222 protein-coding genes and 3 pseudogenes (1 of these 225 only partly in view) are annotated in these 223,929 nt (G+C 63.1%); 114 read left to right on the top strand and 111 right to left on the bottom strand.

What is annotated here, in order from left to right; translation table 11 throughout:
- Positions 1–253: the 3' portion of a deoxyribonuclease IV gene (gene nfo, locus DU505_RS08100; RefSeq protein ID WP_114478486.1), read on the top strand. The gene continues 596 nt to the left of window position 1, outside the view; only the last 253 of its 849 coding nucleotides appear in the window; the start codon falls outside the window, past its left edge; it ends in the stop codon at positions 251–253.
- Positions 254–288: 35 nt separating this feature from the next.
- Here nfo and DU505_RS08095 read toward each other — a convergent pair whose 3' ends face one another.
- The 5 genes from DU505_RS08095 to DU505_RS08075 form a co-directional block, all read right to left on the bottom strand.
- The gene (locus tag DU505_RS08095; protein WP_245947824.1) at positions 289–912 is read right to left on the bottom strand and encodes a response regulator transcription factor; all 624 of its coding nucleotides are present in this window, start codon (positions 910–912) and stop codon (positions 289–291) included.
- Positions 821–2,203, bottom strand: coding sequence for a cache domain-containing protein (locus DU505_RS08090; protein ID WP_114478484.1), 1,383 nt, complete (start codon positions 2,201–2,203; stop codon positions 821–823). Before DU505_RS08090 ends, DU505_RS08095 begins: the two co-directional genes overlap by 92 nt.
- A 239-nt stretch (positions 2,204–2,442) precedes the next feature.
- Entirely contained in the window at positions 2,443–3,768 is a 1,326-nt protein-coding gene (locus DU505_RS08085) for a TRAP transporter large permease (RefSeq protein ID WP_114478483.1), read from the bottom strand.
- 3 nt (positions 3,769–3,771) lie between these two features.
- On the bottom strand, positions 3,772–4,296 hold the full coding sequence (locus tag DU505_RS08080; RefSeq protein ID WP_114478482.1) for a TRAP transporter small permease subunit: 525 nt from the start codon (positions 4,294–4,296) through the stop codon (positions 3,772–3,774).
- 112 nt (positions 4,297–4,408) lie between these two features.
- A complete protein-coding gene (locus tag DU505_RS08075) occupies positions 4,409–5,518 on the bottom strand; it encodes a TRAP transporter substrate-binding protein (RefSeq protein WP_114478481.1) in 1,110 nt (369 codons plus the stop codon).
- Between the two features lie 581 nt (positions 5,519–6,099).
- On the opposite strand from DU505_RS08075, the gene DU505_RS22520 reads away from it, so the two are divergent.
- A complete protein-coding gene (locus DU505_RS22520) occupies positions 6,100–6,252 on the top strand; it encodes a hypothetical protein (protein ID WP_181872763.1) in 153 nt (50 codons plus the stop codon).
- A 3-nt stretch (positions 6,253–6,255) separates the two neighbouring features.
- Here the strand turns inward: DU505_RS22520 and DU505_RS08070 are convergent, their stop codons facing one another.
- The 3 genes from DU505_RS08070 to DU505_RS08060 form a co-directional block, all read right to left on the bottom strand.
- Positions 6,256–10,602, bottom strand: coding sequence for a DEAD/DEAH box helicase (locus DU505_RS08070; protein ID WP_114478480.1), 4,347 nt, complete (start codon positions 10,600–10,602; stop codon positions 6,256–6,258).
- 102 nt (positions 10,603–10,704) lie between these two features.
- Positions 10,705–11,331: a LysE family translocator gene (locus DU505_RS08065; RefSeq protein ID WP_114478479.1), complete on the bottom strand. Its 627-nt coding sequence runs from the start codon at positions 11,329–11,331 to the stop codon at positions 10,705–10,707.
- Between the two features lie 92 nt (positions 11,332–11,423).
- On the bottom strand, positions 11,424–12,338 hold the full coding sequence (locus DU505_RS08060) for a LysR substrate-binding domain-containing protein (RefSeq protein WP_114478478.1): 915 nt from the start codon (positions 12,336–12,338) through the stop codon (positions 11,424–11,426).
- Positions 12,339–12,498: 160 nt separating this feature from the next.
- On the opposite strand from DU505_RS08060, the gene DU505_RS08055 reads away from it, so the two are divergent.
- From DU505_RS08055 to DU505_RS08040, 4 genes are all read left to right on the top strand, one after another.
- A complete protein-coding gene (locus DU505_RS08055) occupies positions 12,499–13,194 on the top strand; it encodes an FMN-dependent NADH-azoreductase (protein ID WP_114478477.1) in 696 nt (231 codons plus the stop codon).
- Positions 13,195–13,325: 131 nt separating this feature from the next.
- Positions 13,326–14,279, top strand: a complete 954-nt coding sequence (locus tag DU505_RS08050) for a LysR family transcriptional regulator (RefSeq protein WP_114478476.1) — start codon at positions 13,326–13,328, stop codon at positions 14,277–14,279.
- Positions 14,280–14,494: 215 nt separating this feature from the next.
- Positions 14,495–15,073 carry an NADPH-dependent FMN reductase gene (locus DU505_RS08045; protein WP_114478475.1) on the top strand — a complete coding sequence of 193 codons (579 nt, stop codon included), beginning with the start codon at positions 14,495–14,497 and terminating at the stop codon, positions 15,071–15,073.
- A 47-nt stretch (positions 15,074–15,120) separates the two neighbouring features.
- Positions 15,121–16,359, top strand: coding sequence for an MFS transporter (locus tag DU505_RS08040; protein ID WP_114478474.1), 1,239 nt, complete (start codon positions 15,121–15,123; stop codon positions 16,357–16,359).
- Between the two features lie 76 nt (positions 16,360–16,435).
- Here DU505_RS08040 and DU505_RS08035 read toward each other — a convergent pair whose 3' ends face one another.
- Positions 16,436–17,176, bottom strand: coding sequence for an SDR family NAD(P)-dependent oxidoreductase (locus DU505_RS08035; RefSeq protein ID WP_114478473.1), 741 nt, complete (start codon positions 17,174–17,176; stop codon positions 16,436–16,438).
- 103 nt (positions 17,177–17,279) lie between these two features.
- Between DU505_RS08035 and DU505_RS08030 the strand changes: the two genes are divergently transcribed.
- Positions 17,280–17,897 (top strand): TetR/AcrR family transcriptional regulator, encoded by a 618-nt coding sequence (locus DU505_RS08030; RefSeq protein WP_114478472.1) that lies wholly within the window; start codon positions 17,280–17,282, stop codon positions 17,895–17,897.
- 17 nt (positions 17,898–17,914) lie between these two features.
- Here the strand turns inward: DU505_RS08030 and DU505_RS08025 are convergent, their stop codons facing one another.
- Positions 17,915–18,553: a LysR family transcriptional regulator gene (locus tag DU505_RS08025; protein WP_114478471.1), complete on the bottom strand. Its 639-nt coding sequence runs from the start codon at positions 18,551–18,553 to the stop codon at positions 17,915–17,917.
- Between the two features lie 112 nt (positions 18,554–18,665).
- On the opposite strand from DU505_RS08025, the pseudogene DU505_RS08020 reads away from it, so the two are divergent.
- A pseudogene (locus DU505_RS08020) lies at positions 18,666–18,869 on the top strand (aldo/keto reductase); the annotation flags it as partial.
- A gap of 111 nt (positions 18,870–18,980) precedes the next feature.
- On the top strand, positions 18,981–19,538 hold the full coding sequence (locus DU505_RS08015; RefSeq protein WP_114478470.1) for a putative glycolipid-binding domain-containing protein: 558 nt from the start codon (positions 18,981–18,983) through the stop codon (positions 19,536–19,538).
- Here DU505_RS08015 and DU505_RS08010 read toward each other — a convergent pair.
- Complete coding sequence (locus tag DU505_RS08010) at positions 19,535–21,121, bottom strand: MFS transporter (protein ID WP_114478469.1); 1,587 nt, start codon at positions 21,119–21,121, stop codon at positions 19,535–19,537. The two genes, DU505_RS08015 and DU505_RS08010, sit on opposite strands and share 4 nt — an antisense overlap.
- 107 nt (positions 21,122–21,228) lie before the next feature.
- Between DU505_RS08010 and DU505_RS08005 the strand changes: the two genes are divergently transcribed.
- On the top strand, positions 21,229–22,020 hold the full coding sequence (locus tag DU505_RS08005; protein ID WP_114478468.1) for a helix-turn-helix transcriptional regulator: 792 nt from the start codon (positions 21,229–21,231) through the stop codon (positions 22,018–22,020).
- On the opposite strand, the gene DU505_RS08000 is transcribed toward DU505_RS08005, so the two are convergent.
- The gene (locus tag DU505_RS08000) at positions 22,002–23,027 is read right to left on the bottom strand and encodes an NAD(P)-dependent oxidoreductase (protein ID WP_114478467.1); all 1,026 of its coding nucleotides are present in this window, start codon (positions 23,025–23,027) and stop codon (positions 22,002–22,004) included. The genes DU505_RS08005 and DU505_RS08000 overlap by 19 nt on opposite strands.
- On the bottom strand, positions 23,024–24,052 hold the full coding sequence (locus DU505_RS07995; RefSeq protein ID WP_114478466.1) for an NAD(P)-dependent oxidoreductase: 1,029 nt from the start codon (positions 24,050–24,052) through the stop codon (positions 23,024–23,026). The genes DU505_RS08000 and DU505_RS07995 overlap by 4 nt, the downstream gene beginning before the upstream one ends.
- 131 nt (positions 24,053–24,183) lie before the next feature.
- On the opposite strand from DU505_RS07995, the gene DU505_RS07990 reads away from it, so the two are divergent.
- Positions 24,184–24,762 carry a TetR/AcrR family transcriptional regulator gene (locus DU505_RS07990; protein ID WP_114478465.1) on the top strand — a complete coding sequence of 193 codons (579 nt, stop codon included), beginning with the start codon at positions 24,184–24,186 and terminating at the stop codon, positions 24,760–24,762.
- A gap of 122 nt (positions 24,763–24,884) precedes the next feature.
- Here the strand turns inward: DU505_RS07990 and DU505_RS07985 are convergent, their stop codons facing one another.
- Both DU505_RS07985 and DU505_RS07980 read right to left on the bottom strand, forming a co-directional pair.
- A complete protein-coding gene (locus tag DU505_RS07985; protein WP_114478464.1) occupies positions 24,885–25,277 on the bottom strand; it encodes a VOC family protein in 393 nt (130 codons plus the stop codon).
- A gap of 27 nt (positions 25,278–25,304) precedes the next feature.
- Complete coding sequence (locus tag DU505_RS07980; RefSeq protein WP_245947821.1) at positions 25,305–26,474, bottom strand: MFS transporter; 1,170 nt, start codon at positions 26,472–26,474, stop codon at positions 25,305–25,307.
- A 67-nt stretch (positions 26,475–26,541) separates the two neighbouring features.
- Between DU505_RS07980 and DU505_RS07975 the strand changes: the two genes are divergently transcribed.
- Positions 26,542–27,093 (top strand): Lrp/AsnC family transcriptional regulator, encoded by a 552-nt coding sequence (locus DU505_RS07975; protein WP_114478463.1) that lies wholly within the window; start codon positions 26,542–26,544, stop codon positions 27,091–27,093.
- Here the strand turns inward: DU505_RS07975 and ada are convergent.
- On the bottom strand, positions 26,991–28,160 hold the full coding sequence (gene ada, locus DU505_RS07970) for a bifunctional DNA-binding transcriptional regulator/O6-methylguanine-DNA methyltransferase Ada (protein WP_114478462.1): 1,170 nt from the start codon (positions 28,158–28,160) through the stop codon (positions 26,991–26,993). The two genes, DU505_RS07975 and ada, sit on opposite strands and share 103 nt — an antisense overlap.
- Before the next feature lie 248 nt (positions 28,161–28,408).
- On the opposite strand from ada, the gene DU505_RS07965 reads away from it, so the two are divergent.
- The gene (locus DU505_RS07965; protein ID WP_114478461.1) at positions 28,409–29,179 is read left to right on the top strand and encodes an SDR family oxidoreductase; all 771 of its coding nucleotides are present in this window, start codon (positions 28,409–28,411) and stop codon (positions 29,177–29,179) included.
- A gap of 47 nt (positions 29,180–29,226) precedes the next feature.
- Here the strand turns inward: DU505_RS07965 and DU505_RS07960 are convergent, their stop codons facing one another.
- Entirely contained in the window at positions 29,227–30,123 is an 897-nt protein-coding gene (locus tag DU505_RS07960) for a helix-turn-helix transcriptional regulator (protein WP_181872762.1), read from the bottom strand.
- A 97-nt stretch (positions 30,124–30,220) separates the two neighbouring features.
- Here DU505_RS07960 and DU505_RS07955 point away from each other — a divergent pair, with 97 nt between their 5' ends.
- The 3 genes from DU505_RS07955 (at position 30,221) to DU505_RS07945 (ending at position 31,958) form a co-directional block, all read left to right on the top strand.
- Entirely contained in the window at positions 30,221–31,045 is an 825-nt protein-coding gene (locus DU505_RS07955; protein ID WP_114478459.1) for an alpha/beta fold hydrolase, read from the top strand.
- Positions 31,046–31,163: 118 nt separating this feature from the next.
- On the top strand, positions 31,164–31,580 hold the full coding sequence (locus tag DU505_RS07950; protein ID WP_114478458.1) for a VOC family protein: 417 nt from the start codon (positions 31,164–31,166) through the stop codon (positions 31,578–31,580).
- A gap of 27 nt (positions 31,581–31,607) precedes the next feature.
- The gene (locus DU505_RS07945; RefSeq protein ID WP_114478457.1) at positions 31,608–31,958 is read left to right on the top strand and encodes an antibiotic biosynthesis monooxygenase family protein; all 351 of its coding nucleotides are present in this window, start codon (positions 31,608–31,610) and stop codon (positions 31,956–31,958) included.
- 56 nt (positions 31,959–32,014) lie between these two features.
- Here the strand turns inward: DU505_RS07945 and DU505_RS07940 are convergent, their stop codons facing one another.
- Entirely contained in the window at positions 32,015–32,911 is an 897-nt protein-coding gene (locus DU505_RS07940; protein ID WP_114478456.1) for a LysR family transcriptional regulator, read from the bottom strand.
- Positions 32,912–33,036: 125 nt separating this feature from the next.
- On the opposite strand from DU505_RS07940, the gene DU505_RS07935 reads away from it, so the two are divergent.
- Positions 33,037–33,363, top strand: a complete 327-nt coding sequence (locus DU505_RS07935; protein WP_114478455.1) for a rhodanese-like domain-containing protein — start codon at positions 33,037–33,039, stop codon at positions 33,361–33,363.
- A gap of 124 nt (positions 33,364–33,487) precedes the next feature.
- Here DU505_RS07935 and DU505_RS07930 read toward each other — a convergent pair whose 3' ends face one another.
- Positions 33,488–33,946, bottom strand: coding sequence for a cupin domain-containing protein (locus tag DU505_RS07930; protein WP_114478454.1), 459 nt, complete (start codon positions 33,944–33,946; stop codon positions 33,488–33,490).
- A 91-nt stretch (positions 33,947–34,037) separates the two neighbouring features.
- Complete coding sequence (locus tag DU505_RS07925) at positions 34,038–34,745, bottom strand: glutathione S-transferase family protein (protein WP_114478453.1); 708 nt, start codon at positions 34,743–34,745, stop codon at positions 34,038–34,040.
- 115 nt (positions 34,746–34,860) lie between these two features.
- Here DU505_RS07925 and DU505_RS07920 point away from each other — a divergent pair, with 115 nt between their 5' ends.
- The 4 genes from DU505_RS07920 (at position 34,861) to sigJ (ending at position 38,078) form a co-directional block, all read left to right on the top strand.
- The gene (locus DU505_RS07920) at positions 34,861–35,838 is read left to right on the top strand and encodes a helix-turn-helix transcriptional regulator (RefSeq protein WP_114478452.1); all 978 of its coding nucleotides are present in this window, start codon (positions 34,861–34,863) and stop codon (positions 35,836–35,838) included.
- Positions 35,839–35,890: 52 nt separating this feature from the next.
- A complete protein-coding gene (locus DU505_RS07915; protein WP_114478451.1) occupies positions 35,891–36,328 on the top strand; it encodes a VOC family protein in 438 nt (145 codons plus the stop codon).
- Between the two features lie 545 nt (positions 36,329–36,873).
- On the top strand, positions 36,874–37,206 hold the full coding sequence (locus tag DU505_RS07910; protein ID WP_114478450.1) for a putative quinol monooxygenase: 333 nt from the start codon (positions 36,874–36,876) through the stop codon (positions 37,204–37,206).
- The gene (gene sigJ, locus DU505_RS07905; RefSeq protein ID WP_114478449.1) at positions 37,206–38,078 is read left to right on the top strand and encodes an RNA polymerase sigma factor SigJ; all 873 of its coding nucleotides are present in this window, start codon (positions 37,206–37,208) and stop codon (positions 38,076–38,078) included. The genes DU505_RS07910 and sigJ overlap by 1 nt, the downstream gene beginning before the upstream one ends.
- On the opposite strand, the gene DU505_RS07900 is transcribed toward sigJ, so the two are convergent.
- Positions 38,073–38,993, bottom strand: coding sequence for a LysR substrate-binding domain-containing protein (locus DU505_RS07900; protein WP_114478448.1), 921 nt, complete (start codon positions 38,991–38,993; stop codon positions 38,073–38,075). The genes sigJ and DU505_RS07900 overlap by 6 nt on opposite strands.
- 139 nt (positions 38,994–39,132) lie before the next feature.
- On the opposite strand from DU505_RS07900, the gene DU505_RS07895 reads away from it, so the two are divergent.
- The gene (locus DU505_RS07895; protein WP_114478447.1) at positions 39,133–39,852 is read left to right on the top strand and encodes an FMN-dependent NADH-azoreductase; all 720 of its coding nucleotides are present in this window, start codon (positions 39,133–39,135) and stop codon (positions 39,850–39,852) included.
- 60 nt (positions 39,853–39,912) lie between these two features.
- Here DU505_RS07895 and arsH read toward each other — a convergent pair whose 3' ends face one another.
- From arsH to DU505_RS07880, 3 genes are read right to left on the bottom strand one after another with little or no spacing between them, the layout of a single operon-like run.
- Positions 39,913–40,659: an arsenical resistance protein ArsH gene (gene arsH / locus DU505_RS07890; protein ID WP_114478446.1), complete on the bottom strand. Its 747-nt coding sequence runs from the start codon at positions 40,657–40,659 to the stop codon at positions 39,913–39,915.
- On the bottom strand, positions 40,656–41,816 hold the full coding sequence (locus DU505_RS07885) for an MFS transporter (RefSeq protein WP_114478445.1): 1,161 nt from the start codon (positions 41,814–41,816) through the stop codon (positions 40,656–40,658). Before DU505_RS07885 ends, arsH begins: the two co-directional genes overlap by 4 nt.
- Positions 41,817–41,868: 52 nt before the next feature.
- Positions 41,869–42,291 (bottom strand): PadR family transcriptional regulator, encoded by a 423-nt coding sequence (locus DU505_RS07880; RefSeq protein ID WP_114478444.1) that lies wholly within the window; start codon positions 42,289–42,291, stop codon positions 41,869–41,871.
- Positions 42,292–42,412: 121 nt separating this feature from the next.
- Here DU505_RS07880 and DU505_RS07875 point away from each other — a divergent pair, with 121 nt between their 5' ends.
- Positions 42,413–43,144: a DUF899 domain-containing protein gene (locus DU505_RS07875; protein WP_114478443.1), complete on the top strand. Its 732-nt coding sequence runs from the start codon at positions 42,413–42,415 to the stop codon at positions 43,142–43,144.
- Between the two features lie 134 nt (positions 43,145–43,278).
- Here the strand turns inward: DU505_RS07875 and DU505_RS07865 are convergent, their stop codons facing one another.
- Positions 43,279–44,160, bottom strand: a complete 882-nt coding sequence (locus DU505_RS07865; RefSeq protein WP_114478442.1) for a helix-turn-helix domain-containing protein — start codon at positions 44,158–44,160, stop codon at positions 43,279–43,281.
- 168 nt (positions 44,161–44,328) lie between these two features.
- On the opposite strand from DU505_RS07865, the gene DU505_RS07860 reads away from it, so the two are divergent.
- Positions 44,329–45,627, top strand: a complete 1,299-nt coding sequence (locus DU505_RS07860; protein WP_114478441.1) for an NAD(P)/FAD-dependent oxidoreductase — start codon at positions 44,329–44,331, stop codon at positions 45,625–45,627.
- 81 nt (positions 45,628–45,708) lie between these two features.
- On the top strand, positions 45,709–46,167 hold the full coding sequence (locus DU505_RS07855; RefSeq protein ID WP_114478440.1) for a carboxymuconolactone decarboxylase family protein: 459 nt from the start codon (positions 45,709–45,711) through the stop codon (positions 46,165–46,167).
- Positions 46,168–46,559: 392 nt separating this feature from the next.
- On the opposite strand, the gene DU505_RS07850 is transcribed toward DU505_RS07855, so the two are convergent.
- Together DU505_RS07850 and DU505_RS07845 are read right to left on the bottom strand one after the other, a co-directional pair.
- Entirely contained in the window at positions 46,560–47,462 is a 903-nt protein-coding gene (locus DU505_RS07850; RefSeq protein WP_114478439.1) for an arylamine N-acetyltransferase family protein, read from the bottom strand.
- 383 nt (positions 47,463–47,845) lie between these two features.
- Positions 47,846–48,862 carry a GlxA family transcriptional regulator gene (locus tag DU505_RS07845; RefSeq protein WP_114478438.1) on the bottom strand — a complete coding sequence of 339 codons (1,017 nt, stop codon included), beginning with the start codon at positions 48,860–48,862 and terminating at the stop codon, positions 47,846–47,848.
- Positions 48,863–48,966: 104 nt separating this feature from the next.
- On the opposite strand from DU505_RS07845, the gene DU505_RS07840 reads away from it, so the two are divergent.
- A complete protein-coding gene (locus tag DU505_RS07840; RefSeq protein ID WP_114478437.1) occupies positions 48,967–50,064 on the top strand; it encodes a class I SAM-dependent methyltransferase in 1,098 nt (365 codons plus the stop codon).
- Positions 50,065–50,109: 45 nt separating this feature from the next.
- On the opposite strand, the gene DU505_RS07835 is transcribed toward DU505_RS07840, so the two are convergent.
- A complete protein-coding gene (locus DU505_RS07835) occupies positions 50,110–50,949 on the bottom strand; it encodes a PhzF family phenazine biosynthesis protein (RefSeq protein ID WP_114478436.1) in 840 nt (279 codons plus the stop codon).
- Positions 50,950–51,235: 286 nt separating this feature from the next.
- Here DU505_RS07835 and DU505_RS07830 point away from each other — a divergent pair, with 286 nt between their 5' ends.
- Complete coding sequence (locus DU505_RS07830; RefSeq protein ID WP_114478435.1) at positions 51,236–51,586, top strand: VOC family protein; 351 nt, start codon at positions 51,236–51,238, stop codon at positions 51,584–51,586.
- A gap of 47 nt (positions 51,587–51,633) precedes the next feature.
- On the opposite strand, the gene DU505_RS07825 is transcribed toward DU505_RS07830, so the two are convergent.
- Positions 51,634–52,227 (bottom strand): TetR/AcrR family transcriptional regulator, encoded by a 594-nt coding sequence (locus DU505_RS07825; RefSeq protein ID WP_245947819.1) that lies wholly within the window; start codon positions 52,225–52,227, stop codon positions 51,634–51,636.
- 179 nt (positions 52,228–52,406) lie between these two features.
- Here DU505_RS07825 and DU505_RS07820 point away from each other — a divergent pair, with 179 nt between their 5' ends.
- Together DU505_RS07820 and DU505_RS07815 are read left to right on the top strand one after the other, a co-directional pair.
- On the top strand, positions 52,407–52,808 hold the full coding sequence (locus DU505_RS07820) for a RidA family protein (RefSeq protein ID WP_114478434.1): 402 nt from the start codon (positions 52,407–52,409) through the stop codon (positions 52,806–52,808).
- Positions 52,809–52,886: 78 nt separating this feature from the next.
- On the top strand, positions 52,887–53,534 hold the full coding sequence (locus DU505_RS07815) for a GNAT family N-acetyltransferase (RefSeq protein ID WP_114478433.1): 648 nt from the start codon (positions 52,887–52,889) through the stop codon (positions 53,532–53,534).
- 38 nt (positions 53,535–53,572) lie between these two features.
- Here DU505_RS07815 and DU505_RS07810 read toward each other — a convergent pair whose 3' ends face one another.
- A complete protein-coding gene (locus DU505_RS07810; RefSeq protein ID WP_245947817.1) occupies positions 53,573–54,751 on the bottom strand; it encodes a GGDEF domain-containing protein in 1,179 nt (392 codons plus the stop codon).
- A 705-nt stretch (positions 54,752–55,456) separates the two neighbouring features.
- Between DU505_RS07810 and DU505_RS07800 the strand changes: the two genes are divergently transcribed.
- Positions 55,457–55,969 (top strand): OsmC family protein, encoded by a 513-nt coding sequence (locus tag DU505_RS07800; RefSeq protein ID WP_114478431.1) that lies wholly within the window; start codon positions 55,457–55,459, stop codon positions 55,967–55,969.
- 161 nt (positions 55,970–56,130) lie between these two features.
- On the opposite strand, the gene DU505_RS07795 is transcribed toward DU505_RS07800, so the two are convergent.
- Entirely contained in the window at positions 56,131–56,517 is a 387-nt protein-coding gene (locus tag DU505_RS07795; RefSeq protein WP_114478430.1) for a gamma-glutamylcyclotransferase family protein, read from the bottom strand.
- 189 nt (positions 56,518–56,706) lie between these two features.
- Between DU505_RS07795 and DU505_RS07790 the strand changes: the two genes are divergently transcribed.
- The 5 genes and pseudogenes from DU505_RS07790 to DU505_RS07775 all read left to right on the top strand — a co-directional run bounded on the left by DU505_RS07790 (position 56,707) and on the right by DU505_RS07775 (position 59,979).
- Positions 56,707–57,645: a DMT family transporter gene (locus DU505_RS07790; RefSeq protein WP_114478429.1), complete on the top strand. Its 939-nt coding sequence runs from the start codon at positions 56,707–56,709 to the stop codon at positions 57,643–57,645.
- Positions 57,646–57,850: 205 nt separating this feature from the next.
- The gene (locus DU505_RS07785) at positions 57,851–58,333 is read left to right on the top strand and encodes an AAC(3)-I family aminoglycoside N-acetyltransferase (protein WP_114478428.1); all 483 of its coding nucleotides are present in this window, start codon (positions 57,851–57,853) and stop codon (positions 58,331–58,333) included.
- 14 nt (positions 58,334–58,347) lie between these two features.
- A pseudogene (locus DU505_RS23030) lies at positions 58,348–58,731 on the top strand (carbon-nitrogen hydrolase family protein); the annotation flags it as partial.
- Between the two features lie 17 nt (positions 58,732–58,748).
- Complete coding sequence (locus tag DU505_RS23025; RefSeq protein WP_340148260.1) at positions 58,749–59,111, top strand: carbon-nitrogen hydrolase family protein; 363 nt, start codon at positions 58,749–58,751, stop codon at positions 59,109–59,111.
- Between the two features lie 271 nt (positions 59,112–59,382).
- Positions 59,383–59,979, top strand: coding sequence for a cell wall hydrolase (locus DU505_RS07775; protein WP_114478427.1), 597 nt, complete (start codon positions 59,383–59,385; stop codon positions 59,977–59,979).
- 25 nt (positions 59,980–60,004) lie between these two features.
- Here the strand turns inward: DU505_RS07775 and DU505_RS07770 are convergent, their stop codons facing one another.
- A complete protein-coding gene (locus tag DU505_RS07770; protein WP_114478426.1) occupies positions 60,005–60,895 on the bottom strand; it encodes a LysR family transcriptional regulator in 891 nt (296 codons plus the stop codon).
- A 161-nt stretch (positions 60,896–61,056) separates the two neighbouring features.
- Between DU505_RS07770 and DU505_RS07765 the strand changes: the two genes are divergently transcribed.
- The 11 genes from DU505_RS07765 (at position 61,057) to DU505_RS07715 (ending at position 66,943) form a co-directional block, all read left to right on the top strand.
- Entirely contained in the window at positions 61,057–61,371 is a 315-nt protein-coding gene (locus DU505_RS07765; protein WP_114478425.1) for a hypothetical protein, read from the top strand.
- 103 nt (positions 61,372–61,474) lie between these two features.
- Positions 61,475–62,194: an SDR family NAD(P)-dependent oxidoreductase gene (locus DU505_RS07760; RefSeq protein WP_114478424.1), complete on the top strand. Its 720-nt coding sequence runs from the start codon at positions 61,475–61,477 to the stop codon at positions 62,192–62,194.
- A gap of 53 nt (positions 62,195–62,247) precedes the next feature.
- Positions 62,248–62,619 carry an ArsR/SmtB family transcription factor gene (locus DU505_RS07755; RefSeq protein WP_114478423.1) on the top strand — a complete coding sequence of 124 codons (372 nt, stop codon included), beginning with the start codon at positions 62,248–62,250 and terminating at the stop codon, positions 62,617–62,619.
- Complete coding sequence (locus tag DU505_RS07750) at positions 62,606–63,157, top strand: SRPBCC family protein (protein ID WP_114478422.1); 552 nt, start codon at positions 62,606–62,608, stop codon at positions 63,155–63,157. Before DU505_RS07755 ends, DU505_RS07750 begins: the two co-directional genes overlap by 14 nt.
- Positions 63,130–63,525, top strand: a complete 396-nt coding sequence (locus DU505_RS07745; RefSeq protein ID WP_114478421.1) for a VOC family protein — start codon at positions 63,130–63,132, stop codon at positions 63,523–63,525. Before DU505_RS07750 ends, DU505_RS07745 begins: the two co-directional genes overlap by 28 nt.
- Positions 63,526–63,538: 13 nt before the next feature.
- Positions 63,539–64,000, top strand: a complete 462-nt coding sequence (locus tag DU505_RS07740) for an SRPBCC family protein (RefSeq protein WP_114478420.1) — start codon at positions 63,539–63,541, stop codon at positions 63,998–64,000.
- Positions 64,001–64,033: 33 nt separating this feature from the next.
- Positions 64,034–64,744, top strand: a complete 711-nt coding sequence (locus DU505_RS07735; RefSeq protein ID WP_245947815.1) for a DUF899 domain-containing protein — start codon at positions 64,034–64,036, stop codon at positions 64,742–64,744.
- 49 nt (positions 64,745–64,793) lie between these two features.
- The gene (locus tag DU505_RS07730) at positions 64,794–65,615 is read left to right on the top strand and encodes a formate/nitrite transporter family protein (protein WP_114478419.1); all 822 of its coding nucleotides are present in this window, start codon (positions 64,794–64,796) and stop codon (positions 65,613–65,615) included.
- Between the two features lie 51 nt (positions 65,616–65,666).
- Entirely contained in the window at positions 65,667–66,068 is a 402-nt protein-coding gene (locus DU505_RS07725) for a GFA family protein (protein WP_234292367.1), read from the top strand.
- Positions 66,055–66,228: a VOC family protein gene (locus DU505_RS07720; protein WP_220250460.1), complete on the top strand. Its 174-nt coding sequence runs from the start codon at positions 66,055–66,057 to the stop codon at positions 66,226–66,228. The genes DU505_RS07725 and DU505_RS07720 overlap by 14 nt, the downstream gene beginning before the upstream one ends.
- 19 nt (positions 66,229–66,247) lie before the next feature.
- On the top strand, positions 66,248–66,943 hold the full coding sequence (locus tag DU505_RS07715) for an aspartate/glutamate racemase family protein (protein WP_114478417.1): 696 nt from the start codon (positions 66,248–66,250) through the stop codon (positions 66,941–66,943).
- Between the two features lie 204 nt (positions 66,944–67,147).
- Here DU505_RS07715 and DU505_RS07710 read toward each other — a convergent pair whose 3' ends face one another.
- Together DU505_RS07710 and DU505_RS07705 are read right to left on the bottom strand one after the other, a co-directional pair.
- Positions 67,148–67,351 (bottom strand): putative motility protein, encoded by a 204-nt coding sequence (locus DU505_RS07710; protein WP_114478416.1) that lies wholly within the window; start codon positions 67,349–67,351, stop codon positions 67,148–67,150.
- A 107-nt stretch (positions 67,352–67,458) separates the two neighbouring features.
- On the bottom strand, positions 67,459–68,643 hold the full coding sequence (locus tag DU505_RS07705; RefSeq protein ID WP_114478415.1) for an MFS transporter: 1,185 nt from the start codon (positions 68,641–68,643) through the stop codon (positions 67,459–67,461).
- Between the two features lie 152 nt (positions 68,644–68,795).
- Between DU505_RS07705 and DU505_RS07700 the strand changes: the two genes are divergently transcribed.
- Complete coding sequence (locus DU505_RS07700) at positions 68,796–69,830, top strand: AraC family transcriptional regulator (RefSeq protein WP_114478414.1); 1,035 nt, start codon at positions 68,796–68,798, stop codon at positions 69,828–69,830.
- Here DU505_RS07700 and mddA read toward each other — a convergent pair.
- Positions 69,787–70,536, bottom strand: a complete 750-nt coding sequence (gene mddA / locus DU505_RS07695) for a methanethiol S-methyltransferase (protein WP_220250458.1) — start codon at positions 70,534–70,536, stop codon at positions 69,787–69,789. The genes DU505_RS07700 and mddA overlap by 44 nt on opposite strands.
- A gap of 214 nt (positions 70,537–70,750) precedes the next feature.
- On the opposite strand from mddA, the gene DU505_RS07690 reads away from it, so the two are divergent.
- From DU505_RS07690 to DU505_RS07680, 3 genes are all read left to right on the top strand, one after another.
- Entirely contained in the window at positions 70,751–72,367 is a 1,617-nt protein-coding gene (locus tag DU505_RS07690; RefSeq protein ID WP_114478412.1) for a bifunctional AfsR/SARP family transcriptional regulator/alpha/beta hydrolase, read from the top strand.
- Between the two features lie 68 nt (positions 72,368–72,435).
- Positions 72,436–73,200 (top strand): alpha/beta fold hydrolase, encoded by a 765-nt coding sequence (locus DU505_RS07685; RefSeq protein WP_181872759.1) that lies wholly within the window; start codon positions 72,436–72,438, stop codon positions 73,198–73,200.
- A 78-nt stretch (positions 73,201–73,278) separates the two neighbouring features.
- Entirely contained in the window at positions 73,279–73,815 is a 537-nt protein-coding gene (locus DU505_RS07680) for a GrpB family protein (protein WP_114478410.1), read from the top strand.
- A 103-nt stretch (positions 73,816–73,918) separates the two neighbouring features.
- Here the strand turns inward: DU505_RS07680 and DU505_RS07675 are convergent, their stop codons facing one another.
- Together DU505_RS07675 and DU505_RS22820 are read right to left on the bottom strand one after the other, a co-directional pair.
- On the bottom strand, positions 73,919–74,926 hold the full coding sequence (locus DU505_RS07675) for a zinc-dependent alcohol dehydrogenase family protein (protein ID WP_114478409.1): 1,008 nt from the start codon (positions 74,924–74,926) through the stop codon (positions 73,919–73,921).
- 66 nt (positions 74,927–74,992) lie between these two features.
- The gene (locus DU505_RS22820) at positions 74,993–75,304 is read right to left on the bottom strand and encodes an aminoglycoside adenylyltransferase domain-containing protein (protein WP_114478408.1); all 312 of its coding nucleotides are present in this window, start codon (positions 75,302–75,304) and stop codon (positions 74,993–74,995) included.
- Between DU505_RS22820 and DU505_RS22815 the strand changes: the two genes are divergently transcribed.
- Both DU505_RS22815 and DU505_RS07660 read left to right on the top strand, forming a co-directional pair.
- Complete coding sequence (locus DU505_RS22815) at positions 75,228–75,425, top strand: helix-turn-helix domain-containing protein (protein WP_114478561.1); 198 nt, start codon at positions 75,228–75,230, stop codon at positions 75,423–75,425. The two genes, DU505_RS22820 and DU505_RS22815, sit on opposite strands and share 77 nt — an antisense overlap.
- 102 nt (positions 75,426–75,527) lie before the next feature.
- A complete protein-coding gene (locus DU505_RS07660) occupies positions 75,528–77,933 on the top strand; it encodes a membrane-bound PQQ-dependent dehydrogenase, glucose/quinate/shikimate family (RefSeq protein WP_245947813.1) in 2,406 nt (801 codons plus the stop codon).
- Here the strand turns inward: DU505_RS07660 and DU505_RS07655 are convergent.
- On the bottom strand, positions 77,912–78,811 hold the full coding sequence (locus DU505_RS07655) for a LysR family transcriptional regulator (RefSeq protein ID WP_114478406.1): 900 nt from the start codon (positions 78,809–78,811) through the stop codon (positions 77,912–77,914). The genes DU505_RS07660 and DU505_RS07655 overlap by 22 nt on opposite strands.
- Before the next feature lie 94 nt (positions 78,812–78,905).
- On the opposite strand from DU505_RS07655, the gene DU505_RS07650 reads away from it, so the two are divergent.
- Complete coding sequence (locus DU505_RS07650; protein ID WP_114478405.1) at positions 78,906–79,670, top strand: NAD(P)H-dependent oxidoreductase; 765 nt, start codon at positions 78,906–78,908, stop codon at positions 79,668–79,670.
- A gap of 22 nt (positions 79,671–79,692) precedes the next feature.
- Here DU505_RS07650 and aroQ read toward each other — a convergent pair whose 3' ends face one another.
- Positions 79,693–80,289 carry a gamma subclass chorismate mutase AroQ gene (gene aroQ, locus DU505_RS07645; protein ID WP_245947811.1) on the bottom strand — a complete coding sequence of 199 codons (597 nt, stop codon included), beginning with the start codon at positions 80,287–80,289 and terminating at the stop codon, positions 79,693–79,695.
- 256 nt (positions 80,290–80,545) lie between these two features.
- Between aroQ and DU505_RS07640 the strand changes: the two genes are divergently transcribed.
- The gene (locus DU505_RS07640; protein WP_114478403.1) at positions 80,546–82,069 is read left to right on the top strand and encodes a methyl-accepting chemotaxis protein; all 1,524 of its coding nucleotides are present in this window, start codon (positions 80,546–80,548) and stop codon (positions 82,067–82,069) included.
- A gap of 54 nt (positions 82,070–82,123) precedes the next feature.
- On the opposite strand, the gene DU505_RS07635 is transcribed toward DU505_RS07640, so the two are convergent.
- From DU505_RS07635 to DU505_RS07625, 3 genes are all read right to left on the bottom strand, one after another.
- Complete coding sequence (locus tag DU505_RS07635; RefSeq protein ID WP_114478402.1) at positions 82,124–83,548, bottom strand: efflux transporter outer membrane subunit; 1,425 nt, start codon at positions 83,546–83,548, stop codon at positions 82,124–82,126.
- On the bottom strand, positions 83,541–86,714 hold the full coding sequence (locus DU505_RS07630) for an efflux RND transporter permease subunit (protein ID WP_114478401.1): 3,174 nt from the start codon (positions 86,712–86,714) through the stop codon (positions 83,541–83,543). The genes DU505_RS07635 and DU505_RS07630 overlap by 8 nt, the downstream gene beginning before the upstream one ends.
- Before the next feature lie 95 nt (positions 86,715–86,809).
- Entirely contained in the window at positions 86,810–88,021 is a 1,212-nt protein-coding gene (locus DU505_RS07625; RefSeq protein ID WP_114478400.1) for an efflux RND transporter periplasmic adaptor subunit, read from the bottom strand.
- Positions 88,022–88,472: 451 nt separating this feature from the next.
- Between DU505_RS07625 and DU505_RS07620 the strand changes: the two genes are divergently transcribed.
- The gene (locus DU505_RS07620) at positions 88,473–89,447 is read left to right on the top strand and encodes a LysR family transcriptional regulator (RefSeq protein WP_114478399.1); all 975 of its coding nucleotides are present in this window, start codon (positions 88,473–88,475) and stop codon (positions 89,445–89,447) included.
- A gap of 28 nt (positions 89,448–89,475) precedes the next feature.
- On the opposite strand, the gene DU505_RS07615 is transcribed toward DU505_RS07620, so the two are convergent.
- Together DU505_RS07615 and DU505_RS07610 are read right to left on the bottom strand one after the other, a co-directional pair.
- On the bottom strand, positions 89,476–89,925 hold the full coding sequence (locus tag DU505_RS07615) for a RidA family protein (protein WP_114478398.1): 450 nt from the start codon (positions 89,923–89,925) through the stop codon (positions 89,476–89,478).
- Between the two features lie 33 nt (positions 89,926–89,958).
- The gene (locus DU505_RS07610) at positions 89,959–91,848 is read right to left on the bottom strand and encodes an ABC transporter ATP-binding protein (RefSeq protein ID WP_114478560.1); all 1,890 of its coding nucleotides are present in this window, start codon (positions 91,846–91,848) and stop codon (positions 89,959–89,961) included.
- 493 nt (positions 91,849–92,341) lie between these two features.
- On the opposite strand from DU505_RS07610, the gene soxR reads away from it, so the two are divergent.
- Both soxR and DU505_RS07600 read left to right on the top strand, forming a co-directional pair.
- The gene (soxR, locus tag DU505_RS07605; protein WP_114478397.1) at positions 92,342–92,791 is read left to right on the top strand and encodes a redox-sensitive transcriptional activator SoxR; all 450 of its coding nucleotides are present in this window, start codon (positions 92,342–92,344) and stop codon (positions 92,789–92,791) included.
- Positions 92,792–92,900: 109 nt separating this feature from the next.
- Positions 92,901–93,527, top strand: coding sequence for a glutathione S-transferase family protein (locus DU505_RS07600; RefSeq protein WP_114478396.1), 627 nt, complete (start codon positions 92,901–92,903; stop codon positions 93,525–93,527).
- Between the two features lie 101 nt (positions 93,528–93,628).
- On the opposite strand, the gene DU505_RS07595 is transcribed toward DU505_RS07600, so the two are convergent.
- A complete protein-coding gene (locus DU505_RS07595) occupies positions 93,629–93,850 on the bottom strand; it encodes a hypothetical protein (protein WP_114478395.1) in 222 nt (73 codons plus the stop codon).
- A 154-nt stretch (positions 93,851–94,004) separates the two neighbouring features.
- Positions 94,005–95,198: a M24 family metallopeptidase gene (locus DU505_RS07590; protein WP_114478394.1), complete on the bottom strand. Its 1,194-nt coding sequence runs from the start codon at positions 95,196–95,198 to the stop codon at positions 94,005–94,007.
- Positions 95,199–95,355: 157 nt separating this feature from the next.
- Between DU505_RS07590 and DU505_RS07585 the strand changes: the two genes are divergently transcribed.
- On the top strand, positions 95,356–96,087 hold the full coding sequence (locus DU505_RS07585; RefSeq protein WP_114478393.1) for a YebC/PmpR family DNA-binding transcriptional regulator: 732 nt from the start codon (positions 95,356–95,358) through the stop codon (positions 96,085–96,087).
- 55 nt (positions 96,088–96,142) lie between these two features.
- Here the strand turns inward: DU505_RS07585 and DU505_RS07580 are convergent, their stop codons facing one another.
- From DU505_RS07580 to DU505_RS07565, 4 genes are all read right to left on the bottom strand, one after another.
- Positions 96,143–96,979 (bottom strand): alpha/beta hydrolase, encoded by an 837-nt coding sequence (locus DU505_RS07580; protein ID WP_114478392.1) that lies wholly within the window; start codon positions 96,977–96,979, stop codon positions 96,143–96,145.
- An 11-nt stretch (positions 96,980–96,990) separates the two neighbouring features.
- Complete coding sequence (locus tag DU505_RS07575; protein ID WP_114478391.1) at positions 96,991–97,746, bottom strand: creatininase family protein; 756 nt, start codon at positions 97,744–97,746, stop codon at positions 96,991–96,993.
- A gap of 249 nt (positions 97,747–97,995) precedes the next feature.
- Positions 97,996–98,247 carry a tautomerase family protein gene (locus DU505_RS07570; protein WP_340148263.1) on the bottom strand — a complete coding sequence of 84 codons (252 nt, stop codon included), beginning with the start codon at positions 98,245–98,247 and terminating at the stop codon, positions 97,996–97,998.
- Positions 98,248–98,313: 66 nt separating this feature from the next.
- Positions 98,314–99,609: a putative bifunctional diguanylate cyclase/phosphodiesterase gene (locus tag DU505_RS07565; protein ID WP_114478389.1), complete on the bottom strand. Its 1,296-nt coding sequence runs from the start codon at positions 99,607–99,609 to the stop codon at positions 98,314–98,316.
- A gap of 388 nt (positions 99,610–99,997) precedes the next feature.
- Between DU505_RS07565 and DU505_RS07560 the strand changes: the two genes are divergently transcribed.
- Entirely contained in the window at positions 99,998–100,186 is a 189-nt protein-coding gene (locus tag DU505_RS07560; protein WP_114478388.1) for a DUF3008 family protein, read from the top strand.
- 165 nt (positions 100,187–100,351) lie between these two features.
- Here DU505_RS07560 and DU505_RS07555 read toward each other — a convergent pair whose 3' ends face one another.
- Positions 100,352–101,218 (bottom strand): PA4780 family RIO1-like protein kinase, encoded by an 867-nt coding sequence (locus tag DU505_RS07555; protein WP_114478387.1) that lies wholly within the window; start codon positions 101,216–101,218, stop codon positions 100,352–100,354.
- A 48-nt stretch (positions 101,219–101,266) separates the two neighbouring features.
- Positions 101,267–102,700, bottom strand: a complete 1,434-nt coding sequence (gene dbpA, locus DU505_RS07550) for an ATP-dependent RNA helicase DbpA (RefSeq protein WP_114478386.1) — start codon at positions 102,698–102,700, stop codon at positions 101,267–101,269.
- 231 nt (positions 102,701–102,931) lie between these two features.
- On the opposite strand from dbpA, the gene DU505_RS07545 reads away from it, so the two are divergent.
- Positions 102,932–104,428 (top strand): dihydrolipoyl dehydrogenase, encoded by a 1,497-nt coding sequence (locus DU505_RS07545; RefSeq protein ID WP_114478385.1) that lies wholly within the window; start codon positions 102,932–102,934, stop codon positions 104,426–104,428.
- A 46-nt stretch (positions 104,429–104,474) separates the two neighbouring features.
- Here the strand turns inward: DU505_RS07545 and DU505_RS07540 are convergent, their stop codons facing one another.
- From DU505_RS07540 to DU505_RS07530, 3 genes are read right to left on the bottom strand one after another with little or no spacing between them, the layout of a single operon-like run.
- Positions 104,475–106,835 carry a putative bifunctional diguanylate cyclase/phosphodiesterase gene (locus DU505_RS07540; protein ID WP_220250456.1) on the bottom strand — a complete coding sequence of 787 codons (2,361 nt, stop codon included), beginning with the start codon at positions 106,833–106,835 and terminating at the stop codon, positions 104,475–104,477.
- A complete protein-coding gene (locus DU505_RS07535) occupies positions 106,828–107,268 on the bottom strand; it encodes a type 2 periplasmic-binding domain-containing protein (protein ID WP_245947809.1) in 441 nt (146 codons plus the stop codon). Before DU505_RS07535 ends, DU505_RS07540 begins: the two co-directional genes overlap by 8 nt.
- An 11-nt stretch (positions 107,269–107,279) precedes the next feature.
- Positions 107,280–108,521, bottom strand: coding sequence for a porin (locus tag DU505_RS07530; protein ID WP_114478383.1), 1,242 nt, complete (start codon positions 108,519–108,521; stop codon positions 107,280–107,282).
- Positions 108,522–108,777: 256 nt separating this feature from the next.
- Between DU505_RS07530 and DU505_RS07525 the strand changes: the two genes are divergently transcribed.
- Positions 108,778–109,134, top strand: coding sequence for a hypothetical protein (locus DU505_RS07525; protein WP_114478382.1), 357 nt, complete (start codon positions 108,778–108,780; stop codon positions 109,132–109,134).
- Between the two features lie 5 nt (positions 109,135–109,139).
- Here DU505_RS07525 and DU505_RS07520 read toward each other — a convergent pair whose 3' ends face one another.
- Complete coding sequence (locus tag DU505_RS07520; protein ID WP_114478381.1) at positions 109,140–109,745, bottom strand: LysE/ArgO family amino acid transporter; 606 nt, start codon at positions 109,743–109,745, stop codon at positions 109,140–109,142.
- A gap of 129 nt (positions 109,746–109,874) precedes the next feature.
- Here DU505_RS07520 and DU505_RS07515 point away from each other — a divergent pair, with 129 nt between their 5' ends.
- Both DU505_RS07515 and DU505_RS07510 read left to right on the top strand, forming a co-directional pair.
- Complete coding sequence (locus DU505_RS07515; RefSeq protein ID WP_114478380.1) at positions 109,875–110,747, top strand: LysR family transcriptional regulator ArgP; 873 nt, start codon at positions 109,875–109,877, stop codon at positions 110,745–110,747.
- Between the two features lie 129 nt (positions 110,748–110,876).
- The gene (locus tag DU505_RS07510; RefSeq protein ID WP_114478379.1) at positions 110,877–111,875 is read left to right on the top strand and encodes an NADP-dependent oxidoreductase; all 999 of its coding nucleotides are present in this window, start codon (positions 110,877–110,879) and stop codon (positions 111,873–111,875) included.
- 14 nt (positions 111,876–111,889) lie between these two features.
- On the opposite strand, the gene DU505_RS07505 is transcribed toward DU505_RS07510, so the two are convergent.
- Entirely contained in the window at positions 111,890–115,507 is a 3,618-nt protein-coding gene (locus tag DU505_RS07505) for an AsmA family protein (protein WP_181872758.1), read from the bottom strand.
- Positions 115,508–115,740: 233 nt separating this feature from the next.
- On the opposite strand from DU505_RS07505, the gene DU505_RS22510 reads away from it, so the two are divergent.
- The 4 genes from DU505_RS22510 (at position 115,741) to DU505_RS07485 (ending at position 118,820) form a co-directional block, all read left to right on the top strand.
- Positions 115,741–115,914 (top strand): hypothetical protein, encoded by a 174-nt coding sequence (locus DU505_RS22510; protein WP_181872757.1) that lies wholly within the window; start codon positions 115,741–115,743, stop codon positions 115,912–115,914.
- A 236-nt stretch (positions 115,915–116,150) separates the two neighbouring features.
- Positions 116,151–116,462, top strand: coding sequence for a hypothetical protein (locus tag DU505_RS07495; protein WP_114478376.1), 312 nt, complete (start codon positions 116,151–116,153; stop codon positions 116,460–116,462).
- 331 nt (positions 116,463–116,793) lie between these two features.
- On the top strand, positions 116,794–117,180 hold the full coding sequence (locus DU505_RS07490) for a septal ring lytic transglycosylase RlpA family protein (protein ID WP_114478375.1): 387 nt from the start codon (positions 116,794–116,796) through the stop codon (positions 117,178–117,180).
- Positions 117,181–117,653: 473 nt separating this feature from the next.
- Complete coding sequence (locus DU505_RS07485; protein ID WP_220250454.1) at positions 117,654–118,820, top strand: GGDEF domain-containing protein; 1,167 nt, start codon at positions 117,654–117,656, stop codon at positions 118,818–118,820.
- 200 nt (positions 118,821–119,020) lie between these two features.
- Here DU505_RS07485 and DU505_RS23075 read toward each other — a convergent pair.
- A pseudogene (locus DU505_RS23075) lies at positions 119,021–119,122 on the bottom strand (HIT family protein); the annotation flags it as partial.
- A gap of 183 nt (positions 119,123–119,305) precedes the next feature.
- Between DU505_RS23075 and DU505_RS07475 the strand changes: the two are divergent.
- Positions 119,306–119,539 (top strand): hypothetical protein, encoded by a 234-nt coding sequence (locus DU505_RS07475; RefSeq protein ID WP_114478372.1) that lies wholly within the window; start codon positions 119,306–119,308, stop codon positions 119,537–119,539.
- A 211-nt stretch (positions 119,540–119,750) separates the two neighbouring features.
- Here the strand turns inward: DU505_RS07475 and DU505_RS07470 are convergent, their stop codons facing one another.
- The 4 genes from DU505_RS07470 to DU505_RS07455 form a co-directional block, all read right to left on the bottom strand.
- Positions 119,751–121,061: an MFS transporter gene (locus DU505_RS07470; RefSeq protein ID WP_114478371.1), complete on the bottom strand. Its 1,311-nt coding sequence runs from the start codon at positions 121,059–121,061 to the stop codon at positions 119,751–119,753.
- Positions 121,062–121,235: 174 nt separating this feature from the next.
- Positions 121,236–121,481, bottom strand: a complete 246-nt coding sequence (locus DU505_RS23070) for an aminotransferase class V-fold PLP-dependent enzyme (RefSeq protein WP_422667002.1) — start codon at positions 121,479–121,481, stop codon at positions 121,236–121,238.
- Complete coding sequence (locus DU505_RS07460; protein WP_114478369.1) at positions 121,447–122,664, bottom strand: MFS transporter; 1,218 nt, start codon at positions 122,662–122,664, stop codon at positions 121,447–121,449. The genes DU505_RS23070 and DU505_RS07460 overlap by 35 nt, the downstream gene beginning before the upstream one ends.
- A 46-nt stretch (positions 122,665–122,710) precedes the next feature.
- The gene (locus DU505_RS07455) at positions 122,711–123,055 is read right to left on the bottom strand and encodes a DsrE/DsrF/TusD sulfur relay family protein (protein ID WP_114478368.1); all 345 of its coding nucleotides are present in this window, start codon (positions 123,053–123,055) and stop codon (positions 122,711–122,713) included.
- Between the two features lie 103 nt (positions 123,056–123,158).
- Between DU505_RS07455 and DU505_RS07450 the strand changes: the two genes are divergently transcribed.
- Positions 123,159–123,815, top strand: coding sequence for an ArsR/SmtB family transcription factor (locus tag DU505_RS07450; protein ID WP_114478367.1), 657 nt, complete (start codon positions 123,159–123,161; stop codon positions 123,813–123,815).
- A 293-nt stretch (positions 123,816–124,108) separates the two neighbouring features.
- On the opposite strand, the gene yghU is transcribed toward DU505_RS07450, so the two are convergent.
- Together yghU and DU505_RS07440 are read right to left on the bottom strand one after the other, a co-directional pair.
- Complete coding sequence (gene yghU, locus DU505_RS07445) at positions 124,109–124,984, bottom strand: glutathione-dependent disulfide-bond oxidoreductase (protein ID WP_114478366.1); 876 nt, start codon at positions 124,982–124,984, stop codon at positions 124,109–124,111.
- 82 nt (positions 124,985–125,066) lie between these two features.
- Positions 125,067–127,043 (bottom strand): sigma-54-dependent Fis family transcriptional regulator, encoded by a 1,977-nt coding sequence (locus tag DU505_RS07440; RefSeq protein ID WP_114478365.1) that lies wholly within the window; start codon positions 127,041–127,043, stop codon positions 125,067–125,069.
- A 395-nt stretch (positions 127,044–127,438) separates the two neighbouring features.
- On the opposite strand from DU505_RS07440, the gene DU505_RS07435 reads away from it, so the two are divergent.
- A complete protein-coding gene (locus DU505_RS07435; RefSeq protein WP_114478364.1) occupies positions 127,439–129,226 on the top strand; it encodes an NAD(P)/FAD-dependent oxidoreductase in 1,788 nt (595 codons plus the stop codon).
- Between the two features lie 44 nt (positions 129,227–129,270).
- Here DU505_RS07435 and DU505_RS07430 read toward each other — a convergent pair whose 3' ends face one another.
- Positions 129,271–130,233, bottom strand: a complete 963-nt coding sequence (locus DU505_RS07430) for an AraC family transcriptional regulator (protein ID WP_114478363.1) — start codon at positions 130,231–130,233, stop codon at positions 129,271–129,273.
- Between the two features lie 165 nt (positions 130,234–130,398).
- On the opposite strand from DU505_RS07430, the gene DU505_RS07425 reads away from it, so the two are divergent.
- Positions 130,399–131,736: a tetratricopeptide repeat protein gene (locus DU505_RS07425; RefSeq protein ID WP_114478362.1), complete on the top strand. Its 1,338-nt coding sequence runs from the start codon at positions 130,399–130,401 to the stop codon at positions 131,734–131,736.
- Positions 131,737–131,825: 89 nt separating this feature from the next.
- On the opposite strand, the gene DU505_RS07420 is transcribed toward DU505_RS07425, so the two are convergent.
- Together DU505_RS07420 and DU505_RS07415 are read right to left on the bottom strand one after the other, a co-directional pair.
- Complete coding sequence (locus DU505_RS07420; RefSeq protein WP_147273051.1) at positions 131,826–132,239, bottom strand: hypothetical protein; 414 nt, start codon at positions 132,237–132,239, stop codon at positions 131,826–131,828.
- 19 nt (positions 132,240–132,258) lie between these two features.
- Positions 132,259–132,900 carry a Vat family streptogramin A O-acetyltransferase gene (locus DU505_RS07415; RefSeq protein WP_114478360.1) on the bottom strand — a complete coding sequence of 214 codons (642 nt, stop codon included), beginning with the start codon at positions 132,898–132,900 and terminating at the stop codon, positions 132,259–132,261.
- A 139-nt stretch (positions 132,901–133,039) separates the two neighbouring features.
- Between DU505_RS07415 and DU505_RS07410 the strand changes: the two genes are divergently transcribed.
- Positions 133,040–133,792, top strand: coding sequence for a VIT1/CCC1 transporter family protein (locus tag DU505_RS07410; protein ID WP_114478359.1), 753 nt, complete (start codon positions 133,040–133,042; stop codon positions 133,790–133,792).
- Positions 133,793–134,180: 388 nt separating this feature from the next.
- Here DU505_RS07410 and DU505_RS07400 read toward each other — a convergent pair whose 3' ends face one another.
- Genes DU505_RS07400 through DU505_RS07390 form a run of 3 tightly spaced genes read right to left on the bottom strand, consistent with a single transcriptional unit; the run spans position 134,181 to position 136,818 of the window.
- Entirely contained in the window at positions 134,181–134,717 is a 537-nt protein-coding gene (locus DU505_RS07400) for a GDYXXLXY domain-containing protein (protein WP_114478358.1), read from the bottom strand.
- Complete coding sequence (locus DU505_RS07395) at positions 134,714–135,793, bottom strand: DUF4401 domain-containing protein (protein ID WP_114478357.1); 1,080 nt, start codon at positions 135,791–135,793, stop codon at positions 134,714–134,716. The genes DU505_RS07400 and DU505_RS07395 overlap by 4 nt, the downstream gene beginning before the upstream one ends.
- Positions 135,790–136,818, bottom strand: a complete 1,029-nt coding sequence (locus DU505_RS07390) for a DUF2157 domain-containing protein (RefSeq protein ID WP_114478356.1) — start codon at positions 136,816–136,818, stop codon at positions 135,790–135,792. The genes DU505_RS07395 and DU505_RS07390 overlap by 4 nt, the downstream gene beginning before the upstream one ends.
- Positions 136,819–136,859: 41 nt before the next feature.
- Here DU505_RS07390 and DU505_RS07385 point away from each other — a divergent pair, with 41 nt between their 5' ends.
- Positions 136,860–137,045, top strand: a complete 186-nt coding sequence (locus DU505_RS07385; RefSeq protein WP_245947807.1) for a hypothetical protein — start codon at positions 136,860–136,862, stop codon at positions 137,043–137,045.
- A gap of 251 nt (positions 137,046–137,296) precedes the next feature.
- Entirely contained in the window at positions 137,297–137,683 is a 387-nt protein-coding gene (locus DU505_RS07380; RefSeq protein WP_114478354.1) for an ICP22 family protein, read from the top strand.
- A 70-nt stretch (positions 137,684–137,753) separates the two neighbouring features.
- Here the strand turns inward: DU505_RS07380 and DU505_RS07375 are convergent, their stop codons facing one another.
- The 4 genes from DU505_RS07375 to DU505_RS07360 all read right to left on the bottom strand — a co-directional run bounded on the left by DU505_RS07375 (position 137,754) and on the right by DU505_RS07360 (position 143,189).
- Positions 137,754–139,520 carry a mechanosensitive ion channel family protein gene (locus DU505_RS07375; protein WP_114478353.1) on the bottom strand — a complete coding sequence of 589 codons (1,767 nt, stop codon included), beginning with the start codon at positions 139,518–139,520 and terminating at the stop codon, positions 137,754–137,756.
- Positions 139,521–139,732: 212 nt separating this feature from the next.
- Positions 139,733–140,953 (bottom strand): DNA glycosylase AlkZ-like family protein, encoded by a 1,221-nt coding sequence (locus DU505_RS07370; RefSeq protein ID WP_181872756.1) that lies wholly within the window; start codon positions 140,951–140,953, stop codon positions 139,733–139,735.
- Positions 140,954–141,107: 154 nt separating this feature from the next.
- On the bottom strand, positions 141,108–142,001 hold the full coding sequence (folE2, locus tag DU505_RS07365) for a GTP cyclohydrolase FolE2 (protein ID WP_114478351.1): 894 nt from the start codon (positions 141,999–142,001) through the stop codon (positions 141,108–141,110).
- Between the two features lie 102 nt (positions 142,002–142,103).
- The gene (locus DU505_RS07360; protein WP_114478350.1) at positions 142,104–143,189 is read right to left on the bottom strand and encodes a CobW family GTP-binding protein; all 1,086 of its coding nucleotides are present in this window, start codon (positions 143,187–143,189) and stop codon (positions 142,104–142,106) included.
- Positions 143,190–143,714: 525 nt separating this feature from the next.
- On the opposite strand from DU505_RS07360, the gene DU505_RS07355 reads away from it, so the two are divergent.
- The gene (locus tag DU505_RS07355; protein WP_066451504.1) at positions 143,715–143,921 is read left to right on the top strand and encodes a cold-shock protein; all 207 of its coding nucleotides are present in this window, start codon (positions 143,715–143,717) and stop codon (positions 143,919–143,921) included.
- A gap of 105 nt (positions 143,922–144,026) precedes the next feature.
- On the opposite strand, the gene DU505_RS07350 is transcribed toward DU505_RS07355, so the two are convergent.
- The 4 genes from DU505_RS07350 to DU505_RS07335 form a co-directional block, all read right to left on the bottom strand.
- Positions 144,027–144,257, bottom strand: coding sequence for a nuclear transport factor 2-like protein (locus tag DU505_RS07350; protein ID WP_245947805.1), 231 nt, complete (start codon positions 144,255–144,257; stop codon positions 144,027–144,029).
- Positions 144,254–145,657, bottom strand: a complete 1,404-nt coding sequence (locus tag DU505_RS07345; protein ID WP_114478348.1) for an ATP-binding protein — start codon at positions 145,655–145,657, stop codon at positions 144,254–144,256. The genes DU505_RS07350 and DU505_RS07345 overlap by 4 nt, the downstream gene beginning before the upstream one ends.
- A gap of 153 nt (positions 145,658–145,810) precedes the next feature.
- Complete coding sequence (locus DU505_RS07340) at positions 145,811–146,497, bottom strand: response regulator transcription factor (RefSeq protein ID WP_114478347.1); 687 nt, start codon at positions 146,495–146,497, stop codon at positions 145,811–145,813.
- A complete protein-coding gene (locus DU505_RS07335) occupies positions 146,497–147,252 on the bottom strand; it encodes a MipA/OmpV family protein (protein ID WP_245947803.1) in 756 nt (251 codons plus the stop codon). The genes DU505_RS07340 and DU505_RS07335 overlap by 1 nt, the downstream gene beginning before the upstream one ends.
- A 222-nt stretch (positions 147,253–147,474) precedes the next feature.
- On the opposite strand from DU505_RS07335, the gene DU505_RS07330 reads away from it, so the two are divergent.
- From DU505_RS07330 to DU505_RS07315, 4 genes are read left to right on the top strand one after another with little or no spacing between them, the layout of a single operon-like run.
- The gene (locus tag DU505_RS07330; RefSeq protein ID WP_220250447.1) at positions 147,475–149,004 is read left to right on the top strand and encodes an efflux transporter outer membrane subunit; all 1,530 of its coding nucleotides are present in this window, start codon (positions 147,475–147,477) and stop codon (positions 149,002–149,004) included.
- A 20-nt stretch (positions 149,005–149,024) separates the two neighbouring features.
- Positions 149,025–150,134 (top strand): efflux RND transporter periplasmic adaptor subunit, encoded by a 1,110-nt coding sequence (locus DU505_RS07325; protein ID WP_245947802.1) that lies wholly within the window; start codon positions 149,025–149,027, stop codon positions 150,132–150,134.
- Positions 150,131–153,187, top strand: a complete 3,057-nt coding sequence (locus DU505_RS07320) for an efflux RND transporter permease subunit (RefSeq protein ID WP_114478345.1) — start codon at positions 150,131–150,133, stop codon at positions 153,185–153,187. Before DU505_RS07325 ends, DU505_RS07320 begins: the two co-directional genes overlap by 4 nt.
- A complete protein-coding gene (locus tag DU505_RS07315) occupies positions 153,184–153,648 on the top strand; it encodes a helix-turn-helix domain-containing protein (protein ID WP_245947801.1) in 465 nt (154 codons plus the stop codon). The genes DU505_RS07320 and DU505_RS07315 overlap by 4 nt, the downstream gene beginning before the upstream one ends.
- A gap of 308 nt (positions 153,649–153,956) precedes the next feature.
- On the opposite strand, the gene DU505_RS07305 is transcribed toward DU505_RS07315, so the two are convergent.
- Positions 153,957–154,412, bottom strand: a complete 456-nt coding sequence (locus tag DU505_RS07305; RefSeq protein ID WP_220250445.1) for an Sbal_3080 family lipoprotein — start codon at positions 154,410–154,412, stop codon at positions 153,957–153,959.
- Positions 154,413–154,761: 349 nt separating this feature from the next.
- On the opposite strand from DU505_RS07305, the gene DU505_RS07300 reads away from it, so the two are divergent.
- From DU505_RS07300 to DU505_RS07270, 7 genes are all read left to right on the top strand, one after another.
- On the top strand, positions 154,762–155,748 hold the full coding sequence (locus tag DU505_RS07300) for a CobW family GTP-binding protein (protein WP_114478343.1): 987 nt from the start codon (positions 154,762–154,764) through the stop codon (positions 155,746–155,748).
- Positions 155,745–156,761: a WD40 repeat domain-containing protein gene (locus DU505_RS07295; protein WP_114478342.1), complete on the top strand. Its 1,017-nt coding sequence runs from the start codon at positions 155,745–155,747 to the stop codon at positions 156,759–156,761. Before DU505_RS07300 ends, DU505_RS07295 begins: the two co-directional genes overlap by 4 nt.
- Positions 156,762–156,777: 16 nt before the next feature.
- Positions 156,778–157,143: a hypothetical protein gene (locus DU505_RS07290; protein ID WP_114478341.1), complete on the top strand. Its 366-nt coding sequence runs from the start codon at positions 156,778–156,780 to the stop codon at positions 157,141–157,143.
- Positions 157,144–157,320: a DUF1289 domain-containing protein gene (locus DU505_RS07285; RefSeq protein WP_114478340.1), complete on the top strand. Its 177-nt coding sequence runs from the start codon at positions 157,144–157,146 to the stop codon at positions 157,318–157,320.
- A 237-nt stretch (positions 157,321–157,557) separates the two neighbouring features.
- On the top strand, positions 157,558–157,821 hold the full coding sequence (locus DU505_RS07280; protein WP_114478339.1) for a helix-turn-helix transcriptional regulator: 264 nt from the start codon (positions 157,558–157,560) through the stop codon (positions 157,819–157,821).
- Complete coding sequence (locus DU505_RS07275; protein WP_114478338.1) at positions 157,811–159,082, top strand: type II toxin-antitoxin system HipA family toxin; 1,272 nt, start codon at positions 157,811–157,813, stop codon at positions 159,080–159,082. The genes DU505_RS07280 and DU505_RS07275 overlap by 11 nt, the downstream gene beginning before the upstream one ends.
- A gap of 342 nt (positions 159,083–159,424) precedes the next feature.
- Positions 159,425–160,666, top strand: a complete 1,242-nt coding sequence (locus DU505_RS07270) for an NAD(P)/FAD-dependent oxidoreductase (RefSeq protein ID WP_114478337.1) — start codon at positions 159,425–159,427, stop codon at positions 160,664–160,666.
- 37 nt (positions 160,667–160,703) lie between these two features.
- Here the strand turns inward: DU505_RS07270 and DU505_RS07265 are convergent, their stop codons facing one another.
- The gene (locus DU505_RS07265) at positions 160,704–161,318 is read right to left on the bottom strand and encodes a LysE family translocator (RefSeq protein WP_114478336.1); all 615 of its coding nucleotides are present in this window, start codon (positions 161,316–161,318) and stop codon (positions 160,704–160,706) included.
- A 419-nt stretch (positions 161,319–161,737) separates the two neighbouring features.
- Between DU505_RS07265 and DU505_RS07260 the strand changes: the two genes are divergently transcribed.
- Complete coding sequence (locus DU505_RS07260; protein ID WP_114478335.1) at positions 161,738–162,037, top strand: hypothetical protein; 300 nt, start codon at positions 161,738–161,740, stop codon at positions 162,035–162,037.
- 108 nt (positions 162,038–162,145) lie between these two features.
- Here DU505_RS07260 and DU505_RS07255 read toward each other — a convergent pair whose 3' ends face one another.
- Positions 162,146–164,062, bottom strand: coding sequence for an acetyl-CoA hydrolase/transferase C-terminal domain-containing protein (locus tag DU505_RS07255; RefSeq protein ID WP_245947800.1), 1,917 nt, complete (start codon positions 164,060–164,062; stop codon positions 162,146–162,148).
- Positions 164,063–164,395: 333 nt separating this feature from the next.
- Between DU505_RS07255 and DU505_RS07250 the strand changes: the two genes are divergently transcribed.
- The 5 genes from DU505_RS07250 (at position 164,396) to DU505_RS07225 (ending at position 168,581) form a co-directional block, all read left to right on the top strand.
- The gene (locus DU505_RS07250; RefSeq protein ID WP_114478333.1) at positions 164,396–164,884 is read left to right on the top strand and encodes a PAAR domain-containing protein; all 489 of its coding nucleotides are present in this window, start codon (positions 164,396–164,398) and stop codon (positions 164,882–164,884) included.
- Complete coding sequence (locus DU505_RS07245; protein WP_114478332.1) at positions 164,881–165,414, top strand: hypothetical protein; 534 nt, start codon at positions 164,881–164,883, stop codon at positions 165,412–165,414. Before DU505_RS07250 ends, DU505_RS07245 begins: the two co-directional genes overlap by 4 nt.
- Positions 165,411–165,995, top strand: coding sequence for a tetratricopeptide repeat protein (locus DU505_RS07240; protein WP_114478331.1), 585 nt, complete (start codon positions 165,411–165,413; stop codon positions 165,993–165,995). Before DU505_RS07245 ends, DU505_RS07240 begins: the two co-directional genes overlap by 4 nt.
- Before the next feature lie 17 nt (positions 165,996–166,012).
- A complete protein-coding gene (locus DU505_RS07235; protein ID WP_114478555.1) occupies positions 166,013–166,555 on the top strand; it encodes an HD domain-containing protein in 543 nt (180 codons plus the stop codon).
- A gap of 238 nt (positions 166,556–166,793) precedes the next feature.
- Positions 166,794–168,581 carry an SIR2 family protein gene (locus DU505_RS07225; protein ID WP_114478330.1) on the top strand — a complete coding sequence of 596 codons (1,788 nt, stop codon included), beginning with the start codon at positions 166,794–166,796 and terminating at the stop codon, positions 168,579–168,581.
- A gap of 226 nt (positions 168,582–168,807) precedes the next feature.
- Here DU505_RS07225 and DU505_RS22275 read toward each other — a convergent pair whose 3' ends face one another.
- From DU505_RS22275 to guaB, 4 genes are all read right to left on the bottom strand, one after another.
- Complete coding sequence (locus DU505_RS22275) at positions 168,808–169,893, bottom strand: hypothetical protein (RefSeq protein ID WP_147273050.1); 1,086 nt, start codon at positions 169,891–169,893, stop codon at positions 168,808–168,810.
- 2 nt (positions 169,894–169,895) lie between these two features.
- Positions 169,896–171,119 carry a hypothetical protein gene (locus DU505_RS22270; RefSeq protein ID WP_147273049.1) on the bottom strand — a complete coding sequence of 408 codons (1,224 nt, stop codon included), beginning with the start codon at positions 171,117–171,119 and terminating at the stop codon, positions 169,896–169,898.
- A gap of 118 nt (positions 171,120–171,237) precedes the next feature.
- Positions 171,238–172,812: a glutamine-hydrolyzing GMP synthase gene (gene guaA, locus DU505_RS07215; protein ID WP_114478328.1), complete on the bottom strand. Its 1,575-nt coding sequence runs from the start codon at positions 172,810–172,812 to the stop codon at positions 171,238–171,240.
- 102 nt (positions 172,813–172,914) lie between these two features.
- Positions 172,915–174,384 carry an IMP dehydrogenase gene (gene guaB / locus DU505_RS07210; protein ID WP_114478327.1) on the bottom strand — a complete coding sequence of 490 codons (1,470 nt, stop codon included), beginning with the start codon at positions 174,382–174,384 and terminating at the stop codon, positions 172,915–172,917.
- Between the two features lie 256 nt (positions 174,385–174,640).
- Between guaB and DU505_RS07205 the strand changes: the two genes are divergently transcribed.
- From DU505_RS07205 to DU505_RS07190, 4 genes are all read left to right on the top strand, one after another.
- The gene (locus tag DU505_RS07205; RefSeq protein ID WP_114478326.1) at positions 174,641–174,838 is read left to right on the top strand and encodes a CsbD family protein; all 198 of its coding nucleotides are present in this window, start codon (positions 174,641–174,643) and stop codon (positions 174,836–174,838) included.
- Between the two features lie 89 nt (positions 174,839–174,927).
- The gene (locus DU505_RS07200) at positions 174,928–175,464 is read left to right on the top strand and encodes a PRC-barrel domain-containing protein (protein ID WP_114478325.1); all 537 of its coding nucleotides are present in this window, start codon (positions 174,928–174,930) and stop codon (positions 175,462–175,464) included.
- A 221-nt stretch (positions 175,465–175,685) separates the two neighbouring features.
- A complete protein-coding gene (xseA, locus tag DU505_RS07195) occupies positions 175,686–177,026 on the top strand; it encodes an exodeoxyribonuclease VII large subunit (protein ID WP_114478324.1) in 1,341 nt (446 codons plus the stop codon).
- A 160-nt stretch (positions 177,027–177,186) separates the two neighbouring features.
- Complete coding sequence (locus DU505_RS07190; protein ID WP_114478323.1) at positions 177,187–177,840, top strand: peroxiredoxin; 654 nt, start codon at positions 177,187–177,189, stop codon at positions 177,838–177,840.
- A 123-nt stretch (positions 177,841–177,963) separates the two neighbouring features.
- Here the strand turns inward: DU505_RS07190 and glrR are convergent, their stop codons facing one another.
- The 6 genes from glrR to DU505_RS07160 form a co-directional block, all read right to left on the bottom strand.
- The gene (glrR, locus tag DU505_RS07185) at positions 177,964–179,325 is read right to left on the bottom strand and encodes a two-component system response regulator GlrR (protein WP_114478322.1); all 1,362 of its coding nucleotides are present in this window, start codon (positions 179,323–179,325) and stop codon (positions 177,964–177,966) included.
- 83 nt (positions 179,326–179,408) lie between these two features.
- On the bottom strand, positions 179,409–179,963 hold the full coding sequence (locus DU505_RS07180) for a hypothetical protein (RefSeq protein WP_114478321.1): 555 nt from the start codon (positions 179,961–179,963) through the stop codon (positions 179,409–179,411).
- Positions 179,960–181,507 (bottom strand): sensor histidine kinase, encoded by a 1,548-nt coding sequence (locus DU505_RS07175; RefSeq protein WP_114478320.1) that lies wholly within the window; start codon positions 181,505–181,507, stop codon positions 179,960–179,962. The genes DU505_RS07180 and DU505_RS07175 overlap by 4 nt, the downstream gene beginning before the upstream one ends.
- An 883-nt stretch (positions 181,508–182,390) precedes the next feature.
- Positions 182,391–183,704, bottom strand: a complete 1,314-nt coding sequence (argA, locus tag DU505_RS07170; RefSeq protein WP_114478319.1) for an amino-acid N-acetyltransferase — start codon at positions 183,702–183,704, stop codon at positions 182,391–182,393.
- A gap of 102 nt (positions 183,705–183,806) precedes the next feature.
- Positions 183,807–185,075, bottom strand: coding sequence for an inorganic phosphate transporter (locus tag DU505_RS07165; RefSeq protein WP_114478318.1), 1,269 nt, complete (start codon positions 185,073–185,075; stop codon positions 183,807–183,809).
- A 67-nt stretch (positions 185,076–185,142) separates the two neighbouring features.
- Positions 185,143–185,823: a TIGR00153 family protein gene (locus DU505_RS07160; protein ID WP_114478317.1), complete on the bottom strand. Its 681-nt coding sequence runs from the start codon at positions 185,821–185,823 to the stop codon at positions 185,143–185,145.
- 113 nt (positions 185,824–185,936) lie between these two features.
- Between DU505_RS07160 and DU505_RS07155 the strand changes: the two genes are divergently transcribed.
- Both DU505_RS07155 and DU505_RS07150 read left to right on the top strand, forming a co-directional pair.
- Complete coding sequence (locus tag DU505_RS07155; protein ID WP_114478316.1) at positions 185,937–186,818, top strand: CYTH domain-containing protein; 882 nt, start codon at positions 185,937–185,939, stop codon at positions 186,816–186,818.
- Complete coding sequence (locus tag DU505_RS07150; protein WP_114478315.1) at positions 186,815–187,696, top strand: ion transporter; 882 nt, start codon at positions 186,815–186,817, stop codon at positions 187,694–187,696. The genes DU505_RS07155 and DU505_RS07150 overlap by 4 nt, the downstream gene beginning before the upstream one ends.
- A 12-nt stretch (positions 187,697–187,708) precedes the next feature.
- Here DU505_RS07150 and DU505_RS07145 read toward each other — a convergent pair whose 3' ends face one another.
- Positions 187,709–188,332: an L-threonylcarbamoyladenylate synthase gene (locus DU505_RS07145; RefSeq protein ID WP_114478314.1), complete on the bottom strand. Its 624-nt coding sequence runs from the start codon at positions 188,330–188,332 to the stop codon at positions 187,709–187,711.
- Between the two features lie 101 nt (positions 188,333–188,433).
- The gene (locus DU505_RS07140) at positions 188,434–189,375 is read right to left on the bottom strand and encodes a PHP domain-containing protein (protein WP_422667006.1); all 942 of its coding nucleotides are present in this window, start codon (positions 189,373–189,375) and stop codon (positions 188,434–188,436) included.
- Positions 189,376–189,500: 125 nt separating this feature from the next.
- Here DU505_RS07140 and DU505_RS07135 point away from each other — a divergent pair, with 125 nt between their 5' ends.
- Together DU505_RS07135 and mnmC are read left to right on the top strand one after the other, a co-directional pair.
- Complete coding sequence (locus DU505_RS07135) at positions 189,501–189,800, top strand: YciI family protein (protein ID WP_114478312.1); 300 nt, start codon at positions 189,501–189,503, stop codon at positions 189,798–189,800.
- 209 nt (positions 189,801–190,009) lie between these two features.
- Positions 190,010–192,013 carry a bifunctional tRNA (5-methylaminomethyl-2-thiouridine)(34)-methyltransferase MnmC2/FAD-dependent 5-carboxymethylaminomethyl-2-thiouridine(34) oxidoreductase MnmC1 gene (gene mnmC, locus DU505_RS07130; RefSeq protein WP_114478311.1) on the top strand — a complete coding sequence of 668 codons (2,004 nt, stop codon included), beginning with the start codon at positions 190,010–190,012 and terminating at the stop codon, positions 192,011–192,013.
- A gap of 26 nt (positions 192,014–192,039) precedes the next feature.
- Here the strand turns inward: mnmC and DU505_RS07125 are convergent, their stop codons facing one another.
- From DU505_RS07125 to ccmA, 14 genes are all read right to left on the bottom strand, one after another.
- Positions 192,040–194,655, bottom strand: a complete 2,616-nt coding sequence (locus DU505_RS07125; RefSeq protein ID WP_114478310.1) for a putative bifunctional diguanylate cyclase/phosphodiesterase — start codon at positions 194,653–194,655, stop codon at positions 192,040–192,042.
- Between the two features lie 170 nt (positions 194,656–194,825).
- A complete protein-coding gene (locus tag DU505_RS07120) occupies positions 194,826–195,098 on the bottom strand; it encodes a YheU family protein (protein ID WP_114478309.1) in 273 nt (90 codons plus the stop codon).
- Positions 195,095–197,143, bottom strand: a complete 2,049-nt coding sequence (gene ligA / locus DU505_RS07115; RefSeq protein WP_114478308.1) for an NAD-dependent DNA ligase LigA — start codon at positions 197,141–197,143, stop codon at positions 195,095–195,097. The genes DU505_RS07120 and ligA overlap by 4 nt, the downstream gene beginning before the upstream one ends.
- 103 nt (positions 197,144–197,246) lie before the next feature.
- Positions 197,247–199,001, bottom strand: a complete 1,755-nt coding sequence (gene zipA, locus DU505_RS07110; protein WP_114478307.1) for a cell division protein ZipA — start codon at positions 198,999–199,001, stop codon at positions 197,247–197,249.
- Between the two features lie 225 nt (positions 199,002–199,226).
- A complete protein-coding gene (smc, locus tag DU505_RS07105; RefSeq protein ID WP_114478306.1) occupies positions 199,227–202,721 on the bottom strand; it encodes a chromosome segregation protein SMC in 3,495 nt (1,164 codons plus the stop codon).
- A gap of 5 nt (positions 202,722–202,726) precedes the next feature.
- Positions 202,727–203,953: a c-type cytochrome biogenesis protein CcmI gene (gene ccmI / locus DU505_RS07100; protein WP_114478305.1), complete on the bottom strand. Its 1,227-nt coding sequence runs from the start codon at positions 203,951–203,953 to the stop codon at positions 202,727–202,729.
- Positions 203,950–204,423: a cytochrome c-type biogenesis protein gene (locus DU505_RS07095; RefSeq protein WP_114478304.1), complete on the bottom strand. Its 474-nt coding sequence runs from the start codon at positions 204,421–204,423 to the stop codon at positions 203,950–203,952. Before DU505_RS07095 ends, ccmI begins: the two co-directional genes overlap by 4 nt.
- A complete protein-coding gene (locus tag DU505_RS07090) occupies positions 204,414–204,941 on the bottom strand; it encodes a DsbE family thiol:disulfide interchange protein (RefSeq protein ID WP_114478303.1) in 528 nt (175 codons plus the stop codon). The genes DU505_RS07095 and DU505_RS07090 overlap by 10 nt, the downstream gene beginning before the upstream one ends.
- Positions 204,938–206,944, bottom strand: a complete 2,007-nt coding sequence (locus tag DU505_RS07085; RefSeq protein WP_114478302.1) for a heme lyase CcmF/NrfE family subunit — start codon at positions 206,942–206,944, stop codon at positions 204,938–204,940. Before DU505_RS07085 ends, DU505_RS07090 begins: the two co-directional genes overlap by 4 nt.
- Positions 206,945–206,956: 12 nt before the next feature.
- Positions 206,957–207,487 (bottom strand): cytochrome c maturation protein CcmE, encoded by a 531-nt coding sequence (ccmE, locus tag DU505_RS07080; RefSeq protein WP_114478554.1) that lies wholly within the window; start codon positions 207,485–207,487, stop codon positions 206,957–206,959.
- Between the two features lies 1 nt (position 207,488).
- Positions 207,489–207,728, bottom strand: coding sequence for a heme exporter protein CcmD (gene ccmD / locus DU505_RS07075; protein WP_114478301.1), 240 nt, complete (start codon positions 207,726–207,728; stop codon positions 207,489–207,491).
- Positions 207,728–208,468, bottom strand: coding sequence for a heme ABC transporter permease (locus DU505_RS07070; RefSeq protein ID WP_114478300.1), 741 nt, complete (start codon positions 208,466–208,468; stop codon positions 207,728–207,730). The genes ccmD and DU505_RS07070 overlap by 1 nt, the downstream gene beginning before the upstream one ends.
- A gap of 14 nt (positions 208,469–208,482) precedes the next feature.
- Entirely contained in the window at positions 208,483–209,223 is a 741-nt protein-coding gene (ccmB, locus tag DU505_RS07065; RefSeq protein WP_114478299.1) for a heme exporter protein CcmB, read from the bottom strand.
- Positions 209,210–209,854, bottom strand: coding sequence for a cytochrome c biogenesis heme-transporting ATPase CcmA (gene ccmA / locus DU505_RS07060; RefSeq protein WP_114478298.1), 645 nt, complete (start codon positions 209,852–209,854; stop codon positions 209,210–209,212). Before ccmA ends, ccmB begins: the two co-directional genes overlap by 14 nt.
- A 204-nt stretch (positions 209,855–210,058) precedes the next feature.
- On the opposite strand from ccmA, the gene DU505_RS07055 reads away from it, so the two are divergent.
- On the top strand, positions 210,059–210,529 hold the full coding sequence (locus DU505_RS07055) for a LexA family protein (RefSeq protein WP_114478297.1): 471 nt from the start codon (positions 210,059–210,061) through the stop codon (positions 210,527–210,529).
- On the top strand, positions 210,529–211,146 hold the full coding sequence (locus DU505_RS07050; protein WP_114478296.1) for an IMPACT family protein: 618 nt from the start codon (positions 210,529–210,531) through the stop codon (positions 211,144–211,146). Before DU505_RS07055 ends, DU505_RS07050 begins: the two co-directional genes overlap by 1 nt.
- Before the next feature lie 85 nt (positions 211,147–211,231).
- Here the strand turns inward: DU505_RS07050 and chrA are convergent, their stop codons facing one another.
- Entirely contained in the window at positions 211,232–212,434 is a 1,203-nt protein-coding gene (chrA, locus tag DU505_RS07045; RefSeq protein WP_114478295.1) for a chromate efflux transporter, read from the bottom strand.
- Positions 212,431–212,775, bottom strand: coding sequence for a PadR family transcriptional regulator (locus DU505_RS07040; protein ID WP_114478294.1), 345 nt, complete (start codon positions 212,773–212,775; stop codon positions 212,431–212,433). The genes chrA and DU505_RS07040 overlap by 4 nt, the downstream gene beginning before the upstream one ends.
- A gap of 113 nt (positions 212,776–212,888) precedes the next feature.
- Here DU505_RS07040 and DU505_RS07035 point away from each other — a divergent pair, with 113 nt between their 5' ends.
- The 12 genes from DU505_RS07035 to DU505_RS06980 all read left to right on the top strand — a co-directional run bounded on the left by DU505_RS07035 (position 212,889) and on the right by DU505_RS06980 (position 222,928).
- A complete protein-coding gene (locus DU505_RS07035) occupies positions 212,889–213,245 on the top strand; it encodes a rhodanese-like domain-containing protein (RefSeq protein WP_114478293.1) in 357 nt (118 codons plus the stop codon).
- Positions 213,245–213,718, top strand: a complete 474-nt coding sequence (locus tag DU505_RS07030) for a phosphatidylglycerophosphatase A family protein (protein WP_114478292.1) — start codon at positions 213,245–213,247, stop codon at positions 213,716–213,718. The genes DU505_RS07035 and DU505_RS07030 overlap by 1 nt, the downstream gene beginning before the upstream one ends.
- A 201-nt stretch (positions 213,719–213,919) precedes the next feature.
- Entirely contained in the window at positions 213,920–214,489 is a 570-nt protein-coding gene (locus DU505_RS07025) for a chromate transporter (protein ID WP_114478291.1), read from the top strand.
- A 2-nt stretch (positions 214,490–214,491) separates the two neighbouring features.
- Positions 214,492–215,022: a chromate transporter gene (locus DU505_RS07020; RefSeq protein WP_114478553.1), complete on the top strand. Its 531-nt coding sequence runs from the start codon at positions 214,492–214,494 to the stop codon at positions 215,020–215,022.
- 177 nt (positions 215,023–215,199) lie between these two features.
- Positions 215,200–216,807 carry a gamma-glutamyltransferase family protein gene (locus DU505_RS07015; RefSeq protein WP_114478290.1) on the top strand — a complete coding sequence of 536 codons (1,608 nt, stop codon included), beginning with the start codon at positions 215,200–215,202 and terminating at the stop codon, positions 216,805–216,807.
- A gap of 422 nt (positions 216,808–217,229) precedes the next feature.
- Positions 217,230–217,961, top strand: a complete 732-nt coding sequence (locus DU505_RS07010) for an iron-containing redox enzyme family protein (RefSeq protein ID WP_114478289.1) — start codon at positions 217,230–217,232, stop codon at positions 217,959–217,961.
- Between the two features lie 103 nt (positions 217,962–218,064).
- Positions 218,065–219,519 (top strand): aldehyde dehydrogenase family protein, encoded by a 1,455-nt coding sequence (locus tag DU505_RS07005; RefSeq protein ID WP_220250443.1) that lies wholly within the window; start codon positions 218,065–218,067, stop codon positions 219,517–219,519.
- Positions 219,520–219,549: 30 nt separating this feature from the next.
- Positions 219,550–220,029, top strand: coding sequence for a GlcG/HbpS family heme-binding protein (locus DU505_RS07000; protein ID WP_114478287.1), 480 nt, complete (start codon positions 219,550–219,552; stop codon positions 220,027–220,029).
- A 266-nt stretch (positions 220,030–220,295) separates the two neighbouring features.
- Positions 220,296–221,312, top strand: coding sequence for a 2Fe-2S iron-sulfur cluster-binding protein (locus tag DU505_RS06995; protein ID WP_114478286.1), 1,017 nt, complete (start codon positions 220,296–220,298; stop codon positions 221,310–221,312).
- 30 nt (positions 221,313–221,342) lie between these two features.
- Entirely contained in the window at positions 221,343–221,681 is a 339-nt protein-coding gene (locus DU505_RS06990) for a 2Fe-2S iron-sulfur cluster-binding protein (RefSeq protein WP_114478285.1), read from the top strand.
- A gap of 88 nt (positions 221,682–221,769) precedes the next feature.
- Complete coding sequence (nadX, locus tag DU505_RS06985) at positions 221,770–222,573, top strand: aspartate dehydrogenase (protein ID WP_114478284.1); 804 nt, start codon at positions 221,770–221,772, stop codon at positions 222,571–222,573.
- A gap of 64 nt (positions 222,574–222,637) precedes the next feature.
- Positions 222,638–222,928 (top strand): DUF1330 domain-containing protein, encoded by a 291-nt coding sequence (locus DU505_RS06980; protein ID WP_114478283.1) that lies wholly within the window; start codon positions 222,638–222,640, stop codon positions 222,926–222,928.
- A gap of 102 nt (positions 222,929–223,030) precedes the next feature.
- Here the strand turns inward: DU505_RS06980 and DU505_RS06975 are convergent, their stop codons facing one another.
- Positions 223,031–223,690, bottom strand: a complete 660-nt coding sequence (locus DU505_RS06975; RefSeq protein ID WP_114478282.1) for a GntR family transcriptional regulator — start codon at positions 223,688–223,690, stop codon at positions 223,031–223,033.
- Positions 223,691–223,836: 146 nt separating this feature from the next.
- Positions 223,837–223,929, bottom strand: a complete 93-nt coding sequence (locus DU505_RS23065; RefSeq protein WP_422667005.1) for an integrase core domain-containing protein — start codon at positions 223,927–223,929, stop codon at positions 223,837–223,839.

Raw genomic sequence — 223,929 nt, 5'->3', positions numbered from 1 at the left:
CCTGGACGAGTTCGGCAAGGTGGTAGGCTTCGAGTATCTGCGCGGCATGCACCTCAACGATGCCAAGAGCGAGTACGCCAGCCGGGTCGACCGCCACCACAGCCTGGGCCGGGGCAACATCGGGCTCGACGCCTTCACGACCCTCATGCGAGACCCGCGTATCGACGAGATTCCCATGGTGCTGGAAACCATCGAGCCGGAGATCTGGGCCGAGGAGATCGCCTGGCTGCGCGCTCAGGTGGTCGATGGGTGACCGCAGAACCGCTTGAAGCCGTCGCCCGGACGCGATTACTCGAGTTCGACCAAGCCATGTCTCATCGCATAGCGAAACAGGCCCGCCAGGGAGTTGGTATTGAGCTTGCGGTAGATATTACTGCGATGCGACTCCACCGTGCGGGTACTGATGGAGAGAACTTCACCGATGTCGCGGCTGCTCATGCCTTCGAACATCAACTTCAGGATATCGGTCTCACGCTGGGTCAGCCGTCCCTCCTTCTCCTCGAGCAGGACCCGCGAGACGCTGGAGCCGAAATGGCTGCGCCCACTTGCCACCTCACGCAGAGCGAAGACCATCTGTTCGGCAGAGGCATCCTTGAGCAAATAGCCAGCGGCCCCGCAGGCTACCGCGCGCCGGATGTACTCCTCGTTGTCGTGCATGGTCAGCACCATCACCCGGATGTCCGGGCAGGTCTCCTTTAGAATCTTGCACGCTTCGAGGCCGGACAGACCAGGCATGGTGATGTCCGTCACCACCACGTCCGGCATCAGCTCCCGGGCCAGCGACAACAGCTCTTGGCCCGAATTCGCCACGCCCACGAGGTCAACGCCCTGCTGCGCCTCCAGCCGGTAGCGCAGCCCCTCCAGCACCAGCGGATGGTCGTCCGCCAAAAGTACGCGTATAGACCCTTCCATCGACTCTCTCTCCGCTTGTCTTGCCGGCAATACGCTGAAACGGCACCTTTAGCCTGATGCGCACACCCTTGCCGGGCGCCGCCTCGATCGAAAGGCGCCCACCCAGCAGATCCACCCGGTCCTGGATGTTGCGCAACCCCAGGCCGGTCCCCCCCTGCTCATGGCCCTGACCGGCCCGCCAGGCAAAGCCCTCGCCATCATCGGCAATTTCCAGGTAGACCCAGCTTCGGCGGCGCACCAGCTTCACCTTGACCTGGCGGGCCCCGTCGGCGTGCTTCTCGATGTTGTGCAGGCTCTCCTGGGTGATGCGATACAGCGCCGTTGCCAGCACCGGCTGACACTGCCGGCTGTCGATATTCGACTCGAAATGTATCTGCAGGCGCCTGCGTTCCACCAGGTCCGAGCAGAGGCTCTCCAGTGCCGCGACCAGCCCCAGGTCGTCGAGCACGCTCGGGCGCAGGTCATAGGCCAGCCGCCTGAGATCCTGGATTGCGGTTTCCAGAATGCGATCCGTCGCGGCAAGGGAAGAGGAGGTATCAACGTGATCTCCCCGGCCCAGGGCATCATCGATGCGCTCCAGCTTGAAGCGTGCCGACACCAGGAGCTGGTTGATGCCATCGTGCAGCTCGCGGGAGATCCGTCGCCTCTCCTTTTCCAGGAAGCTGAAGGTCTTCTGGGCCATCTTGACCAGCTTGCGATTCGCCACCCGTGCTTCGCTTATGTTGACCGCAAGGCCGATCACGGCGATGACAAGCAGGCAGGACACGGTAAAGAACGCCATCAGCAGTATGGTCTTGCGCGCATTCTCCACCATATGGTGCTCCATCTGGCTGACGACTTGCTCGATGTCATCCAGGTAGAGACCCGTGCCGACCATCCAGCCCCACTCATCCAGGCCAATGGAGTAACCCAGCTTGAGCACCGATTCCCCCCCGGAAGGCTTGTCCCAGCGATATTCGGTATAGCCTCCCCCCTCCTGGGCGCGCTGGACGAGGCGCTGGATCAGGAACTTTCCATCCTCATCGCGAAAATTCCACAGGTCCTGCCCTACCAGATGCTCCAGCCGGGGATGGACGATACTCAGTCCTTCGTAGTCGTAGACGAAGAAATAACCATCGGAGCCATACTCCATTCGATGGAAAGCCTCCGCCACGCGTCGTTGAGCCACGTCTTCAGGCAGGGAAGTGTCTTCGTAGATATCACGGATCGCCGTATAGGCCAGCTCCATGTAGTTCTTCAGTTCAGCCTTCTTGGCTTGCAGCAATCCGTCCTTGAGGATTTCCGACTGCACCCCACTCAACCGCGCGCTCTGATGGATGGCAAGGAAAGTCACACCGACTATGAGAACCAACAGAGGGAGCAAGGTAAGCAGTGTCAACTTGGTTCTGAACGTGAACACTGGCGTATACCTGTTTACTTATTATTGTTGAGCCACAGTTATTGTCGAGCCACCAGCCCCGCCAACCTCAATTACCGGACGAGGATTGGCAGGGCCTGATTTTCAGACTCGTATCTAACGCTTGCGGCAACTTACCATCCTACCACCGCCGGCAACCACAGAACCACACCGGGGAAGACGATGATCAGCGCCAGGGCAAGGACCTGTATCAGCACGAAGGGAACAGCTCCCTTGTAAATGTCCCCAGTAGTAATCCCCGGCGGCGCCACGCCCTTCATGAACAGCAGCGACCAGCCGAAGGGCGGCGTGAGAAACGAGGTCTGGAGGTTCATGGCGATCAGGATGGCCACCCAGACCATGGACATGTCCCCCTGGCTTGCCAGGAAGGGCAGGAACAGCGGCACGGCGATGTAGGAGATCTGGATCCACTCGAGGAAGAAGCCCAGGAAGAAGATCAGCAGCAGCATGAAGATCAGCGTGCCGTACATGCCGCCCGGCACCCACTCGAACATCGCCTCGATCAGGAACTCCCCGTCCAGGCCCCGGAAAGCCAGGGCGAAGACCTGCGAGGCAATCAGCACGAAGAAGATCATGCAGCTGATGCGCAGGGAGGTCTTCACGGTATCGGAGAGTACCAGGAGCGACATGCGACCGGAGACGATCGTTAGCACCAAGGCACCCACGGCCCCCACCGATGCCGCCTCCGTGGGCGCAGCCACACCGCCGATGATCGAGCCGAGCACGGCGAAGATCAGCAGCAGCGGCGGCACCACGACCTTGGCGAAGTCCTTGCACAGCTCCAGCTTGCTGACGGCGGCACGCTCCTGCTCGTCGATGGCGGGCACATCGGCGGAAAAGAAGAAGGCAAGCACCAGCAGGTAGGCCAGGTACATGCCGGCCAGCAGCAGCCCCGGCACCAGCGCCGCGGCGAACAGGCTGCCCACCGAGAGATTCATGATATCGGCCAGCACCAGCAGCACCAGGCTCGGCGGGATGATCTGCCCCAGGGTACCGGCGGCACAGATGGTGCCGCAGGCCACCGTCTTCTTGTAGCCGCGCCGCACCAGGGTGGGCAGCGCCATCAGGGTCAGCGTGACGATGGCCGCGCCGACGATGCCCGTCGCCGCCCCCAGCAGCACGCCCACGATGATCACCGCCAGGGCCATCCCGCCCGGCAGGCCGCCACACAGGTGGCCGATCACGTCGAGCATGCGCTCGGCGATCTTCGAGCGCTCCAGCATCACACCCATGAAGACGAACAGCGGTATGGCCAGCAGGGTGTAGTTGGAGACGACACCATAGATCCGCGATGGCAGCAGTTCGAACAGCCAGCCATCGAAGCCGATGAAGCCAAAGATGAAGCCGACGACGGCCACCACGAAGCCGACCGGGATACCGGTCATCACCAGGACGAAGAAGGCCACGATCATGGCTAGCGCATAATATTCCAAGGCCATGATTCAGGCACTCCCAGCGTAGTGTTGAACGAGACGCCTGCCGTTTTCCAGCGCCTGGCGAATCGACTCGGTCGCCACAAAGACGAAGCCGACCACCACCAACGATTTGGGTATCCAACGCCAGGGCAGGCCAGAGGAATTCGGCGAACGCTCACCGCGGATGAGGGATGTCTCGGCAAAAGGAAAGCTGTAGTAGATGATGAGTAGCGCACAGGGCAGCGCCACCAGCAGTGCGGTGATAAGGTTCAGCCACATCATGCCGACGGGGCTGAAGCGGCTCGACAGGATATCTACCCGCACGTGATCGTCGAACTTCATGGCATAGGCAATGCCCATCATCGCCATCACCGACAGCAAGTACCACTCCAGTTCCTGGGCCCATACCGCGCCCAGGCCGAAGGCATAACGACTCAGCATATTGCCGAAGATCAGCGCGATCATGATGATCATGGCCAAGCAGCCGATGAAACCGGCAAGGCCCGTGATGCGCTCGAGCAAACGCTCGAGCGAGGTACAGAAACGCAGCATCTCAACTCCCCCTCTGGGCAGGTACCCAGCGGACGTCAAAGGTGGGGTAAACGCGACCCGAAAGGGTCTGGAAGGAAAGCGCCCGGCTTCGCTGCCGAGCGCCGTGCCAACGTCAGATCATGCCCTGGCCATAGCGACTGATGGTGTTGGCAAACACGGCCTCACTGTTGGCATGCCAGCCGTCGTGCTTCTTCTTGAACGCCCAGAAGCTGTCGTTGATCTTCTTGACCAGCGGGTCCTTGTCGGCCTCGGTCGCGAGAATGTCACGCGTGGCCTCGAACAGCGCCCGGATGACGTCGTCGGGGAGGGTCTCGAATGCCACGCCGTGGTTGTTGACCAGGTCATCCAGGGCGTCACCATTCTGCGCTTCGATCCAGGTATGGGAGGTGATGTTGCAGGCCGCAGCCGCGTTGTGAAGCACCGCCTGGAGATCGCTGGGCAAGGAGTCGTAGGCATCCTTGTTGACGATGACCTCGGTGGTGGTGGAGGGTTCGTGCCAGCCCGAGGAGTAGTAGTGCTTGGCCGCGTTATGCAGACCCAGGGCACGGTCGAGGTAGGGCCCCACCCACTCCGCCGCATCGATGGCGCCCCGCTCCAGGGCCGAGAAGATCTCTCCCCCGGGCAGCAGGCGGGCATTGGCGCCAATGGCGTTGTAGACGTCGCCGGCCAGCCCCGGCATGCGGATGTTCAGGCCACGAAAGTCCTCGACGCTGGTGACGGGTTCACGGAACCAGCCCACCGGCTGCGCGCCGGTACAGCCCACGGCCAAGGGTATGAGGTTGTAGGGCTCGTAGGTCTCCTTCCACAGCTCATAGCCGCCGCCATGCGCCAGCCAGGCATTGAACCCCTGGAAGGTCATGCCGAAAGGCACGGTAGTGAAATACTGGGCGGCAAACGATTCGCCGGCCCAGTAGTAGGAGCAAGCATGGTTCAGCTGCACCTGCTGGCCCCGCGAAACGGCATCGAAGCCGTCGAAGGCCGGAATCAGTTCGCCGGCACCATAGACACGAATCTTGATGCGGCCACCGGACATGTCTTCGACCCGCTTGGCGAAGTCCGTCGCGGAGCCGGGGCCGGATTGGAAGAACGGAAAACCCGAGGGCCAGCTGGTTGTCATGCGCCAGTTGAAAGTTTCCTGGGCCTTGACGATGCTCGGTGCCATTACGGTACCCACCGCGGCAGCACCACCATACTTGAGAAAATTACGCCTGTTGACGCTCATGAAAATGCCTTCTCCCGGCGTGCTTGATAATATCAAGTGCACTACCAAGCAGCGCTCTTGTTTATTTTAATGATTGAATCGTGAACTGGTCAGAAAGCTGACCTTGGGGAGAATAAACTGGTGAGGGAGAAAATAAATCCGGGAGACTGCGCAATTCATCCTAGTGGTATTTCTTAGTCATTATTACGGACAGGGCATCCGTAGAACTACGTAGAACCACCCAAGGCATTAGCCAGAAGTATATACTTGGAAATATATTTCACTAAACCCATTCAAAAAGCAATACCGATCCGGCTCCATGCTAGAAGGCCATGAGCTCGAGTAGGCGTCGAACCAGCCAACCAGGCCAGAAGCGACTCGACAGCGGGCCATTCGGGAAGGTCGTGGTCCGGGTCGGCGAGCCTTATACCGGAGCGATAAAAAAGAATTTCTCGCGAAGCGTGAAAACTTAGTCGCTGACATCGTGTCAAAGCCTTTGTCGGCCAGCGAGAAAACTGCCATCCTCCATTGGGTAGGCACATCTCTCGTAGGGACAGTGAGGTCCCGAGGGTCGCCCCATTCACCCGCAGGAGGACATGCACATGGGTATCATCACAATGCTGACCGTGAGCGTGGCCGCAGTGGCGCTATTGACCTACGCCATGAGCGAGAAGCAGAGGCACCCCATCCGCAAGGAAGTGCGTATCGAGAAGAATGAGCGCGACCCGTATCGGGATCGCACGCGGCGCGGCTGATCGTCAACGTATCGATATCGCAGCCCCCGGCACCTCTGGTGCCGGGGGTTTTTCCTTTCCTGGTCCACGCCGAAGCAATTGTTGCAGCTGCCACTGTTTCTCGGCGGGCAGCGTCTCGAGGAAGTGCACCTCGCCGTTCTGCAGCACCGCCTCCGGCACGCCGTCGCGATAGAGCAGGCGGTTGCCCGAAACTGCCGGCAACCGCTTACCGGGGGTGAGAACGCCCATCAGGTTGAGCGGGTCGGCGGCGGCCACCACGACTCGCGTATCGTCCGGCTCGCGCCGGCGCATGGCTTTGAGTCCTCCCACCGCCTCGGCCAGGGCGAACTGCTCACCGGAAAACTGCTGCACGAAGCGCCCGCCGCGGATTTCGCCGCGGGCCTCCAGCCTACGGTAGACGTAGAGCAGCTCGCGCCACGGCGGCAGCGCCGGCTCGCGCTCGATCACGCGGCGGAACACCACGCCGTAGCGCTCCAGCAGCACCCAGGCGATATGCTCCAGGCAGTCCATATCGGTCGTGATGCGCCGCTTCCCGGCGGGCGGCTCGCGCTCGGGTGCCGGCAGCCACGACCAGCGCCCAGCGGCGTCCACCCCAGGGGAATGGCGCCGACGCCTTCGCCCACTCGCTGCAATGGGCGGGCGCTTGCTGGCCGGGGCGATCAGCGCCCGCAGGCCGGTGAAGCTGTCGGAGGTGACCAAGCCCCAGGAGGCCAGCTCGCCCAGCGCCTCCTCGACCTGGGTGCGCAGCATGCGCGTCGGGCCGAGCAGGTCGGCAAAGAACATCGCCCCGCCGCCCTGCAACGCCTCCAGCACCCGGCGCGCGCCGCCGGAGAGCGGCAAACCATCGAGTTCGGGTGCCGGTGCCGCCTGGCGCCAGTCGGGCAACGCCTGGCGGTCGATCAGCGCGACCGGGGTGTTGCGCAGCGGCCCGGGGCGCTGCCGCTCGTCGCCCTCGTCGCCCTCGGCGACTCGGGGCGGCAGCAGGCGCAGCCAGATGAAGCGCCCGCTGGCGAGCAGTTGATCGAGCATGTGCGGGGTGAAATCGGCCACCCGCGCCGGCAGCACGTCGCTCTCCCAGGCGCCCGCAGCGACGGGGAATCCCTCCAGACGCTCCACCGCCCCGGTCAGCGCCTCGGGACCTTCCGTCCGTTCGGTCAGGCCGTGCCAGTCGAGCAGGAAACGCAGGTAGTGCTGAATGCTTACCGGCTCGATCTCGGCGCGGCGGCGGTCGATGGCATAGCGATGCATGCGAGCCAACAGGCGCCGCTCGCACCAGGCCACCTCGCTGCCACCCAGGAAAGCGCCCTGCAACACGAAGCCCTCGACTTCCAGGCGAGAAAGCGCCGCCATGGCGAGGTCCAGCGATGTGCCGAGCGGTGCGGCCAGCTGTATGGCAGTCACCGGCCCCAGCGTTTCCAGCCGCGAGCGCAGCAGCTCGATCAGCGCCTCGTCGGGCGTTTGCGGCGCCTCGCCCACCGCCGCAATGGGCGGATCAAGCGCGGCCTCGGGATGGATCGCCAGCAGCTCGACCAGGCGCTCCGCCGCCACCCACAGCGTGTCGCCGTCGGGTGGGGTGACGGCGGTAGCACGCCGGGCTGCGGTGAGCGTATCGAACCAGGGGAACCAGTCGGACCCGACTTCCGCCTCGACAATGAAGCCGCTCATTACCAGGGCATCGTGCAACTCGTCGGCATCGCGCGGCGCGGGCCAGGCCTCCTCGCGCACGCGTGCGACCACCTCGGGGGCGTAGCGCGCCGAGGCGGCGGCATCGGCCACATCCAGCGCCGCGCCGGGGCGCACGCTGAGTGTGCGCCGCTCCTCCTGGGCGCCGTCGTCGAGGAAGGCATAGGGCCGCGCATTGACCACCTCCTCCGACAGTGGCGAAGGCACGGCCAGGTCGCGCCCGCTGAAGCTTATCTCACCGGCCTCCAGGCGCACCAGCAAGCGCTCCAGCGCGTCGATGTCCATGGCGTCGGTCAGGCAGTCATGCAGGGTCTGGTTGACCAACGGATGGTCGGGTAGCTCGCGCGCGCCAGCCAGGTTCTCGGCGCAGGCGAGCTGGTCGGGAAAGACCACCGAGAGCAGGTCCTCGGAGTCCTGCCGCTGCAGCTGCGGCGGGCGCCGCTTGCCGTTGCGGGTGCGCGGCACTGCCAGCCCCACCGAGGCGTTCCAGCGCCAGCGCAGGCCGAACAGCGGCGCATCGAGCAGCGCCTGGATCAGCACCTCGCGCACTGTCCTGCTGTTGAGGTAGCCCCATACCTCGTCGAGCGGAAAACTATGCGTCGGACCCAGCGACAGCACGATGGAGTCCTCCAGCGCCGCCGCCTGCAGCTCGAAGTTGAACTTGCGACAGAAGCGCTTGCGCAGCGCCAGACCCCAGGCACGGTTGAGCTTGGAGCCGAACGGCGCGTGCAGCACCAGGTGCATGTCGCCGGCCTCGTCGAAGAAGCGCTCCAGTACCAGGTGGCGCTGGCTGGGAATCACGCCCAGCGCCGCCCGCGCCACGGCGAGATAGCGCACCAGCTGCTCGGACGCGGCGGGCGTGAGGCCGTACTCGGTTTCCAGCCACTGCTGGGCGTCGTTCTCGTCGCCCTCGACCAGTTGCCGGTCGACGCCTTGCCGCAGGCGCGACACCGCCTCGGAGAGCTCCGCGGTGCGCGCCGGCGCCTCGCCGAACCAGAACGGAATGCTCGGCGGCGCACCGCGGGCGTCCTCGACGTAGAGCTTGCCGGTGGCGAGCTTCAAGATGCGATAGGCCTGGTTGCCGAGCTGAAAGATGTCGCCCGGCATGCTCTCGAAAGCGAAATCCTCGTTGACGGTGCCGACGCGGATCTCCTCGGGCTGCAGGATCACGTCGTAATCGAAGTGGTCGGGAATCGCCCCACCGTTGGTCAGGGCAACGAGCCGCGCGTTGCGCCGCGGGCGCAGGCGGCCGTTGACCCGGTCGCGATGCAGGTAGGCGCCGCGTCGCCCACGCCGGGTGGTATAGCCGTCGGCGAGCATCTGCACCACTTCGTCGAAACTCTCCTGCGTCAGCGCGCGGTAGGGCCAGGCCGCTCGTATTCGCTCAAGCAGCGCGACCTCCTCGACCTCCCCCGCCCCGGCGACCTCGGCGACGATCTGCTGGGCCAGCACGTCGAGCGGCCCCTCGGGGATGTGCAACCGGTCGAGCTCGCCGGACTGAACCGCGCCCATCAGTGCCGTGCTCTCCACCAGGTCGTCGCGGGTCAGCGGGAACAGCCGCCCCTTGGGCACGCGCCCCACTCCATGACCGGAACGCCCCACCCGCTGCAGGAAGGCCGACATGGAGCGGGGCGAACCGAGCTGGCAGACCAGGTCGACGTCACCGATATCGATGCCCAGCTCCAGCGAGGCGGTGGCCACCAGCCCGCGCAGTTCGCCCTGTTTCAGGCGCTGCTCGGCGTCCAGGCGGTGCTCGCGGGCCAGGCTGCCGTGATGCGAGGTCACCCACTCCTCGCCCAGGCGGTCGGCGAGATGCCTCGCCACCCGCTCGCAGACGCGCCGGGTATTGGCGAAGATCAGCGTGGTGCGATGCTCGCGCACCAGCGCCGCCAGGCGGTCGTAGACCTCTTCCCACACCTCGTTGGCCATGATCGCGGTAAGCGGCGAGCCGGATACTTCAATGGCCAGGTCGCGCTCGCGCACGTGGCCGGTGTCGATGATGGTGCAGTCGTCGCCGCCGGTGAGAAAGGCCGCCACCGCCTCGACCGGCTTCTGCGTCGCCGAAAGCCCGATGCGCTGCGGCGGTTGCGAGGTCAGCCCTGCCAGGCGCTCCAGCGACAGCGCCAGGTGCGAGCCACGCTTGGTTCCGGCCACCGCATGGATCTCGTCGACGATCACCGTGCGTACGGTCGACAGCATCCGGCGTCCCGACTCGGAAGTGAGCAGCACGTAGAGCGATTCCGGCGTGGTCACCACGATATGCGGCGGGCGCTTGCGCATGCGCTCGCGCTCCGACGAGGTGGTATCCCCGGTACGCACCCAGGCGCGGATCTCCGGCGCCTCCCGGCCATCTGTCGAGAGCGCCTCGCCGATGCCGGCGATGGGCAGTTGCAGGTTGCGCTGGATGTCGTTGGACAGCGCGCGCAGCGGCGAGACGTAGAGCACCACGGTCTCGTCGGGCAGCTCATTCTCGAGCCCGCGGCGCACCAGGGCATCGATGGCGGCGAGGAACGCCGCCAGCGTCTTGCCCGAACCGGTGGGTGCGGCGATCAGCACATGGCCGCCCGCGCCGATGGCCGGCCAGGCGCGCGCCTGCACCTCGGTGGGCGCACCGAGATCGCGTTCGAACCACTGGCTGACGGCGGGATGAAAGACATCGAGCGGCATGGGCGCTCCGGGATATCGCTTTCCTACAACGTAATCGAGGGATGGGCGAAACGCGATTACGTAGAGCAGTTCTGGCCGAGGGCACCCTGCTCCGGCAGCTCCTCAGGCCGGCCGTCTGGCCAGTAGCGCCCATACCCCCGCGCTCGAAAGCAACGAGCCGCCCATCAGATGGAAGCCGCGCTGGGCACGCGGCGTGGACAGCAGGCGGCGGGCGGTGGCGGCAAAGAGCGCGTAGAGGGCCGCATTCAGTGTGGCCAGTGTGACGAAGGTGGCGGCCAGCACCCACAGCTGCGGCGTCACCGGTAGCTTCGGGTCGAGGAACTGTGGCAGGAAGGCCACGAAGAACACGATGCCCTTCGGATTGAGCGCCGTGACCAGGTAGGTATTGCCGAAGAGCTTCCAGCGCGACACGGACTCCGCCGGCGCCGGCACGACGCTCGTACTCGCCCCGGCACGCAGCAGCTTGATACCCAGGTAGAGCAGGTAGAGCCCGCCGACCCACTTGACCGCGGTGAACCAGAACGCCGAGGTGGCCAGCAGGGCACCGAGGCCCAGCAGCGACATCGCCAGGGCCGTTGAATCGCCCAGGGCGACGGCGGCGACCAGCGGTGCCTTGGCACGCCGCCCCGAGGCCAATGAATAGCTCATCACGGTGAGGATCGTCGGTCCCGGAATGGCCAGCATCACAGCGGAAGCGGCCACGAAGGCCAGCCAGAGCTCAAGGTTCATCTGTCTTGTCTCGTCATTGATGAGTGAACGACCATTTCAGCATGCCCAGCGCGAGCACAGGCCGGCAAGTAAAAAATTTCGGCCATAGGCCTTCAAGCATCCACAGATCCGCTTTTCTGGCTGGCCACACCTGCAAAAGCCCCTCGCAACCACTCGGCCACCCGCTCAAGGGCAGCATGGCCGGCGAAGCGGCTGTGTCGGATCAGGTGGTAACGAAGCCCTGGCAACCGCGGGCCGAAGGGCACCTGCAGAATACCGCGCTCGAGTTCCGCCTTCACCAGGGTCTGGCTCAGCAGCGCCACGCCTTGGCCGGCGATGGCGGCCTGGATCGCATGGCTCTCCTCGGAGAAGGTCAGGCTCGCTCCCAGGTCGGCAGCGGTGCCGCCCGCCGCTTGGCACCAGTGCTGCCACGAGGGCAACCCCAGCGACGGGCTGTACCAGTCGAAGTCGATATGCCGAACTCTCTTCAGATCCTCATACACGGCCAGCCCCAGCTGCGGGCTTGCCACCAGGGCGAAGGTGTCATTGGCCAGCACCTCTGCCTCATGCTCCGGGTAGGGCCCCATGCCGTAGCGAATCGCCAGCGAGGCACCGCGTGACAGATCCAGAGGCGCTTCGCTGGCGTGAATGCGCAAGTCGATATCGGGGTGCCTAGCATGGAAATCGGCCAGTCGCGGCAACAGCCACTGGCTGGCGAAGGCCGGCGTGCAGGAGAGCGTGACGCTGCCACCGTTGCCCTGCTCACGCAGCGCTTCCAACGCCTCTGCAAAGGAGTCGAAACCACGGCGCAGTACGGGAAACAGATGCTCCGCTTCTGCCGTCGGCACCACCTGGCGGATGCGCCGCTCGAATAGCGCCACGCCCAGCAACGCTTCCAACTCGCGCACCTGGTGGCTGATGGCCGCCGGTGTCACGGCCAGCTCCTCGGCGGCCTGCTTGAAGCTGCGGTGGCGTGCCGCCGCCTCGAAGGCGCGCAGTTGCGATAGTGGCAGCGTGCGTCGATTCACTGGCGTCTCCTCGTTGAGCACTCAGCCATGGCCAAGCCCATCATAGACAAGTTCAGCTATTCCATCCCACAAAAAATGGTCGTTTGTAAGCCCTGCATGATGGCTCGATGCTGTCTCTCACGCACCCAGCTAGTTGAATTCTACTTGTCAGGAGAGACTCATGACCACGTTACTTCACATCGATGCCAGCGCCCGTCCCGGCCGTTCCGGAATAGATCCACACGGCTCCCACTCACGTCGTCTCAGCGCTCGCTTCGTCGAGCAATGGCAAAAGGTCCGTCCCGGCGATCGCATTCTCTATCGCGACGTGGGCCAGCACCCGCCTCACCCCGTCAGCGGCGAGTGGATCCATGCCGCCTTCACCAAGCCGGAGGCGCGCGAGCCCTGGATGCACGACGTCCTGGCCGAGAGCGACGCGCTGGTCGACGAGCTGCTGGAGGCCGATGTGATCGTTGCCGGCGTGCCGATGTACAACTTCGGTGTCCCGGCAGGCTTCAAGGCCTATATCGATAACATCGTGCGGGTCGGACGCACCTTCGGCTTCGATCGCTCGCGCCAAGGGCTGCCCTACTGGCCGATGCTGACCGAGATGCACAAGCGGCTGGTGGTGCTGAGCGCCCGAGGCGACTACGGCTATGCACCAGGCGAGCGCATGGCCCATACCAACCACGTCGAGCCGCACATCTGCACCGTGTTCGGCTACTTGGGCATCGATGACGTGCACGGCATCGCGGTGGAGTACGACGAATTCGGCGACGAACGTCTGCAGGCCTCGCTGGCCCAGGCCGAGCAGGACATCGACGCGCTGGTCATGGCATGGGCGAAGAATCTCAAGGAGGACCTGGTCGACGCCTGATAGCAGACAGGCCACGCGCTGCGTGGCCTGTAACTCACACTGATGAACCAAGCACTGGACATGGTCCGCCGACGTTGAGCATATACAAGGGAGTACTATAAGTTCGGAGAGAATGATCGGAGGAATCGAACATGCTGGACGGCCTGACGCTTGATCAGATGCGCGTCTTCGTCACCGTCGCCGAGACCGGTAGCTTCCGCGCGGCAGCAATGCGGCTGTCGCGGGTGCAGTCGGCGATCAGCCATGCGATTGGCAATCTCGAAGCGCAGCTTGAAGTGGAGCTCTTCGACCGTTCCGGTCACAGGCCAAGACTCACCCCCTCCGGGGCGTCACTTCTGGCGGATGTCAGGGCGCTGCTGATCAAGGTCGACGCGGTGCGCGCGCGGGCGCGGGGGCTGGGCCAGGGCGTGGAACTGGAGATCACCGTGGCACTCGACCCACAGTTCCCGTTGCCGGTCCTGGGGCGCGCCCTCAACGCGCTTTGCGAAACCTATCCCACGGTCACCTTCCGTATTCTCTCGACGCCGCTTGGGGCATCGTTTGAAGCGTTGCTGGAAGGTGAATGCGATCTGGCGATCAGCGGAATTAACCTGATCAATCCGGCGATCGAGTTGGAAGCGCTGATGACAGTCAGGCGTGCCGCCGTTGTCGCGCGAGGCCATCCGCTCGCGCAGACGGTCGACGCACCACTCAGCACGACGACGCTCGCCGATCACATCCAGGTGGTTGGCGAAGATCCATCTGCGCTCACAGGCAAGCGCGACTATGGCGTGGTATCGCCGTCGCGCTGGCGGGTGGCAGACAACCTTACGAAGAAGACACTGATCCTGTCGGGAGTCGGCTGGGGCAGCCTCCCGCTCTGGATGATCGAACGCGAGCTGCACGGGGGCGATCTCGTTCGGCTTCCGGTCGCAGCCTTCGCCGAGGGTGGTGAATCAACGACGCAGACCTACCTTGCTCGCCGCATCGACCGGCCTCTCGGTCCGGCGGGCGCCGCCTTCCGCAAGGCACTGCTGGCCGAGCTGCCGGGCTGCTCGTTGGAGATCGACGCGATCGCTGCGACCCAGGATCGCCTGGTTGAGTGACTGCTACCGTCCAATCGGATAGATCATGATGATCCATCTTTTGTCAGTCCCGTGAATCACAAAGCTGTGGCATAAAACTCCTACGGAAGCACCACGCATCTGAGCGCACAGACTCCTTCATCCCGACATCGACCACACGCCCCCCGCCAGAGCTTCGTTCCGGCGGGAACGACATGCCATTGCCCAGCAGAAGAACCAACAAAGGAGAAAAGACCATGAATGACACGCCCATCCGCCTCGCGATCATCGTTGGCAGCAATCGTGAAGGCCGCCTCGCGCCGACGATCGGCAAGTGGTTCCTGGATCAGGTGAAGGACCGGCAGGAGTTCGAGGTCGACTATATCGACCTGGCCGACCTCAACCTGCCTGCGATCCTTCCCGCAGAGCTGGATAACGACCTCAAGGCATACACCGCCCGGCTCGACGCGGCCGATGCCTTCGTGATGATCGTGCCGGAATACAACCACAGCTATCCGGCTTCGCTGAAGCAGGCGATCGACCTCGGCTACGAAGAGTGGCGGGCCAAGCCGGTCGGTTTCGTAGCCTATGGCGGTTTCGCGGCCGGCGTGCGCGCGGTCGAGCACTTGCGGGGCGTCATGCCCGAGCTTCATGCCGTCACCCTACGCGACACAGTCAGCTTTCAGAACCCGTGGGACCAGTTCGATGAGGACGGCCAGCCACGCAATCCGACCGGCTGTGCCGCAGCGGCGAACACGATGCTGCATCAGCTCAAATGGTGGGCCAAGGCGCTGCGCACCGCACGCAACGCCGTGCCCTACACGGTCTCGGAATAGGCAAGGTGGGGAGAAAGTCAGAGCACGAACAGACGGAGCGCACGACAATGTCCGCAACGCAATACTCCCAATCGAACCCGCCGCAGGAGGCGGGATGGAGCACGGTCTTCATCATCGCTGGCGCAGGCGTGGCCTCCGCCTTTCAGGTTGGCAAGGCGCCAATGGCGCTTGCCGCCGTCCAGCTCGATCTTGGCCTGAGCCTCGTGGTCGTCTCGTGGCTCATATCGGCCTTCGCAATCGTCGGCGCCATCGGCGGGGCCCCTGTGGGGTTGGCGGCCGACCGGATCGACACCAAGCGCATGGTGGTGGGCGGGCTGGCGCTTCAGGCGCTCGGTGCAGGGCTCGGCGGCGTTTCAACCGGCGTCGAACTGCTGATGCTCTCTCGTGTCATCGAGGGGCTGGGCTTCATGGCGGTTTTCGTGGCCGGACCCACGATGATCTTCGCCATCGTCGCCAGGAGGATACGGGATCGCGCTATCGCGGTCTGGGCCACGGTCATGCCGGTAGGGATGACCGTGGTGATGCTCGCCGCGCCACTCCTGACCCTGCTCGAATGGCGCGGCTTCTGGCTGCTCAACTCGGCGATCCTGTTCGCCTATGCTGCCTTCTTCGTTTTCGCCATCCCGTCGCAGAAGGTGGCGACTGCTAACGTCCAGCGCATCGGCTCGCAACTGAAGCAAGCGCTCGTCGCACCTGGGCCATGGGCGCTCGCCACGATCTTCGCCGCCTTCTCGGCTGCCTTCTTCGTGGTGTTCGGCTTCCTGCCCTCACTGCTCACGGAGCGGTTCGAGCTCGGCCCGGAACCGGCCAGCACGGTCTCAGCCATCGCCATAGCAGCAAGCGGTGTTGGCAATCTCGCCGCAGGCTTCCTGCTCGCTTCGGGCCGCCAACCACTTCATGTGCTGGCGGCGGGCTTCCTCATGATGACGCTGTTCGGTTTCGGCGTGCTGGCTGCTGATCTTTCCTGGATCGCGATCGCCGTCTTTGCGGTGCTGTTCGCTTTCATGGCCGGCCTGATCCCGGTCGTCCTGATGGATAGCGTGCCCCGCTTCGCGCCGCGCCCCGAGCTTGTGGGAGCGACGCTGGGCCTCGCCATGCAGGGCAACAATATCGGGATGCTGGTCGGCCCGGCCGCCGGGGGCGCGCTGGCCGCAAGTCTCGGCTGGACAAGCGTGGCGGTCACCATGGCGCTCGTCTCGGTCGCCGCTGTCCTGCTGGCGCACTCAGCCTTCAAGAAGAGGACAACATCCGAGCGCCAACCAGCCGGGGAAGGTGTTCAGCCATGACCAAGCAAGCGCAGGCGGCGCAATTCACATGGGCCCGAATGGCTGGCGCTTTCGGCGATCGCCGACCTGGCCAAATTCAGATATTGGCACCGCCGTCGATGGTGAACTCGGCACCTGTCACCGAGCGTCCTTCCGGCCCCGCCAGCCAGGCCACCAGGCCGGCGACGTCACCGGCCTCGTTATAGCGGGGGATGGCCATCAAGCTACGCTGTGGATCGGAGAGTTCGCCATCGGCGGGGTTCATGTCGGTGTCGGTGGAACCTGGATGCACCACATTGACGTTGATACCGCGCGGCCCGAGGTCGCGTGCGAGCCCCTTGGTCAGTCCCACCAGGCCGGCCTTGCTCATGGCGTACAGGCTGATGCCGGGCCAGGGCACCCGAACGGCGAGGTTGCTGCCGATGGTGATGATACGCCCGCCCTCCGGCATATGGCCCACCACCGCCATGGCAGCCACCACCGGCGCACGCAGGTTGATCGCGATGGTGCGATCCAATTCTTCCAGTGTCACTTCCTCGATCGTTCCGGTCGGGAAGATCCCCGCATTGTTGATCAGGATATCCAGCCCGCCTAACTCGGCCACCGTGCGCTCGACGGCTGCCTCGAGCGCTGCGGCGTCACGATTGTCGGCACGAACCGCCGTTGCCTGGCCACCCGTCGACACGATCCCGTCAACCACCGACTGCGCCTGGGCCTCGCCGTTGACGTAGGTCATCACCACAGCCGCTCCTTCCTCCGCCAGGCGCCGCGCGATAGCGGCCCCTATTCCACGGCTGCCACCGGTCACCAACGCTACCTTTCCGCTGAGTCGCTGCATGTCTTGCTCCATTTATGTAGTGATCGATACATAAATAAGATGACTAGACATGCGAGTCACTGTCAAGATATTTTGTAGCTATCGATACAAAAAGGAGTGCGACATGCCCCCGCGCGGCAGACCCCGCGGCTTCGACAGGGAAGAGGCCCTGCGCCGTGCTATGGAAGTGTTCTGGAGCCAGGGTTACGACAATGCCTCGCTCAGCGACCTGACTCGTGCCATGGGCATCAACGCACCCAGCCTCTACGCCACCTTCGGCAGCAAGGAAGCACTGTTCAAGGAGGCGGTAGCGCTCTACGTGCGTACGGAAGGCAGCGGTATCTGGGAGCAGGTGGAAACGGCATCGACGGCACGCGCTGCCATCGAACATGTGCTGCATGCCACGGCCGAGGCCTTCACGCGCGGTGCGACGCCACGGGGCTGCATGATCGTGCTTGCCGCCCCGCAGATGCAGGGCGCCAATGTCCAGGTTTGTGATGCCTTGAAGGCACACCGCCAGGCGAACGGCTGCCTGCTGGAGCGCCGCCTGAAACGTGCCGTCGAGGAAGGCGAGTTGCCCGCCTCGACGAACTGCCGGGCAATCGCCAATTATTACGTCACGCTGCAGCACGGCATGTCGATTCAGGCCCGTGACGGTGCCTCGCGCGAAACGCTGCTGGCTATCGCCGACTGTGCGATGTCGGGCTGGGATGCGCTCACCAACGTTTCACACGAAGCTTAACGCCTGGCGCGGCCTGGCTAGTTCCTGACGGCATTCGCATGGCGCTCCCAGGGCGGCGCCGGCTCCCACTGTTCGACGAGAAAGTCGATGAAGGCGCGCACCCTGGGGGGCACCAGGCGCCGCTGCGGCATGATCGCGTGAATGCCCGTCTCGGGCGGCGCATGGTCCGGCAGAATCCGCAGCAGCCGGCGCGCCACCAGGCTGGAATCGGCCAGCGAACCGATGCGAATGGCCAGGTCGAACCCGGAGCTCACGATGTCCCGGCGTTGATCGAACAGATCGAGATCAAGTCGCAGTTTGGGATGGCGACTCAGGAAATCGGGCAACAACGGCGATACATAGAGGCGGCCAAAGGTGGGAGGCAAGGTCAGGCGCAGGGTGCCGGCGACCTCGCGCGTCGACCGGTGCAGCCCACCCATCAGCGCCTCGAGGTCCTCCACCGCTTCCCGGCCTTGTTCAGCCAGGCTCCTGCCCTCCGCCGTCGGTCGTAGTCGCCGTGTGGTGCGCTGCAGGAGTCGCACGCCGAGCTCCCGCTCGAGTCGCTTCAAGCGCTGGCTGGCGACGGCCGCGGAGAGATCCAGGCTGCGTGCCGCTTCGCTGATCGACCCTTGGTCGAGAATGCGCAGGAATAGGGAGAGATCGTCGATTCGACTCATTTTAAAGTCTTTGTTGAAAGTCTTTGTCCTTTTAGCCGGCTTATCTTGAAAGCACAACGTTCTATGCTCCGCCTACATTCCAACTGACAGGAGCTGAACCACCCTCAACTGGTTACTCCGACGACCCACCGTATCCAGCGTGTTGATCGGCGCACGCAACGAGACACAGCTGCGAGACAACCTGGGGGCCACCGGATGGCAACTCGGGGAGGAGCAGACAAGGCGGCTCGATGAAGCCAGCCGCGTGACACCGCCCTATCCCTACTACCCTTACTGGAACGGCCAGTTCGCCGAGCGCAATCCCCCTCCCGTATGAGCACCGATCGGCCCTGGTCAGCGAGGCTGGAGGGAGCGGCGGCGGTGATACGACTGCAGGCCGGGGCCGAGGCCCTTGCGATCCGTTGGAAGACAAGGAGGAGGTATCGTCATGTCAGCGCTATCGATAACCCGCAAGTGGCGGCGACTGGATGAGCCGGGCCTGGAGGTCCTGCACGTCCAGCCGGATGACGAAGGCTTCCTGGTTCTCTCCACGGTCGTGCACGCGGGTGCCGAGGCATTTGGCTTGTCCTATCTCTGGCAACTCGACCGCGACTGGCGCACTCACCGCCTGGAGCTGCACCTCGCAAGCCCGACGGTCGAGACCCTGCAGGTCGAACGCAGCGAGGAGGGCTGGCAGGTGAACGGTCGCCTACGCCCCGATCTCGCGGATTGCGAGGAAATAGACCTGTCGGCGACGCCATTCTGCAACACGCTGGCAATGCGCCGGCTTCAAGGGTCGGGCGAGCTGACCACGCTGTATGTGGACCTGCCCTCCCTTCAGTTGCTGCCCTCCCGCCAACGCTATACGGCCCTCGGCAGAGACCGCTGGCGATACACCGACCTGGGCATCGCCAAAGGCTTCGAGGCCGACCTGGAGGTCGACGACAATCATCTCGTCGTTGCCTACGAGGGCCTGTTCGAGACTCTGGATGAGAACCAGGCCTAGCAGAGCGAGCAGGGCTCGCCTTTCTCGATTGATTGATCCTGAACTTCTCCGCCAATGGCCCCGACATGGCGCAGGCTGACGATGGAAACCACCGCTAGCACCAGGATAGCGATGCCGCCCACGGTGGCGGTCACATTCAGCCCCGCGGTGAAGGCCTGCTGGGCTTCCAGCAATACGCCCGAAGGAAGGCTCTCGCCGGCCGAAACGGTGGCCCACAGGCTTTCCTCCACGATGCCCGCCACCCCGGCGGCTTTACCATCGGCCATCGTCGCGCTGAACTGTGCGCGATAGACGAAGGTGGCCAGGCTACCCAGCAGCGCCACCCCCAGCGCAACACCCAGCTCCTGCACCATCTCCGACATGGCCGAGGCCGAACCGGCCTTCTCTGCCGGCGCGGCACCCACGACCAGGTCGGTGCCCAGGGCAGCGATAGTCCCTAGGCCGAGATAGACCAGCGAGAACCCGGCTATCGCCAGGCCTACGCCACTGGAATTAACGTCGACGGTTGCCAGCAGCCAATAGCCCAGCGTCGAGAGCGTTAGCGCGGCGCCCACCACATAGCCAGGACGAATACGTCGGGCAATCAGCGGCGCCACGATGCCTGCCAGCACCATCATCAGCGCCGGTGGCCCCATCCACAGCCCTGCCGCCAACGGCGTGAGCCCCGCCACCAGTTGCAGATACTGGGTCACCAGCAGCATGACGCCGGAAACGCCCACTAGGCCAACCAGCAATACGATCAGTGCTGCACTGAACGTGCGGCTGCCGAACAGACGCATATCGAGCAATGGATCGGCCAAGCGCTTTTGACGACGCACGAAGGCAAGCGCCAGCATCCCCCCCAGCACAAGCGCCAGTACCGGAACAGGCTCGAGCCCCGACTTGGCGACCTCCTTCACGCCATAGACCGCCGGCAGCACGGCCGCCAGCGAGAGCAATACGCTTGCGAGATCCAACGGGCCACTGCGATGCGCGCGATACTCCGGCAGCAGTATCGGCGCCGCAATCAGCAGCACCACCACCACAGGCAAAGCTATAAGGAAAGCCGAGCCCCACCAGAAGCGTTCCAGCAGCACACCGCCCACGACCGGCCCCAGCGCCATGCCCAGAGCAAACATGGTGGCCCATATGCCGATGGCCAGGGCGCGCTGGCGCACATCGCCGAACATGTTGCTGATCAGCGCCAGGGTCGACGGCATCAGCGTCGCACCGGCCACACCGAGCACCGCGCGGGCGGCAATCAGCATGGCGACGCTGGTGGAGAAGGCCGCGATCACCGAAGTGACGCCAAAGGCTACGGCGCCGATCATCAACAGCCGGCGACGGCCGATGCGGTCGCCCAAGGTTCCCATGGTGATCAAAAAGCCGGCGATCATGAAACCGTAGGCATCCATGATCCACAGCGCCTCGGTGCTGCTCGGCTGCAGATCCGCTGCCAGGGCGGGCAGTGCCAGATAGAGAATGGTGACGTCGAGGCCTAGAAGTGCCGTGGGCAGTGCCAATACCGCCAGGCCGGCCCACTCCTTGATACCCGCCCGCTGTCGGGTGGGCCGAGAGCCTGACGCTTCATTGAGGGAAACCATGCCATGCCTCCTTTCCATAGGGTTGGCATGATAGTCTTTGCCAATCTTTATGGGGTTACAATATAGCCAGTTATCCTATTACCAGCGGTACTACCTGGAACGAAGCCATGGCCGGACGCAGCCTCGACAGAACCCGCAGTGAACTCACCGACTTCCTGGTCCATCATCGCAACAAGCTGACGCCGGCCGACGTCGGCCTGCCCAGCACCGGCCGTCGGCGCACCCCAGGGCTTCGCCGTGAGGAAGTGGCCACCCTCGCTGGCGTGGGGTTGACCTGGTACACCTGGTTCGAGCAGGGACGCGACATCAACGTCTCGGAGAGCTTTGTGCTCAGCGTTTCCAAGGCCCTCAAGCTCGACGATGCCGAATGCTGCCACCTGTTCCTGCTCGCCCATCGCCGCCCGCCGCCGGTGGAGGCCTACCAGTGGCAGGAAATTCCACCCCTGGTGCAGACGCTGATGGATGACATGCCCAGGCCCGCCTACGTGATGAATCTGCGCTGGGACGTCATCGCCTGGAATACGGTGGCCGATAGCCTGTTCGACTTCAGCGACAGGGAGCCCGGCGAGCGCAACATGGTGCGCCTGCTGTTCGCCGACCCGGCGCTGCGTCGACGCCTTCCCGACTGGCATCAGGATGCCCCCCGCCTGCTGGCCCAGTTCCGCTGCGATCTGGCGGCCGCGCCCGAGGACCCGGCCATGCAGGAGCTGATCGATGCGCTCGCCAAGCTATCGCCGGATTTTCGCCGCTGGTGGGAACAACCCAACCACGAGGCCTATCGCTACGGCATCGGCTCGATTCTCGACACCGAATCCAGCCCGAGGGAGTACGAACACGCCACGCTGCTGGTGGACGAGCACCGGCATCTCAGGATGGTGGTTTATGTAGACACCACGTGATCGGGCAGCGGATAAGCCCGAACCGACACACCTGCCTGCTTTAGTCGTTGCATGACGTCTTCCGACCTCAAGAGAGTCTCGGGGTGATAGAGCCCTGGTTTAACCGGCTCGCCTCCGCTCAGCCCCAGCAGTCGTTCGATGGCCAGGGCCAGGCCTATGCCGCTCATGCCTTGATGGAAGTCATCATCCTCGATTACCCAGCGGGTGCGTTTTGGCTCGCCATTCTGACTTAAGCCAGCGATATCAATGATCAACCGGTGGGAAGGCGAGGAATCCGCATCATTGCGCATGAAAGCGTCGATACGGATCGAGACAGCCTCAGTCGCCACCGCCAGACTAACCACATCGAGCAGGGGATAGGCCTGCCCCTGCCGTACCACGCCGTCGATATCTGTGAATGTACGCTGTGCCGCCTCTCCCTTGGCCCAGACCCAATGGCCGTCCTGCAGCATCAGCGGATGAGGCGCAATTTCAGCGACACGTGCCATATCGGCCTGGGCCGTCGGCCCGCCGATATCCGCCGGGGAGAAGACGGCAGCCATCTCGATGGTATCCACTCGCTGAAAGTTGCGAGTGGCATGCAGTGTCGCCAGCACTGATATACCCCCCAAGAAATGGCCGAGCAAAAGGACTGGCGCCGCGTTGGGCCTGGCTACCCCCAGCGCCACCTCCGGTCCGATATCGAAGGCGTAGTCGGAAATCGCCACGTACGGCACGCCATGCGTCTGGGCGAAATGCATTGCGCTCAGCGAATCGTCCTTAAGCAACACGGTCACGGCGCTAAATGAGGCATCTTCGTCCAAGCCCAGATCGACCCGACCCAAGTCGATGACAATGGCTGAGGCATGTCCGATCTCGGTGGCCAGCCGGCGCGCCTTTGCAATATCTCGTCCTGCGATGACGATCGGTAGCTCAGGGTGCATGTCACGCAGCCAACGAGCGGCCCGTGAGCCGACACGGCCTGCCCCGCCTATCAGAAGCACGGGAGCAAGAGAGGAGGCATTCATGAGCTAACCTCCGGCTCGAGATCGTGGAAGCGAGCGCCAATCTCCTGCATACGCTGCACAAAGTAATCCGGGGCGAGCAGGCTATCGGGTAGGTAAAGTCCCGGCACCACTGGCGCTTGGCCACCGAGGCCCAGCAACCGTTCCACGCCGAGCGCCACGCCCAGTGCTGTCAGCGGTGCCTGACCTTCCGGATGCACAATCGCCTGTCGAATAGAGCGTCGATTCCCACTCAGGTCTTGACCAGTAATATCGAGAAGAATCTCAGTCGAGAACGGCTCACCGCGGCGTCGACTGGAGGTTTCACCAAGCGTAAAGTCGAAGCGAATCGTTTTTGCATCGGTGGCGCCGGATAAGCTGAGCAGGTCCAAATTACCGAAAGCCGTACCCTCCGCAGTCGTGCCGTCCAGCATGGTGAAAGTGCGATGCGTCTGCTTGCCATGGGCCCATACCCACTTGCCTTCCTCTCGCATCAGTGCGCTCGTTACCGCACCAGTTTGGCGCAGATAATCGGCATAGGCTGCAGGCCCTCCCATATCCTGCTCATCGAGTACCGCAGCAATCCGAATCGAATCGATTGAAGCGAACTCACGAGCCAGGTGAAGGGCGGGAAGCGTCGCACTGCCAGCCAGCCAGTTGCTCATCATGAGTATGGCGGAACGCGTAGACGCATTGATGTGCAATGCAACCTCCGGCGCTATCTCGAAGGCCGCGGTCGAAATCCCCAGATGCGGAATTCCTGCCTGCTGTGCATAGCGCAAGGAACTCAGCGTGTCGTCTTTCAGGAACATGACCACAGCACTGAAGCGCTGGCTCTCCGTCAGCCCCAGGCCCGCTGTACCAAGCTCGACGCTTATCGCCTCGGCCCTCCCCAGCTCCCGGGCCACAGCTGCCGCTTTCTCCATATCGCGCCCACCAATGGCAAGCGGCAAATTCGGATACAGACGCCGCAGTGTTCTGGCTGCTTGACTCCCTACCACGCCGGAACCTCCAACGAGCAGTACCGGGTCATCATTCCGCTGAGACATGATATTCTCCTCCAATAAACCTACAAGTAGTAACTTACCTTTTGTAAGTTACTGCTTGTAGGTTATCCTCGTCAAGCACCCGTGCGCTGCACGGGTTGCACGAATCCTTGAGAAGGAATAGAAGGCAGATCATGACCAGACAGAAAAGACGACTGACAAAGGCCGAGCGGCGCGAGCAACTTTTGGAGACCGCTCTCAACATCGTGCAGAGGGAGGGCACCGATGCCCTCACCCTGGGCTACCTGGCCGAGAGAGCCGGAGTCAGCAAACCCATCGCCTACGAGCACTTCGGCTCCCGAGCCGGCCTGCTCATCGTGCTGTATCGCCAGCTAGATCAAGCGAAGGCAGACGCCTTTGTCACTGCGCTAAAGAAGGCGCCGCGCCATCTGGCGGATATTGCCCAGGTCGTGGGTCAAGCTTATATGGAGTGCTATACGGACGTCGGGCCGGAATGGCATGCCCTATCGGCCGCTCTGAAGGGCACGGAAGAGATGGATGCGGTGCAGCAGGAGCTACTCGATCACTACGTAAAGCTTTACCAGGAGGCACTGCGGCCTTATTGCGATTTCGACGAAGAATCACTTCGCCTACGCTGCGTCGGGATCATCGGTGCAGGTGAAGCGATATCGAAAGAGATGATGCGTGGCCACACCGACATGACAACCGGGGCCAACTGCCTGGCCTCGCTCATCGTACGCTGGTTGAAATAAACCCAGTGGCGACACCGACACGAAGCTCACCGAACCGCAGTTGGCCTGCCCGGTAAACCTTACAGCGCCGCAGGTTACAACATTCCAGTACCCGCAAGACATTAGCGTGCCAATCGAGTCATTCAAGCCTCCTCCGGGTAGACAACAAACGCCAGCTTATTGCCATCGCAATCGCGAACATAGGCCGCATAGAACCCTTCGGCGTATTGCGGCCGATAGCCTGGAGCGCCTTCGTCACTCCCTCCATTGTCGATGGCTATGTTGTATAACTTGTCGACCTGTTCAGGGGCCGCGAACTGGAACGCTGTCATGGTGCCATTGCCCACACTCGCTTCCTGACCATCGAAGGGGTAGCCGACAAAGAACCTCGGAAAGTCGAGGTCGGTTTCTTTCCCATAGGAAATGCATGAATCATCTTTCCAGCAGACATCCCAGCCCATTTCAACGAAAAGAGGGTCATAGAATGTCTGCGCATTCTCTAAATTTCTCGTTCCCACCATCGTGTAAGCAATCATGCTGTTATACCTCATTATCCGAAGCCATCATGTCTCCGAGCGACAGCGTAGCGCAGCCTGTTTCCTGCGCCACTGCCCCAGCGCCCAGCCCAAGGCCGGCAGAACGAGCATTGCCGAAGCCCAGGCGCAGGCGGCAAAGCCGAAGTGCGCATAGATCGGGCGATAGAGCAGTGCGCCGGCGAACACGCACAGGTAGGTGATAGCGCTGTATAGCCCCATGATGGCCCCACGTTGCACCGGGTCGAGTTCGGCAAGCTGTCGCATGAGCAGGTTCAGGCCCAGGTGATTGCCCACACCCCAGCCCAAGCAGAGCGCCAGCAATACCAGCGGAAGCATCGCGGCACCCATCAGTCCCAGGTAGACGAGCATCAGGCCGGCAAAGGTCACACAGGCGGCGGCGCTCGCACCATGCCGGTCGACCAACCGGCCCAGCGGTGCTGCGGCGCCGAAGCCCAGTCCGTAAATGGCAATGGCCAGCCCCGCGAAGGACGCAGGCAACTGCAGAGCCTCGCCTAGATGCGGGCCGAGATAGGTGTACAGGCCGTAGAACGCCGTCATATAGGCAGCGACATTCAGCAGCACCGAACGAATACCAGGAATTCGCAAGGCAGTGAGGAAGGAGCTCGGCGTCGCACCGCCCGCTCTCGTTCCCCAGTCGTGGCAGCGCGATATTCCCAATGCCAATACCACGGCAGCCAGCGCCAGTACCGTGAAGACGGCACGCCAGTGCAGCAGGTCGGCCAGCAACGCCGCAAGACCGACCCCGACCATCAGGCTCAGCGTCCACCCCGTCAGCACGAAGCTCAGCGTCTGGCTCTCACGCCCTTTCGCCGCCACTTGGGCGGTGAGGGTATAGATCGCCGGCAGCGCCACGCCCGCCGCCAAGCCGGCCAGCGCCTGGGCGGCAAGCAGAGTCCAGAGTGCTGGAGAGAGCGCAGCGAGGCCCAGCGCCACGGATAGCACCAGCAGCGCCCGCACCAGCGCGCGCTCGGCACCGATACGATCGGCCACCGAAGCCAGCAGCAGTGCACTGCCCGCCGTGGCCAAGCCATAAAGCGCCGTAGCCGTCATCACATCGGCGGCGCTGCGGCCCGAGAATGCCTCCGCCACCGCAGCGGCAATGGGGCTCAGCGCCAGCGAATTGGCGCCAATTACGGCAATGGCTGCAGTTAACAGAACCAGATGACGACTAATCACGACTCGCTCCAGATGGAATTCGACATTACCATTGAAGAAAGGAATTCCATTCGGAGCAATCGCGATAATGCCGAATCCTAAAAAAACAGAAACCGTTCGGAACAAAGGCCAGGCGGCACGCCCGCTGGACGCCTTCGACCGAACAATATTAGGCGAACTGGCCCAGGATGCCGGGCTCAGCTACGCCGAACTGGGTGACCGCGCCGGGCTCTCGGCGCCGGCCGTGCACGAACGGGTCAAACGGCTGCGGGCCACAGGACGCATACGCGGCACGGTGGCAATGCTGGATGGCCCTTCCACAGGGAAACCTTTCCTCGCCTTCGTGCACGTCGACTCCACTGGATGGGGCAAGACCAAGGAACTGCTCGCACTCTCGGAGCTGCCCGAAGTCGAGGAGATCCACTCCGTGGCCGGCGATGCCTGCATGCTGCTCAAGGTGCGCTGCGCCAGCAGCCGTGCACTGGAAGGCCTCCTCGCCCGGCTCTATGCCCTGCCGAGCGTCAAAGCCACGCGCAGTTACGTGGTGCTGTCGACCTTCCTCGAGCGTACCCCGCAAGCGGGAATCACTGAAGCGCTAGAGGGGGATTTTCCCGAACCGTCCTCACCGGCTTCTCGCTGACCTTCGCGCTCAATCAGCACGCGCTTTCTCTCCACTCCCCAGCGGTAGCCTGAAAGCGCCCCGTCGCTACGCACGACCCGGTGGCAGGGAATGGCCAGCGCAATGGTGTTGGAGGCACAGGCCCTGGCCACGGCGCGCACCGACTTGGGAGAGCCGATCCGCTCCGCCAACTCCGCATAGCTGATCGTGGTGCCTACGGGAATCTCGGTCAGCGCATGCCAGACCCGCTGCTGGAAGGCAGTACCGCGAATGTCCAGCGGCAGCGATAGCCCGAGGCCAGGCGTCTCGACGAAGCCCACCACCTGGGCCACCCATACGTCGAAATCCTTACCCCCCGGGATCAGGTTGGCGTTGGCGAAACGGTCCTGGAACTCCTGCAACAGCTGCTCCGGATCGCTCCCCAGGGAAATGGCGCAAATACCCTTTTCGCTGGCGGCCACAAGAATCGTGCCCAACGAACACTCTCCCAGGGCGAATTGAATCTCCATGCCTTTCCCTCCCGAGCGGTAACGCTTGGGCGTCATGCCGAGCATGCGATTGGAGCCGGCATAGAAGCGCCCGCTGGAATTGAAGCCCGCCTCGTAGATCGCCTCGGTGACGGTATCTTGTTGCGCCAGCGCCTGGCGTACACGACCCGCCCGGCAGGCGACCGCATACGCTTTGGGCGTCAGCCCCGTGGCCGACTTGAAGACACGATGAAAGTGGAAGCGGCTCAGCCCCGCAGCTTGTGCCAATTCGTCGAGCGAGGGGAGTTCGTCAGATGTCTCGATAAGACGGCACGCCCTGGCGACGCTCTGGGCGTGTCGCTGGGCCAACGTTTGCTCCTTGGGGCGGCAGCGCTGGCACGGCCGGTAGCCGGCCCGCTCGGCCGTGGCCGCATCGGCATGGAACTCGGCGTTCTCGCGACGCGGACGGCGCGATGGGCAGGTGGGACGGCAATAGACCCCGGTGGTACGCACCGCATAGACGAAGGCGTCGTCCGCCGCGGCATCGCGAGCCAATACCGCGGCCCATTTCGCCTCATCGGAAGCGAAGGTGGCAAACGAATGGGTGGATGTCTCGTGCATGGCGGGCCTCCGCTGTGGGTTCGGCGTTCTCCGTGAGTTCAGGATGATCCCTGAGCCCGCCTGGCACACTCCGTCCCTTGCTTTCAAAGTGAACCCGTCTCTTCACAGCATTTCGCGACACTCGCAGCATAGCATCATCGAACCGCCAGATTTTTGACGGCAAGAAGCGGAGTGAGGACGCACCCGAGCACCGGCAGGGTAGGCATGGGAACCCAAACCACCCCATACCTCCCATGGAGACTACCGCCATGAACAGACTTGCCGGAAAGATCGCCATCGTCACCGGGGCCAGCTCAGGGATCGGCCATGCCACCGCTCGGCTATTCGCCAGCGAAGGCGCCAACGTGATAGTGAATGCACGCCGCCGGGACGAACTCGATGCTCTGGTCGAAGCCATCGCGCGCGACGGCGGCACCGCCGTTGCCGTCACCGGAGACGTAGGCGACGAGCGCGTGGCCCAGCGCCTGGTCGCTACCGCCCTGGAACGCTTCGGAGGGCTCGATATCGCCTTCAACAATGCCGGCATCGTCGGGCCGATGGGACCATTGCAGGATACGTCGCCGAGTGACTGGCACGACATCATTCATACCAACCTGACCGCCGCCTATCTGGGCGCCAAGTACCAGATCCCGGCGCTGCTACAGCGCGGCGGCGGCAGCCTGCTATTCACCTCGAGCTTCGTCGGCCATACCGCCGGTTTGCCCGGCATGGCGGCCTACGGCGCCAGCAAGGCCGCCATCCTGGGCATGATGAAGTGCCTGGCTGCCGAGCTGGGGCCCAACGGCATTCGGGTCAATGCCCTGCTGCCCGGAGGCACCGATACGCCCGCCAGCATCACCAATGCCCCCGACGCGGGCCCGGAAGTCCTGACGTTCGTCGAGAACCTGCACGCGCTCAAGCGCATGGCCACGCCGGAGGAGATCGCCCGAGCGGCGCTCTACCTGGCTTCCGACGATGCCAGCTTTGTCACCGGCACGGCGATGCTGGCCGATGGTGGCGTCTCGATCAACCGAACCTGACCGGCAAGGACGACGCTGGCCGGGTTTCCGTTTCGCCACGGTTAGCGTCACTTGTCAAAAACGGCTTTGGGGTAATAACCGTAGTAGCGCAAGAAGGCGACACTGAAATTCCCTGGGTGGGCATAACCGACCCGATATGCCGCCTGCGCAACCTGGCAGCCACTCTCTAAAAAGGTGTGTGCCTCGCACATGCGTGCCTCATGCAACAGACGTCGTGGTGTCGTGCCAAAACGGTGCCGGAACCCCTGTTTGAGAGCGCACTCGTTCAGGCCAACCGCGGCACTCAAGTCGGCCAGCGCCGGGGGACAGTCGAGCCGTTCCAGCAACAGGGACCTTGCCCGCTCGAGCCTCTCGATCCTTGCGTGACTCAGCCGATTATTTTCCCGCGAATCGAGCAGAAGAACTCTTAGCGCATGCGCCAGGGCACTGAGTGCGTGGACTTGCATATCCAAGCGGGAACAGTCCTGCTGCATCTGACAAGCCAGCGCTCGCACATGGGCGTGGCAAACGCCTGTCGTGGCCGCAAAGGCCAAACGATTGACGCTGTCGTTTCCCAACCACTTCGCTACCTGCTCGCCGTTGGCGTATTGGCGCAAACGACGCTCATCGAGCAAGATCCGCAGCTGTAGAATCGACTGGCCGGCCGGCAGACATCGCTCCCCTCGGCTGGCCGTGAACCCAGCAATCGTGGTGTAACCGGCACGGAAGGTTAACCTCGCCCCATCGTTCTGCCGAAACTGCGATTCCCCTTGAAGACCAAAGGTCAGGGCCAGCATTGGCCTGCCATACGGGTCGCAGCTCTTTTCGATCCGCTCGAACGCCGAATGATGACGGAGCAGATTGACTGCCAGTCCGTCATCCAGCTCGCAATGGGTCTGAGTAAGCGGCAAACACCCTAGCGACCGACTTCCGTGCGTTGAGCAGTGATTGACCCCAACCGCCATACGAATGACTCCTGCGGGCATAGAAAAGAGGACGATAATCGTTCCCATAAACATCTAGCATGGTAGCCCTACACGAGTCATTCGACGAGGGTCAGCCATGAATCAAATACACATTAATCAACTTCACATCACCCTGATTGAATCGGGCCAGGGGCAGCCAGTCGTAATGGTTCACGGCTCCTGGGATACCCATGCCGCCTGGGATCAAGTGACCCCGGAACTCTCTCGCGAGCTCCGCGTGATCCGCTATGATCGCCGTGGCCATGGCGAAAGCGAGTGCCCACCAGGACAAGGAAGTTATGGCGAGGACGTCGACGATCTATGCCAACTGATCCAAGCCGTAGCTGGCGACGCCAAGGTCCACCTGATCGGCCACTCCTATGGCGCCACTATTGCCTTGTTGGCCGCCGGGGAGTGCCCGCAGCGGATCCGATCGGTGCTGGTACATGAGCCACCGGCGTTCGGCCTACTAAAGCAAGAACCCGAAGGCAAGACACTGCTACCAGTCCTTCAGCAACGTATGAACCGAGCCATTACGCTACTCGAGGAGGGACGGCACGAAGAGGGAGCGCGCTACTTCTCCGAGCACATCGGCTTTGGTCCAGGATTCTGGGAAGAAGTGCTGACTACCGAGATGCGCACCAGCTTCGTTGCTCACGCCTCGACTTGGCTGGACCAAGCCCGGGATCCGACTCGCCTCGATATCGTGCCGGAGCGATTCGAACGCTTGCATGTGCCGATCTGCCTGAGCACCGGTTCGCAGGGGCTACCCTGGTATGCCCCCACCATGGAACGCCTCGTCCGACTCATTCCCGATGCCAGACTAGTCACCATCCCGGGCGCCGGGCACGCCCCGCATTTAACCCATCCCGGCCAGTGGGTACGACTCGCGCGATCGTTCTTCAGGAAGCAAGAAGGGTGAAGCCCCCCCTGCTACTCTTCAGGCACTGACTAGCGCCCCGGTAAACACTTACTTACCGGATAACGCCTACTCATTCATTATTGGCCGGAATCAGCCTGACCTATTGGCAGGAGGCAGCATGGAGTTTCTCGTCAACCTGGACGTGGACGATCTCGAGCGTGGTATCGACTTCTATGTACAGGCTTTCGGCCTCGAAGTCGGGCGCCGCTTCGGCGAGGACGGCGTCGAGCTGATCGGCGGGCCGGCGCCCATCTATCTGTTGGCCAAGGCCTCCGGATCGCCGGCTTACGCAGCGGGTGGGGTCACACCCGGCGATCAGCGCCACTACACGCGCCACTGGACACCGGTCCACCTGGACGTGGTGGTGGAGGATATCGATATGGCGCTGGAGCGGGCCATCGCGGCCGGAGCCACACAGGAGCAACCTACCGTCACCGACAGCTGGGGCAAGCTCGTACTGATGGCCGACCCGTTCGGCCACGGCTTCTGCTTCGTGCAGTTCCTGAATCGGGGTTACGATGAGATCGCTACCTGAAGCACACAACGACAACACGGGATTCCCATGATCGCCGTTATCTTCGAAGTCATTCCCAAGTCCGGCCGCCGCGAGCAGTACCTCGATATCGCCGCCAGCCTGCGACCATTGCTCGACGAGATCGATGGCTTCGTCTCCATCGAACGCTTCGAGAGCCTGACTCAGCCGGGCAAGGTACTCTCGCTCTCCTTCTGGCGCGATGAGCAGGCCGTGGCCCAGTGGCGTCAGCTCGAACGCCACCGCACGGCCCAGGCCCAGGGCCGCGACACCGTGTTCGACGACTACCGCCTGCGCGTCGCCACGGTGATGCGTGACTACGGCATGCATGAGCGAGAACAGGCGCCTGCCGATAGCCGCGAGCGCCACGACACCGCGTGAACGCAGCGGCCGACAGGCGCCTTGCCTCAACATGAAAGCTACCTCGAAACCTGGCGTTAGCGGCCTTCCAGTTCGTCCTGTCGCTGCCTGACCGCCTCGACCGCGAAGGACATGAAGGCGCGAATACGGGCGCTGTGACGTAGGTCCGGATGGACCAGCAGCCACAGGTCGGTCGCCACCTCCGGGCCGATCGCCAGCACGCACTCCAGCTCGCTCTCCTGGCGAGCCATGTAATGCGGCACCACGGCAAGCCCCGCGCCTGCCCGGGCGGCCCCCAGCGCCGCGACGACGCTGTTCGTACGTAGCGCGAAGGCCTCCGGCGGCACCCTCTCATCCAGCCATCGGCTGCTGGCAAGATGGCGGATCAACTCGTTGCCGCCGACAAAGCGGTGTCCCTCCGGACGCGCCGGATCCTCGAGCGCCGGACGTTCCTGTAAGTAGTCGCGCGCGCCGTACACCCCCCAACGAATGGTGCCCAGCCGGCGGCCGACCAGGTTCTCCGACGGTGCCTGCGTCGGGCGAATGGCGACATCCGCCTCGCGCCGGGCCAGGTCGAGAAAGGCACTGACGATCAGCAGCTCCAGCTCGATGCCCGGGTAGCGCTCGACGAAGCCCTGGAATACGGGCGCGAGAAACGCATTGGCCAGGGTATCGGTGGTGGTGACGACGACCCGCCCGGACAGCCTCACGTCGCGCCCCCCGAGCCCGCGCTCGATGGCCTGCGCCTCCTCCTCCACTCGCTCCGCGTGCTGGCGCAGCATCTCACCCGCCGCAGTGGGCACATAGCCCTGCGGCAAGCGGTCGAACAGGCGCACCTCCAGGCCGGCCTCCAGCGCCTTGAGCCGTCGGAACACCGTCGAGTGGTTGACGCCAAGCGCTCTCGCCGCCCCCGCCAGGGTGCCGGCACGGGCAATCGCCAGGAAAAGGCGAAGATTGTCCCAATCGAAATTCATGCTTTGCAACCTTGCAATGAGCCTATGCGATTTTTGGCGATTCCATTGCTGATGCGCAAATCCTACGCTGATCGTCACGTTGCCAAGGCAACGGATTCACATTCGCCAACACCTGGAGCACCTACATGAAGACCATCAACCGTGAAGACCTTGCCGCCCTCCTAGAGGGCCAGGAGCGCCCGATCCTGGTCGAGGCACTGCCGGAGAAATTTTTCCGGCAATGGCACCTGCCGAATGCCATCAACATCAACCATGACCAGGTCAGGCAGCGGGCGCCCGAGCTGCTGCCTGACAAGCAGGCTGCGATAGTGGTGTACTGTGCCAGCGCGACCTGCCAAAACTCACACATGGTGGCCAACCAGCTCGAGGCCATGGGCTATACCGACGTTGCCGTCTACGAGGGCGGCAAGGCGGAGTGGGAGGATGCCCAGCTGCCCGTCGCCACGGCCTGACGGGGCTGTGCACTACGCTAGGGGCCTGCCGTTCTTCGGACCAGCGGGTCCCTTTCGTGATGGCGTGGGCTCCATCTCAGCGAAATAATGTTCTCCCCCCGGTAAGCCCTTACTTACCCGAAAGCTAGCGTTGCACGCGCTCGATGGCATCGTGATCGACCAAGGTCCGTTCACCGCTATTGATATACAGCCGCTTGCCCAGGCGCGGATAGTCAGACACGTCCTGAGCCAATCGCTGGCCCACTACCAGGCACACCAGCGGCTCATCGCCATCGTTGTACATCTCGTGGGCTACGCCGTTGATGGGGCAGCCGATGAAGTCGCCGGGGCCGATCGCTTGCTTCTGGTCGTCCAGGGTGGCCACGCCACGCCCAGAAAGGACGTAGATGGCTTCCTCCTCGTAGCGATGACAGTGGAACTCAGTGGAAAAGTGACCGGGCGGTACGCTGATCTGGTGGATCCCGAGCCGGGTCATGCCGACGGCATCCCCCAGCGACTTGTTGATACGCACGGCATTGGCATTGAGGAAGTGCACCTTCCTCACACCCTCCAGGGCTTGAATATCCTGCGCCGATAGATACATGTCGGTTCTCCTTTTAGTGTCGAGTCGCCGCCAGGGCATTGGCTGATCTTAGCGCGCCCGGCGGCGACCGACTTGCTCCGTTTGTACCCACTTAGGCGGCCAGACGCGGCTCTAACTCCTGCAGGCTCACATGCCCCTTGAAGTGCCCCTGCCCCGCCGGCTGCTCGCCGCGCTCGATGGCCTCGGCGAAGCGCACGGCCGGATTGTCCCTGAGCTTCGCCAGGTGCCGGGCCAGGTTCGGATAGTCACTCCCGAGATCGAACAGCCGGTGATACTCGGCCCAGCGAGCGATACCCATGAGGTAGGCATCCGCCATGCTGCGCGCATCGCCCAGCAGCCACTCGCGCTTGGCCAGCAGTCCGTCGAGGTAGGCGCAGCCCTCCGCGACCTGCTCACGGCCCAGCCGGCGCAGCAACTCCTGCTCCACGCCGCTCATTCCTTGGGTGTCATAGAGCGTCCAGAGTGGCCCGAAGGCGGCGAAGAAGTCCGTGGTGAGGTAGGCCAGCATCTGGTTCAAGCGATCATGTTCCCGGCTGCCCTGCTCGAAGCCCAGCTGTGTGCTGAGATCTCGCGCGGCCAAATGCTGCAGGATCGCCAGGCTCTCGGTAAGCGGTTCTCCATCTTCGAGTAGCAGCGCCGGGGTCTTGAAAAGCGGGTTGACCTTGGCATAGAGCGGGTCCCAGGGCTGCTCCATCATCTCGATGCGGCACAGCCGGTAGGGTTGCCCCAGCCACTCGAGCGCCACGACAGAGCCGAACGAACAGCCTTGCGGTACACCATAGAAGAGTACGGGTTCCATTGTCTTGCTCCTCACTGATTCGGGTGTGAAAGCCAGGGCGTTTGCGCCTGGCCTTGTCAGCAAGGTAATGGCTAAATAGGACATATTACGCCCTATTTAAAACGGAATAATCAGCGTGGCCAATCCTACCGTTCGCGTACTGACGCTGCTGGAACTGCTGCAGACCCACCGCCACATGAGCGGCCGGGAGCTGGCCGAGCGGTTGGACGTCGATCGCCGTACGCTGCGGCGTTACATCCAGGCCCTGGATGACCTCGGCATCCCCGTCACCACCGAGCGGGGGCGGCACGGCGGCTATCGCCTGATGCCGGGCTTCAAGCTGCCGCCGCTGATGCTGACCAGCGAAGAGGCGCTGGCTGTCTCGCTGGGGTTGCTCGCCGCCCAGGGACTGGGCATCGCCGAGACGGCCCCGGCACTGGAAACTGCGCGAGCCAAGCTGGAGCGGGTCATGCCCGCCAGGCTGAAGCAGCAGGCACACGCCCTGAGCGAAAGCGCACGTCTGGAATTGCCTTCGGCACGCGCCCCGGGCGACGAGCGCTTGTTGATCCTGTTTGCCACCGCCACCCAGGCCCGCCAGCGGGTCCGGCTCGACTACCGTGATGACCGGGAGCAGCACACCCAGCGCGTGCTCAATCCCTTTGGGCTGGTCTATCGCGGTGGTCGCTGGTACGTCAGCGGCTGGTGCCATCTGCGCCGCGACCTGCGCAGCTTTCGTCTGGACCGCATTGCCGAGGCCACGCCTCTCGACGCCAGCTTCGAGCGACCCGCCGATTTCGATCCCGCCGGGCACTTGGCCAGCAGCATCGCCAGCCTGCCCCGCGCTACCGCTGTCAGCGTGCGCTTTCATACCGAGCTCGCCAATATCGTTGCGGAGCTGGGCCGCAATATCGGTGTATTCACGCCCGACGGAAACGCCGTAATGCTCCACGCTCGCACCGACAGCCTGGACTGGTTCGCTCGCCAGTTGGTCCACCAACCCTTCGATTTCGAAATCCTCGACCCACCCGGGCTACGCGACGCCCTCTCGGAGCAGGCCGCGCGCCTCCTGAGGCTGGCAGCGAAAAATGATAGTGCACATGTCGAAATCGACTAGTTTGTATCGATGAAGGGAAGCAGGACCTACAACAATCCCCTGGAGACCCACCATGCAGCTTTCCACCTACCTGATGTTCAACGACAACTGCCGCGAAGCCTTCGAGTTCTACCAGCGCTGCTTCGACGCCAAGCTCGAGGCCATGGCCACTTACGGCGAAATGCCCGCCAGCGAAGGCATGGAAATACCTGAGGAAGCCCGAGATCTGGTCATGCACGCCCGACTGCGTATCGGTGACCAGTTGCTGATGGCATCGGACAACTCACCCTGCAGCCCTGCACCCTACGAAGGCATCAAGGGTGCGAGTATTGCGATTGGCGTCGACTCGGTACTGGAAGCCGAGAGGCTCTTCAATGCCCTGGCCGACAACGGCAGCGTGCAGATGCCGCTCGAGGAAACCTTCTGGGCGCACCGGTTCGGCATGTTGGTGGACCGGTTCGGCGTTGCCTGGATGATCAACTACGAAAAGGAGGAGCAGGCCGCCGCCTAGGCGTTGCCAGAAACGCCCCTCCCCTGGCCGTCCGGCGAGCGGATCGACGAAGGCTCGATCCCTGCCGCCGGACGGCACCCCTCCCGGTGAACGGCCACTCGGCTGCCTTGACATCTTCAAAGTGTCCATTAACTGTCCGCAGCACATCACACCGCGTTTCACCGAAGCGAAGGAAAGCGAGCGCCTTTGACGGCAATAAACGGAGTGTGGCCTCTCACCTGGAGCGGGAAAGTGGCAGAAGGACAGCGCTTTCGGAGGGAAGGAACATGATTCTGTACAGACTCGCGTCATGGCTGAAGCGAGGCCGCCGTGATGCTGCCAGCCATCGAAACCATATCGCATTGAAAGAGTGTGACGCCCGAATGCTGCGCGACATTGGGCTATATCGCGAGCATGGCCGCCTGCTGCCGCTTCATCCAGAGCAAGAGGAAACGATACGTTGACCCTGCACTTGGGAACCGCTCATGTCACACAGCGCCCTCCTGAATCGTCATGACAGTGACGGCCGCTCGGCCTTCATCTCTCGACCGATTCAGGAGCCACATATGAGCCAGAGCACTCTCCTCATCACCCACAAGGCACTGCCTGGCAAGCGCGACGAGGTGCGGCGCGCCTGGGAGACCCACCTGGCGCCCAGCATCGAGTCGCGCCAGGTCCATGATGCCTATTTCTACTGCTACGATGACAGCGACCCCGATACGATCCGCGTCTTCCAGCGCTATGCCCACGGTGCGGACCCAGAGGCCTTCATGCAGGGGCCAGCCTATGACGCCTATATCGCCGCGGTATCGCCCCTGCTTGCCCAGCCGCCCGAGATTCACGCCGCCACCGTGACCTGGGCCAAGGACAAAGCGGCCCCGGTAACCGAGAAAGCCTGATGCCTTCTGCCGACTTGCTTCTCTTCGAGGAGGCCCGCCCCATGCTGCTGGGGCTGGCTTATCGCATCCTCGGCTCGCGCGCCGACGCCGAGGATGCGGTGCAGGACACCTTTCTCAAGTGGCAGGCGGTGGATCGGGATGCGATCGATACGCCAATCGCCTGGCTGACAACGGCCTGCACGCGGCGCTGCCTCGATCTGCTGGGCAACGCTCACCGGGCCAGGGTCGACTATGTCGGCGCCTGGCTGCCCGAGCCAATCCCCACGCCCGCCGTTGCCGCCGTCGAGGATGGTGCCCTGCTCGCCGACTCGCTCTCCACCGCCTTCATGCTGTTGTTGGAACGGCTGTCGCCCAAGGAGCGTGCTGCCTACTTGCTGCATGAGATCTTCGACACCTCGTATGCCGAGATCGCCGCCATGCTCGAACTCAAGGAGCCGGCCTGCCGCAAGCTGGTGTCACGGGCGCGGGCCAATCTGCTAGCCGCCGAGCAGAGGCATGCCCCACCGCGTGAGCGCCAGCAGGCGCTGCTGGAAGCGTTCCGGCTCGCCATCACAGAGGGCGTCACGGCGCGGCTTGCGAACCTGCTCTCGGCCGAGGTGCGCCTCAGCGCCGACGGCGGCGGCAAGGTGCCCACCCTGCTCAAGCCATTGCATGGCCTGGAGGAAGTGCTGGCCTTCCTGGTGAGTCGGCTACGCGGCTACTGGTCCGACTACCAATGGCGCGAAGCCGATATTAACGGTGGCCCCGGCTTCATGATGCATCGAGAAGGAAACGTCGTCGCCACGGTTACCTTCGGCTACGACCGCTCAGGGCAGGCCACGGATATCTTCATCGTGCGCAATCCCGACAAGCTGGCGCGGCTCACGTTATGAGTGGCGCTCGACGATAGAACGGCAGGCGCTCTCTCTCGACGGAGAGTCCAACAACCCCATGATCCAGTCGCGCACGGCAGCGATGGCCGGCTCCTCGAACCGCTCGGGCGGGTAGACGAGCTGGAAGGGAGCGGCCTCTATCTCGGGGCCGAATGGCTGTACCAGGCGCCCCTGACGCAGCTCCTCCTCTATCAGGTACCGGCTCATCAAGGCTATGCCCTGGCCATCCAGCGCAGCGGTGATGCCGTGGGTTTCGTCGGAGAACATCAGCCCGGCGCTGACGTCGAGCCCCGGGACCTGGACCTGGCGCTGCCAGGCCGCCCAATCCAACGGCGCGGGCGAAGAGAAGTGGAGCAGCGTATGGCGCACCAGCTCGGCCGGTTCACGCAGCTTCAGCATGGGGCTGCAGACGGGTACGAAGACATTGTCGAACAGCTTCTCCGCGACCAGCCCGGGCCAGGGGCCCACGCCATAGCGAATCGCCATGTCGGCGACGATGCCGTCCAGAGCGACCGCCTCGTGGGAGACCTGGATGCTCAGGTCGATCTGCGGGTGGGCGTCGCGCAGCAGACACACCCAGGGCAACAGCCAGCGCGCGGCCACGGCTGGCGTCGTCGAGAGCTTCACGCCATGGCGCGAAGGAGGCCGTCGCAGCTTGGTCACCGTCTCGGCGATGGCATCGAAGGAGCCGCTCAGCACCGCCAGCAGCGTCTGCCCCTGGGCCGTCAGTACCAGCTGCCGCGGCCGGCGCACGAACAGGGCGATACCCAAGCTCTCCTCGAGCTGGCGGATCTGGTGACTGATCGCCGTCGGCGTCACCGACAGCTCCTCGGCCGCCCGCTTGGCACTGAGGTGGCGCGCCGCCGCCTCGAAGGCGCGCAAAGCGGAGAGTGAGGGTAGTCGGCGTGGCGTCATGGCTGAGTTTAATTTTGCATTAGCGGAAAAGAATCGTCGTTTGTCGCCCTACTGGGCTTCTGGCTTGATAAAAACAGCCGCAAACAAGGCTGAAAACAACTCACTCGAATGATGCTACACCCTGCGAAGGAGAAATCCCATGACCCGACTACTCCACCTCGATGCCAGCCCGCGACCCGGCCGCGCCGGTAGCCATGATCACGGTTCACATACCCGCCGGCTGACCCACCACTTCGTTTCCCGATGGCACACCCTGGAACCGAATGCCGAGATCGTCTATCGCGATATCGGCTTGTCCTCGCCACAGCTGACCAGCGTCGAATGGATCGAAGCCGCCTTCACGCCCATCGAGCAGCAAACCGAACCGATGAGAGAACTGCTCACCGAGAGCGATGCGCTGGTCGACGAGGTCGAACGAGCCGACATCCTGGTGCTCGGCGTGCCCATGTACAACTTCGGGCCACCGGCCGCGTTCAAGGCCTGGATCGACAATATCATCCGCATAAATCGCACCGTCGACTTCGATCCACAGTACGGCGCCCACCCCCACCTGCGTCTGGAGGGCTATGTACCGTTGCTGGCCGACCGTTCACGCCACGCGGTGCTGCTCTCCTCCCGCGGCGGTTTCGACTTTGACCCGGGGCGCCCCCTGGCCGCGCTCAACCACCTGGAACCGAGCGTGCGCACCGCCCTGCAGTTCATCGGCATCGGCGGCTTCCACGACATTGCCATCGAGCACCAGGAGGAAGGCGGTGACGTACTGGCCGCCTCGACTGAAAGTGCCCTGGCGCGTATCGACCGGTTGGTGGAGCGCTTGCACAGCGAAATGGCTCTGCCGCGCCTATCACAGCCGGCCTGATGACTGCCCTTCAAAGTTGCTGAACACCGGGGCGCAAAGCGCCCCGCTTTTTGCCATTCGCTATGTGGCCTGACTCACTGCCGCCTTGTCCGTCACCGGGTCAGCCTTGGCGCCGGCCGCTTCGCGTCGCTCCGAATAGCGGTCGACCAGGGGCTCGGCGTGAGGTCGCAGCAGCAGGGTGAAACGCACCAGCTCCTCCATCACATCGACGATGCGGTCGTAGAGCGGCGAGGGCCGCATGCGGCCAGCTTCGTCGAACTCCTGGTAGGCCTTGGGCACGCTGGACTGGTTGGGGATGGTGACCATGCGCATCCAGCGCCCCAGCAGGCGCAGGGTATTCACCGCGTTGAACGACTGCGAGCCGCCGCTGACCTGCATGACCGCCAGGGTACGCCCCTGGGTGGGGCGTACCGCCCCCATGCTCAGCGGCAAGTGGTCGATCTGGGTTTTCATTACGCCGGTGATCTGCCCGTGGCGCTCGGGGCTGCACCACACTTGCCCTTCGGACCAGATGGCCAGCTCGCGCAGTTCGCATACCGCCGGGTGATCGTCGCCGGCCACCTGATCCGGCAGCGGCAGGTCGGAAGGATCGAAAATCCGCGTCTCGGCGCCGAAGTGACGCAGCAGCCGCGCGGCCTCCTCCACCGCCAGGCGCGAAAAGGAGCGCTCGCGCAACGAGCCGTAGAGCAGCAGGATGCGCGGCGGATGTCCCAGCGTATCGGGTAGGCCCTGGCCGGGTCGCTGGCGAACGAAACGCTTGTCGAGGGCCGGGAGATGGTCGGGGTCGGACAGTGTGCGAAGCCTCATGTCGCCTCCTTCATGGCATGGGTTTGCAGAACGAACAGCGCCACCAGGGCCGCGAGCCCCAGGGCGGAGGAAAACAGCAGCGCCTGGGTGCCGAAACGCTCGATCAGCAGGGCAAAGGTGAGCGGCGCCAGCGCCTGACCGAAGCGTGCCGGCACCATCAGCACGCCCTGGCGCAGGCCATAGCCGTGCGGGCCGAAGATGGCCAGCGGCAGCGTGCCCTTGGCGATGGTGAGAATGCCGTTGCCGGCACCGTGCAGCAGCACGAACAGCGTGGCCAGTGGTGCCCCCAGCGCCATCACGCCGAGCGCCCCGAGCGGATGGGCAACCACCGCCAGCTTTGCCGAAAGCAGCGGATGGAAACGCTGCAGCAGCGAGAACTCGAGCAGCCGCGCCGCCACCTGGGCCGGCCCCACCAGCGCCGCGGCGGCAATGGCACCAGCAGGCGACAGGCCTGCGATCTGCAGCAACCATGGCAGGTGCGCCGCCATGCCGGTACTGACGAACCAGGTCACGGCGAAGACGAAGGCCAGCAGCGCCATGGGTAACCAGGTCGTCTCTCCTTCGGCCGCTGACGCCTCGACGCGTTGAGCGGGCGGCTGGATGCCGAAGGGTACCAGCAGGCGGTTGAGCGGCAGGCCCAGCAGCAGGTGCACCGCCGCCCAGGTGAAGCAGGCGTTCTGCCAACCGAATTCGGCGTTGAGCCAACCGGTGATCGGCCAGCACACGGTGCTGGCAAAGCCCGCCAGCAGCGTGATGCCGGTGATGGGGCCGCGCGCCTCGCGGCCGTAGAGCCCCGCCAGGGTGGAGAAGGCCGATTCGTACAGCCCCATCCCCATGCCGACGCCGATCACCAGCCACCCCACCCACAGCATCATGGGCCCGGCGGCCAGTCCCAACAGCAGCAGCCCCAGGGAGAATACCAAGCTGGAAACCATCAGCACGTCGCGCCCGCCGAAGCGATCGATGTGCCGCCCCACCGCCGGCCCCAGAATCGCCGAGACTACCAGCGCCGAGGAAAACGCCGCGAATACCGTGCCGGTCGTCAGGCCGAGATCCTGCGCCATGGGCACAGCAAGGATCGCAGGCAGGTAGTAGGTCGAGCCCCAGGCCAGGGTCTGGGAAACGCCCAGGGCGATCACCACTCGGGAACGGTTCATGTGCCACTTACCTCGATCATCGAGGTATCAACACCTGAGAAAAGACTCGCCTTCACGTCTCTCTCCCCTCCCGGTCGCTATTCGCCCCGCCCGCCATGCGGCGGCTCTCAAGGATGCAGTCCGTGGCTTCCAGCCAGGCATCCACCGCCACCTGGAAGGCCTCCCGGCCCTTCTCCGTCAGCGCGTAGACCTTGCGCGTTCGCCCCTGCACCACCTCGGCAGATGAACTCAGGTAACCGCCTGCCTCGAACTCGTTGAGCATCGGGTAGACCGTACCCTCCGATGGACTGCAGCAGCCCTTGGTGCTCTTCTCCACCGCCTGCACTACCTCGTAGCCGTGCATCGGCTTGCGATGCAGCACGCTGAGCACGAAGAACTTCGACAGCGACATCTTGATCGTGCCGTGCCAGTACGAAGGCTCGCTGTAGTCGGGAATCTTGCGGCCGGTAGCCGATTCGGTCTTTGCTTGGGTCATGGTTGAAACTTATACCTCGATGATCGAGGCGTCAATATTCATGTCGCCAAACGCCCTCCTGTCGAATCCGACCCCACCAGGACGACTACCTCGTGCAAAGACAGCAACAGGAGAACTCCTCATGTCAGCGCACGATGCAATATCCCGCCCCGTCGTCTCTCGCGACGATTGGCTCGCCGCCCGCAAGGAGCTTCTGGCAAGGGAAAAGGAGCTCACCCGCCTGCGCGACGAACTGAACGCCAAGCGCCGCGCCATGCCGTGGGTGAAAGTCGAGAAAGAGTACGCCTTCGATACGCTCGAAGGCCGCAAGACGCTCGCCGAGCTGTTCGCCGGACGCAGCCAGCTCATCGTCCATCACTTCATGTTCGGCCCCGGCTGGGGGGTGGGATGTATCGGCTGCTCCTTCACGGCCGACCACATCGAAGGCACGCGAGTGCACCTCGAGCATCATGACGTGAGCCTGGTTCGGGTCTCCCGCGCCCCGCTCGACGAGATCGAGGCCTACCGGCAGCGCATGGGCTGGCAGGTGAAGTGGGTCTCCTCGCACGGCAGCGACTTCAACTACGACTACCAGGTCTCATTCACCCCCGAAGCGATCGCCCAGGGGGCGGTCACCTACAACTACGCCACGGCCAACGTCTCGATCGAGGATCTGTCCGGCCTCAGCGTGTTCTACCGCAACACCAATGGCGAAACCTTCCATACCTACTCGACCTACGGGCGCGGCGACGAACTCGTCGACAGCACCTACATGCTGCTCGACATGACGCCCAAGGGCCGCAACGAGACGGGGCCTCACCGCAACCTGATGGACTGGGTGAAACGCCACGACGAGTACGAATTGGAAAAATAGGATGGGCGAGCCACATCGACTTCCATGCCCTGCTCGACAGGACGCCCTATGGGCGCCAGGAGGATTTCGAGGATTCGCCGACGGGATGGCCGCAGCGGCCGACCTACGGTTGAGTACCGCTCAGGGAGTCGCCGCTACCCATAGCGCCGCTGCGCGTAGTCGAGATAGCCGCCCGGGGTGAGGCCGGTGACGGCCTTGAAGTCGTGGATGAAGTGCGATTGGTCGAAGTAGCCGGCAGCGAAGGCGGTATCGGTCAGCGAGGCGGCGACACCGCCCTGCTTGATCAGCTCACGGCTGTAAGCGACGCGTAGCAGCCGGGCGTAACGCTTGGGCGAGAGCCCCACGTGGTGCTGGAACAACCGCTCCAGGCGGCGTTGGCCGAACGGCAGCTCCTCCACCAGCTCAGCGATGCTGCCCTGGCCATGACGACGCTGAAGCCAGTCAAGCGATGCCACCAGGGCCGGCACCGCCGGTGCTTCGTGGCGCCGTAGGCGCTCCAGCAGGTAGCCCTCCAGCAGCGCGATGCGAGCCGGAAAATCGGGCGTCTCATGCAGTTGCTCGTGCAGCGCTTCGAGTTCGAGCCGGCGCAAGGCATCGCCCGGCGTCAGCTCCCCACCGACCAGGGCTGAAAGCGCTTCGCCGACAAAGGGATATGCCATACCCGGCCGGAAGTGCACGCCGAGCAGGTCGAGCGTTTCCCCCACCGCCAGCCGCGCCGTGTGTCGCTTGGGGCCCTCGACCCAGCAGTTCCCACGCATCCGCTCGCCATCGCGTTCGAGCGCACCGCCGAAGTTGAACAGCAACCCCGCGGCACCGTCCGGATGCAGCAACTCCACGCCCGCCGGCTCGCCGCCGACCCGCCCCCTTGCCAGCCAGTAGCACTGCACGTATTGACGCAGCGCCGGGCAGGGCGCGAAGCGCTTGAGCGTCAAGCCGGTGGTCACCGCCTGAGAAACAAGCCGAAAATTTCCAATGCCGGTGTTGCCAGCCAGGTCAGGCTGGGGAACGTCACTCATATTCGAAGCCTTTCAGCATAAGGGAGTAACCGCTCGGGGCCGGTCAATCGCAGCGTACCTGACGCTGTCCCTGATATGGGTAAAAAAGAGCAACGACTCTCAGGTTCCAGCGGTACAGTAGAGGCCCCTTTTTCAAATGCATAATCTCTCATCCTGACGGAGCAATACATGGACAAAACGCGAATGGTGGTCGTCGGCGGTGGCGCCGGCGGACTGGAGCTGGTGACGCGCCTCGGCCGGCGCCTGGGACGACGTGGCAAGGCAGAGATCACGCTCATCGACCGCAATTCCACGCATATCTGGAAACCGCTGCTGCATGAGGTCGCCACCGGGGCGCTGGATTCCAGCATCGACGAGATCTCCTACCAGAGCCATGCTCAGCTCAATGGCTATCGCTTCCAGCGAGGCACGCTCCATGGCCTCGACCGCGATGCCCGCCAGCTGCGCCTGGCGCCAGTGCTCGACGACCACGGCGAGGAAGTGCTGCCCGCGCGCACCCTGGAGTACGACTTGCTGGTGCTGTCACTGGGCAGCGTGAGCAACGACTTCGGCACGCCCGGCGTGTCCGAATACTGTCATTTTCTCGACAGTCCGGCCCAGGCCGAAGCCTTCCGCCACGACATGCTCAATACCTTCCTGCGCTATAGCGACCCCGAACGGCGCCTGCACCCACGGCTCACCGTCGGCATCGTCGGCGCCGGCGCCACCGGCGTAGAGCTCTCGGCGGAACTCTACGATGCCTCGCGCATGCTGCACAGCTACGGCTTCACCGAGATGGACAGCCGCCACCTTGAAGTCCACCTGATCGAGGCGGCGCCGGATGTACTCCCGGCACTGCCCGAGCGCATTCGCGAGGCCGTGCGTACCGAGCTTGAACGCCTGGGCGTGCAGGTGCATACCGGCACCCGGGTGGTGTCCGTCGAGGAGGGTGCCATCGTTACCGCCGACGAGCAGCGCATCGAGACGGACCTCAACGTGTGGGCCGCGGGCATCAAGGCACCCGAAGTACTGCGCGATCTGGGCCTGACCCTGGACCGCAACCAGCGCATCAAGGTCGAGCCGACGCTGCAGAGCGTCGACGACCCCAATATCTTCGTTTTCGGCGACTGTGCCAGCTGCCCGCAGCCGGACGGCTCCATGGTGCCACCGCGGGCACAGGCCGCCCACCAGCAGGCCCAGAGGCTCTACAAGAATCTGGTCGCCCGGCTCGGGAACGGCACGCTCAAGCCGTTCCGCTACCGCGACCGCGGCTCGCTCATCTCACTGGCCCACTTCGAGGCAATCGGCAGCCTGATGCGTGGCGCCTCTGCACGCAGCTTGTTCATCGAAGGGCGGCTGGCCAAGTTCTTCTACGCCTCGCTCTATCGCATGCACCAGCGCGCCATCCATGGCACGGCCAAGACCGCGCTGATCCTGCTCTCGGACGGGCTCAACCGCTTCATTCGCCCGCGCATGAAGCTGCACTGATCCAGCAGGTCGAAAAACTACAATTCTGCCGCTAGCGGCCGGTCTAGGGTGGGGACTCCATTCATTTCTGGAGCCCCACCCATGCGCATGAATTATTTCTCCGCCAGCCCCGCCGGTCTCAAGGCCATACTCGACCTGCAGAACCATGTTCACAAGGCAGCGGAAGATGGCGAACTCAGCAATGGCCTGCTGGCGCTGGTCTATACCCGGGTTTCGCAGATCAACGGCTGCGCCTACTGCATCGACATGCACACCAAGGACGCACGCAAGGCCGGTGAAACCGAGCAGCGGCTCTATGCCCTGAGCGCCTGGCGCGAAACGCCCTTCTACACCGAACGCGAGCGCGCCGCCCTGGCCTGGGCCGAGGCCCACACCCTCATCGCCGGCCGCGGCATCGATGAGGCGCTGTTCGAGGCTACCGGCGAGCACTTCTCCGAGAAGGGCCTGACCGACCTCACCCTCGCCATCTGCACCATCAATGCCTGGAACCGTCTGGCAATCGGCTTTGCCGCCGATGCCGGCAACTACCAACCCGCATGACTGTTTGGTCGCGAGTCTCCCAACACCATCGGCTCAGCACACCAGCCTCACTGCCTGCTCGCCATTCGGCTCGTCGGTAAACGTTCTCAATCGGCGCCGTAAGGAATCGCTGAACAAATCGCCGAGCGAGATGAAGCGCAAGGCGCCCGGAGCACAGAACCGAGCGAAGCGACAAACAGCCGTAGGCTGGCCCCGAAGGGGCGAGAAGCCGAAGGCTGCGAGTCAACGGGAGCATATGGGGTATATGTGAGGATTCCGACCGGGCTGGCGCACCAGCACCGCGCAACGCAGCGATTCGCTCGTGTAGGCATTTGTGCAGTGTTTCCGTAACACTTGGAGGCATGCCCTCGCTATGCACAGCGACGGTATGCCGCTCCAAGCCATGATCGACCTCAGGTACCGAGTTGCTCGCCATCGAAAGAGATCTCGGCGAGCGACTTGGCCCGCCGCAGCAAAGCGGCTTCCTGCTCCGGTGCGAGCACCAGTCCGAACCGCTCGCGCAGTACCTGGGGCAGCGCGTCTGCATCGATCCGACGCACTTCCGGCACCTCACCCGGACGAAATATCTTCAATTCCAGGTCCGTTAACGCCAGGCGCTCCTCTGCCCCGTTGTGCTGGGCCACGATGCGCCGCACGAACGGCGAAGCCGGATGATGGGAGACGAGATAGTTTTGCTCTTCAAAGTCGGCACGATAGTAAGGCTCGTCGCTGAACTGGTAGAGATTGAACCAGCCGTCATGGCGGCGGTGACGCAGCAGCCAGTACCCCAGCGGTGAGCGCTCCAGACGGTATTCCCAGCGGCCATGGCGTGCCTCGATACCCTCCTCGAGCGATATCGGCTCGCGCGGCCCAACGTTGCCGACCCCGACATCGACCAGCCGCTGGCGCCCCGCCACGGTCACGTTAAGGATCGTGTGCCCAAGGGGAGTCACCTTGCTCGCAGCGTCGCCCATCAGTATCCGCGCACTGCGCCCCTCGACGACAAAGCCGAGCCGGTCCAACACGGTGCCGAACAGGGTGTTCTGTTCGTGGCAGTAGCCACCGCGCCGCCGCCGCACCAGCTTGTCCTGCAGGCTCTCCAGGTCGAGGCGAATTTCGCCGCCGGTGGCGATCTCCAGATTTTCGAAGGGCACCGCCGCGAGATGCGCCCGCTGCAGATCGCGTAGCGTATTCAACGTCGGCGCTAGCGAACCGCGATAGTCGATACGCGCCAGGTAGGCGTCGATATCGAGCGGCGATGTCTCCCACTGGGCCGTGTCGTGAAGATCGGATTGCCGAAGAGTAGTAGCTGTCATGTTTCAAGACTCCCTATGCCCGCGACACCACGTCGCTGCTGGCGATGCCTGGCCAGCCCATTTAAGGCCGGCCGATTATCCGGAGCCTAATACCTCAAGTTAAGTTGATATCAATACCGCATCGACCTATCGCCCCCATAGCGGCCGTTAGGCTATGTACGAAAAGTCGGCGAGCGAAGGTCAGGCAAGGCAAAAATCGGCGAAAAAGCGGAGTTTGCGGGGTGTAAATGAGCATTTTGAGTCGGTTTTTAACGCCGCATGGCCAAGCGCAGGCAGTTTTCGTACAAAGCCTAATGCCTCGCTCAATGACCGCCCAGGATCATCACTCCATTGCTGCACCGTTACCTGTGAGCGACACAAAGCCATGTTTCGCTTGCGAGAACTCAACCCGCCAGGGCCTTGCGCAGCCCACCGAAGCGTCGACGGTACTGGGCCGGGGTCAGGCCGACCTTGCGCCGGAATAGCCGGCCGAAGAAGGCGCCGTCCTCATAGCCCACCGCCTCGGCAATGGCATCCACCGGCGTCTTATCGGTCTCCAGCATCTGCTTGGCCTCTTCCAGGCGCAGGGTGTGCACATACTCCATGGGCGTCAGGCCGGTGGCCTTCCTGAAGCGACGGTGGAAACTGCGCTCGCTGAGGCCGGAAACCTCGATCAAGGACGCCACGGGCGACGGCTCGTCGTAGTGTTCGGCGATCCACGTCTGGCAGCGGGCGATGACAGCGTCCTCTGCCTGGCGGGTACGCGCAAGCATGGCGAAGGGAAGCTGGCCGGCCGCATGCCAGTCGATCAGGAACAGCTTGGCGAGATGCATCGCCTCGTCGACACTCGCCAGGCGCGCGATGAGATAGAGCGCCAGGTCGCTCCAGGAGGTACCGCCCCCCGCCATGACCAGGCGATTCCCGGTGCCGCCGACCACCAGGGCTCGATGCGGATGCACCCGCACGTCCGGATAGCGGGCCAGGACATCGCAGTAGGCCCAGTGCGTGGTGGCATCCTCGCCCCGCAGCAGACCCGACTCGGCCAGCAACAGGGCGCCCGAACAGGCGGTCGCCAGGATAGTACCGTCAGCATGGCAGCGCTTGAGCCACTCGACCTCCTCGGCATAGCGCCCCTCGAGCACCGCCTGGGGTGGCAGCATGATCTCGGGAATACACACCACATCGGGCACCCAATCCAGCCCGGCGTCGGGAACGATGCGCACGCCATTGGCGATGGTCAATTCACGCGTACCGGTGCAAGCAACCACCTGCGGCACGAACAGCGGCTCGCCGGCCTTTCCCTCGATCAGGACGGGCCAGTCGCGCCCCGCAGCGGCGAAGACATCGTAAACCCCGTACAGCGTGGAAGCCGCCACTTCCGGGATGGCCAGCAATGCGATGGTGGGTTTCTGCATCGTCATGGCGGAAACCGCCGGTTTTTGTCCGTAGGGACTTCAGTGTAGCCCAGCCGGGAGCGCCAGAATGGACACTCCAATGCACACAACAAGACCTGTGGAGAACCGACATGACTGCCCAAGCCAAACCTTCCGTTAACGACGCCTTCGACGCCTCCCTCGCCGCCGATTTCGAGAATCGCTTTGTTCGTGCCCTCAACGAGGGCGCCATGCTGCAGCTGATCTCACTGGCCCACCGCAGCGGCCTGCTCGGCCAACTGGCCGACGGCGAGCCAGTGACCAGCAGCGAACTTGCCACCAAGGCCAAGCTCGATGAGCGCTACGTGCGCGAGTGGTTGGGCGGCGCGACGGTCGCCGCACTGGTCGAGCACAACCCGCAGGCCATGACCTATCGCCTTCCCCCCGAACGCGCCACGCTGCTGACCGACGGCGGCGAAGCCAATCTCGCCGTGTTTTCCCAGTACCTGCCGCTGATGGGCCAGGTGGAAGACGACGTGCTGGCCTGCTTTCGCCACGGTGGCGGCGTGCCGTACTCGCGCTACGCACGTTTCCATGAAGTCATGGCCGAGGACAGCGGCCAGACCGTGCTGCCCGTGCTGTTGGATGCCATCCTGCCCTTGGCACCGGAGCTGCCGGACAGGCTGGCACAGGGCATCGACGTACTCGATCTCGGCTGCGGCCGCGGCCTGGCGCTGATGAAGCTCGCCGAACGCTTCCCCAACAGCCGGTTTATCGGCTACGACCTCTCTGCGGAGGCCATCGGCTGGGCGACGGAGCGTGCCGCTCGTCTGGGCCTGACCAACCTGCGCTTCGAGGAGCGCGACCTCAGCGACTTCGACCGCACGGCTCCGGCGCAGCGCTACGATCTGGTTACCACCTTCGATGCCATTCATGACCAGGCCCACCCGCTGAACCTGCTCAAGGGTATCCGCCGCACCCTGCGCGAGGATGGCGTCTACCTGGCCCAGGACATCCACTCGTCAAGCCACCACCACGGCGACCGCGACCACCCCATGGGCACGTTGCTCTACACCCTGTCGATCATGCACTGCATGAGCGTCTCACTCGCCCAGGGCGGCGAAGGGCTAGGAACGATGTGGGGCCGGGAGAAGGCACGGGAGTATTTCGGCAAGGCCGGCTTCGGCAACATCGGGGTGCACCAGCTGCCCCACGACATCCAGAACGACTATTGGGTGCTCAGGCCTTGAGCCGTTCGCCGACAACAAGGCCTTGCTTGGCTCTACAGCCCCGGGTCAGTGTTCCAGGCTCACCGCCTGGCCGGTGACGACGATGCCACCAGTAAGCGGGACATCCACCTCCAGGCGGCTGGGCCGGCCCATGACCTCGCCCTGCCGGATCGTCAACTGGGCAGGCGCCTGTAGTAGGCCGGCATCGCGCAGGTAGCCACCCAGCGCCGCGGCGGCCGCACCGGTGGCGGGGTCTTCCACCACACCGCCCACCGGGAACGGGTCACGGGCGTGGAAATGCCCTTCGCTCTCGCGCCATACCAGCTGCAGCGTGGTCAGCCCTTCACGCAGCATCAGCGCCTTGAGACGCTCGAAATCGTACTCGAGCCGTTCGAGGCGCTGCTGCGTCTTGCATGCCAGCATCAGGTGCCAGGCCCCGGCGTAGGCTCGCGCCGGCGGAATCTCGAGATCGAGTTCGTCCGCCTGCCAGCCAAGCAGTTCGCACACCGACTCGACCAATTCAGGCTCGGCGGGGCGATACTCCGGCGCGACCGATACCAGCGAAGCCCGCCACTCCCCTTCCACCTGGTCGACGGTGACGCTCACCTCGCCCACCTCCGTATCGAGCAGGTAGCTGCCCGCCCCGCTCAGCCGGCCCATCTGCACGCCGCCGGCCACCGTGGCATGGCCGCAGAAGCTCACCTCCGCCTCGGGGCTGTAGTAGCGCACCGTCCGACGCTCACCCTTGGCCGGGGCAATGAAGGCGGTTTCGGAATAGCCCACCTCTGCAGCGATACGTTGCATCTCGGCCGGCTCGGGCAACACATCGCCCAGCCACACCCCGGCGGGGTTGCCGCCGCTGGGGTCATCGGTAAAGGCCGCCAGGCGATAGAGAGTGCCGCTCATGGGAAGCTCCTTGGGTTCATGTCGTTGCCTGACATTGTGGTTTGAAAAAGAGGGAGAGAACAGGACTCACCTCACTTATCACCGTAGTAATGGCCGATTGATCACGATAGCTGAATAAACAATTAAACTTAGCGCTCCAAGGTGAGACTTAGCCTGGTTATTTGGCAGGTAACAAGAACGACGTCTACGTTTAAACATCTCCCGACCGAAGCGCCTAGCACTACTGAGAAGGGCTTTGCCAAAAAGTAATTTCTGAAGTCAGAACAAGCCGAAAATTGGGTGACCCATGAAAGTCAAACGCATCATGTCCAACACGGCGACATCGGATATCGACAAGGCTGCAGCCTTCTATGGGGAAATCCTGGGCCTCGACCTGCTCATGGATCACGGCTGGTTTCGGACATACGGCTCTGATGAAAAGATGACCGTACAGTTGAGCTTCGGCACCGAGGGTGGCTCCGGCACACCGGTGCCCGATCTCTCCATCGAAGTCGACGATATCGAAGCGGCGCTGGCACGCTGCGAGAAGGCGAACGTGCCAATTGAGTACGGCCCTGTCAGCGAGCCTTGGGGCGTGCGACGGTTCTATGCCCGCGACCCGTTCGGCAAGCTCGTCAATATCCTGCAGCATGAGTAAGCGAACTCACTCAGGCAGGCACCACCTGTCTGGCTCGCCTTTTGCTCTCACCCCTTGGCTTTCAGCAAGCCCGTAGCGAGCTGCCGGAACGCCTCCACGGCTTTCGGTAGCACGGCGCGGGGGTCGTCGGCGGCGGCAATCCACAGGGCGGCGTTGAGTGCCGCGCCGTTGATCAACCGGGCGGCGGCCTCCGCATCCACCGGCTTGACCGTGCCCTCATCGATGAGCGCCTGGAGGGTCTGGGTCGTGCGCAGCAGGCACGCATTCTGGTTGGGCCATTGAGAAGGGTCGCCGAGTACGGCCGGGCCGTCCAGCAACATGATGCGCTGGACTTCCGGTTCCAGCGCCATTTCGATGTAGGCCACACCCTCCTCCAGCAGACCACCCCATCGGCTTGCCGCCTGGTCCTGGGCGGCCAGCATCCGCTCCACCATCTCCTGGTCGATCTGGTCGACCACAGCCTGCAGCAGCCCCTGCTTGCTGCCGAAGTTGTGATAGAGCGCCCCCCGGGTCAGCCCGGCTTCGGCGGTAAGATCGTCCATCGAAGCGGCCGCATAGCCCTTGGCCGCGAAGGCCTTGCGAGCGGCTCGAATGATCTTGCCCCGGGTTTCCTCCATCATCTGCGCACGTTTCGTGGCCACAACACACTCCTCAAAGCTATCCACCACTCAAACCTTCCTAGGCCTTGAGCCTGCCTACATTTCTACCTACCGGCCAACTTTAACATACAAAACGTATGTCAATTTGACATACGAAGCGTATGCGGCCAGCATGTCACATACGGGGCGTATATCAACTCCCCTTCTACCGGAGCAGAACGATGGGCAAACGCGATGCAGTCTTTCCTGCCGGTCGGCAGGCACTCTATGAGATCAACCGCTATTCAGCGGCGATCCGCTCAGGCGACTTCCTGTTCGTCTCGGGCCAGGTCGGCAGCCGCGAGGATGGCTCACCCGAGCCGGATTTCGAAAAGCAGGTCCAGCTCGCCTTCGATAACCTGACAGCCGTTCTCGAAGCCGCCGGCTGCACCTTCGACGATATCGTCGACGTAACCACCTTCCACACCGATCCTGCCGCTCAGTGGGAAGCGATCGACAGGGTGCGAACGAAGGCAATTGGCGAACCGCCCTACCCCAACTGGACCGCGGTGGGCGTGAACTGGCTGGCGGGCTTCGATTTCGAAATCAAGGTCATCGCGCGGATTCCGCAGCCAACGGCGTAATCTCTCAAGTACGCACCGCCGCTTGATCAACGGCGGTGTGCACCCATCGACGTTGACCTCAACTTACCCTCAGATATTATGCTTCCTGCATGGCTCGACTTGGAATCGAGGCCGACATCGCGAATTATCAGCCTATTGTGCCCTGAGCTCATGTCCGTAGTCCCTGATATCTGTACAGGAAAGGGTGAAGCGATGTTGCCCACCAACATAGTAACGACACGGCTTTACCTCCGTGAACCGTGCGTCTCAGACGCCTCCCGCCTCTTTCGTGCATACACCACGGACACGGAAGTTTCGCGCTACTTGGTATGGCGCCCGCACAACGCGATAACCGAAGCCGTGGAATTCATCGCCATCTGCATCGAAGCCTGGGGAGATCGCACGCATTTTCCCTACGTCATCACTCTTGCCGGTAATGAGCAAGAGCCCATCGGCATGGTAGAGGCGCGACCCAAGGGCCATACGGTCGATCTGGGCTATGTCCTGGCCCGCCGATTCTGGGGGCAAGGCATCATGACAGAAGCGCTGGTCGAGCTGACCGAGCGCTGCCTGGCACAGCCCGAGTATTATCGGGTTCAGGCCACATGCGATGTCGAGAACCTGGCTTCCGCTCGCTTATTGGAAAAAGCGGGCTTCTCGAGAGAAGGACGGCTCGAGCGGTACGCCTTGCATCCGAATATCGGCCCAGAGCCCAGAGCATGCTTCATGTATGCCCGCTGCCGGTAGCTAGGCCATACTGCGGCGGATGGTGCGGCCAAACCTATTCATCCTTCTTCCATCCCCTCGCGACACATCACTACCCGGTTCCTGCCGTCGCGTTTGCCAACGTAAAGTATCTGGTCCGCTCGCATAATCAAGGACTCGAGGTCGGCGTCTTCAGTGTTCGCTAAAGCAATACCTATGGTCACGCTTAGGCGCATCCCGCTCATTTCTTCCTTTAACGGAAGCTCAGCGACCATCTTTTGCAAGCGCTCTGCCACAATTTGAGCATCATCGGGGCCGGTGTCCGGCAAGGCCACCATGAACTCTTCACCGCCGAAACGTCCTATTACATCCGTGGGGCGTAGAGACTGCGCACACGCCTCCGCGATTTTTGTCAGAACCCAATCCCCGTGTATGTGGCCCCAAGTATCGTTGATACTCTTGAAATGATCGACATCAATCATGAAAAGGCTGAAGGGTTTCTTTTCCATTCGCGAGCGCTGCAGCAATGCCTTGGCCCGCTTCATGAAATGGCTTCGACTATCCAATCCCGTTAGAGCATCCCGCTCGGCGAGCATGCGCAGCTGAGCTTCCAGGTCTTTTCGAAGTGCTATTTCCTTGAGCAGATGGTGATTTTGAGCACGCTCTTCTTGAAGCAACGCAAATTGCCTGCGCTGAAGGCTTTCCAAACGCAGCAAGGCACAAAAGCCCACTGCATTGGTCATGATCAACAACAGCGCCAAGCGAAGCGCCACCACTGGTGAAATATCCGCAAACAGCACGGCAGAGGTCAGAAAGCCAACACTCAAATAGAGGCTCGCGAACGTCACCACCGTCAGCAAATTAGGGATCAGGAGATAGAAAGCCATGGTGGCTACCACCACCGCTGTTACCTGAGTGGCGAGGCTCTCGGGGCGCAAGGGAACGATCAAGATGATTCCCGTCGCAAGTATCCAGAGCGGCAAAGCGTGCAACCAGATTTTACGGAAATAGTTTCCCCAGCGCCCGATAGTGAATGCCAGGAGAAGACAGAGGCTCACCACCACGATGCGCATGGTGATCAGCAAATAATACTCTCTGGTCAAGCCAAGAAGATTGTAGTCCGTAATAGCAAACATGCCGAAGATCAAGGACACCAGGATCAACGAAAGACGTGACTCAAACCGCGCCCTCGTCTTGATAAGCCTGCGATACACCGACTCCATGCGATATTCGCAAAATTGACCCGTCAACCAATGCACGGCATATTTCGTATTTCGCGATGACAAAGCCCATGCTCCCTGTGGCAAACGACGTTTTTTTGGCGGTTTGATCAGTGAAGCTCCGAGAAAGCTGCTGGCTGACCAACGAAGACAAGGTGGAAATGACCATGGATGATGTTCCATCTTAGTATCGCAGCCGACTCTATGGCTGCTTGTTGGTCCTGAGCGCAGGCTTGTCCTAAGCAAATTTATCGGCGCCTTGCCTCAAATCTTTAGCAGAAACGACTTTCGGGCAACCATGAAAAGCCTGCGCAGCGCCCCTAGATGCTACGCTTCCAGTGTGCTCGCGACAGCGGAGGAGACGATGGCTTTCCACAATCCGGACCCTAAAATTCGGGCAATTGAACAGCGCAATGCCCGAGTGAAGGCCGATCTGTTTGCCAAGCTGTTTGGTGGTGCGTGGCGAAGACTTCGCCAGGGCGCCCTGAGACTGTCGAGGAGGTGATAGCGCCGCGGCCACATCGTAGCTGGGGGCGTCCTTGGCCGTGAAGCCGTGGGCTGCGCCCTTGTAGAGCGCGGTGATGAAATGCACGCCGGCCAAAGTGTTCGAGTGGAAGCTGGCCGCAGAACTTTTCGCCTATTCTGATGAGATGCTCGAGACAGCTTACGACCTAGAGCGGCCGTGCCGCCAAAGGCGCGTGATGAGCCAAGACAATTATCCAAGACAATCACGAGGAGAGCGTCATGAAGGCTGAAGAGTTGCGGTCCGTCCAAACGCCACTGAAAGAGCGTTATCGCGAGGCACCGGATGCCGCGCTGATCACTCTTCGCGCGCAAGGGCGTCTCGGTGAGGGTGTCAGCTGCAGAATCGAGACGGGCAAAGCACTCGTTGAGGCCGGGCTGCATCCCGCCACGGGCGGGAGTGGTCAGAGCGCGTGTTCGGGCGACATGCTGCTCGAAGCCTTGGTGGCCTGCGCTGGGGTGACGCTGAATGCCGTCGCCACCTCCCTAGGCATTGAATTGCGAGATGCCTCGCTCCAGGCGGAAGGTGATCTCGATTTCCGCGGAACCCTTGGCGTATCAAAGGAAGTTCCCGTCGGCTTCCAGAGTATTCGGCTGCAAGTCGCCCTGGATACCGATGCGTCGGAAGAGCAGCTCGAAACCCTCTTGCGCTTGACGGAACGGTACTGCGTTGTTTATCAAACACTGGCACATCCGCCTGTGTTGTCGGTTGCTCGCCAACCCGCAACGGACTGAGCTTTACAATCACACCCACAGGACACACCAACCTGTCACTTCCGCCGCATCCCGTTCGATTACCGGGTAGGTGAACAAACCTGCAGGATGAGCACATGCGCACAGTGATCGTTGGCGCAATGGTTGAAGTGGCACGGCGCGAGGAAGATACAGCGAGAAGGTCAAGGCCACCACCCACCCTGCCGGATCGCCACGCAGCCGACTACTTCGGGGTTGTAGAGATAGAGCCAGGCGGGACCGAAGGCGGTGACGTGTATGGCGCGGCGGTAAAGCCCGGCATGCGGCTGGCGTGGCCGAAAATCTTCTAGCCTGTCCAGTTCGGTAAGCAGAGTGGCGTCGACGCGAAACACCTCCACCTCTACCCCACGGGAGGTTTCGGGCTTGGCGCCGGGAAAAGGCCCGAGATCGTAGAGGGTAGCGCTGGTCAGCCGGTCGCTGCCGAGGAAGTCGGCACCCTCCAGCCAATGATGATTGCGCAGCCCGCGTTTCAGGGTGCCGTACACGGCCACCAGCGGCGTGCGGGTAATGGAGAGCACGGGCGTGTGCATGAAGGAGCTGTCTCCCTGGCAAGTTGGCATAAGAGAATTCTAGCCGTTCGCCATTCGATGCCACCACGCCCGCCAGGCAACTCACCGCTACTCGATATCTTTGCACTCTCCAAATTCACCGCAAGAAGCGGAGTTTTCCGCTTGCTCTCCTGCCATAAGTTGGGGCTTTCCCAAGACGGAGTGGCAGGCATGATTACAATCAATCGCACCATGGACCCGCTAGAGTGGGTATTGTTGGTGACCTTATCGGTGCTGTGGGGCGGTTCCTTCTTCTTCGTGAGGGTGGCGTTAGCCGAACTGGGACCGTTTACCATCGTGGCACTTCGCGTCGGATTGGCGGCGCTGGCGCTGAACGCTCTGGTGGTCGTACTGGGCCAGCGCATGCCGCGCGACCCTACGCTGTGGTTGGCCTTCTTTGGCATGGGCCTGCTCAACAACATGATTCCCTTCACTCTTATTGCATGGGGGCAGGGGCACATTGCGAGTGGCCTGGCGTCTATTCTCAATGCCGCCACGCCCTTCTTTACTATCGTCGTGGCGCACTTCCTGACCCGCGATGAGCCTTTCACCTTGAATCGCCTGTTTGGTGTGGTGGTCGGCTTCGCCGGTGTTGTCTACATGCTCGGCGCAGAGGTCTCTGAGGGCTCTGCCAATCGCTCATGGGCCCAGGTCGCGGTGCTCGCCGGCGCCCTTTCCTATGCCTTTGCCGGGGTATTCGGGCGTCGCTTCCGCACGCTTGGTTGCTCGCCACTGGTGACGGCTTGCGGCCAGATAACAGCATCGGCGATGGTGCTGGCTCCCCTGGCCCTGACGATGGAGCGCTTCTGGGCACAGCCCTGGCCGGGGCTGGAAACCTGGACGGCTATATTTGGCCTGGCGCTGTTCTCCACCACGTTGGCGTATCTGATATATTTCCGCCTGCTGGCAAGCGCAGGGGCAACCAACCTGTTGCTAGTCACCTTCCTGATACCGGCCAGCGCCATCTTGCTTGGCATACTCTTCCTGGGCGAACGGCTCGAGCTGCGGCACCTTGCCGGGCTAGTGATTATCGGCCTGGGGCTCGCGGCCATTGATGGTCGACTTCAGGGGAAGATTCGCAAGTTGACCAAGAATCAGAGCATCACATAATGAACCATTGGTTGATCTGGGTTACCTGATCTCGCTCTATTGGCCGGAAATGATAATCCCATCTACGTTGATAGATTCATCAGAGGCTGCCTTACATATCGGCAGTCACTGGATGAGCAGATGCCAAGCGCCCTTCGGGCCGATGATACCTTTGAGGGGTGAACCTGGTTCCTTCCAGTTGACGAATACACGCCAGGAGTTCCACATGTCACTGGCCATTCACCACCTCAGTCCCGACGATATCCCACTGATGGAGGCGCTGCTGACGCTGTTCGGCGAAGTCTTCGACGACGAGGACACCTATGGCAAGCATCGGCCCGATGAGGCTTATTTACGCCGACTGCTCGGTGGTGACACCTTCATCGCGCTGACTGCCTCCAAGAATGGCCAGGTTGTCGGCGGTGTTGGGGCCTACGAACTCAGGAAGTTCGAACAGGAGCGCAGCGAGGTATATCTGTACGATCTGGCCGTATCAGCGGCACACCGACGCGAAGGTATCGCCACGGCGCTGATTGAGGAACTCAAGACGATCGCTGCAGAGCGCGGCGCCTATGTCATTTTCGTTCAAGCCGATACGGGCGTCGAAGATGAGCCCGCCATTGCGCTCTACTCAAGACTTGGCCGCCGCGAGGAGGTGCTGCATTTTGACATAGCGGTAAAAGACGAGCAGGACTCCCCTGAGATCTGACTGCCATCCAGCCAATGAGGCAGGGTGAAGGAACAGAGACGATGAAGCTGTGTGCCGTGCAGTATGCCCCGGTAACGGGCGATGTCGAAGGCAACGTGAAGCGCCATGTCGAGTTAATCGAACTGGCTGCGACGCAGGATGCCGAGCTGATCTTCTTTCCGGAGCTATCGCTCACCGGCTACGAACCCACGCTGGCCAGGGGACTGGCCACTCACGAGGAGGACCCACGTCTGGACGTATTCCAGCGCCTGAGCGATGCCCACGCTATCGTGATCGGCGTCGGGCTAACGCTGGTCACGTCAACCAGGCCACAGATCGGCATGGTGGTGTTCCAGCCCCGCGCGGCGCGCCAGGCCTATGCCAAGCAGCACCTGCACGATGACGAGCTGCCCTACTTTTCTTCCGGGGGCGGCCGATGCTCATCGAGACCCGCCAGCACCGCCTGGCGCTTGCGATCTGCTATGAGTCGCTACAGCCCGATCATGTCGCCACATCGGCAAGCCTCGGCGCGGATGTGTACCTGGCCAGCGTCGCCAAGCATGCGCGGGGAATGGATGAAGCCCATGCCTCCTACGCCACCTTCGCCCGCGTACACGCCATGACGATCCTGATGGCCAACTGTGTGGGGCCCTGCGATGGCGACCCCAACGGAGGCGGAGGCCGATCGGCGGCGTGGCTCGATAGCGGTGCACGTGTCGCCGCCCTGGATGGCACACAGGAGAACCTCCTCATGCTCGATACGGCCACCCTGGCCACGAGCGTGCTGGCCCCGGCTTAGCTGGAGCGACGCTGCTTGTAAGCTTTGCTCCTCAGCCCAGCAAACGCTCCAGGGCATTATCCACGTGACTCGACCAGTCGCCCGGAGACATTTCCTGAAAGCCAGCATCGTCAAGTAAGGCTGAGGTCAAATGTCTGAGACTTCAAACAGCCAAATACACTGCCGCATTGGTACCATGCGCAGACTCACGGGCAGCTATACTCGCTGCGTCATGCACGACTTCGACACGCAACCGAACCGAACCATAACGACAGCAAAAAGGTTCTTCCCCATGATCTCTTCCCGGCTGTTCTGCGGGTTGCTCCTTGCCCTGCCAGTAGCGGCAATCGCCGCCGTCAACCCTGCACCGCTGGCAGACGAGGCGATGCGCAAGGCCGAGGTGCTGGAGCAGGTGGTGGCCCCCGATGTGGACGTCACCGAGCCCACGGAACCGCTAAGCGAGCAGGAGGCACAGGTCGTCGATCCGGAGGGCAGCGACCCGCTGGAAGAACCTCTCACCTGCCTGGCACGTTCCATCTACTGGGAAGCGAAGGGTGTGCCGGGCCGCGACATGGAGTCGGTAGCCAATGTGGTGATGAACCGGCTCGCCGACGAGTCATACCCCAACACCATCTGCGACGTGGTGAAACAAGGCTCCGAGCAGCCCCCTTGCCAATTCTCCTGGTGGTGCGACGGACGTCCTGACGAAGTGGTGGAGGACGACGCCTACGAGGTGGCCAAGGAGGTGGCACGTCAGGCGCTCAATCTGGAATTGCCCGACCACACTGGCGGGGCACTCTACTTCCATGATCGCACCGTGGCTCCCCACTGGGCGAACGAGTTTCTGCTGACCGCAGAAACCGAGCATTTCCTGTTCTACCGGCCCTGAAGGTGCTAAGCGATTCGCGGAGCACTCAGGTATGGCGGAATGCCTCCATCACATACCCCACCAGAGCCTCACTGGCCTGGCCGATGCCGGGTCGCTTGACCAGCTCCAATTGGTAATCACCAAGCGGTGGAAGCAGATTCGAGTCGATCCGTCGCAACGGTGGACGAATCAAGCTGAGCGGAAATGGTGACACGGCCAGGTCGGCGAGCATGGCCGCCTCATGGCCTGCACAATGCTCGCAGGTATAAGCGATCCGATAGCTCACCCCGGCATGGTCCAACGCGTCGAGGGCCATCCCGCGCCAGGCACAGCCGTGATGGGCCAGGGCCACGGGCAGTGGCGAGCGCTGAGCAGCGATTCCACCTTCCCGTCCCGCCCATACCAGCGCCTCGCTGTGCACGATCTCGCCGCGTACTTCCTGCCCCGGATTGCCAGCGGTAACCAACACCAGATCAAGGTCGCCAGCATCCAGGCGGGCGAGCATTTCCCGGCTGCTTCCAACCACCACATCGACCTGAACCGCCGGGTGCGAGCGGGCGAACTGCCCCAGCACGCCTGGCAGGATTCGTGTGCCCACATCATCGGTCGTGCCGAAACCGATACGCCCTTCCAAGGAGGGAGACAGAAATTGGGTTACCGCTTCCTCGTTGAGCTTCAGCAGGCGCCGCCCGTAGCCGAGCAGTACCTCCCCTTCCGGCGTGAGCCTGACCTGCCGTGCCTCACGCACGAATAGCGCCTGACCCAGCGTCTCTTCCAGGCGCTTGATCTGCATGCTCAGCGCCGAGGGCGTGCGAAAAACCTGGCGGGCAGCTCGGGTGAAACTGCCACATTCGGCAATGGCGACGAAGGTGCGCAACACATCCGAGTCGAGCAGCGGCAGGGCGCTATTGCCGTTCGGCAGGGTGACAGCTGTCATGGGGAAACCTTTCAATTTTTCTTATAGCACAATGTAGACCTTTTCGTTTGCCTGATCAAACTCGCCAAGCCAAGCTATCCCCAGAGGTCGCGACCCTCCCTTAAACCCTATGAGTGCATGGCAACCGTCCCATATGACGGCTGCCTGCCAGGAGGTGCGACATGAGTCAGTACGAACCGCTTCGCCAGCCCAACTCGGTGGCCGAGAAGCGCCCCACCCCACCGCCCCAGCCGGATTTCTTCATGCCAGCCATGCCCCCGCTGGGGTTGATCCACAAGCTCGAAACCAAGTGGTGGGAGTACCGGCGCCGGCGGCAGTTCCGGCGACGCTTCCTGCCCCTGCTCGCCCATGACGACCATATCCTCGAGGACATGGGCCATCACCGCGACGACATCCTGTGGGCCTCGCGCCTGCCGCTGAAGGAAGACGCCGAGCAGGCGCTGGAGAAGCGTCGGGCAAGTCGCAAGGCAGCATAAGGTGTGCGCCGTTGACAGGGACGATGGCCGACGCCATGGCTTGACCTCAGCTGCACTTGAGGTCGTAGGGTGCTGGCGACATCACTGCAGCGAGGAAAAGAGCATGCGCATCATGATTGTGGGAGCAAGCCAGGGCCTGGGCCGGGCCTTCATCGAGGGGCTGGGTGATAGAGGCGATCAACTGATCGGCGTATCGCGCACCATGCCGGTGCCCTTTCCTGAACGCGCCAACATCGAGATCGACTGGGTTGCCGCCGACCTGGCGTCACCCGAGCGGGCCGCCGCCAGCGTGGCCAAGGCTGTGGTGGAGAACGACGTGGACGTGCTGATCTACAACCTGGGGCTGTGGGAAAGCCGAGCCTTTGAGCCGGAGTATCGCTTCCTGGAAGACAGCCCCTCGGAGATCCAGCGCATGGTCACGGTCAACGTCAGCGGGGCCATCCTGCTGGTCCAGGCGCTGCTACCCGCACTGCTGCGATCCGTCTCCCCGCGCATCATCCTCACCGGCTCGACCTCCGCCCTGCCCGGCCATGGCAGGCCGGAGGTCACCTTCAGTGCCAGCAAGTTCGCCCTGCGCGGCATCGCCGAGGCACTGCGCGCAGGCTTTCGTGACCAGGAACTGGCGGTCACTTGCCTGCAGCTGGGCTATCTCAATACCGAAGACGACCTGGCCGTGCCTCTCGAACGCGCGGCACAACGCGGCCACGGCGAGCTAATCCCCATGCACGACGTGGTGCATATGGTACGCACCCTGCTGACGCTGTCGCCGAGCTCCTGCGTAAAGGAGGTGGTGATGCCCGCGATTGGCGATAAGCGCTTCTAGCAATATTAAACCATATGGTTGACAAAGTATCGCCAACCCGCTATCTAAACCATATGGTTGAATCTAATGAAGCGCATCTGGACGGGGTCTTCCACGCCTTGGCCGACCCCACCCGCCGCCGGCTGCTCGAGCGGCTGGCAGCTGGTGAGCGCAAGGTCGGCGAGCTGGCCGAGCCGTTCCCCATGTCACTGGCTGCCGTTTCCAAGCACGTGCGCGTGCTGGAGCAGGCAGGTCTGGTGGAACGGCGCATCGAAGGACGCGCCCACTACTGTCGGCTGCAACCTCAGCCGTTGGCTGCGGCGGAACAGTGGCTTAGCTTCTACGAAAGCTTCTGGAACCAGCGCTTGAATGCATTGGAAGCGGCGCTGAAGGCTGCACCCAATGGCAAGCCGCCAGAGGAGGAAAAGGCAGATGAACGACGCTAACCACGGCCAGCAAATAGCCGAGGACAGCATTCGCTTCGAGCGCCTGCTGCCGGGGCCCATCGAGCGGGTGTGGGCCTATCTCACAGAGTCCGACAAGCGTGGTCAGTGGCTCGCCCCCGGCACCATGGAAACGCGCCAGGTTGGCTCTTTCGCACTGCACTTCCACAACACCGGGCTCACGCCCGACAGGACGCCGCCCTCCGAAAGGTTTCGCCGCTACGACGGCAGTTTCACGACGAATCACCAGGTGCTGCGCTGCGAGCCACCCCACGTGCTTGCCTGGACCTGGGGCGGGGGCAACGAAGCCCCGTCGGAGGTGACCTTCGAGCTCAGCGAGGCCGGCGATCAGGTGCGCTTGGTGGTGACCCATCGCCGCCTCGCCGATGACGACACCATGGTCAACGTAGCCAGCGGCTGGCATACCCATCTCACCGTTCTGGAAGGCGTGCTGCAGGGCCGCCGCCCCGCCCCTTTCTGGCCCACATTCGAACACCTCGAGGAGGAGTACCGATGCCGCATCATGTCACCCCGCACCTGATGTTCGACGGCAACGCCGAGCAGGCCATCATGTTCTACACTTCGCTGTTCGAGGCGGCCGACATCGTCCAGCTCGAGCGCTATGGCCCTGGCGAGCCAGGTGAGGAAGGCAGCGTCAAGCAGGCCGAATTCACCCTGGCGGGCCGTCGCTATCTCTGTATCGACAGCCCGGTAAAGCATGACTTCACGTTTACGCCTTCGATATCGCTGTTCGTCGAGTGCGAAAGCGCCGGAGAGTTCGAGCGCCTGTACGAGCAGTTGTCGGAGCAGGGCCAGACGCTGATGCCACCCGACGACTACGGCTTCAGCACGCGCTTTGCCTGGCTCAACGACCGCTTCGGCGTGTCGTGGCAGCTCAACCTGGCTTGAATGGAGGCACACCATGGCGACACTGCATCACCAGGTATGGATAGATGCCCCGGAAGAAAAGGTTTACGAGGCATTGGCCAGTGCGGACGGCCTCGCCCAGTGGTGGGCGCCTCATACCGCCAGCGAGACGGATGAAGGCCTGGTCCTGGCCCACAGCCCGGGACCGGCCCATGGCGACGTGCAGATGAAGGTTCTGGAGCGCACGCCCCACCGGCGGATCGAGTGGGAGATCATCAGCACTCACCCGACGTCCAGCCCCGCCTCCGCCTGGACGGGCACCCGCATCGTCTTCGAGCTTGCCACCCAGCCCAGTCCCGGCCACTGGCTGGGAATGGATAACGCGGGCCAGCCAATGACAGTGCTGAACTTCCGGCACGCCGGCTGGGATGCGAACAGCGACTTCCTGGGCTTCTGCAACTACGCCTGGGGGATCACCCTGGACATGCTGAGACAGTGGTGTGAGTCACAGGATTGATCGAGACCTGCCACGTCACGGGAGGAGCCAGCAGTGAATGATTCCCACACCCCCCTGCCCCCTATCGTCTCGATGGACGAGTGGCAGGCTGCACTCGAGCGCCAGATCGCCAAGGAAAAAGCGCTGACCCGCGCTCGTGACCGATTGAACGCCGAGCGCCGCCGGCTTCCCATGGTGAAGGTGGAGAAGGAGTACACCTTCGAGGGGCCCAGGGGAGCGGCCAGCCTGCTCGACCTGTTCGAGGGGCGCCGCCAGCTGATCGTCTACCATTTCATGTTCGGCCCCGACTGGGAGGCCGGCTGCGACGGCTGCTCCTGGGTGGTGGACGCCATGACCCACCCCGCCCACCTGCACGCCCGCGACACCACCCTGGTGCTGGTCTCCCGTGCATCGAGGGAAAAGCTTCTACGCTATCAGGCTCGCATGGGCTGGCAGCACCCGACGTGGTACTCATCGCTCGGTAGCGATTTCAACCAGGACATGGGCGTGACGAGCTGCAACTGTCATGCTCCCGACACCGATCGCGGCGAGCGGCATGGCATCAGCGTCTTTCTACGCGACGGTCAGCAAGTGTTTCGCACCTACTTCACCGGCAAGCGCGGCGTGGAATACCTCGGCAGCCTGTGGACCTACCTGGACCTGACGCCCTACGGTCGCCAGGAGAGCTGGGAGGACTCACCGGCGGGCTGGCCGCAAACACCGCCCTACGTGTGGAACCGTCGCCACGACGAGTATGAGACGTGACCCGCTATAGTAAGGGCACACGATATCCTGACATGGGTGGGTCGACTCAATGGATAAAGGATACCTGTTTGGCGACGCCTATCAGCCAAGCCAGATCGCACGACGCGTGGAAAGCATGGGTGTGGCCAAGGCCCGCGCGGACGCCCTGACCCTGCTGGTACTGGCCGTGCTCGCCGGTGCCTTCATTTCTCTCGGCGCCCTCCTGTTCACCGTCATCATGACTGATTCCGGTCTGGGTTTCGGTGTGACCCGCCTGCTCGGTGGACTGGGATTCTGCCTCGGCCTCGTACTGGTGGTGATTGGCGGCGCCGAGCTGTTCACCGGCAACAATCTGCTAGCCATGGCCTGGGCGAGCCAGTTGATCACTACCCGCGAGGTGCTGAGGAACTGGGGGCTGGTCTATTTAGGCAACGTGATCGGCTGCCTGGGTACGGTGCTCCTGGTGGTGTGGGCCGACATTGCCAGCCTTGGCGGGGGCAACGTGGGGGAAACAGCGCTTCAGATCGCCCGCGGAAAGGCAGCGCTCTCCTTTAGCGAGGCCTTCGCTCGAGGCATCCTGTGCAACGTGCTGGTATGCCTGGCGGTATGGCTGGCGATGGGTGGCCACAGCGTCACCGACAAGATCCTGGCCATTCTGCTGCCGATCAGCGCCTTCGTGACCCTGGGCTTCGAGCATTCGATCGCCAACTGGTTCTTCCTGCCGCTCGGACTCGCCCTGGATGGGCAAGCGACGGTGACGCTCACAGGCTCGCTCGTCAATCTCGTGGTGGTCAGTGCCGGCAATATCGTCGGTGGTACCCTGCTGGTCGCCGGCGTGTATTGGCTCGCTTACCTGCGCACCCCGGATAAGCCGGATGATCGTCCCTCATGAGTTGCCATCTTTCTCACGCTCATGCCAATCCTGGACTCAAAAGGAGAACTCGTGAAAGGAAGCTGCCTGTGCGGCGCCGTTGAGTACGAAGTGGATCAGCTCGACATGCCGATCATCCATTGCCACTGCCGCACCTGCCAGAAAGCCCATGCGGCTCCGTTTGCTGCCACCGCTGGCGTGCTGCGCACTCACTTCCGCTGGTTGAAGGGGAACGACGCACTCGCCGCCTTCGAGTCTTCACCAGGCAAACTGCGTCACTTCTGCTCGCACTGTGGCTCCCATTTGATGGCCGAACGCCCCGGTCAGCCGCATGTCATCTTGCGTGTTGCTACCCTCGATAACGATCCTGGGTCGAAGCCGGTCCAGCATATCTGGTGCTCACACGATGTATCATGGCTGCACGATGAGAAGGCAGCCGAGCACTACCCGCAGGGACAACTTGATCTACCCTGAATTTCACCTCACCGGGGTGGAGCAGGCGACAAGCGCCGGCGCCACGATCACCAAACCCGCTCACGAGACCTTCTGGGGCGGCTATGCCGGTTATTTCCAGGGCCCCGACTACCATCTGTGGGAAGTGGCCTGGAACCCTGTCTGGGAAATCGAGGAATGATGAGGAGTACGGAAACGCCATGAAGACCATCGGCCTGCTCGGCGGCATGAGCTGGGAATCCACCGCCAGCTACTATCGCGCGCTCAACGAGGGCGTTAAAGCCGCCCTGGGCGGGCTGCACTCAGCCAAGTTGTGCCTGTACAGCGTCGACTTCGCCGAGATCGAGCGGCTACAGCACGCCGGCGACTGGGACGCCACCGCCGAGATCCTGAGCCAGGCTGCCCGCAACGTGGAGGCCGGCGGTGCGGACTTCCTGCTGATCGGCACCAACACCATGCACAAGGTCGCTCCGCAGGTTGCCGAAGCGGTCTCGATTCCGCTGCTGCACATCGCCGACGCCACGGCACAGCGCCTGGCCGGCGACGGTATTTGTCGCGTCGGCCTGCTCGGCACCCGCTTCACCATGGAGCAGGACTTCTACAAGGGGCGTATCGCCGAAGGATTTGACATCGAGGTGCTGGTGCCCGACGAGGCTCAGCGCGACCTCGTACACGAGGTGATCTACCACGAGCTGTGCCTGGGCCAGGTAATGGAGGCGTCGCGGCAGGGCTATCTGGAAATCATCGAGTCGCTACGCGAGCAAGGCGCCGAGGCGGTGATCCTCGGCTGTACCGAAATCGCCCTGCTGGTGCAGCAGAGCCATACCGCGGTGCCGCTCTACGACACCACGGCCATTCACGCCGAGGAAGCGGTGAAGTGGGCACTACAGAGATAGGCTTGAGCTGAAAAGTCTTCGAGCGAAGGCCAGGCTAGGCCCGTTCCCTAGGGGCCATCGCACTTCCCACATCCCTGTGGGTCGCAAGGCAAAAATCAGCGTGAAGACGGACCGGGCTCGCGTGCGAGTTTACAAGCTGTAAATGAGTACTTTGAGCTGATTTTTAACGCCGTATGGCCAAGCGCAGAAACTTTTCGGCCAAGCCTAGGCGTAGGTGTTGATGTGGGTGCCCACCATGCCATCGTTGGCCAACTGCGGCGCCACAGAAGCCGAGGCCATCAGGGCGGCGACCTGGTCCTTCTGCATGTCCAGGGCTTCCTTGTAGACCTCCAGCTGCGCCTGCTGCGCGGCCTGGGCCTGCTGCATGACCAGCGACTGGCCCACGATGGTGTTGACGGCTGAATCCATGTCCTTCGCTCCTTTCTTGGTTCTTCTGTTACCCCACGCTAGCAGCGAACGTGACCAATGGCAAAAACGCGGCCCACGGAAGCGGGCCGCCTTCATTTAAACTGTATTCAGGGCCGGGCCGTAGCCAATGGCCGCGTTCTCACTCCCATCACGATCATCAGCGCGGCAAGCAACAGTACGGCACCGCTGGCGGCGAATACGTTGAGGGCGCCGCCCAGATCGAAGATGAGGCCGCCCATGGCGGCACCGGTGGCAATCGCGAAGTTGATGGCGGCTACCAGCAGGCCGCTGGCGCTTTCGGCTTCGTCGGGTACCGTGCGGGTGAGCCAGGTCGACCACGCCACCGGGATGGCGCCGAAGGCCAGCCCCCACATTGCCACCAGCGCGGCATCGGTGGCCGGCGTGCTTTCCAGCAACACCAATGATACCCCGAGCGTTCCCATCAGCAGCGGCATCGCGATCATGGTCAGGCGCAAGCTGCGTTCGACCATCCAGCCGCCCAGGTAGTTACCCACGAAGTTGGCCACGCCGAAACCCAGCAGGATGGCGGCCACACCGTTCACACCAACGCCCGTCACGGTCTCCAAAAACGGGCGGATGTAGGTGAAGAAGGCAAAATGACCGGTAAAGACCAGGGCTGCGGCCAGCATGCCCAGGCCGACTCGTGGCCGCATCAGCACGTCGAACAGGGTGCGCAGGCGAGTCAGGCCGGTCGGCGCCATGCGCGGCAGGGTCATGAACTGCACTGCCAGCGCCAGAAGCCCCAGCAGCGCCGCCATGCGGAACACATCGCGCCAGCCGAGCAGATCGCCGAAGTAGCTGCCCAGTGGTGCAGCGGCAATGGTCGCCGCAGAAACGCCGCTGAACATGATCGACAGCCCCCGCGGTACCAGGTCCTCGGGCACCAGACGCATCATGGTGGCGATCGACATGGTCCAGAAACCACCCAGGGCCAGCCCCAGCAGCACACGCCCGAGCAGCAGGATCGTCAGGCTCGGTGCGAAGGCCACCACCAGGTTCGAGGCCACCAGCAGCATCGAAAATCCCAGCAGGACATAACGCCGGTCGATTCGCCGGGTGGCGGTGGAGATCAGCAGGCTGGTCAACAAAGCCACCGCCGCGGTGACCGTTACCGCCTGGCCCGCCATGCCTTCGGTAATGCCCAGGTCCGCCGCCATGGGCGTGAGCAGGCTGGCGGGCAGGAATTCTGCCGTCACCAGCCCAAACACGCCGAGGGCCATCGAGATGACCGCCCCCCAAGCGGGCCTGGCCCGCTGTGACAACTCGTTCATCGTTCGTTCTCCTTTCCTAGAGAAGCGTTCGTCAGGAACGAGAAGACTAGAGGAGTCGCATCGGACGATCTATGCTAGATACTCTTGAATACTTGATCATTAATCCGAACCGAATATAAGCAACCGATGTAACGAACTGCGAGGAGCGCGAGATGCCAAAGCCGGAACTAGCCAGCGACCTGGTAAGCGAACTGCTGCTCGGCATGCGGCTGCGCGGCATTGCCTACCGCCGCATTCAGCTCTCGCCGCCCCTCGGGGTCGAGTTCGGCAAGGTGGAAGGCTGGGCCCAGTTCCACTTCGTGGCGCGCGGCCCCGTCTACCTGCGCAGCCCGAGCGGCAGCATCCATACCCTCTCGACGGGCGATGCCCTGCTGCTGCCGCGCGGCGGCCCCCATGCCCTGCTCTCCACGCCCGACCAGCCGGCCCTGGACATCGCCGCCTTCGAGAGCGCCAAACTGTGCGAGGCGGTCAGCGCGATCCGCGCCTGCCCGCAGGGTTGTACCCTCGATGGTGCCCTGACCTTCAGCGGTTGCATGGAGTTCGACCTGGGCAGCATGCACGCCCTGGTCTCATTGATGCCCGAGGTGATGTACGTCGGCACCCTGCTGGAACGGCATCCCGAAATCCTGCCCATGCTGGAGGCGATGGAGCGCGAGGCGAAGAGCGAGCGTGCAGGCTTCGCCGCCATTCTGGCTCGGCTCGCCGACGTCGTGTCCGCCTTCATCGTGCGTGGCTGGGTGGAGTGCGGCTGCGGCGATGCCAGTGGTTGGATTGCGGCGCTGCGCGACCCACGCCTGGGCCGCGTCATTGCCGCCCTGCATCGCGAGCCGGGGCGCAACTGGACGGTGGCGGAACTCGCCGCCGAGATGGGCAGCTCGCGCTCGGTATTCGCCGAGCGCTTCCTGGCGGTGACGGGAATGACGCCACACCGCTACGTGACCGAGCTACGCATGCGCCTGGCAGCCCAGTGGATCGGCCGGGAGCGACAGCCCATCGAAACCGTGGCCTTTCGTCTGGGCTACGGTAGCGCGGCTGCCTTCAGCCGCGCCTTCAAGCGCATCCACGGCTACCCGCCCGGCGTCCTGCGCCAGCAACGCGAAGCCGGCATCGATGCTGTCCCGAGTGCCTCGGCCCAAAGGGAGCCTATGAGCGAGACGCTCGCCAGCGATGCAGTGTTTTCAAGCTAGGCAGCAGCATTGGCGTCGAGGCCCGATAAGCGAGATAGCGATCACCAAAGGCCCTGACCAGGCTACGTTCCTCGAAGTGGATGCCGATGACTATGTAGAGTGTCATGCCAGCCGCAAACAGCAGATGGCCAACGGTCATGTGGGGGGGCGCCCAGAACGCTAACAGGAGTCCCAACATCAGCGGATGACGCACGATACGGTGCAACCCTGGCGTACGAAAACCGACCTCGCAGAAGGCTCTGCCACGAAGATGTCGATAGGCCTGACTGAGACCCAGCAACTCCCCATGGCTGATCAGGAAGGTGGCATGTACCACCAGTGCCCACCCCAGGCCGAACAGGACCCACAGTGCCACGGCTCCGCCGCCCTCAACCAGCCACAGCGTTTGCGGTAACGGTCGCCAGCCCCAGTACAACAGGCCAAGCATGAGGGATGACAGCAGCACATAGGTACTGCGCTCCATCGGTTCCGGCAGCCAGCGCCGACACCAGCGCTTGAAGCCTTGGCGCGCCATGAACGAATGCTGCGCGCCGAACAGCAGGATGAGACCGGCATTGATCAGCAGTGCCAACCCCGTTTCGCTGACGGGGCCACGATTCAGCGTTCGAGGCACAAGGAAATCGGCCGTAAAGCCAATCAAATAGACGGAACACAGCCAGAACAATAGATAGGCTCCTGCTGCATAAAGCATCGTTATCCAACGCATCGTCATCTCCTGGTTGGTATGGATTGGCATCCTTGAAGGATGGGAGAGTCGGATCGCGACAAGGCCGTTTACTGTTTAAACTCGAGATGAATCGCTGCGCAACGACGCCACCCCTGCCCTGCCACTCCTGACTCGGCATCAGCTTGCCTGGCTGGCGTCGCCTGTACGTCTCCTGGCCATGCCTCACTGACTGCCATCTTGAGAGGACGAAAGTGTGCCGCTGAACCTTTTCCTGTTTGGCTATCCTCGTCTGGAACAACAAGGCCAAACCGTGCCGATCAAGTTGCGCAAGGGGCTGGCGCTGCTGGCCTATCTCGCCATGGTCGGCAAGCCCCTCAGTCGCGACCGGCTGGCGGAGCTGTTATGGCCCGAGGCACCCGCCGGAGACGGTCGGGCCTGCTTGCGTCGTACCCTGCATCGACTGGTACGTCAGCTCGACGACGGCATGTTCATCACGACACCGCAAACCATCGCTCTTGCGCCCAGCGTCGTGGCCTCGGCCGATGCCGTCGCCTTTCGCGACTTGCTTGAACGGCACGGCGGGCGATTATCCACGAAAGAGGGGTTCGCCGCGTTACGTCATGCGAGCACTCTGTATGTCGACGACTTTCTCCTGGGCTTCCATATCCCCGAGTGTCAGGACTTCGCAGACTGGCAGGCACGGGTAACCGAGGAGCTGCGCCAAGCATTCGGCGAAGCGCTGACACAATTGGCGCATGCCGCAGCCGCGGCCGACGACTACGAGGCGGCCATCGCCCATGCAAATCGAAGGCTGGCGCTCGACTCCCTGCACGAGCCAACTTCTCAATTGTTGATGCGGCTACATGCGGAATCAGGGCAACCTGCAGCCGCCCTACGCCGGTACGAAGAGTGTCGCGAAATACTCATGCGGGAGCTCGGGGTCAGGCCACAGGCGAGCACCGAGAAGGTCCGTCAGGCGATTGCGCATGGCGACTTTCCCCTCCCCATCGTGCCGATGAGCGCACCGACACCGGTCAGATATGTGGTCAGCGACGGAGTCCACGTTGCCTATCGGTTGTATGGGGCGGGTCCGCTGACCCTCGTGGCCCTACCTGGCTTCGTATCGCATCTCGATTTCTATTGGGATCAGCCGGAGCTTGCCAGTTTCATGCAGGCGCTCGGGCGCATGGCCAGGGTGGTGTGCTTCGACAAGCGTGGCGTGGGGCTATCCGACCGTATCGACTATGCGGCAACACCGCAGCATACGGCGCGGGACCTCTTGACCATCCTTGATGCGGAGAGCATCGAGAAGGCGGTATTGCTGGGCGTTTCGGAGGGCGGCCCGGCTGCCCTTGCCCTGGCCGCATCCTCACCGTCACGAGTCACAGGATTGATCCTCTACGGCACCTTGGCCCGCGCTATACGAGCGGACGACTACCCATGGGGCTACCCACAGGAGAGCTACGATGCCCACGTCGACGCACTGATCGACGACTGGGGCGGGCCCGCCTGCATCGAACGCTTCGCCCCCGGCTGGGCACACGATGTCGAACGGCGCGCCTGGTGGGCCCGAGCACTTCGGCTCGCGGCCAGTCCTGCCACGGTAAGACAGGTCTTCGAGGCGCTGAAGACGATCGATGTGCGGCCTCTGCTCGTAGCGATCGATTGCCCCACCCTGGTGCTGCATCGACGCGACGACAAGGCGGTCCCGGTCGAGCACGGTCGTTTCCTGGCCAGCGCTATTCCTAACGCACAATGGGTAGAACTCCCCGGTGACGATCACTGGTGGTGGGTCGGAGATACCAGCGCTCTCCTGCACCACCTGAACGTTTTTCTAGGCACTCTGGCAGGAACGCTTCGCAACACCTGAAAGGACGACCAGGGGACGCCACAGGTTTTATATCCCAAGACTCCTGACCCATGAAACGGAGTCTCCCCATGCCTTATGTCGTCAACCACCCCGTCAAGATTCACTTTCAGCAAATTGGAGAGGGTCCACCGCTGGTCCTTCAGCACGGTTTCAGCGACAGCATTTCCGGCTGGTATGAAGCGGGCTGGGTAAAACGGCTCGGACGTCATTTCCGGCTGATCATGATCGATGCTCGCGGGCACGGTTTCAGTGACAAGCCGCATTCGCCGACGGCCTACGAGCTCGGCCATCGCGTTGCTGACATACTGACCGTCATCGACACGCTTGGACTCGAACGCGTGCACTACCTCGGCTACTCGATGGGCGGCTGGATCGGCCTTGGCCTGGCCGATACGGCACCGCACAGGCTGCTTTCCATGGCCCTTGGCGGCATCCATCCCTATGGCCAGGACATGAGCCATTACCGAACCGGCGTCGCCGGCGGCATGTCTCGCTGGGCAAGGCTCGTGCAGCAGGCCGCGGGAGGCCACATGACGGATAGTGGCTTACGGAGAATTCAAGCCAACGATCCACAAGCGCTCGCTGCCGCGGTGGCATACGACCGGCCAGCGCTTGCGGGTATCGCCAACAAGCGGCACTGCCCTTGCCTGCTGTTCGTTGGCGAGAACGATCCCCTCTTGCCGCAGGTGGAGCGTTTCTCCAGTGAGCTTCCCGAGACACGCCTGGTACGTATCGACAATGCCGATCACGTTCAGACTTTCTACGCTGCCGAAAGATTGGCACCTGCTATTCTGGCGCACATCAAGCGCAACGAATTGCCTGCCAGCGTATGAAGCGCAGGTACAGCCGATCTCCAGGCCTCGCTGATAGCCCTGGTTTCGTAGAGGCAATTTCTGGCTATGGGAGCCCCGATGAACGAAGCCCAGTCGCTGCAACAGGCCATTGATGAACCGGTGCATTTGATGGACTACGATCCCGTCTGGCCGGCACGCTTCGACGCTGAGCGCACTCGTCTGCTCGAGCGCTTCCCCGACGATTTGCTCGACGTTCAGCACATCGGCAGCACCGCCATTTCCGGCATGCCGGCCAAGCCTATCATCGACGTCATGGCCGGTGTCGCCTCCATGGCCATGGCCGATGCCCTGTTCGACCCACTGCTCGATTACGGCTACGTGACATCACAAGAGTTCAACGCCAGCCTGACCGACCGCCGCTGGTTCATGCGCCATGCCAACGGCCAGCGCACCCACCATCTGCATGTAGTGGTCCACGACGGTGACCTGTGGAACAAACGGCTGGCCTTTCGCGACACCCTGCGCAGCGATGCGGCACTGTCCGCACGCTACGCCGCCCTGAAGCGCGAACTGGCCTCCTGCCACCGGGAAGATCGCGAGGCCTACACCCGGGCCAAGGGGGATTTCGTGCGCTCGATCGTCGAGACGGGCTGACATCGCTCGACATCACCCTGGAGGAACTCGCCATCGAGTCGTTCTTCCCTGCGGACGCGGCCACCCAGGAAGCGCTACAGCAATTGGCCGCGGCCTCACCCGACTAGAGTGACAGGCAGATCTTGCCGAAGTGGCGACCTGCCTCCTCGTGGCGGAAGGCGTCGGCTATCTCCTCAAGCCCGAAGGTGCTGTCGATGAGCGGGCGTACGCCGCTGGCCTCGATGCCCCGCACCATCTCCTGCTGGTGGATGCGGCTGCCGACAATCAGCCCCTGCAGGCGCGCCTGCTTGGCCATCAGCTTGGCCGTGGGAATCTCACCACCGCGACCGGTCAGCACCCCTATCAGCGAAATGTGGCCGCCAATGCGCACGGCATCGATGGACTGCGGCAGGGTGCCGGGGCCGCCGACCTCGATCACGTGGTCGACGCCCCGGCCACCGGTCAGTGCCTTCACCTTCTTGCCCCACTCAGGCTCCGCCTTGTAGTTGAGGGTGTGGTCGGCGCCAAGCTCCTTGAGCTTTTCGATCTTCTCATCCGAGGAAGACGTGGAGATCACGCGCGCGCCCATGGCCTTGGCGAATTGCAGGGCGAAGATGGAAACGCCGCCGGTGCCCAGGGTGAGCACCGTATCGCCCGCCTTGAGGTTGCCGTCTACCACCAGCGCACGCCAGGCGGTAAGCCCCGCAGTGGTCAGGGTGGCGGCCTCTTCGTGGCTGTAGCCCTTCGGCGCATGGGTGAACCAGGTTGTTGGATGGATCACCCGCTCACGGGCATAGCCGTCGACGCCGTCGCCGGGTGTGGTCTTGAAATCGCCGACCCGCGCCGGGCCGTCGAGCCAGTAGGGAAAGAAGGTGGAGACGACCGCATCGCCCACGGCGAACTCATCGACACCTTCGCCGACCGCCTCGACCACGCCGGCCCCATCCGACATGGGGATGCGACCGTCCTCGGTGGGGATCATGCCGGATACCACACCGTAGTCGTGGAAGTTGAGCGAGCTTGCTTTCACCCGCACGCGGATCTCACCCGGCCCCGGCTCGCCGGGCGCCTCGCGCTCGACGACTTGCAGCTGGTCCAACCCACCACCACTGCCTAATGTCACAACCTTCATGGCGTACTCCTTCTTGATCCTAAAAATGAGCGTGCTAAGAGACTAGCGCAACATGCCGGCGACAGGTCAAGCAATGGCTCGCTGCATGAAACCCGCCAGCGCTTCCAACTGCGGCATGCGCAGCGTCCAGTCGTCACCGCCTCCTTCGAGACTGCTCCCTTCAAGATAGCCGCGCCGCGCCAGCGCCATCTCGGCCTGGAGCTCCGGGGGCAGGCGCTCCAGCGCCCAGGCAGCGGCCACATCCTTGGAGGTAGGCGCCTCGCCACGTACCCTGGCACGGCGCTTCCAGGCACAGACGGGTATGGGCTTCGCCGCCTGGCGACAGCAGGCCAGACTGCTCGCCGCCCTGCCTATGCTGGCGGCAGGGCGTTCGGTCACGGTCGTGTCCCAGGAGGTCGGCTACGAATCGCCGAGCGCCTTCATCGCCGCCTTTCGTCGCAGCCTCGGGGCCAGCCCGGGGCGCTATTTCAATACATCCTTGGCCTCCTCTGCCTGGTGACCTAGTGTAGATAAGAGTTCTGTTACTAAGTGGAACAGAATCCTTACGCCCCTGATCACAGGTATTGCCATGGATGCGCATTCCTCACGAGGAGCGGCCGGCTTGGCCGTCACCGTTCTCGCCGTCGTTCTGCTACTGCTCGGCCTGGCAATGTCGCTGGGTGGTGCTTACCTGCTCTATCTCGGCGGTACGATCTACTTTCTCCTGGCCGGCATAGCCACACTGGTGGCTTCCGTCATGCTCATGCTTGGTTTGCCATCGGGGGTGTGGCTCTATGCGGTAACCGTGGCGGGCACCTTCATCTGGTCGCTGTGGGAGATCGCGAGCAAAGGCTGGATGCCGGTCTGGCACATCGACCTGATGGCACGTACCGGGTTCATGGCCGTCCTGCTGGCCATCGCCCTGTTGCTGCTGCCCGTGTTGTACCGCCGCGGCTATTACCAGCCCACCCTGCCCTATGCCGGCCCGTTGCTCGGCGTGCTGATCATCGCCGGCTACATTGGGTCCGTGCTGTGGCTCGTTTTCGACTCCGGCCCTGATGCTCCCACGACGGTAGCCGCCGAGGAGATCCGTCAACAGAGAGCCCCGGACGACACCGACTGGATTGCCTACGGCGGCACCAACCTGGCCCAGCGCTTCTCGCCGGCCGACCAGATCACACCACATAACGCCGATCGGCTGAAGGTGGCCTGGGAGTTCAACACCGGCGACAAGCCGCCCAGCGATGCAGCCCCCTACGCCTTCCAGAATACGCCGCTGAAGATCGGCAACAGCCTCTATGTCTGCACTCAGAGCAACCAGGTGTTCGCCCTCGATCCGGGCACCGGCGAGCAGCAGTGGCACTTCGACCCGGAAGTGGCGGTGGAAGCGCAGGAGCACGTGTTCTCGACTGCCTGCCGTTCGGTGGCCTATTTCGAAGCGCCTGAGCCCCTTGAGGAGTGCCCCCACCGCCTGCTGCTGGGCACCCTGGATGGCCGCCTGATGGCCCTGGACGCCGAGAATGGTTCACCGTGTAACGAGTTCGGCGAAGACGGCACCGTGAATCTTAACGATCGCATGGACCCACAGGCGCTGGGGCTGGTCTCCAACACCGCCGGCCCTACCGTAGTGAACGGTATCGTGGTGGTGGGCCATCAGGTTACCGACAACCAGCGCCGCGATGCGCCTTCCGGCGCCGTGCGTGCCTACGATGCCATCACCGGTGAATGGCAGTGGACCTGGGACGCGGTATGGACCACCCCTGACCAGCAGCCGCCGGAGGACGAGGTCTATCCCCGCGGCACACCCAACGTCTGGACGGCGATCTCGGCCGACGAGGAATTGGGACTGGTCTATCTGCCCACCGGCAATCCCACCAATGACCAGTACGGCGGCGATCGCCGCCCCGAGGAGGACGAATTCACCGCCACGCTGGTAGCGGTGGAGGCCGACAGCGGCGAAGTGCGCTGGAAGTTCACCACGGTGCTGCACGACCTGTGGGACTACGACCTGGGTGCTCAGCCTGCACTGATCGACCTCCCCACTGCCGACGGGTCACGCCCCGCCGTGATCCAGGCGACCAAGTACGGGCAGGTGTTCGTCCTCGACCGGGCCACCGGAGAGTCCTTGCTACCCATTGAGGAGCGCCCGGTGCCCCAGGGAACCATCGAAGGCGACTGGACGGCGGAGCAGCAACGCTTCTCGCCAGGCTTGCCCGACTTCGGCTCACTACCGGGCCGTGAGGTCGAGCACTTTACCGGCGCGTACACCTGGGGTACCACACCGATCGACCATCTCTACTGCCGAATCCAGTTCGAGCGCATGCGCTACGAAGGCATGTTCACCCCACCGACCCTCGACCATCCCGGCGGAATGCTGCAATTTCCGGGTATTCTCGGCGGGATCAACTGGGGTAGCGCCGCCTTCGATCTCGAGAACGACATGATGATCGTCAATAACAATCGCATGCCGTCGCGGGTGGTGCTCTATCCCCGCGAGGAAGCCGACGAAATGGAGAACATCGCGCCGATCGGTGAAGTCGATGCCAGCTATATCGATCAGGAAGCGCAACCCATGCTCGGCGCGCCGGTAGCGGCCGAGCGCGGCGCCTGGCTTTCGCCGCTGGACATGCCCTGCGCTGCCCCGCCCTGGGGCTTTATCAGCGCCACCAACCTCGCCACCGGCGAACTGGTCTGGTCGCGCCCGATCGGCACCAGCTTCGACCAGGGCCCCTGGGGTATCCCCTCACGCATGAAGATGACCGTGGGGGCGCCCACCAGCGCCGGTCCGGTCACGACCGCGGGCGGTGTGACCTTTATCGGCGCCACCATGGATGACTATATTCGCGGTTTCGATAACACCACCGGCGACATGCTGTGGGAGGCACGCCTGCCTGCAGGCGGCCAGGCGACACCGATGACTTACATGCACGAGGGGCGCCAGTACGTGGTGATCGCCGCGGGCGGCGCCTTTCAGGCCGAGACCAGCCTGGGCGACAGCGTGATGGCCTATGCCCTGCCCGAGGAGTGAGCTCGGCTGGCCGGCTGGCCCGCCAGGCAGGATGCGCATGTGATTACGGCCTCCGCCACGAAAGCCATGAAGGCCCGAATGCGCGCCACCCGGCGCAGGTCGGGGTGGGTCAGCAGCCACAGGTCGGTGGCGAGTTCGGGAATCGGCTCACCGAGGCGCGTAAGCGCCGGCTCAGCGTCAGCCAGGTAGCAGGGCAGCACGGCGCGGCCCAGCCCGTCGCGGGCGGCGGCCAGCATGCCGAACATGGTGTCGACACGGTAGCGGCAGCGCTCGTTCGCGCCGTTTTCGGCCATCCACGCATCGAGCGCAGCATAGCCCAGGTGGCGATCCGGCCCAACCCAGGCATCGCTGTCGTTATCGGCGCGGGCATAGACCGCCTGGGCAATGGAGCCGACCCGCCGCCCCACCAGGTGCTCGGGCGGCGACAACGAGGGCCGCACCGCCACATCGGCATCCCTGTGGGAGAGATTGAACAGCTGGTTGGAGACCGCGATCTCGAGGGTGATCTCGGGATGAGTACGCTGGAAATCGGCGAAGATCGGCGACAGCAGTCCCATCAGCAGCGTGTCCGTAGTGGTCACTCGAATGCTGCCGGAGAGACGCAGGTCGCGCCCCGCCACGCGCCGCTCGGCGCCGTGCACCTCCGCCGCCACACGGGCGGCTGTAGCCGCCAGGTCCTCCCCCGCCGCCGTGGGCGTATAACCCGTACGCGAGCGCTCGAACAGCGCCACGCCCAGGCGCTTCTCGATGGCATTCAGCCGACGGAACACCGTGGCGTGGCTGGCCCCCAGGCGCCGCCCGGCGCCCGAGAGCGAACCCGCCTCGGCAATGGCCTGTACCACGCGCAGGTCGTCCCAGTGCAAAGCCTGTTCATTCATGCAAGATTCATTGTCATTTCTGGGTAATTTTAGTTCGTTTTCGTACAGCATAGCCTGAGGGCATGCACCGTAGCCAACGAACCGGAGCCCTGTAATGAGTCGTCCCCACCCACAAGCCCTGATCGTGTTCTGCCACCCCGAACCCCACTCCTTCAATGGCGCCATGAAAGATGTTGCCGTCAAGACCTTGCAACGCCAGGGTTACAGCCTCGAGGTCTCGGACCTCCACGCCGAAGGCTTCGATCCGGTGGAGGGAGCAGCGCACTACCCCGAGCGGGCCGAGCTCGCCACCTTCTTTCCGCTCACCGAGCAGCGCCACGCCTTCGAGAGCGGCACCCTGCCCGCCGACGTGCAGCGCGAGATCGAGCGGCTCGAGCGAGCCGACCTGGTGATCCTGCAATTCCCGCTGTGGTGGCACGCCCAGCCGGCGATGCTCAAGGGCTGGTTCGACCGGGTGTTCGTCTACGGCGGGCTCTACTCCGGCCGGATGCGCTACGACCGCGGGCGCTTTCCGGAGAAGCGGGTGATGCTCTCGGTGACCACCGGCGCCCCGGCGCCCACCTTCACCCGACACGGTCGCAGCGGCCATATTGTGGCGCTGCTGTGGCCGATCCACTATTCACTCTACTACCTCGGCGTCAGCGTACTGCCGCCCCAGGTCACCTACGGCGTTCAGGGCGGCGGACTGAGCTACGAAGCAGAGGCGACATTCCGCCAGCGCCTGGAGGCCGAGAAGGCGGCCTGGGCGCAACGGCTGGAAGGGCTCGACAATGAGGCGCCGATCTCCTTCGCCGGCTGGGACGACTGGGACGAGCAGGGCATGCTCAAGGCGGGGCATCCCGATTTCTGGCAGCTGTGAGACGCCCCATGCCTTGCCGACTTCACGGTGCCATCCGCTCCAACAGCGGCTGAATGGCCACCTGACGCGGCTCACCATCGAAGTCGTCCTGAACCAGCTCCGCGGCCCGCCGCTCTAGGTAGCGCCCCGCACCGTCGACCTCGGCGATGCGCTGCATGTCGGCCAGTGCCTCGATCAGCTGCGGTGTCAGGCGGTCGAGCACCGGCCGGACCTCCTCGGCCAGGTCGGGCGGGTCGGCGAACGGCGGCCGGCCCTCCTGGAGCCACTGATGGTGCAGCCGCCGCTGTATCTGCTTGCTGGCGGAGAACTGCTTGTCGAAGAAAGCCCGGGCAAAGGTTTCGTCGACGCCGGCAGTCGCCGCATCCTCCTCTACCTGATCGAGTATCTGGGCCTCTCGCTCCGGGGCCTCGATGGCAGCGCCGGAATTCCATTTCGATTGCGCCACGATAGGCGCCACGTCGAGCCGCTCATCGATCAATTGCAGCATATGGTCGATAGCCAGCTTGTCCTCGTCAGGCGGCTCCGGCGGCTGGGTCTGGCAGCCAGCCAGGAGAAGAAGCACCACCATAGCCATGATCACGGGCAACGAGGCGAGGGTCCTTGTTCTGTAACGGCGCATCGAGGCAACTCTCTTTCGCAGGGGGTTCCGAGCCATTGTGGCAGCGAATAACGAAATCGGCCTCCCGTAAGGCGAGAAAGACCCGCGTCCTGGAACACTTCTTCTACGGAACCCACTTCTGCTGGTTCCGCAGCACTAAAGTTGAGGCCGTCCAGGCCGATAGAGAAGTTAACGCATCATTGTACAAAGATTATACGCAAAAATCCTTGAATACAATGAATCGCTAATACTGACTCGCACCGCTAGAGGGACTCAGATGTCTCAGCCAGCCTTTACCATCCAGCGTCATCATCAACGTACCGATCAGATGATGTGGATGCCCGCTTTCGCTCACCTGTTGCTGTGTCTAGGAGTCGGGCTCGCCACCGGCACACTGGGCATTGCCGTGATATTTGCAGTGACGGCTTTCCCGCTGGCTGCGCTGGTTCAATGGAAACTGCCCGGCCATGTCGTCAATGGCTTCACCAAGGCGGCACTGTTCATGGGCTTATCGATGCTTCTGATCGAGCAGAGTGGCGGCATGATCGAGGCGCACTTCAGTATCTTCATCATGCTGGCGGTGCTCATCCTCTATAGTGACTGGCGGGTCATTGCTTTCGGTGGCCTGGTCATCGCGATACATCATGTGCTCTTCACCTGGCTGCAATATGGGGGGCATGTCCATCTCTACCAGAGCATTGGCAGCCACGGGGAAGAAGCCAGCCTGTTTGCCTGCTTGCTGATGCATGCCGGCGCAGTGGTGGCCCAGGTAGTGGTGCTGGGTTTCCTGGCCCGTGAGCTGCGTCGTATGGTGGACGACAGCCTGACGGTCTGCGAATTCGCCGAAACCGCCAGCGAAGGCCGGCTAGACATGCCGTTTTCCGCCACACAGCTGGGGCGGCCCGCCATTGCCGCCATTGGCAACATGCAAAAGAAGTTGACCGGCACCTTACGCAAGGCACGCGATGCAGCAAAACAGGTCAATTCGCTGGGTGATGGCCTGTTTCAGGCTCACGACAGCGTGCGCAGCCAGGCGAGTCACAATACCGCACAGGTAGAGCGCGTTTCCGCTGCCGCCACGGAGATGGCAGCGACGACCCGTGAGAGTGCCGAAAAAGCCTCGCTGGCCAGACACCTGGCTAGCGAGGCCGAACTCGCTGCCAAGAGCGGTGGAGCAAAGGTCGCCTCGCTGCGCGACGCGATGCAACTACTGGAGGAAAATGCCAGAAACATTTCCAGCCTGCTGGGGGAGATCGACAACATTACTTTCCAGACCAACCTGTTGGCGCTGAATGCCTCTGTTGAGGCCGCGCGGGCCGGTGAGCACGGACGCGGTTTTGCCGTGGTGGCAAGTGAGGTTCGCACACTGGCACAGCGAACCAGCGACACTGCCGGCAGGATCCGAGAGCGCGTACAACAGACCGAAGCGGGCGTACGCAGCAGCGTGCAACAGACCCAGGATGTCGACCAGACCATGCAGCAGGTCATGGAAACGTTCAGGGAGGTCGCATCACGCCTCGCCGAGATCGACCACGCCACCTCTCAGCAACACCTCGGCATCGAAGATCTCGACGCTAGCGTCAATGAAATGCAGTCTTCGATCCAACACTCTGCGCACTCACTGGAAGATGCCCATCAATTAGCCGAGCATCTGGCACAAGTGGCGACTTCGCTCATGACCTCCATCAACGAGTTCACGTTCTACGAAAGCAATACCCAGCTAACCACGGCAAAGCGCGATCAGCCAGCAGGTCAGGCGCCCTCTTCCGCCTCCTTCCATGCTCCCGCACTGGTGTCATGATTGGTCTAGCCGGGGGCTTCTCCCCTGGCCAGACCACGAAGTCCCGCCGGAGCCTCAGGCCGACTCGCGCAGGGACCATCCACCCGCCAGCGCTCGATAGAGCCCCACCAGCGCCGTGGCCGAACGCGTATGGCTACGTGCCAGGCTGTCCTCGGCTTCCAGAAGCGAACGCTCGGCGTCGATCACCTCGAGGAAGTCGATGACGCCCACCTCGAAACGCACCCGCGCCTGCCGGGCCGCCTCGGCGCTAGCTTCGGCAGCCGCCTCGAGATGTTCGCGCTCGCGCAGCGACTGGGTATAACGGGCGAGCGCCGTCTCTGTCTCCTCCAGCGCCTGCAGCACGGTCTGCTCGTAGCGTGCCAGGTTGGCCTCGGCGTCGGCATCGGCGGCGGCCATGCGCGCCCGCACCCGGCCACTGTCGAGGAACGACCAGTCCACCCCCAGCGCCACCAGACGGGTCTCGCTGTCGCGGCCAAACAGGTCGCCAGTGCTGGCGGCCTGGGTGCCCAGTAGCCCGTTCAGGGTGAAGCGTGGGTAGAGGTCGGCGGTGGCCACGCCGATGCTGGCGGTGGCGGCGTGCAGGCGCCGCTCCGCCGCAGCGATATCCGGACGGCGGCGGAGCAGCTCTCCGGGCAAGCCGACCGCCACCCGCTCGTGCAGTGCCGGCAGTGGTGCCGGCGCTTCCAGCCGAGCGACAAGCGCGCCTGGCTCGCGACCGGTCAGTACCGCCAGGCGATGGGTGATGGCCGCGATCTCGCCTTCCAGCGCGGGAATACGCGAGAGCGTGCTCTCGAGCTGCGCCCGGGCGCGCACGCTGTCGAACTCGGTGCCGCGTCCCGCCTCCAGCCGTGCGTCCACCAGCGCCAGTGACTCACGCTGATTCTCGGCGTTGGCCTGGGCTACGCGCAGTTGCTCCTGCAAGCCGCGCAGGCGCACGTACTGGTCGACCAGCTCACCGACCACCACCACCTGCATGGCGCGAACATCGGCGGCCGAGGCCTCCGCTTCGGCCTGTTGGGTCTCCACGGCGCGCCGCACACGGCCGAAGAAATCGAGTTCCCACAGCGCGGCGACGCCGGCGTCATAACTCTCGAAGTCACGCTGCGAGCGCGTCGCCTGCGGCATTTGGTCGGCGCTGGCACGCTGATGGCCGGCGCCGGCCTGGGCGGTGACGCTGGGCGCCAGGTCGCGGCGCGACTGGCGCAGCAGTGCCAGGCTGCGGTCGTGACGGGCCAGGGCGATGCGCAGGTCGTGATTGGCGTCGAAGGCTTCCTCGACCAGCTCGCTCAGCAGCGCGTCGTCGAAGCTGCGCCAGAACTCCCGCTCGACGGCTTCCGTGGTGACCAGCCCCGGTTCGGCACGCGACAGCGCCTGCGGTTCTGGCAGCTCCGGCGTGCGGTAGTCGGGACCCACCGCGCAGGCGGCCAGCACGAGAGTAAGCGGCAACAGCAGCAGGTTGCGCAGAGTCGGGTTATGCATGGGAGGAGCCCTCCGTGGACAACGCTTCAAGGGGCTGGGCCTCCCCGCGCGACACCAGCTTGCGCAGGGCGACGTAGAACACCGGGGTCAGGAACAGGCCGAACAGGGTCACGCCGATCATGCCGGCGAATACCGCCGTGCCCAGCGCCTGGCGCACCTCGGCACCGGCGCCGCCGGCCAGCATCAGCGGCACCACCGCAGCGGTGAAGGTGATCGAGGTCATGATGATCGGTCGCAGGCGCAGGCGACAGGCTTCCAGGGCCGCCTCGACGATGCTCCTGCCTTGCATCTCCAGCTCCCGGGCGAACTCGACGATCAGGATGGCGTTCTTGCACGCCAGGCCGATCAGCACCACCAGGCCCACCTGGACGAAGATGTTGTTGTCCCCGCCCGTGAGCTTCACGCCGATCAGCGCCGAGAGCATGCACATCGGCACGATCAGGATCACCGCCAGCGGCAGCGTCCAGCTCTCGTAGAGCGCGGCCAGCGCCAGGAACACCAGCAGGATGGCGAGCGGGAACACCACCAGTGCCGCCCCGCCCTGGTTGACCTGCTGGAAGCTCAGGTCGGTCCACTCGAAGGACATGCCGGCGGGCAGCACCGCCGGGGCGAGCTGCTCGACCACCTCGATCGCCTGGCTCGACGAGAGCATCCGTGGGTCGGCCTCGCCCATCAGGTCCGCCGCCGGGTAGCCGTTGTAGCGGATCACCGGGTCGGGGCCGAAGGTCTGGTCGATGCGGATCATGCTGCCGATCGGCACCATCTCGCCGTAGGCGTTGCGGGTGCGCAAGCGCTCGATGTTCTCCACGTCCATGCGGTAGTCGCCGTCGGCCTGGGCCATCACCTGCCAGGTACGGCCGAAGCGGTTGAAGTCGTTGACGTAGACCGAGCCCAGGTAGACCTGCAACGTCTCGAACAGGTCGGTCAGCGCCACGCCCTGGGTCTTCGCCTTGACCCGGTCGACGTGCAGGTCGAGCTGCGGCACGTTGGACTGGTAGGAAGTGATCGGGTAGCCCATGCCCGGCGCCTGCATCAGCGCGCCGCTGAAGCCATCGACGGCCTGCTGCAGTTCGCCGTAGCCCAGCCCGGCGCGGTCCTGGATGAATAGCGAGAAGCCCGAGCCCGAGCCTATGCCGAGGATGGCCGGCGGGGTGAAGGCGAAGCTGAACGCCTCCTGCAGGGTACCGAGCTTGCCGTTGAGCTCGGCGACGATCTCATCGGCGCTGCGCGAGCGGGATTCGAACGGATCGAGGCCGAAGAACACCGTGCCGGTGTTGGGCGTATTGGTGAACTGCAGCGGGTTGAGACCGGGGAAGGCCACCGCCGAGGTCACGCCTTCGGTTTCCAGCGCCAGCTCGGTCATGCGTCGGATCACCGCCTCGGTGCGGTCGAGCGAGGCGCCTTCCGGCAGCTTGGCCCCGCCGATCAGGTACATCTTGTCCTGGGTGGGGATGAAGCCGCCCGGCACCATCTGGAACATCACACCGGTGCCCGCCAGCAGGAGCGCATAGACGGCGAACACCGCGCCGCGCCGGCGCAGACTGCGCGCCACACCGCCCTGGTAGCCCCTGGAGCTGGCATTGAAGAAGCGGTTGAAGGGACGGAACAGCCAGCCGAACAGGAAGTCGATCAGCCGCGACAGGCGGTCCTTGGGCGCATCGTGGGGCTTGAGCAGCAGCGCGGCGAGCGCCGGGGACAGAGTCAGCGAGTTGATCGCCGAGATCACCGTGGAGATGGCAATGGTCACCGCGAACTGGCGGTAGAACTGGCCGGTGACACCTTCGAGGAAGGCCATCGGCACGAATACCGCGCACAGCACCACCGAGATGGCGATGATCGGCCCGCTCACCTCGCGCATGGCCTGATGGGCCGCCGCCAGCGGGGCCAGCCCCTCCTCGATGTTGCGCTCGACGTTTTCCACCACCACGATGGCGTCGTCGACGACGATGCCGATTGCCAGCACCAGGCCGAACAGGGTGAGGGTATTGATCGAGAAACCCAGCAGGTGGAGCACGGCGAAGGTGCCGACGATCGACACCGGTACCGCCAGCAGCGGAATCACCGAGGCGCGCCAGGTCTGCAGGAACAGTGTCACCACCAATACCACCAGCAGCACCGCCTCGAGCAGGGTCTTGATCACAGACTTGATCGAATCGCGCACGAACACCGTGGGGTCGTAGACGATGGTGTGCTCCACACCCTCGGGGAAACGCGCCGACAACTCGTCCATTTTTTCGCGCACCGCATCGGAGAGCGCGATGGCGTTGGAGCCGGGGGCCTGGAAGATACCGATGGCCACCGCCTGCTGGTTGTCGAGCAGCGCGCGCAGCGAATACTCGGCGGCGCCGAGCTCGATGCGTGCCACGTCCGAAAGATAAGTGATCTGGCCGTCGCTGCCGGCCCTGACCACGATGTTGCCGAACTCCTCCTCGGTAGTGAGGCGGCCCTGGGCGTTGATCGAGATGAGGAAGTCCGATGTGGTTGGGGTCGGCGGCGCGCCCAGCTGGCCGGCCGAGACCTGCACGTTCTGCTCGCGGATCGCGGCGATGATGTCGCCGGCCGTAAGCCCGCGGGCGGCGGCACGGTCAGGGTCGATCCATACCCGCATGGCATAGTCCCCGGCGCCGAACAGCATCGCCTGGCCCACGCCGGGCAGCCGCGCCAGCTCGTCACGCACGTGCAGCGCCGCGTAGTTGCGCAGGTAAGTGCTGTCGTAACGGCCGTCGGGCGAGATCAACTGCGGCACCATGGTCAGGTCGGGCGATTGTTTGTCGGTGGTCACCCCCTGCCGGCGCACCGCCTCGGGCAGCCTCGCCAGCGCCTGGCTGACCCGGTTCTGTACCTGGACCTGGGCCTCGTCGGGGTCGGTGCCGGGGCGGAAGGTCAGCGTCATCGCCAGCACCCCGTCGGAGCCGGCCACCGACTTCATGTACATCAGGTTCTCGACCCCGGTGATCGCCTCCTCCAGTGGCGTGGCCACCGTGTCGGCAATCTCGCTGGGGTTGGCGCCGGGATAGACCGCGCGCACCTGCACGGTGGGCGGCACCACGTCGGGGTATTCGCTGACCGGCAGCAGCGGAATGGTGATGGCGCCGGCGATAAAAATCAGGATCGACAGCACCGCGGCAAAGATCGGCCGGTCGACGAAGAACTTGGCGAAATTCATGACAAGACTCCCTTCCGGGGCGGGCAGGTCGCCCGCCCCGAAACGTCATTCAGGGGTTATGGTTATCTGGAGTCGTAAGGCTCCGGCGCGTCGACTCAGCGCATCGCAGCGTACTCGCCGGAAGCCACACCTGGCCCGCGCATGTCGACGCTCTCCGCCGCCACCGGCATGCCGGGGAAGAAGATCCGCTGGGCACCGCTTACCACCACCTGGTCTGACGGCTCGAGACCGTCGGCGACCACCCGCAGGCCGTCGACCATACGCCCGAGCTGCACGTCACGCCGCATGGCCCGGCCCTCGCCGTCGACCACGTAGACGTACTTGCGATCCTGGTCGGTGAGCACCGCCTTGTCGTCGATCAGCAGCGTATCCTCGGCGCTGCCCGCCAGCAGCTGTACGCGGGCGTACATGCCGGGGGCGAAACGGCCCTCGCTGTTGTCGAGAACGGCACGGGTGAGGATGGTGCCGGCCTCGGCATCGAGGTGGTTGTCGACGAAGTCGACCTCACCGCGGTAGGGGTAGCCCTCGTCATTGGCCAGGCCGACGCGTACTGGGAAGCTTGAGCCGCGAAAATTCTCGCGTTCGCCGTTGCGCGACATGGCCTCATAGCGCAGATAGGCCCGCTCGTCGCTGTGGAAATGCACGTGGACCCGATCCAGGGCAACGATGCGGGTCAACGGCGTGGCCTCGGAAACGAGGTTGCCCGGCGTGACCAGCGCCCGCCCCGTACGCCCACCGATGGGGGCGCGCACCTCGGTGAATTCCATGTTGAGCCTGGCCGTCTCGACGCTGGCCTGAGCGGCCAGGATGTCTGCCTCCGCCGTGGCGGCCGCCGAGCGCCGCTGGTCCAGTTCCTCGCGCGAGATCGAACGGCTCTGCGCCAGCGCCTCGGCCCGGGCGGCCTCGCTGCGTGACAGTTCGGCTCGAGCTCGGGCCCGCTGCAATTCGGCTTCGGCCCGCTCAAGCTCGGCGCGATAGGGGCGTGGGTCGATGGCGAACAGCACGTCCCCTTTTTCGACCTCCTGGCCTTCGGTGTAGTGAATGCTGTCGATGTAGCCCGATACGCGGGGGCGTAGATCAACCGTTTCCACCGCCTCGATTCGGCCGGTGAACTCGTCCCACAGCTCCACGTTCTCGACCAGCACCTGGGCCACGCTGACCTGGGGCGGCGGCGGCCCCTGCTCGGCGCCGTCCTGAGTATCGGCCTGGCTTTCGCACCCCGTCAGCATGAAGAATCCGGCGACCATGGCGATAACCATGAGCGTTTGCCGACTCCCTCGACTCCCGAACATCTTGTGGACGTTCATTTTTTCCTCCCAATACCAAGTAGCAATTTGCAGAGTCGTTATCAGCCCCGGCCGGTATTGCATTCGCATCGACTCATTTTTCTTAACTCTTTTTTCCTAACGCTATTAATATCGTTTGCCGGCGTTATTAATCGACAACTACAAAGGAAGCGCTGAATAAATCGGCGAGCGGGGATGAAGCACAAGGCGCACGGAGCACAGAAACCGGAGCCTATGGGGTATAGGTGAGGATTTCGAGCACCGCGCAACGCAGTGATTCGCACGCGCAGACATTTATGCAGTGTTTCCCAAACTTTGCCAAACGCCACGATATAGTGTTACCAGTCACTTGATTAGTCGGGCCGACAGGGAAATACTGTCCCGTTGGCGGGACAGTTACCGTGCAGCCGTTCTCGCCCTTCTTCCCGCAGTGTCCCCCTTACATTGCATGCACGGCACAGGACAACGACCCATGCTGCAAGACCTCAACGACGCCCTGATCTTTGCCAAGGTCGTCGAACAAGGCAGCTTCAGCGCCGCTGCCAAGCAACTTCGTCTTGGAAAGACGACAGTCAGTCGCAAGGTACAAGACCTGGAGCGGCGCCTCGGTGCCCGACTACTGAACCGCACCACTCGCAACCTGAGCCTGACCGAGGCCGGTGCCATCTATTTCGATTACTGCAATCGCATCGCCCGCGACCTGGGCGAGGCGGAAAAAGCGGTGCACCACCTCGAGGAGAGCCCCCGCGGCTGGCTCAGGGTCACCGCGCCCTTCACCATGTGCACCGAGTTCACTTCGGTCCTGATACGGGATTTTCGCCAGTTGCACCCCCAGGTGCGCATCGAACTGGTGCTCTCCAACGAGCGCCTAGACCTGGTCGCCAACCAGATCGACGTCGCGCTGCGGGTCGGCACCCTGCCCGACTCCAGCCTGGTGGCACGTCCCCTGGCCCGCTTTCGCTCTTTCGTCTATGCCAGCGAGACCTACCTCGCTCGTCATGGCGAACCTCAAGGGCCGTCGGACCTGGCCTCCCACCCGGTCCTGGCCAAGGCCATGGACCAACGCGGCCAACGCCACGTCTGGCAACTGCACAATAGCGCGAGCCAGGAGACCGTCGAGGTGGAAGTCGACCCGGTGGCCATCGCCAATGACCCCTTTGCCCTGCGCGGCATGCTCGAAGACGGTCAGGGCATCATGCTCGCCAACGAGTTTGTCGTCTGCCTTGGCGCGGAAGCCACGCGGCCACGGCGCATCCTGGACGGCTGGGAAGGTCCCGAGGTGGAGCTGAATGCGGTCTTTCCCGGCGGGCAGCTCATCTCACCCAAGGTTCGCACCTTCGTCGATTTCGTGGTCGAGAGCATGCGAATCGAGCACCTGTCGTCGCACGAGCCGTGGCAGCCAGCCGCCCCCGTCGCTATTGCCGAAGCGCTCGACGAACCCGCGTGAACGGCAGGCTTGCTCGCAGCGGCCCCGCTCAACCAGCCCAGGCCTGCACCGGGCGCAGCCCCATGGCCTCTTCCGGCAATACCGCTTCAGCCTCGATTTCTATCAGCCACTCCGGCTCGGAGAGCCCGCTGACGATCAGCCAGGATGTTGCTGGCGGAGACTTGGGGAAACGTGAAAGCAGCGCCCGCATCACGTCCTCCTGATCGTAGCGGGCAGGTTCGGCGATATAGATTCGCAACATCACCACATCCGAGAGATCGCCGCCCAAGGTGCCGAGAATCGCCGCAATGTTGTCCAGCGCAGCAAAGGTCTGACCCTCGAGATCGGGACCGACCAGACATTCATGGGTATCGACGCCGACCTGTCCCGAAAGGTGAACGCGATAGCCTCCCTTGACCAAGACAGCTTGACTGAAACCGTACTGCAGGGTGTTGGGCACCCCTCGCGGATTGATGGCTTCACGTTGGATCTGGCTCATGCTGGCCTCCTTGTCATCCATTACTGAAAACGCCTACGACTCGGCCTGGGCGGGCGTGCCCGGCGACACCGCGTCACCATTGATGTCGAGCCCCAGGAATCCGCCGGACTGGCGATGCCACAGCGCGGCGTAAAGGCCATCGCGAGTCAGGAGTTCCTGATGGGTCCCACTCTCGACGATGCGCCCCTCGTCGATTACCACGAGTCGATCGAGCATGGCGATGGTCGACAGTCGGTGTGCAATGGCGATCACCGTCTTGCCCTCCATCAAGGTGTAGAGCTGCTCCTGGATCGCCGCCTCGACTTCGGAATCGAGCGCCGACGTGGCCTCGTCGAGCACCAGGATCGGCGCATTCTTGAGCAGTACCCGGGCGATGGCGATACGCTGGCGCTGGCCACCGGAAAGCTTCACGCCACGCTCGCCGACATGCGCATCCAAGCCACGCCGTCCCTTGAGATCCACCAGGTCATCGATGAAGCTATCGGCATGGGCACGACGCACCGCCTCCTCGACCTGGGCCTCTGTGGCATGAGGGCTGCCGTAACGGATGTTGTCACGCACCGAGCGATGCAACAGCGAGGTATCCTGGGTGACCATGCCGATCTGGCGTCGCAGCGATTCCTGGGTGACTTCGGCAATGTCCTGGCCATCGATGACAATTCGGCCGCCCTCCAGGTCATAGAAGCGCAGCAGCAGATTGGCCAGCGTCGACTTGCCCGCCCCGGAACGCCCGATGACGCCGACCCGCTCGCCCGGGGCAATGGACAAGCTCATGCCATCGAAGACCCGGACACCTTCACCATCGGGCCGCTCATAGCCGAACTGCAGCGCATCGAAGCGGATCTCTCCGCGTGGCACGCTGAGCGTGGCGGCGCCGGGCAAGTCCCTCACCGCCGGCTCCCGGGCGATGGTGTTGATGCCGTCCTGCACCGTGCCGATGTTCTCGAACAGGCCGGCCACCTCCCACAGGATCCAGTCGGACATGAAGCGAATTCGCATCACCAGGGCAATGGCCACGGCGATGGCACCCAGCGAAATGGCCTGGAAGTACCAGGCACCGATGGCCATGGCCGCGACGCTCGTCAGCAGCAGCGAGTTAAGCAGCGTCAAGCTCACCGACAGCAGCGTCGCCAGGCGCATCTGGCGATGCACCGTGACCATGAAGCCTTCCATGGCATCGCGGGCATAGGCCTGCTCGCGCCGGGTATCGGCGAACAGCTTGATGGTCTGGATATTGCTGTAGCTGTCGACGATACGGCCGGTCATGCGAGCCCGGGCATCGGCCTGTTCCATGGAAACCCGGCGCAGCCGCGGCACGAAAATCCACATGATCGCGATGTATCCCACCAGCCAGGCCACCAGCGGCAACATCAGCCAGGGCTCTGCATTACCCATCAGCAGCATCGCACCGCCAAAGTAGACGACCACATAGACCAGCAGGCCCAGCAGCTTCATCACCGTCTCGCGGATGGCGAGCGCCGTCTGCATGACCTTCTGCGAGACGCGCCCGGCAAACTCGTCCTGATAAAATGCCATGCTCTGGCCGAGCATGTGGCGATGGGCCAACCAGCGGCCGATCATCGGATAGTTGCCGAAGATCGCCTGGTGCGTCAGCAGGGACTGCAGCAACACCAGCAACGGCAGTCCGATCACCACCAGAGCCGCCATGGCACCCATCCGCCAGCCGTACTCGTCGAAGAATCCCTCACGCCCGGCATCCGAGAGCCAATCCACCAGCTCGCCCAGGTAGCTGAAGAACAGCACCTCGGCGGCCGATACCATTGCCGTGAGCAGCGACATCAGGATCAGCAGCGGCAGTACCGGCCGCGAAAAATGCAGGATGAAGGCCAAGAGGCCTTTCGGGGGTGTCTCGGGCTTACCCTCCGGGTAAGGGTTCACCAGGGTTTCAAAAAAACGGAACATGACATCACCCATCAACAGGAAATCAGCGGGTCGAGCCCAAGGCTCGGCCCAATTCAGCATGCAGGTTAAAACCTGAACTTAAGTAGAGGTCAAGGCGAAATGAGACGAAAAAATAGTGCGGTGTGAAAATTCATTATGCTTTGGCCTTAATCAACACAGGACAATCCGCGCGGCGATTCGAAGGAAGTTAAAAGTAGAGGCCGAACCACCGAATAGGAAATCAACAATCATCATGGCACCCATCACGAAATGTGATGCCAAGAATAATTTACTTCCTTCCAGGCTTGTTGCATCGGACCGGTTGTGATCGAAGTCGTCAAACGACAACCTTGCCAACGCCAAATAGGCACGTTAAAACGATGGGCTCTCGACAGTGGCCTGAGCTGTAATCGAGACATTGGCTAAGGCAATCGCGGAGCCAGCGGCTGCACAGTGGCTATCGATGGACATCAGCCAATGTGACAACAGCCAAACCTTGAGCGGAGAAACAGCAATGCCTTCACACCTGCACCGGGAACTCAGCGTTGGTGAGGTGGCGGAACGCAGCGGCCTGGCGGTCTCGGCCATCCACTTCTATGAAGCCAAGGGGCTGATCAGTAGTCGCCGCAACGCCGGCAATCAGCGACGGTTCAGCCGCGATGTTCTGAGGCGGGTGGCAATCATCAAGGTCGCACAGCGCACCGGCATCTCGCTCGCCGAAATTCGCCAGGCCTTCGATACCCTTCCCGCGTCACGCGCTCCCACCGCCGCTGACTGGCGGCGCCTTTCCGCCCGCTGGCGTCATGGGCTCGACGATCGCATTGCCCGGCTGGCCCGGCTACGCGACCAGTTAGATCACTGTATCGGCTGTGGATGCCTATCGATGAACGACTGTCCACTGCGCAATCCGCAAGACGAGTTGGCCCATGAAGGTACCGGCGCCCGTCTACTGGACCCCGACTGACTCATGACCAAATAGCGACCGTGCCACCGCGTCCGGTTAGCGTTTAACAGGCGGGTAACATTTGTCAGGGGAGCTGCTATCTTCATGAGATTCCCTGGAGAGACCCGTCATGACTGATTCGCTCGTTCTCTATACCAACCCCATGTCCCGAGGACGTATCGCCCGCTGGATGCTGGAAGAAGTCGGCGCCCCCTATCGTACTGAAATGCTCGACTACGGCCCCGCCATGAAGTCTTCCGACTTCCTGGCCATCAACCCGATGGGAAAGGTACCGGCGATTCGCCACGGCACGACTATCGTGACCGAGTGCGCTGCCATCTGCGCCTATCTGGCGGATGCCTTCCCCGAGGCCGACCTGGCCCCTCCCCTTACCGCACGGGGCACCTACTATCGATGGCTGTTCTTCGCAGCCGGGCCGCTGGAAGCCGCCGTGACCGATCGGGATCTCGGCATGGAACCCAATATCGAGCAGCAGGGCCGGGTCGGTTACGGCAGTATCGAGGCGGTGCTCGAGACGCTGGAGCAAGCGGTCAGCGTCAGCGAGTACATTGCCGGCGCTCACTTCTCGGCGGCCGACGTCTATCTCGGATCACATATCGGCTGGGGCCTGCAGTTCGGTAGCCTGGAGGCATGTCCCGCCTTTGGTGACTACTGGGAGCGCGTCAGCAACCGCGAGGCCTACCGGCGCGCCAACAGGCTGGACGACCAAGCGATGGCCGCACACGCCCGGCCCTGATCGCACCTCCCAGCAGACGACCTCCGGGCATGGTTCACGGTGCCGCCGCCAACGCCAGACAAAAAGACCAAGAAGCGATGTCAGAAAGCGCCTGGGCTGCGTTACCCCTCCTCGAAGGGACGCGCCCAGAGTTCGACAGGCTCATGGCGACGCAGAATCTCTTCCGCTTCCGGCCTGGAGGTATCGGGCACGATGACCTTGACCTGCTGCGCCTCCCTGTCGAAATAGAGCTTCTCACGCGGAAAGCCCTCGGATATCAGCTCATCATAGGCGTTGGTGGCCTTCATCAGATCCCTGTAGTCGGCGGTAACGGTCAGTGTCATGACGCCCTCCTGAAGTAGAACGAGATGTCGAGCGAGAAGCAGAATAATTGCGCAGCACCCGCTGGGGCTGCCGCTGGTAGCAGGAGGCATTTCCCTCCTGTCTACTGCTCAGTATAGCGATATCGCCCGAATGGACATTGGCGCGATCTGTCGCTCAGCTTCCCGAACGCTCCTTGAGCTGCCAATCGTTATCGGTGATCGGCACGCCCCCAGCAGGCGTCACCTGAACGGTATCGCTGATACCGATGCCCCACTCCCCCGGCAACCGCAGGCAGAGCGGCAAGTGAAAGACCATGTCAGCCTCGAATTCCCGCTGTTGGCCACGGGCAATATAACCGCTGCCCTCGACCCAGCTGGGGGGGAACTGCGCTCCCACGGCATAGCCAAAAACACCCGAGAAAAACACCCGATCAGCGTGCGGTGCCAGCACCGACTCGGCGGCGCGTGCGGCATCGTCGAAGGTGTTTCCGGGCCTCATGGCTCCGCTCAGTGTCTCGAACAGCGACCGGCAGACATCGCGCATGGCGTGCATCTCTCCACTGGCACGCCCCGCCACGGCGGTACGCATCATCGGTGCCGTGTAACGACGGAAAGCAGCGCCGAATTCAAGGAAAACCGGCTCATCTCGCTCGATCCGATGGCGCTGGTGGTTGAGGTGGATCACGCTGATTCGCCTGCCGGTGGTGACGATGGGCTGCATGCTCATGAATTCACTGCCCGCTGCCAGCAGCGCACGGGCGCCTTCCGCCGCGACATCGTTGTCGGTCATGCCCGGGGCGATCACCTCGATGGCGGCAGCTAACCCCCGCGAGGTGATCCGCGCACTCTCGCGCAGACAGGCCAGCTCCGCTTCGCTCTTGACGATGCGAATGCGATCCAGCAAGGCACCGCCATCGGCACGAAAGCGTTCGACTCCCAGCCGCTGCTGCAGTGGGCCGATGATGCCGTGACGCAGGGTGGGGCTGAAGGAGTCCAGGCCGATAGACGAAAAACCCGACAGCGTCTCGGCCAATGGCTCGAGAACCTCCTCGATACCCTCCCAGCGATAGCCCAGCAGCTCGTCGACCCGGGCCGTAACCACCGCCGGGCCGGTCTCGATGGAGGGCACCTGCAACACCAGGCGATCCGCAGAACAGACCAGGCAGGTGTGCACCGACACCTCGAAGGTGTTGTAGCCGGTGAGGTAGTAGATATCGGCAGGGTCGGTGACCAGCAGGGCATCCAGGCCGGCCTCTGCCATCACTGCACGAACCCGCGCCTGGCGGCTGTCGAATTCCGCGTCGGGGAAGGCCAACTCGACAGCCTGCAGATGGGCCGCCAGGGCGTGACGATACTGATGGTGATCCATGGGAGATGAGCTCCAGGCAGAAATTCGGATGCGACTCACCCCGACAGTGTAGCCATGACCCGCATCAAGCCAGCCGGTTCCCGGTAAAATAACGCTGTTACCTACCGGAACGGTTTCGTAGAATTCTGCCTCATGTCAGACGCAATGGGACAACGATATGGGCAGGGCCTTTCAGAACCGCAAGGAATCCATGGCCAAGACGGCCGCCGCCAAGACCAAGGTGTACAGCAAGTACGGGCGTGAGATCTACGTGGTCGCCAAGGCCGGGGGCGTCGACCCTTCCGCCAACCTGAGCCTGCGCGGCCTTCTCGAACGCGCCAAGAAGGATCAGGTACCGTCGCACGTGATCGACAAGGCGCTGGACAAGGCCAGCGGCGTGGGTGGCGAGGACTTCTCGCCGGCACGCTACGAGGGTTTCGGTCCGGGCAACTGCATGGTCATCGTCGAGTGCCTGACCGACAACCCGAACCGCACCTTCGGTGACGTTCGGGCCTGCTTCAACAAGGCCAAGAGCAAGCTCGGCACCCCCGGCACCGTCAGCCACATGTTTGATCACTGCGCGATCCTTGCCTTCAGCGGTAGCGACGAGGAGGCCACCCTCGAGGCGCTGATGGAAGCCGACGTGGATGTCACCGACATCGAAAGCGAGGATGGTCTCATCACCGTCTTTGCACCGCATACCGACTACGCCAAGGCCAAGCAGGCCCTGCTCGACGCCTTCGGCGAGCTCGACTTCGAGATCGACGAGATCCAGTTCGTACCCCAGACCACGACCCCGGTCGAAGGGGACGATGTCGCCATGTTCGACAAGCTGCTCGATACCCTCAACGATCTGGATGACGTGCAGAACGTGTTCCACAATGCCGAGGTCCAGGACGAGCAGGGCTGAGCGCCGGGAGGAATCGGCTCCCGATCGAAATGACCGCCGGGCCAGTCACTGCACCTCAGGGCTGGCGCAGGCCGGCACGCTCCTCCAGGAAAGCGTCGATGCCGTCCGAGTACTCGGGCTCGCTATCGAGGAACCCGGTATTGTGACCGCCGCGGATAACCAGCATCTCCTTTGGCTCACTGGCGGCCTCGAAGACCGCCTCGCCCTGGGGGAAGGGGATGATCTCGTCCTCTCGGCTGTGAATCACCAGCAGCGGAGCCGCGACACGGGTCACGTAGGTTTCGGTATCGTAATCCAGGCTAGCCAGCCAGCGTACCGGCAGGAACGGGTAAAGGCTCTGGCCCAGCGACGGTACCGAGCGGAAAGGCGACTCCAGGATCACCGCTGCCGGGCTCACGTCGGCCGCCAGCCCGGCAGCAAGCTCCGCCGCCACGGCAGCCCCCAGCGAGCGCCCGAACAGCACGATCTCGTCGGGTGACAGCTCAGCCTCCTCGAGCAGCCAGCGCCAGCTGGCCCGGGCATCCCTCGCCGTTCCAGCTTCCGAGGGGCTGCCTTCGCTGCGGCCATAGCCCCGGTAGTCGACGATCAGTACCGATAGCCCGAGCCGATTGAACTGGCGAATCGAATCCAGGCGGTGGGAGATATTGCCGGCATTGCCGTGAAAGAACAGCAGGCTTCCCCGGGAGTTCTCGACTGGTATCCACCAGGCATCCAGCGTCAGGCCATCTTCGGTCTCGAGTTGAACCGATTCCCACACCATGCCCCGGTCCGTCGGTGTGGCCACATGCTCCCGCCCCATGTGCGGCAGGTAGAGCAGCCGCTCCTGGAAGAACCAGGCCAGCGCCACCACGATGGCATAGATCGCCGCGAGAGAGGCGAGGATGCGCAGCATCACCTGATCGACTACTGGCTTTGGCCAAGAAAGGCGCGGTACGCGTCCCAGGTATCCTCGACCGCCGCGGCCTGGAAGCGCTCGCCATGCTCGATCCGCGACAGCGACGGGTCCGAGCCCATGCGACCGTCGGGAAAGCGACGACGAAATTCGTCGGCATCGCACTGGGCGCTGCCCGAGGGGGCGATACGGGGCGACATGGTCACATCCTTGACCGCCTCGGGGCGAGCAAACCAGGAGAGCGACACTTCTGACGCCGTGGCATGCCCTCCTTCCGCATCGCCGTAGAGCGACTGGGCCAGCTCACGCACTCGCGGGCCGGCGAACCAGTTGCTCAGGGTCAGCTGCAGGGCATTCGAAGGCTGGCCATCGCTGCGCAAGCTGCGCTCGGAATAGATCTCGGCGAAGGCCGCGTTGACGGTAGCGATGTTGCCACCGTGCCCATTGAGAAAGAAAACATGGGTGAAGCCGTGGCGTGCGAGAGACGTCACGGTATCGCGCAGCACCGCGATCAGGGTGCTGGGGCGCAGGCTGATGCTGCCGGGAAAGGCCAGGTGATGCTGCGCCATGCCGAGGCTCTGGGTCGGTCCCACCAGAATATCGTGGCGCTCGCCCAGCTCCCAGGCAACGCTCTCGGGGCAGATGGCATCGGTACCGAGCAGGCCGTTGGGGCCATGCTGCTCGGTGGAGCCGATGGGAATGATGATTCCACTGGCGCGTTCAAGGTAGCGCTCGACTTCCTGCCAGGTGGCATGCTGAAGCTTCATGGCTGTCTCCTTATGATTGTCTTCCTGGACGCTTTGCACTCAGTGCCGGTCAACTCAGTACTGGCCAATACCCTCTACAGCAGCCACAAGGCGTTCCTGATTCGGACGGTGTACTCAGGCCGGGCTCGGCGGCTCCCTGAGCCATGGCACCCGCCGCCTTACCGCCGCCAACGCCCTGCGCATGGATCCACTCTCTCTGTTCATGCCTGATCATGCGTATTGCCTGTATCCGGTCATGTTGTATAGCCCTCAGCCCGGAGTGTTATCGCACCCCATCACTCCGCCCTTGGCCCAGCTCTCGCGGTCAACCTCGCTGAAGAAAACCTGAACGCTTTCCGGCTTTGCGCCGTAGACCTCGGTAAAGGCCTCGGTGATACGGCGCGCCAGCTCGCGCTTCTGAGACAGGTCACGGGGAAATTGCTGAATGGTCACGATGGGCATATCGTCGACTCCTGCGAAAACGGAGCCTTGTATGGTCGACCGAAAGGCGCCTCTTCGCAACCGCAAGGGAGAATGACAGCGACGAAACCGCTGTTGGCGATGAGTGGGTCCGTGGCTCCTTGTTCGTCAATCCGCTGCCTCATCGGAGGCGGAATCGAGATACTCCATGCGTGCCCACAAGCTGCCCTGCAGCAAGTCACAGCCCTGCTGGCGAAGGTAGTCCGCCTGCTGGCGTAGGCTGACACCGCTGGCCACGACTTCGAGGTCCAGTTCGTGGGCCATAGCGATGATGGAACGAATGATCGCCTGAAGGCGGGAGTTGTCGAGGCATTCGCGAATGAGCATGTCGCTGAGCTCGAGCACGTCGAGGGGAAGGCTGCTCAAGTGTCCAAGGTTCGCGTGCCCGCTGCCAAAGCCACCGACCGACAGGCGCACGCCCCTGGCCTTGAGCTGCTCCAGCAACCGGGCGGTGTGCCGGTGATCCTGGATCAAGGCATCCTCTGTCAGCTCGATCTCCAGCAGCTCCGCGGGCAGGTCGCTGCTGGCAAGGGCCACATTGACCCGGTCGAGGAACTTTCCATCGAGCAGCCCCTCCGCCGAGGTATGCACGACTACCCGCAGACCGAAGCCCACCTCGAACCAGGACCTGGCGTGCCGACAAGCATTGGTCAGCATCCACTGACAGATATCGCCGATCTGGCCATTATCCGCAGCGGCCCCCATCCAGAGCCCTGACTCCATGACCCCGAAGCGGCTCGAGCGCCAGCGCGGCTGCGCCGACACCGCCACGACCTGACCGCTACGGGCACACAGCTGAGGTCGATAAAGCAGTTCCAGTTCATCGCGTGCCAGGGCACCGTGAAATGCCGCCCTCAGGACAAGGGCATCAGGACCATCATCAAGCAGCTCGGGCGTGAAGAGCTGGTATCGGCGCCTGCCAAGCCGTTGTGCCTGGCGTCGGGCCAGGTTGGCGTGGCGCATCAGTTCATTGACCGTGCGGCCGTGGTCGGGAAAGAGGCTGGCACCGATGCAACAGCTGGCCAGCACCGTATGGTCAGCCAGCTCAATCGGCTGGCCGGTGCGAACAAGCAGCCGCTCGACCACAGCCGCGATATCTTCCGGCTGCCTGATGCCGGGCACCACCACCAGTATCTCGTCACTGCCAAGCCGACTGACCGTCTCGCCATCGGCCAGGCAGCGCCTGATGCGCTGGGCGATCCGATTCAGATAGACATCGCCCATCTGCATGCCCAGGGCGTGGTTGATCTCCTTGAGCTGATCCACGTCGATATGCAGCACAGCTATCCTATCGCCTTCTGCGGCGGCGGCAACCTGCGCCGCCAGCCATCGTTCACCGACCTTGCGGGTCGCCAAGCCGGTGAGCTCATCGAGCCGGGCCGGAACAGCCAGCTCACTGCTCATATCACCACACCACGCTTGCTCGATGAGGTGTTGTCAGAAGGCAGGAAGGCTTCGTCTGCGTAGAACTGAACTGCATGGTCGTGCGGCTGAAAGCTAGTGGCAAGCTGCTGCATGAGAAATCCGTTCTCCTGTACATGATCAGCAGAATAATCCGACCCTTCTTTTATTAGAGACTTCTCAGAAAAAGCGGATCGTAGTCTTGTTGTTGCTTGGCGCCTTTCCCAATATCACGCACTGAACATAGGCGTCAAACCTTGCCGATAACTATCGGTTTTTACGAATATTTCAATTAACAAATCAGCATACTTAGGAAACCATTCCTCCATGGCAACCCGGCGTCGAACCGTCTAGGTTTCGAGGAGTGAATGGACTCTTGAGGAGGAAAACCATGCCAGCCAAGTCCCAGGCCCAGCAGATGGCAGCCGGCGCTGCGCTTTCCGCCAAGCGTGGAGAAAAGAAGGTCAGCGAACTCGATGGCGCCGCCAAGCAGATGTACGAATCGATGGATGAGCAGGAACTGGAGAAGATGGCCTCGACGAAGCAGAAGAACAAGCCGAAGCACAATGCCAAATCCTGAGCATGGGCCAGACCCTGAGCATGGGCCAGACCCTGAGCATAGATTGGAGCCTGAGCGTAGCCTATTGCGTCGGCCCAGATTACTTAAGGGAATCATCTCCGGGCGGCAACCACTCGAGAGTGATCCTGCGGACCGTCGGGTACGCTACGGACCGCAGCAACCGGCTCAGTCCTCGTCGTCACCCTGCTCGTTGCGGGCCAGCATTGCCAGGTGCTCGTCCTGCTCTTCCCGGGCGTCCTCGATCACCGCCAGCAGGTCGTCGACGTCCACTGCAGTGGTGTCATAGACAAAACAGCCGGTCAACTTGCTCTCCGGATGCAATTCCCCCGCCTCATACAGTGCCCAGATCTCCTTGCCGTAATCGGTATTGAGCAGTTCCGGAGCGTAGCGGCCGAAATAGGCGCGCATATTGTTGACGTCCCGGTCCAGCATCATCTCGGCGCTGTTGTTACCGGCCGCATCCACTGCCTGGGGAAGATCAATGATAACGGGGCCGTCGGGTGCCAGCAGCACGTTGAACTCGGAGAGATCGCCATGAATCAGGCCGGCACATAGCATACGCACCACGTCGCCGATGACCTTGGCGTAATAGACACGCGCCTGTTCGGCGGTAAGGGTGACGTCGTCCAGACGCGGAGCGGCAAAACCCTCGTCGTCGGTGATCATCTCCATCAGCAGCACGCCGTCGACGAAACCGAAGGGCTGGGGCACTCGTACTTCCGCCGCCGCAAGCCGATAGAGCGCGTCCACCTCGGCATTCAGCCAGGCCTGTTCCTGCTCCTTCTGCCCATAGCGGGTCTTCTTGGCCATCGCCCGGCCCTGGCGGCTATTGCGTACCTTGCGCCCTTCCTGGTACTGCACGGCCTGCTTGAAACTGCGCTGCTTGGCTTCCTTGAAGACCTTGGCGCAGCGCAGTTCACCGCCGGCACGCACCACATAGACCTGGGCTTCCTTGCCGCTCATCAGCTGGGCGACGACTTCGTCGACCATGCCATCTTCAACCAGCGGTTGTAATCGCTTGGGTATTTTCATATCACCACTTTGGCATATCGCCTTACGAGCGTATCGCCTTGCTGCATGTCAGCGGCTGACGCGCCGGGCGCGAAACGAACGCCCCTTGAGTTTCCCCGTGCTCAACTGCGCAAGCGCCGCCTTGGCGACCTCACGCTGCACGGCCACATAGGCGCTGCGCTCCAGCACCTTGATCTTGCCTACCTGGTCACCCTGGATACCGCCTTCACCGGTCAGGGCGCCCAGGATATCCCCCGGGCGTACCTTCTGCTTCTTGCCGCCATCGAGCTGAAGCGTGGCCATGGGCGGCGCCATGGGATCGCCCGACAGGGCGCGGCGGGACGGCAGCGACTCCGTCACCAGCTGTTGACCGAGAAACTCGCCGAGCCGCTCCAGGCGGTACGCCTCTTGCTCACTGACCAGGGTACAGGCCACACCGGAGCTGCCGGCCCGGCCGGTACGCCCGACCCGGTGCACATGCACCTCGAGTTCGCGGGCGATACGGTAATTGAATACCGCATCCAGGGCATCGATATCCAGCCCCCGGGCCGCCACGTCGGTGGCCACCAGTATCGAGGCGCTCTTGTTGGCGAATAGTATCAGCAGACGATCACGGTCGCGCTGTTCGAGATCGCCGTGTAGCGCCAGGGCACTGAAACCGGCTTTATCCAGGGCCTCGGCGACCTCGTCGGTTTCACGCTTGGTATTGCAGAAGACGACGCTGGATGGGGGGCGATGATGCAGCAGCAGCAGGCGCAACGCCTCGAAACGCTCCGGCTCGTCGCCCAGCCGGTAGAAATGCTCGCGAATGCTGGTCTCGTCATGAGTCTCGCTTACCGCCACACTCACCGGGTCACGCAGGAAGCCTTCGGCGATGGCACGAACGCCTTCCGCACCGGCTCCCTGCAGGCCGGTGGCGCTGAACATCAGCGTCTGCCGACTCGGCGGCGTCTCGCCGATGATCGCCTCCAGCGCGGCCTGGAACCCCATGTCGAGCATGCGATCGGCTTCGTCGAGCACCAGGGTGTCAAGCGATGCCAGGCTCAGCGAGCCCTTGCGCAGATGCTCCTCGATCCGCCCCGGCGTACCGACCACGACATGGGCCCCGTGGGAAAGCGAATTGAGCTGCGGCCCCAGGGGTGCCCCGCCGCACAGGGTCAGCACCTTGACATTGGGCAGCGCACGCGCTAACCGGCGGATCTCACCGGCCACCTGATCGGCCAGTTCCCGGGTGGGACACAACACCAGGGCCTGGACGCTGAAGCATGACACCGTCAGCCGCGTGAGCAGCCCCAGGCCGAAGGACGCCGTCTTGCCGGACCCGGTCTTCGCCTGGGCGACGACATCCCGCCCCGCCAGCATCGCCGGCAGGCTGGCGGCCTGGATCGGTGTCATGGCGTGATAGCCAAGCGAGTCCAGGTTGCTGAGCAATTCCGGCAGCAGCGTTAGCGACGCAAAGGCACCCTCGCCATAAGAGTCGGGGTCGGGAGTGGAATCGGACACGGCAGTGATCCTGCAATAATGGGTGAGGGCCGGGGTAACGCACGAACGAGGGCGAGAGCCGCAAGGTAAGGGCCGAAGGGAGCAAGAACCGAAGGCGCACAGAATAGCAGAATGGGGCGAGAAATGCCGCAGGTTTGGCCAGCCCACCAACCCACGGCAACCTGTTCTACGCTGAAATGGAGCGAGTCGTTCGGGCTCCAGTTCGGCGCCCCGGTAAATCAGGAGAGAGCAATGGAAGCGCGTGAGGTCGATGTCGCGATCATCGGAGCCGGCAGCGCCGGCCTGAGCGCCTGGCATGCTGCCCACAAGCATCGGGAGAGCGTCGTGCTGATCGAAGGCGGGGCGTTCGGCACCACCTGTGCTCGCGTCGGCTGCATGCCCTCGAAGCTGCTGATCGCCGCCGCCGATGCCGCCCAGCATGCCCGGGATGCAGGGGGGTTCGGCGTGCGCACCGGCCCGGTCGAGGTCGATGGCCGCGCGGTGATGGCCCGTCTAAAGCATGAGCGCGACGGCTTCGTGGGCCATGTCCTGGAATCGATGAAGCGGATAGACGCCGCTGACCTCATCACGGGCCATGCCCGCTTCGGCGCACCACATATCCTGATCGTCGGCGATAGCCTGCGTATCGAGGCACGCACCATCGTCATCGCCACCGGTTCTCGCACCAGCTGGCCCAAGCAATTCGAGGCGGCGGGCGACCGGCTGATCGTCAACGACGATATCTTCGAGTGGGACACATTGCCGGAATCGGTCGTCGTGTTCGGCCCCGGCATCATCGGGCTTGAGATGGGCCAGGCCCTACATCGGCTCGGCGTTCGGGTGCGCATCTTCGGCAAGAGTGGCTCACTGGGGTCCTTCGAGGACCCGGCGCTGAAAGAGTATGCCGATCGCACCTTCAACGACGAGCTCTATGTCGATCCCGCAGCCGAGGTGGAAGCCATCGAACGCGACGGTGAGCAGGTGGTTGTCACCTTCCTGGAACGCCATACCGGAAAGCGATTGGTCGAACGCTTCGACTACCTGCTTGCCGCCACTGGCCGGCGGCCCAATGTCGACAGGCTCGACCTGGAGAATGCCGGACTGGCACTCGACGAGGACGGTGTGCCCTTCTACAACCGCTTCACCATGCAGTGCCGGAACGACAACGAAAGGAGCGACAACGAAAGGAACGACAAGGAAAGTGGCAGCCACGTGTTCATTGCCGGCGATGCCAACCAGGAACTGCCGCTGCTCCACGAGGCCATCACCCAGGGCCGCATCGCCGGGGACAACGCCGGCCGCTATCCGGAACGGCGAGCCGGGCTTCGCAACACGCCGCTTTCCATCGTCTTCACCGAACCGCAGATGGCGACGGTCGGGCTGCGTCGTGCCGTCCTCGAACAGCGCCTGGGTGGGTGCGACCGTATCGCGGTTGGCGAAGCCACCTTCGATAATCAGGGTCGCGCCACGGTCTTGCGGCAGAATCGCGGGCTGATGCGACTCTACGCTGAGCACGGTTCGGGCCAATTCCTGGGTGGTGAGCTCTTCGGCCCACAGATGGAACACATCGCCCATTTGCTGGCCTGGGCACTGGAACAGCGGATGGGGGTCAACCAGATGCTCGACATGCCGTTCTATCACCCCGTGCTCGAAGAAGGACTCCGTAGCGCCCTGCGCAACCTCAGCGCCAACCTTCAGCAAGGGCCCGCCATTGAGGAGCGCTGCATGGAACATGGCCCCGGCGACTGATCGCCTGACAATCAGTGCAGGGTACGGGCCCTATGCTCAACCGGAGTCATTCGGACGGGTTGCTGTCTTCGAAGCGGCGAAACTGGTCACGCATCGACATTTCGAACTCAGTCGCCGGCATGGGCATGTTGATATAGAAGCCCTGGAACTGGTCACAGGAGTGAACGCGCAGGTAGTCGGCCTGTTCAATCGACTCCACGCCTTCCGCTACCACCGTCAGGCCCAGGCTCTTGCCCAGTTCGATGATCGCCTCCGTCAGGCTCCTGTCCTCGGCGCTATTCACCAGGTCCTGGATGAAGGAGCCGTCGATCTTGATGGTGTCGAGCGGGAAGTCCTTCAGTTTGGAGAGCGACGAGTAGCCGGTGCCGAAATCGTCGATGGCGATCCGCACGCCCATTCGCTTGAGATCCTTGAGAATCCGAACCGTACGCGGCATGTCGAGCATCATCATGCTCTCGGTAATCTCCAGTTCGAGTAGCTCCGGCGCCATGCCGGTCTCCTCCAGGGTGGTTTTAATGTCCCCCAGCAGGTGCTCATCGAGGAACTGTCGGGCGGAAAGGTTCACGGCCATGCTCAACGGCGGGAAGCCCTGCATCTGCCACTCGACGTTCTGCCGACACGCCGTGTTGAATACCCAACGCCCGATCGGCACGATGAGTCCGTTCTCCTCGGCCAGGGGAATGAACTGCATGGGAGCGATCAACCCGAGATCGGGATGTTGCCAGCGCAGCAACGCCTCCATGCCAGTGACACGACCAGTGAGCATGTCCTGCTTGGACTGGTAATAGAGGCGGAACTCCCTATTCTCCAGCGCCTTGCGCATGCTGGACTCCAGAGCGAGGCGCTCCAGCGAATCGGTACTCAACTGCGTGGAGTAGAACTGGGCGTTGTTCTTGCCCTGCTCCTTGGCGTGATACATCGCAACATCGGCGTGTTTCATCAACGTCTGTTCGTCTTCGCCATCCTGCGGAAACATGGCGATGCCGATGCTCACCGTAATGCGAAACTCCTGGCCCACCAGCGTGAAGGGCAGGCTGACTGCAGCCAGGATCTTGTCGGCCACCACCGTCACCTGGGATTCATCGATGACCTCGGGAATCAGCACCACGAACTCATCGCCCCCGAGCCGAGCGACGACATCGCTCTCGCGCACCGCGCCACTGAGCCGCTTGCCCATCTCCTTGAGCAGGTCGTCTCCCGCGTCGTGGCCCAGGGAATCGTTAATTGCCTTGAAGCGATCCAGATCGAGGAACAGCAGCGCCTGTCGCTTGCCGTAGCGCCGCGAGTGCTGCATGCCCTGGGTCAGCAGCCGGGTAAAATAGGCGCGATTCGGCAGGCCGGTCAGGTTATCGTGAAAGGCTAGGTACTCCACGCGCCGAGCATGGTCGACGCGCTCCTCCATGATCCTCGACTGCGTACGCTGAAGCCTCCAGCTCAGCCTTCCCAGCAGGGAGAGAATCGCAAGAAGCAGCAAGCTTGCCAGGGTGGCGTACCAGAGGTAGGTTTGCTCCGACTGCTCGGCTTCCGCCAGTCGCTCCGCTTCCGACAGGCCGACAACGATGGCCACCGGAAACTCGAAAAGCTCCCTGGTCACGGTGTAGCGGCGGGTCTCGTCCCAGGGGTTGACCTTGACCGCTACCGGCCCCCCGATGGCTCCACTGGCCGGAACCATGGCGCTGTAATCGACCGTCGTCCCCACGCTGAGCTGATCGCCCGTGCGTTTTATCCGGAAGATGCCATCAGTTCCCAACAGGGCCAGTACCCCATCCTCACCCAGCACATCCGAGTCATAGCCGCTGACGAAGTAACCGGCTTGAACCGAGACCGCCACGATAACCGCCAGCCCCTCATCCCGGGCTCGCGCGTGTCGGCTGAAGAACAGTTGCCACTCCCCCGTTTCCTGGTTGCGCTGAGGCAATCCCAGCACCATCCCCGCCTCTTCATGGGCACGCTGGAAAAAGTCGTATTCCGCCACATTTCGCTGTGAGGGGCTCGCTTCGGGTGTGCTGGCAATCACGTTGCCCCGAGAATCAGCGACGCTGACCGTAAACAGCAGCTCGGGCGGCAACATCCCCAGGTCGCGCAGCTCCTCCAGCACCACCTGGGCAGGCCTGTCATCCAGACTATAGTGCACCAGCTTCAGGGTCGTATCGATTTCACGCAGCGCCCGTACCACCTGGGCTTCATAGGTATCCGCCGTATCGGCGGCTAACGCCATTGCCGTGCGGTCGGCCGTCTCTCGCTCCATTACCACGAGGTTCAGGGTGGTGCCCCAGATGACCGCCAGTACCAGTAGCGCAACGACGGTGAAGAGAAAAGCAGGCTCGACCAGGCGATGCAGCCAGCGCCACACAACCGCGCTGTCATCTGACACGCCGTGACCATGCTTGTCATCGGGGTTATTCAATTACCACCACCCGCAGGCGGTCGCCCACTTCGGCCGAGTCGAGATAGGTCGAGTCGAGATAGCCAAGGGCATCGGGGGATGCCGCCACGGTATCCGCCATGGCGCTGTCGTCGGCGACCGAACGCGGCGGCTGCCCTCGTCCGGTGAAGATCAGCTTCGACCAGTGCGCCTTGATCTGCGCCGGGGTCTGGCCAAGATAGTCCCGATAAAATAGCCTATGCGCGGTGGCGCCTTCCCGCTGGTCGATAGGCGTCACCGACTCACCGCTGGGGAAGCGGTTCAGCCTGCCCAGGTAGATGTCGGTGAGCTGGGCACGCGTCAGGCTCTCGGTGGGGTTCTGTGCCGAGACGACCACCACCACCTCGGCACTGGCACTGCCGACGATAAGGGCCAGGAACAGCCCCAGGACGCTTGACGTCAGTCGTATTCGCACTCGCCGCCCCCTCAAAACACGAAGTCCAGCGCGAGGCTGAATAGATTGACCGTTCCGCCAGGCTCATAGCCAGGCTGATGGTTGACCAGTGTTCCCCAGGACCCGCCATCGATGTCGATATGGTCGTACTGAGCCGTCAGGGCCATATTGGGGGCAAAATCCCAGCGCGCGCCCAGCGAGAGGGTATTCTGCCGAGCTGACGCGCGTAGCCAGGTATTTAATGCCTCGTTTAGAGCTTCTGCCCCCTCGAGTGCTTCGGGATGCCACCACCACTCCGGTGAAAGCCCCGGGTCCGAAAGGTTGCTCGTTACGCTGGCCCGCGCCACGGTCATATAGGGCGTGACCGCTCCGATGCGATATCCACCGGTGACATACCAGCCACGTAGATCACCGATAATCGACCGGCTGTTCGAACGGGCCCATTCACCCATCACGAACCAGTCGCCGGGGTCATAGCTGGCCCCGAGGCTGAATATATCGAAGCGTTTATCGTGCGTCTCGTACCTGTCGGCGATGGCATCACCCTCGGGCCCGTACAGGCGGAAGGCATCGAAAAAGGTATCCACGCCCGCCATCTCGATGGATAGGCGAGAACCGCCGTAGCTTCCAAACAGCGAGGCGGCGCCCCACTCCAGGGTGCTGGACACTCCCCAAGCCTGGCGGGCTTTGGCCTCACCGCCCGAGAACTTGGCATCTGCCTGACCATAGGTGCCTCGCAAGGTATGCGTTACCTCACCGATGCGTGAGCGGTAGCTGGCATCAAAGCCATCGAAGTTGGTGACCGGGATCATCCGGTACACTTCCAGCGGGGGGCGGATCCAGGGGGTGGCGTAGCCGACCTTGCGAAATTCCGAAGACATGAACGTGGATTGCACCATGCGGCCGGCACGCAGGCTGAGATCCGGCGTCACGTCAAACCTGACATTGGCCCACTCTAGCTCCGGCATGTACTTACCGTTGTGCTGCTGCTCGGCTATCACCTGCACTACGCTGGAAACCCGTGGCGTAAGCTCGGCGGTAAGTTGCAGGCCAAGCCGACTATCGACTTCTGCACTCCAGTCACTGGAGTGGCCAGCGCCTCTGGGAACCAGGATATTCGAGGTGAAGTCCGCCCGATCTTCATCGGAGTGGACGATGCCCAGCGTGCCAAAGCCGTTGAGCATCAGCCTGGGCGTTTCGGCTCCCTGAGCTTGCCCGATGAGCGCATAAACGAGCGATACTGCCGCAATAGCGATTCCCAGCGTTTTCGACATGACCCCTACCGCAAGATAAACTTCGTGACAGATAACGGGCATAGAAAGTGTTGCCCTCATGTTTCACTCTATCGGCCGATTCCGAAGAAACTTTAGGGCCACACCAGCGCTCGAGCGCTCAACCGGCAAAAAACAAACGACCGTCCCATGACCAGAACGACCTTCCTTTCGCCCGGTCTCACAGGCTCCTCGCGACCGATGGGGGTATGCTGATATAACGAAGTGACACGTCTCAGCAACTCGCAGGAGAGCGCCAATGGCCGATATCACCTCCCGGCTGGAGGCCGTCAAGGAAGGGATCAGGAAGCTGTCGAAGCTGGCAGGTGACGAGCAGGCCGAGGCGGCGCGCCAGTTGGCAGCCAAGCTCGGCACCGATCTCGACCGTGTGGCGGCAGAGGCCCCAGCGCAGCCCAGCACCACCCCGTTACCGAAAAAGGCGCCACCCCTTGTGCCGCGCCATGAGGAGACCCGCTGTCCGGTCTGTTCACTGCGTTCGTTCACCTACCAGAAGGGCACAATGCGTGAATCCGTCGACTCTGATACCGGGTTCGAAGCGTTCTACCATTGCCTGAGCTGCGGTCACGAAGCATGGCACGAAGCAGTACCCAACTGAGATCTCTACATCCCATTGCGGGCCAGGTGGAGCGCCACCGACGCCATCATCAGGCCGATTGCGCCATCGATCAGGCGCCAGGCCAGGGGGCGGGAGAGCCACGGCGACAGCAGCGCTCCGCCCCAGGCCAGCAGGCTGAACCACAGGATCGAGGCGGTGCTGGCGCCGGCCACAAAGGTCGTCGCGCTCTCCTGCTGGGCGCCGATGGCGGGAATCAGCAGCAGGGTATCCAGGTAGACCTGTGGGTTGAGAACCGTCACCGCCAAGGTGGCGAACAGCACATGTTTCAAGCTGCGCCCACCCGCCTTCGATGCCGTCAGCGCCTGTCGCCCGGTAGTGGCCCGATAGAACGCCTGAGCGGCGAGCCAGGACAGAAACGCCACCCCCATCCAGCGCATCGCTTCCATGGCGTTCGGCATGGTCAATAGAATCGCACTGACACCGAACATGCCGGCCGTCAGAAGCACCACATCGGTACCCATGCAGAGCCCGGCCGACCACCAGTGGTGTTCACGCCTGACGGCCAGGCCCAGCACATAGGCGTTCTGTGCCCCGATGGCGATGATGATCCCGCCGCACACCACCAGGCCGGTGAGATAGCTCTCCAGCATCGCTTGCCCCTCCTTCAGAGATTCGCTATTGAATGCGGCAAGCATAAGGGTGGAGCGGTATACTGAAAAATCATACTGCTAATGATGCATCAGTTATTCTAATATCACGTCATTGATACCGGGGGTCGCATGCTGGACTACAAGCTCCTTCACGCCCTGGCCACAGTCATCGAATGCGGGGGATTCGAGCGCGCCGGCGACGCCCTGGGACTCTCCCAGTCGGCGGTTTCCCAGCGCATCAAGTCGCTGGAAGTGCGTCTGGGGCAGCCGGTGCTGATCCGACACCCCGAGCTGCACCCCACCCCCGCCGGCCAGCGGTTGCTCAATCACTACCAACAGGTGCAACTGCTCGAACGGGACCTGCGCACCACCCTGCCCACCCTGGGGGAGTCCGCTCCAAGGCTGCGTATCGCTATCAACGCCGACAGCCTGGTGACCTGGTGGGCTGACGCCGTGGGTGAACTGTGTCGCGCAGAAGGGCTGCTGCTGGATCTGGTGGTCGAAGACCAGGACGTGGGGCTCAAGCGGCTGCGTGACGGCGACGTCGCCGCCTGCCTCTGTGCCAGCCCCCAGCCCATCGCCGGGGCCCGCTGCGTACCCCTGGGCGAGATGGCCTATCAACCCCTGGCCACCCCGGACTATATCGCTCGCCACTTCCCCCATGGCCCTTCCATCGACGCCTTCCGCCAGGCTCCCGCCATCGTCTTCGGCCCTCACGATCAGTTGCAGCATCGCTTCCTTGCCCAGTGCGGCTATCACGGCAGCTTTCCCTATCACCTGTGCCCCTCTTCGGAGGGCTTCGTGCGGCTGGCCCTCGCCGGCATGGGATACGGCATGATCCCGCAGATGATGCAGGCGGATGCGCTGGTGGCGGAGGGCAGGCTGGCCAGCATCGCACCGGGTGAATCGCTTTCGGTGCCGCTCTACTGGCATTTCTGGCGCCATAGCGGCAATGTGCTTGAGCGCCTGACCCGCGCCCTTGGCCAAGTGACGCTGAAATAGTAGTGGTGCTGAAATAGTAGCGCTGAAATAACGGATGCCGAGTTAGCCAGATCCCATCCAGCTATCTAGACTGGCTGCACTGCAAAGAGATTGCAGCGCCACCGCCAGATCATGCGAAGGAGCACGCCCATGCAGTCACGCTATTTCACCATCACCGACTACCCCCAAGGCACGCCGCAACGCGAGCTGTTCGAGCTGCACAGCACCGAGCTGCCGGAGGTCACGGATGGCGAAGTGAGAATCCGCAATACCTGGCTCTCGGTGGACCCCTACATGCGCGGCCGAATGAGCGGCGTAAAGACCTATGTCGACCCGTTCAAGCTCAATGAACCACTCGAAGGAGCGGCGATTGGCGAAGTGATCGAATCGCGGGATTCGCGCTTCAAGGTGGGCGACAAGGTGCGTCACATGGCCGGCTGGCGCGACATTGCCCAGCTCAAGGCCGATATCCTGGAGCCCCTGCCGGAGATCGAGGTACCCGAGGAAGCATACCTTGGCGTTCTCGGCATGCCGGGCATGACCGCCTGGACCGGCCTCAACCATATCGCCAGGATTCGCGAAGGCGACAACGTCCTCGTCAGCGCCGCCAGCGGCGCGGTGGGCTCGCTGGCGGTCCAGCTGGCCAAGGCCAGGGGCGGCACCGTGGTCGGTATCGCCGGGGCGCCTGAAAAGCTCGCCTGGCTGGAGTCCATCGGCATCACGGCCGTCAGCTATCGTGGCAAGGATGCGCAGCAGCTGAGCGCCGACCTGAAGGAGGCCTGCCCTACCGGCTTCGACGTCTATTACGAGAACGTCGGCGGCACCTGTCTTGAAGCGGCGCTGGACAACCTGCGCGTGGGGGCTCGCATCGCGGTATGCGGACTGATCGCCGACTACAATGCCGAGAAACCCAGTTCCGCGCCCGGCAACCTCGCCATGATCCTGATCCGTCGTGCCAGGATGCAGGGCTTCATCATCTTCGATCACTGGACCGAGTATCCTCACTTCCTTGAAGAGGTCGGCCCGCTGGTTGCCAAGGGTGAGATCGATTACGAGGAAACCGTCGAAGAAGGCCTGGAACGTACACCCGATGCCTTCCTCAAGCTCTTTGACGGGGCCAACAAGGGCAAGATGCTGGTGCGCCTCTGAGGCAGGCCCACCAGTCACTCATGGTATTGTCTCAATGCCTCGTCACAGCCCATCCCCACGTCGTCACCGCCGCCGGGATCGATCCAGGGCAGGATCGCCAGCGGCGGGGCGACCAGGGCACCAAGCGCTGATAGCACGCCTCGTCCCAGCAGTTCAGGGGTCACGACTTCCACACTCATATCGCTCAGCGGTCCTTCGAGCTTGACCGGGGTATTGGCCGTAAACAGGGTGACCTCCCGATTGTGGCCTTCAAATGCCATGTCCAGCTCTTCTGTGGCCAGGTTGATTGCCCCCGCGCCGATGAAGTGAGCAATCTCGGTGGCCATGAAGAAGTTGTCCAGGGTGGCCAGGCCATCGTCTGCCTTCAGGTGAACGTAACTGCATTCCAGGCGCACCTGCGCATCTTCCCCGGAGAGCGCCTCCACCAGGGCGTTGGCGACATTCAGGGGCATTAGCTCCGCGGCGATGATGTCCATCCAGCCCTCAGACATGGCCAGCTCGAGCTCGCCGTCGAGCCCGGCCATGAGTTCGGCCATCGAGCGGCCGCGAAAATCGAATTCCCCGTGCCCGCCAATAATGCCAAGGGAGTCTTCGGCCACATCGGGAAGCCCTGCCTCGTCCAGCAGTGCAGCGAGATTCACCTGAGAGATCTCCATCTGCAGCTCACCCACGATGGTCTCCTGATGCGCGTCCAATACCCAAGCGGCATAGACCTGTCCCCCGCCGAGCCCTACCCGCAGCGGCGAGACGGTCATCACCCCCTGCTCCAGCTCGAGGTCGAGACTCAGGTCGTTGAGCGGTGCATACCGGGAATGAACCTCCGCAGCCTGATAGTCCAGCACGACGTCGGTATTGCGTAGCGCCTCCAGATCCCAGACATGATCAGAAAATATCTTCTGGTGGCGATCTACGTCCTCGATCCAGGATTCCTGTTCGGAAGATGCCGCTTCATCCGGCCCGTTTTCCGGCTCGATGCCCAGCAGCTTATCGACATCGACCCACTCAGAGGTCAGGGTGGCCCACACCTGATTCCGCTCACCCAAGCGCAGCCGCACATCACCGGCCACGTCGCTGTCCCCGACGCTGCCCTCCAGCCCATCCAGGTTCAGGAGACCGTCGCTGTAGCGCAGGTAGCCGGCGACCTCATAGGGCGGCAGGTCCGGCAGGTTGATGCCGGTGAGCTCGGTCAGCTCCGCCGGAGTGGGGCCTTCGAGCCGGGCATCGCCCTCCAGCGATTCCAGTGCGAAGGGGCGGACCACGCGGCCGTTGATGTACAGCCGGGTGTCTCCGGCACTCAGCTCACCGGTCACCGGATAAGACGTCTCTTCGACGGCCAGACCCAGCAGCGCCCCCACGACCACATCGTAGGCAAACGGCTCCTGCTCATAGCTGCCATCGCCGACCAGGTGCACGCCAGGTGTGTCGGTGCCTTCCACCGAGTTGGCCCGCAGGGAAAGGGCCAGGTCCCACTGCGGGGCGTGGTAGTCCAGCGCGGTATCCTCGAACAGGAGTCCGCCCTCTACCACCGCCACGTTGAGGCGGCCGGACAGGAAGCCGACGTCACCCAGGTCCAGCGGAGCCAGTGCCATGCCGAGATTGACCTGATCGAGCTGAGCGGAGAGGCTCGCCGCCAGCCGCTGTTCGCGTTTTTCGGCCCAGCCCTCCAGGGTCAGTGCCCCTTGCTGCCCCCCGGCCTCTTCCTGAAGCGCATGAAGGTGTGCAATGGTCAGCCGCGGCCCATCGACCTGCCCTTCCAGCGCCACCTCCTGCAGGACCAGGTCTGCATAGCGCAGCCGGTCGAATGTCAGGTCGAACTCGGCGTCATAGTCGTCCAGTCCCTGCAGCGCCTCTGCCAGGTCTCGGTCCCAGTCATGCCCCGGGCCCAGTTCATCCCAAATAGAGGCGTCACCCCTGCTCTCGCCCAATGCTTCCCAGCGATCGAGGTCCAGCTCCTCGGTGTGGATCCGGGTCGCGATATGCGGCACGTCACGCCCGAAATCCACCATCAGGTCCCCCGTCAAGTGAAGTTCATCGATGCGCCCCTGCGCCTCGTCGAGACTCAGCACGTTATCGCTGTAGCGCAGGAAGGCTTCAAGCCAGTAGGGAGGCAGCGTCGGCAGGTCGACCCCGAACAGCGCGAAGAACTCCTCGGGGGTGGGCCCCACCAGGCGAGCGTCGCCTTCAATGGCCTCGAACTCGAAGGGGCGCACCAGTTGCCCCTCCATCTGCAACAGGGTGTCACCCGTACTCACCTCGCCGATGAGTGGGTAGCTGGCGTCCTCCTCGACCAGATCGACCGGCCCCACCGTCAGGTCGTACTCAACCGACTGCCCCTCATAGGCGCCGTCACCGACCAGTCGCACCGCCGGCCTGGCGCTGTGGTCGACCTCGCGCGACTCGGCACGTAGCGAAAGCGCCAGCTCCCAGGGCGGTACGCGATAGTCGATGGCGGTATCCTCGAACAGCAGCGCCCCTTCGCGCAGCAGGGCATTGAGTCGGCCATCGACGATGCCTACCTCGCCCAGCCCCAGCGGGGCCAGGGCCGCGGTCAGGTCGAAGTGCTCGAACCTCGCCGCCACTGCCGCCACGGGGCGTTCCTCACGCAGCTCGATGCTCCCTTCTGCGTCGAGCGCCCGGGGCGATGCTTCATCCGCCACCCGCTGCAGCGCCTGAAGGCGGTCGATGATGACACTGCCCTCACCGACCCTGCCCTGAAGAATCAGGTCATGTAGAACCTGATCGCCGTAGCGTAGCTCCTCCGCGGCAATATCCAGATCGGCTTCGTAGGTCTCCAGCGCCGCCAGCAGCGCAGCCAGCTCCTGCTCCCATTCAGGGCCGGGGAAGGGGATATCCATATCAACGACCCAGCGCTCCAGGTCCAGTTCGAGCATATCGAGCCGCGCCTCGAGGGAGCGCACATCCGGGTCGAGATCCAGCTTAAACGCGCCGGAGATGAGATCGTTGCCGATCCGCCCATCCATCGCCTCCACATGAAGGAAATTCTCGGATTGCAGGTAATGGACCAGACCCTGATACTCCAGGTCGTCTTCCCGGTAGCGCCCATCGCCCCAGACCTCCAGGCTCAGCCCATCCGTCGTGTCTGCTCCCGGCGTCTGGAAGACGGCGTCCAGTTGGAGATCCAGGGCCGCATCGCGGTAGACCAGATGCCCCTCTTCGATATTGAACGCATCGGGCCACAGGGGCTCGTCATCGTCGTCCTGCTCCTGCTTCGGTTCATTATCATCGAACATTCCCTCCCAGTTGCTGGAACCATCCTCTCGGCGAATCAGGTGCAGGACAGGCTGGTCGATGACGATGCTGTCCAGTTCCAGTCGGCCTTGCAGCAAGGCACGGACGTTGAGAGTGATCGAAAGCTCGTACATGCGCGCCAATGGTTCCGCCTCGGCCCATTCGGCGTTGGCAATGCGCACTTCTTCGAGTTGCAGCGTCACGGGCGTGCCCCAGCCGATGCTATGGTCGTCGATTTCAACCTCACGACCGAGCTGCTGGCTGGCCTGTCGCTCCAGCCATACGCGCATCCACGCCGACTCCAGCAGCAGGCCCCCTGCCATCACCAGAATCAGCAGCACGCCTACAAGAGCGATGCCGGTTATTCGAGCTGCCCTGTTCACATTTCCGTCCCTGGCCCTGCCAATACTCATAACCATGGACAGAGAAGCGCGATCAGTCCAACCGGGTACACCGGCGCCTCCCTGCCGGGCCAAGCGGCTCCCCACCCTGTCGTATGCCCGTCACTGCTCCGGGCCAGGGACGAAGATCGAGGGTCCAGTTACAAAAAGAATGCTGCATCGCAGCAGAAATGGGCCTACGCTGGTTCGTGAAGACCCTTCAGGAGGGCATGAATATGAATACTGCATCGCAACAATCTTGCGCTACCGACAGCGAAGTACTGCAATTCTGGTCCAGCCAGGCTCAACTGCAGCGCACCGCCTCAGACGCCGTCGCCGATTACCTGTCCAGCCTGCGTGACAACCGCCCGGCTCCCGTTCAGGATTCTTCCGACCGCCTCTCTCACTAGCACTTCAACACACCCTCCCGCTCGTCCTTTCACTCGTGCCATGGCCGCGCCGTCAGGTGACGGCATGCCTCAGTCGCGACCACAGGCCGTGCTCGGAAACTGCCACCTTGGTGGTGTTTCCGAGTCTTTGCACTTTCATGACGGCTTAAAGGGTATATAGTGACACCGTACTATCTTTCTCATGCGGAGCAGCAAACACGATCGACCACTATTCCAAGCCAGCCCGGAGGTTTCATATGAAAATTTATAAACCTGAGTGGCAATGCACGTTTAGCGTATTTGAAGGCGTGGAAGAAGCGTCAAGCTGGAAAGAGCGCATCGCGTGGCGTTTGCGGCAGCTTGCCGACAAGCTGGATGGCAGCGGAAGGACGATCAAGATCGACTGCAGCGTTACCCCCCATGTAAGCCGCCAGGATATCGATACCTGCCTGGGGAAAGGCTTCGAAGTCACCCAGGGCCTGCTGACCCAGCTCGCCCAGCAAGCGGCCTGTGAAGACGTAATGCGTGACGCCAAGGCCGAGTTGTACAAGGAAGATTACCCGTCCTGATGGGTTGATGTTTGGGTAGCGACCACACCCTGTTGAGCCCTGGCCCAACAGGGTGTTTTCGTATCGGGTTGCCCCCGGCCGGCAATACGGCTACCATCTTGCTGGCAACCCCTTTTAACGTCGGCGATCTTGTAGCATATGGAAACCTGCTGGTGACATGTTGGTGACATATGGATACCCAGAGCGTTTGACCGAGCAGTACACGCCTTCGGGCTGGTTTGAGACGAGTGCGTGGCTGGCGCAGCAAGAGCCGCGCGTCCTCAATCACTGATCATGGCGCCTGATCGTGGGATACGATATGCGGTGCGATGCAGTAATCACGAGGTGAAAGATGGCGACACGAACTCGCCTAATCCTGACCGGGGCGGCAATAAGCCTGGCAGGCCTGCTTTTGATCGGCACGGCGGCGGCCCATGAAACGCCGGAGCTCATCGATAAGGGCATAGCATCCTTCTACAGCGACCGCTTCCAGGGCCAAACGACCGCCAGCGGTGAGCCCTTCGACCAGCAAGCGCTGACAGCCGCACACCCGAGCCTGCCGTTCGGCACAGAGGTGATTGTGACTCGCCCTGACAACGGCCGCGAGGTCACCGTACTGATCAACGACCGCGGTCCTTTCGTTAGGGGGCGTATCATCGATCTCTCCAAACGCGCCGCCAGAGAACTGGGCATGATCAATCGCGGCACCGTTCCGGTACTCGTCACCTCAGTGCAATGATGGGGTGCCTGCGCACCCTCCTCGCCCATGGCCGCCCCATTGCGCTGGCGGCCAACTCTCTCTCGCCGAAAAGCTGATCTCGGCAGAATCAGTCGGTCTGTTGGCCTTGCTGCAAAACTGAGTGCGCTGATTCTGGCGGGTCGCCTTCCAGATTGGTTCGGAGCAGGTCAACTGTCGCCAATTCCCTTATACCAGCCCCTGCCTGTCGCTAAACAGATACATGTCAAGTATATGTTTTTTAATAAATTTCCTCTTTATCGCCAATAAGTGTCTGCAAACAGCAACGCTTCCGGGGTTTCGCTAGGCAAAAAATCCGTCATCTCGCGATATCGCTCAACGAGAAAACATCATAAATATCTGTTTTTAAAATAATTTTTACCCAGCTGGCACCATTATAGCATTACCTTACACAGTAGTAAGATGACTGGGTCAGGCCGATGGCGACACCGTGGCCCTCCCAGTCCAGGAGACCCTTGTTCACCAAGGCGTTGTGGTTTCGCAAGGAGTGCGAACACGGAATGGATTCCGGCAAGGTTGCCTCCCCTCTATTCTCAGCTGTCCGGATGTCGGCTCGCTTACGGACAGCCAGATCCTTTAGTTCCCTGCGTACTTGGGCCGCTCTGCGGCCTTTTTTTTTGTCTCAACACGCGAACCAAGCAGCAAGCACGATCAAGAAACAAGCACGGCGCATCACGCAGACGCTTTACTCAGCATGGCGAGACCACTTTTGGGACGAGACGCCAGTTATGCAAATGAAGCCCAAGCAATTACTGCACATTGATCCAAATCTACTGCCGCGACTCTTGGCAGGCGCGGTCGTCATTGCTGCCATCCTTGCCTTCAGCAGCCTGATACCGGAACAAACGGTCGTTAAAGCCACCCTCCCGACAGACTTGGCGCCGGGCGTACTGCACACCGGCCTGATCCTTGCCTCTTTTCTCAGCGGCGCCGCCCTGGCATCTGCCATCATCCTGCCAGCCCTGCGCAACGCCCATGCCCGCGAGACGACGCTCAAGCAGACACAGGTCGAGCTGAAAGCCTTGAATGACGACCTGCATCGGCAGGCTAGCCGGGATGGACTGCTGGATATCGCCAACCGCCGTGAGTTCGAGCGGGTACTGAAACTGGAATGGCGGCGTGCCGCACGCGAACGACAGTCCCTCAGTCTGCTGATGATCGATGTCGACCATTTCAAGGTCTTCAACGATACCTACGGGCACCTGGAAGGCGACCGCTGCTTGCAGGAGGTGAGCGCCGTACTGAACGAAGCCGCCAACCGCCCTGGCGACCTGCTGGCTCGATACGGCGGCGAGGAAATGGTCATTCTCGTTCCTCGCACTGGGCAGGAGGGCGCAACGGTTCTGGCTCAGCGCATTCACTCCCTGCTGGCCGAACGCGGCATCGCCTTCCACGCCTCACCGATAGCGGACCACATTACGGTGAGTATCGGCGTCGCCTCCATGCTGCCCATTCGCAACCTCAACCCCCACACGCTGGTTCAGCAGGCCGACGAGGGGCTCTACATCGCCAAGGACGAGGGACGCAACGGAACCGTCTCCATCCCTCGCCTGCGTTTGATCCCATCGCCGGAGAGCGAGGCCAAAGAGGGCGACGTTCTCCAATCCCACCTCGGCGCATGATGATTCTTTACAGTGTCGCCCGACTCCGGGTGGCGACATCCGATAACGCCTGTGGCTCCGCCTGAGCCAGCCCTGCCAGCCGAATATCCGCCATCGCATTGATCGGTACCAGATGCATGCGCGTGCAGCACCTCTAGCACTCCAACGATGAGCATCCCCAGCCGCTTGCAGGAAAAGGCTCGCTTCTGCGCCTTGGCCAGCGTCTGCGACACGCGCAGTAGATGGGCGCACAGCTCCGGCGACAAACCGTCCCAATGAACGACTTCCTGGCGTGGAACCACCAGCAGGGGACCCGCTTTCATGGGGTTGAGGCTCATGAATGTCACAGGGGGCCGAGAGCGTCATACTCCTCATTACGCCAAACAGGGCTCAAGTTTCACCTTCTCGGTCCGATAACCAGCCTAGCAGGTAACGAATGTCACAGGCGTCGAGCCGCTACGGCCTGAGACCCCGTTCTAGACGGTGGCATTGTGGAGAAGATGAAAATGAACATCCGGAATATATTCGGCAAAGTAACGTACCCTGACTCGACACCGGAGCAGTGCCTGGAGCATCGACTGGTCAAAGCCAAGATGCAACTCGATGGCCTGGAGCTAGACGGCAGTTCGAAGGACCTCAGCGCTCTGTCCGCCGCACGCGTGGAGTTTGCCCTGGCCGCGCGTGCGCTGGCCGACGAGCTGATCGCCCGCAGCCAGCATGCCGAGAGCAGCGACGGCTGAATTGCGCTGCTCCAATCAAAACAGGGTATCGGATTAGGTGGTTGACCATCCACGCCGGCCCGCCAGTACATAGATCCCTCAAAAGGTGCGGCCCATCTTCCATATCCAAGGCATTTAGTAACTGGTGCAAAACGTTGTCAGGCAAATGTGGCTTTTCGGGGTAAAGCTTCCTGTCGCAGAATATGGAAATCTAAGTGGCGAGAGATTCCTCTCAGTCGAATTGAGGGTTCAACCGTGGATGGGTCTCTTCGCCCCATATCATGACCAAGGCGCCCGAGAGGAACATGGCGATGGCCACGAACCAGAAGCCGGCAGTAACGGCACCGGTGAGATGGGCCACCACGCCGAAACCAAGGGCACCGATGCCGTAGCCAAGATCACGCCAGAAGCGGTAAATACCGATGGCAGAGCTGCGCCAGTTGGGGTGGGAAATGTCCGCCACCGCTGCACTCAGGTTGGGGTAGAGCAGGGCCATGCCAAAGCCAGTGACGGCGGCGGTAAAGGACCACCAGGCCACGCCGGTGCCCAACAGCGTCAGGGCCACGCCACCACCGCAGAGCCACATGCCCCAGACGATGGGTTTGAGACGACCGACATGATCCGACAGCCGGCCGGTGACAAACTGGGAGCCGCCCCAGACGAAGCCATAGATCCCGACCACCCAGCCGATGGCGCCGAGCCCCAAGCCCTCGTGGTAGAGGAACACGGGGTAGAAGACCCACACCAGGGCATCGACGAACTTTTCCACTAGTCCCGCTTGGCAGAAGGCAGCCATGCGCCGGTCACGCCAACTCATCAGCGCGAACATCTCGCCGGTGGAGGGATTGTCCGAGACCTGTTTCGGAATACGTGCCCCGGGTCCGTCAAGGTTGCCGCTGGCATGTCTGGCGCTCTCCGCTTTTGCCCAACCGTGGGTCTCGCGGATCGAGGTGAGTGTCAGCACGATGGCCAGGGCGATCACCACAGCACCAAATACAAACAGCCCCAGGCGCGGTCCCAGCCCCATGGCCAGGTAACCGGTGACGATGCCTGCCACAGCGACCCCAACATAGCCCGAGAACTCGTTCATGCCCATGGTGAAACCGCGCTCGTCGGCCCGGGTGATGTCCATCTTGGCGGTCTGGGTCATCGACCAGCACAGGCCCTGGTTGATGCCCAGCAGCACAGTGGCGGCAACGATCCAACTCCAGGAGGGGGCATACAGCACCATGAACGGAATCGGGATGGCCGACAGCCAGCCGTACAGCAAGACTTTCTTGCGCCCGATGCGCTCGGCCAGCCGACCAGCCACGAAGTTGAGGGTGCCCTTGACGAAGCCGAAGGCGACCACGAAGGCGGTCAGCATCATGAAGGAGCCCTCGGCGACGCCGAACTCGGATTCCGCCAGCGCCGGCACCACGGTGCGCATCATGCCGATGGTCAGGCCGACCAGAAAGACCTGGCCCAACTGATGGCTAAACTGGTGAAAGTTCTCACGGATGCCGTGCCTATAGTGTTCGTGAGACGAATCGGGGGACGTCATCTAGCCTCCTTGGAGCGCGCGCCATCGCTGTGATGCACTTAGGCAGTTTCAGAGGTGAAAAGGGCGGTGTCGAGATGAATGCCAGCGCTTAAGTTAACTGGTGCGAACACCACGCGGTCGATGGATGGGCAACCGTTAGCTTGTGAGGCTTGCGTCAAACAACGCGATGTTTCGTTATCGACTGGCTGGCCGGCGTACTGAGAGCCTTGGCCCGCTGGCCAGGGCCGCAGCCCCCTTCTCATGACCGGCCCCAAACAGGACCGACCGTATCGGGGCCCCCTCCCGCACGTAGAGAGCGCCGCCCCCTTTGCTCGCCTGAAACTTGTGACCGGCGATGGTCAGCAGATCAATGCCCAATGCCTCGACATCGATGGCGATCTTTCCCTTATGGCTCAGACGTAGTAGAGGCTTGGCTGGCAAGCTGAGATTTGGCTTTAATGCTGAACCAGAGGGTGGCCACGGCCACCAGGAGGACCAGCGGCAGCATGGCGAGGTTGAGAGCTTCCCATCCCAGATGGTGCAGCAGTTGCCCGGCCATCAACGAGCCGATGGCCACCAGCGTGAAGATGATCAGGTCGTTGACGCCCTGCACCTTGCCCCGCTCGGCCTCGCTATGAACCGTGGAGAGCATGGCGCTGCCACCCACGAACAGGAAGTTCCAGCCGACGCCCAGCAGCACCAGCGCCACCCAGAAGTGAGCCAGGGTCGTGCCCAGGTTGGCAACCAGCACCGTGCCGATGAGCAGCGTCGCTCCGGTGAGCAGGATACGTTGCACGCCGAAGCGGGCGATCAGGCTGCCGGTCACGAACGACGGTGCAAACATGCCTAGCACGTGCCACTGCATGATGAAGGCGACCTGGCTCATCTCGAAGCCTCGAGCGCGCATGGCCAACGGCGTGGCGGTCATCACCAAAATCATGATGGCGTAGCCCACCGCGCCGGCCAGTACCGCCACGCGGAAGTTCGGTTGGGTGGCGATGACCGCCATCGGGCGAGATGTCTCGCCGGGCTGCGGCTCGCCGCTGGCCGGTACGCGCAGCTGAGTCAGCAGGCCGATGGCCAGCAGAGCAAGGATGGCGATCACCAGATAAGGCCCACCGGAGGGCACACCGGCGATGAGGCCGGTGGCGGCGCTGGCGTTCCAGGGTCCGAGGAAGGCGGCGGCCACGCCGCCGGCCATGACGAAGGAGATCGCTCGACTGCGAAAGGCGGGGCTCGCCACGTCGGCAGCGGCGAAGCGGTAATACATGGCGAAGCCCTGGTAGAGCCCCAGTAGCAGGTTGCCGGCACAGAAAAGCCAGAAGGACCCCAGCGCAATGGCACCGAAGCTCAGCAGGCCACCGGCCACGCCACCCAGGCTTGCCCCGGTGATGAAGCCATGTCGACGACCCACGCGCTTCATGTAGAGCGAGGCCGGCAGGGTCGAGAACACGGTACCCAGCATCATCATGGCGATGGGCAGCGTGGCCAGTCCAGGATCTGGGCTCAACTGTTGGCCGACCACCCCACTCAACGTCATCACGGTGATCGAGGCCACCATGAACAGCACCTGGCTGGTCACCAGAATGGCCACGTTCTGTTTTTCCCGGCGTGCCGACTCCATCGCGATGCTCTCCATGGGCGTGAGAATTGGGATTATTGGGGTGGGCCTAGAACACCAGCACCTTGTCGGCCTGCTCGGTGGCTTCAGCCAAGGCGTCCATGGTGCTGCGCTCGGCACCCTTTACCACCTCCTCGTCGGTAAGCCCGCGGGCATCCATGCAGGTGCCACACAACAGCACGCGGCCCTTGGTGGTGACACGCTTGATCATGCGCTCGGCGTTGTAGAAGCCGTCTGGGGTCTTCTGTCCTGCCTTGGCACCGGACACGGCATCTCCCATCAGGAAGACGGTGACCTCTCCCTCGCGCTTCAGCAGTACATGGGCCAGGCGCAGGCCGTTGTAGAGGCGTTCGGTACCGTAGGGAGGATCGTTGATGATGATTAGCGTTTGCATGGTGTCTCCTTGCTATCATTCAATTAATTGATAGAATGATGGATAGAGATATCATCACCTGTCAAGTAGTACTCTGTTTTGCTGACGCCTCCGGAGAGACCCCATGACCTCGCAACAGGATCTGCTCGATATGCTGGCCCAGGTCGCCCGCGCCCTGGGTAACGGGCATCGCCTGGCGCTGCTGGAGCGCCTGGCCCAGGGTGGCGCCTCGGTCGAAAGCTTGGCCAACACCACTGACTTGACCGTCGGCAATGCCTCTCAGCACCTCCAACATCTACGCCGGGCGGGTCTCGTCACTGCCCAGCGTTCCGGCAAGCAGATGATCTACCGCCTGACCGATGAACGGATCGTCAATCTGCTGGGCCTGCTCAGGCAGGTGGCCGAGACCAACCTGGCCGAGATGGAGCGCCTGGTCAGTCGGCTGTTTGCTGAGGATGACGCCGATGGCGTTCTGGAGGCGGTCAGCCGGGACGAGCTGCTGGCAGGGCTTGCCAGCGGCGAGGTGGCACTGCTGGATGTGCGTCCCGAGGAGGAGTACGAGGCCGGCCACCTGCCCGAGGCAATCAACATCCCACTGGAGCAGTTGGGAGACATGCTGGGCAAACTGCCCCGGGACAGGGAGATCGTTGCCTACTGCCGTGGCCCCTATTGCGTCCTGTCGCACGAGGCCGTACAGCGCCTGCGTCAACTCGGCTATCGAGTCCGACGCTTCGAGGAAGGGTATCCGGAGTGGAAAGCGGCGGGGCTGCCCATCGCCTGACAGGAGGTACCGCCATGTCCGATATTCTCATGGCTCATGAGCCGATCATATACGGAGGTGCCTTCGCCTTCGTTTTGCTGGCGATAGCACTGTGGGAGGTCATTTCCAGGCGACGGCCCCAGGTGATTCATCGTCGTCAGCGCTGGCCAAGCCCTTGGCGGTGCGCTAGTTCTTCCCGCTCACCGCCGTGGGGGTTGCCTGGTTGAGATCAGCCTCGCGAATTCCAGACGCGGAGAGCAGGTGAGGCCGAACCTCTTGCCCCCTAGCCAATCATCGGGAATATCGGGACAGGATCATTCCAGCGTTTCGAGTTTGTCCTGTGTTCTTGATTCAAAGTCGCGGGCGTCGTGGCGCTCGTGCAGTTGCTGCTCCAGCGGGCCAAAGGTGCGGTTGACCATGCGCCCGCGCTTCACCGCCGGCCTGGCATCGATCTCCCTGGCCCAGCGTTGCACGTGCTGGTACTCCTGCACCTGCAGGAACTCGCCAGCATCGTAGACACGATCCAACGCCAGTTGCCCGTACCAGGGCCACGACGCAATATCGGCAATGGTGTAGTCGTCTCCACCCAGGTAACGCGTCTCGGCCAGGCGCCGATCCAGCACGTCGAGCTGGCGCTTGGCCTCCATGGCGAAGCGGTCGATGGCATACTCGATCCGGGTTGGCGCGTAGGCATAGAAGTGGCCGAAGCCACCGCCCAGGTATGGCCCGCTGCCCATCTGCCAGAACAGCCAGTTGAGCGTCTCGGTACGCCCAGCCGGGTCGTGGGGCAACAGCTCGCCGAATTTTTCGGCAAGATACAGCAGAATCGAACCCGACTCGAACACCCGGGTGGGCGGCGTGGTGCTATGGTCCATCAGCGCCGGGATCTTCGAGTTGGGGTTGACCTCGACGAAGCCACTGCCGAACTGATCGCCGTCACCGATCTTTATCAACCAGGCATCGTACTCGGCGCCTGTATGGCCCAATGCCAGCAGTTCCTCGAGCATGACGGTGGCCTTCACTCCGTTGGGGGTGGCCAGTGAGTAGAGCTGCAGTGGATGCTTGCCCACCGGCAGCGCCTTGTCGTGAGTGGGACCGGCGATGGGCCGGTTGATGTTGGCGAACTGGCCGCCGCTCGCCTTTTCCCACTTCCACACCTTCGGCGGTACGTACTCGTTATCTTGGCTCATGAAGACTCCTGTCGGGGGTATATGGCAAGGCACTCCGCTAGAAGGCGAATGCACCCATGCCAGTCCGACAATAGATAGCCTGTTAAGGTTCGGGGTTCGAGCCGGCCTCGCGCCAGTTGGGCGGCACCAGGCTATGACGGCGCATGCGCCGATAAATGGTAGGCCGTGAAACGCCAAGCCGCCGCGCAACGAGGCTGACGTTCCAACTGTTTTCCCTCAGCAGAGCGTGCAGTGCCTGCCTCTCGGTGGTCTCTCCCCCCTGGGACACCGCCTCGATTACCCGGGGTGCGGTGGCGAGATGCCCCTGACACTCTTCAGGCAGGTCGTGGAGCGTGATCTCGTCTCCCTCGGCCGTGGCCAGGGCGAAGGCCAGGGCGTTCTTGAGCTGGCGGATATTGCCCGGCCAGGCGTGGGCCAGCAGTGCGCTCATGGCATCGGCACGCAGCCGCACTTCCCGTCCGCGCTCGGTGAGCAGCGCCCGGTAGACACTGCGAATCACGTAGTGCTTGTCGGCCCGCTCGCGCAGCGCCGGCAGCTTCAACTGGGCCCCGTTCAGGCGGTAGTAGAGGTCTTCACGGAAGCCGCCCCTGGCGATCAGCTGGCTCATGTCGCGGTGGGTGGCGGTGATCACCCGGATATCGACGCACATCGCCTTCTCGGCCCCCAGCGGCATCACTTCACGCTCGGACAGCACCCGCAGCAGCCGGGTCTGCAGCGTCAGCGGCATGTCGCCGATTTCGTCCAGGAACAGGGTGCCGCCGTCGGCCTGCTGGATAAGGCCGCGCATGCCCTTGCTGCGCCCGCCGGTGAAGGCGCCGGGCAGGTAGCCGAATAATTCGCTCTCGATCAGTGATTCTGGAATCGCCGCGCAGTTCACCGCCACGAATGGCCCCTTGGCGCGTGTGCCGCTTTCGTGAAGGGCCCGGGCCAACACCTCCTTGCCGGTACCGGTCTCGCCGGTGATCAATACGCCGACCTTCTCGTTGCGCAGCCGCCGCGCCAGCTTGAGTACGCGATGCATGGCGGGGTCATCCGAGGCGAGCCGGTCCAGCGCCGGCACCGGCGTGGGCGAAGGCGTCACGGCACTCGGGGGCAGGCGCCGTCCACGCGGTTCGACCAAGGTGATGAAACAGGTGGTGTCATTGGCACGCGCCCGAAAGGCGCGAATACCATCCTCACTGGCCGCCGGGATACCCAGCAACTCACCGAGCTCGCCGTCGAATAGTTGGGTAATGGACGGCTGCCAGCCCGGCGACCACGGCGGCCAGCGGCGCAGGTGGGCATCGATCAGCGCGCGCCCGGCGCCATTGGCGGCAATGACGCTGCCGTCCTCCTCGATGGCGATCAAGCCGCGGCCATTGAGATGGACGAACTCGCGGGCGGTATCGAAGCGCAGCATCAGGCAGTGGCGATAGCGATGCAGGAAATAGGCGTCCTCGATCATTCGTGCATAGAGCGTGACCAGCGGCAGGCCGAAGTTCTGGCTCTCCTGGGCGCTCGGCGACTGCAGTGCCGAGATGTCCAGCACCGCCATTACCTGCCCCTGCGGGTCGGTGATCGGCGCCGCCGTGCAGGTCAGGCTGATGTGGGTGGCATCGAAGTGCTCGCTCTGGTGGCAGGTAATCGCCTGGGCATCATGCACGCAGGTGCCGACCGCACAGGTGCCCGCGTAGCGCTCGTCCCAGTCGGCGCCGAGATAGAGGCCCGCCCGGCGCAGTGCCGATTCCTGCTCGCGCTGGCCACGGAAGTCCACGGTGATGCCCTGCCGGTCGGTGAGCAGCAGCACATAGCCCAGCGGGGCGATCTGGGTGAAGAGCTGATCGACACCCGCCCGGGCGACGTGCAGCAGTTCATCCACCGGCTCGCGGTGCTCCTTGAGCGCCTGCTGAGTCAGTACCCGCACGGGGCGAGGGCGGCCGGGGTCGAGCCGGTACTCACCCACACAGCGTTCCCAGGAGCGCCGGATGACCTCGCGGCAGCCACCCAGGTCCGCCGGCTGGCCTTCGCTGAGCCGGGTCAGGGTCTCGATATGCTGGCGTTGCTCGTTGCGCAGTGGCATCGCTGCCTCTCTCATGCTCCGCCTTGCCGCACTACTTGCCGCTCTTCTCTTGCCACTCTGTCTTGCCAATCTACCTGCGACCGTGCGACGGCGGACCTTGTTGTTGTGTGGCAGGCCTGTTTCCAAGCGTATGCCGTACCGAGCAGGAGTCAATCGACGCCGCCTGCACCCTTGGTCGGGGGTTTACAGGTGTAACGCTGAGCCTCTTCCGTCACGTGACAGCTGTCACAGACGTTACAGGCTGGCAAGACAGCCCCAGGCACCCGCGGCTTTTCTCCGCTCGATAAAAATCGCGGTATTTCAGCCTTCTAGAGAACTCTTCCGCACGAGCTTCGCAACTGGCACGGTTTCTGCCATGGCTCAGGGTGTCCCCAAACAACAAGCGGAGAACAACGATGACGACACCCACGCCAACTCAACACGTCCAGCAATGGCTGCACGACTTCGAGAGCGCGCTGGAGCAGCGCGACATCGAGCGGGTCATGGCCCTGTTCAATGACGAGTGCTACTGGCGCGACCTGGTCGCCTTCACCTGGAACCTCAAGACGCTGGAAGGCAAGGACGCCATCCAGTCGATGCTCAACGCCACCCTGGGCGAGACGCGCCCCAAGAACTGGCAGCTCGACGACGAGGCCAACGACGTGACCGAGGCCTGGCTCACCTTCGAGACCGACGCCGCCCGCGGCAAGGGCTTCCTGCGCTTGAAGAATGGGAAGTGCTGGACCCTGCTGACCACCATGCAGGAGCTCAAGGACCACCCCGAGCCACGCGGCGACAATCGGCCCATGGGGGCCGAGCACGGCGCCAGCAAGACCCGCGAGACCTGGCTCGAATCGCGCCAGCGGGAAGAACGGGAGCTCGGCTACAGTCGCCAGCCCTACTGCGTGATCATCGGCGGCGGCCAAGGCGGCATCGGGCTCGCCGCGCGACTACGCCAGCTCGACGTGCCCACCATCGTGCTCGACAAGCATCCTCGCCCCGGCGACGCCTGGCGCAACCGCTACAAGTCGCTGTGCCTGCACGACCCGGTATGGTACGACCACCTGCCCTACATTCCCTTCCCCGAGAACTGGCCGGTGTTCGCGCCCAAGGACAAGATCGGCGACTGGCTGGAGATGTACACCAAGGTGATGGAGCTCAACTACTGGAGCTCCACCGAGTGCCAGGGCGCCAGCTTTGACGAGGCCAGCGGCGAGTGGACGGTACAGGTCAACCGCGACGGCGAAAGCGTCACGCTGCGCCCCAGGCAACTGATCCTGGCCACCGGCATGTCGGGCGTGCCCAACGTGCCGCACTTCCCCGGCGCCGAGACCTTCGAAGGCGAGCAGCAGCACTCCAGCCAGCACCCAGGGCCGGACGCCTATCGCGGTAAAAAGGTGGTCGTAGTGGGCTCCAACAACTCGGCCCATGATATCTGCGCGGCGCTGTGGGAGAACGACGCCGACGTGACCATGATCCAGCGTTCCTCTACCCATATCGTCAAATCCGACTCGCTCATGGAGCACGCCCTCGGCCCGCTCTACTCCGAGGAAGCGGTGAAGAACGGTATCACCCACGACAAGGCGGACCTGATCTTCGCCTCGATCCCCTACAAGCTGCTGCCCGACTTCCAACGGCCCGCCTTCGACCAGATCCGCGAACGTGATGCCGAGTTCTACAAGAGACTCGAGGGCGCCGGCTTCCTGCTCGACTTCGGCGACGACGACTCCGGCCTGTTCCTCAAGTACCTGCGCCGCGGTTCCGGCTACTACATCGACGTGGGCGCCTGCGACCTGGTGGCCAACGGCGACATCAAGCTGCGCAGCGGCGTGGGCATCGAGCGCATCAACCCGCGCTCGGTGACGCTCAGCGACGGCTCCGAGCTGCCCGCCGACCTGATCGTCTACGCCACCGGCTACGGTTCCATGAACGGCTGGGCGGCACGCATCATCTCCCAGGAGGTGGCCGACAAGGTCGGCAAGTGCTGGGGGCTCGGCTCCGACACGACCAAGGATCCCGGCCCCTGGGAGGGCGAACTGCGCAACATGTGGAAGCCCACCCAGCAACAGGCGCTGTGGTTCCACGGCGGCAACCTGCACCAGTCACGCCACTACTCCCACTACCTGGCGCTGCAGCTCAAGGCACGCATGGAAGGCATCCCCACGCCGGTTTACGGACAGCAGGAAGTGCATCACCTCGCCTGATTCCTCAGGGGCTTCGCCGACAACGATGTAGGAAAGGGCTTGCATCACGACGGCCCCTGCTGCCCGCGACGCCAAGTCGCGGGTGGCGCACCGAAGGCCCGCTTGAAGGCTTTGGCGAACGACGCTTCCGACTCGTATCCCGCTTCCTGGGCAATCAGCGCGATCGGGGTTGACGATTCTTGCAAGCGGCGTGCCGCTAGCCGCATACGCAACCCCGCCAGGTAGCGCATTGGTGGCATGCCCATCAGCGCAGAGAAGTGTTCAGCGAAGGCTGAGCGAGAGAGCCCCACCTCTCGCGCCAGTGTTTCTGTCGTCCAGTGACGCGCTGGCCGGTCATGCATCAAGGCAAGGGCGCGGCTTACGAAGGGGTTACGCAGCCCGCCTACCCAGGCACGCTGATCCGGCGGCAGGCTGACGAGGTAGTGCTGTACGGCCTCGATGAAGAGCAGCTCGGCCAGCCGGGAGAGCAACGCCGGTGACCGTACCTCTCCGTTGGCGATCTCGCCGACAGCCAGACGAAAGGAGCTTTCGATCCATAGCCCGGCCGCACCTTGCGACACGTCGAGCATCATCACGCCCGGCAGCATGCCGATGAGAGGATCGGTCGTCGTCTCGCTGAGCAGGAAACCGCACCATACGCGCGTTGCTTCCCCGCCGCCGCCATGGACGATACGGACGATACCGCTTTCGATGCTCGTCTGCACCAGCCGGTTGGCACTGATAGGAGGGCAATCCAGAGTGCTGCCAAGTACATGCGGTTCATTGCGCGGCAGAACCACAAGGTGCCCTGCCGAAATCTCCATCGCAGCTCCCTCACCGACTCGCAACAGCAGCCGGCCGGTGCTGACGTAATGGTAGGCAATGATACCCCCGGGCAGCGGCGTGGCGGGATGGCAATCCTCAGGAGCAACCTGGGCGGAAATGCACCAGGGCGCAGTGAACTGCGCATCAAGGAAGATGCCGCCGGTAAGCCGCAGCGTGCGCAGCACATCGAGAGAAGCCTCCATCGGCCTACGCTCCGTGATGGCGGCGGCTCGGACAAGAACCCTGGCGTCTCGACTATTATCTGCCACCGCACCTCCGAGTAGTTTAGCAGCGTGGTGCAAGGCGAATTCGATGCCCGCCCTGCGCCCCTGACGAACGACAACGACACCACCACGGAGCCATGCCCCATGCAGACCGACCGTCAAGGAAATCCCCTTCCCGGCGCCACCGCCGAAACCGCGGAGCTTTATGCCCGCTCGGCCGAAGCCTTCAACCTCTACCGCAGCGATCCCGTGACGCCGCTGGACCAGGCCATCGAAGCGGCCCCGGGCTTCGCCATGGCGCGAATCCTCCGCGCTTACCTGTTTGCGCTAGCCACCGAGCCCGACGCCGCCGAAGCGGCCAGGGCCGATGTAGCGGCTTTGAAGTCGTACCGCCTGAATGACCGCGAAGCCTCCCACGTCGCCGCCCTCGAGCACCTGGTGGCGGGGGAGTGGACCTCCGCCGCGGGCGCCCTGGATCGCCACAACCTGCACTATCCGCATGACCTATTGGCGCTGCAGGCCGGCCATCTGATGGACTTCTACCGCGCCAACGCCCGCAACCTGCGCGACCGCCTCGCCCGCGTGCTGCCCCAATGGAGCCCCGACATGCCAGGCTATTCGGTCCTGCTTGGCATGTACGCCTTCGGGCTCGAAGAAACCGGCGCCTACGCCCGCGCCGAGGAGACCGGCCGCCAGGCGCTGGACCGGGAACCGCTGGATTGCTGGGCGCACCACGCCGTGGCCCATGTGATGGAGATGCAGGGGCGCGCCGAGGACGGCATCGGCTGGATGATCGCACGCGAGCCCTACTGGGCCGGCGACGATAACCTGTTCAAGGTGCACAACTGGTGGCATCGCGCGCTCTGCCATCTCGAACTGGGACAGGCCGACGAGGCCCTCGCTCTCTATGACGGCCCCATCCGGCAAGAGCGCAGCGTGGTGGCACTGGACATGATAGACGCCTCGGCCCTGCTCTGGCGGCTGCACCTGACCGGCCAAAACGTGGGCGACCGCTGGCAGGAATTGGCCGACACCTGGGACAGGCACGCCGATGGCAAGCTCTACCCCTTCAACGACTGGCATGCGGTCATGGCGTACCTCGGCGCCGGGCGTGATGATCAGGTGACGCGGCTACTGGCCACCCTGCGAGATCCCGACAGTGGTCGAGAAGCATCGACCTGGGCGAAGCGAATCGGCATGCCGCTGAGCGAAGGCTTCGCCGCCTTCTGGCGCGGCGACTACGACACCGCAGTGGAACGCCTGTATCCAGCACGCCACATTGCCAACGCCTTCGGCGGCAGCCACGCCCAGCGCGACATCATCGACTGGACACTGACCGAAGCCGCCCTGCGCGGCGGCTACCGTGACGTGGCCGAGGGCCTTGCCCACGAGCGTCTCGCCGGGAAACCGCACAGCCCGCTGAACCGCTCATTCCTGAGCCGAACACTCACCCCAGCGGTCGACGAGAAGCAGGTCGCCTGATGCAAAAACGCCGGACGCTCCCACGTCATGAGGTTGCGTCCGGCGCCTCGCGAATCCAAGCGTTGACTCGAGGCCCTCGCCAGTCGCTTCTAGCGAGTGCATCGCAGTAGATAGACGAGATGGATAAACGGCACCAGCAATGGGCTGGCAAACACCCCCAGGGCAATGATGACCACCCACTCCGGCCGCTCCCAGCCAAAGACGATCAGGCAGAATAGCATCAAGGAAACGCTCACCAACCCGGCGCCCATGCAGGCGGCCCGCCACCACCAGATGGACCGCGTCCGCCGGGCCAGGTAAGTGATGGCGGCACACCACAGCCCAACGATACCCAGCATGCCAATCAGTACGAAGAACATGATTGCCAGTTCTTCCAGCCCCCAGGAAAATCCCACCGTCATTAGCAAAGCCAAGCCGAAAAACAGGCAGAACACGCTAACCGGCAGTGCCAGCAAGAGCATCTCGATAACGATCAGAATCCTGTGGCACAACTCCCTGTTCATACGCCTGCCTGCCATACGCTCATTCGTTCAATCCATTTTGCCGTAGCGCCTCGACATTGCCAGCCACGATGAGCGGCAGATGTCGGGTGATCTTCTCCACCGGCCAGTTCCACCAGGCAATGGCCTGCAGGGTCTCGACCGCCTCGGGCGGGAAGCGCTGTTTGATGGGGCGGGCCGGGTTGCCGCCGACTACCGTATAGGGTGGCACGTCGCTTACCACCACCGAACGCGACGATACGATGGTGCCATTACCGATCTGCACGCCGGGCATGATGAGAGCGTCATAACCAATCCACACATCGTTGCCGATGACGGTATCGCCCTTGTAGGGTAAGTCACCCTGTTCCGGCATGACCGTTTCCCAGCCGTTGCCGAAGATCTGGAACGGATAGGTGGAAATCCCGGAAAGCTTGTGATTCGCCCCATTCATGATGAACTTGGCACCCCGGGCGATGGCGCAGAACTTGCCGATGATCAGCTTGTCGCCGATGAAGGGGAAGTGGAAGAGCACGTTGCGCTCGAAGTTCTCCGAATCCTCCGGATCGTCGTAGTAGGTGTAGTCGCCGACGATGATATTTGGGCTCTTTACGACGTTCTTGATGAAGCACACCTGGGGAAACCCTTCCATGGGGTGCGTGGTAGTGGGGTCAGGTCCGAGCACTGCCGCCCTCCTTTCAATTGGGTTTTGCACACATGACAAGCTAAGCACGTCCTCAATGCCATCTGCTACGTTTAGCGATGCCCCTTCTATCCTCTTTGGCTAGAGAAGATATGCGTAATACCCACCCTGGATGGTCCCCATGTCATACGACCGCGAAGATCTCGAGCCCGAACATCGTCCCGAGGCAGTAAAGCAACGTCTGTCTCAGCCGCCGCAAGTGAACTCCATGCCCGATGCGATACTGGGAGGCATCGATGGTTGCGTAACGACATTCGCCGTCGTTTCAGGCGCTTTCGGCGCAGGCTTTTCCCCTACGGTCGCCCTGGTACTCGGTGTCGCCAATCTCCTTGCCGACGGCTTCAGCATGGCAGTCAGCAATTACGAGGCTTCCCAGGCACAGCAGGAGCATATCGACAGTGTCGCTCGTCGCGAATATCACCATATCCAGCTCATCCCCGAAGGAGAGCGAGAAGAAATACGCCAGATTTTCCGTGCAAAAGGATTCGATGGGGAATTGCTGGAGAGAGTGGTGGAGACCCTGACCGACGATCATGATATCTGGGTGGACACCATGCTCAAGGAAGAGCACTCCCTTCAGCCTGTCGGATTGAGCCCTCTGCGCGCCGCGTTGACCACCTTCTTCGCTTTTATCATCGTAGGTGCCATGCCGCTGTTGCCCTATGCGCTATCGGGTCTGGATGCCGTCACACAATTCCTGGCAAGCCTTCTTATCGCCGGCGCGATGTTCTTCGGCATCGGGATGCTCAAGAGTCTGGTCTATCATCGGCCGATGTTACGCTCGGGGTTTCGTACCCTGTTGATAGGAGGCGCCGCAGCTGGTCTCGCCTTCATCAGTGGGCACCTGGCACATGCGCTGTTCGGTCTGAACTAGCTCAAGGGCAACCCAGGCGTAATCAGTAACGAAGCCATATTACTTCTCCATTTACCCAAGCCGCTCCAGCAAGAACATCTCTGCCGCGATTAGGATACGGGGGGCAGCTCCCTATTCATGCATCATTCTGCCACTTAGGCCATGGGACCTTAGGTCTCAGCGCTTAATCGCCAAGGTCCCGCGCGAAGAAATCGGTTACGATGGCTCCTCCCGACCATGCAACTTCCGAACCATGCAGAATCATGACGGCTGGAAAAGTCTCTTCCTCTGGCGGGCCGTACTTAGTCCCCCACTCGGGAATAAGACGCCTGACAATATGCAGTTCCATGGATGATTTCTGTCGTTTTTCACTCCATCGGCTAGGTAATCTTGCCCAACAGCCGTTCCTCTACCGCTCCATCTCCCCCAGCAGCTCCAGTTCGGCGCCGTGCAGGGAAACGAGCAGGGGTTCCCCGCGTTCGTTGACGCGAAACTGGCCGTAGCGGGCGGGTTCATAGCGCTCGGCGTGGCCCTCCTGGAAAAAGAAGGCGTCGGTGGCAAACCGAACCTGTCCGTTACGCATCCGGTAGTTTATGCGCATCTCGTCGGCATCCAGCGCATCTTCCCCGGAATCTAAGCGCTCGAAGTGCGCGATACGCTGCGCATCCAGGCTCACCACCACATGGCCATCGGCGGCCTGCCGTTCGCCACCCTCCCTGCGCTGGGCATAGAGAGCCTCCCGGATGAGGTTGCCGACCTCGAAGTTCAGCGCCATGTAGTCGCCCTGCATCAGCGAGCGCGGGTCCACCGGCGCCAGCTCCAGATACACCATCTCGCCCTCGGCCAGGTGTCGCTCCTTGGCCCAGATGCTCCAGTTGACCAGTGCCAGGATCAACGCCAGGGCTACCACCACGATGATCCGGTTCCACGTGGCTGTCGATGTCATTGGCTCTCGTCCTCCCCGACAGCGTCCCGCCTATCGATCTGCCACCTGCGGCGCAACACCCAGCGCAACGCCAGCAGCAGCACGCCCAGCAAGCACAGCGTCACCGACTTGGCCAGCAGCGTGGCGTCGAGCCAGTAGTAATAGTTGGTGATGGCCAGCAGCAGCAACATCACGCCGAGGCCCATGATCAGGCGGTTGCCGATGGCGAAGCCCAGCGCGACTACCAGCGCACCCTGGCTCAGCCCATGGGCCTGGAGCGAGAGCAGCATCAGCACCGCCACGGCGCCATAGGCTGCCACCCGCGAGCTCGGCGCAATGGCATACCTGTGGCGCTGGAAGACGTGGTGAACCAGCAGTAACAGCGCCAGCGTGGCCAGGCCATCCCCCACCCAGGGCTCCAGCCAGACCAGGCCCGTACCGTAATCGTAGCGCCCGAGGAGCAGCGACTGCCCGTGATATTCCATGACCTGAATGGCGAGCAGGCCCAGCAAGAGGCCATACCCCAGTGCCTGCAACTGGCGCATATGTGCCGGCCAGCGAAACTCGTTAAGCCACAGGAGGGTCAGCGACAGCAGCACCAGGCCGCCGGCCAGCGAAGGCGCCGAGACGCCTTCGGTCAACGCCAGATAGAACGCCAGGCTCGCCGCGAAGGCAGAAAAGGTGCGATGCGTGAGGCTTGGCATCACCAGCGCCAGCACCGCCTGCAGCCCCACCAACGACCACCAGAAGCCGGCGCTCACGCTCCCCAGTGCTGCACCCAGGGCCCAGGCCACCAGCAGCTGCCCAGCCAGGCTACCCGCCAGCGCCAGGTGCTCGACGAAGTCTCCTTTCGACCCCCGCAGCAGCGCAAAGGCGCCGGCAATCATCACCAATCCCAGGGAGGCGGCAGCGGCACTACTGTCGAGCACGAACACCGCGCCCATGCCGATGAAGCCGAGCAGGAACAGGGCCGCCAGCCAGCCAGAGAACGCCTGCAGCGCCCGCACGAACCAGGGAGCCTCGAGCACCGGCGGCACATCACCCTCGTCGACGACAATGCCGGCCTGGCCGAGCCTTTCATTGAGCGACCGGGTCATGCCGATATCTCCACGTGTACCCGCTTGAGCCAGAAAACCGCCATGGCGCCCAACGCCAGCACCGCCATGGACAAGAACAGAAAGCCGCCCGCCCCGCCCTGCCACAGCAGATGCCGGCCGAAGAAGGTGGTGACTACCACGATGACCGACAGGCAGCCGCCCGCCAGCATGAACAGATCGGGCCGCCAATGGCGATAGGCGACATAGAGTATTGCCAGCCACAGCGGGTAGACCAGCACGGCAGCCGAGACATCGGCCCACTCATCCAGGATAAACATGAGCATCAGCAGGGTCAGGGGAATGCCGCTGCCCAGCGCCAGCAGGCCAGTACTCCAACCGGTAGAGAGCCAGCGCCAGCGCTGCGCGCCCAGCTCCCACAGGGCGAGTGCCACGGTATTGAGTGCGAACAGGCCCCATAGGGCGGCGGTATCGCTACTGAAAAAGACATCGAATGCCCCGCCCCAAGTGCGAAAGTAGAGCAGCAACGAAAGATTGAGGAGCCCCAGCCACAGGATCCAGAGCGCATCGAAGCGGGCGACCAGAACCCAGGGCAGCATCAGCACGGCCCATAAGAAAAACAGCTGCCAGGGATCGGCGCCGGTCTGGTACACCTGGCCGAACAGCGCCAGCAGCACGCCCAGCAGCAGCGAGGCCGTCGTCAGCGCGGCACGTGCCACGATGTTATCGACTACACCGTTATCCGCTCTTCCCTCATCCGCTCTTCCCTCATCTACTGGGCCGCGTCCTTCGGACCACCAGTAGACGCCGATGGCCGCCACCAGCCCCACCTGCACCAGCCCGAAGCGCAGCCAGCGCCCCATTTCGGTCCAGTTGTAGGCCACCAGAAACAGCAGCGCGCTGGCCAGCGCCAGCGTACCCAGCCACAGCAGCAGCCGATCCAGAAACACCCCCCAGGCCCGCCTCGAAGGATGGAGACCGGAAAGCGCGACCGCCCTTGGCACCTGCTCGCGAGGTATCGCGCCCCGCTCGATCAGTGCCACCAGCTCACGGCGAATAGAGGACATGGCGTTTCCCTGTGTGGTACTTGAAATAGGCTATCACCAGCGTGATTGTCGGGGCCAAGCGCATCGACCAGCTCGATGACAACATCGCCGCCGCGCAGGTCATGCTCAGCGATGACGAACTCGCCGAACTCGATCGCGTCAGCCAGTTACCGCCTGAGTACCCGGGCTGGATGCTGGAGCGACAAGGCGGAAACCGGCGGAAACAGCTCGAGGCACAGAGATGCTGAGAGAAAATGAAGAATACCACCACCCCAACTTCTGTAGGCGAACTATGCTTCAGGGACCGTCACCTCCTGGCCTCACCAAGGCCAATGACCATCTGCCGGCCACTGCCGAATTGCAGGCAGGTGAACTCAGGAGCGGGACGGTGGTGGTCGCGGCGCTTGTCTTCGGAGCCCACGGCCTGACAAGGAGCGGAGCGGCCGCCACAATACGATGGGCCGCTTGCATATGGACACGATGTCCAAGGAGTAATGCCATGTTGTCTCGCGATATTCTCAAGCGAATCGGCGTGCTGGGAGTGACGATGGGGCTGGCTGCCAGTCCTTTCGCCTGGTCGGCCGGTAGTGACAAAGACGCGGATGCCTACGGCGAGAAAAGCGATACCTCCACCATGACGGACGGCGCTTCCGATACGATGGGCTCTTCCGGGTCCGCTGGAACGGATGCCGAACAAGGTACCGAATGGGAAGAGGAAGGAAACGGCGAAATGGAGCCGGAAGGCACCGATGGTCGCTCCGGCGAAGTGAGCAGTGACCCGGGTGCGCCAGGCGTAGAGGGTGGTCAAGGCACGCAGGCAGGCGAGGCACCCGACCCGAGCGATACCGACAGTACCCAAGACGCAGAAGAGGATGAGACCCGATAGGGAGGAAACCTGGAAATTCCCATGGGCCCGGCAGTTCAGTTCACAGTGCCGGGCCCTGTCGTATCTGTCATCAGCCTCCCCCATCGCCACCCGGAGCTGACTCATGAGAGGGCGGACGAGCGTCTGGCTTCTCGCCCTTGGCAATATCGTTATCGCTGAGCACCACCACATCCCTGGGCCACCACTCGGGGTGGTTGTCGCGAATGAAGGCCATCAGCCTCTCGCGAATATTCATTTCCGCTACCCAGCCGGAGAAGGGATCGGAGGCCATGAGGTAACAGGAGACGGTCTGGGCTCTCTCGGTCTGCTCGGTGACGTAGCAGCATAGCTTGTGGTGTTCGACGACGCTGTCCTCCTCCTTGGCGAACGCCAGGAACTTGTCCCTGATGACCTGGACGTCTGCACTCAGGTGGAGAACCAACTCCAGCGTCCGGTACATCTTCGCGCTCTTGACCGACAGATTCTCGAAGGGCTTGGAGACAAAGTACGTCACCGGCACGATCAAGCGCCGCTCATCCCAGCTCCTCAACCGGATGAAGGTATAGAAGATGCCCTCCACGTAGCACCACTGCCCTTCGAACATCACCAGATCGCCGATGCGAATGGGCTTGGCCAACGACACCTGGAACGAGGAAAGGATATTGCCCAGCACCGCCTGGCCCGCGATACCCACCAACACCGCCAGGACACTGGCCGACGCCAATAGCGACATGCCCAGCGTCTCGAAGAGCTGGATCTGGCTCAGCACATAGACGGAAACGGCAGAGACCGTTATCAGAATGATGACCCGGCGAAGCGCGTAGAGCGAGGTAAGCAGCTTGCGCTCGTCGCGGGGCTTGGTGTCATCGATTTCCCCCACCATGCGCCGCGTCACCTTGAGCAGAATGGTGTCCACCAGGCGAAGCGCTATCGTACCGACGCCCCAGGCGATAAGGATGATCAACAGGACCCGAATGAACGTGGTGGCAACAGCCGTGAAGGAGACCACATAGTCGAGCAGTACCTGAGCCACGAAGGCCATGACGAGGAGAGCCATGGGCACGCGGATCCTGTCGGCAAAAATGCTGGGCGCGCCGCTGGGGAACCAGTGCGCCAGCAAGCCGACCAGACCGTAGACCCCCCACCCCACCAGGCCGATCAGTAGCAGGAAGACCGGAATCGCGATCCATTCCCAGATCTGGAGCCAGCCGAGTGACGTCTTGAAGCGATCCGGGATGTACGTTTCCAGCAGCGACGGACCAAACGCTTCGTAGAGCACGGGAATTGACGCAACGCTATCGGGAGTGATCAGCCAGACTGGATCCTCGCCCTCCACTCGATAGCGGGCGAGACGAATATCGTAGGTATCGCCCTTGGTCTGGAGCGAGGCCAACTGGAGGTTTCGGCGCGGCTGTCCGGTCAGGGGATGCTGCCCCGACGGGTCCTCGATGGCGGCATCCGGACGGCCGGAAAGGTCAGAAACATTCAGCCACTCGCCACGCCGGAGAACCTCGGCCAGCTGCATGGCCAGTTCCCTTCCCCTCTCACGCTGCTCTTCAGAGTCCAGCTCGGAAAGATTGAGCACATGGGCCGCGCCGACGAAATCCTCCTGATCGGTAAGCTGCTGAAAGCTTCGGATCGATTCGCGTGGGGTCTCCCGTCTGAGCTCTTCGGGAGCCTCATCGAGGCCGGTATTCAGTGACTCAAGAGGGAACCACTCTCTCTCCTCGCTCTCACTCTCGCCATCATTCGCGCCCGTGCCCTGCGACACCTGAGCCATGCCAGGCCCGGAGAGGATGATGGCCAATGCCATTACGGCCCACACTGCCAACAGCCGCCATGCGCCATTTCCTGTCATATATCTCTTCCTGATCGAAGCGGACCCGCTGTCTCTTCCCTCAGACAGCGCTATTCGGGCCTGGCCGGCCAATAGCACCAGGCCGACCGGACCGGTGGCTGATCGCAGTACAGCTCACAGGCTACCGCTTCGTCCAGTCGAAGGCAGGCACGGTTCTCGCCAAGCGGCGTACTCGGCCGCATCGGCGATCAATGGAGCGTGCTCAGAGGAGGTCATTTGACCGCCCGCTGCCAGGCGCGTCGGGCCTCGCGACCGAGGCCCCTGGGCAGGACGAGACGGGTAGCGCCGAGGTAGGCGAAAAACTCACGGCAGGCCTGCTCAAGGGCCTCGGGCAGGCCCTGGGTAAGCCTGGTTGGATGAATGTCAGGCTCCCAGTGCCAGGCGAAGAGTGTCAAGGTGCCCTGCTGACACTTGGCGTCGAAGCGAGCGATGAATCGCTCGCCCCACAGCACCGGCAGCACCGGCAGCACATAGTACCCCCAGCGCCGCTGGGCCAGGGGCTTGTAGACCTCCCAGACGTAATCGAAGCCGAAGAGCCGCGCGACACCGCCGCGGTCCCACATCAGCGGATCCAATGGGGCGAGAAAACGCACTCCTGGACTCGTGGCACCGGCCGAGTCGGGTGCCTCCTCCAGGACCGAGAGTGCCTCAGGCGTGGTCCAGTAGCCCGTGCCTTCCACGTCGAGCTCGATCAACTCTCCCCTGGCGATGGCCCGTGCGGCGATTCGGTCACGCTCCGCGCGCGGGCAGGGTAGCAACCAGACAGCGGCATCGGCGGTGGGGCGCAGCAAGCCAGCGGCCTGCACGCGACGGACCACCAGCCGCTGCAGGGCATCGTCCTGCGTGGCGTCCGGCACGCTCGCGCCCCGGGGCAGCACGCGTTCAGGCAAGTCGTAGGCATGGCGACCGCCCACTCGGTGGTGCGTCATCAAGCGCCCGGCGTCCCACAGCGCCTTGAGCAGATGGCGCGAACGCTTGGGTCCGTACCAACTACCGCGCAATGCGGGGTCGGCCCTTTGATCGCCGAGCTCGAGACTGGTGGCGGGGCCATGGCGTTCAACCTGGTCGACCAGGGCAAGGGCTTCCGGGGACTCGACGTCCACCCCATGCTGTCGCCAGCGCCGGGCGAACCAGCGATGGAACGGCGCCTGGGCCCACCACTCCCCGGGCTGAATCAGGCTGGCCTGCTTGTCCCAGCCATCGACCAGCAGCCGCTGACCATAGGCCGCCTGCAGCCAATCACCCCGCCGGTATCCGGGCACCCGGGACTGCAGGACCAGGTCCGGATTGGTACCGACCGGCGCCAGGGGATCGAACTGAATGGTCCCCAGACGACGGATGACGGTCGCCAGCGGTGCCAGCTGGAAGTGATAGCGCACCAGCAGGCGGCGGGCGTCGGCAGGTGTCAGGGTAATGCGCTGTTGGGCGGTCATCGGCAGTCCTTGTCCTGAGGCATACCCCATCTTAGGCGAACAAAGCTCCCCTAGGAGCCTGTCGGATTTGACCGATCGTCACGAGAGATTTGGATTTCGAGGCAAGTTTATCGATCTGATGAGGCGAATAGCCCGCTATTTAACGAATCAGCTCCTAGCCCCAGTTCCACTCGCTGCGCGCCACGGCATCGTGGGCGTGCAGGCTCTCGGCATGCACCACACGCACCTGAAAGCCACTGACGCCTGTCTGCTCGCGCAGGGTGTGGTGCAGACGGCGCGCGGCGTCCTCGCAGAACATCAGGTTCTGGCCGTTGGCCAGGGCGAAGGCCTGCTCGTCGATGCGCTTCACCGCCGTTTGCAGCGCGGTGCCCAGCGCTCGCTCCACCACGTTCACCAGCTGCAGCAGCGGCAGTTCATCATGGGCGTCTTCTTTCAAACGCACCGAGAGATGGGCCTGGCTGCGCTGGCTATGGGGCGTGGCCAGGATGCCCTGCTCGCTGACCAGCCAGGACCGGACCGCCTCGCGGCTGACCGGCATGTCGGTGAAGTCCTCGTCGAAGGCCTGCTGGATCAGCTGGCGCGACAGGGCGGCCGAGCACGGGCAGGTGGAGGAGTAGCCCACCGTGAGGTCGAGAATGGCGCTGAAGCCCTGGGCATCGCGCCGACAGCGCAGCGTGAAGGGGTAGCGCTTCCAGCCCGCCAGCGGACTGATCAAGGCCGGCCGCTTGAGCATCGCTTCGCCGCTCAGGTCGATGAAGGCCGTGCTGGAGAGCGCCGTATGGCTGTCGAGGAAAGCCCCCAGCACCGATGCCACTCGCGCAAGCGAGATCTCCCGCTCCTCGAGCTCGGCCAGTGCCAGGTAGAGGCGCGACATGTGTATGCCGCGGGCCGTGGGGTCGTCCAGGCTGACGCCCGCCGAGGCGTAGCCCGTCACCCCCTGCCCGGCGACCTGCAGCGGTAAGGCGATCTGCTCCATGCCGACCCAGCTCAGGGTGCCAAGCCGGGACGCGGGTGCTGCGGCGATATCTTCAAGCGGTAACCTGTTCATCGAATCGGGACCTTTAGCTTTCTTGGGCGGTTTGCCGAGGCATGACGGTGGTATTGGCAGACCGGAATAGTGCTTGGCCTGGATCGGGCCCCGACCACCGGCTCAGGTGGCCGGAGCGGGCTGGAAGTAGTCGAACAGCTGCGTGACCGCCTCGGGCGCCACGCCGTTGGTAATGAACACGAAGCGCGAGACACCGTCGCGGCAGGCCTCGACCGGCAGCGGCTCCGGCGGGTGGAAGATGTGCTGCACGCCATGCAGGGCCAGCGGTTGCTCGCGCCCGGCAATCTTCACGATAGCCTTCACCCGCAGGATTTTATCGCCCAGCAGCGACATCAGCAGGTCCAGCCAGTCTTCGAGGAGTTCGGGTGCGATGGGCTGCTCGACGGTGAAACAGAAGGAGCGGATCTGTTCGCCGTGCCGGGTCAGCGCCGGGCCGGATGCAGGCGCCATCATCGATGCCAGGCCGCCGGGAGTCGTTGGCGCCATACCTACGCCGGGGGAGGAAACCTGGGCATAGGAAGCCGCTTGCAGCCAACGCTCGGCGCGCTGCCCCTGTGCAGGCAAGCCGCTCCCGACCACATGCTCGGCCGCCAGCTCACCGTGGCGCACCTGCAACTGCTCGGCGGCCGGGTTGATCGCCGCCAGATGGTTGGCCAGCCGCGACAGCCGTTCCTCATCCACCAGGTCCGTCTTGGTAAGCAGCAACCGGTCGGCAACCGCCACCTGGCGCTGCGATTCGCGATGCGCATTCAGGGTCGAGATGCCGCTGGCCGAATCCACCAGGCAGATCACGCCATCCAGCGAGAAGCGGTGAGCCAGCCAGTGGTCGGTCATCAGGGTGTGCAGGATGGGGGCCGGGTCGGCAAGCCCCGTGGTTTCGATGATCACCCGCGAGAAGGGCTTGCCCCCCTCCCCCTCGATCGCCTCGCAGGCCTGCTGAACGGTGCGGCTCAGGTCACCGCGGATGGTGCAGCACAAACAGCCGCTGCTCATTTCCACCACGGTATGCTCGTCGCTCTCGGCGACCAGTCGGTGGTCCAACCCGATATCGCCGAACTCGTTGATCACCACCAGCGCATCCTTCATGGCGGACTGGCGGACAAGGCGATTGAGCAGCGTGGTCTTGCCGCTGCCGAGGAAGCCGGTGAGTACGGTAACGGGGATCAAGACGTTGTCATCAGGGCTCATACGAAGCACCGTCACGGGGCATGTTTATCGCCACATCGTTGAAGTGAAAGGAATTCTTGCAGACCCTGGCGAAACATCCCACTCGCACCGCCTTGGCGTGTCTCACGTTTCCTTGGCTAGCAGGGGTGCATCCCGAGGTCATGCTTATGTTATATCATAACACAAATAGGAACGTGAGCCCTGCTGTCAGCCAGCCGCCGACGCCCTCTAATCCAGGCCTCACAGGGTCGGGCCGCTCCGGCGTCGCCTGGGCGAGCGAGGCTGTCGTACCGCTTCACTCGAAATTAGCATTTTATTAATTTCAACGAAAACATGCGCTTCACGCCAATAGCAGAAAATTAAACAGAAAGACTTTGACCCAAGCCAGTAACCGTGACACCGTAGTCGCAGCTGGTTAGTAAGCGTTATAGAGTTTCAGTAGTGTTCGATTCTTTCGGCAGTCTGTAATTTATCTCGTTCTACCCGCTATAAACCTGGGTAAAACCAGAAACATTGCAAGGCGCTAAGCGCGAAAGGATTTATATTATGACGACTGGCACAGTTAAGTGGTTCAACGACTCCAAAGGCTTCGGCTTCATTACCCCGACTGACGGCGGCGATGACGTTTTTGCCCACTTCTCCGAAATTCAGGCAGATGGCTTCAAGTCCCTGCAGGAAGGCAGTTCCGTCTCTTTTGACGTGACCCAGGGCCAGAAAGGCCTTCAGGCTTCAAATATCAAGCAAATCGCATAACCTAACGGTTAAACGATTTGTCGAACCTTAGGGTTCGATGACAAGGCCCGCTTCGGCGGGCCTTGTTGCGTTATAACCATAAATCAACAACCATTACTCTCATGTTTACAAGATCGCCTCGACGAGATGCGCCCTACCCGACGGCGCCGAATAAGGCTCCGGCCAATATTCGACCAGCCGGGTGATTTTACCCTTTTCCACCCTAAAGAATGAGATAGCCGTCGCCGCCTGAACCCCGTCGGTAATGGCGACCTCCGTCACCACCTCATCATCACCCTCGACAATTCGATTCAGCGTGAACTGCCAGCGGCCATGCGCAGGGTATTCGTCATTCATCTGTACAAAGCGCTCTGCACCGCGGATACGCTCATTGGACTGCGGCCATTCGACAGCCGAAATCGTAGCCCCGGTTCGGCCTGCTCGGCTGTGAGGTGCCAGCCGTGCGCCATAGCAATCTCCTGGCAGATGGCCAGGCCTAGCCCAGCCCCGTGGTCTCGCCGATGCTCAGCACGCCAGAAGCGCTCGAACAGCAGGGGCAGTTGCTCCGCCTCGACGCCGGGGCCTCTGTCCCGCACGGTCACCGTATCGCCCTGGATCTCCACGCTGACGGAGCTCTGCGCGGGCGCATGCTGGATGGCGTTCTCCAGCAAGTTCTTCAGCAAGGTGAAGCAGGCCGCGCGGTCCGCTCTCCATTTCACGTCGCCGACAGCACGCACCGCCAAGTGCACGTCGGCGGATTCCGCCAGGCGCTGCAAGTAGGAGGCAGCCTCGTGGGCGACATCCTGCATCCCGACGTTGGAGAAATGGTAGTTGTGCGCCTCGCTGGCTTCGGCCAGGAGAAGTAGCTGCTGCACCTGCCGCGTCATGTATTCGACGTCGCTCAATAGCGAGTCCCGGTCGCTTTTGCCCTCCTCTTTCAACTCAATCTGGGCGCGGATCAACGCCAATGGTGTCTTCAACTCATGAGCCGCATTGCCGAGAAACTCCTGCTGCACGCGATAGCCTCGATCGAGACGCTCCAGGGCTCGATTGAAGCTGTCCACGAGAGGGGCGATCTCCGCTGGCACCGCCTCCGTCTTCAGCCGGGCATCGATGGAGCGCGGCGAGATGGCTGCGGCGGACTCCGACACGTCTCGCAGCGGCTTGAGGGTGTAGCGCAAGGTGATATAGGCGCACAAGCCGAAGGCGATGAATAGGACAGTGCCGAACACCATGACGCCGGCGACCATACGCGGCAAGGCAACTATGTGGAGGATCTCCATGAACCGCTCGCTGGCGACGAACTGCAAATACCAGGTTCGCCCGGCATGCTCGAGGGGCTTCGTGGCGCCGTAGAAGGTGTTTCCCTCGTGCTCGAAGGTAAAGTTCCCGCGGGCCAGTCGAAGGAGGTCGCCGTCATTCGGCCAGAAGTTTTCTCCCCTACTCGAGAAGGCAGCCACATTCCCGGCGTCATCCAGAATTCGATAGGCCGTTTCGCGTTGTGGTCCTTCGTATAGCCAAGCGCGATCGTCCATGCTCGAGTCGAAGCCGGTGGGTCTGCCACGGCTGTTGAACTCAATGTTTTTCACCAGTTCATCCGCAGCGTCAGCCAGATCCATCCGAACCAGTACATTGCTCTTGACCACCACCACCGCAACGATCACAAGCAGCGTGATGCTGAGCACCATTCCCGCCACATAGGCCAACAGCACCTTCAGGCTGATGCTATTCAGCGGCATCAGTTTCACGAAGCACATAGCCCAGCCCCCTGAGGTTGTTGACGATCATACACATGACGGAATCCCATAAGATCGGCTGATGCGTTAGCGCCAGGAGGCTCTTCGCATTGAGTGGAGGTGCTTGCCAACTAACAGAAAGCCGCATCGGCCAGCAGGACTTTCAGTTGCAGTCTATTCAGCGGCAACATCTTCACGCAGCGCATAGCCCCGCCCCCTGACGTTGACGATCCGCTGTCGCGAACCGATAGCAAGCAGCTTGCGGCGCAGGCGGTGCAGGGCAACGTCCAGGGCATTCGGTGTCACCGCCTCGCTCAGCCCCCAGGCCGCCGCTTCCAGCGCGCTGCGGCGCACGACCTCTTTGGGCTTGTGCAAGAGCAGCTGCATGATGTGCAGCTCCGCCGGGGCGAGAGTGACGCTCTCGTCACCGCGGCACAGCACGCCGGCTGCGGGGCGCAGGGTGAGATCGCCATGGCTGGGATCGAGCGAATGAAACGCCACGGGCCGACGCAGCAGTGCCCGGACACGCGCCACCATCTCGTCCATGGCGAAGGGTTTGGGCAGGTAGTCGTCGGCGCCGGCTTCGAGGCCCTGCACCCGGTCATGCAGCGCATCGCGTGCCGTCAGCACCAGGCAAGGCATACCCAGGCCCGCTTTGCGCAGTTTCTGCAGCAGGACTAGGCCATCCCCATCCGGCAGGCCCCGGTCGAGAATCAATGCATCATAGGGCATCTGCTGAATGGCAGCCCATGCGCTGTCGATGCGGCCGGCCACATCGGCGGCGATGCCGGCGGCTTCCAGCCCCTTGCACATCAGCCGGGCCAGCCGGTCGTGGTCCTCGACCAGGAGTATTCGGCTCATCAGAAGCGGTAAATGTAGCCAAGGAACACGCTATTGGTGGTGGAGCGATCCACCAGCGGGCTGTCCTTGATCTCATCCGACAGGCTTGTCACTTCGACACCCATCAGCATCGAGTGGTGCTTGTCGAACATATAGACGCCTCGAACCCCCGCCTCGATGTTGATAGCGGACTCCCCTGAATAGACGGGGCGGTCGATACGCGCCTCGCTGTCACGAACGCCGAAGTAGTAATCGACGGTTTTATCGTCCTGCCAGCTCGCCCCCACGTGCGGGGTGAGCAGAAAATGATTACCGACACGCCACGTCCTCTTCAGGCCGATATTGATGACCTGCCCGTTGCTGTTGCCTGAGGCGTCGGCAAGCCATTCGGCGCTGACGTCAACCAGGTCGCTGCTCCACTCCACCTTGCCGCCCGCCCAGAAGCCGCCCTTGCGTTCGTCCATACCATCGAGGATCGGGGCGTCGTCCTCCTCGTAGCCGCTGCCGTCGTACTTGCCGACGAGGCCGAAGTTGAGCTGTTGAGAGTCGCGGATGTCGAGACCCGGCAGCTTGAATCTTATTTGGGGGCCAAAGAGATGAATGTACCGGTTCTCCACCTCAAGCAACGGTATGGGCGTGTTGTCACGGTCGATACCGGCGTAGGGCTCCTGCTCGCTCATTACCCCAATGCCTAGTCCCCAGGTGGTGGAGGACGACTCGGAGGTCGGCTCCTGGCCCATGGCCGCCACCGAGGCACAGAGTCCAACAGCAAGCATTGAAGCGGCTGCCATGCGTGAGACAACAGTATGGTAGCTCGAGACTAACGGGGGTATTAGTGACATGAGCGGTTCTCGTGTGTTGTTAACAGAAGCCCACTTTCGCAGCCACCTTCTTACGGAAAACTTACCGAAAGTTCCTCGGCTCATCCCAATTCCCGGTAAGACTTCTGAAAGACACATTGCCGGATAGTCCCGTCCCATGAGAGACGAGGACACCACATGCGCCCATCCACCGATGTCATTCCTGTCGCCTTCATGCCCCGCCAGCGACGTATGGCAGGCATGAAGGCGCTGCCCGGCGGCAAGCCGCGGATGCTTGCGACCTGGCTCGTCGTTACAGCCGCCGCACTGCTCGCCGGCTGCACGTCGATCATGCCCCAGGCTCTACCCGAAACCCAGCCCGGCAGCACCGCGGCGCCCGTTGCCGGGCAATGGCACGCTCCGCTGCCCCACGGCGGGCAGGTGGCGGACCTGAGCCGATGGTGGGCCCAGTTCAACGACCCCCTGCTGCTGCATCTCATCGATGCCGGGCAGCAGGCCAGTCCGACCGTGGCGCAGGCATCCGCGCGCCTCGCCGATGCCCAGGCTGCACGTGTGGCACAAAACGCCGTCCTGAAGCCCTCGCTGGATGCCAGCGTCGGCGCAAGCCGGGGGCGGCCGGCCCTGGATGCACCGGTCGCCACCGAGTCGTCGGCAGGCTTGCAGCTCGGCTGGGAGCTGGACCTCTTCGGTGCAGGCCGTGCCGCTGCCAACGCCGCGCAGGCGCGGCTCGAATCCAGCCAGGCCGGTTGGCATGACGCACGGGTTTCGGTCGCGGCAGAAATTGCCACGACCTACGTCGAGCTACGCGCCTGCGAGATCCTGGTCCAGCTGGCCGAGATCGATGCCCAGTCGCGGGCACGGACGGCGCAGATCACCCGCCTGGTGGCAGACAAGGGCTTCCGCCCCCCGGCCGAGGCGGAGCTGGCGAATGCCAGCGCGGCGCAAGGCAACGTAACGCTGATCGAGCAGCAGACGCAGTGCGATCTGCTGGTCAAGGCATTGAGTGCCCTGGCGGCGCAGAACGAAGCGGCGCTACGGCGCGAACTGGCCTCCGCCACCGGCCGGCTGCCACGCCCGGCCGAACTCGCTGTCACGACGATGCCGGCCGAGATGCTGGCGCAGCGCCCCGATATTCACGCGGCAGCGCGTGACGTGGAGGCGGCAAGTGCCGATTCGGACCAGGCGCGGGCGCAGCGCTGGCCTCGCATCACCCTGGCCGGGAACATCGGCACGACGCGCATCGCCAGCGGGGGCATCAGCACCAATGGCAGCGTATGGAGTATCGGGCCGGTGACGGTAACGCTACCGCTGTTCGATGGCGGAACACGACGCGCCAATGCGGAAGCGGCACGCGTTCGCTACCAGGCCGCCACCACCGTCTATGCCGCGCGACTGCGTGAAGCGATCCGCGACGTCGAGGACGCGCTGGTCATGCTGGACAGCACGGCCAAGCGCAGCGAGGACGCGGCCAGCGCCGCCGATGGATTCACACGCTCCTTTGAAACCACCGACGCCAGCTACCACGCCGGTATCGCCAGCCTGTTCGAGCTCGAGGATGCGCGCCGCAGCATGGTTGCCGCCCAGAGCACCGTGATCGAACTGCAGCGTGAGCGAATCACCGCCTGGATCCGCCTGTATCGCGCGCTAGGCGGTGGCTGGCCCGCAACCGAAGTACATGCCGCACGCAGCGAAGCAGCGGCTCAATGAACGAATCAAGGAACATGATGATGAGTCAATCACGTTCATTCGCGGCCGCCGCGGTCGTTGCGATGGGCTTAGCCGCGACGCTCGTCTGGATCATGTATGACGCCGGCAGGGTCCCGAAGGATGAAACCATAACGGTCGCGCAACCCGCACTGACCGTGGCAGTCACCACGCCTCGACCCGCCATGCTGCCCACCACGCTATCCGCAAACGGAGACATCATGGCCTGGCAGGAAGCCAGCATCGGCACCGAGGCGAACGGCCTGCGCCTGGCCAGCGTCGAGGTCAATGTCGGCGACGTCGTCCAGCGCGGCCAGGTGCTCGCGACGTTCGCGTCCGATACGGTGAACGCCGAACTCGCGCAGAGCCGCGCCGCCGTCGCCGAGGCCGAGGCGGCGCTCGCCGAGGCCGCGGACAACGCACAGCGCGCCCGGGAGCTACAGGCCACAGGCGCGATGTCGGCACAGCAGATCTTCCAGTACATCACGGCCGAGCGTACTGCGCAGGCCAGGCTGGAATCGACGCGAGCCGTCGAGAACACGCAGCAGCTTCGCCTGGCTCAGACTGAGGTGCGCGCCCCTGACGATGGCGTGATCTCGGCCCGCAGTGCAACGGTCGGCGCAGTGTTGCCCGCGGGCCAGGAACTGTTTCGCCTGATCCGGCTCGGTCGGCTGGAATGGCGGGCCGAGGTTGCCGCTTCCGATCTGGAGAGGCTGCAGCCCGGCCAGAACGCCTGGGTCACCCTGCCGGGTGGTGGCGAGCTGGAGGGTCGCGTGCGTACGATCGCGCCGATCGTGGATACCGCCACCCGCAATGGCCTGGTCTATGTCGATCTACCGATAAGCGAAACCGCCCGGGCGGGCATGTTTGCGCGCGGCGAGTTCGAGCTGGGCACACGCCAGGCCCTTACCCTGCCGCGATCCGCGGTGCAGCTCCGCGATGGCTTCGGCTATGTGCACCGCGTCGATGAAGACGGCCGGGTGGCGGAGTCGAAAGTTGCCTTGGGCCAGCACACGGGGGACCGGATCGAAATTCTCTCCGGGCTTGCGCCCGATACCCCGGTCGTCGCTTCGGGCGGCGCCTTCCTCGGCAACGGCGATCGCGTAGAGGTGGTCGCGGAGCGGCTGCCATGACGATCAATACCTCCTCCTGGGCAATTCGAAACCCCATACCGGTCGCCCTGCTCTTCGTGCTGTTGACCTCGTTGGGACTGATGTCTTTCAGAAGCATGGTTATCCAGGACTTGCCGGATGTGGACATACCCCGGGTGATTGTCTCCGCCTCGCTGCCGGGGGCTGCCCCCGCCCTGATGGAGAACGAAGTCGCCCGCAAGATCGAAAACGCCATTGCCACGGTGGACGGCGTCAAGCACATCATCACCACGCTGACCGATGGGCACGCCGAGATCGGCATCGAGTTCCGGCTGGAAAAAACCATACAGGAAGCGGTCGATGACGTGCGCGACGCCGTCTCTCGCATACGCTCGGACCTGCCTGCCGATCTGCGTGACCCGGTCATTCAGAATCGGGGGTTCTCCGAAGATCCGCTTCTGCTCTACGCAGTGGCCTCGTCCCAACTGGACGAAGAAGCGCTGTCCCGGTTCGTGGATGACCGGGTCACCAGGGCCGTGCTGACCGTACCTGGCGTGGGTTCGGTACAGCGGATCGGCGGCGTCGATCGCGAAGCCCGCGTGGAACTGCACCCGGATCGGCTGCTGGCACTGAACACGACGGCGCTGGACATCTCGCGCCAGCTGCGCCAGGCACAGCTGGAAGCACCCGGTGGGCGCACCTCCATCGGCGGTGCCGAACAGGCCGTGCGCATCCTCGCCAACGTCGCCTCGGCGGCCGAGCTCGCGGCAATGGAACTGGCCCTCAGCGATGGCCGCCGCATTCGCCTCGACCAGGTCGCCACCGTTACCGATACCGTGGCCGAACGGCGCTCAGCGGCGTTTTTCGATGGCAGACCCGTCGTCGGCTTCGAGATGACCCGGGCACGAGGGTACGGCGAGGTCGACGTGGCCGAGGGCGTGCAGTCCGCCCTCGCCGCCTTGCAGGCGCAACACCCCCATGTCGAGATCCAGCAGGCCTTCGACTTCGTCGAGCCGGTACGGGAGAACTACCAAGGCTCCATGCGCCTGCTGTTCGAGGGCATGCTGCTTGCCGTGCTGGTCGTATTCTTCTTCCTGCGCGACTGGCGTGCAACGCTGATTGTCGCGCTGACGCTACCGCTGTCGATCATTCCGACCTTCGGCATCATGCATCTGATGGACTTCTCGCTCAACCTCGTGACGCTGCTGGCGCTATCGCTGGTGATCGGGGAACTCGTGGACGATGCCATCGTCGAGATCGAGAATATCAAGAGACATCTGCTGATGGGCAAGCCAGCACGCCAGGCCGCGATGGATGCCGCAGCGGAAATTGGCCTGGCGGTGGTCGCCACCACCTTTACCTTGATTGCCGTTTTCCTGCCCACGGCCTTCATGAGTGGCACGGTGGGACGCTTCTTCGTCCAGTTCGGTTGGACCGCCTCGGCGGCAGTGTTGTTCTCGCTGGTGGCCGCACGCCTCCTCACGCCGATGATGGCCGCTTACCTACTGCGCGAACCCAGCCAAGGCCATCGCGAACCGACATGGGTGTCGCACTACCTGGTCGGGGCCAGCTGGTGCCTGCGCCACCGCAAGGCAACGCTCCTCGCTGCGTCAGCATGCTTTGCCGGTGGCCTATGGCTGGCCTCGACCCTACCGGGCGCCTTCATACCGCCCGACGACAATTCCCAGACCCAGGCGACACTCACCTTGCCGCCCGGTAGCACCTTGCCGGAAGCGACGCTGCTTGCCGAGCAAGCCCGCGCACGACTGGAGGAGAATCCCTATGTCACGCGCGTTTTCGCCGCCGTGGGGGGCGCTTCGAGCGGCGGCGATGCTGAGGTGACCCGCCTGGTGCTGACCGTGGGCTTGGCGGATCGCGCCAGCCGTGCAGGCATCAAGCTGCAGGCAATCGAGCAGCAGCTGCGCGATGCGCTCGCCACGCTTCCCGGCGTGAGAAGCAGCGTGGGAGTCGACGATTCCTACGAACTGGTACTGGCCGGGGAGGATAGCCGGGTGCTCGAGCAGCATGCCCGGCAGATCGAGGGAGATCTTCGCGCCATTCCTGGCATTGGTGCCGTGAGTTCGACGGCCACCCTGGTCAGGCCCGAACTCATCGTGCGCCCTGATTTTGCCCGCGCCGCCGACCTTGGTGTATCGGCCCTGGCCATCGCCGATACGCTGCGCATCGCCACGCTGGGCGACAATGCCGAGGACCTGCCGAAGTTGAACCTCAGCGAGCGGCAGGTGCCGATAATGGTGCGCCTGACGGATGTCGCCCGGCAGGACATCGCGACCCTCAGGCGCCTGCCCGTGCCCGGTGCGAGGGGGATGGTACCGCTCGAAAACGTGGCGTCTCTCGAATGGAGCAGTGGCCCAGCGGAAATCACCCGGTACGACCGCCTGCGCAACGTCAACTTCGAGATAGTGCTGCAAGGGCGGCCCCTGGGAGAGATCGAGCAGATCGTTCAGGCGCTGCCCAGCGTGCGCCAGCTGCCGCCGGGCATCCACCAGGCGGCAACAGGCTCCGCGGAGGATATGGCCGAGGTCGCCACGGGTTTCGGGATCGCCATACTCACCGGCGTCCTGTGCATCTACATGGTGCTGGTACTGCTGTTCAGGAGTTTCATTCAGCCAGTCACAATCCTCTCGGCGCTGATGCTCTCCGTCCCAGGCGCCTTCCTGGCGCTGTTCGTCACCGGTTCATCCTTGTCGCTTCCGGCGATGATCGGATTGATCATGCTAATGGGCATTGCCACGAAGAATTCGATTCTGCTGGTGGACTACATCATCATCGCGCGCCGAGACCACGGCCTGAATCGTTGGGAAGCGATCATCGACGCCTGCCGCAAGCGTGTCCGGCCGATCGTGATGACCACCCTCGCCATGGGGGCCGGCATGACACCGATTGCGCTCGGCTGGGGCGCCGATCCAAGCTTTCGCTCGCCGATGGCCTTCGTCGTGATTGGCGGGCTGATCACCTCGACGCTCCTGAGCCTACTCGTCATCCCGGTGGTGTACAGCTGCCTGGACGACGGGGTGCGATGGGTAACGCACTGGAGAGCACAATGGGCCCCCCAGAAGTGGCGCCGTTCATGAGCCCGGTAATCACGCGGTCGCTGCACTACAGGCTGCTGTCTGGGCCTGACAGCAGCGCCTTGCGAACGCTGGCGAAACCTGACAGCCATGCGGGCCGCCTCGCCGCCGCCATTGCGATCCTCCGGGCCGAGTACCGGTCTCGCGTGCCGGTGGATCGACTTGCAGCGGAAGCCGGCATGAGCCTCACCTCGTTTCACAAGCACTTCAAGCACATGACCTCGCTGACGCCCGGACAATACCAGAAGCGGCTGCGCCTGGTCGAAGCGCGCCGCCTGATGCTCGACGAAGGTTCCTCAGCCAGCAATGCAGCCTTCGCGGTGGGCTACGAAAGCGTATCGCAGTTCACTCGCGATTACGGCGACCTGTTCCAGATGCCGCCGAAACGCGACGCGCTGCGCGTGTTGAGACCTCCCGAGGTCGCCGGCCGAGACACAGACGTTTCGCCACGAGCCGGTGCTTGAGTCGGCGATAAAGGCTGTTACGCCAGCCACATGCCGAGCAAGAGCTGCTGCAGAAGGTATTGGACGTGCTGGACCTGCTGGGGCTCGAGGTAGTCGTGCGACGCGAGAGTGGCGTTCGTCATGGGGTGTGATGGCACACTGGAGGTTTAACACACCGATCAATGGGTTGGCAGGCTGCAACCCGGGCCACCGCTGCACTTCGAGTATGCCCCCATGGCAGGGGCATCCTGCAGCCGTGAGCCTCGCGCTGTCGCTCACACAGCACGTTACGCTGGCGATGTGGAACTGGCCCGAAGCACGTATTACATTCAGCCGATGTTGCTTCTGAATACTGATGCCATTTTTATGTTCAACAGCTGATCTACCAGCTCTCGAATCTTGGATTCGGCATCAATGAATTTATTCATATTTCCACCGCCACGCCTGGAATCATAAATCGCCTCACCGTCGAGGCTTCCGTTGCGATAGATCTTGATTTCGGCATACGACATGTACAATGCCAGGTCCCATGACCAGTTGGCAGTGTATCGCGCTACCCATTCACAGGAAGCTGCCACGGCCGATTCATCAACTATCTCGTAGGCGATATTCTTGTGATCCAGCGCCGATGAAAATTCCACCAGAAAGCCCTCACGCACCGCAGGGTTCTCGACGATACACAGCCGATGGCCACTGTCGATCTGCACAGGCTCCACCTTCTGATGAATGGTACAGCCGGACACCAGCAAGGCCACAGCCAATAGAATTACCGCCTTCATCTTCATCCCTTCTCCAAAATTGTCGTTTCTCTATTCATCGATGTCATCAGAAAGACATTTCCCAAACGCACCTGAAGCACCGTACTCATGGCAGGAAATCCTGCCCATGGCGTTATCGGCAACGACGTCTTTCGCTTTAATTCGGTGCGACAGGCATGGATGCTCACATCAAGGGCTGAGGAGCAACTGTCGCAAGCGACCGGAACGTTGGGCGGCGGATCCGAGCAGCTAAAACGCACTCGGAAACGCCGTTCAGTCTGAATCTCGAAGTGAGGCCTCTAACCGACGACATGAGTTCGACGCCCTTAGATGCTATGTTATATCGTACCATTTCGATCAAGTTTTGGAGCCCACCATGGCAAAAGTCCCGGTCACCGTCCTGACAGGCTATCTGGGAGCAGGCAAGACGACGCTGCTCAATCGCATCCTTTCCGAGGACCACGGCAAGCGCTATGCCGTCATCGTCAACGAGTTCGGCGAGCTGGGCATCGACAACGACCTGGTGGTGGGGGCCGACGAAGAAGTCTTCGAAATGAACAACGGCTGTATCTGCTGCACCGTACGCGGTGACCTGATACGTATCATTTCAGGCCTGATGAAGCGCATCGACCGTTTCGACGCCGTCATCATCGAAACCACCGGGCTGGCCGACCCCGCCCCCGTGGCCCAGACGTTCTTCGTCGATGACGACGTGCGCAGCAAGACGGAGCTGGACGCCGTGGTGACCGTCGTCGATGCCAAGCACCTTCCCGCCAGGCTCGACGACAGTCCGGAAGCCGCCGAGCAGGTCGCCTTTGCCGATGTCGTCGTGCTCAACAAGATCGACCTTGTCGATGACAACGAACGCCAGGCCCTCGAACGGCGCATCCGCGCGATCAATCCCTATACGCGGATCATTGCCGCCAACCATTGCGACATTCCACTGGAGCAGGCGATCGGGCTGGGCGCGTTCGACCTGGAGAGGATCATCTCCCTGGAACCGGAGTTCCTCTCCGAGGAGCACGCCCATGAGCATGACGAGCAGGTGAAGAGCATCTCGCTGACGGCGACTCGCCCGCTGCTTCCCGAGCGATTCGAGAAATGGATTGCCGCGGTGCTGCGCATCGACGGCGTCAACATCCTGCGCTGCAAGGGCATTCTCGACCTGCTGGGCCAGGAGCGGCGCTACGTCTTCCAGAGCGTGCACATGCTGGCAAACGGCACGGCCACCCAGCCCTGGCAGAGCGATGAAGCGCGCCACAGCCGTCTGGTTTTCATCGGCCGCGATCTCGATGCCGATAAGCTCCAGGCGGGCTTCGATGCCTGTGTGGTTGCCTCCCCTACCTCCCGGGAGCAAGCATGAGCCAACCCGCCCCGATCCTCGAGCAGTTGGGTCACCAATGGCAGTGGTCGGCGTATGTGCTGTCGGCATGCTTCGACGCAGCGAACAACCTCGCCTTTGCCCTTGGCGACGGCAGCCTCTACCTGCTGCCCGCCGGGAGCCAGCAGGCGCCCGGACGCATCGAGGTGCACGAGGGAGTGTCGCTGAGCATGGCCGCCGCACCGGGCGAGGGCTTCGTGAGCGGGGGCGACGATGGCCGCTTCGTGCGGATCGCCGTGGATGGCACGCTGCACGATCTCGCCACCTTCCCGGGGCGCTGGGTCGATCATGTCGCCAGCCATCCCAACGGGGTAGTCGCCTGCTCCGAAGGCAAGCGCCTGCATCTGTACGCCGAGGGCCGCGACGAGATCGTGCGCGAGTTTCCCAGTACGGTGGGCGGTATCTGTTTCTCGCCGGACGGCTACCGGATCGCGGTGGCACACTATGGCGGCGTCACCCTATGCTCCGCGCGCTCCGCCGATGCCACGCCGGTGCCCCTGACATGTCCCGGCTCGCACCTGTCGGTGACGTGGAGCCCCAACGCCCGCTTCGTGCTCTCGGCCATGCAGGAGGATTGCATTCATGGCTGGCGGCTGGAGGACAAGGACGATCTGGTCATGAGCGGCTACGCCACCAAGGTAAAATCATGGTCCTGGTTCAATGGCGGACGCTACCTGGCCACCAGTGGTTCGAACTGCGCCCCCTGCTGGCCGTTCAAGGGTCGCAAGGGCCCCAAGGGACGCACCCCGGAGACGCCCGGTGACAGCTCGAGCGCACTGGTAACGGCCGTCGCGGGGGATCCAGCCCACCCCATTCTCGGGATCGGTTACGATGACGGCCAGGTCACCGTGGCTGACATTCAGAGCGGCCAGGAAGTCATCATCAAACCGCCGGGAGACGGCGCCATCACGGCCATGGCCTGGTCCCCCAATGGCGCGTGGCTGGCCTTTGGCACCGACAAGGGCTTCGCGGGGCTTTTTCCCGTGTCAGGCTGAACAGTTTGGAGAATGAATGATTGCCAAGAAAGAACGCGGCAAGATGGAGCGGCGATTGGCCGCTTCGCTGACACATGCCTGTGAGCAGGCCAAGCCCCTACTGCCCGGCTTTTGCTGGCTGACCCACGAGGTCGATTACCAGCGCTTCCCCGAGAGCCTGGTGGTCACCTGGGTGTTCGATACCCACCCCAACCTGGCGAACGCGCTCAAGGGCGATGCCCGACGCTGCATCAATGACCTGACCGCCGAGGCATTGGTTGATGCCGGCGTCGATGTCGGCGACGCCTCAAGGCATCTCGACTTCGACAGCGAAGAGGCGTGCCAGCGGGAACACGGCGGCGACTGGCAGCGTCGGCTACGCACCAAGACCATGAGGCACTGAATGGCCAAGAAGATCGAAAGTCCCTGTGTCTCGATTTGCCAACTATCGGGAGGCCTGTGCACCGGCTGCGGCCGCACGGTGGAGGAGATACGCCATTGGAAAGCCATGAAGCGGCCGGAAAAGATGAAAACGGTGAAGCGCGCCGATGAGCGCTTGAAGAAGATCCCGCGCGACTGATGCACGCTTAGCGGAGGTGCGCCGACGGGGCGAAGCGCCAAGACCAAACACCGTTTTAGCGCGGCAAGCCAACGACGATACCTGAATCTACTGATGCTGGACAGAGTTACCGATCGGTAATTTCCCCCACTTATCGTACCTTTAATTCCACCAGAATTACCGTTCGGTAATTATTTCATTGTGGAACAGGAGAGCCGGGCCTAGAATTACCGAACGGTAATCATCTCGAAGGTTCCCATGCCTACCAACGACTCTCTTGCCCCCTTGGCCACCCCCATTCGCCACAGCGAAGACCTCGGCAAGCTGGTACGCCAGCTGCGCGCCGAACAGGGGCTCTTGCAGATCGACCTCGCCGGCCTGGCCGGCACCGGCAACCGTTTCATCGTCGACCTGGAGCGGGGCAAGCCGACACTGCAGCTGCAGAAGGTATTGGACGTGCTGGACCTGATGGGTCTCGAGGTCGTCGTGCGGCGCAAGGGTGGCAGCCGACATGGCGCGTGACGACACCTTGGCGGTTTACCACGGCGACAAGCCTGTCGGCCGGCTCTACGACGCTCAACCGCTGCGCTTCGAGTATGCCCCTGAATGGCTGGAGCATCCTGAAGCGGTCAGTCTCTCGCCCTCGCTGCCGCTCACGCAGCAGGCTCACGTTGGCGATGCGGTGCTGGCCTACTTCGAGAACCTGCTGCCGGAAGGCGACCTGCGCCACCATCTGGAACTTCGCCACCACACCACGACCGTTTTCGGCCTGCTGAAGGCCATCGGTGGGGACACGGCCAGCGGCTTCACCTTGCTGCCACCGGGCGAGTCACCGGCTCCGCCGCACTATCGCCCCATCAGTTGGGAAGCGTTGGCGGAGCACTTGCAACACAGGGAACGGGGCCCACTGCTCTCGCAACAAGGAGAGGAAGCCCGCATCTCGCTGGCCGGCGCTCAGGACAAGCTACTCCTGATGGTGCTGGAAGACGGGAGCCCCGCCATACCGGAAGGATCGGCGCCTTCCAGCCATATCCTCAAGCCGGACATCCAGGGCCTGAGGGGCGTATGGAGCTCCGCCATCAACGAGACCTTCTGCATGCGGCTGGCCGCCGAGCTCGGGCTCGAGGTCGCCGAGACCAGCTACCAGCCCGAGACACGCGCCTGCCTGGTACGCCGCTACGACCGGGTTCCCGATGAACAGGGCGGACTACGGCGCCTGCACCAACTCGATTTCTGCCAACTCGCCGGCACTCCCTCGTCAATCAAATATGAAAGCGACGGCGGCCCCGGCCTGACACGCTGCCGCGAACTCCTGCAGCAGGTCGGGACCCCGGCCAAGGACTTGCAGCGGCTGATCGCTTGGTTCTTCTTCAACCTGCTGGTCGGCAACAACGACAGCCACGCCAAGAACCTCGCCATCCTCTACACCAACGAGGGTCCTCGGCTGGCACCGTTCTACGATCTGATGAGCACGACGCTCTATAGCGGGCTCTCGCGCCGCTTCGCGTTTCGCATCGCCGACGAGGATCGCCCCGGCAACATCGAACGCTCGCACCTCGAAGCGCTGGCACGCTCGCTGCGCTTCCAACCACGCTACTTCCTACACCAAGGGCTAGAACTCGCCGAACGCATGCCCATCGCCATCGAAAGCACGCTCGATACCCTCGGCGCAGTGACCCACCACGGCACCGAACAAGCGCTATTGGAAAGGCTACAGCAGCATCTGCTGAGTCATTGTCACAAGCTACCGGAACGGTGGAAAGCTGGGATGGCGCGTCGCTAGCGCGTTTCCAGCAGCGTATCGACCAGCTCGGCCAGGCTCGCCTCGCAGCGCGCCACTGATATCGAGCAATACCGCCTTCAGCATTACCGTCTCTCCCCGTCGCTTCTCTGCAGGATTGACTCCATTGATGCTAGTCCGCGCGCCGCCACCAATCCAGCGGCAAAATAATTCTATATAGCCTCCATTTTTTGAGTAAATATTCTGACTTTTATTTCAATAATAGATCTATCATCTTAATTATCAGCGTGTTGCCGATTTTATGAGAAGTACTGCTAAACTCCAGGCATCACAGGCTCCGCCCCATGGGCGGAGCTTTCTATATACATCGGCAGGGAGACCTTCATGGCCCGCAATATCATCGTTCTTGGTGCCGGCATGGTCGGCGTATCAGTGGCCTGGCATCTGGTGCGTCGCGGTCATGACGTCACGCTGGTGGACCGCCGCGAGCCGGGGCTCGAGACCTCCTTCGGCAATGCCGGCATCATCCAGCGTGAGGCGGTGCGCCCCTACGCCTTCCCCCGCGATATCGGCACCCTGCTGCGGGTGCTACCCAACCGCAAGGTGGATATCCGCTACCGCCCCACCGGCATGATGAACGCGGCGGGCCCGCTGCTGAACTACTGGCTGAACTCGAGCGGTAAGCGCTACGAGCGCATCGTGCGCGAGTGGGCGTCGCTGATCATGCGCTGCCAGGATGCCCACGCGCCGATGATCGAGGCCGCCGGCGCCGAGGCGCTGGTGCGCAAGGGCGGCTGGCTGGAGCTTTACCGCACCCGCAAGGAGTTCGAGGAGCGCCAGGAAACGGCCAGGGAGAACCACGAGCGCTTCGGGGTCGAGTATGAGGTGCTTGACGCCGAGGCGCTCTACGCCAAGGAGCCGCATCTGGGCAAGGGGCTGATCGGGGCGATCTACTGGACGCAGCCCTGGATGGTCTCGGACCCGGGCGGCCTGGTACAAGCCTACGCCCGCAGCTTTGCTGAACAGGGCGGCCAGGTGATGCAGGCCAGCGTCGAGGACGTGCTCCAGGTAGAGGGCGGCTGGCAGGTCAAGACCAGCGAGGGGGCCCTGGAGGCAGATGAGGTGGTGGTGGCCCTGGGGCCCTGGGCCGGCGAGCTGCTGGCGAGGCTGGGCATGAAGGTGCCGCTGTTCGTGAAGCGCGGCTACCATATGCACTACTCCGCCGAAGAGGGAGCCAAGCTCAACCACTGGGTCATGGACGCCGAGAAGGGGTTCCTGCTCGAGCCGATGCGCGCCGGGATTCGCCTGACCACCGGCGCCGAGCTTGCCGACCTGGACTCGCCGCCCCAGTACAAGCAACTGGCCGCCGCCGAGAAGGTGGCACGCAAGCTGTTCCCGCTGGGCAAACGTCGTGACGGCCAGCCCTGGAAAGGCGCCCGTCCCTGCCTGCCCGACATGAAGCCGGTGATCGGCCCGGCCCCCGACAAGGCGGGGCTGTGGCTCGCCTTCGGCCACGGCCATCAGGGCTTTACCCTGGGCCCGGCCACCGGAGAGCTGCTCGCCCAGATGATGGATGGCGAAGAGCCCGCGGTGGATATGACGCCGTTCCGCGTCGATCGCTTCTGAATGTGAGGTCTCTACGAAAGCGGCGCACCCGGCACCCTCAAGGCCGCCGCATGGCGGCGACCAGGGCACTCGCCCCGATCAGGCTGCCGGCACCGGTGCGGTGCAGGATACGGCGCAGCCGTGCGCTCAGCATCCGGCCGCCGCTGGTCGCCAGGAAGGTGAAGGCAAGGTCGCTGAGCACGCCGATGGCCAGGAAGGTCGAGAACAGGATGGCCAGTTGCGGCAACAAAGGCTGGCTGGGTGCCACGAACTGGGGCATGAAGGCCATGAAGAAGGCCAGGCTCTTGGGGTTCAGCGCGGTGACGAGAAACGCCTTGGCCGTACCGAGCCGAATATCCGTGCCCGTGGGCTGCAGATCGCCCAACTGGCCGGCCTCGCGCCACATCTTGATACCCAGGTACAGCAGATAGGCCGCCCCGAGCCATTTCAATATCTGGAACAGCTCTGCGGAAGCCATCAGGAGTGCGCCGACCCCGGCGAACGATAGGATCATGGCCAGCAGGTCACCCAGGAAGAAGCCGGGAAGCATGGCCAGGGCCGCCCGTCGCCCACGGTTGACCCCGGTGGTGACCAGCAGAGCCACGGCGGGGCCGGGGGACGCGATGATCAATAGTGAGGCCAGGCAGAAGGAGAGCCAGAGTTCCAGAGGCATAACGTGTTCCTCGCATGACGTTCAATGGGGCATACTGTGGCGCTCAGCACATGAACACGATCATAAAGGATCGCTGCCGTTGTCAGCCAGATTCAATCAGCACACCGCCCCCGCCACCATGCCCATTCTGATCACTATCCGAATCCATTGAGCGCGCTGATCTGCCTCGCTACGGATGCGCTCAAATCATCTGGAAAGGCCAGCAACCATGAAAGGTCGGAAAACGGCCGAGTGGTGAATGTGGGCCAGCGCACCGACACAGGTCTCGGGTCAGGTTAATATGTCTCTAACTCTGAGTCCCGATGGCTTCATGGCGAGGCTCAGCGTGGATACCCGCTATCCACAGGGGCAATCTCCAAGAGCAATCCCCATGAACAAGCACCAGATCGAAGACCTAAATTACGAGGAGTACCCGACAAATGTCGAATAACCCGATGAACATGATGTTCGCATGGATGAAGATCGCATCTTCCTACAACCAGATGCTGATTTCTTCCGGTGAGGTGATCGCCCGCCGCACCATGATGATGGCCAGCGGCACCATGACCATCCCCGATGCCATGAGCATGATGATGGAGAAAGGAACGATTTACGCCACAGCGACCGAGCGAGCGGCAGTGGCGATGGCCAGCGGCGCCGACCCCGCAAAAATCACAGCGGCAGCGCTGAAGCCCTACAGCACCAAGACCCAGTCTAACGTGCGTAAGCTGCGGCGCTGAGCGGAGCATAGTCCTCCGCGATAATCGCTTCGAGTAAGGCAAGCAATGTTTAACCGCCACACGGAATTATCCGTCAGTGGCGGTTTTTTTGTTCTTGGTCCTGACCCTCTAGCTCGATCGCAGCGCCTGGAGCACTAGCCGCCGCTCCAGGTGTTCGTTCCAGCCGGTGGGCCGGTCCAGCTCGAGCCGGGCCAGCAACGACCGTTCAGCGTCGCTGGCTTGGCTCGCACCCAGAGCGCTGAGCAGGGCCTTCAGCTTGCCGCGCCGGGTGGCGGTGCGCGCCTTGAGCTGCTTGAGGGCCTTGCCCAGGGTCAACTCCTCGTCGGTAAAGTCGGTGCCAAACGGAAACCGGGGGAAGACCTGCTCGCCCCCCATCTGCTCAAACTGCTGCGCCAATTGCGCCGGGGTGTTGTCCCGCCAGTGCGCGGGCATCTCGAAGCCGGCGGCCACTTTACCGGCGGACTTGGCATGCGCCAGCAGCTCAGGCTGGAAACGCGCATCGGCAATGGCGATCAACGCCAGGCATACCTGCTCGTCAGACCGACCGCGCAAATCGGCGATACCGTATTCGGTAATCACGATATCGCGCAGGTGGCGGGGAATGGTGCAGTGGCCGTAGCTGAACAGAATATTGGACAGGGTTTCGCCGCCGCTCTCGCGGGTGCTGCGCAGAGTAATGACCGAGCGAGCCCCGCTCAGCTCGTGGGCCATGGCGACAAAATTGTACTGCCCGCCCACACCGCTGATCACCCGGCCATCTTCCAGGCCATCCGATACCACCGCCCCATCGATCGTGCACAGCATGGCGGAATTGATAAACCGCGCATGCTGGCGCTGGGCCACCTTGAGCCGCTGATTCCCGAAGCGGTGATCGTAGAGGTCATTGATGTAGTTGACGCTGGTCATGTTGATGCTGGCGCGCTCGGCGTCGGACAGCGCGTGCAGCTTGTCGTAGAAACGCCGAGGCCCCACATAAAAGCCGCCGTGCATCACCACACCCTTGGCCGTCTCGGAGTGGTCGCTGCTCTCCGAATCGATCTCACCACGGTTGATCGCTTCCTGGAAGTCGGCGTCGGCAAAGACCCGGCGCTTGAGCACATCGCCTTCCATCAGGTAGATAAAGCCATCCACCATCATCTCGCTGCAGCCATACAGACCCTGACTGAAGGGCTGGGTGTCGCCCCACTGCTCGGCTACCGGAAACCGCTCGGCCACCTGCAGATCCTGGTAAATCGCCTGCCAGCGGGCATTGTCCCGCTGGCGCAGCAGGGTGCTGTGCACCAGCGCCGCCCCTAGGGAACCGATGCCGATTTGCAGCGTGCCGGCATCCTTCAGCAAGCAACTGGCGTAAAAGCCGATCAGGTGATCTTCCGACGAGATGGGGGTCTGGGGCGCGCTGAACAGCGGGTACTCGGTATCCGGGTTTTCCAGCAGCAGATCAAAGTCGGTGCGCGCCACAGCCGCGTCATTACCCAGATACGGCAGGTGCCGATTGGTTTCCGCGACGCAAACGGTGGCATAGGGTTGCTCGCGCAGCCAAAGCAACGCATCCAGGGTCATGTCCGGATTGCAGCTCAGGCTCACCGTTTCGCCCCGCTCATCGGGCGCTACCAACTGAGCCAGCACATTGATGCCCTGGGCCATTAAATCGCGCAGCGCGTGGGTGTAGTTGGTGCAGATATAGTGGCGCTGCTGGTCGGTGTTGTTCTTCAGGTTGCCGGCCTGGAAAAAGAACTCGGCCACAGTGACATTGTCCGGCAGGCGGTTAGCCTGGGCATCCCTGGCATAGGCCAGCTCGGGGATATCCCCGTACAGGCGCTCGACAAAAGGCCCCAGGAAACGGCGCTCCAGGGAGGAGCTGCCCGCCGGTGCCAGCAAAGAGAGAGCGGTGACGATATGCAGCTTGATCGTCGGATCACGCTGGGCGCGGGCATAGAGGGCGTTCACAAATCGCAGGGGTTTACCCAGCCCCAGCGGCAGCCCCAACACAATGTTCTTGCCCACGCGATCGATGACCTGATCCACACACGCCTCAGCGTCCTGATAACTCACCGGCACGCCCATAGGCTGAACCCCATCCCTGGCTTCGATACGCTTCAAGCTAGCATATGGGGACAGCCGTCGAATGGCGACACCCGTTGAACATCCGGCTCCCTGAGTGGCCCACCGAAGCCTATTCGCCGATGCCAGAGCCGCCTGGCTCACTCCCACTCGATCGTCGGCGGTGGCTAGCCTTGTAAGACATTGCAGCCATCGCCGTAAGCGATCTCTCAAATTCTCCCCCAGCGGTAGCCAAAGTTAAGACGATAGCGATAATCGATAACCACACCATGGGCACAAAATAGAAGGGACGAATCCATGGATCTCGCAAAAGTTGGCGATAAGGTGTCCTGCTCCTGCAAAGGCGGGCCGCATCGCATTGTCTCCGGTGCATCCACAGCCAAGGTGGATGGCATTCCCATCGCCAGGGTCGGCGACAAGAGCTCCTGCGGTGCCACCATCACCGCCGGGGTCGCCTGGTATCCCGTAGAGGGCTCGCCCGCTGCCATTAATGGCAGCGCCACCTCATGTGGCGGTCAGGTGATTACCGGCTGCAGCACCGTGGTCGGCTCGCCCCGTGCGACGGCTGTCAGCTTGCTCACCGAAATGCCCAAGCGCTACAACGAACGCTTTCGCCTCGTCGACGCCTCCGGCGAGCCCGTGGCCGGCATGGCGTATCTCATCGTGCGGCAGAACGGGGAACAGTTCCGCGGCGTAAGCGACCCCCAGGGCCTGACACGTCTGGTGCCCGACCATGACACGCCCGAGACCATCAAGGTCTACATCAAGGGGAGCCAGCCGGCATGAGCGATGCACCCACCCGCACCGATACTGACGGCTACACGCTGCTTGGCGACTTTCTCTCCACGCTAAGCACCGATACCGAGCCGAAGGATATCGAAGTACCTGCGCTACAGTATCGGGAGTTCTCCGAGCCTTACTACAAGACCAGACCCGATTACATGCTCGCGGAAGGCGTCGGCGTTCACGCCTCCTACAACCTGCGAGGCCATGTGACGCTGCGCGGCAATACGTTGAGCGTCAGCGCCATGGGCAGAACCGCTGCCAGCCATCTCGGCTCGGTCGACTGGTTCGTTTCGGCTGCGCTTCACGATGGTATGCAGGAGATCGACAAGCAGAATCTCGCCAGGGGAGGCGTTTCCGCCTGGCCTGATGATGACTTCGCCCCCATCGGCCATGTTACCTTCACCCTGCCCATGCCGCCCCGCCGCCTGACGCTGCAGCTTACTGGCGGCTACTTCTTTTCCAACGGCTCGGGCCACCTGGCTTCCGGCACGACAGAAGTCACCTTCGAGATCGAGGTAGAACCACAGTGAAGAAAATCCTGTTCATCTCGATGGCAACCCTGCTTACCGCCCTACTTTTAACCGCCTGCTCTCCGGCCAGCGGCGAGCCACCGGCACACTACCTGGAGCGCGCCAGCGCCGCCCTTATGGAAGCCATGGGCGATACACAGCAGCTCGAAAACGTTCTTGCCATATACGATGAAGGGCTGGAACGACACCCCGACAACGTCGAATTGATCAACAGCCGTGCATCGCTCCTCGCCAGCCTCGGCCGGTACGAGGAAGCCAAGCGCGACTTGGATGAGCTTCACGAAGGGGAATTACACAAGGAGGGAATGCTGCTGCGCTGCATGCTGCAAGAGCGACTGGAGGGAGCCACGGACGATGCCTTGGCGTGCTATGCGGAGGTGGAAGCCGCCTATGTCATGGCCGGCGAGCCAGACGACCATCCCAACGCCAACCATATCCTGGCGGCTCGCCTAGCCGGCTCGCCCGAGGCCGATGCGCTATTGCTGGAATGGCAGAACAGCGACGATCCGATGAAGAACCCGATGCAGAGGGAAATATTGGAGATGGAAAGAGAGGAGTTGATAAGGCAGTTACTACCGTGAACTGGTCTGACATTAGAATGGACGACATAGCCGAACGGGCTGCGCTGTTCAGCAGGGCCGCACATCAAGCCGTTGGGCAGCGACGCAAGTACAGCGGAGAGCCCTACTGGCACCACCCGGTGGCCGTCGCGGAGATGGTGTCAGCAGTCGAGACGGCGACTCCGGAAATGATCGCCGCTGCCTTACTGCACGACGTGCTCGAGGATACCGACGTTACGCCGATGGACATCGAGGAGTGCTTCGGCCAGCGCGTCGCCATCTTGATTCAGGAGCTGACGGATCAGTTCATCGATCCGGAAATCGGCAACCGTACCCACCGCAAGGCGCTGGAGCGTGACAGGCTGGCGGAGATTTCCCCAGAGGCTCAGACCATCAAGTACGCCGACCTGATCGACAATACCGTCAGCATCGTCGCGAGGGACCGTGGTTTCGCTCGGGTCTATCTGGCCGAGAAGCGCCAACTACTGGAAGTGATGACAGGGGGCGACCAGGAACTGAGGCGCAAGGCATGGAGCGTATTGATTGAAGGTGAGGCGAAGGTTCGTGGAGTTGTGAAATAAACAACGGTAGCCACGCTAAGAACTTCGCCCCCTCCACACCGACGAAAGCCCCCGGCTGGTACCGCTCTACGACCTGTAAAGCCCGACGCTCAACTTGTTGGTCGAGCTGTGAGGTGATGGACTTTCATCTGCTCACGCTGCTAACCTTGGCGAATGCCGACGACAACATGGACCACACCGTCCAACTGCTCCTACTAGTTCGAAAAGAACTCGCGGCGATCATCAACGCAGGCGACCAATGACTCTTCTTGCTGGCGACCCGACCACTCAACTTGCCTTTTCTGTCTATGAAAACAGTGGGGTCTTCGCTGTTCTCTTGGGCTCGGGCTTATCGCGCTCGGCAGAAATTCCAACCGGATGGGAAATCACCTTGGACCTGGTGCGCCGCGTGGCGACTGCCCAAGGTGTCGAGGAGCAGCCAGAATGGGCAAAATGGTATCGGGAAAAGACCGGACAAGAACCGAATTACTCCCTCCTACTAGAGGAAATAGCCAGTTCACCTGACGAACGAAGGGCGATTCTGCACCGGTACATCGAGCCGAATGAGCAGGATCGTGAAGAAGGCCGGAAGATTCCAACGAAGGCGCACCATGCCATTGCACAGTTGGTTCGGGCCGGCTACGTGCGGGTCATCGTCACAACCAATTTCGATAGGCTCATGGAGAATGCCCTGCGGGAGCAAGGCATCGAGCCCACAGTTGTCGCTTCCGCAGACGCGCTCGCCGGCGCTGAACCACTGACCCACAGCCAGTGCTATATGCTCAAACTTCACGGTGACTACAAAGACGCCCGTATCTTGAACACTGATCAAGAACTGAGCGCTTATCCCGAGAGCTACAACGGGCTGTTGGACCGCATCTTTGATGAGCACGGATTAATTATCTGTGGCTGGTCTGGGGAATGGGATCACGCGCTGCGGGCTGCATTCCTACGCGCGCCGAACCGGCGCTATCCGGTTTACTGGGCGGCTCGGGGAACGCTGGGTGCTGGTGCCGTGGAGTTGGCGACACACAGAGCAGCGAGGATCGTACCGATCACCGGCGCTGATGAGTTCTTCCAGAGCCTACAGCAGCGGGTCGAAACCCTTGAGCAAACTCAACGCCAAAATCCTGTGAGCGTGGAGCTGCTCGTCTACAGTACCAAACGCTACCTGACCAAGCCGGAGCACCGCATCCAACTCGACGAATTGTTCACGCAAGAAACCGAACGGTTGTTAACACGGCTTGATGGTGACGACTTCACCCCACAGGGAAGTTGGAGCCAGAATGCATTCCGATCCAGAGTGCAACTCTATGAGTCGGTGACCGAGCCACTAGCACGCATGGTCGGTATTCTTGGACGATGGGGCGATGGCAGCGAGTTCATTCTTACCATAGACGTCCTCCGTGCCCTACATAATCATGCAGGCAAAATCGGCAGTGGATTGTCAGTATTCCTGAACCTTCGTTCCTACCCTGCTGTTCTCGTCTTCACCGCTTATGGAATTGGACTGACGAAGGCCCGGCGATGGAAGGAATTACATCAGCTCTTCTCAGCCACATTAGCGATGGGTAACAGTGGCCCCCAACGTGTAGTCTCAACACTTTTCCTGTGGGCTTGGGCTGGAGGCGAACAGCAGCTCTGGCAGAACCTCGAAGAGATGAACGATCGAAAAACGCCGCTCAGCGACCACTTGCTCGAGATTACGACCGAATGGAAGGCAAGTTTCGTCGGTGTAGACGCAAACTTCGAGCTTCTATTCGAGCGATTCGAGACTCTCGGATCACTTGCGTCCTTTGAGGATCATGATGAGACCCAGCTTGAAGAAGCGGCAAAATCGACCGCAGCACATAATGGAGTACTCGCTTGGATGCCAATAGGACGTGTTGGTTGGCATAGACAATCTGCACAGATACTGCTTCAAGAGCTCCAAAACGAAGCTTTTATCGTCGAACTTCTAGAGTCTGGATATGCAAAGAACAGTCGACGCTTCCTTGAACTGTTTGTCCAGAACTTCAAGGGTCACACAAACAGAATGCACTGGTAACCTCGGAAGGCATGCTTGATTAAATGACTTCTCATCCTCCTGATCGCTGCACTATAGCCTGTGCAGCTCTGGAGGGGGTCACTTCATCACTTCACTGGTCCACAAGCACACCTCAATTCATATCGGTGCCAATAGCATGACTGTAGCATAAGGCGAGTCTAGGCTCGCGAGGAGGAGTATTGCATTGACCAGCTACGACGCCAGAAAATGAAGACCTACCCTATGATTACGTCTCATCCATTCTACTGGGTGGCGAAAGTTGAAATCTTGAAATAGCCAAAGCCAGGAACTTACGAAACTCTTTACACACCAAATCCAGACCAAGCTCTTCGTCAATAATAAAATATTGTCTATGAACAACCTGGTTTCTCACCAAGTATAGAAGATTAGCCCAACCCTCTCCTTTTAACTCAACGCTCGAGGCTTGCAAAAAATCACGACAAGCTTGGGCCAAACCATCACATGCTTCGGAGTAAGCGCCTCCCGGCGTGCACTTTTCATCGATTAACTTAACTCTATTCTTTTCGCCAGATATATCTTTAAGCTTTTCCTTTAAATCCCAGACAGTCATCTCATCAATCGACGGTACTATTTTTTTACTAACTTCGTGATAAAAAATCTTATCAATTAGCACTTCAATAACCTGATACAATGATAAGAAACAGGATGAGCTGGAATAAGAACCATTTGCAAAACTAAACGCTCTTAATATCTTATCCTTGTCTTCAACCAACTCGTCTGCAAGACATAGAATTCTTTTCCTTTTTGAGAATTCGACAAAATGGTTGTTACTACCTACAGTTTTAAGTGGCCTATAACCATCTGAAAAGAGGAACAAGTCGACATTATCCTCCGACACATCAAATCTCTGCAATTGATGCTTATCGAAAATAGCAATAGATATATTGTCACCAAGAAGGGAAAGGACATCAATTCCGCTATCCTCAAATACCCCAATTTCTTTCAAGATTTCTGCACCATATCGGGATCTTACCAAGCAATTTACGGCATTGCTTGCATAGCTCTTTATAGCATCACACTCGTCTCCCACTTCTGAGTCTTTTGCCAAAGAGGATGCTGTGAAAATCATCCCTATTGTTTTGCTCCCAGAAAGATCGTCACTCCAAACAACATTCCTCCATTCACTCTCTCTCACGTAAGGAGATAAGAGAACAGAGTAATAAAATCTTTCGTGACCATACAACTTTCCTTCACAGAAGGCATGAAGAAAGACTTCATGACCGTCTTTAATATTTAAAAGATAACCTTCACCTTCTTCCGGTGAAACACTATTAATGAATTCAATTTGCATGATTATTCAATATCACCATACATGGTATTATAGAGTTCTTGGCCTTGCAGCCAGCACTGAGAAACATCACAAAAAGCATCAAATTCTTCGCTAAATAGTGCTCTAAAACAGCTTCTGAAGTAGTCCCTCTGGGATGTACCAATCTTTGTCGCATTTTTCGCTATTTCATCTAATATCTTTATTAGCGAGTCAAAGGCATCATGAGGATTATCACTAACAACAACTTGCTCAATCAAACCATACATGTCATCCAAAGAGTCGATTTTTTCACGCTTAATCAGCCGTTTTACCTCAGCGCCAAATGCGGTCATTGGCTGAGTTCTTTCAAAAATAGCTTGCACACTCTTGCCAAATGGCCGAGAAACCCCCTCTACTCTTTGGTTTGAGAACGCCCACTCCTCCCCAACTTCTTCAAGCCGTCTGACAAAAGCATTATAAAGTACCAATAAATCCGAAAGATCTTCTTGATTATTTGGCTCGTAATCCTGCAAAAAATTTATTTCCGCTATTTCGGAGACCAAGGTTTGCCTATCCATAGACTGTGGCTTACCGGTTGAGTACGCATAAAACATATCTACCACATCATTGAACTTATATTTTCTCCCACCTCGAGCCCTTCTATGTTCTTTCTCTCGTAGCACTTCGATTCCCTCTGGTAGAGAATCTGGCTTTAAATAGTCATGGTATAGAATTTCAATTTGATGCCTAAAAGACATTGGCGTTTGTCCCGTATTTAATGTTAACATACGATACAAAATACCAGACTTGGACAGACCGACGTAAATCTCGAGCCTAACAGGCCTATTTAGCAGTGTTTCTAAAACACCCTTTTCCTCAGCATCAGCTATACAATCTCTTATCGTATAAGTTCTTTGAAGACCATCTAGGATGATCAATTCTTTTTTATCAAATGCTTCTTTAATGACTTCGGCGAGCTCTTTCTCACATTCCTCAGGGCCATATTCTAAGGCTCTAGCAATAAGCTCTCTATGCCTCTCACAAACCTCTTCTGTAACAGCAAGTATTATGGGTGGCATAATACAGCCATCTAAAAGATCCCTCTGTAAAAGCCTATAAGTTTTACCTCTTGCCGAAACTTTTTTCCTTTGCAGCTCATTCTTATCAATAATATCTTTTGCTGTATTCCAATAACCACCTATTGTAGTGTCCAAAGCCGCATTCAGGCCCTGAATTTTTTGATCACGAAGCCAACTATATATGTCCATATCCCCTCCCGTTATAAGAGCCTTAAAGTTACACCTTTTCTTGTGAAGAAAAAAGCCCACCATAGGGCGGGCTTCTCATTAGAAACCTTGTTGCAATTCCCTTAACAAAATAAAAAGATCATTCCCACTCGATCGTCGCGGGGGGCTTGCTGCTGACGTCGTACGTCACGCGGGATACGCCAGCGATCTCGTTGATGATGCGGTTGGAGACCTTCTCTAGTAGCTCATACGGCAGGTGCGCCCAGCGTGCGGTCATGAAGTCGATGGTTTCCACGGCGCGCAGGGCGATGACCCATTCGTAGCGGCGGCCGTCGCCGACAACGCCGACGGACTTCACCGGCAGGAAGACAGCGAAGGCCTGGCTGGTCTTGTGGTACCAGTCGGCGTTGTGCAGCTCCTCGATGAAGATGGCGTCGGCTTCTCGCAGGATGTCGGCGTACTCCTTCTTCACTTCGCCGAGGATGCGCACGCCCAGGCCCGGCCCCGGGAAGGGGTGGCGGTAGACCATGTCGTAGGGCAGGCCGAGTTCGACGCCGAGCCGGCGCACTTCGTCCTTGAACAGCTCGCGCAGCGGTTCGACCAGCTTGAGCTTCATGGTCTCGGGCAGGCCGCCGACGTTGTGGTGCGACTTGATCACGTGGGCCTTGCCGGTCTTGCTGGCGGCGGATTCGATCACGTCGGGGTAGATGGTGCCCTGGGCCAGGAAGTCGACGCCTTCGATCTTGCTGGCCTCGTCGTCGAACACCTCGATGAAGGTGTTGCCGATCGCCTTGCGCTTGGCTTCAGGGTCGGCTACCCCCTTTAGCTTGTCGAGGAACAGCGCTTCGGCGTCAACGCGGATCACCTTCACGCCCATGTGCTTGGCGAAGGTCTCCATCACCTGCACGCCTTCGTCCTTGCGCAGCAGGCCGTTGTCGACGAACACGCAGGTCAGCTGGTCGCCGATGGCACGGTGCAGGAGCGCCGCCACCACGGAGGAGTCGACGCCGCCGGAAAGGCCGAGCAGCACGTGGCGATCGCCCACCTGGTCGCGCACCCGGGCGATCTGGTCTTCGATGATCTTGGCCGGGGTCCACAGCTTCTCGGCGCCGCAGATGCCGACGACGAAGTGCTCGAGGATGCGCTGGCCCTGCAGGGTGTGGGTCACCTCGGGGTGGAACTGCACGCCGTAGAAGTGCTTCTCCGCCCAGCTCATGGCGGCGATGGGACAGCTCGGGGTGGAGGCGGTCACGGTGAAGGTGTCCGGGGCACGGGCGACCTTGTCGCCGTGGCTCATCCACACGTCGAGCAGCGCTTTGCCGTCGTGGTCTACATGGTCCTTGATGTCGCGGAACATGTCGTCGCTGCTGTCGATGGTGACCTGGGCGTAGCCGAATTCATGCTTGTTGGAGCCTTCCACGGCGCCGCCGAGCTGCTCGGCCATGGTCTGCATGCCGTAGCAGATGCCCAGCACCGGCAGGCCCAGCTCGAACACGCACTGCGGCGCCCGGGGCGAGCCCTCGGCCACGGTGGACTCCGGCCCGCCGGAGAGGATGATGCCGTTGGGGGCGTACTCGCGGATCTCCTCCTCGGTGATGTCGAAGGCGCGAACCTCGGAGTAGACGCCGATTTCGCGTACGCGGCGGGCGATCAGTTGGGTGTACTGGGAGCCGAAGTCGAGGATCAGGATCTTGTGGGCGTGAATGTCGGTCATCTGGGCGTCTCTTGCTGGCAGCGTATGGCGGCGGGCCGGATACAAAAGCGTGCGGCGGGGTCGTTTGACGTTGCCCCGCCGCTATTGAGTCCTGCTATGGGCTCAGCTGGCCCGGTAGTTCGGCGCTTCTTTCGTGATCTGCACATCATGCACATGGGATTCGGCGAAGCCGGCACCGGTGATCTGCACGAATTCCGGCTTGGTGCGCATCTGCAGGATGTCGGTGCAGCCGGTGTAGCCCATGGAGGCGCGCAGGCCGCCCATCAGCTGGTGGACGATGGCGCTCATCACACCTTTATAGGGCACGCGGCCTTCGATGCCTTCCGGCACCAGCTTCTCGGCGCCCTCGGACTTGTCCTGGAAGTAGCGGTCGGAGGAGCCCTGGCTCTGGGACATGGCGCCCATGGAGCCCATGCCGCGGTAGGCCTTGTAGGTACGGCCCTGGAACAGCTCGACCTCGCCCGGGGCTTCCTCGGTACCGGCCAGCAAGCCGCCGACCATCACCGAGCTGGCACCGGCGGCAATGGCCTTGGCCAGGTCGCCGGAGAAGCGCACGCCGCCGTCGGCGATCAGCGGGATGTCGTAGGGCTTGAGCGCCTCGGCCACATTGGAAACCGCGGTGATCTGCGGCACGCCGACGCCGGCAACGACGCGGGTGGTACAGATAGAGCCGGGGCCGATGCCGACCTTGACGCCGTCGGCGCCGGCTTCGGCCAGGGCGCGGGCGGCATCGGCGGTGGCGATGTTGCCGCCGATCACCTGGATCTGCGGGAAGTGCTCCTTCACCCAGGCCACGCGGTCGATCACGCCGCGGGAGTGGCCGTGGGCGGTGTCGACGATGATGGCATCGACGCCGGCTTCGGCCAGGGCAGTAACGCGGTCCACCGTCTCGGGGCCGGTGCCCACGGCGGCGCCGACCAGCAGGCGGCCGTCGCTATCCTTCGCGGCGTTGGGGAAGGTACGGGCCTTCTCGATGTCCTTGAAGGTGACCAGGCCGCGCAGGTGGAACTGGTCGTTGACCACCAGCATCTTCTCGACGCGGTGCTCCTGCATCTTGCCCTTGATCACGTCGAGCGGGGTGCCCTCGATCACGGTGACCAGGTGCTCGCGGGAGGTCATGATGTCGGCCACGCTGTCGCCGTGGTTGGGCTGGAAGCGCATGTCGCGCTCGGTGACGATCCCCACCAGGGTCTCGCCCTCCACCACCGGGAAGCCGGAGAAGCCGTGCTCATGGGCCATGGCCAGCAGGTCTTCCAGCTTGGCCTTGGGCCCCACGGTGACCGGGTCCTTGACGATGACGCTCTCGTGCTTCTTGACCTTGCGCACCTCGGCCGCCTGCTGGGCGATGGTCATGTTCTTGTGGATGATGCCGATGCCGCCTTCCTGGGCCATGGCGATGGCCAGGCGGGCTTCGGTCACGGTATCCATGGCGGCGGAGACGAGCGGAATGTTGAGGTAGAGATCGCGGGTCAGGCGGGTCCGGAGGCTGACATCCTTGGGCAGGACCTCCGAGTAGCCGGGTACGAGCAAGACGTCATCGAACGTAAGAGCTTCTTGTGCCATACGTAGCATAATCGGCAACACCCAGTGCGCTGGTGGGAGGGAGCGAAGTTAATCGACCATTATAACGGGCCAGCTCGGGGTGGGGCAATGCGTGGACCCCGCTCATGCCATGCCCGGCCCTGTCGGCTACCCGCAGGACATTGCGCGCTACCTCGCTACACACTTGGAAACATAAGAATACCTAGATATCACTTACAGGTGTCGCCAGGTGAACTAACTTGATGTTTGCGTGAACGCAGCCACTCAAGGATAGGAGTGAAGAGACATGAACTGGGACCAGATTGAAGGGAAGTGGACAGAGGTGAAAGGCAAGGCTCGCACCAGCTGGGGTGAGCTCACCGATGACGAGCTGGATCAGATCGGCGGCAGGAAGGACCAGCTGGTCGGCAAGATTCAGCAGAAGTATGGCCTGGAGCGCGAGGAAGCCGAACGCCAGGCCGACGACTGGGCCAAGGGGCTCTGATCCCCTGCTTCACGATCAGATCCAACGAATTGGTCCATCTAAGCAAGCCAAGATCCTAAGTCTAAGGACAGGTCTAAGGAGATTGAACGATGCAGAAACGTATTTTGACAATTGCTGTTGCAGCCATCGCCGGTGGTCTCACCTTCGGTGCCAATGCTCAACAGGATCAGGACGTCAACGCCCCACAAGGCCTCTACTCAGCGAATGACATCATCGGCTCCGATGTGTATCACGCCGAGGACACCGAAGAGGAAGTCGGCACCGTCGAGAACATCCTGCTGGATGAAGAGATGAAGGTCAGTGCCTTGGTCGTCAACGCCGGTGGCCTCTGGGGCATGGGCGGCGACGATGTCGTTGTGGGTATTGATCACTTCAGCATGGAAACCGAGCGCGACGATTCCGGCGTATTCGGTCAGGATGACGTCACCCACCGCATTCTGGTCAACGCTACCGAGGACGAGCTGCAAACCTTCCCGGAGTATAACGAGGATTGGTACAACAACGAGCGCCAGCAGCGCATCGACGAGCATGGCGACCGTGAAAGCGCCTGGCGGACTACCGGCAGCACGGCTGGCACCGGCACCGTGGGTGATGGCGACGGCATGACCGACGATGACGATGACTAGTCTCGGGTAGGTTTTTCTACCCCTCTCATGATGCCAATGCACATGAGGTGAACGGCGCCGGGCCCCAGGGTTCGGCGCCTTTTCGTGTGGTCCTCTTTACTTGTCGGCCCCCTTTTCTTGTCGAGCATGCGGCCATGCTAGAGTGGCGCCAAGGTTTACCAAAGACAAGGTTCACCAAGGACAAGATTCACCAAAGCCAAGTCTCGTCAGGAATCTGCGCTATGCTCCCAGCCGACACCCCCGCCCTCTCCGTCAGTGACGTGAACCGTCGCGCCCGGTCGCTGCTGGAGCAGGGCATTGGCGAAGTCTGGGTGGAGGGCGAGCTGTCGGGGGTGTCACGCCCCGCCTCGGGGCATGTCTACTTCACCCTGAAGGACGCCAACGCCCAGCTGCGCGGGGCGCTGTTCCGCAGCCGAGCCCGATTCGTGGCCACCCCCATGCGCGACGGCGACCGGGTAAAGGTTCGCGGCCGGGTGTCGCTGTTCGAGCCCCGCGGTGACTATCAGCTGATCGCCGAGGCGGTACAGGCGGTGGGCGAAGGCGAACTGCTGGCGGCACTGGAGCGACTCAAGCAGCGCCTGGCCGCCGAAGGGGTCTTTGCCAATGCGCGCCCGCTACCCTGCCCCCCGCGCCACCTGCTGGTGCTCACCTCCCCTACCGGGGCGGCGATTCGCGATGTCATGGCGGTGCTGGCCGCGCGCTGGCCGCTGGCCCGGGTCACCCTGATTGCGGTGCCGGTCCAGGGGCGCGAGGCCGCCCCTGCCCTGATTGGTGCGCTCGGCCTGCTCAACCGGCAGCAGGCGCTCGACCCGGCCCGCGACGTGATCCTGATCACCCGCGGCGGCGGCAGCCTGGAGGATCTCTGGGCCTTCAACGACGAGCACCTGGCGCGGGCGATCTTCCATTCCCGGCTGCCGGTGATGTCGGCGGTCGGCCACGAGGTAGACACCACCCTCTCCGACCTGGCCGCCGATGTGCGGGCCCCGACCCCTTCCGCCGCCGCGGAGCAGCTGGTTCCGGACCGCCACGACCTGCTTCGCCGCCTGGTGAGCCTGGAGCGCCAACTGCATCGCGCCACCCAGGCACGCCTGAACCGCGATGCCCAGCGGCTGGACCACCTGCGGGCACGGCTGCGCCACCCCGGCGAGGTGCTGGATCGCCAGCGCCTGACCCTGAATGAAGTCGATGCCAGGCTGGCCAGAGCCATGCAGCGTCGCCTGGCCGACGAGCGGCGCCGCCTCGCCCATCTGCAGCGGCGGCTGGCAGTGCGGCCGCCGCGGCGGGAGGTAGAGCAGGCCACCATCCGACTCACCGCTGCAAGGACCCGGCTCGAGCAGGCGATGCAGCATGCCCAGGCCCGCCAACGCGAGCGCCTCACCGGCCTGGCACGGCAGTTGCAGGCGGTCAGCCCGCTGGCGGTGCTGGGAAGGGGCTACGCCATACTGGAAGACGACCGGGGCCAGGTGATCCGACGGGCGGCGGACACCCACCCCGGCCAGGCGCTGACCGCTCGCCTTGGCGAGGGTCGTCTGCTGGTTCAGGTGACAGGCAAGGTGGACTGATCGTCCACCGCGGCAGACCCCGTGCCTGCGACAGAACGCCGGCACAGCGCTCGGCGGGGTTGGCGGTGCTACGCTAGAGAACACGCTGAAGAACACTGCCCTACCGACCGGGCACGGTTGCGTCAGCGTCGAATCATTCACCCACAGAGGGAAGTACACCATGTCATTGCGTATCAACGACGTCGTACCGGATTTCGAGGCCGACACCAGCCAGGGTTCGATCCGTTTCCACGACTGGATCGGCGACAGCTGGGCCATCCTGTTCTCTCACCCGAAGGATTTCACGCCGGTCTGCACCACCGAGTTCGGTGCCGTCGCCCGGCTCAACGAGGAGTGGCAAAAACGGGGCACCAAGGTGATCGGCATCTCGGTGGATGGCGTGGAAGAGCACAAGCAGTGGATCAACGACATCGCCAGCTACGCCGGCTGCGAAGTCGGCTTTCCGATCATTGCCGACGAGAGTCTGAAGGTCGCCAAGCTGTTCGACATGCTGCCCGCCGACGCCTATCTGCCGGATGGCCGCACCCCGGATGACAGCGCCACCGTACGCGCCGTATTCATCATCGGGCCGGACAAGAAGCTCAAGCTTTCCATGGTCTACCCGATGAATGTAGGGCGCAACTTCGCCGAGGTGCTGCGCGCCCTCGATGCCCTGCAGACCGCCAGCGGCGTGGGCGTGGCTACCCCCGCAGACTGGACCGTGGGCCAGGACGTGATCGTCCCGCTGTCACTGTCGGACGAGGCTGCCAAGGCGAAGTTCGGTGATGTCGACAAGATCTTGCCCTACCTGCGCAAGGTCAAGCTGCCCAAGTAAAACTCTTGATACCCGACTGATACCCGGCAGTCGATACCCGGCAGCCGCTGACCGGCTGTCGGGCAAAGGGGGTCACGGGCAGAGGTAGAGAAGAGGAAAAGACTGCACAGAGCACGGACTTGTTCAGGTGACCGGCTTGAAAGTGCTTGGCTCCAGCTCGTGGCGGGAGAGCAGCTTGTAGAAGTCGGTGCGGTTGCGCCCGGCGATGCGTGCCGCCTGGGTAACGTTGCCCTCGGTGATCTTGAGCACCTTGACCAGATAGCTGCGTTCGAAGGTGGCCCGGGCATCGTTGAAGGTGGGCAGCGCGCTCTCTTCGGAAGCCAGCGCCTGGGACACCAGGGCCTCCGGGATCATTGGCGAGCGGGTCAGCGCCACGCACTGCTCCACCACGTTGACCAACTGGCGGACATTGCCCGGCCAGGAGCTGGTCGCCAGCACATTGAGTGCCTCCGGCGAGAATCCCTTGACGAACGGCTTGTGCCGGGCCGCTGCCTGCGCCACCAGGTGGCGGGCCAGCAGCGGGACATCCTCGGCACGCTCCTTGAGCGGCGGCAGGCGAAGGTTGACCACGTTCAGGCGATAGAAGAAGTCCTCACGGAACTCACCCTGATGCATGGCCTGGCTGAGGTCGCGATGGGTGGCCGAGAGGATGCGCACGTTAACAGGGATCGAGGTAGTGGAGCCCAGCGGCCGGATCTGGCGCTCCTGCAAGGCGCGCAGCAGCTTGACCTGCAGCGGCAGCGGCATGTCACCGATCTCGTCGAGGAACAGCGTACCGCCTTCGGCGGCCTGGAACAGGCCCTTGTGCTCGCTGACGGCCCCGGTGAAGGCCCCCTTGGCATGGCCGAAGAGTTCGCTTTCCAGCAGCTGTTCGGGCAGCGCACCGCAGTTGATCGCCACGAAGGGCTTGCTGGCACGGGGGCTGGCGTCGTGAATGGCCCGCGCCAGCAGCTCCTTGCCCGAACCGGAAGGGCCGGTGACCAGCACGCTGACATCCGACGCGGCCACCATGCGGGCCTGCTCCAGCACCCGTTCCATCTCCGGGCTGCGGGTGATGATACTGGCGCGCCAGGCGTCGTCGCCCTCCCCGCTTCCCGTGGGAGCGCCCTGAGCCAGGGCTTCGTCGATGGCACCGAACAGCTGGTCGCGATCCACCGGCTTGGTGAGGAAGCTGAACACCCCCTGCTGGGTGGCATTGACGGCATCGGGGATCGACCCGTGCGCGGTAAGGATGATGACGGGCAGGCCGGGGATCTGGCGCTGAATGGCCTGGAACAGCGCCATGCCGTCCATCTCGTCCATGCGCAGGTCGGAGAGGACCAGGTCGGGGCACTCGGCATCCAGGCAGCGCAATGCTTCCTGCCCGCTTTCTGCCGTGGTCACGCGAAAGCCGCGGCTCTCCAGCCGCATCCCCAGCAGTCGCAGCAAGCTGACATCATCGTCGACGAGCAGAATGTGGGCACCGGTCAGCTTGCTGGCGGCCATCCGCGTGCCGTCCTTGCGAGCGTCAGCGCTCCGGGTTTCCGTTTGTCGGGCAACATCCATCACGTCGGGTCTCCCAGGTCGCCTCAGGGCGACTGCTGCCTCAGGTTGATATTCTGCTCGATGGCCGTCAGCGCCTCGAGCTTCTCGGCGAGTTGTTCGTTCTCTGCGCGCTGGGCGGCGAGCGCGCTCTGGGAGCGAGACAGCTGGCCCGCCATGGCGCGCCGCCCCTCCAGCTCGTTGCGCCAGTAGCGCAGTAGCGGCTGCAACGGTTCCGGCGCCGATCTCAAGTGGGCGTCGAAAAGCTCGGCGGCCTCGGTCCACTGGCGCTCGCTGCCCCAGGCCAGGGTGATGGCGCGGGCCAGGTGGCGCGCGTCCTCACTGTCTACCGGGGCCTGCTCCACTTCGATCAGCTTGGCGCTGCGCCAGTCGCTGTCTCCGCGCTGGGATGCCAGCCCCAGGGACATCCAATCGGGCAGCAGGCAGGCGTCTGCCTCGAAGGTGGGTACGCCACCGGGGCAGTCCACGGTTGCCTCAACCATCTCCTCCTCGGTAACGTTGGCGCGCCCCTGTTCGGGTAGGAATTCACAACCTGCAAGCCACAGGGTCGTGGCACAGGCAAATAGAATTCTGTAGTTCATGGATAATCGCTCCTTGCGTGTATGCTCGCCTTCGCGGGCTCCCTGTTATTATCACTGCGTAAAATATCGCTGCTGGCATTGTCGCTACTGGCATTGTCGCTACTGGACAGCGGCAGCGCATGACGCGGTAGGGTCAGGCGAAAGCACACCTCCAGTTCCCCATCTTCCACCAGCTGGAGGCGGCCGCTGTGCAGTCGGGCACAGTCCGCTGCCACCGAGAGCCCGATACCGGAGCCCTTGAGCGGCCCCTTGCGCCGGGAGCGCCCCTGGTAGAACGGCTCGAACAGCCTGGGCCGATCGTCCTCGGCGATGGGGTCACCGCTATTCGCCACATCCAGTACCAGCCGGTCATGGCTGGCGTGTGCGCGTATCAACAGATCGCCACCATCCTGCCCATAGGCGATGGCATTCGATACCAGGTTGTCGAGAATACGCCCTACGGCAGTAGGGTCGATCACCCACTCCAGCGGTCCATCGAAGGCCGTCACCCGGATGCGCTTTTGCTCCAAGGCCAGGCGATGCTTGGAGAGGGTGCTCATCACCAGTGTAGCCACGTCCACTTGCTCGAGGGCAACAGCCCGCTGGTTGTGCTGCAGCAGGTTGTAGTCGAGCAGCTGCTCGATCAGACGCTGAAGTTCACGGCCGCTGCTGTCGATCAGCGAGAGGATCTCGCGCTGGCGCGGGCTGAGCTCGCCCGCCACGCCGTCGGAGAGCAGCGCGGAGCCTTCGCGCACACTGGCCAGGGGGGTCTTGAGCTCGTGGGACATGTGGCGCAGGAACTGCTGCTTCTGGGCTTCAAGGTCATTCAGCCGGGTCGATAGCCAGTCGAGCCGGTCACCCAGCTGGACCAATTCCGCCGGCCCCTTGATTTCCTCGACCTCGGTCCCCTCGACGCCGCTACCGATACCCAGGATGCGTCGTTCGAGCTGTCGCACCGGTCGAATGATCAGCCAAGCGAACAGCAGCATCAGCGCCAGGCTGGCCGAAACCAGCGCCCCGGTCTGCAGCCACAGACGGGACTGCACGGATTCGGCCTGGAACCGGATCATCTCGATGCGGTCGTCGACATGCTGATTGGTTGCCTGACGCATGGCATCGGTGTGCTGCGCAAAGGGCCCGAACAGGGACAGCCAGACTTCCAATGCCTCGGGCTCCAGCTCCGGCAGTTGCGAAAGCAGCAGCATCTGCTCTTCCAGTGCCAGGACATCGCTGTTGTTGGGCAGCAGGCGGCGCTGCTGGGCCAGCAGCTCGTTGAACTCGCCGTGGCGCTCGGCATAGATATCGAGCAGGCTCTCCTGCTCCACGACGGCGTACTGGCGAGCGCTACGCTCCATCTCCAGGGCAAGGCTGCTGAGCTGGCGCGCACGACGCGTTTCCTCGATGGCCTGACGCGCACTGACATCGGCCAGGCGCGACAGCTCTGAGAGCGCCTGCCCGGCCTGGAACATCAGGACACCCAGCGGCAACATCACCACAAGAAAGGCCAGCAGCACCAGCTGAGGCAGTGAGCGAGGGCGCCAACGGCGCGAAACCCGTTTGGTCATGACCAGTGTTCTATTCAGTAGAGAGGGGACCAACATTGGTTCATGCCTGCAGGATAACAGATTCCACGCTCTAACCGCGCCTGGCCAGTTCTCAGTGCGCCTCGACCTCGTTAAAAAAAAGAGGCCGGCATAGCCGGCCCAAGTACGCAGGGAACTGAAGGGGTGAAAAATATGGGCATCGATCACCTGGTCGAACCATGTCCCATACTTTCCGTGAGCCCGAGGGCCCCGAAGCCCCGTACCGGACCTTGGCTACCAGGAGCGTCCGGTACGGGTGGGCGGCGAGCCGCCCGGCTTCGTTTTCCATGTCGTCACCGCTGCGAAACCTCTCGCCAGCGATGCCGTGCTGTTCGATCCCCCGAGGGGGATGAGGCATCCTTGCCGGGGCGTCCTTGCCCTTCTGGTACCATTCCGTGCCTGTTGGCGGTACCCGTCTCATCGCAACCTAAGTTACACATCGCGGAGCAGACGCCGATCATCGTTGGGCCCGGGTGCACAGGGCATGGGGGGTGGTACCCGAGCTTCCCGATGATCAAAAGTGGTTCGAGCCGTTTGAACCACTTCCGTTGCTCACCTTGCATACTGCCAAAGCCGTGCCAATAATCTTATCTTTTATTTAAGAACAATAACTTAAATACAAGACAATTACCCTAGGGACGCCATGGGGACGTGACAGCGACCGAAGCCGGCGCCCCGGGCCGTCGATTATGTCATCATTTGGCGACACCAAAATCTCCAAAATTAAAAACAAACTCAAAATCAATGCATTGCAATGTATCCATTTTGAGACGAATTTAGGGCCGGCGTATCCCCACGGCGACAGCGCCGCAACCGGCGGGCAAGGACCGGTGCGGCGAAAGTGCCTTTCAGGCAAACGGGGCGTTCAGGCGAGGGACTTGACGAGAATCTTCGACTTGCGGGCGTGGTTGTAGGTGTCGCGCTTCAGCGGTGGAAGCGCCTCGATACCGGAGGGGCGGAAACCGTGCTCGACAAACCAGTGAGCGGTATGGGTGGTCAGCACGAACAGCGACGTAAGCCCGAGCCGCCGCGCGCGACGCTCCACCCCGGCGAGCAGGAGCGCGCCGCGGGCGCCGCCGCGATAGTCCACGTGGATCGCCACACAGGCCAGCTCGCCCATCTCGGCCTCGCCGAAGCAGTGCAGCGCGGCACAGCCGATCACCATGCCGTCGCGCTCGATCACCAGGTAGTCGTCGATTTCGTGCTCCAGACGCTCGCGGGAACGTGGCACCAGCATGCCGCGGTGCTCCAGCGGTTCGAGAAGCTCCAGCAGGCCCCCAATATCGCCGAGCTCCGCGGGACGCAGCTGCTCGTAGCGGTGCTGGGTGATCATGGTACCCACGCCGTCTCGGGTGAACAGTTCCCCCAGCAGGGCGTCATGGTTATGCCATGACAGCAGGTGGGTACGTGCCACGCCATGGCGAGCGGCGGCGCAGGCCGCCGCCAGGTGGCGTGCCGATTCGCTGCCTGCCACGGCCTGTGCCAACAGGGGTTCTGCCTCGCCTGGGGTCAGCTGTCGCTGCAGTGCGCCGCTCTCGTCGTAAAGGCCGTCGGCCTCACCCAGCAGGATCAGCTTGTCGGCGCCCAGCGCCATGGCAGCATGCTGCGCCACTTCGGAGGCATCCAGGTCGAATACCTCGCCGGTGCTGGAGAAGCCCAGCGGCGGCAGCAGCACCAGGGAGCCACGATCCAGCAGCCCCTGAACGGCGGAGGTGCGCACCCGGCGCACCTCGCCGCTGTGGTCGAAATCGATACCCTCTCGCACACCCAGGGGCTTGGCCATGACCAGATTGCCCGACACCGTGGTCAGCTCGACCCCATGCAACGGCGTATTGGGCAGCCCCAGGGAGAACCGCGCCTCAAGCCACAGCCGCTGCTCGGCGGCGACCCGCTGCACACACTGCATGATGTCTGCATCCGCCACCCAGCGGCCATCGTGACGCAGCGGCTCGATACCGGCCTCGTCCAGCGCCAGCTGTACCTGGGGCCGGATACCGAACACCACGACCAGGCGAACGCCCAGCGTATGCAGCAGCGCCAGGTCCTGAATCAACTGCTCGCCTCGCCCGCGCGCCATGGCTTCGCCCTCGATCAGAATCACGAAGGTTCGCCCGCGGTGTGCATTGATATAGGGCGATGAGTTACGGAACCAGTCGACGAACGGGAAACGAGTATCCAAGGCCGCTCTCCGGCAGCAGGTGAAAGGGAGGGTGCAGTCGTCTTCGACTATATCAGAGCCGCGAAAACGGCGGCAGCCTGCCGCCGGGTCGCTCTGCGGGCATCAGCCACCGAAGATCGACTTGAACAGGAAGAAGAACATGATGGCGAGGCCGGCGCCGGCCGGCAGCGTGATCAGCCAGGACATGACGATGGTACCGATCACCCGCATGTTGAGAGCCGTCATGCCACGGGCCAGCCCCACGCCGAGCACGGCCCCCACCAGGGTATGTGTGGTGGAGATCGGCAGGCCGGTACCCGAGGCCAGTACCACGGTAGTGGCGGCCGCCAGGGTGGCGGCAAAGCCCCGGCTGGGCGTCAGCTCGGTGATGCCGGTGCCCACGGTGGCGATCACCTTGTGGCCATAGGTGACCAGACCGGCCACGATGCCGCCACCACCCAGCACCAGCACCCACCAGGGCACCAGGGCCGATGCGTCAATGACGCCGTCGCTGCGCACCACGCTGATCACCGCGGCCAGCGGCCCCACGGCGTTGGCTACGTCGTTGGAGCCGTGGGCGAATGCCATGGCGCAGGCGGTGAAGATCATCAGCACACCGAAGACCCGCTCGACGTTGTCGTAGCCGAACTGGTCGTCGGGGCGATGCTCGCCCTTGACCCGGTTCTCCATGACGATACCGATGCCCATGATCCCCATTCCCAGCAGCACCGAGAGCAACAGGCTCTGGCCAAAGGTGAAGTTGAGGCCTACATGGGTCAGACCCTTGGTCAGGGTCACCATGGAGACGATGAAGCCGACCAGGAAGATATAGAACGGTACGGTGCGCTTGGCGGCCGCGAAGGGGTCGCGGGCCTCGAAGATCAGGTGCTGCACCGACTTGAACAGCACGAAGGCAATGGTACCCGACAGCAGCGGCGAGACGACCCAGCTCGAGGCGATGGTGCCGACCCGATCCCAGGCCACCGCCTCCATGCCCAGCCCCACCGCGCCGAAGCCGACGATGGCGCCGACGATGGAGTGGGTGGTGGAGACGGGCCAGCCCTTGGCCGAGGCGATCAGCAGCCAGATGGCCGCCGCCAGCAGCGCCGAGAGCATGCCGTAGACCAGCAGTTGGGGGTTGGCTTGCAGCAGCACCGGGTCGACGATCCCGCCACGAATGGTCGCGGTTACCTCGCCGCCGGCAAGCCAGGCACCGAGGAATTCGAAGATCACGGCGATGATGATCGCCTGCTTGATGGTGATCGCCTTGGACCCCACCGAGGTGCCCATGGCATTGGCGACATCGTTGGCGCCAACGCCCCAGGCCATGAAGAAACCGAAGAGGCAGGCAAGAATAATGAAGACTTCACCGTGCTGCGCGATGATCGACATAGGGGGTGGTTCCTATGTGGCTGTCAGAGAGGAGATATCCGTCCGGGGCGCCGGACAGGACGATGCCCTACCGGGCAGTGAGTATCTGCAGGCGGCTGCCGACGCGCTCGGCACGATCGGATAGTTCACCCACCCAATCGATGATCTTGTAGAGAAAGATCACGTCCACCGGCTTGAGTCGGTCTTCGAGATCGTAGAGTGTGCGGCGAATGGCCACCTGCTGGTTGTCGGCCTGCTGCTCGAGGATATGCAGCTCCCGGATCAGGTTCTGCATCACGTCGGTGACATGGCGACCGAAGCCGGATTCCAGCAGGTCTTCCAGCTCTTCCAGGGCCTGGCGGGCCTGGGTGACACAGGCCACGGCGGTACGCATGTAGTCGCGCATGGGCTGGGCCAGCTCGGCGGGCACCTGCATCTTGCGACCCAGCATGATGCCGGTAATGTCGCGCACCTTGTTGGCGATCTTGTCCTGGACGGTGATCAGGTCGAGCAGGTCGCTTCGCGAGACGGGCAGGAACAGCGTGTTGGGCAGGTTGAGGCGCAGCTCGGTCTTGAGGGTGTCGGCCTCGTGCTCCAGCCGGGTGACTTCTTCGCGGACCCGGGCGGCCTCCTCCCAGTCCCCGATCAGGCTGGCTTCGAAGAAGGGAAGCAGTTGCTCGGAACACTCGCTGGCCTTGACGATATGGGCCAGCAGCGGCTGGAACGGCGAGCGGCCGAACATCGCGGAAAACGGATTGGGCTTTACCATGGCGTATCATGCGCTTGTGAAATGGCGGCGTCAGTATAAAGACTGGCAAGCTGTTACGTCATGAAAAAATTATACACGCCACCCAGCGGCAACGTGATCGAGGAGCGCCCGACATGAGTCAAGAGGTCGAAATGAAGCTGGCACTGGGCAGGGACGGCCCCGAGCGACTCTGCCGCCACCCGCTGCTGCAAGGCCAGCCTGGCGCGACGCAACGGCTCGCCAACACTTACTTCGACACCCCCGAGGGTGAGCTCGAAGCCGCTCGGATGGCGCTGCGGCTGCGACGATACGATGACACCTGGGTACAGACCCTGAAGACAAGCGGCGACGTCGGCGGCGGCATGAGCCGGCGCGGTGAATGGGAGTGGCCGGTAGCAGGGGGCGCGCCGAATGAGGGAGTGCTGGACCGGCAAGGGCTCGCTGCCCTGCCGCCCATGGCCGAGCTCGGCACCGACGTGCTCGAACGCCTGGAGGCGCGCTTCACCACGGACTTCGAGCGCCGGAGCTGGCAGCTCGACCACGCCGGGGTCACCATCGAGGTGGCACTCGACCAGGGCGAGATTCGCGCTGCCGGCCGTGCCGTGCCGATCCGCGAGCTGGAACTGGAGCTCAAGGCTGGCGACCCCGCGGCGCTATGGGACCTGGCGCTGGCCTTGGCCGAGACGATTCCGCTGCGCCCCGCCGATGCCAGCAAGGCCGCCCGTGGCGGCGCCCTGCTGAGCGGTCAATGGACGCTGCCCGAGGGCGACACACCCGCCGGCTGCCTGCACCGTGCCATCATGGCGCTGGACGCCCTGGCCGACACCCGGGATGAGGCCTGGCGGCCCGTAGCCGCCGAGGCCATGCAGCGGCTGGCCGCCGAAGACAAGGAAAAGGGCGACGCCGCTGAACTCGCCGCCGCCCTGGCCGGCCCCGACTGGTTGTCCCCCGCCTTCGGCCAGGCTGCCCTGCGCCTTGCCCTTCGACTCGATAGCACCGAAGGAGCCTCACCGTGAACGAACCGTTTCAGCCCGCAGGCGCAGGCCTGCGCACCCGCCTGTTCCAGATCATCTTCGAATCGGACACGCCACTGGCCAAGGGCTTCGATATCGTCTTGATCCTGATGATCCTGGCCAGCGTGCTGGTGGTGATGCTCGATACCGTCGAGCCATACAGCGCGGCGTACGGCGAATGGTACTACTGGCTGGAGTGGGGCTTTACCATCGCCTTCACCGTCGAACTCCTCCTACGCATTTATATTCTCGAGAAACCGATGCGCTACGTGCGCAGCTTCTACGGCGTGATCGACATCGTGGCGATCCTGCCGACCTGGCTGATGCTGCTGATCCCCGGCGCCCAGTCCCTGGTGATCGTGCGCCTGTTACGCGTGCTGCGGATCTTTCGCGTACTGCGCCTGATGCAGTTCGTGGGCGAGGGCCGCCTGCTGATGGAGGCGCTGAAGAACAGCGTGCACCAGATATTCCTCTTCCTGTTCACGGTATTCCTGCTGGTCACCCTGTTCGCCGCACTGGTCTACATGATCGAGCCCGCCGAGGCCGGCTTCACCAGCATCCCCATCTCTGTCTACTGGGCCATCGTCACACTGACCACGGTGGGCTACGGCGACATCGTACCCGTCACTCCGCTCGGCCAGGCGATCTCGACGCTGGTGATGCTGATCGGCTACTCGATCATCGCCGTACCCACCGGCGTGTTCTCGGCCGAAGTGATCCGCTCGATTCGTTCCGATCGCTACTCCGACCAGGCCTGCCCAGGCTGCGGGCACGACCGGCACGAGCAGCGCGCGCTCTACTGCCTGAAATGCGGTACCTGGCTGGATGAAGAAACGCTGGACCCCAATGCGCCACAGACGGATGACGAGCCGCGAACCTGATTCCGCCGCCCGTTACTCCCTGAACGGCGCCAGGTCGCCACGCCCCTCGCGCACGATGGTCGGCGGCAGCTCACGCAGGTCAACGACGCTGGTGGCCTCCAGGTGGCAGGCGCCGCCATCGATGATCAGGTCGAGCTGGTTACCGAAACGCTCCCGGATCTCTTCGGCATCGGTCATCGGCAGCTCCTCGCCCACCGGGATCAGCGTCACGCTCATCAGCGGCTCGCCCAGTGCCTCGAGCAAGGCATGCGTGATGCGATGGTCCGGCACACGCACACCGATGGAGCGCCGCTTGGGATGCAGCAGCAGCCGCGGTACTTCGTTGGTGGCATTGAGAATGAAGGTGTAGGCCCCGGGCGTGTGCGCCTTGAGCAGGCGGAAGACGGCGTTATCCACCTTGGCATAGGTACCGATCTCGGAAAGGTCGGAGCACACCAGAGTGAAGTTGTGCTTGTCGTCCAGCGAACGCAGTCGCTTGATCCGTTCGACGGCCTTCTTGTCGCCCAGGTGACAGCCCAGGGCGTAGCCGGAGTCAGTCGGATAGGCCACGACACCGCCATCACGAATGATCTGAATGGCCTGGTCGATCAGACGCTTCTGGGGGTTCTCCGGGTGCAGTTGGAAATACTGGCTCATGGTCACTCCCTGTTGGTCTGCGTTCAAAGCGGGCTTCCCCCGATCGTTCGAGCCACCAGTTTATCCTGCGACCGGGGCCTGCGCGACTTGAGGGCCCGACTTCACGACGAGGCAATGCTACCGCCGGGCGGGATATCGTCAAGGGAGGCATCGATAAACGCCGCGATCCGGGGATGGGTCCATACCGGCGCCACCGCGGTACGCGGTACCGGGCTCATGCTGCCCGGAGCCAGATGCCCGCCAGGGAAGTGGAAGTCGCTGCCCAACGAGGCGTAGAGCCCCCGGTCGGCGAGCTGCCTGGCCAGGTCGCGGGTCACGTCGGCGTTCTGGAAACCGTTGACCAGCTCGGCCGCCTGGCCGCCGGCCTCGGCGAAGGCGTCCAGCAGCAGCCCCCGCTTGCGGCGGGTCAGCCCGTGGCGCAGTGGATGCGCCAGCACCGCCACGCCACCGGATTCGAGAATCCAGCCAACGACTTCGCCCAGGGCCGGCCAGTGCGCCTTGACGTCGCCGGCCTTACCGCTGCCCAGGTGTTTCTTGAAGGCGGTCGCCATGTCCGGCACCACGCCCGCCGCCACCAGGGCGCGAGCGAAATCGGGCCGACCCAGCGGCCGGTGCGGCCCGGCCAGCTCCCGAGCACGGGCCAGGGCGTCGGGCAGGCCGATCTTCTCGAGCCGCTGAGCAATCACCACGGCCCGGCTCTCCCGGGCCTCGGCCTGCGCCAGCAGCCCCTCGGCCAGAGCACCGCTGGCACCGCGGGGCAACAGCCCGACCACATGGATCCCGATGCCGGACCAGAGGGTCGAGAGCTCGGTCCCCGGCAGCAGACGAATCGCCAGCCGGCTGGCCGCCGCTTCGGCTTCGGCGATGCCGGCCATGCTGTCATGGTCGGTCAGCGCCATCAGCCTCACGCCGCGCTCGGCGCACAGGGCGACCACGTCGGCGGGCGCCAGGGCGCCGTCGGAAGCGGTGGAATGCATGTGCAGGTCGACCCCGAGTGGCGTGGGGTCGCCCGAGAAACTGGCGGATAATGAGAGCATTGGCATGACGCAGGAGGGCGACTTTGTCAGAATAATGGACCCCATGGTGCGCGCCGGACGATAGCCGGTCAACGTCAGCGCCCCGTTCGAGACCTGCGGCTCAGGCCGCGCACGACCGAGGAAACACGGCGATGCTCTACGCAATCATCAGTGAAGACGTGAAGAACAGCCTGGAACGCCGTCTGGCCGCCCGCCCGGACCACCTGGCACGCCTGGAAAAGCTGCGTGACGAAGGCCGCCTGGTGCTGGCCGGCCCCCATCCCGCCATCGATGCCGACAATCCCGGCGACGCCGGTTTCAGCGGCAGCCTGGTGGTGGCCGAGTTCGACAGCCTGGAGACCGCCCAGGCCTGGGCCGATGCCGACCCCTACATGATCGCCGGCGTCTACGCCAAGGTGACCGTCAAGCCGTTCAAGAAGGTGCTGCCCTGACCCGCACCCAATAACGACATGCGCGACTCCTGACGTACACAGGCGCTGCTATCCACAGCGCGTTACCCACAGCTCCTGTGGATAACACTGTTGAAACGCCGCGGATGCCTGCCGCTATCCCCCATGGCAGCCCGCTTAAATGAAATCGATCATATCTTGAGCAGCGCGGGCCAGACCGGGCTGCGCTGCTCGCTTGGTCAGGAGATGCCGTGCCCACCCTTCCCCCCCTAGCCGGACTCGATACCGCCCGCCTCGACTGGCCGTCCAACGAAGCCGGCCCGCTATCGACCCGTTTCTACGACGTCTACTTTTCCCGCCATGACGGCCGGGCGGAAACCGAGCACGTCTTCCTCGCCGGCAACGACCTGTCCGGCCGCTTCGCCGGCTGGCCCGCCGGCAGGCCCTTCGTCATCGGCGAGACGGGCTTCGGTACCGGGCTCAACATGCTCTGCGCCTGGGCCTGTTTCGAGGCGCACGCCCCGGCCGAAGCACGGCTGCACCTGGTATCCACCGAGCGCTATCCGCTGACCCGGGACGACCTGGCCCGGGCGCTGGCCACCTGGCCGGACCTGGCATCACGGGCAGAACGGCTGATTCACCAATGGCCCGAGCCGGTGGCCGGTGTGCATCGGCTGTGGCTCGACGAGCGGGTCACGCTGGACCTGCACTTCGGCGACGCTGCCGAGCGCCTGGCACTGCTCGAGGGCCGGGTAGACGCCTGGTTCCTGGACGGCTTCGCACCGTCGAAGAATCCCGAGATGTGGCGACCCGAGCTGTTTGCCGCCATGGCGGCACGCTCCCGGCCCGGGGCGACCTTCGCCACCTTCACCTGTGCCGGTGTCGTCAAGCGCGGGCTGGCCGAGGTCGGCTTCGCCTGGCGCAAGGTACCGGGCATCGGGCGCAAGCGGGAAATGCTGGCCGGCGAGATCGCCTCGCCGCCCGTCGATACCCGCCGGGAGCCTGCCCCCTGGTTCACTCCCCCGCCGACGCGCCCGACGCGCCACGTGGCGGTGATCGGTGCCGGCATCGCCGGCGCCAGCACGGCCGCCGCCCTGGCTCGCCGTGGCATCGCCGTCACGCTGATCGACCGCTTCGACCGCGCCGAGCTGGGCACCACTCACCTGCAGGGGGCGCTCTACGTCAAGCTGGCCGTGGAGACCAACCTGCAGAGTCGCGCTTACCTGGCCGGCCTGCTCCACAGCCGGCGCTGGCTGGCCAATCTCGACCCGAAGCAGGCGCTGTGGCAGCCCAGTGGCGTGCTGCAGCTGGCGCTGAGCGAGAAGGAGCAGGCGCGACAGGCCAGCTTCCTGGCCAACCACCCCCTGCCGGAAAGGGTGGTGCGCGGGCTCGATGCCGAGGCGGCCAGCACCGCCGCAGGCATCAGGATCGAGGCACCTGCGCTGGACTACCCCAATGCCGCCTGGGTCAAGCCGCTGGAACTGTGTGTGCAGCTGGCCAGGACGCCCGGCATCGGCTTCCGCCGCGGCGAGGTAACGGCGCTGATGGGGGGCGAGGCGGGCTGGATACTGACCCTGGCCGACGGTGAGCGCATCGAAGCCGACCAGGTGGTGGTCGCCACCGCCAGCGAGGCCGCCAGGTTCGAACAGACTTCGGCGCTGCCACTGCAGCCGGTACGCGGCCAGGTCAGCCAGCTCACGCTGCCCGAGGGAGCCCCTGCGCTGGGGTGTGTGGTGTGCGCCGGCGGCTATGTCCCACCGGCGGCGGACGGGGTGCTCAATTTTGGCGCCACCTTCGGGCCCGGCGATACCGAACCGGCAGAGCGCGAGGCCGACCACGCCGCCAACCTGGCGGAGCTGGAGCGGGGCCTGCCCCACTTCGTGGCGGCGCTACACGAGGCCGGTGCCGATCTCTCGCCCAGCCAGCTCACGGGCCGCGTGGGCGTGCGCGCGGCAAGCCCCGACAAGTCGCCCTACTGCGGCCCGGTGCCGGATGCCGCCGCGTGGCGCGAGGACTACGCTACCCTGGCAAAGGATGCCACTCGGGTGCCGGACACTCCCGGACGCCACCACCAGGGGCTGTGGATCAGCGCCGCCCACGGCTCCCGCGGCCTGGCCAGCGCGCCGCTATGTGCCGAGCTGATCGCCTCGCGGATCTGCGACGAGCCGCTGCCGCTGGAGTGGCCGCTGGTGGATCACCTGCACCCGGGCCGGCGCGTCATCCGCGACCTGATCCGGGGCAAGCTTGTGTCGTGACAGACTGCAGGCTACGAGAGCACGGCTCAGCTCGTGGTCATACCCCGGCGCCGGCTGACGCTGGCAAAGTGCGGTGCCGGGCGTCCCAGGTGATAACCCTGGCCGAAGTCGATGCCCAGCTCCATGACGGCGGTCAGCACCTCCTCGTCCTCGATGAATTCAGCGATGGTGCTGACCCCCAGGCTCTGGGCCAGCGTCACGATACTCTTGACGAAGGCCATGTACTTCTCGTCGTTGAGCATATTGCGAATGAACTCTCCTTCGATCTTGATCACGTCGATGGGGAACTGCTTGAGGTAGCGGAACGAGGAGTAGCCCGAACCGAAATCGTCGATGGCGAAATTGAAGCCCTCGAGCTTCAGGTCGAGTACGAACTTCTCAAGCAGCTTGAGGTTGCTGACGGTCTCGCGCTCGGTCAGCTCGAAGACGATGCGCTCCGGCAAGATATCGTAGTCGATGGCCAACTGGTGAATATGGCTGATGAACTCGCCGATAATCAGTGACTTCGGCGATAGATTGATGAACAGCATGCCTTGGTAGCCCTGCTCGTGAATCTGGGCGAAGGCCTTCTCGATCAGCAGGTAATCCATCTTGTGGATGACGCCGATGCTCTCGGCGATATCGATGAACTCGCCCGCCGGCACGATACGGTCGCCGACCTGTATCCGCATCAGCAACTCGTGGATATTCACCTCGCCGGAGCGTACGTCGGCGATGGGCTGGAAGTAGGGCACGATGCGTTCCTCTTCCAGTGCGCTGAGGACCATCTGGTTCTTCTCGCCCACCTCGCGGAAGACAGCCGCCACCTCCTCGCTATCCGGCAGGGCGATGCAGTTCTTCCCCTTGCGCTTGGCCTTGTACATCATGTTGTCGGCCATCAGGAAGAGATCATGAGGATTGCTTGCATGGTTCGGATAGGTAGCGATGCCGATCGAGGTGGTGGCCCTCACTGTTGAACCATCGGGGGCGGTCAGTACCTGGCTGGTCAGGCTGTCGGCGATACGCAGCCCCACGGAATACGCCTGCTGCTGCTCGGTCTCGGGCAGGATGATGGTGAACTCGTCGCCGCCGTATCGCGCCAGGAAGTCACCGGGACGCACCGATGCCATCAACGTGTCGGCGACGGCCCGCAGGAACTGGTCGCCAAAAGCATGGCCATGCCGGTCGTTGACGTGCTTGAAGTTGTCGAGGTCGAGCATCAACAGACTGAAATGGTCCTGATGCCGCGTTGAGCGGCCCACCTCGTAGCTCAGCATGTCCTTGAAGATGCGCTGATTGTGCAGCTGGGTAAGCGGGTCACGGGTGGCGTAGAACTCCAGATCCTGAGTGTACTTGTAGATCGCCTTGACCGAGCCGACCAGGTTGAGCAGCGTCGACAGGATGCCGTCGATGACGATATGGCGGATCGGATCCTGGGCCAGGTCCGACTGCACCCCGATACCGACGATGCCCCCGATCTTGGGCGCTTCGAGCAGCAGCGACTTGGTCTGCAGGCGAATGTCCTCGGGGGTGAGTTCCGCCGCCATGGGCTCGCCATCGCCGCAGGGATGCACGGTATGGTGGATCACTTTGAGTACGGTGGCCCCCACGCCGTGGGGCTTGGCTTCCACCAGCTGTGTGAGGATCCGTTCGAAGGTCTCGCGAGTTTCCGCCACGACTTCTTGATACCAGAAGACCTCCAGTTCGTAGCCCTCCTCCTCCACCTGGAATATCGTCACCAGGGTGTGGGCCGGCATGATGGTATTGATCTCCGACAGAAGCTCTTTTATGAACTCGCGCCAATCGCGCACCACTTCAGAAGTGATGATGAACTTGCTGAGAAGGCGAATCTCGAACTCGAGGATGTCCTTGTCCACGGCCACGTCCTTGAGCCGCCCAACCAGGGCGTTGACGTGCTGGTAGGCACTGTTGAGTTCGTGGAAGTGAACATCGATATCACTGATGTCGAGCTGGCGGAAGTCCTCCACCGAGTTGACCGCTGCCAGGCGCGAGCGGAAGGTATCCAGAGAGCCACGGATGCGCCCGGCGAAGAGCGTCGAGATAGCCACCGCCAGCAGCAGGATCAACAGGGAGGCAACAATGAACATCGCCACGTAGTTCTGGCGCATCTCACGACTGATCGGGGCCATGTCGTGTTGGATGTCGATGATACCCAGAACGTCGCCGCTGGCGGCGTTCTGGTGACAGGCCAGGCAGTCGGAACGGGCGATCAGCGGCATCACCCGACGGACCCAGCCATCGTCGCGAAGCACGCTCGTTTCCCCGGAGGCGAAAGCCGCCTCCAGCACGCTATCCAGCGACGGCTGGTCGATCTCCCCATAACGCGCTGACACCGACTCGCCGCGATAGATTTCAAACCGGTAAGAACTGTCGGCGTGGATCGCCCGGGTGTCGGCAACAAAGGTTTCCATCTGCTCCCGGCTCCAGCCCTGACGCATTACCTGCAACATGGCATTGAAGCTCTGCCGCGCCAAGGCCTCGGACGTCTGCTCCGCCTGACGGGCCAGGATGTCCTCGTAGAGCAGCGTGGCGACCAGGGTCACCCCCATAAAGACCGCCAATGAGGCCGACAGAATGGCCATCAATACGAACCCCTTGAGGGTTCTCAGGCAGGTGAGAAACGATCGAGCCATGGTCAGCATTGCAAACCCATCCTTCGAGACAGGAGCCAGCAAACCACTACCCTAGTTGAGAGATTTCGGCTGAAGTACCAGAAATATCATCAGGAATGTTGAGAATATCAATCAAATGATTCAGATCAAGTCCTCGTTACATTTCTCTCCGGACGAGACTGAACAAAGGTAGCAAAGCATCACCCCTCCTCTTCGTCATCCGCCAGATCGCGACCGAACGCGCGCCACTGGGTGAGGGTCATCACCTCGGTGGTTTCGGTCTGCAGGTCGTGGGCGATCAGCAGGTCGCCCCGTTCCAGCTGCTTCCTGAGCTCGCCGACCCAGCCGCGCATGCCCTCGCCGGTGTCGGTGGTGTCGTAGCCCTGCCGGGTGACGAAGGTTTCAAGCAGGGCCTCCAGGGTCTCGGGAGGCAGCATGCGATAGGGCACCTCGATAAAACGGCCGTCGTTCATTGCTCTGCCTCCCCCTCGTTTTCCCAGGCTTCGAGGCGTTCCAGGAAGCCCTCCTCGTCGAGCACCGGCACCCCCATCTGTTCCGCCTTGGCGAGCTTGCTGCCGGCGCCGGGACCCGCCACCACGGCGGCGGTCTTCTTCGACACGCTGCCGGCCACCTTGGCGCCCAGCGCCTGGAGGCGCTCCTTGCCCTCGTCGCGGGTCATGCTCTCCAGGGTACCGGTGAGCACCCAGGTCTGGCCGGCCAGGGGCTGGGGGCGCTCGCCGACCTCTTCCTCTTTCCAGGTCAGGCCCAGGGCCCGCAGTTCGTCGATGGTGTCGCGATTGTGGGGCTGCCGGAAGAAGGTGTGCACGTGGGCGGCGACCACCGGCCCCACGTCCTCGACGGCTTCCAGGTCGTCGACCTCGGCCTCCATCAGGGCATCCAGGGTGCCGAAGTGACGCGCCAGGTTGGCGGCGGTGGCCTCGCCCACCTCGCGAATGCCCAGGGCGAAGACAAAGCGGGCCAGCGTCGTCTGCTTGGCCTTGTCCAGGGCCGCCACCAGGTTGTCGGAGGACTTCTGCGCCATGCGCGGCAGTGAGGCCAGGCGCTCGGCATCGAGCCGGAACAGGTCGGCGGGGGTCTTGACCCAGTCCCGCTCCACCAGCGCCTCGATCAGCTTCTCGCCGAGCCCGTCGATATCGAGCGCCCGCCGCGAGGCGAAGTGCTTCAGCGCCTCCTTGCGCTGGGCGCCACAGTAGAGCCCCCCCGAACAGCGGGCCACCACCTCGCCCTCGAGTCGCTCGACCTCGGAGTCGCATACCGGGCAGCGTTCGGGGAAGACGATTTCCCGGGCATCGTCCGGGCGCAGCGAGGTTTCTACCCGCACCACCTGGGGAATGACGTCACCGGCGCGGCGAATCGTGACGGTGTCGCCGATCATCACCCCGAGCCGGGCGATCTCGTCGGCGTTGTGCAGGCTGGCATTGGAGACGGTGACCCCTGCCACGGTGACCGGCTCGAGCCGGGCCACCGGGGTGATCGCCCCGGTGCGACCGACCTGGAACTCCACGTCGTTGAGGGTCGTGGTCTCCTCCTGGGCGGGGAACTTAAAGGCGATGGCCCAGCGTGGCGCCCGGGAAACGAAGCCCAGCTCACGCTGCAGACGCAGGTCGTCGACCTTGATCACCACGCCGTCGATATCGTAGCCGAGGCTGTCGCGCCGTTCGCCCAGCCGCCGACAGTAGTCGATCAGCCCCTGGCTGCCGGTGACCACTTCGAGGGCGGCGCTGGTACGCAGCCCCAGGTCGCCCAATCGGGCCATCAGCTCGCTGTGGGTGGCATCACCCGGGTCCGGCTCGAAGCGGGCGGCCTGGTAGGCGCTGAACTCCAGCGGGCGCGTGGCGGTAATACTGGGGTCAAGCTGGCGCAAGCTGCCCGCCGCGGCGTTGCGCGGGTTGGCAAACACCTTGCCACCCTCTTCACGGGCCTTGGCGTTGAGCGTCTCGAAGCCGCCGTGGCTCATGATCACTTCGCCACGCACTTCCAGCAGGCCGGGCGCCGCCTTGCCGCGCAGTTTCAGTGGCACCGAGCGCAGGGTACGCAGGTTGGAGGTGATGCCCTCGCCGGTACGTCCGTCGCCGCGAGTGGCACCGCTGACCAGCACACCCTGCTCGTAGACCAGCGACACCGCCGCACCGTCCAGCTTGGGCTCGCAGCAGAAGGCGATGGTTTCGCCATCGATTTCCAGCCGGTCGGCCACGCGCTTGACGAAGGCGGTGATCTCCTCCTCGTTGAAGGCATTGTCGAGGGAGAGCATGGGGACCGCGTGCTCGACCTCGGGGAACCCGGCATCGGGCGGTGCCCCCACACGCTGGGTCGGCGAGTCGGGGGTGACAAGGTCGGGATACACCGCCTCGATTTCCTGGAGCCGACGCAGCCGACGGTCGTAGTCGGCGTCGGTCATGCGCGGCTCGTCGAACACGTAGTAGCGGTAGTTGGCGTCGTCGAGTTCGGCGCGCAACATGGCGACTTCATCGAGGGTCTTCTGTTCGGGCTGGCTCATGCGTCTCGGTGTCTCGAAGAGGATTTCTTGCCGCCCGGAACACGACAACCCCGTGATCGCTCACGGGGTTGTCGTCAGGTACGGCATGGCACTCGGTCAGGAATCAGTTCACCTGGTAGCGATTGAGGCGGTTGCGGCGCTCGAACTCCTGCACGCGCTGGCGGGCGAACTCCACGGTCTGGGCGGTCATCACGCTGTGATTCTCGTCCTTCAGTTCACCGCCCAGGTTGCGCACGATCACCATGGCGGTTTCCACCATCGCTTCGAAGGCTGCCGCCGTATCCAGCGCGCCGGGCAGTGGCATCAGCAGGGTGACGCCAGGCGTGCGGAACTCGTCCATGGCCTCGATGGGGAAGGTCCCGGGCTTGATCACGTTGACCATGGAGAATTGCAGTTCGCTCTCCGGGTCTTCGGTTTCGAAGCGATGGAAGATGCCCATCTCGCTGCTGTAGCGCAGGCCGCAGGCCAGCATCAGATCCAGCAGCGCTTCGCCAGAGAAGCCTTGCTCGTCACGGGAAAGCACGCTGATGACGATGACCTCGTCGGAATGGCTGAGGGTCTCCCGGGCGCGTTCGGCATTGACGTCGTGCCGCAGGGCCTTGGCCAGGGTCGGATGTGCCCGCACGACGTCGTCGTCGATCAGGTCGTCATCGTACATCCCGGCGTCCGGCTCGATGGCTGAGGCCTGCTCGGCATCGGAAAGCATCGGCTCGAAGGCGACATCGTCCCGCGCCTCCGCTTGCCGAGTGCGCGGCGGTGCGAACAGCGGATCGTCGTCGTCGGCCATCTCGATGACCTGGGCCTCGAGGCGACGGCGCTCGGCATCCCTGGCGGCCTTCTCGGCCTCGGCCTCGCGACGGCGCTGGGCGTCCAGGGCGGCCTTCTCCGCGCGAGCCTTCTCACGGCGTGCCTTTTCCAGCCGTTTCTCTTCACGCCGCTTGGCCAGGCGCTGCTGCATGGAAGCACCGAAGCGCTGGACCGAGTGGCCCATGCGCCGCGACCCGCTCTTGATCGAATCGCTCATGCCTTCCAGGTCGACGAGGCGATAGCGCTCGTCGTCGTCATGCAGTTCCTCGTGGTCTCCGGGGTCGGCGGCCAGCGGTTCGGCGGTCATGGCAGAGGGCGACTCGGCATCGTCAAGTGCCGATAGCGTCGGTTCGCGACGCGGAACATCCGCTTTGGCATCGTCAGGGCGCGGCGACGTCGTGCTGGCCGTTGCAGCGGCTGGCTGATGCTCCGCCGGTGCTGACTCATGCTCAGCCGGCGTTGACTCACGGCTGTGCATAGTCGGCTGCACGCTGGACTCGGATGGCGCTTTCGCATCCTTACGCGCGTGTTCACCGAGCGTGGGCTCGGTGCTGGCGATAGGTGTGCGTTCGGGCTGTTCGCGTGTGGATGCGGTTTCGCGACGCGGGGGATCGCTGGACGCAGGCGCCGCATCCCCGGCGCTTGTCGCGTCGAAGGAGGGCTCAGCCCGCGTCGCCGGGGCGTCATCACGCGGCGGCGGCGACGCCGACGGGCTGGGCTCGGGCCGCTCGGGCGCATGCCTTGCCGCCTTGAGGCCAGCCAGCACCCGTGAAGGACCGGGGTGCTCCTGGCGCTTCAATTTGGGCTTGGGTTTGCTCTGCGCCTGGGCATAGCTGGCAGGACTGATGACACGCGCCCCGCCGTTGGGCAGTTCCCAATTGGTGTCAGCCTCGGTCGATGCTGTTGCGTCATCGCTACCGTGGTTGTTGTTTTCCCCTACCTGGTCCAGGCGGGGCACTCGGCGCTGGCGTTTCAGGCGACGTATCCCATCAACCACGATGAGAGTCACCAGTGCCAGCCCCAGAATGATCAGCCATTCTCTAAGTTCCATGGGTCGTCTTGCCTATCACTAGGGCGCCATGCCGGATGGATGTTCGTGAACAGCATAGCGCGATTGCCAAAAAAAGGGCTACTTTTTTTATTTGTCAAGCCCCGGCATTCTCGCTTGAGAGTCCAATCGACCCTGCGCCTTTCCCTGTCATTTCACGCTTCGATAGTGTGATCTGACCATGATGTGCATTCTGATAACGCGTTTCTTTAGCCCGTGCAAGCACCATCAGGCTTCGGCAAGTGCGGCAGCCTCCTCGACCCCTACGGCTACCAGGCGTGATACACCCGGCTCCTGCATGGTAACACCCATCAACCTTTCTGCCGCCTCCATGGCGATCTTGTTGTGGGTGATATAGATAAACTGCACCGAATCCGACATGTCCTTCACCAGCTTGGCATAGCGACCCACATTGGCATCATCCAGTGGTGCATCCACCTCATCGAGCATGCAGAAAGGGGCGGGATTGAGTTGGAAGATGGCGAAGACCAGCGACAGGGCAGTCAGTGCCTTTTCGCCCCCCGAGAGCAAGTGAATGGTGCTGTTCTTCTTGCCGGGAGGACGCGCCATGATCGCCACGCCGGTATCCAGCAAATCATCCCCGGTGAGCGTCAACCATGCGGTTCCACCACCGAAGACTCGGGGGAAAAGTGCCTGCAGGCCCTGATTGACCCGCTCGAAGGTGTCACGAAAACGGGTACGGGTTTCCTGGTCAATCCGTCGAATCGCCTTCTCCAGTGTCTCCAGCGCCTCGTTCAATTCGGCCTGCTGGGCCTCCAGGTAGTCGCGCCGCTCGGCCTGCTGGTCGTACTCCTCGATGGCGGCGAGGTTGATCGCCCCCAGCCGGCGAACCCGGTCGGCGACCTCCTCCAGCCGGGTCTGCCAGGCGGATTCGGTGGCCTCGGGGTCCAGCGACTCCAGTAAGACCACGGCATCGTGGCCTAGTTCAGCCAGTTGTTCGTCCTGGGTCTCGGCCTTGAGCGCCAGGGCCTGGACCTGCATGCGCGCCTCCTGCAGGCGCTCGCGAATACCTTCAAGACTGCGCTCGTGGCCCTGGCGGGCCTGCTCGTCCTCGCGCAGCCGATCGGCCAGCTCGGCGGCACGGCCACGCACCTCGTTGAGCGCCCGCTCGTCGCCGTCGCGCCGGTGCAGCAGCTCGTCGAGACGCTCGCGCTGCTCCTCGTCGGGCTCGCGCAGTTGCTCCAGTGCCTCGCCCAGTTCGCTACAACGGGCCGCCAGGCGCTGGCGGGCGTCGCCGGCGCGCCCCTGCTGCTCGGCCAGGCCGGCCCGCTCGGTGCTCAACCGCTGATGCTCCAGCGCCAGCTGCTGCGCGCGCTCGTTGAGCGGTCGCTGGCGGGCACGCAGCGAGGCGAGCCGCTCACGGCTCTGGCTGCGCTCACGTTCCAGCCGGTCGCGCTGTTCGGCACCCTCCTCGAGCCGTGCCATGGCCTGCTGCCACTGCTCTCGGGCCTCCTCGATGGCCAGTCGCGTCTCTTCCCCGGTCTCGCGCAATCGCTCGACCTCTTCGACCAGTTCGGCGGCCCGCCCCTGCAGGTGCTCCAGCCGGCTGGCCAGGCCGCTGTCCTGGACCGCCAGCTGCTGATGCTCCGCGGCCAGCCGCCGCTCATCCTGGCGCACGCCCTCCAGGGCGCCTTCGGCCAGCTCGGCCCGCTCTCGCTCGGCGGCCAGCTCATCGTCCCGCGTGACCAGGCCTGACTCGACACCGTCGAGTTCGGCGACCACCTCGTCCCGGCGCCGCCGGCTGACCAGCAGCGCATCGGGACCCGCACCCTGGCCCCGGTGGCGTACCCAGTCGGTCCCCAGCCATAGCCCCTGTGGCGTGATAAGGCTCTCGCCTGCGACCAGGCTTTCGCGCTGCTCCCAGGCCTGGGCATCGCTTTCCACGCAGCGGATCGCCCCCAGCCAAGCCGACGCGGCACCGGCGCCGCGCACCCGGGCCGCCAGGCTATGGGGTGGCGGTTCACCAACGGCATCCGGAGAAAGCGCCCCGAGTTCGGCGGGCGGCGCATCACTGGCGGCCTGAAAGGAGCCGGGTGTTGCCAGCCGTGCCTTGAGCCACGGCGCCAACACCCAGGAGACGCTGGCCTCCCAGCCATGGTCGACCTCGAGGGACTCGCCCAGCCGTGGTGCGTCGCCCAGGCCGTGGTCGGCCAGGTGAGTCGCCAGCGCTTCGTCCGGGTCGGTCAGGGCGGCCTGTATCAGCGCTTCCAGCGAGGCCAGCTCGCCCTGCAACACGCTGCGGCGGGCACGCTGTTCCTCGCGCCGCTGCTCCAGCGATGCTGCGGCGGCGCGTGCACCGTCGCGCTGTTCCTGCAACTGCTCGCGCCGTGCCTCGGCGCTCTCCTGCTCCAGCTGGAACTCGGCCAGCCGCTCCTGCAGCTCACCTCGTCGAGCTTGTAGCTCGGCGAGATCCGGCAACTCCTGCTGCTGCTGGCGGCGGCGCTGCTCGTCGGCCTCAAGCCGTGCCAGTCGATCTTCCAGTTCGCGCAGGCGGTCCTGTGCGCGCTCCGCTTCGCGGCTGGCTTCGCGCCAGCCCTCGCTGAAGGTTTCGTAGGCGAGCTCGGCCTCCTCGGCACCCGGCTCCGCGTCTTCCAGCATCGCCTCCAGCTCGGCCAGTTGTTCTGCGACCTCCTCCTGTTCGGGACCCAGGCGTTCGAGCCGCTCGTCAAGCCCCGCCAGCCGCGCCTCGTCGTCTTCGCCCAGCCGGTCCAGCTCGGCGAGTTCACGATGCGCGCTCTCCAGGTCGCGCCCCAACTGAGCTTCCCGGCTGCGTGCGTGCTCCAGGTTCTGTTCCAACCGGGCGATGGCACCGGTGGTCTCGAAGAACCGTGCCTGTCGTGCCTCCAGCTCTTCGGCCAGGCGATCGTGGCCGGCTCGGGCCTCCTCGAGGCGGGTCTCGCACTGACGCATGCCCAGGATCTCGCGCTCCACGGCGGTTTCCAGCTCGCGGACGCGGGTCTCCTCCTCACCCTGGCGGGCGCGCAGTGCGCGGCCACGCAGCAGCGCCAGCTCGCCCTTGAGCCGGTACTCCTGTTCCTTGAGAGTCTGGTAGCGCCGCGCCGCCTCGGCCTGGCGCCTCAGGCGTTCGAGCTGCTTGTCGAGCTCCTCGCGAATGTCATCCAGGCGTTCGAGATTCTCCCGGGTGCGCCGCATGCGGTTCTCGGTCTCCCGGCGGCGCTCCTTGTACTTGGAGATTCCCGCGGCTTCCTCGAGGGTGGCACGCAGCTCCTCGGGGCGCGCCTCGATCAGCCGCGAGATCATGCCCTGGCCGATGATGGCGTAGGAGCGGGGGCCGAGGCCGGTTCCCAGGAAGAGGTCGGCGATGTCGCGGCGACGGCACTTCTGGCCGTTGAAGAAGTAGGCGGACTGGCCGTCGCGAGAGACCAGACGCTTGACGGCGATCTCGGCGTACTGGGCGTAGAGGCCGCCCATGCTGCCGTCGCTGTTGTCGAAGTGCAGCTCGATGGCGGCCTGCCCCACCGGCTTGCGCGCGGTGGAGCCGTTGAAGATGACGTCGGTCATCGACTCGCCGCGCAGGGTCTTGGCCGACGATTCGCCCATGACCCAGCGCACGGCGTCGATGATGTTCGACTTGCCGCAGCCGTTGGGCCCGACGATGGCGGTCATGTTGCCATCGAAGGGTACGGTAACCGGATCGACGAAGGACTTGAACCCGCTCAGGCGGATCGAGGTGAGTCGCATCCCGGCTACTCGACGAGACGGTCGATAACGACCTCCACCGGCTCGCCCTCGGTGCCGCCCACGGCAACCCCATCGAGATCGCCGAACATGTCCCCCGGTACCGGCGTGGCATCGCCGGTAGTGGTGACGCGGACCAGCAACCTGGCCTCGCTCACCTGGGAGAGGCTCGCTTCGTCGGACATCGCGTGCCGGTCGTCGAGCACCAGGCTCGTGGGCAGGTCGCCGAGCGTCACCCGGGCCACGGCCAGCGGGGGTAGCTCCCCCTCCATGTCACGGGCGACGATGAACACCCGGGTGTCGTCATCGAGCATGCCTTCCAGGCTCTCGTCCAGGCGCACACTCACATGGATACCGGGCCCCTGGGCGATGGGCTCCTGCGCTTCGGGTGCCACGCCAAGGCGCTGCTGAGCGATGCGAATCCCTTCACGCAGGGCTTCCGACGAGCTGGAATCGGACATGCCGGCAATGGCACGCCGCCAGCGATCGATGGCTTCCTCGTAGTTGCCCCTGTCGAAGGCGTGCACGCCCATCATGCCGAGGATGGTAGGTTCCCGGGGATCGCGCTCAAGGGTCTCGTCGATCAGCCCCTGCACCTCATCGGTGATGCTGCGATTGGCCATGAAGAACTTCAGCTGGGCCTTCTGTGCCAGCAGCGAGGCTTGCCGTCCCTCGAGTTCGATCAGGTTCTCCAGCGCATTCAACGCTGCGGCGCCCTGCCCCGAATCGCGGTAGATGGGGTAGAGCGACGCCCAGACGTTGGGATTGTTCGGCTGACGTTCCGCCTGCTGTTCCAGGCGTTCCACCAGCATCGGCAGGGAGTCGCTCTCCTGGTACGCCTCGTAGAGCGCCAGGTCGCCTTCGGCACCGTGCTGCTGGTACCAGACCACCGAGCCGATCACCACGGCCAGGGCCACCAGCGGCACGACGAAGCGACCGGAGGCGGATGATCGCAGCGGGCGACGCTTCAGGGACTCGGTATCCTCGAGCAGGCTACGGTCGAGTTCCAGGCGATCCTCCTCGAAACGGGCCTGGTCGATATCGCCCCGCTCCAGCGCCGCTTCCAGCGATTCCAGGCGGCGGCGATAGATGGCCACGTTCTGTTCCGCGGACTTGTCGTTTTCCTCGAAGCTGGCCTGGGCATCGTGTACCAGGCGCGCTCGACGCAGGGGAGCCACCAGCAGCCACAGCGCAGGCAGCAGGAGAAGAGCAAAGGCAAGCCACAACAGGGTCATGGGGTTCTCCCACGGTTGATGAGGGCGTCGAGACGCGCACGCTCTTCGTCGCTCAGGGCACGGGCCGAGGCGTTACGCCGGGCGCGCACCACCAGCACCACCAGGATGCCGCCCAGCACCACCAGCGCGGCCGGCAGCCCCCAAAGCAGGTAGGTGCGACCTTCCAGGCGCGGGTTGTAGAGCACATAGTTGCCGAAGCGCTCGACCAGATGGTCGCGGATCTCCATGTCTGCCCTGCCGTCCTGCAGCATGAAGTAGACCCGGTCACGCATGTCCCGGGAGACCGGGGCGTCGGAATCGTTGATGGCCTGATTCTCACAGGTCGGGCAGCGCAGCGACGCCGTCAGGCTGCGATAGCGCTGCTCCATGACCGGGTCGTCGAATTCGCGCATTTCAATCGCAGCGGCCTGTACCAGACCGGCCACCAGCAACAGAACGAGGCTAGCGAGTGTCAATCGAATCACTGCCATTTTGCCACCTCCGGCAGGATGTGTTCACGGATGTCATCCGGCGAGATATAGCCGGTGTGGTGATAGCGAATGATGCCGTCGCGATCCACCAGGAAGGTCTCCGGTGCCCCGTAGACGCCAAGCTCGAAGCTCAGGTCGCCTTCCGGGTCGAAGATGTTGACTTCAAAGGGGTCGCCGAAGTCCTGCAGGAACCCCATTCCCTTCTCGCGGGTGTCCTTGTAGCTGATACCGACCAGACGGATACCGCGGTCGGCGAGATCGAGCAGTTGGGGCATCTCGCGCTTGCACTCCGGGCACCATTCACCCCAGACGTTGACCAGGGTGACCTGGCCGTGGAGCAGCGACTCGTCCACCCGCTGCTCCGGGTCCTTCAGGGTTTCCTTGTCGAAGGCCGGGAAGTCCCTGGCCATCAGCGCGGAGTCTCGATGGAAGGGGTTCAGTGACAACCCCTGGTAGAGAAACACCGACAGCACCAGGAAGCCGACAAGCGGCAACAGCAGCAGCAAGCGACGCTTCATGCCGTGGCCTCCTTGGCCTTGTCCGGTCCCCGCGCCGCCTCAGGATCCTGCGAAGTGGCAAGGCGCCGGTAACGTCGATCGATCACCGCCAGCATTCCACCGCCCGCCATCAGTAGCGCACCCAGCCACAGCCAGCGTACGAAGGGCTTGTACTGCACACGCATAGCCCAGCTGTTGTCGCCGAGATCCTCGCCCATGGCCACGTAGAGGTCGCGGAACAGGCCGGGGCGCAGGGCAACCTGGGTCATGGGCATGCCACGAGCGATGTAGAGGCGTTTCTCCGGCGTCATGGTGAAGCTGCGACGACTGCCGTCACGCTGTACCTCGATCACCGCCCGGTCGGCCAGGAAGTTGGCGCCACGCCGGCTGGTGAGTTCGGTCATGGTGAAGGTGTAGCCCGCTACCTGAGCGCTGTCCCCCACCCCCATGCGCACGTTGCGCTCGATATTGTAGTTTGAGACCACCGCCACGCCGATGATGGTCACCGCCACGCCGAGGTGGCCCAGCTGCATGCCCCAGTAGGCCAGTGACAGCTTCTTGAGCCCGGCGATCCGCGTCGGTGCATGGCGAGTCTTCTCATAGATGTCCCGGAACATCGGCAGCACGATCCACATGGCGGTCACCAGGCCGATGGCAACCCAGGCGTTCCACTCCTGACCGAAGATGAAGGGCATGGTGACACCGATGGCCAGTGCCGCGACGCCGGCGAGCCAGAGCCGCTTGACCAGCGAGCGAACGTCGGTCTGCTTCCAGCGTGCGATGGGACCGAGCCCCATGAAGATGCACATGATGACGGTGAGTGGCACGAACAGGGCGTTGAAGTAAGGAGGGCCCACGCTGATCTTGCCCAGGTTCAGGGCGTCGAGCAGCAGCGGGTAGACGGTGCCCATCAGTACGGTGACGGTGATGATCACCAGCATGATGTTGTTGATCAGCAGCAGGGCGTCGCGGGAGAGCCAGTTGAAGCTGGTCTTGTGGCTGACCCGCGGTGCGCGCAGGGCGAAGATCAGCAGCGACAGCCCCACGGTGATACCCAGCAACACCAGAATGAAGAAGCCACGGGACGGATCGTTGGCGAAGGCATGCACCGACGTCAGCACGCCCGAGCGCACCAGGAAGGTTCCCAGCAGCGACAGCGAGAAGGTGATGATCGCCAGCAGCAGCGTCCAGCTCTTGAAGGAGCCGCGCTTCTCGGTGACCGCCAGGGAGTGCATCAGGGCCGTACCCGTCAGCCAGGGCAGCAGCGAGGCGTTCTCCACCGGGTCCCAGAACCACCAGCCACCCCAGCCCAGCTCGTAGTAGGCCCACCAGCTGCCCAGCGCGATGCCAACCGTCAGGGAGGCCCAGGCCAGGTTGGTCCAGGGGCGCGCCCAGCGGGCCCAGGCAGCGTCCAGGCGGCCGCCCAGCAGCGCGGCGATGGCGAAGGCGAAGACCACGGAGAAGCCGACGTAGCCCATGTAGAGCATCGGCGGATGCAGGATCAGGCCGATGTCCTGCAGCAGCGGATTGAGGTCGGCACCATCCTGCGGCACGTTGGGCAGCAGCCGGTCGAAGGGGTTGGAGGTGATCAGGATGAACAGAAGGAAGCCGACGCAGACCGCGCCCAGCACGCCGACAACCCGAGCCACCATGTCGCGGGGCAGCTCGCGGGAGTAGCGGGCGGCAAAGAAGCCCCAGCCGGCCAGCATCAGGCTCCACAGCAGCACCGAGCCTTCATGGTTGCCCCAGACGGCACTGAGCTTGTAGTACCAAGGCAGCATGGAGTTGGAGTTGTTGGCCACGTTGGCCACGCTGAAATCGTCCAGCATGTAACTCGCCGTGAGTGCGGCATAGGCGATCGCCACGAACAGGAACTGTCCGCTTGCCATGGGGCGGGCATAGGCCATCAGCAGCGGTCGACGCGTTGCTGCGCCGGCCAGTGGCATCGCCGTCTGCGCCACCGCCAGCAGCAGGGCGATGACCAGGGCGAAATGGCCGATTTCGGGAATCATCTGGATCGACATGGTTTCTCCGGATCAGTACTGGCTCTGGCTTTGATTCTGGCTCTCGCCTTCGCCTGACTCCCGCGCTTCGACACGCTCGGCCACCTTGGCGGCCTTGGTCTGAAAGTCGGCGGGAGAGTAGCCGGCCGCTTCCAGCGCGTCGGCGACCTCGGGTGGCATGTAGTTCTCGTCGTGGCGCGCCAGCACCTGGTCGGCACGGAACATGCCATCCTGTTTCAACTGACCGACGACGACGACACCCTGCCCCTCGCGAAACAGGTCGGGCAGGATACCACTGTAGGAGACGCGCAGATCCTCGACATAGTCGGTGACGGTAAACTCCACGTCCAGGCTATCCGGATTCCTCGAGACGCTGCCCTCCTTGACCATGCCGCCGGCACGAATCTGGCGTTCATAGGGCGCATCCCCGGCCGCGATCTCGATGGGGCTGAAGAAGAGATTGATGTTGGCTCGCAGCGCATAGAGCGTCAGCCCCACGGCGATGGCCGCCAGGGCGACCAGCCCCAGAATCACGTAGAGCTTCTGCTTACGCTTCGGTGTCAGGCTAAGTGTCATGGCGATTACCACCCGTTTGATGTGAAATTCCAGCCATTTCGCCTTGGTTGGCAACCAGACGCTCTTCGCGCCGGACCCGACGCTGCAGGTTGCGCAGCAGCAGGCGGCGTTCGGCACGGGCGTGCAAAACAACCGCCACCAGTAGCCCACCGGTGACCCCCCAGGCGGCCCAGACGTAGGGGGCATGCCCCCCCATGGCAATAAATTCGTTGAAGGACTCGAAGGCCATCAGCGCTCCCCCCCGGCCAGGTCACGGACCCAGCGCTTGTTGGATTCCCGACGCAGGATTTCACTGCGGGTGCGCATCAGGGTCAGGGCGATGAAGAAACAGTAGAAGCCCAGCACCATGATCAGCAGCGGCGCCCACATTTCAAGGGGCATGGCGGCACGGCCGGTGATGGTGAAGGAGGCCGGCTGATGCAGGGTATACCACCAGTCCACCGAGTACTTGATGATCGGGATGTTGATGACCCCCACCATGGCCAGAACCGAAGCGGCCCGAGAGGCGCTGTCGCGGCTGGTGAAGGCACCGCGCAGGGCGATGACGCCCAGGTAGAGGAACAGCAGGATCAACATCGAGGTCAGGCGCGCATCCCACATCCACCAGGTGCCCCAGGTGGGCACCCCCCACACGGCCCCGGAGAACAGTGCAATGAACGTCATGGCGGCACCCAGCGGCGCCATCATGGCGGCTGCCATATCGGCAATCTTGATCTTCCAGACCATGAAGACCACGCCCGCTATCGCCATGGAGACAAAGATCGACTGGGCCAGGAAGGCGGCCGGCACATGGACGTAGATGATGCGAAAGCTGTTGCCCTGCTGGTAATCGGCCGGAGCGAAGGCCAGCCCCCAGACCGAGCCGATAACGATCAGGATCAGCGCCGCGGCCCAGAACCAGGGCTGGAGCCGTGCGCTGATCGCGTAGAACCACTTCGGGGAACGCAGTTTGTTAATAAAGGCCCACATGCCTCGTCACCCTCTCAACCGTTGATACTGATGCGCAGCGATGCCGCAATTGCCAGGGGCGCAAGAATCAGGGCGAGCGCCAGCAGCGCGCCGAGAATCGCCAGATGCGCCATGACACCGTCGCCGAAAATGGCGGCCTGCACGGCTCCGGCACCGAAGATCAGCACCGGGATATAAAGGGGAAGCACCAGCAGCGACAGCAGCACACCGCCGCGGGACAACCCCACCGTCAGCGCCGCTCCGATGGCACCAATCAGGCTGAGACTGGCACTGCCCAGTGCCAGTGAAACCGCCAACACGCCATAGCTGCCCGCAGGCAGTGCCAGCATGACTCCCAGCAGCGGCGCCATCAGCGCCAGGGGCAGGCCGGTAAGCAGCCAGTGCACGGCCACCTTGGCCAGGGCGAGCACAGCCAGCGGCTGCGGTGTCAGCAGCAGTTGCTCGAGCGAACCGTCGTCGTAATCGGCCCGGAACAGGCTGTCCAGGGACAGCAGTGCCGCGAGCAGCGCCGCCACCCACAGCAGTCCTGGGGCGATGGCCGTCAGCAGCTGTGGGTCCGGCGAGATGCCGATCGGGAACAGGGTGATCACGATGGCGAAGAAGACCAGCGGATTCATCACCTCGCTGCGCCGGCGCAGCAGGAGCACCAGGTCACGCTTGAGCGTTGCCCAGAATGCGACAGCCAACCCCCCGCCAGGTTCCCCGTGAAAGACCACCGGGACCTCCTTGCTCACCGAGCCTTCAGTTCCCGTCATCGAGACCTCCCCCGCCAAGGTGGATACGGCGCAGCTCGGCACAGGGCGTCAGCTCGTGGTGAGTGGTCACCAGCACACAACCACCCCGGCGGGCATGGTCGAACAACCGACGCTCGAGCGCCGCAACGCCGTCGCGGTCGATGGCGGTGAAGGGCTCGTCCAGTACCCACAGCGGCCGTGGCGTCAGCACCAGGCGGGCCAGCGCCACCCGGCGCTGCTGCCCGGCGGAAAGCTGCCCTGCCGGCAGGTCCTCGAAACCGGCCAGGCCGACATCGTCCAGTGCCGCATAGCGGGAGGCCTCATCCTGCGGCTGACCCGCCATGGCCTGATACCAGGTCAGGTTTTCCAGCGGCGTCAGCGCCGCCTTGACCCCCGGCGCATGGCCCATATAGAGCAGGTTGGACAGGAAGTCATCGCGAGCCTCACGCATGGGACGCTCGTCCCAGAAGAGCTCGCCCTCGTAGTCGGCCAGCTGGCCGGACAGGATCTTCAACAGGGTTGTCTTGCCGCTTCCGTTGGGCCCTTCCACCCGCACGATCTCGCCGGCGCGGATGTCCAGGTCCAGGCCCCGGAACAGCCAACGATCATCACGCTCACATGCGAGACTGTGCGCTTGCAGACGCAGGCTCAACGGCACTCTCCAGGAATGGTGAATTCGCTGGAAATGCTACACTGAATGGCCTTTTGCTACTAGTAATCCGCCTGCGTCACGACGCCTCCCTTGCCGCAGGTCAAGGCTTGTCCCGGACCGGGGAACTTGCCTATGAGGCATCGCCTGCTATGATGCTGGATACCTGTACATTTCCACAGGGTCGATCAGAGGGGGAAACGCCACATGCCACAGGCTTCCACGCACTATCTGCACCGACGTCCCAACCTGCCCATGGCCGAGGCCTGGATCCGCATCGAAGGCGACGACCTCGTCGAGATCCCGCTGCTAGGCGACGTATCGGCCGGCATGCCCATCGAGGCCTGCCCCACCATCGGTGCCGTTCACGCCCCCTCCTGCATGGTACGCCGCAACACCTATGCCCTGCGTGTGCGCGGCGACTCCATGATCGACTGCAATATCTTCGACGGCGACGTGATCATCATCGAGCGCCAGGAGAGCGCCGAGAACGGCGAAACCGCCGTGGTGCTGATCAATCAGCAGGAGGTCACGCTGAAGAAGCTCTATATCGAGAAGAGCGGGGTCCGCCTGCAGCCGGCCAACGAGAGCATGCCCCCCATCTACCTGAAGAACAGCGATATTCAGGTGCTGGGCATGGTAATGGGCGTGGTGCGCCAGCACGAGCTTACCCACTGATGCGCTACCCGGTCCCCGACTTGCCTGCCGGCACCCGGCGGGAATCCGAGACCGAGGTCGAGAAGAGCCGCTTCATCACCTGGATCTGCCATGCACCGGACGTGGCCAGCGTCACCACCCTGCTTGCCGAGGCCCGCAGGGTCCACCCCAATGCCAGCCACCACTGCAGCGCCTTTATCGCCGGCGCGCCGGGCGAGCAGAATGCCATCGGCTTTTCCGACGATGGCGAACCGGGCGGCACCGCGGGTCGCCCGATGTTTCAGGTCCTCGACGGCGCCGGGCTGGGCCAGGTCGGCTGTGTGGTGACACGCTACTTCGGCGGCACCAAGCTCGGCACCGGCGGCCTGGCCCGCGCCTATTCACAGGCGGTGAGCCAGGCACTGGCCGAACTGCCCTTGCACCATGTCACCGAACGCACCGCGTTGCGGCTCAAGGTCGGCTTCGCCGGCGAAGCCGAAGCGCGCACCTGGCTCGAGAGCCTGGCGGTTCCCGTAACCGCCGTAGAGTATGCCGCCGATGGCGTCATACTCACCGCCGGCTGGCCCCGGGACACCGCTATCGACCTCGGGCCGCTCGAAGCCCGGCTGCGTGGCAATCTCGCCCTGGTCGATACCTGAGCCCTCGTCACCCCCAGCGCTGGCCGGCCCCTTCACTTCACACCCTTCAGCGCCACCTCACACGAACCCCGGACATGGTCGCCCATCAGTAACTGGTGATGAGTATGCCGCCACCGGCAAGGATGACGACTACCGCCCAGGCCGGCAGTTTCCAAACACTGAGCAAGAGAAAGCCGGTCAGCGCAAGCGCAAACTCGTGAGGGCCAAGAATGGCACTGGTCCAAACCGGCTGATAGAGAGCGGCGCCCAAGATCCCTACGACTGCCGCATTAGCCCCGCGCATCAGTGCTTGCGCGCTATCCCAGCGGCGGAATCGGTTCCAATGGGGCAGTACAGCCACCAGTAGCAGCATCCCGGGCAGGAAGATCATCACCAGCGCCAAGGCGGCACCGAACAGGCTGCCGCCGAGCGGCGCCATCACCGCGCCCAAATAGGAGGCGAAGGTGAACAGCGGCCCCGGTACGGCCTGGGCGGCACCGTAGCCTGCCAGGAACTCGTCCGCACTGACCCAGCCGGACTGCACCACTTCGGCTTCCAGCAGCGGCAGCACCACATGGCCGCCGCCGAACACCAGGGCACCGGCGCGATAGAAGGCATCCATGACCGCCAAGCCTACGGAGGGGCTGGCCCAAGCCAGCAGTGGTAGCCCGACCAGCAGAACAACGAAGGCAAGCCCGGCCAGATAGCCGGCACGTGTCGAGACAGGCAAAAGCAGGTCGTGAACATCGGCCTCGGCATGGGCCCGACACAGTGCCATGCCTGCCAGGGCACCGATCACGATGGCGGCCACCTGTCCCAGTGGGCCGCTAACCAGCACCACGGTGAAGACTGCGGCCAGTGCAATACCGGCGCGCCGAGGATCAGGACAGAGGCTGCGGGCCATGCCCCACACGGCGTGGGCGACGATGGCCACCGCTGTCACCTTGAGTCCGTGGATGATGCCCTGGCTGATGGGACCCTCAAGCACGGCGGAGCCCAACGCGAACAGCAGCAGCACCATCGCCGAGGGCAAGGTAAAGGCCGTCCACGCTGCTGCTGCTCCCCAGGGGCCGGCACGCATCAGCCCCAGGGCGAAACCTACCTGGCTGCTGGCGGGCCCGGGCAAGAACTGGCATAGCGCTACCAGGTCAGCATAGGCCTGTTCGGAGAGCCAGCGGCGCCGCTCCACAAACTCGATGCGGAAGTAGCCGAGGTGGGCGATGGGGCCACCGAAGGAGGTCAGGCCCAGCAGCAGAAAGGCACCGAAGACTCCTCTGATGCGCCCGATAGGACGTGGCGTATGGCTCATCGATCGGACTCCCTGCCACCGTTCTTTGAAATGCAGGTCTCGTCATCAATGGCCTCACCGGCAAGCTCTCGCAACTGTCGCTTGGCCACCGCCAGCCCTTGCCGACCGAGGTCGGTTGCGCGGTAGAGCCTGCGGCGGGTGCTTCCCTGGAACTCTTCCCGGGAGGTCAGGTATCCCTTGCGCTCCAACGAATGCAGCATGGGGTATAGGGTCCCGGGGCTCAGTCGATAGCCGTGGTGAGCCAGCTCGTCGATCATCCACTGGCCGTATATCTCATGCTCAGCAGCGTGGTGCAGGACATGTAGCCTCACCAAGCCGGCGAGCAGATCATGATGCTCCATGGCATTGACACCTGCATTGCCAAAAACGAAAATCGATATCGATTTTCGTTTTATCAAGTCAACAGTCTCATTACAAGTTGCCGTTTTCCGCCCATTCGCCAGGAGCAACTTCAATGACTCAGCATTCTGGAGAATTTCTACGACGGGCCAATGACGCCAGGCAGCGCATCACAGAAGTCTTGCCCGCCGAGGCCCGCAAGCGAGTTGCCGAAGGGGCATTATTGCTGGATGTCCGTGACAAGGAAGCGTTCGAAGCAGGTCACATCAAGGGGGCCATGAATATCAGTCGTGGCTCCCTGGAGATGCGCATCGGCGAGGTAGAGCCCGACAAGCAGGCCCTCATTGTTTGCCACTGTGGTGGTGGCAACCGAGGCGAGTTGGCAGCCGATGCCTTGCAGAAGAAGGGCTACACCCAGGTAGTCAGCATCGAGGGTGGTCTCAACGCTTATGAGCCGGATGAGAAGAGCTGATGATAGAAAATGCCGTTCTGGTAGTGGCGACCGGCTTCGGACTGGGCTGGCTGCCGTGGGCGCCGGGAACCTTCGGATCGCTGCTCGGCTTGCCGCTGGCCTGGTGGCTATTGGGTTATCCGCCAGGGCGGCAAGTCGTCATCATGGCGGTGCTGCTGGCCGTGGCCGTGCCGTTCTGTCACTGGGCTTCCCTGTGGCTGGGAGGTGGGGATGTTCCCCAGATCGTTGCCGATGAGTACCTGGCATTTCCTATCGCAATGATCGGGCTTGCCATGGCGCGTCGCCCTTGGGTGTTAGGGGTGGTGTTCGTGCTATTCCGGTTGTTCGATGCCATCAAGCCACCGCCCATCAACCATATCGAGGCCATCGGTGGCGGCCTGGGCATTGTGCTGGATGATGTCCTGGCAGCCATCTATGCCTGGATCGTGCTCGCCATGGGGATCGCCCTGTGGCGCCGGTACCATCTCAGGTGACGTGATAGCGACCCTGGCGTCTTCATTGAGAAGGTTATCAACCAAGGAATCCGCTGAATAGACGAGATGCGACCTCCGTGCGGCATCAGCTATTCAACCATTTATTCCGGATACCCAAAATAACCACGTATTGGATGGAAAAGACCCTATGAAGGAGAGAGCAACCTCCCGAACCAGAACCGACCGAAGCTTGGCGCTGTCATGACACCCTCTCCCGACAAGGCCCCGTTCAGCGCGCTGTTCTGGGCCTTCACCCGCATCGGTCTGCTCGGCTTCGGCGGCGGTCCTGCGATGATACCCCTGGTACAGCAGGAAGTGGTCAAACGGCATGCCTGGCTGAATGACGAGGAATTCGCCGACGTGCTGGCCATCGGCAACACCCTACCCGGCCCCATCGCGACCAAGATGCCCGGCTACATCGGCTATCGGGTAGCCGGCGCAACCGGCTGTGCGATCGCCGTGACCGCCGTCATCCTGCCCATGGTCGTGGCGATGATCGCGCTACTGGCCCTTTTCAGCAGCTATCGCCACGTGGCCTGGATCCACGGCATGGGCCAGGCCGTCGTCCCCGTGGTCATGGTCATGATGGGCCAGCTGACCCTGGACTTCTGGAACAAGTCGCGCCTGGCCCTGGGCTGGGCGGTGAGCCTGGCCATGGCGATGGTCGCCGGTGCGCTGATCTACCTGCTGGGGGTCCATCCCGGCTGGGTGATCGGCGCCGTTCTGGCGGCGGCGCTGCTGCGACCGTCATCCCGGCGGAGGGCCCCGTGATGCTGGTCTATTGGGAGCTGTTCCTGGCCTTCTTTATCCCTAACATCATCGGCTACGGCGGCGGGCCGGCGATCATCCCGCTGATCGAAGCGGAGGTGGTCGGCCGCTACGGCTGGATGAGTCCTCAGGAGTTTGCCGAGACCCTGGCGCTGGGCAATGCCCTGCCAAGCCCCATCGCCACCAAGATGGCCGGCTATGTGGGCTATGACGTGGCGGGTATCGGCGGCGCCCTGGTCGCGATATTCGCCACGGTGGTGCCTTCGCTGCTGCTGATGCTGGGCGCCCTGGGGCTGCTTTATCGTCACCGCGACTCCCCCCGCGTCAAGCGCATGAGCCAGTGGGTACGGCCGGTGATCGCGATGATGATGGCCTGGCTGACCTGGAGCTTCTTCAGCGAGGGCCTCAACAGCGCGGGCCTGCTGCACACCGTCCTCATCGGCGTGGCTTCCGCCATCGCCCTGCTGCACTTCCGGACTCACCCGGCCTTCGTGGTCCTGGCTGCACTCGTCTACGGAGGCCTCTTCCTCAGTTGACACACCCGACAACAACCCCGAAGCGGGAGCTCGCGCTCACCCCGTTGTTGCCTCGCCCGGCGCGAGCGGCAGCTACCACACCACCAACAATAGAAAGGTGTTCCAGCATGACGCGTACGAAACTGACCCATACCTCCGCCACCATCGGCGGGTCCGAGCCGTAAAGGAGCCTCCTCAATGCAGCACGACGCGCGTTTCTATCCGAGCCCTTCGCGGCGCATGGCCACCTTCGGCAGCCGGGGAATGGTCGCCACCTCACAGCCCCTGGGGGCCCAGGCCGGTATGCAGATCCTCCAGCAGGGCGGCAATGCGGTGGACGCCGCCATCGCCGCCGCCGCGGCGCTGACCGTAGTGGAACCCACCTCCAACGGCCTCGGCAGCGACGCCTTCGCCATCGTATGGATGGAAGGGAAGCTGCACGGCCTGAACGCCAGCGGTCCGGCCCCCCAGGCGGCCACCATCGAGGCGATGAAGGCTCTCGGCGATGAGCGGATTCCCGAGTATGGCGTGCTGCCGGTCACCGTGCCGGGGGCGCCAGCATCCTGGGCGGCCCTCTCCGAGCGCTTCGGCAAGCTGCCCTTCGCCGATCTGCTGGCCCCGGCCATCGCCCTGGCGGAAGAGGGCTACCCGGTCTCGCCGATCGTCAACCAGATGTGGGAGGAGGCCCATGACATCTATAGTCGCCACGATGACCCCGCCCTGAAGCCCTGGTTCGAGACCTTCGCCCCGGAGGGGCGTGCTCCGCGCCCCGGCGAGCGCTGGGCCTCCCCGGGCCACGCCAGCACGCTGCGGGCGATCGCCGAGACCAAGGGGCGCGCCTTCTATGAAGGGGCGCTGGCCGACAAGATCGACGCCTTCTTCCGCGAGCACGGCGGCCTGCTGCACAAGGAGGACCTGGCGGCCTACCAGCCGGAGTGGGTCGAGCCGATCAGCACCCGCTACCGCGGCCATGACATCTGGGAGATACCGCCCAACGGCAGTGGACTGATCGCCCTGCAGGCGCTGGGCATGCTGGAACGCATGGGCGAGGAGGGTCGTGACCCGGTGGAGACCCTGCATCGCCGCATCGAAGCCACCAAGCTGGGCTACGTCGACGGCCTGCGCTACCTCACCGAACGCGAGGCCATGGGCCCGAGCGTGGAGCAACTGCTGGCCGACGACTATCTCGCCGAGCGCGCCGGGCTGATCGGCAAACAGGCGCTCGACCCGAAGCACGGCAACCCGACCAAGGGCGGCACCGTCTACCTGGCCACCGCCGATGGCGACGGCAACATGGTCTCCTTCATCCAGAGCAACTACATGGGCTTCGGCTCGGGTATCGTGGTGCCTGGCACCGGCATCAGCCTGCAGAACCGCGGCTGGGGGTTTTCCCTGGACCCGGCGCACCCCAATGCCCTGGCGCCCGGCAAGCGCACCTACCACACCATCATTCCCGGCTTCATCACCAGAAATGGTCAGGCGGTGGGGCCGTTCGGCGTGATGGGTGGTTACATGCAGCCTCAGGGCCACGTGCAGGTGATCACCGCCATGCTCGATGATCATCTCAATCCTCAGGCGGCGCTGGACATGCCGCGCTGGAAGTGGACCAGGGGCAGGACGGTAGAAGTCGAGCCGCACTTCCCCGACCACCTCGCCCAGGCGCTGGCACGACGCGGCCACGATATCGTCAAGATGGCCGACACCCTGAGTTTCGGCCGCGGCCAGGTCATCCTGCGCGACGGCGACAGTGGCGTGCTGTGCGGCGGCACCGAGCCGCGTACCGATGGCGCCGTCCTGACCTGGTAGTAGCTCCGCAGGAAGCGGCGGCACGGTATACCATATAGATTCAATACTGGCCGTGCCCGCCGCCTGCCTCCACCCCTTTCCCTTTCGGACGACGAGGCCTGCCATCGTCCGCACTCCCTCTTCCAACCCGCCCACTATCCCGCCCACATCCCGCACGAGATGGCATTTTCTGCGACCCTTCGCGACCATGCCGACAACCCGAACCCTTGGAAATTTGACCCAGATCAGAAAAACCCTTGACAGCATCGAAGGGGTGAAATTAGTCTTGCCACATGGCTTTTGGTATACCATGAGCCAAAAGGGAAGCAAGACGTCCACAACGCCAACGACCTCTGCCCTTCCCTGACTCCCGTAGGCATACCAACAAGACGGGCCATTGACTGCCCCAGCAGCCAAGCCCCAGGCAACCAGGAGATATCCCCATGGCCGAACTGATGAATCGTGACGAATTCCGCACCGCCCTCGAAGATGCCATCAAGGGCAAGAGCGCCAACAAGGCACCGTTCAGCGTGGCATGGGCCAGTGGCAAGCTGAGCCGCGCCCACCTCGCCAAGTGGGCCGAGAACCACTATCACTACGTCGGCCCCTTCGCCGACTACCTGGCCTACATCTACGCCAATACCCCGGAGAACTACACCGAGGCCAAGGACTTCCTGCTGCAGAACATGTACGAGGAGGAGCTCGGCGGCGACCGTCATACCGACCTGCTGATCCGCTTCGCCGAGGCCTGCGGCACCACCCGCGAGCGCGTCGAGAACCCCGACAACATGTCGCCCACCACTCGCGGGCTGCAGAGCTGGTGCTACGCCGTCGCCATGCGCGAGCACCCGGTGGTGGCCGTTGCCGGCCTGGTGGTGGGCCTGGAGTCCCAGGTGCCCTCCATCTATCGCAAGCAGACCCCGACCCTGCGCGACAAGTACGGCTTCACCGATGAAGAGGTCGAGTTCTTCGACCTGCATATCGTCTCCGACGAGATCCACGGCGAGCGTGGCTACCAGATCGTGCTCGAGCACGCCGATACCGTCGAGCTGCAGCAGCGCTGCCTGAAGATCTGCGAGATCGGCGCCCAGATGCGTCTGCTCTACACCACCGCGCTCTACTACGACTATGTAGCCGACGACCTGCCCCTCACCGAGCTCGACCTGGCGGCCTGATACCACCCGACTCGGTTCGTATCTACGCACGATGCCTGCCGGTTCAGGCCGGCGGGCATCGGCCCAGGACAGAAAGCGCCAACGACCACACGAGGTGAGCTTCTTGGATAACGTCACTCAGTTTCTCAATTACATCGACGGCAAGTGGCTGGCATGCGGCTCGGGGTCGACCTTCGAGAACCGCAACCCGGCAGACCAGGACGACCTGCTCGGACATTTCCAGGCCTCTTCCGCGGAAGATGCCCAGCAGGCCATTGCCGCAGCCGAGAAAGCGTTCCCCGCATGGCGGGACACGCCCATCTCGAAGCGGGCGAAGATCCTCAACCAGGCAGCGGATTACCTGGTCGAGCATATCGAGCAGTTCGCCGAGGAGTTGACGCGGGAAGAGGGCAAGCTGCTCGCCAACAGCCGCGACGAGATTGCACGATCGGCCCAGACCCTGCGCTTCTACGCCGTCGAGGGCCAAACCATCACCGGCGAAACCTTCCCCCAGGACGACGCGAAGATGATGGTCTACACCCAGCGCGAGCCGCTCGGCGTGGCAACCATCATCACGCCATGGAATTTCCCGATCTCGATTCCGGCAAGAAAGATCGCCCCGGCCCTGATCACCGGCAACACCGTGGTGTTCAAGCCCTCCTCGGATGCGCCGTTGATCGCCTATCGCCTGGCCGAGGCCCTGCACCACGCCGGCGTGCCAACAGGGGTATTCAACTTCATCACCGGCAGCGCATCGGCCATCGGTGAAGAAATCACCGCTGCACCCGCGGTACGTGCGATCTCCTTCACCGGCTCCACCGCCGCCGGCGAGAGGATCCATCGCACCGCCTCCATGGCGACACGCACCCAGATGGAACTCGGCGGCAAGAATCCGCTGATCGTGCTCGACGATGCCGATATCGATACTGCCGTCGACCTGACCATCAAGGGCGGCTTCTCGCTCACGGGCCAGGCCTGCACGGGGACCAGCCGCGTGCTGATCGCCCGCTCGATCAAGGCCGAGTACCTGGAGCGCCTGGTCGCACGGGTCAAGGAGCTGCAGATCGGCAACGGCCTGGACAAGGGCACGCAGATCGGCCCGCTGGCCACCCGCCAGCAGCTCGATACCGTGCTCGGCTACATCGAGACCGGCAAGCGCGAGGCGACCCACGTCCACGGCGGCGAGCGCTTGAGCGGCGGCGACTACGACAAGGGTTTCTACGTATCGCCGGCCATCTTCAGCGACGTGACGCAAGAGATGCGCATCGCCCAGGAAGAGATCTTCGGCCCCGTGGTCGCGGTCATCGAGATCGACGGTTACGACGACGCCATCGCCAAGGCCAACGACACGCCTTACGGGCTGTCCGCCGCGCTGGCGACTCGCAACATCGAATACATCCAGCGCTTCCCCCTGGACATCCAGGCCGGCACCGTCAAGGTCAATCGCACCACCACGGGCAACCTGGTCAATGCCCCCTTCGGCGGCCTGAAACAGTCGAGCACCTCGACCTTCCGCGAGTCCGGCCGTGCAGGCCTCGATTTCTTTACCCAGACCAAGACGGTCTACGTGGGCCGCTGAACCCGGCAACGTTACTGATTAGGTGATTCCATGAAAACGGTATTTCGTCTCGAACTCGAAGAAGCCAAGTTGATGGTCGAAGCGGCCAAGCGGAAATCCGAGGAGATCAATGTCCTCGAGACCATCTGCATCGTCGATGACGGCGGCTATCCGCTGGCGCTGGAGCGCATGAACGGCGCCCGTATTACCGGCCCGCAGATCGCCTGGAACAAGGCCTTCACGGCGGCAGGCCACAAGCGTTCCACGCACCTGTTCAATACGGCCCCCAACGGCCCCGCCTTGCCCGGCAACGAGGCCTTCGGCATCCAGTGGAGCTTCGAAGGCAAGTTTGCCGTCTTCGTCGGCGGCTTCCCGATCGTTGTCGATGGCGAAGTCGTCGGCGGCGTGGGCCTCAGCGGCGGCAACGGCGAGCAGGACACCAAGGCCGGCCTTGCCGCACTGCAGGCCCTGCAGGAGCACCTGAGCGGCGCCGGCCATGAAGTGATGGTCGAAGCCGACATCAAGAAGTAATCCCCGACTCCGCCGGCAGGGTCCAGTGATTCTGCCGGCGCAGGATAACGACAAGCCAGGTGCCGACACCCCACAACGACAAGGGCATGCCAATGCCATGGGTGCGCGCCAGGCATTGTCTGAAAAGTCGGCGAGCGAAGGTCAGACAAGGCAAAAATTGGCGAGAAGACGGAGTTTACGCAGTGTAAATGAGTACTTTGAGTCAATTTTTAACGCCGTATGGCCAAGCGCAGCCAGTTTTCGGGCAAAGCCGCCAGGAGGCTGCTATGACATACCGTATCACCCTTGCCAATACCGCCGAGACCTTCGACGTCCAGCCGGGCGAGCCGCTGCTCGACGCGGCCGAGCGGGCGGGCTTCCCCCTCGTGCACGACTGTCGTTTCGGTGGCTGCGGCGCCTGCCGGATCAAGCTGCTGGAGGGCCAGGTCGCCTACGAGGAGATGCCCATGGGGCTCTCCGAGGAAGAGGAGCAGGAAGGCTACGCCCTGGCCTGCCAGGCGATCGCCCAGAGCGACCTGACCATCAGCGCGGACGTGTTTCCGGCGGGCTACATTCCGCCCGACTACCATGAGGCCACCATCGTCAGCCTGGAGAAGCTCAGCCACGATGTGACCCACCTGGTGCTCAGCATCCCCTCCGCCAGCGAGGTGCGCTTCCTGCCGGGCCAGTATCTCAACATCATGCTGGACGACGGCACGCCGCGCAGCTTCTCGATGGCGTCGCCGCCACGCGGCGACCGCTTCGATTTCCATATCCGTCGGGTGCCGGGCGGCTATTTCACCGAGCGCCTCAACACCCATTACCAGCCCGGCGACACCCTGGACGTCGAGCTGCCCCTCGGGGCCTTCAAGCACGACGCCGAGAGCACGAACCGCCTGCTGATGGTCGCCGGCGGCACCGGCCTGGCGCCGGTCAAGAGCATCATCGAGTCGCTGAAGGATGAGCCCCAGGCGCCGCACATCACGCTCTACTGGGGCGTGCGCCGCGCCGAGGATCTCTATCTCGACGAACTGCTGCAGCACTGGGCCCGGACGCTGCCCAACTTCCGCTATATCCCGGTGCTCTCCGAAGCTGACGGGGAGTGGGGTGGGCGGCGTGGCTATGTCCACGAGGCCGTGTGCCAGGACCACCCAGACCTGAGTGAGTTCGATGCCTACCTGTGCGGCCCACCGCCGATGATCGCCGCTGCGAAGTCCAGCTTCACCGAGCGAGGGCTGAGCGTGGAGCGGATATTCTCCGACAGCTTCAACTTCACCCATGAACTCAACGACAGCGTGGCATGACGCCCCACCGGCCATAGAGAGGTTGCCACCATGCTCGAGATCACCTTCATCACCAACGCCAACAAGACCATCTCCGCCCCGGAGGACTCCAACCTGCTACGCGTCTCGCTGCGCGAGAAGGGGGGCATCCCCTTCAAGTGCGGCGGCGGTCTCTGCGGCACCTGCAAGTGTCGTATCGAGGAGGGCATCGAGAATACCGATGCCGTGAAGAAGAAGGAGGAGAAGCTGCTCACCGCCGAAGAGATCAGCCAAGGCTATCGCATGGCCTGCCAGACGTTCCTTACCGGCAGCGTCAAGGTTTCCTGGGATGAGAGCAAGCCGGCCAGGCCCATCACGGCAGGCCAGATCAGGCCCAAGACGGAAGCCTGAGCGCGTCGCCCCCACCGGCCTGCGCCGACCAGCTGTCACCGCAACAGCAGGCAGAGCGGCCGGCCCAGCACAACCATTGTGAGGTCTTATGAAACGCGTTGGACTCATCGGATACGGCACGGCGGGCAGGGATGTCGCCGAAGCCATCCTGGCCGGCAAGGCCGGTGACAGCACCCTGGCCACGATCCTGGTACGGGACGCAGGCAAGCTGGCGGATGTCGACATTGCGGAGTGCGAGATCACCGACAGCGAGGAACACTTCTTTTCCCGCCGACACGACGTCGTCGTGGAAACGGCAGGCCATGAGGCGGTCAGGCGCTATGCCCAGAAGGCCCTGGCGCATGACAGCGACTTCATGGTCGTCTCGGTGGGCGCCTTCTGTGACCAGGGTTTGCTGGATCGCGTGACGGCAACCGCCAGCCACCACAATCGATGCCTCATCGTGCCATCCGCCGCCATTGCCGGCCTCGATCGCATCGCCGCCGCCGCCCAGGGCCCGCTCGACAGCGTGACGCTGACGACACGCAAGCCGGTGAAGGCGTGGCGGGGCACCTTCGCCGAGGAAGTGGTCGACCTCGATACGGTCGAGAAGCCTACCGTGATCTTCGAAGGCAATGCGCGGGAGTCATCGCGGGTCTTTCCCGAGAGCGTCAACGTCTCGGCGGCCCTGAGCCTGGCAGGCGTAGGCTTCGAGGCCACCCAGGTTCGGGTGCTGGTCGACCCCACCATCGACAAGAACATCCATGAGGTATCGGCCAAGGGGCTATTCGGCGAAGTCCGCATCGAGGTGCAGAATACCCCGTCCCCGAACAACCCCAAGACCGGGTATATCGTCGCAATGAGCGTGGCACGAGCGTTGAAGAACCTCTCCTCGCCGCTCGTCATCGGCTAGACGGGGCTCGGCATGTCGCCAGGGCCAATACCGAGCAGATACCCCTGTCCAAGGAGTTCGAGAGATGAGTAAAGCCTATTGGGTCTCTTGCTATCGTGAAATAACGGATGCGAAGAAGTATGCCAGCTACATACAGCTGGCAATCCCTGCCATCGCCGCTGGCGGCGGCATCTTCCTGGCGAGGGATGTGGCGGCTTATGCCTATGAGGACGGCCAACAGGACCGCACCATCATCATCGAGTTTCCCGATCTGGAGAGTGCCCGTGCGACGCATGATGGAGAGGCTTACGCCGCAGCGCTGGAAGCCCTCGGCGATGGCGCGGTCAGGGATATTCGGCTTGTCGGAGGCGTCTGAAGGAGACGAGCTTGCCGGCCTCCTGGATGAGCCAACCTGAGGAACGAGACCCCGGGCGCCTGTGGCGCCCGGGGTCTGTCGTGTAAACGCCCGGCACCCATCTCAAGCCTGAGAGCGGCTCATATAGGCCTGGCGGGACTTTTCGAGGTGGATGCGGGTAAAATTCTCGGCCAAGTCTGCTTCTCCACTGCGGATCGCGCTCAGTACGTCCTGGTGCTCACGCAGGGCCGCCTTGGTGCGGCCGGGCAAGGCGCTGCTGAGATTTGAGAAGGCGCGCACGTAATCCTTGAGGTCGACCAGCATCTCGTGAAGCTTGGGATTGCCGGAGGCCCGCCCGATCAGCTCGTTGTACTTGACGTTGAGCTCGACCTCGTCGCCACCCCCGTTGTTCAACGCCTCCTCCATCTCGGCCATGAGCTGGTCGATTTCGGCGATGATGGCGTCGTTGACCTTCTGGGCCGCCAGCCGCGCGGCCAGTGACTCGAGGGAAGCCAGGATCATGAAGACTTCCAGGATCTCGGCCTGGGTGATCTCGTTGACCACCACCCCCTTGCGCGGCACCGTTCGCACGAACCGCTGGGTCTCGAGTCGAAACAGCGCCTCGCGGATGGGGGTACGACTGATATTGAGTTTCTCGGCCAACACCCGCTCGACCAGCCGATCGCCCGCCTTGTATTCCCCACGCAGTATCGCGTCCTTGAGGTAGACATACACCTTGTCGCGGATCGGGGAGAGGTCTTCCTGAGTCCAGGTCTCTGCCATGGGGACTTACCTTCGAGTGGCCAAAAAACAAGAAACAATCAGATGTAACAGGATACCACAGCGCGACTTTCGTGGCATACGAAGCACCGTGGGGGAAGTATCGTGAAGAGTGCAGCCTTGTAATGACCCCCTGGTTTCTGCACACCCTACGCCACTAATGCGGGGTGTGCTCGGGGTGCCACATAGCCCAAAGACTGATGCGGCCGTTCTTCGTTGTAGTACCGGATCCAGTGGTTGAT

It is taken from the genome of Billgrantia montanilacus, assembly GCF_003336675.1.
Taxonomy (GTDB): domain Bacteria; phylum Pseudomonadota; class Gammaproteobacteria; order Pseudomonadales; family Halomonadaceae; genus Halomonas; species Halomonas montanilacus.
This window is presented reverse-complemented; position numbering and strand designations above follow the sequence as displayed.

Bases quoted from the DNA above. Each gene is read 5' to 3' on its own strand.
- DU505_RS08095 (WP_245947824.1), bottom strand. From the start codon at position 912: ATGGAAGGGTCTATACGCGTACTTTTGGCGGACGACCATCCGCTGGTG.
- DU505_RS08085 (WP_114478483.1), bottom strand. From the start codon at position 3,768: ATGGCCTTGGAATATTATGCGCTAGCCATGATCGTGGCCTTCTTCGTC.
- DU505_RS08080 (WP_114478482.1), bottom strand. From the start codon at position 4,296: ATGCTGCGTTTCTGTACCTCGCTCGAGCGTTTGCTCGAGCGCATCACG.
- DU505_RS08075 (WP_114478481.1), bottom strand. From the start codon at position 5,518: ATGAGCGTCAACAGGCGTAATTTTCTCAAGTATGGTGGTGCTGCCGCG.
- DU505_RS22520 (WP_181872763.1), top strand. From the start codon at position 6,100: ATGGGTATCATCACAATGCTGACCGTGAGCGTGGCCGCAGTGGCGCTA.
- DU505_RS08070 (WP_114478480.1), bottom strand. From the start codon at position 10,602: ATGCCGCTCGATGTCTTTCATCCCGCCGTCAGCCAGTGGTTCGAACGC.
- DU505_RS08065 (WP_114478479.1), bottom strand. From the start codon at position 11,331: ATGAACCTTGAGCTCTGGCTGGCCTTCGTGGCCGCTTCCGCTGTGATG.
- DU505_RS08055 (WP_114478477.1), top strand. From the start codon at position 12,499: ATGACCACGTTACTTCACATCGATGCCAGCGCCCGTCCCGGCCGTTCC.
- DU505_RS08050 (WP_114478476.1), top strand. From the start codon at position 13,326: ATGCTGGACGGCCTGACGCTTGATCAGATGCGCGTCTTCGTCACCGTC.
- DU505_RS08045 (WP_114478475.1), top strand. From the start codon at position 14,495: ATGAATGACACGCCCATCCGCCTCGCGATCATCGTTGGCAGCAATCGT.
- DU505_RS08040 (WP_114478474.1), top strand. From the start codon at position 15,121: ATGTCCGCAACGCAATACTCCCAATCGAACCCGCCGCAGGAGGCGGGA.
- DU505_RS08035 (WP_114478473.1), bottom strand. From the start codon at position 17,176: ATGCAGCGACTCAGCGGAAAGGTAGCGTTGGTGACCGGTGGCAGCCGT.
- DU505_RS08030 (WP_114478472.1), top strand. From the start codon at position 17,280: ATGCCCCCGCGCGGCAGACCCCGCGGCTTCGACAGGGAAGAGGCCCTG.
- DU505_RS08025 (WP_114478471.1), bottom strand. From the start codon at position 18,553: ATGAGTCGAATCGACGATCTCTCCCTATTCCTGCGCATTCTCGACCAA.
- DU505_RS08015 (WP_114478470.1), top strand. From the start codon at position 18,981: ATGTCAGCGCTATCGATAACCCGCAAGTGGCGGCGACTGGATGAGCCG.
- DU505_RS08010 (WP_114478469.1), bottom strand. From the start codon at position 21,121: ATGGTTTCCCTCAATGAAGCGTCAGGCTCTCGGCCCACCCGACAGCGG.
- DU505_RS08005 (WP_114478468.1), top strand. From the start codon at position 21,229: ATGGCCGGACGCAGCCTCGACAGAACCCGCAGTGAACTCACCGACTTC.
- DU505_RS08000 (WP_114478467.1), bottom strand. From the start codon at position 23,027: ATGAATGCCTCCTCTCTTGCTCCCGTGCTTCTGATAGGCGGGGCAGGC.
- DU505_RS07995 (WP_114478466.1), bottom strand. From the start codon at position 24,052: ATGTCTCAGCGGAATGATGACCCGGTACTGCTCGTTGGAGGTTCCGGC.
- DU505_RS07990 (WP_114478465.1), top strand. From the start codon at position 24,184: ATGACCAGACAGAAAAGACGACTGACAAAGGCCGAGCGGCGCGAGCAA.
- DU505_RS07985 (WP_114478464.1), bottom strand. From the start codon at position 25,277: ATGATTGCTTACACGATGGTGGGAACGAGAAATTTAGAGAATGCGCAG.
- DU505_RS07975 (WP_114478463.1), top strand. From the start codon at position 26,542: ATGCCGAATCCTAAAAAAACAGAAACCGTTCGGAACAAAGGCCAGGCG.
- ada (WP_114478462.1), bottom strand. From the start codon at position 28,160: ATGCACGAGACATCCACCCATTCGTTTGCCACCTTCGCTTCCGATGAG.
- DU505_RS07965 (WP_114478461.1), top strand. From the start codon at position 28,409: ATGAACAGACTTGCCGGAAAGATCGCCATCGTCACCGGGGCCAGCTCA.
- DU505_RS07960 (WP_181872762.1), bottom strand. From the start codon at position 30,123: ATGGCGGTTGGGGTCAATCACTGCTCAACGCACGGAAGTCGGTCGCTA.
- DU505_RS07955 (WP_114478459.1), top strand. From the start codon at position 30,221: ATGAATCAAATACACATTAATCAACTTCACATCACCCTGATTGAATCG.
- DU505_RS07950 (WP_114478458.1), top strand. From the start codon at position 31,164: ATGGAGTTTCTCGTCAACCTGGACGTGGACGATCTCGAGCGTGGTATC.
- DU505_RS07945 (WP_114478457.1), top strand. From the start codon at position 31,608: ATGATCGCCGTTATCTTCGAAGTCATTCCCAAGTCCGGCCGCCGCGAG.
- DU505_RS07940 (WP_114478456.1), bottom strand. From the start codon at position 32,911: ATGAATTTCGATTGGGACAATCTTCGCCTTTTCCTGGCGATTGCCCGT.
- DU505_RS07935 (WP_114478455.1), top strand. From the start codon at position 33,037: ATGAAGACCATCAACCGTGAAGACCTTGCCGCCCTCCTAGAGGGCCAG.
- DU505_RS07930 (WP_114478454.1), bottom strand. From the start codon at position 33,946: ATGTATCTATCGGCGCAGGATATTCAAGCCCTGGAGGGTGTGAGGAAG.
- DU505_RS07925 (WP_114478453.1), bottom strand. From the start codon at position 34,745: ATGGAACCCGTACTCTTCTATGGTGTACCGCAAGGCTGTTCGTTCGGC.
- DU505_RS07915 (WP_114478451.1), top strand. From the start codon at position 35,891: ATGCAGCTTTCCACCTACCTGATGTTCAACGACAACTGCCGCGAAGCC.
- DU505_RS07910 (WP_114478450.1), top strand. From the start codon at position 36,874: ATGAGCCAGAGCACTCTCCTCATCACCCACAAGGCACTGCCTGGCAAG.
- sigJ (WP_114478449.1), top strand. From the start codon at position 37,206: ATGCCTTCTGCCGACTTGCTTCTCTTCGAGGAGGCCCGCCCCATGCTG.
- DU505_RS07900 (WP_114478448.1), bottom strand. From the start codon at position 38,993: ATGACGCCACGCCGACTACCCTCACTCTCCGCTTTGCGCGCCTTCGAG.
- DU505_RS07895 (WP_114478447.1), top strand. From the start codon at position 39,133: ATGACCCGACTACTCCACCTCGATGCCAGCCCGCGACCCGGCCGCGCC.
- arsH (WP_114478446.1), bottom strand. From the start codon at position 40,659: ATGAGGCTTCGCACACTGTCCGACCCCGACCATCTCCCGGCCCTCGAC.
- DU505_RS07885 (WP_114478445.1), bottom strand. From the start codon at position 41,816: ATGAACCGTTCCCGAGTGGTGATCGCCCTGGGCGTTTCCCAGACCCTG.
- DU505_RS07880 (WP_114478444.1), bottom strand. From the start codon at position 42,291: ATGACCCAAGCAAAGACCGAATCGGCTACCGGCCGCAAGATTCCCGAC.
- DU505_RS07875 (WP_114478443.1), top strand. From the start codon at position 42,413: ATGTCAGCGCACGATGCAATATCCCGCCCCGTCGTCTCTCGCGACGAT.
- DU505_RS07865 (WP_114478442.1), bottom strand. From the start codon at position 44,160: ATGAGTGACGTTCCCCAGCCTGACCTGGCTGGCAACACCGGCATTGGA.
- DU505_RS07860 (WP_114478441.1), top strand. From the start codon at position 44,329: ATGGACAAAACGCGAATGGTGGTCGTCGGCGGTGGCGCCGGCGGACTG.
- DU505_RS07855 (WP_114478440.1), top strand. From the start codon at position 45,709: ATGCGCATGAATTATTTCTCCGCCAGCCCCGCCGGTCTCAAGGCCATA.
- DU505_RS07850 (WP_114478439.1), bottom strand. From the start codon at position 47,462: ATGACAGCTACTACTCTTCGGCAATCCGATCTTCACGACACGGCCCAG.
- DU505_RS07845 (WP_114478438.1), bottom strand. From the start codon at position 48,862: ATGACGATGCAGAAACCCACCATCGCATTGCTGGCCATCCCGGAAGTG.
- DU505_RS07840 (WP_114478437.1), top strand. From the start codon at position 48,967: ATGACTGCCCAAGCCAAACCTTCCGTTAACGACGCCTTCGACGCCTCC.
- DU505_RS07835 (WP_114478436.1), bottom strand. From the start codon at position 50,949: ATGAGCGGCACTCTCTATCGCCTGGCGGCCTTTACCGATGACCCCAGC.
- DU505_RS07830 (WP_114478435.1), top strand. From the start codon at position 51,236: ATGAAAGTCAAACGCATCATGTCCAACACGGCGACATCGGATATCGAC.
- DU505_RS07820 (WP_114478434.1), top strand. From the start codon at position 52,407: ATGGGCAAACGCGATGCAGTCTTTCCTGCCGGTCGGCAGGCACTCTAT.
- DU505_RS07815 (WP_114478433.1), top strand. From the start codon at position 52,887: ATGCTTCCTGCATGGCTCGACTTGGAATCGAGGCCGACATCGCGAATT.
- DU505_RS07800 (WP_114478431.1), top strand. From the start codon at position 55,457: ATGAAGGCTGAAGAGTTGCGGTCCGTCCAAACGCCACTGAAAGAGCGT.
- DU505_RS07795 (WP_114478430.1), bottom strand. From the start codon at position 56,517: ATGCACACGCCCGTGCTCTCCATTACCCGCACGCCGCTGGTGGCCGTG.
- DU505_RS07790 (WP_114478429.1), top strand. From the start codon at position 56,707: ATGATTACAATCAATCGCACCATGGACCCGCTAGAGTGGGTATTGTTG.
- DU505_RS07785 (WP_114478428.1), top strand. From the start codon at position 57,851: ATGTCACTGGCCATTCACCACCTCAGTCCCGACGATATCCCACTGATG.
- DU505_RS23025 (WP_340148260.1), top strand. From the start codon at position 58,749: ATGCTCATCGAGACCCGCCAGCACCGCCTGGCGCTTGCGATCTGCTAT.
- DU505_RS07775 (WP_114478427.1), top strand. From the start codon at position 59,383: ATGATCTCTTCCCGGCTGTTCTGCGGGTTGCTCCTTGCCCTGCCAGTA.
- DU505_RS07770 (WP_114478426.1), bottom strand. From the start codon at position 60,895: ATGACAGCTGTCACCCTGCCGAACGGCAATAGCGCCCTGCCGCTGCTC.
- DU505_RS07765 (WP_114478425.1), top strand. From the start codon at position 61,057: ATGAGTCAGTACGAACCGCTTCGCCAGCCCAACTCGGTGGCCGAGAAG.
- DU505_RS07760 (WP_114478424.1), top strand. From the start codon at position 61,475: ATGCGCATCATGATTGTGGGAGCAAGCCAGGGCCTGGGCCGGGCCTTC.
- DU505_RS07755 (WP_114478423.1), top strand. From the start codon at position 62,248: ATGGTTGAATCTAATGAAGCGCATCTGGACGGGGTCTTCCACGCCTTG.
- DU505_RS07750 (WP_114478422.1), top strand. From the start codon at position 62,606: ATGAACGACGCTAACCACGGCCAGCAAATAGCCGAGGACAGCATTCGC.
- DU505_RS07745 (WP_114478421.1), top strand. From the start codon at position 63,130: ATGCCGCATCATGTCACCCCGCACCTGATGTTCGACGGCAACGCCGAG.
- DU505_RS07740 (WP_114478420.1), top strand. From the start codon at position 63,539: ATGGCGACACTGCATCACCAGGTATGGATAGATGCCCCGGAAGAAAAG.
- DU505_RS07730 (WP_114478419.1), top strand. From the start codon at position 64,794: ATGGATAAAGGATACCTGTTTGGCGACGCCTATCAGCCAAGCCAGATC.
- DU505_RS07715 (WP_114478417.1), top strand. From the start codon at position 66,248: ATGAAGACCATCGGCCTGCTCGGCGGCATGAGCTGGGAATCCACCGCC.
- DU505_RS07710 (WP_114478416.1), bottom strand. From the start codon at position 67,351: ATGGATTCAGCCGTCAACACCATCGTGGGCCAGTCGCTGGTCATGCAG.
- DU505_RS07705 (WP_114478415.1), bottom strand. From the start codon at position 68,643: ATGAACGAGTTGTCACAGCGGGCCAGGCCCGCTTGGGGGGCGGTCATC.
- DU505_RS07700 (WP_114478414.1), top strand. From the start codon at position 68,796: ATGCCAAAGCCGGAACTAGCCAGCGACCTGGTAAGCGAACTGCTGCTC.
- mddA (WP_220250458.1), bottom strand. From the start codon at position 70,536: ATGCGTTGGATAACGATGCTTTATGCAGCAGGAGCCTATCTATTGTTC.
- DU505_RS07685 (WP_181872759.1), top strand. From the start codon at position 72,436: ATGCCTTATGTCGTCAACCACCCCGTCAAGATTCACTTTCAGCAAATT.
- DU505_RS07680 (WP_114478410.1), top strand. From the start codon at position 73,279: ATGAACGAAGCCCAGTCGCTGCAACAGGCCATTGATGAACCGGTGCAT.
- DU505_RS07675 (WP_114478409.1), bottom strand. From the start codon at position 74,926: ATGAAGGTTGTGACATTAGGCAGTGGTGGTGGGTTGGACCAGCTGCAA.
- DU505_RS22815 (WP_114478561.1), top strand. From the start codon at position 75,228: ATGGGCTTCGCCGCCTGGCGACAGCAGGCCAGACTGCTCGCCGCCCTG.
- DU505_RS07655 (WP_114478406.1), bottom strand. From the start codon at position 78,811: ATGAATGAACAGGCTTTGCACTGGGACGACCTGCGCGTGGTACAGGCC.
- DU505_RS07650 (WP_114478405.1), top strand. From the start codon at position 78,906: ATGAGTCGTCCCCACCCACAAGCCCTGATCGTGTTCTGCCACCCCGAA.
- aroQ (WP_245947811.1), bottom strand. From the start codon at position 80,289: ATGCGCCGTTACAGAACAAGGACCCTCGCCTCGTTGCCCGTGATCATG.
- DU505_RS07640 (WP_114478403.1), top strand. From the start codon at position 80,546: ATGTCTCAGCCAGCCTTTACCATCCAGCGTCATCATCAACGTACCGAT.
- DU505_RS07635 (WP_114478402.1), bottom strand. From the start codon at position 83,548: ATGCATAACCCGACTCTGCGCAACCTGCTGCTGTTGCCGCTTACTCTC.
- DU505_RS07630 (WP_114478401.1), bottom strand. From the start codon at position 86,714: ATGAATTTCGCCAAGTTCTTCGTCGACCGGCCGATCTTTGCCGCGGTG.
- DU505_RS07625 (WP_114478400.1), bottom strand. From the start codon at position 88,021: ATGAACGTCCACAAGATGTTCGGGAGTCGAGGGAGTCGGCAAACGCTC.
- DU505_RS07620 (WP_114478399.1), top strand. From the start codon at position 88,473: ATGCTGCAAGACCTCAACGACGCCCTGATCTTTGCCAAGGTCGTCGAA.
- DU505_RS07615 (WP_114478398.1), bottom strand. From the start codon at position 89,925: ATGAGCCAGATCCAACGTGAAGCCATCAATCCGCGAGGGGTGCCCAAC.
- DU505_RS07610 (WP_114478560.1), bottom strand. From the start codon at position 91,848: ATGTTCCGTTTTTTTGAAACCCTGGTGAACCCTTACCCGGAGGGTAAG.
- soxR (WP_114478397.1), top strand. From the start codon at position 92,342: ATGCCTTCACACCTGCACCGGGAACTCAGCGTTGGTGAGGTGGCGGAA.
- DU505_RS07600 (WP_114478396.1), top strand. From the start codon at position 92,901: ATGACTGATTCGCTCGTTCTCTATACCAACCCCATGTCCCGAGGACGT.
- DU505_RS07595 (WP_114478395.1), bottom strand. From the start codon at position 93,850: ATGACACTGACCGTTACCGCCGACTACAGGGATCTGATGAAGGCCACC.
- DU505_RS07590 (WP_114478394.1), bottom strand. From the start codon at position 95,198: ATGGATCACCATCAGTATCGTCACGCCCTGGCGGCCCATCTGCAGGCT.
- DU505_RS07585 (WP_114478393.1), top strand. From the start codon at position 95,356: ATGGGCAGGGCCTTTCAGAACCGCAAGGAATCCATGGCCAAGACGGCC.
- DU505_RS07580 (WP_114478392.1), bottom strand. From the start codon at position 96,979: ATGCTGCGCATCCTCGCCTCTCTCGCGGCGATCTATGCCATCGTGGTG.
- DU505_RS07575 (WP_114478391.1), bottom strand. From the start codon at position 97,746: ATGAAGCTTCAGCATGCCACCTGGCAGGAAGTCGAGCGCTACCTTGAA.
- DU505_RS07565 (WP_114478389.1), bottom strand. From the start codon at position 99,609: ATGAGCAGTGAGCTGGCTGTTCCGGCCCGGCTCGATGAGCTCACCGGC.
- DU505_RS07560 (WP_114478388.1), top strand. From the start codon at position 99,998: ATGCCAGCCAAGTCCCAGGCCCAGCAGATGGCAGCCGGCGCTGCGCTT.
- DU505_RS07555 (WP_114478387.1), bottom strand. From the start codon at position 101,218: ATGAAAATACCCAAGCGATTACAACCGCTGGTTGAAGATGGCATGGTC.
- DU505_RS07545 (WP_114478385.1), top strand. From the start codon at position 102,932: ATGGAAGCGCGTGAGGTCGATGTCGCGATCATCGGAGCCGGCAGCGCC.
- DU505_RS07530 (WP_114478383.1), bottom strand. From the start codon at position 108,521: ATGTCGAAAACGCTGGGAATCGCTATTGCGGCAGTATCGCTCGTTTAT.
- DU505_RS07525 (WP_114478382.1), top strand. From the start codon at position 108,778: ATGGCCGATATCACCTCCCGGCTGGAGGCCGTCAAGGAAGGGATCAGG.
- DU505_RS07520 (WP_114478381.1), bottom strand. From the start codon at position 109,745: ATGCTGGAGAGCTATCTCACCGGCCTGGTGGTGTGCGGCGGGATCATC.
- DU505_RS07515 (WP_114478380.1), top strand. From the start codon at position 109,875: ATGCTGGACTACAAGCTCCTTCACGCCCTGGCCACAGTCATCGAATGC.
- DU505_RS07510 (WP_114478379.1), top strand. From the start codon at position 110,877: ATGCAGTCACGCTATTTCACCATCACCGACTACCCCCAAGGCACGCCG.
- DU505_RS22510 (WP_181872757.1), top strand. From the start codon at position 115,741: ATGAATACTGCATCGCAACAATCTTGCGCTACCGACAGCGAAGTACTG.
- DU505_RS07495 (WP_114478376.1), top strand. From the start codon at position 116,151: ATGAAAATTTATAAACCTGAGTGGCAATGCACGTTTAGCGTATTTGAA.
- DU505_RS07490 (WP_114478375.1), top strand. From the start codon at position 116,794: ATGGCGACACGAACTCGCCTAATCCTGACCGGGGCGGCAATAAGCCTG.
- DU505_RS07475 (WP_114478372.1), top strand. From the start codon at position 119,306: ATGAACATCCGGAATATATTCGGCAAAGTAACGTACCCTGACTCGACA.
- DU505_RS07470 (WP_114478371.1), bottom strand. From the start codon at position 121,061: ATGACGTCCCCCGATTCGTCTCACGAACACTATAGGCACGGCATCCGT.
- DU505_RS07460 (WP_114478369.1), bottom strand. From the start codon at position 122,664: ATGGAGTCGGCACGCCGGGAAAAACAGAACGTGGCCATTCTGGTGACC.
- DU505_RS07455 (WP_114478368.1), bottom strand. From the start codon at position 123,055: ATGCAAACGCTAATCATCATCAACGATCCTCCCTACGGTACCGAACGC.
- DU505_RS07450 (WP_114478367.1), top strand. From the start codon at position 123,159: ATGACCTCGCAACAGGATCTGCTCGATATGCTGGCCCAGGTCGCCCGC.
- yghU (WP_114478366.1), bottom strand. From the start codon at position 124,984: ATGAGCCAAGATAACGAGTACGTACCGCCGAAGGTGTGGAAGTGGGAA.
- DU505_RS07440 (WP_114478365.1), bottom strand. From the start codon at position 127,043: ATGCCACTGCGCAACGAGCAACGCCAGCATATCGAGACCCTGACCCGG.
- DU505_RS07435 (WP_114478364.1), top strand. From the start codon at position 127,439: ATGACGACACCCACGCCAACTCAACACGTCCAGCAATGGCTGCACGAC.
- DU505_RS07430 (WP_114478363.1), bottom strand. From the start codon at position 130,233: ATGGAGGCTTCTCTCGATGTGCTGCGCACGCTGCGGCTTACCGGCGGC.
- DU505_RS07425 (WP_114478362.1), top strand. From the start codon at position 130,399: ATGCAGACCGACCGTCAAGGAAATCCCCTTCCCGGCGCCACCGCCGAA.
- DU505_RS07420 (WP_147273051.1), bottom strand. From the start codon at position 132,239: ATGAACAGGGAGTTGTGCCACAGGATTCTGATCGTTATCGAGATGCTC.
- DU505_RS07410 (WP_114478359.1), top strand. From the start codon at position 133,040: ATGTCATACGACCGCGAAGATCTCGAGCCCGAACATCGTCCCGAGGCA.
- DU505_RS07400 (WP_114478358.1), bottom strand. From the start codon at position 134,717: ATGACATCGACAGCCACGTGGAACCGGATCATCGTGGTGGTAGCCCTG.
- DU505_RS07395 (WP_114478357.1), bottom strand. From the start codon at position 135,793: ATGACCCGGTCGCTCAATGAAAGGCTCGGCCAGGCCGGCATTGTCGTC.
- DU505_RS07390 (WP_114478356.1), bottom strand. From the start codon at position 136,818: ATGTCCTCTATTCGCCGTGAGCTGGTGGCACTGATCGAGCGGGGCGCG.
- DU505_RS07380 (WP_114478354.1), top strand. From the start codon at position 137,297: ATGTTGTCTCGCGATATTCTCAAGCGAATCGGCGTGCTGGGAGTGACG.
- DU505_RS07375 (WP_114478353.1), bottom strand. From the start codon at position 139,520: ATGACAGGAAATGGCGCATGGCGGCTGTTGGCAGTGTGGGCCGTAATG.
- DU505_RS07370 (WP_181872756.1), bottom strand. From the start codon at position 140,953: ATGACCGCCCAACAGCGCATTACCCTGACACCTGCCGACGCCCGCCGC.
- folE2 (WP_114478351.1), bottom strand. From the start codon at position 142,001: ATGAACAGGTTACCGCTTGAAGATATCGCCGCAGCACCCGCGTCCCGG.
- DU505_RS07360 (WP_114478350.1), bottom strand. From the start codon at position 143,189: ATGAGCCCTGATGACAACGTCTTGATCCCCGTTACCGTACTCACCGGC.
- DU505_RS07355 (WP_066451504.1), top strand. From the start codon at position 143,715: ATGACGACTGGCACAGTTAAGTGGTTCAACGACTCCAAAGGCTTCGGC.
- DU505_RS07350 (WP_245947805.1), bottom strand. From the start codon at position 144,257: ATGAATGACGAATACCCTGCGCATGGCCGCTGGCAGTTCACGCTGAAT.
- DU505_RS07345 (WP_114478348.1), bottom strand. From the start codon at position 145,657: ATGTGCTTCGTGAAACTGATGCCGCTGAATAGCATCAGCCTGAAGGTG.
- DU505_RS07340 (WP_114478347.1), bottom strand. From the start codon at position 146,497: ATGAGCCGAATACTCCTGGTCGAGGACCACGACCGGCTGGCCCGGCTG.
- DU505_RS07335 (WP_245947803.1), bottom strand. From the start codon at position 147,252: ATGCTTGCTGTTGGACTCTGTGCCTCGGTGGCGGCCATGGGCCAGGAG.
- DU505_RS07330 (WP_220250447.1), top strand. From the start codon at position 147,475: ATGCGCCCATCCACCGATGTCATTCCTGTCGCCTTCATGCCCCGCCAG.
- DU505_RS07325 (WP_245947802.1), top strand. From the start codon at position 149,025: ATGAGTCAATCACGTTCATTCGCGGCCGCCGCGGTCGTTGCGATGGGC.
- DU505_RS07320 (WP_114478345.1), top strand. From the start codon at position 150,131: ATGACGATCAATACCTCCTCCTGGGCAATTCGAAACCCCATACCGGTC.
- DU505_RS07315 (WP_245947801.1), top strand. From the start codon at position 153,184: ATGAGCCCGGTAATCACGCGGTCGCTGCACTACAGGCTGCTGTCTGGG.
- DU505_RS07305 (WP_220250445.1), bottom strand. From the start codon at position 154,412: ATGAAGATGAAGGCGGTAATTCTATTGGCTGTGGCCTTGCTGGTGTCC.
- DU505_RS07300 (WP_114478343.1), top strand. From the start codon at position 154,762: ATGGCAAAAGTCCCGGTCACCGTCCTGACAGGCTATCTGGGAGCAGGC.
- DU505_RS07295 (WP_114478342.1), top strand. From the start codon at position 155,745: ATGAGCCAACCCGCCCCGATCCTCGAGCAGTTGGGTCACCAATGGCAG.
- DU505_RS07290 (WP_114478341.1), top strand. From the start codon at position 156,778: ATGATTGCCAAGAAAGAACGCGGCAAGATGGAGCGGCGATTGGCCGCT.
- DU505_RS07285 (WP_114478340.1), top strand. From the start codon at position 157,144: ATGGCCAAGAAGATCGAAAGTCCCTGTGTCTCGATTTGCCAACTATCG.
- DU505_RS07280 (WP_114478339.1), top strand. From the start codon at position 157,558: ATGCCTACCAACGACTCTCTTGCCCCCTTGGCCACCCCCATTCGCCAC.
- DU505_RS07275 (WP_114478338.1), top strand. From the start codon at position 157,811: ATGGCGCGTGACGACACCTTGGCGGTTTACCACGGCGACAAGCCTGTC.
- DU505_RS07270 (WP_114478337.1), top strand. From the start codon at position 159,425: ATGGCCCGCAATATCATCGTTCTTGGTGCCGGCATGGTCGGCGTATCA.
- DU505_RS07265 (WP_114478336.1), bottom strand. From the start codon at position 161,318: ATGCCTCTGGAACTCTGGCTCTCCTTCTGCCTGGCCTCACTATTGATC.
- DU505_RS07260 (WP_114478335.1), top strand. From the start codon at position 161,738: ATGTCGAATAACCCGATGAACATGATGTTCGCATGGATGAAGATCGCA.
- DU505_RS07250 (WP_114478333.1), top strand. From the start codon at position 164,396: ATGGATCTCGCAAAAGTTGGCGATAAGGTGTCCTGCTCCTGCAAAGGC.
- DU505_RS07245 (WP_114478332.1), top strand. From the start codon at position 164,881: ATGAGCGATGCACCCACCCGCACCGATACTGACGGCTACACGCTGCTT.
- DU505_RS07235 (WP_114478555.1), top strand. From the start codon at position 166,013: ATGGACGACATAGCCGAACGGGCTGCGCTGTTCAGCAGGGCCGCACAT.
- DU505_RS07225 (WP_114478330.1), top strand. From the start codon at position 166,794: ATGACTCTTCTTGCTGGCGACCCGACCACTCAACTTGCCTTTTCTGTC.
- DU505_RS22275 (WP_147273050.1), bottom strand. From the start codon at position 169,893: ATGCAAATTGAATTCATTAATAGTGTTTCACCGGAAGAAGGTGAAGGT.
- DU505_RS22270 (WP_147273049.1), bottom strand. From the start codon at position 171,119: ATGGACATATATAGTTGGCTTCGTGATCAAAAAATTCAGGGCCTGAAT.
- guaA (WP_114478328.1), bottom strand. From the start codon at position 172,812: ATGACCGACATTCACGCCCACAAGATCCTGATCCTCGACTTCGGCTCC.
- guaB (WP_114478327.1), bottom strand. From the start codon at position 174,384: ATGCTACGTATGGCACAAGAAGCTCTTACGTTCGATGACGTCTTGCTC.
- DU505_RS07205 (WP_114478326.1), top strand. From the start codon at position 174,641: ATGAACTGGGACCAGATTGAAGGGAAGTGGACAGAGGTGAAAGGCAAG.
- DU505_RS07200 (WP_114478325.1), top strand. From the start codon at position 174,928: ATGCAGAAACGTATTTTGACAATTGCTGTTGCAGCCATCGCCGGTGGT.
- xseA (WP_114478324.1), top strand. From the start codon at position 175,686: ATGCTCCCAGCCGACACCCCCGCCCTCTCCGTCAGTGACGTGAACCGT.
- DU505_RS07190 (WP_114478323.1), top strand. From the start codon at position 177,187: ATGTCATTGCGTATCAACGACGTCGTACCGGATTTCGAGGCCGACACC.
- glrR (WP_114478322.1), bottom strand. From the start codon at position 179,325: ATGGCCGCCAGCAAGCTGACCGGTGCCCACATTCTGCTCGTCGACGAT.
- DU505_RS07180 (WP_114478321.1), bottom strand. From the start codon at position 179,963: ATGAACTACAGAATTCTATTTGCCTGTGCCACGACCCTGTGGCTTGCA.
- DU505_RS07175 (WP_114478320.1), bottom strand. From the start codon at position 181,507: ATGACCAAACGGGTTTCGCGCCGTTGGCGCCCTCGCTCACTGCCTCAG.
- DU505_RS07165 (WP_114478318.1), bottom strand. From the start codon at position 185,075: ATGTCGATCATCGCGCAGCACGGTGAAGTCTTCATTATTCTTGCCTGC.
- DU505_RS07160 (WP_114478317.1), bottom strand. From the start codon at position 185,823: ATGGTAAAGCCCAATCCGTTTTCCGCGATGTTCGGCCGCTCGCCGTTC.
- DU505_RS07155 (WP_114478316.1), top strand. From the start codon at position 185,937: ATGAGTCAAGAGGTCGAAATGAAGCTGGCACTGGGCAGGGACGGCCCC.
- DU505_RS07145 (WP_114478314.1), bottom strand. From the start codon at position 188,332: ATGAGCCAGTATTTCCAACTGCACCCGGAGAACCCCCAGAAGCGTCTG.
- DU505_RS07140 (WP_422667006.1), bottom strand. From the start codon at position 189,375: ATGCCAATGCTCTCATTATCCGCCAGTTTCTCGGGCGACCCCACGCCA.
- DU505_RS07135 (WP_114478312.1), top strand. From the start codon at position 189,501: ATGCTCTACGCAATCATCAGTGAAGACGTGAAGAACAGCCTGGAACGC.
- DU505_RS07125 (WP_114478310.1), bottom strand. From the start codon at position 194,655: ATGCTGACCATGGCTCGATCGTTTCTCACCTGCCTGAGAACCCTCAAG.
- DU505_RS07120 (WP_114478309.1), bottom strand. From the start codon at position 195,098: ATGAACGACGGCCGTTTTATCGAGGTGCCCTATCGCATGCTGCCTCCC.
- ligA (WP_114478308.1), bottom strand. From the start codon at position 197,143: ATGAGCCAGCCCGAACAGAAGACCCTCGATGAAGTCGCCATGTTGCGC.
- zipA (WP_114478307.1), bottom strand. From the start codon at position 199,001: ATGGAACTTAGAGAATGGCTGATCATTCTGGGGCTGGCACTGGTGACT.
- smc (WP_114478306.1), bottom strand. From the start codon at position 202,721: ATGCGACTCACCTCGATCCGCCTGAGCGGGTTCAAGTCCTTCGTCGAT.
- ccmI (WP_114478305.1), bottom strand. From the start codon at position 203,953: ATGACCCTGTTGTGGCTTGCCTTTGCTCTTCTCCTGCTGCCTGCGCTG.
- DU505_RS07095 (WP_114478304.1), bottom strand. From the start codon at position 204,423: ATGGCAGTGATTCGATTGACACTCGCTAGCCTCGTTCTGTTGCTGGTG.
- DU505_RS07090 (WP_114478303.1), bottom strand. From the start codon at position 204,941: ATGAAGCGTCGCTTGCTGCTGCTGTTGCCGCTTGTCGGCTTCCTGGTG.
- DU505_RS07085 (WP_114478302.1), bottom strand. From the start codon at position 206,944: ATGTCGATCCAGATGATTCCCGAAATCGGCCATTTCGCCCTGGTCATC.
- ccmD (WP_114478301.1), bottom strand. From the start codon at position 207,728: ATGGCCTTCGAGTCCTTCAACGAATTTATTGCCATGGGGGGGCATGCC.
- DU505_RS07070 (WP_114478300.1), bottom strand. From the start codon at position 208,468: ATGTGGGCCTTTATTAACAAACTGCGTTCCCCGAAGTGGTTCTACGCG.
- ccmB (WP_114478299.1), bottom strand. From the start codon at position 209,223: ATGACGGGAACTGAAGGCTCGGTGAGCAAGGAGGTCCCGGTGGTCTTT.
- DU505_RS07055 (WP_114478297.1), top strand. From the start codon at position 210,059: ATGCCACAGGCTTCCACGCACTATCTGCACCGACGTCCCAACCTGCCC.
- DU505_RS07050 (WP_114478296.1), top strand. From the start codon at position 210,529: ATGCGCTACCCGGTCCCCGACTTGCCTGCCGGCACCCGGCGGGAATCC.
- chrA (WP_114478295.1), bottom strand. From the start codon at position 212,434: ATGAGCCATACGCCACGTCCTATCGGGCGCATCAGAGGAGTCTTCGGT.
- DU505_RS07040 (WP_114478294.1), bottom strand. From the start codon at position 212,775: ATGGAGCATCATGATCTGCTCGCCGGCTTGGTGAGGCTACATGTCCTG.
- DU505_RS07035 (WP_114478293.1), top strand. From the start codon at position 212,889: ATGACTCAGCATTCTGGAGAATTTCTACGACGGGCCAATGACGCCAGG.
- DU505_RS07030 (WP_114478292.1), top strand. From the start codon at position 213,245: ATGATAGAAAATGCCGTTCTGGTAGTGGCGACCGGCTTCGGACTGGGC.
- DU505_RS07025 (WP_114478291.1), top strand. From the start codon at position 213,920: ATGACACCCTCTCCCGACAAGGCCCCGTTCAGCGCGCTGTTCTGGGCC.
- DU505_RS07015 (WP_114478290.1), top strand. From the start codon at position 215,200: ATGCAGCACGACGCGCGTTTCTATCCGAGCCCTTCGCGGCGCATGGCC.
- DU505_RS07010 (WP_114478289.1), top strand. From the start codon at position 217,230: ATGGCCGAACTGATGAATCGTGACGAATTCCGCACCGCCCTCGAAGAT.
- DU505_RS07000 (WP_114478287.1), top strand. From the start codon at position 219,550: ATGAAAACGGTATTTCGTCTCGAACTCGAAGAAGCCAAGTTGATGGTC.
- DU505_RS06995 (WP_114478286.1), top strand. From the start codon at position 220,296: ATGACATACCGTATCACCCTTGCCAATACCGCCGAGACCTTCGACGTC.
- DU505_RS06990 (WP_114478285.1), top strand. From the start codon at position 221,343: ATGCTCGAGATCACCTTCATCACCAACGCCAACAAGACCATCTCCGCC.
- nadX (WP_114478284.1), top strand. From the start codon at position 221,770: ATGAAACGCGTTGGACTCATCGGATACGGCACGGCGGGCAGGGATGTC.
- DU505_RS06980 (WP_114478283.1), top strand. From the start codon at position 222,638: ATGAGTAAAGCCTATTGGGTCTCTTGCTATCGTGAAATAACGGATGCG.
- DU505_RS06975 (WP_114478282.1), bottom strand. From the start codon at position 223,690: ATGGCAGAGACCTGGACTCAGGAAGACCTCTCCCCGATCCGCGACAAG.